Source organism: Sediminicola sp. 1XM1-17 (assembly GCF_037203765.1).
Classification (GTDB): domain Bacteria; phylum Bacteroidota; class Bacteroidia; order Flavobacteriales; family Flavobacteriaceae; genus Sediminicola.
Genome location: NZ_JBBCAS010000001.1, coordinates 57672 through 288357, shown reverse-complemented (window position 1 = coordinate 288357; position 230686 = coordinate 57672). Strand labels below are relative to the sequence as shown.

The window sequence follows — 230686 nt, the reverse complement described above, 5'->3', positions numbered from 1 at the left end:
CCTGTCTCCTTCGGACTTCAGGACAATTACTGAAACCTCCTCATTTTCAGAAAGATCGCGCAATTCTGTCGCAAGTCTGGCCAATAATTCTGCCACAAAAGAATTGCTGGCGGGATGACCAAACTCTACCGTTGCGATCCTATCCGTGATAGACGTATACAAACTTCCATTTGTTCTTGTAGTACCCATAATCTTCTTTTAAACGATATCAAAATTAGATGTTTTGCAAGAGGGGGCGAAATTTACTTCGGAATTTCCAAACCAGGGCCCCACCGCGAATTGCCATCCAAACCAGAAAGGCAATCCAGATTCCACTGAAACCCCAACCAAAATATTTGCCCAAAAACAGGACGGGAATAAATCCCAAAAAGGTTGCGGTCAACAGTACATTTCTCAAATACTTCATTTCTCCCATTCCCTTGAACATCCCATCCAAAACAAAGGCTACGGTATTTACGGGCAAACTTAAAATAAGGATGTAGAAAACACCGTAAAAAGTATGCAAAACAATACTTTCATTGGAAAAAAGTCGCCCTATGGGTTCATAAAAAACAAAGGCCATGAGCATCAAGAGCCCACTTACGGCCATGCCATAGTATGTTATTTTCTTGGCCAATTTCCAGAGTCCGTCGTAATCCTTGGCCCCCAAGAGTTTGCCACCCATGATATTCCCTGCCGCCCCATAACCATCAATAAAAAATGATGAGAAAAGCCAGAGGTTGATCGCTATGGTATGTGCCCCAATAAAGCGGTCCCCCAAGGCTGTGGCTTCCCTGACGGCCAATATCAGGGCGGCATTCAGCGCCAAGGCCCGTACAAATAAATTTAAACTCATGACCATCAAGTTGCCCAGTTCTGGATGGAGGGGAAAACGAAGTTTTAGACTGATATCGGTTTTAACCATCAGGAAAACAAAGGTCATCAGTGCCATCACCCCTTGGGAAATCAAACTGGCATAGGCGGCACCTTCCAAATACATGGGCGAGATGAAACCTTCCAAACCATATACCAATAAAAAGTCGAGAATAATGTTCAATACCGCCCCTGTTATGGCTATGAGCATGGTCCAATAGGTGTTTTGAAGGCCTCTGAAAATTCCAAATACCGCAAAAGTGAACAGGGTCAATGGGAAGCCCCACACCCTAATGGCGTAGTATTTCACACAGTAATCCAATATTTTTCCGGAGGCGTTCATCAGGCGAAAAATATCCTCAATCACAAAGATGGTAGACAAAAGGATGACAATGCTCAGGGCAATGTTCAAAAATATGGCTTGGGCTGGCAGCGTTTTGACCTCCTCCAACCTTCCCGCACCCAGGTATTGGGATGTAATTGCAGAAATAGCACTTCTAGTCTGTCCCAGTACCCAGATCAGCATGGACAAAAAGGAACCCACGATCCCTGCGGCGGCCAAAGATTCCAGTCCGTCCACAGGAATATTGCCTACAATAGCGGTATCAGTAATGGAAAGGATGGGTTCTGCAATTCCGGCGACCGTGGCTGGAATGGCTAGTTTGTTGATGGTCTTAAAATTGACGGCCGTTTTCAAATAAAAATGGGATTATAGTACTAGTTCGTAGCAATGAAATGGAGCATCACTTTGTTTCGGAAAATAGATATCATCCAGTTTTTGATAGCCCCTTTGTTCATAGAATTGTTGGTTGCGCTTGTTCTGGCTAAAGGTGTCCAACCTGATGGAGGTATAGTTGTTTTTCCTCCCATAGTCTTCCGCAAATGTCATTAATTCTTGGGCATATCCTTTTTTTTGATGATCCGGGTGTACAGCCAAACGATGGATGTAAATATTTTTTTGGGATGGGGTCAGCCATTGAACCGGTATGTATTCTTGATCCATATGGGTCGAAATTACGATGGTGCCAATGATCCTGGCATCAATTTCCAAGACAAAAAGTTCTCCTTTTTCGATATCATTTTGGAAGATCCCCATGGAAGGATAAGAATCATTCCATTGAAAAATATTGTTGGTGATCATGTGCGCCGCACAGGCCCTGGTAATTGCAATTATATCGGTCATTTCCCCTAACTTTGCGGGTCGGATCATGTCTAGATTTTAATTTAGTTGTAAATTTAACCTATAAAATCGAAAAACCTTATTATGAAAAATATTTTGGTTCCCATAGGGACTTCTCCTGAAGCCCATGAAACGTTACAATACGCAGTTGATTTTGCCTCAGAATTTTCATCTCAGGTTTTTGTGATGGAAGTGTTCAATGTAAAGGGCACCGGTGCCGGGACCTTGGCAAATCTTCAAGAGAAGGTGGCCGAAAGCAGTAAGGAACATTTATTGGAGGTCATCAATAAAGTAGATGCAAAAAAAGTAGATATTAAAATTGCCACCTATAATGGAGATTTGATTGATGGTCTGGTGGACATTGATAAGGAATTGGGAATCGATTTGATCATTATCTCTCCTAGAAGCAATGACATAAAAGAGGAGCTCTATTTGGGTCATACCTCGGGCAGGGTAGTTAAAAGAACGGATATACCTACTTTGATCGTACCCAAAGGAACAGTTTTCAAGCCATTCAAGACCGTATTGACGGCGTTTAAGTCGGGTATATTGAAAAGAAAGCGGATTCTCGATCCATTGGTGGATATCCAAAAAAAGTTTGGTTCCAAGGTAAACCTATTAATGGTAAAAACTCCTGGGTATTCCGATGATGATCTAAAGATCAATACGGCGCTTATGGACATCAGTTCGCAGCTGACATTGACAGAAAATTCTACGACCTATCTGGGAGTTTTGGAGCATTTTAGATCGCAACATCCCGATCTACTTTGCGTATTTAGAAGAAAACGTGGATTTTTTAAGACTTTATGGGAAAAGAATACCATTCTTAAGTCTGAGTTTTATGCTCCAATACCGGTTTTGGTGTTGAGTGTAAAAAAAGATTGATATAGGCTGTTTTTTGTTGGGGTAGTATTTTGATACCATGTGAAAATGTATTTTCTTTGCGCCAGCCAAAAGGGGGATTAGCTCAGCTGGCTAGAGCGCTTGCCTGGCAGGCAAGAGGTCACCGGTTCGACTCCGGTATTCTCCACGATCAAGCGCAAATGCGATTGCGTTTTAAAACTAAGAAAAGCCACCGAATTTATTCGTGTGGCTTTTGTGTTTTAATATGCCCCTGTCGATAGGCATGTCCCATTGCATTTGCAGTACTGGAAATTTGCGGAGCAACGCAGTTACTCCGGTATTCTCCACAAACCATCACTTGACACGTATAGTTATTTATCTGAAGTTCTTTTCGGTTAATGGTAACCAAAGAAAGAATTAGTCTAATCCGTTGCCAGTCCACTGCCTTCTAAGCGATTGGGTCATTTAAATCCTTCAATCGCGTCAATCCGTTCATGGTTGTTTTATTAAATTGGAGTTGGAACATTCAATAAGTTTATTTTAATAATATTTAATGCACAAGAACTATGAACGAAGATGTAAAAAAAATCGAAAACAGATTGCAAGAGATCATTGACAAAAATGAAGATGCGATCAAGGGTTTTCAAAAAGCTGAAGAAAATTCGAAAGATGTAGGTATCAGGAATTATTTCTCGGCAAGGGTCAAAAACAGAGAGAATTTTTTGAAGCAATTGAAAAATGCTTCTCCTGAGCTTATCTTGGGAAACGAGAACATTGAAGGTACAACCGCTGGGGCAGCACATAGAACTTGGATGGATGTCAAGGCTTTCTTTTCAAACGATAATGATGAAGCGATGTTGGAAGAAGCGGTACGGGGCGACAAATCGGCCATAGAGGAGTATAGCGAGGTCTTGGCGGAAACACATATCCCTGCGAGGATCAAGGAAATTTTAAGGGAACAGCGTGAAGTAATCCAGAACGATTTGGAGACGTCGGATATTTTGGAGGACTTCAGATAGGCTTTAACAATAGCCCAAATAATCCTATCAAAAAAAGCCTTCCACTGCCATTGGCAATGGAAGGCTTTTTGTTGCCTGTTAATTCTGTTCCGTTATTTGGAATATATGGTTTTGGCGTCTCCAATCATAACATCAACTTCGGTCATATCAGTTGCGTATTTATAATTGTTGTTAAACACTCGATCTGCTTTTTTTCCTACAATAATATGTTGGACATCCAGATCCGGTGCCGTAACATATACCTGGTCTTGTATTCTCATGGTTTTATTGCCAAGGGAAGTGGTCAGGTCCTGAAGTTTGGATATAACATACAACCTATTTTTGGTTGCTCTTATTTCCATGATATTCAATTCGTGTTCTGTTCCAGAAACTTCGGCCTCTACGACCAAACTTCGTTCTTCCTTTTCTTGGCCCGGCATGTCGAAATCTATGACGGGGACTTCAACCTCTTCTTCTTCCATTACCACCACGACTTTGGGCACCTTGATCTTTTTGGTCGTAGTACTGATTTCAATATCGGACCAGGCAATATCATATTCGGGTAGTTCACCAGAATCGGCTTCAACATGTACGTCTACATCCGGAAGCGACCCGGATTCTTCTTTGTTCATTTTACAGCTCTGCAGTGCCAGGGCACCGACCATGACAACAGCCAAACTTTTAACTTTTCCCATAATGTGCTATTTGTTTACAATAAATGCGTGAATGACTCCGGGCAACCAGGCCAGCATGGTCAGTAATATGCTGATCAACAAGGTGGTTCCAATGCCGTGTTTCATGAATACGGCAAGTGGTGGCAATAAAATGTTTAGTATTATTGTTAATAATGACATAGTGTTAATGTATTGGTTAATAGATTACAAAGGTTCCAATTAAGGCCCTATAAGTGTATCATTATCGAGTAAACTTTTAGTTTAAAAGCGATATGCCCTACGAAAATTTACATATGGAGCCCTTGGATGTATATCTTTTCAAAAGGGGAATGCTACCTACAAGATTTAAATGGGAAGCAATGAGCAAAGGGCTCATGGGACATCCCTTATTTTCCTTGGAATTGTAAAATGGCCCGTCCACAAGGAACGGACCTGTCCATCCAAATTTTTTATAGGTTTCCAGGACCGCTTAATTTTTGCCGCCCAACTTTCCTTTGCCTGTTCTGCGTTTTTGATATAAATCCAACATGTATTTGGCGGCTTTATAGCCGACATATAAGAGTCCCAATTTCCGATTTTTAGTTAAAGTCCTATAGAGGAGCAGTTTGTTCAGTGCCATGATCCATTTATTTTAAGTTCTCTGTGTTTTTTTTGAAAAATTAATCCATGCGGGTGACCTCATAATAGCTGACCGACAGGTTTACCCTTACCAGTTGAAAGGGTTTCCAAAACGTTTTCCTGTGGGATCGGCACCGTCTTTGAAAATTTGTGTTGAGCGGAACTTTTAATGGGCTACGTTCACCATCCAGTTAATTCCGAATTTATCGGTGCAACGGCCAAAATGGCCCCATTCGCGCTCTCTAAAATTATGATGGACCTGTCCTCCTTTGGACAATTCGTTAAAGAGTTTTTCCGCTTCGTCAGAACCCTGAAGATCAACACTCATATGAATTTGATTCCCATGATTGATCGGGGTGTCCGGAGAGGCGTCATAAGCCATAAAGTGTATTCCTTTGCCCTTAAGTTCTGCATGTTGTAGTTTATTTCTAAAAGAAGAGGGAACGTCTATTTTCTTGTCCTCATAGGTAATCCTGTTCTGGACCTCGGCATGAAATAGATCTCCGTAAAAATTAAGTGCCTCTTGGCAATTTCCATTAAAAGCTAAATAAGATTGTACTTTCATATCGTTTGTTTTTTATAAAATTATGGCAACCTAATTGGTTGAGTTTGTTCGAAAGATTAAAGTTTTGATCCATTTACACCTTGTGGAATTTGTTGGTCAAGATGTGGTGTGGAGTCATATCCTTGATTAGCCACCAAAATAGCATACATGGGATTCCGGGATCGGAAAGAGCTAATTTCTTAACTTATAGCGCATCCCAAAAGATTTTAGTTTCATTAATATTGACCGTTCCTTTCAACAGATGGAAATAAGGATCCTAAAAATGCGATATGCTATGATGTCAAGGAAAATACTGCTCCGAACTATAATAGGGGTGTTGAGTATCATTGGCATTGCCATCTTGATTATTCAGATTAGGGCCGAAAAAGAGGTCGAGGAATTTTTGAGAAGAAAAATTCCGTCCCATATACGGTTGGATTATGAAAATATATCGGCCAATATTTTTACGGGCTCCATACACATAGAAGATTTTGGGGCAAATACAACCAATAGGCAGGATACCACCGTGCATACCACGGTTAAATCGGATTATTTGAAAATAGAAGGACTGCATTATTGGCCTTTTTTGTTCGAAAAGACCTTGAAAATCAAAAGCTTGAGACTGTCCCGTCCCATTGTCAAGTACTTCCCGGACAAAAAATCCAAAGGATTGGAGCAGGATTCTTTGGGGGTCGTGAAATTATTGAAAACCATCATTGTAGATCGGATAGAAATTGAGAACGGCAGTTTTTTTATTTTCAAGAAAGATATGGACAGTATGTTGTTGGAATCGGATAGGATCAATTTTACCTTGAACGGTTTTAAAACCGATCCCAAAATCATTAAAAGGAAAATACCTTTGGAGCATAAGGAGTATACTTTTTCTGCGGGTAATTGCCATGTTGATTTGGGATCCTTTGAATCAATGGACATAAAAAGAATACAGGTTAGAAACAAAAATTTGGTAATTGATGATATTCGGGTCAAATCAAAATATGGAAAGGAAACCCTGTCCAACTTTCTTGAGCACGAACGTGACCATGTAGTACTGGAAATACCCAAACTGAACGTGTATACCATGGATTTTGGTTTTAGATGGAATAAATTTTTCTTCCATTCGGATAAAATTGAGTTTACCATGCCCAAATTGGAAGTCTTTCGTGATAAAAGACTAGCTGACGACAATACCAATAAGAACATGTACAGCAGGTTGGTCAGAAAATTGCCCATTGATATCAAGGTGCCCAAGATAGAGGTCAAGGGCGGGCGTATAGGTTATGAGGAGCGGCTCCATGGGCATGGAAAACCAGGGCGTTTATATATAGATGACATGAGTACCACCATTCTCGGTTTGGATACCAAGGCCATCAGAGGGGATACCACAAAATTGATGGCCAAGGGGCTATTGATGGGAAAAGCGCCAATAAAGCTTGATTATTTATTTGATTTGAACGATGAAAATGAAGCGTTTCTGGTCATGGGGAATGTCTCATCCCTACAGGCCGAAGAATTGAACCCATTTTTTAAGCCCAACCTGAATGTAGAGACCGAAGGATATATAGACGAGATGTATTTTACCATTTCTGGCGATGCCTATGCCGCAAAAGGGGATATGAAGATGCGCTACAACGATTTTAGGTTTGACGTTCTTCGGAAAGATGGAAAACGCGTAAACAAGATATTGACGGCCATAGGGAATTTGTTTGTAAACGATGGGGAGGACACCAACGATGCAGGATTTAGGTTTGGCCAAATCGAAGCGGAACGCAATATGGACAAGTCGTTTTTTAATTATATATGGCTCAATATAAAGAGCGGTATTGTCAGTACCTTGACCGGTAATGGAAAGAAAAAGGATTGAATAAACAAAAAAATAGGTCATAATGAAAAAAATAATTATTGATTTCATACAGGGAGTAAGAAATTTATTTGCTCGTTTCGGCTCTTACCAACAGAAATCGCCTTATGTGGTCATGATCGCCCTTGCGCTGGTTATTGTAATTGTGGGGATCAACCTCTTCGTGGAACTAACGGCCCAGCTCAAAACGGAAACATTGTCCAACTACGACCATCAAATCACACAATTCATCATTTCGTATCGCAATCCTGTCCTCACCCAATATTTTAAGATTGTCACGGAGGTAGGGGATGTGCATGGGTATCTCATTGTATTGGGAATAAGCGTTATTTTATCCGCTTTTATTTTTAAGAAATGGAAATATATTGCTCAAATTTCCTTGGTGCTGCTTTTGGCAACCCTATCCAATGTCATGTTAAAAAGATTTATAGATAGGGCAAGACCCGGCATTGAACATTTGGTGGTGGTGAAGACCTTGAGCTATCCCAGTGGCCATGCCATGAGCGCGATGGCTTTTTACGGTTTTTTGATCTATTTGGTCTATAGGATCAAAATGAACAAATTCTTAAAAACGGCACTCTATCTTTTCCTTGTGCTCCTTATTCTGAGTATAGGCATCAGTAGGATATATTTAGGGGTCCATTTTCCTTCGGACATTGCGGGAGGCTTTATTGCCGGATTGATTTGGGTGGTCTTTTGTATTTTGATTTTTAACCTGGTTGAGGTTTTTAGAAAAGATCCACTGACCTGATCATTGACAAAGGATGCTTTTATGGAAAACAATATTTTAAATAAGGACACAAATCCACAAAACTATGCGTAAATATATTTTGATAGGTTCCATCTTCATTCTGGCCTTCTTAGCCTTGGTCTATTTTTCGGTATCTGAAACCAAGGAGAGTTTCAGAACCTGTGAAGTGCTGGATATTGCAGATGTGGATCAAATAAAGTTTGGGGATTTTGATTCGGTCACCTTGGCTGCCAATACGCTTTATGAGGCAAGTGAACTCAAAAAAATTATGCAGGGCGAACAATACCGGGACGCTTGGGCAGAACCAATTACCGTGCCCATCGCATTTTTAGATACCCTAAAGGGAGGGTTGAAAGTCATTGAACAAGGTGGGGGAAAGCAGACCCATTCCCTTGAGTTGGAAGATAAACAGGGAATACGGTATACGCTCCGTAGCTTAAGTAAGGATCCCGAAAAATTGGTGCCCGAACTTGCCAAAGACCTCGGACTGGAAAACATCGTCGTGGACGGTGTATCCGCACAACACCCCTATGCCGCTTTGGTGACCGCTAAACTATCAGAAGCCGCTGAGGTCTTGCATACACACCCGAAATTGATGTTTGTCCCCAAACAAAAGTTATTGGGGGAACACAATGACAAATATGGAAACCGACTTTATTTTTTTGAATACGAAAGTGAAGGAAAGGTCAATTGGACGGGCCTTAATGGAATAAAGGAACTCTTGGATACCGAAGACCTTCTTGAGCTAAAAATTGAAAAAGGAGACAACGTGGAAATAGATCAAAACGCCCTGATCCGTGCACGCCTTTTCGACCTGCTAATAGGAGACTGGGATAGACATGCAAAACAATGGGGATGGGCCATTCGGGATAATGGAGGTCGGTACATTGCCATACCGGTACCCACAGATCGAGACAATGCTTTTTTCAATCTTGGGGGCGTCATACCATCCATGGTTGCCAACAAGGTTCTACATCCCAAAGTGCAGACCTTTGAGAAGGATATAGATTTTTTACCCGGCCTTGTTACGGAATTCGATGAGTATTTCCTGCGATCGGCCACCTTGGCACAGTTTAAAAACGAGGCGAACATAGTAAGGGAACTTATGACCGATGCAAATATTGCGCGTTCCTTTGAAAGTTGGCCAAAAGCAATAGATAGGTTGAACGGCCCTGAAATAAGGGAGAAGTTACTTGCGAGAAGGGATAAATTGGTCGAGACCGCAGTAAGTTTCTATGGTATAATCCAAGAAAGACCCAAGAAAGACATTGATATCAAAGGAATGGAAGAGCTTCAACTATCAGGAATGATGAAAAAGTGCTTCGATTGTACGGAGGCAGACTATAAAAATTTGGATCTCGAAGAATAAGGAGGATCATAGATAATGGGCCAACTGCTTGGATTAGTTAAGCACTGTCCCAAGTGGATTCTATCGCTATAGCAGTATCAACAGGTTTAAAACGATTGAAAAATGAAAATTAGCATGTATACCAAAAGAGCACTTCTTGGGGGCGGAATATCCCTTCTGATCATCACGGCCGGTACCTTTCTTTTGGGGCATCTCAGCGGCTATGAAGCCAAAGTGCTGATTAAAAACTCCATAGATGGGTTAAATACCCTGTGCAATACGATTGCTCTTGCATCAGCAACCATCTTGGCGCTGCTATTGACCTTATTGAGCCTTAGCTCCAGTGCAACTTCTAAATTGAAGGAGGAGCACTATAGGCATGTACTGCTGATCGCCAAAGTTGATACTACGGTGTTTATAGCATCGGTAATGGCATTTCTATTGCTTAACTTACCCATTACGGAATCAGATTCGGTACCCAATAATTGGTTTAACACCATCTACTATATCTCGCTGGCTATTTCCAGTGTACTGAGCTCTGCCCTGATCGTTGTTGTGCTGATGCTTTATAATACGGTGGCCAACATAATCAAGATAGTCGGGCTGGGTGAAAAGGACCATCCCCTGGCAATACAAGAGGAGGAAGATCAAACCGAATAATCCATGAAAGTTTTACGGGCAGACCGTGGGGCCATATTTATAAACCAACTATTTTAAAACCAAACAACAGATGGATTCATCCAGTTTAAAGTCAAAATTGACGCTCAAGCTATTCCTCCAAATATTTGGAGGAGTGGCCATTATCCTTACGATATTTCCATTTGTGGCCGTTGACCATTGGTCCGTGAGGGTGTTCGACTTTCCACATCTTCAGCTCACGCTATTGACAATGTTTGCCCTATTGACCTATTTTATAAAATTTAATATTCATAAGGTATCTGATTATCTCTTCGTGACCACCTTGCTCGCTTGTTTTATTTTCCAGGGCATAAAGATCTTTCCCTATACAGCATTTTCCCAATTTGAGATGAACGACAGCTCTGCCAAGGCAGACCAAGAATTCAGCATCTATATCGCCAATGTCCTTCAAAGTAATGATAACGTGCAAGGGGTCATTCAAGATGCCGAGCGATTTCAGGCAGACCTAGCCCTCTTTACCGAAACCAATGCGGAATGGATCCGTCATTTGAAAACCGCTTTTGACGGGAAATACAAGTACCAGATGAAAAAGGCTGAAGAAAACACCTATGGGATGATTCTGTTTTCCAAATTTCCGTTGGAAGATGGGCATGTGAGATTTTTAGTTGAAGATTCAATTCCGTCCATTCATACCAAATTGATACTGCCATCTGGTGACAAGGTTCAACTATATGCGATCCATCCCGCACCACCAACCCCCCAGCACAATCCATCATCTGCCGATAGGGATGCCGAATTGATGAGAATTGCACAACTGACAAGGGATTCTGATCTTCCGGTCATAGTGATGGGAGATTTTAATGATGTGGCGTGGTCGGAGACAACAGAATTGTTCCAAAAGATGAGCGGATTATTGGATTTGCGCAAAGGGAGGGGACTTTTCAATACTTATAATGCAAAGAATTGGTTGATGCGCTGGCCGCTGGACCATATATATTCCTCCGCTGTTTTTCGGGTTGGGGATGTGCAATTGGGAGGGAAGACAGGGTCCGATCATTTTCCGTTCTTCACAAAACTCAGTTTTGAGCCAGAACTGGCGGCAGAACAACGTTTGCCAGCACCATCGCAAAAGGAAATTGAAGAGGCGTTCGAGCAAATCAAAAATGAAAAAAAGGAAGATACTTCAAAAGCTAAAAAATAAAACCGTGATCCTTGGCCAAGGGAAGGATCTTCTGTATTCCATTCCTGGTCAATTTCTCGAATTGAAGTGAATTATCGGGGTTTAAACTTGAGGAGGTCCAAAAAAAAAAGGAGCGATTCAATATTTTTGAACCACTCCTTCCAAAACTAACTAACCAACTATTACTCTAAATCTTCCAATGACTTGATTGTACTCAGATCCTTTTCTATTCTCAATTTTTGTTCGCGAATCAAAACTTCGATGGGCAATGGCAGTACTTGGTCCTCCAATACTTCCTTGTACTCTTCAACAGCTGCCTTTTCCCCTCGAATAGCTTCTTCCATCATGGCCTCATCTTCATTTCCTGAAAAGAAGGTTTTAATGTCCATCCAGGTGCGGTGCATACTTCCTGTAAAACTACCCGAATCATCTACCTCGTTAAAGTTGGCGGCAATTGCACTTTTCAATTGATTGTTAAAGTCACTGCGCTCATCGGACTTTCTCTTGAAATAATTCTTTAATCCCAAGCTTTTTGCATTCTCTGCTGCTTTTGCATAGCCTTTTTCAGCGTCCTTGTTCTTTTGCAGGATCTCTGATAATTGATCTACCAGTGCTTTGCTTTTTGTATTCATGATCGTGTTGTTTTAGGTGTAAATATTAGGTGAATTTATCGTGAATCTATTATTCTGATTGACCTTAAAAATTTTATAATTGATCTAATTGCATCAATAAAAAACACCTTGTCGAGGAGGTGTAATCATTTGTTTTCAATACATGGACAGGCACACTGCGGTTCATTGGGTTTCCGTGCCCTTTAAAGAGGCACGCGAAGGGCAATTGATGGTATGAGTCAATAATTTTGCAATATGAATTATTAAGTATTCATAATTTTGGGGCCATGGAGGCAAAATATCAGAAACAGGAATTTACTTTTAAGGATAGGGAGTTGGATTGGCTGCGTTTCAATGATAGGGTGCTTCAAGAAGCTGGGGACCCCAGTAATCCGATCTATGAAAGGCTAAAGTTTTTGGCAATTTTTTCATCAAACCTTGACGAGTTTTTCAAAGTGAGGATATCTAAACTTCGTCAACTGAAAAAGGTAGACAAGAAAGTAAGGAAGCCCTTGGGTTTGCGTCCCAATAGAACGTTAAAGCTTCTTTATAGGGAAATAGACCGCCAGCAACAAAATTTTGGCACTATCTACAACAATGAAATACTCCCAGAATTGAAAAAGAACAACATTCATATGTTGGAAATTTCAGATTATACGGAAGTTCAGAAATCGGAATTAAGGGCATATTTTGAAGAACATATTGCCGATAGCCTTACAACCTTCCATGGCGATGGTATCTCAGCGGATTCATTTGAAGAGGGACAGCTGTACATGGTGGGATACGATCAAAAAACGGAGGTTTTGGAATTTGTAAAGGTTCCCACGGACAGTCAGGGGAGATTTAGAAAACTCAAGGCAGGTGATGGCGGGGATTACTATACTTTTCTTGAGGACGTTCTCAAACTAAATGTGGAAGAAATATTTCCCGATCGGCATATAAAAACCCTTTGGAACATAAAGATTTCCAAGGATGCAGAACTGTACCTGGACGATGATTACCAAGGGGAATGGGTGCAACAGATTTATGACGCCCTTGCCAAAAGGCAAACGGGGCAGCCAACCCGATTGCTTTATGAAAGGGGAATGCCCACAGTTTTGCGCAAAAAAATAAAAGTGGCCCTAGACTTGGGAAAAATAGACCTGATGGAGGGAGGAAAACGCCATAATTTTAGAGATTTCTTTTCCTTTCCCGATCCAAATAAAAATCCCATGATGAAATTTGAGCCAATGCCTCCTCTTGGCCATAAGGCCTTTGAGCAGTGCGGGAGTATTTTTGATCTTGTCAAGGAGAAGGACCAGTTGCTGCATTTCCCTTATCAAGATTTTAGATATTTGGAGGATTGGATCACTGAGGCGGCAAAGGATCCACAATTAATTTCGATTCATATTTCCCTGTATCGTATCGCCAAGGAATCAAGGCTGACATCGGCATTGATAGAGGCACTGGATAATGGGAAGGAAGTGACGATCTTCGTAGAGGCCAAGGCTAGGTTCGATGAGGAGAACAACATTATTTGGGGCCGGAAATTTGAAGAGAAGGGGGCCAAAGTGTATTACAGCTTCCCCAATATAAAGGTCCATTCCAAGATCTTATATATGGAACGGCAGGAAGAAGACAGAATACGGGCTTATGCCTATATTGGGACAGGAAACTTCAATGCTACCACCGCACAGATTTATTGTGATCATGCCCTTTTCACGGCCAATCCGAAAGTGACCAAAGATCTGAACCAGGTATTTGGAATCTTAAAAAGGGAAATATTGCTTCCCAAGCTAAAAACCTTGCTTATCTCTCCTTTTAACTTGCGTTCTCGGTTCGAGCAATTAATTCTTCGCGAGATGGAGCATGCCAAGAATGATAAGCCTGCTTTGATTATGGCGAAGATGAACAGTTTGGAGGACAAAGAAATGATTGATCTCTTGTATCGGGCAAGCAATGCCGGGGTAAAGATTAAATTATTGGTGAGGGGATTTTGCTGTCTTGTACCTCAGGTCAAGGGCCAATCAGAGAATATAGAGGTTATTAGCATAGTGGACCGGTTTCTAGAACACGCACGTTTGTTTTTATTCCATAACCATGGAGATGAAGAACTTTATATGGGTAGTGCTGATTGGATGACCAGAAACCTGGATAAGCGAATTGAGGTGGTCACACCCATATTGGATGAGGATATTTTTGGGGAACTCAAGGATATTATAAAAATACAGTTCTCGGATAACACCAAGGCACGTATTATAGATAGGGCATCCAGTAATGAATATGTGTTGCAGGACAGGAATTCAGGAAAAGTGCGCTCCCAATATGATATATATCAATATTTGGGCAGCAAAAAGTAGCATGGTATGGTGAGCACCAACGAGTGGTTCTGAGTGTTTGGGACAAAAAAATAGTCCACCCAAGCTTTACCCAAGTGAACTATTTTAAATCATTACTTAGTCTAACAATTCAATTACTGTGATAGTATCCAATTGCTATTTTTACTTCTCGAATTAAAAATAAATATAAATTTTCACAAAAAGCTGCCATATCTATCGTTTTTTTAAGGGTTTTTGCCATGTTATCCTTGCTGAAATCGATTTCGGTTGATAACTTTTCAGCGCTGTGGGCATAGCGAGGTGCACTACTACAAAAATTGCCTGGTTGGGTCAAAGGTGTAATCTCGATAAGGGATTCGATATTTTATGGGAGCATAAATATTGCTGGTCATTATACAATTCTTGGGGATGCCGCCCATATCACTGTGCAATCCTGCATTTAGTTGTTAAATTTTTAAAAAATATCCTATATTTACGAAGATCAGAACTTTGTTTTTTACTTCTCTCCAATAAGTTTTGATTGGATTTTGCTTGTTTACATAGCATTGTTTCATGCACAATGATTCAATAGGGCAAACTGGGTTTCTTGGGGATCCGGCAGATGGGTTTTGGCCTTTGGGATACAAACTTTCTTTGGCCGACAAGAAACCGGAACATATCCAGATTAATGGTTAACGGGTGCTTGCGCTTGTTGGGTCACCAGGGTTGGGATACGCTTTTGGGTCCGTGTGTGGAAATGGTTTGCCCAGTGATTTGAAAATGGTGAGTGATATGTTCAATATAGGTAATATTTGAAACAATTGTTTATGGGATTCCCGGGCAATGATGTGTGCATATAGGCAGACCATGGTCTATTCTGGCTTCTTGTAAATTATGGACATGGTCCTTCTATAGAAGGCCTTTTGTACTTTGTTTGGACAGATCAAAACTTATAAATAGATTATCGAGTACAGAAAATAGCATCATTAAATAATGTATCTTGAATTCCATAAATAACCTTAAGCGCAACTAAACCGAATTAATTATGTTAAGACAACATCGTGTAGTTATAGAAAATGTATCGCCACAATTGGAATGTGGCAGTTTCTTTATAAAAAGGGTCGTTGGGGAAACGGTCACGGTTACAGCAGATGTACTTCCCGATGGACATGATATTATCCAAGTAGAGGTCGTCCACAAGCACCAGGACGACAAAAAGCCTACGCATGATCACATGAGACATTTAGGGAACGATCGCTACACGGCCACGTTCAAAGTTGAAAAGCAAGGATTTTATGAATATAGCGTGCAAGGGTGGGTAGATTATGCCCTGAACTGGCAACATGGCATTGAAGCCAAGATAAAAGATGGTCAACATGTAAAAAGTGAACTGTTGGACGGGATACAGTACCTTGAGTACCTCTCAAAAAAGGTTTCCTCCGGCGATAAAGAACAGGTGCTCCAATGGATGAGGGAGTTTAAGGACGAGCAAGCGTACGATAGCGCGGTAAAAGCGGCCACGTCCAAAAAATTATGCCGTATGTTTATTGAGCATCCTCAGCGCTTATTTATCAACAACAGTAAGACCTTGCAGGTTTATGTAGACCGCAAAAAGGCCAATTTCAGTACCTGGTACGAATTTTTTCCCCGCTCTGCCGCCCCTGACCCTGGCAGGCATGGTACGTTTAAGGATTGTGAGCGCTTATTGCCTAGAATTGCAGGGATGGGATTTGATACCCTTTATTTTCCCCCCATCCATCCCATAGGTGAAAAGAACCGAAAAGGGAAGAACAACGCCACCAATGCCAAGGACGGCGATTCTGGCGTGCCCTGGGCCATTGGTTCCAGATTGGGAGGACACAAGGCCATACATCCTGAATTGGGCACAGAGGCCGATTTTAGGGATCTGGTACAAAAGGCCAAGGGTCATGGTATTGAAATTGGGATGGATCTTGCCTTCCAGGCAGCACCGGACCATCCTTACATTACAGACCACCCCGAATGGTTCCGAAAGAGACCAGATGGCACTATGCAATATGCTGAAAATCCGCCTAAAAAATATCAGGATATCGTCAATTTTTATTTTGAAACCAAGGCTTACAAGGAATTATGGGAAGAATTGCTCAGCGTAACCCTACATTGGGTCAATTGCGGAATCAATATTTTCAGGGTAGACAATCCACATACCAAGCCTTATTATTTTTGGGCATGGCTGATTGCCGAGGTCAAAAAGAAACATCCGGATGTGCTGTTCCTCGCGGAGGCATTTTCACGGCCCAAAGTGATGCAGCAATTGGCCAAGCAAGGATTTTCACAGTCCTATAGCTATTTTACCTGGAGGGTAGACAAAGGGGAGCTCATGGAATATATGACCGAGCTTACACAATCGGAAATGAAGGAATATTACCGTCCTAATTTTTGGCCCAATACGCCTGATATCAATCCCTACCACCTTCAGGGCGCCAACGAGACCATGCACCTGATCAGATATGTTCTGGCAGCTGCCCTATGTGGCAATTTGGGGATCTACGGCCCTATTTTTGAATACATGGTATCCGACGCCATACCAGGAAAAGAAGAGTATATAAACTGTGAAAAATACGAGATTAGGCATTGGGACTGGAACATCCAGAACAAACTCACCTATCTGATCACAAAAATAAATGAGGCACGTAAAAGCCACGCTTCCTTACAGCAGACAAACAACATACGTTTTTGTCATATTGAGAACAGCAATTTGATCGCATTTTACAAATGGAGCGATGATAGGTCCGATGAAACCCTAACGGTAATCAGCTTAGATTCCCACCATACGCAGCAAGGTTTTGTTCAGCTGCCTCTTGAGGCCATAGGGGTAGGTGCCGGGCACCCCCTTAACATGAAGGACGCCATGACGGAAAATAGTTACAACTGGAGCACCGAATGGAACTATGTGGAATTGAGCCCTGCCCTGCCATTTCATATTTTTCATATAAACAAGTAGAACCATGGGAAAAACAAAGAAAGACTCAATAGCGCAACCGCCTTATTCCTTTGATGTGCCCTGGGAGGAGTTGATGGAGGATGAAAAATTCACCAAGGCCTTCCTATCGGACGTACTTGAAAATTATATCGTGCAGCAGCGTTGGTATGGTGGCAAGTCCAGCAAATTAAAATACATTGAACTTCAGAAATATTTCAGGATCCAGCAAAATGAAGAGGTCTATTACGGGCTGTTGCTGGAAGTAAATTTTGAAGAAGCTTTCTTCCAGCATTATTTTTTACCGATTGCCTTTGTTTCAGATGGAAGTTTTGATGAGAAGGAACGCATCTTGCCCTTATCTATCAAGGATCAGCAGGGATATATTGTTGATGCACTAAATTTGGAGGCGTTCAGGAAGCTAGTTTTTGAGCGTATTGTGAATTCCGTCCCCAATGATACCACCAAGGTAAGGTACCATAAGAGTGTTAACTTCCACGATACGGAATATGTGTCCTCACGTTTTATGGGTATGGAGCAGAGCAATACCTCCATCATCATCAATGATAAATCGGTCATCAAATTCTTTAGGCGTATTTATTCCGATAAAAATCCGGACTACGAGATGAGCTGTTTCCTGTCGGAACATAAGGGTTATAAAAACACCCCGGCCTATCAGGGCAGTATCAACGTAGTGGAGGACGATTTCAATATCACAGTGGCCCTAATGCAGGAATTGGTTCCCAATCAGGGTGATGCCTGGGAATATATGTTGAAGGAAGTCAAAAAGATCTTCGGGAACTTGGAATACAAGAAAATAGATATCAACCGCCTACCGGAAGTGCACATCTTTGAAAGCCTTGGCATTAACGATGTGCCACATCAGATTATAGATTGGGCCGGACTCAACGTGTTCCTAAAATTACAGATCTTGGCAAAGCGGACCGCAGAAATGCATATTGCCTTGGGTTCGGAATTCGGGGATACGGCATTTACACCGACCCACTTTAACGGAGACTATGAGGTTTGGCTCAAGAACAGATTGCTCTATCAATTTCAAAACCGCTTGAACATTGTGGAGAACAATATGCACCGGCTCAAAGGTCTTTCCCTTGAACTTGGCAAGGAATTTTTGGAGCGAAAGAATGAAATCCGTAAACGTTTTGTCAATTTCGACTGGACCAAGCTAAAGGGGGAGCGGATAAGAATACATGGAGATTATCATTTGGGACAAATTTTAGTAAAGGATGACGATTTTTACTTACTGGATTTTGAAGGAGAACCCGAAAGCACCATCAGGGACCGAAAGGTAAAACAGCCTCCTTTAAAAGATGTTGCCGGGATTTTCCGTTCCTTTCATTATTCGATCTATTCAACTATTTTTAGCCATGGGGAGGAATATCCCTATAGCCAGGAGGAGTTGTTCAAAGCGGGGGAAATCCTATACCGATACTTTATTGGTGTTTTCATGGGCAGTTATGTAGGTTTGGTACGGCAACATAATTTAAATATTGGGTACTCTCAGGAACGGATCTTTATTTTAAAATACTGTATGCTGGAGAAAGCCGTTTATGAACTGGGATATGAAATGAATTCAAGACCGCAGTGGGCCGTAATTCCACTCCAGGGCATAATGAGTATAATTAACGAGGAAAATTAGAAGGATACATGGGAAAAGTCATACCACACAGTTTATTTTCAGAGTTCGATATAAACTTGTTCAAGGCAGGGAAACACTATAGATTATATGAAAAATTAGGGTCGCACCCCATTGAGGTAAATGGGAAAAAAGGAACCTATTTTGCCGTTTGGGCACCAACCGCAAAATCAGTGTCTGTCGTTGGAGATTTCAATTATTGGCTGGAAGGCGACCATAAGTTAAATGTGCGCTGGGACGGAAGTGGCATCTGGGAAGGTTTTGTGCCCGGAGTGGAGCAGGGAGCCGTTTATAAATATAAAATACACTCCCATAACTACGATATGAAAACGGAAAAGGCAGATCCCTTTGCGAGGTTGTGCGAACATCCCCCAAAAACGGCTTCCGTAGTATGGGATGACGACTACAATTGGAAAGATTCCGATTGGATGGGCTATAGGGCCGAAAAAAACGGTTTGGATAGGCCATATGCCGTTTATGAAGTGCATTTGGGATCTTGGAAAAAGAAAAACGAGAAGGAGTTCTTGACCTATACGGAGATGGCCGATGAACTGGTGGCCTATGTCAAGGAAATGGGCTTTACCCATGTAGAGTTCATGCCCATCATGGAATTCCCCTATGATCCTTCTTGGGGATACCAGCTTACGGGATATTTTGCCCCTACAAGCCGTTTTGGAAAACCTGAAGAATTTAAATTACTGGTGGACAAAATGCACCAAAACGATATTGGGGTCATTCTGGATTGGGTACCTTCCCATTTCCCCGAAGACGCCCACGGACTTGGCTTTTTCGATGGGTCCCACTTGTATGAGCATCCGGATAGAAGAAAAGGCTACCACCAAGATTGGAAGAGCCTTATATTCAATTACGGGAGAAATGAGGTCAAGGCCTTTTTGATCAGTAATGCCGTTTACTGGCTAGAACAGTACCATATAGACGGGCTAAGGGTAGATGCCGTGGCTTCGATGCTCTATTTGGATTATTCTCGGGAAGATGGTGAGTGGGAGCCCAATATGTATGGGGGCAACGAAAACTTGGAGGCTATTGCCTTTATCAAGGAGCTTAACGAAGAGGTCTATAGGAGCTTTGAAGGGGTGCAGACCATTGCCGAGGAATCTACTGCATTTCCGGGCGTATCCAAACCTATTTATTTGGGCGGTCTCGGATTTGGTATGAAATGGATGATGGGTTGGATGCACGATACCCTGACCTATTTTAAGAACGAGCCCATATATAGAAAGCATCACCAGAACGATATTACCTTTAGTATGACCTATGCTTTTACCGAAAATTTTATGCTTCCCTTTTCCCATGACGAGGTGGTATACGGCAAGCAATCGCTACTTTATAGGATGCCCGGTGATGAGTGGCAAAGATTTGCCAATCTGAGGTTGTTGCTCGGCTATATGTACACGCACCCCGGCACAAAGTTGCTGTTCATGGGAGCAGAATTTGGACAGTCTTCGGAATGGGATTTTGAAACAAGTCTGGACTGGCACCTACTTCAATACGAGGTTCATTCAGGTGTTCAACAAATGGTAAAGGATCTGAATGAAATTTATAAGACCCATCCCGCCCTTTACGAAAAGCAGTTCAGTCCGGAAGGTTTTCAATGGATAGATTATGGTGACCATGAGCACTCCGTACTTACCTACACCAGAAAAGGCCATGACAAAAAGAACGATCTATTTATCGCCTGTAATTTCACTCCGGTTCCTAGGGAGAACTATCATATTGGTGTTCCGAAATCTGGTAAATTCAAGGAGGTATTCAATAGCGATGATAAAAAATACGGGGGTAGTGGCATGTTGAACACGACCATAAAAGCTTCCAATACGCCATGGAACGGTCAAGATAAATCAGTGAGAATCGATATCCCACCCCTTGGGATCGTAATTTTTCAATAGCTTCCGTATTGGTGATGAACTAATAAGAGCCATTTACAAAATTGCCCTGCCCTCTTTGCCATTGTTCGCAAAATAGGACAGGGCTATATTTTTTTGGATGGTTTGTTGGGCTGCGGAAAAATCTGCACTTGATTTAAGAAAACAATAACGTCCATCATTTTTATATGATGGTTCTTAATTATAATTTCACGAAAAAAGAAACAGATATGACCGAATTAAAGAATAAAGTAGCATATATCACCGGAGGTTCCAAAGGCATCGGTTTTGGAGTGGCAGCGCAATTGCTCAGGGCAGGAATGCGTGTTGCTATTAGTGGTAGAAATTTGAAGACTGTTCAAAAGGCGGCCAATGACCTAGGAGCATCGGACAAGGTACTGGCCATTGCATCGGATGTCACCAAACACGGTGATGAAGCGGCTGCGGTAAAAAGCATTTTGGATAAATGGGGACAACTGGATGTAGTTCTGGCCAATGCCGGCGTTGGACATTTTGCTCCCGTGGACGAGCTCTCGGAGGACGATTGGCACCAAATGGTAGATACGAACCTTAATGGGGTCTTCCATACCTTAAAAGCGACTGTAGAAGCTCTAAAGGCCTCAAAAGGATATTATATAACTTTGGCCAGTTTGGCGGGAACAAATTTCTTTGCCAACGGAGCGGGATACAATGCCACAAAATTTGGTGTGGTAGGATTTACGCAAGCGGCCATGTTGGATTTGCGTCAGTATGATATTAAAGTATCCACGATTATGCCGGGTTCGGTAGCATCCCACTTCAATGACCACGAACCTTCTGAGGCAGATGCCTGGAAGATTCAACCCGAGGATATCGGAGAGCTGGTTTTGGATCTGTTGAGAATGAACCCAAGAACCCTTCCAAGTAAGATTGAGGTAAGGCCAACAAGACCGGATTTAAAATAATTTTAAACCTCTTTTTCCATAAAGGGAATGTCCGGATTGCAAATCTCCAAAATCAGGGTTTGCAAGGCGGAGTGAAAAAGGGCGATCGTTTCTGGGGTAATCAGCGTATCCTTGTTACGGTCGCCCTTTTTTGATTTTGTCGCGAACAACAGCAGTCCATCCTTCAGGTTTTTAAATGAAATGATGCCTGCCTCCAGTTGTTGTATCGGTTTTTTGCTATGGTACATATAGGCATAGCAAAGCAATTGAAAGGCCTTGCTGAAATCATAATTGGTAATAAGTTCTTGCCAATCGTATACCTCCACATCGGTGGAGGACACTTTTCCCGTCTTATAATCAATGATTCGTAGCATTCCATCCCGTTCATCAATACGGTCCAGTTTACCTTTTAGAACAACGGGGTAATCCAGCCCCTCTATTTCAACTGTGGTGTTCCAGCCTTCCTCAAGCCCCAAAATTTTTATGTCGTGATTTTGGATTTCCCCAAGTTCAGCTTTGATAAAGTTCTTGATGTACTGTATGACCACCTCATATGCTATCAGGTTTTTGCCCCTGCTAATGTCACCATCGGCATAACTCTTTGCAAAATGGCTTTTGACCACATGGTTGATCTGTGGGAGCATGGAATCCAAACCTTCTTTAGTCAGGATTTCACCAATAAAAGGGGTATAGAGTTCTTCCAGGGAATCGTGTACAATGGTACCAAAGGTATTGGCAGCGACATTTTCTTCAACTTCATTGACATCATCAATCTTTAGGATGCTCCGCTTGTAAAAATCTATGGGATTGCGGATGTAATTGGTCAAAGAGGAAGGGGAAAACCCCTTTTCGGCCAAAGCCTTGATCTTTTCCATGAGCAGTCCTTCTTTTTGTATGGTGCATGGTTTTTTGATAGAAGGGCTAATTTCAGGGGCGGCCGTAAGTTCGGTAATATCAGCGCTTCTGTTCTTGTCGGTCAACATTTGTGCTATCAATCTACTCTTTTCACCACCTTCCAAAACGTCTGGTTCGGTATTGTAGATGATATAGACCTGTTTGGCACGCTGTAAAAGCCTGTAGAAATGATAGGTGTATACCGCATCCTTTTCTTTGTAGGTGGGTAATCCAAAAGCTATTTTTAGATCAAAGGGCAAAAAGGAATTATTGCTTTTGCCCGAGGGCAGTATCCCCTCATTGACAGAGGTAAGGATCACCGTTTCGAAGTCGAGGTTTCTACTCTCCAACATCCCCATGATCTGAAGTCCTTTCAAAGGTTCTCCCCTAAAGTCCAACGTCTCTGATGACAGTAGCTCCCTGTACAGTCCACTCAGGGACCTTAGGTCCGAAATAAATGGGTACTGCCTTGTCAAATCGTTCAATTGGTTGAATAGTTCATGAAATCTATAGAGATACTCCATACCCAGATCCTGGCCACCTAACTTGAACGGCTCCTTTAGTCCTGTTATGACTGTGGAGCAGGTCTCCAGAAAATCACGGATAGATTTGTCTTCGCTAAAGAATAGATGGTGTATGTTGGTTATGGCAGGTGGCATGACCGAAACGATTTTCTCTTTGTTTACATACGACCAGTTTTTGGATTTTATGGCCTCACTCAGGATGTAGCCTCCATCAGTGCCGTTTCGGGTCAAATAGATCTTGGTATAGGGATGTGATAAAAAACTGAGCAGGTCCTGAAAATACCAACCTTGTTGGTCTCTATTTAGATAGAGATCAAAGAACTGTGTAAAGAAACCCGCCAAAGGGCTGTTGTGCAAAGGGTAGCCCATGGTAATATTGATCCCTTCAATTTTTTCAGGGACGGAATTCATGATGGGGTTGAGCAGGGTCTCGTCCCCTAGGACCACGGCAGTATTTTTAAGGTGGTTTTGGTTCTCAGCATGAATTTTGTCCAGCAAATGGCCAACATATTTTGCTTGGGATACGCTTTTGGGGAGGCCTACGATTTTAATGTCTTTTTTTTCCAGATAATTTTCCTTGACCCCTTGCACTGGTTTGTTTGTGAAATAGTTCCAAGTTTTCATATGCTGGCGAATGAAATGTCCGGCATCGTGTATTTGGTCCTCCAAAAAATAAGGGTCGATGTCCCAATATATTTCACTGGTGGAATTTTCCAAAATTTCCTGGATTATTCTGGATTCTGCGGTGTTCAGGGCATTAAAGCCTATAAAAATATGGATGGCCTTGGAATGGGCGGTCAAATATGATTTCAGTTGTTCGGTGGCCTTTCTGTATACCAGACCTTGGTGGCCCAACCCTTTTTTCAAAAGGGAAGAGTTGAAGGCATCGTACAGTTCGGGGAGGTTGTTCCAAAACTGTAAATAATCGGTTATCATTTGTGTTTTGCCCTCCTGTAGGGACCAATGGTTGATCTCTTTTATGGCGGAGAGATGGGAAAAGATAGCTTTAGGATCTACCAGATATCGGTCTATTTCGTTGAAGTCCTGTAATAAGGTCTGCCCCCATTTAGAGAAGGCATAAAAATTTTCAGGTTCTTCATGAACGGTTTTGAGATAGCATTCGTACAATTGGAACAACTGTTCCGTATTGTTGGCATAGCCCAGATCGGCCATTTTTTCAATAAAAGTTTCAATGCTGTAGATCTCTGGTGCAAAGCTGGCCCTTGTTGTGGTTTTGGCAATGCTGTTTCTTAAGAAGGTTCCAGCTCTTTTGCTGGGAAGTACAAAAACTATATCCTCGAGGGAACCGTATTTATGGGATACCTCTTCTATAACTTCTTCAAGAAAACTCTTCATAAAGGAACACTTAATTTAGGAGGCTAAATATAGGGATATAAAGTAGTTTTTTGGCCATGAATGGGCTTACGTCATTGTATTAAACAAAAAAAGCCCCGCAGATGCGGAGCTTTTAATTATGATTGAGAGTTTAACTGGATTACTTGATCAAGTTAATTTCAACTCTTCTGTTTTGAGTTCTACCTGCTCTTGTGTTGTTGGTAGCGATTGGCTTATCCTCACCATATCCGATAGCAGTCAACCTGTCAGCAGCGATACCTTCTTTTACCAAGAAGTCTCTTACTGAATTAGCTCTAGACTCAGATAATTTTTGGTTCAATGAGTTACTTCCAACGCTGTCAGTGTGACCTTCAACAGTGAACTTTGAGTTTGGATATTCTTTCAAGATCAAGATGATATCTACCATTACAGAAGTAGATTCAGCTTTGATTGAAGATTTTCCAGTGTCGAACAAGATAGTTCTAGCGTAGTCGTTCAATTTTTTCTGAACTTCTTCAGTTACTTCAGGACAACCTTTGTTAGCAACAGTTCCAGCTACATCAGGACACATATCATCTTTGTCCAATACACCGTCTCCGTCAGTATCAGGCCAAGGACATCCTTTGTTTTCAGCAGGACCAGCTTCGCTAGGACACTCATCATCTTTATCAGCAACACCGTCACCGTCAGCATCAGGACAACCAGCTAAAGCAGGAAGACCAGCCTCGTTAGGACAAGCGTCATCTTTATCAGCAACACCGTCACCGTCAGTATCAGGACAACCGTTCATTTCTTTAGAACCAGCTGCATTAGGACAAGCATCTTTGCTGTCTTCGATTCCATCACCGTCAGCATCAGGACATCCGTTGAACATTGCTAGACCAGCAACTTCTGGACAAGCATCGTCTTTATCATAAATTCCGTCACCGTCTGTATCAGTTCCACCAAATTTAATGGCGATACCAGCTAAGTGTTGGAAATGTTTTACACCGTAATCTTCGAAAGCATGCTTGTAAGAAGTCTGTACAGTTAATCCGATGTTGTCGTTGAACCAGTAGTTTACACCAACACCTCCATTAACAGTTCCAGCACCTATTTCATTCACCCAAGTATATCCACCTCCGATTTCAACGAAAGGATCCAATTTAGTGTTTTTCAAGAATGCGTACTTAATGGTACCATCAGCAGCATAGTGAGAAAGATCATCTACACTAACATCTCCTAATTTGGAAATTCTGTTCAAAGAACCTCTAACTCCAATAGAAAATCCGTCACCAACATATTTGGATACAGAAACGTAGGAAATAGAAGGAAGAATGTTCCAGTGGTCGTTTACATTAAAGTATTCGTTTCCAAATGAGCTTACATCACCAGTTGGATAAACGTCAATCGCGTTAACACCAAAACTAACCTGCCATGGGTTGTTTTCGTCCTGCGCGTGTAAGTTGTTTATACCTACCACAAGTAGGGCCACAACTAATAATTTGCTAAGATGTTTCATGTATTAAAATTTAAGTTTAAGTGTTTATTAGCTGCAAATGTAAGTTGTTAAAAATTATTAACAAAATCAATTTCCTATTTTTTTTAACTGATTTGCTTTGGATTAAAACCTATATTATATGACGTTTAAAGCCTTGCCAACCTCTGTAAATGCTTGGATTGCTTTATCCAAGTGCTCATTTTCATGGGCCGCTGAAAGTTGTACCCTGATCCTTGCTTTCCCTTTTGGTACAACTGGAAAGAAGAATCCAATGACATAGATGCCTTTCTCCAAAAGCATATCTGCCATTTGCTGTGATAGTTTCGCGTCATATAACATGACCGGCACAATGGCTGAATCCCCATCTATGATATCAAAGCCCGCATCCTTCATACCTTTTTTGAAGTACTCCGTATTTCTTTGGAGCTTGTCCCTTAGGGAGGTATCCTTGTCCAACATTTCAAATACCTTGATGGAGGCCCCTACTATTGTGGGTGCCAGGGAATTTGAGAAAAGGTAAGGGCGTGAGCGTTGTCTTAGTATTTCAATGATTTCTTTTTTGCCTGTAGTATAACCGCCCATGGCGCCGCCCAGAGCTTTTCCGAGTGTACCGGTGATGATATCTATCCTGTCCATAACACCTTTCTCTTCAAGGGTGCCCCTTCCGGTTTCCCCGATGAAACCAGCGGAATGGCATTCATCTATCATGACCATGGCATCGTATTTATCGGCAAGGTCACAGATTTTATCCAATGGGGCCAAAAGCCCGTCCATGGAAAATACCCCATCTGTAACAATGATCTTAAAACGTGCCTTGTCTGAATTGGCTTGGATCAACTGGGCCTCCAAATCTGCCATGTCATTATTGGCATATCGGTATCTTTTCGCCTTGCAAAGTCGGACTCCGTCAATAATGGAGGCGTGATTCAGTGAATCTGAAATAATGGCGTCCTCTGGCCCCAACAAAGGTTCAAAGACCCCACCATTGGCATCAAAGGCCGCAGCGTATAAAATGGTATCCTCCGTTCCATAGAAGTCAGCAATCTTCTGTTCCAATTCTTTGTGGATATCCTGGGTTCCGCAGATAAAGCGCACGGATGACATTCCAAAACCATGGCTGTCCAAGGTGTCCTTTGCAGCTTTGACCACCTCTGGATGGGAGGATAATCCCAAATAGTTATTGGCACAAAAGTTAATCACTTCTTGTCCCGTTGAAATTTTGATCACTGCTCCCTGTGGAGAGGTGATGATACGTTCCTTTTTATAAAGACCGTCATCCTTAATGTTTTGTAATTCTTCTTGTAAATGTTTTTGAATACTTCCGTACATATGATTAAGGTATTATATGAATTCTGTTGTTATGGTTTCGTCTATATAAACGATAATTTTATTTTTTACGGTAAAGTTCATATCCTCCATGGCCTGCGCATATTCATTGACTTGGGCATGGTGGGTGCTGCTCTTTGTCCCGGTTTTGTAATCTATAATGGTCGCTCCTTCCTGCTGCACCACAATTCTGTCCGGTCGCAAAATTAACCCGATTTGGGTAATTATATCCCTTTCATTCCAAACAATTACATCGGAACGGAAAAATTCCTGCAGATTCGGGTGGCGGACAATCTGTAGTAGAGTTGCCCTAATCGTATCCAGCTCATCGGAGATAATTTGACCATTTCGTTGCATCAAAGTCAACGCTTCTTCAATATCTGCCTCTGTTTTGATATAACCCAGCAATTGGTGTAGGATATTTCCATGTTCCATGGCAATCCCGGCCCCTGATTCCCAAAGGGATCCCGAGGTGGTGATAAGATTAAAGCTCGGCCTGTCCTTAAAGGTTAGCACATATGGAACGGATTGCTGCCCCATTACCTGCTTTTGGGCCTCCTTGGCAAAATCGAGTTGGCCAAAAGTGTAAGTATTTCTTGATGGGTCCCATAGCCCCTTTTCCTTTAGGTAATGAATGAATAATCCCGAATAATGGTCGGTTTTGTGCTCCCCGTTGGACTTCAGGTCTTTTTTGGTCAGTACATAAAGGGCCTGAATAGATCTTGTTAGGGCTACATATAGAACATTAAAGGCATCCAATTCCAATTTATGTTGCTCTTCCTCATATAGTTGGTTTGCATGCTCCCCGTACGATATAACCTCTTGTTTTTTGTTTACCAGGAGTTCCCCAAAGCCATTGAAGGCATCAGAATCTACGGGAATCCACAATTTTGCATCAATTTCTTTGTACAGCTGTTCATTGGCGAAAGGAAATATCACTATTGGAAACTCCAATCCCTTGCTTTTGTGCACAGTCATGATCTGTATGGCGTTTACACTGTCCGGTGCGGTAATACTGAGCTTATCTTTTTTCTTTTCCCAATAGGCCAAAAAGGTGTGTGGACTGCTTCCATTTTTTTGCTCCACCTCCAGGACGGTATCCATGAAATAGGTAATATAAGCGTCCGATCCCTGAATTAATCCAAATTGTTTGATGGCTTGTTCAAGGCCATCATAAACAGAGTGCTGTTTTAAATAGGTGGTGTCAAAATTATAATCGTTTTTTAAAAGGGAGTCCAAATCCTCCAAATGGTGCGCTATATAATGATGATTGGGTCCTTGGTCGCCTGATAGATAATAGAGTATTTCAAAAACGTTTTCCCTATTGTTGGGGTCAATTGAATGCATCAATAGGGCAACAAGAAATTGAACCTTTGGACTGCTGTTCAGTAAAAGGGTTTCCGATGAAATAATGGGGATGCCCTCGCTCATTAAAAAATCCGCTATCAATATCCCGTGCTTTCGGTTGCGGGTAAGGATACAAATATCCTTGAGGCCAAAATTCTTTTCACGCACTTCATGAACTGTCTTGAGTATGGAGGCACAATAGTGTTCAGCTTCGGTCATTTCTTCCGATTCCTCAATAAATGTTAGGGATACCAGTCCTCCTTTCTTGGAATTGTATTCTTGTTTGTTCCCTTCCAGAAACAATTGGTTGTAAGCCGTATTTTGGAGAAATGGACTTGATATGGTAAAGAAATCGTTGTTGAATTTTATGACCTCCTCAAAACTCCTATAATTGGCAGGTAAATTTTTGGTCTCAGGAGAAAGGACAAACGGATTTTTTTCTAGATTGATAAGGTTCAGGAATTGTTCTGCTTTCCCTCCCCGCCATCTATAAATGGCCTGTTTGGCATCTCCGACCAAGAGCAAAGACCCTTTTTGGCCTAAAAGATCTTCACTTTCCAAGGCGTTTCCGATTAAAGGAATGAGGTTGCTCCATTGCATTTCAGAGGTGTCCTGGAATTCGTCAATAAAATAATGACGGTATTTTTCACCGAGCCTTTCATAGATAAAGGGAGCGGGCTGATTTTTGATTTCTTTGGAAATGATGGTATTAAAGGAAGATATGGGGAGTTGGTCCCTTTCCAATTCCAAGGCTTTCACTTCCTGTTGAATGGCATTCAAAACGGTAAGGGGAACTATGTTAATATAGGCATTCTCAAGAAATAGAATTTGATAAACGTTATGTTTTATCTTTAAATAGATTTCCAAAAGTGGTGGACAAATTTCAGAATCCAATGCAGATTTGGCCTTTTTAAGTATGGCATTATTTTGGAGGTGCTGTTCCAACTGATTTTTATACAAACCAGCGTTTATTTCACCATCTGCAATCCTTTTAAAATGGTTTGGTAGTGTTTCTCTTGGAAAGTCGGTGGTCTCTAGGCCAAAGCTGTCAATTAAAGAAAATATACTGCTGGCTAAAACCTTAGAGTCGTTCTTTAAATTCAATATTTCTGACTGGATTTTTTTCTTCAAGACCAAAAAATCCGTTATTTCCTTATCGGCAATCTGTTTCAGGTGATCCGAGTGGTTTTCATCAAAGAGCAACTTTCCAATTTTTGCCAAATCCAAGCTGATGTCCCAACTCTTGTCCTCATTGGCTTTTTCCAGGGCAAATTCCAACAATACCTTGGTCAACTCTTCATTTGTACCCGCCTTATTTATCAGTCTGGCTATAGCTTCATCCAAAAGTAGGCCGGTGTCCAAAACCACTTCAAAATTTTGGGGCAGCTTTAAGTCCTTGGCGAAAGTTCGAATAAGTCGATGCGTAAATTTGTCAATGGTGGATACATCAAAAAATGCATAATTGTGCAAGATTTCCTTGAGGGTTCTTTTGGCTTTCTTCTGTAGGTCTGCTGGACTTATCTGCAACTCCTCGGAAATGGCCAAGAACATGGGGGATGCTTCATCTGTGGAAAGGGTCTCCCCAAATTCGAACAGACTTCCCAGAATCCTTTGCTTCATTTCATTGACCGCTTTATTGGTAAATGTAATGGCCAATATCTGACGAAAACTGCGCTTTGAACTGGAGGACAGAATAATTTTCAAATACTCTTTGGTAAGGGTATAAGTTTTTCCCGAACCGGCGGAGGCATTATAGATTTTATAGGAGGTGTTCTGCACTAATTTTATTTGCAAATTAAGGATTCTTGAACAGTTCTTAACAAATTATTAATGGAAATTGCATCTTAAAACCCTAAATTTGGGAAACTTGAACAATTAACATTAAAACACTATAATTATGGCTTTTGAATTACCAAAATTACCATATGCACATGATGCATTGGAACCTCATATTGATGCTAGAACCATGGAAATACACCACACCAAGCATCACAATGGTTATACAACCAACTTGAACAACGCAATTGAAGGAACTGACCTTGCCGGCAAATCCATTGAGGATATCCTGAAAAATTTGGATATGTCCAATGCGGCGGTTCGTAATAATGGTGGGGGGTTTTACAATCACTCCTTGTTTTGGGAAATCATGTCCCCAAAAGGAGGGGGAGAGCCAACGGGCGAGCTGGCCGATGCAATCAAAGCTGCTTTCGGATCTTTTGATAGTTTCAAGGAAACCTTTACCAAGGCGGCCGGAACAAGATTTGGATCAGGTTGGGCGTGGTTGTGCGTTCATAAGGGCGGAAAGTTGGAAGTATGCTCAACACCAAATCAGGATAACCCATTGATGCCAGAGGTTGGCTGTGGAGGGTTCCCAATTTTGGGACTGGATGTATGGGAGCATGCCTATTATCTATATTATCAAAATAGAAGACCAGATTATATATCGCATTTCTTCAATGTAATCAATTGGAGCAAAGTCTCAGAACTTTATAAAGCCAACAAATAAGATTACAACAAATTGTTTGTGGACCACCTTGCTTTTCGGTAAGGTGGTTTTTTTATGCTAAAAAAGTAATGTTGAAATGCTTTAGCTGTGGAGTGTTTTGGCTCGTTAATCTTCTGTGTGTTAGTGGTATACTTCGTTGGGAACAAACAATGTCTGATGGGTGTAAATAGAAAAGGGTGGAGAAGTCTCCACCCTTTTCATCCCAAATCTTACCATAAACTTAACCTACTTATGCTATGGCGGTACTAAATTACTGGTATTGTGAGAAATAACAAAGAAAAAGTAATAAATTTTCCAAAGTTTGATTTTTGAAATTTTTGGTTTGGGGAAGGGATTGGCGCTAGTGGATTGATTATCAGAAATAAAAAAGGCGGAGTTGCCTCCACCTTTTTTCCCCAAATCTTACCATGAACTTAACCTACTTATGCTATGGTCCTTCAAATGTAGGGCAATAGGCAGGGAACGAACAATCTTTTAGACTAATTCCATCTAAAATGGGATGAAACGCTTTTTTATCGATGAACGGGAAATGTCAGAATAGATGAAAATATTTGGGCAGGTAGGTGCAAAAATAAAAAGGTGGAGTTTCCTCCACCTTTTTCCCCAAATCTTACCATGAACTTAACCTACTTATGCTATGGTCCTTCGAAAGTAGGGCAATAGGTAGAGAACGAACAATCTTTTAGACTAATTCCGCTTTAAATGGGATGAAACGCTAAATAATCGATGAATGGTACCCTGAGAGATATTATAAATGAAAGGGGAGGTAGTGTGTATAAATAAAAAAGGTGGAGAAGCCTCCACCTTTTTTGCCCCAAATCTTACCATGAACTTAACCTACTTATGCTATGGTAGCCCTAAAAATACTTGGGTATTGGTCCTTTTAAATTAAAAGCCCGCCAAAAGACGATTATTATCGATGAAATGCACAATTGGATGCATTTCATCGATAAAAATGTTAATAAGCTCGTTCGTTTTTGCCCTCAAAGAAGTTGATGAATGCCCTATTCACCACCCGGTTCCCACCTGGGGTAGGATAGTCTCCTGTAAAATACCAGTCGCCTAAATTTTTTGGGCAGGCCTGGTGTAAGCTTTCCACCGTTTGGTATATGATCTCAACTTCTGCTTTGATACCTGCCGGGCATAATAGTTCCCCTATTTTTTTGGAAATTTGCTCCGCTGTAAAAGGTTTATAAAATTCCTTGACATAGTTGATGATGTCCTTGTCCAAGGTGGTTACTTGTTTCAGGCACTTTTGGTAGATCTCCTCTACCAAATGCATGGTATTGTTTTCTTGATGTAGGGCCAATGCAGCCCTAAAGGCGATAAAGTCTTCCAATTTGGCCATGTCAATCCCGTAACAATCTGGGTATCGTATCTGAGGTGCAGAGGATACCACAATTATTTTTTTAGGTAAAAGGCGGTCCAAGATCCCAAGGATACTTTTCTTTAAAGTGGTCCCCCTAACAATACTGTCATCAATAATAACAAGGTTGTCCCCTTCTTTTACAGACCCGTAGGATATATCGTAAACATGGGCAACTAGATCGTCCCTACTGCTATCCTGGGTGATAAAGGTTCTTAGCTTGGCATCTTTGATGGCAACTTTCTCTATTCTTGGTCGTACCTCTAAAATTTCATGTAGTTGTTCAGAGGTAATTTTTGAGCCAATGGCCAATATCTGTTTTTCCTTTTGTCTGTTAAGATCGTTTTGGGCTTCCTTCACCATTCCGTAGAAGGAAGTTTCTGCCGTATTTGGAATATAGGAAAATACCGTGTTTTTTATGTCCCCCTCAATGGATTTCAGAATTTGGGGATACAACAATTTACCCAATTCTTTGCGCTCCTGGTATATCTCCTTGTCGCTTCCCCGTGAAAAGTAAATGCGCTCAAAAGAGCACGCCTTTCTTTCCTTGGGCTCCAAGATTTGTTTCAGTTTTACTTCCCCGTTTTTCTTGATGATAATGGCTTTGCCCGGATCCAATTCCTGAATATCCTCATACCTGACATTGAAGACGGTCTGAATGGCCGGTCTTTCTGAGGCGATGGCCACCACTTCATCGTCCTGATAAAAGTAGGTGGGCCTAATGCCGGAAGGGTCTCTAAGGACAAAGGCGTCCCCGTGGCCCAATAGACCGGCCATGGCATAGCCTCCATCAAAGTTTTTGGCTGCTTTTCTCAAGATTTTTGCCACATTGAGTCGTTCAGCGATCAAAGGGGAGGCTTCGCGTTTACTATAGCCCTCCTTTTTAATGTCCTTGTACAGTTTTGCAACGGCATCGTCCAAAAAGTGTCCAATCTTTTCCATTACCGTTACAGTATCGGCAAGTTCTTTTGGGTGTTGTCCTATACGGATCAGGTTATCAAACAATTCATGCACATTGGTCATGTTGAAATTCCCTGCAACAATGAGGTTACGGTGCATCCAGTTGTTCTGTCTTAAAAAAGGGTGAACACTCTCTATGCTATTTTTCCCAAAGGTGCCATAACGAACATGTCCCAATAGAACCTCACCTATGTAGGGAATGTGTTTCTTTTGTGCGGCCACATCATCCTTATATTCCGGATGTTCCAACATGGTGGTGTTGATACGATCATTGATTTGGGCAAAAATGTCCTGAATGGGCTGCTGGGCTATGGAACGTACCCTGCTCATATAGCGTTCCCCGGGAGTCATGTCCAGCTTTATACTCGCAAAACCAGCCCCGTCCTGTCCACGGTTGTGCTGTTTTTCCATCATGAGGTACATTTTATTGACCCCATAAAAGGCAGTACCATATTTCTCCTTATAGTACTCTAAAGGTTTTAATAATCTGATAAGGGAAATTCCACATTCGTGCTTAATGGCATCACTCATGATAAATAGGTATTAAAAAAGCCCTGAAAAGACAGGGCGAATATTATTGTAATTCAATATCAAACTGTGTCAATTCTTTGAATTGCATCAGTCGCTTTGTAACCTCTTTCCTTTCAAGACCTTTCATTCTTTCTGTTCCAAACTTTTCAACACAAAAGGATGCGAGATTGGAACCGTGTATAATGGCGCTCTTCATATTGTTAAAGGATACGTTCTTTGTTTCGGCCAAATAGCCGGCAAAACCTCCTGCGAAGGTATCTCCGGCCCCAGTTGGATCAAATACTTCTTCCAAAGGCAGGGCAGGTGCAAAAAATACATTGTCATCCCTGAACAACAGGGCTCCGTGTTCCCCTTTTTTGATCACCACATATTGAGGGCCCAATTTGTGGATGGCGGCGGCAGCCTTGACCAAGGAATATTCATTGGTCAACTGTCTGGCCTCTTCATCATTGATAGTAATGACATCAACGTGTTTTATCACGTCCAAAAGTTCATCCAAGGCATGGTCCATCCAGAAATTCATGGTATCCAACACAATAAGCTTTGGCTTGGTTTCCATTTGTTCAATAACACTTTTCTGCACGCTTGGGTGCAGATTTCCCAGCATAACCACTTCGGAATTCTTATAATTTTCGGGAACTACCGGTGAAAAGTCGGCCAGAACATTGAGTTCTGTCGCCAAGGTATCCCTTGAATTTAGGTCATTGTGGTATTTGCCTTTCCAGTAAAAGGTCTTTCCGCCTTTTACAATTTCAATGGCGGAAATATCAATGTTTTTTTCTTCAAGAAGATCTAGGTATTCTTTGGGGAAATCTTCCCCTACTACAGATACGATTGCGGCGTCCACATCAAATTGTGAAGCGGCAAGGCCTATAAAAGTTGCTGCTCCCCCAAGTATCTTATCGGTTTTCCCAAAAGGTGTCTCAATAGCATCGAAGGCCACAGTGCCCACAATCAGTAATTTGCCCATTTATTAAAATTTGCTGCAAATATAAGGGTATCTTTTCAAGAATTAATTGAAGTTTCAAAAAGATTGCCTGTGCGAAAAATAGCTACGGATTATTGTCTACAGTTTATGGTGCCAAGGAATTTTCGAAACCTTTGTCCACAGGCAGGTTCGTTTCCTTGGAGGCCTCCACGGCCAGCTGGTCGCAACGTTCATTTTGAGGGTGGTTGTTGTGTCCTTTGATCCATTTGAAATGGACCTGGTGCTTTCGGTATTCCACGAGGAAAAGTTTCCATAGATCGGGATTCTTCTTGTCCTTAAAATTGGTGCGTTCCCAACGTTCCAGCCATTTTTTCTCCACGGCGTCCACAACATATTTGGAATCTGTGAAGACCATAACGTTGAGTCCCGCAACCTTAAGTTTCTTAAGGGCCTCAATGACTGCCAGGAGTTCCATCCTATTGTTGGTCGTGTGCCGGAAGCCTTGTTTGAATTCTTTGCGATAAGGTTTGCCAACCCATTCCATAACAATACCGTATCCTCCGGGACCCGGATTGCCCCTTGCCGCCCCATCGGTATATATATGTACATCTGCTTTAGCCATTCAAAAGGGATTCTATAATCTTGGGAAAGTGTTCATATTCCAGGGCATGGACTTTCTCGGCTATGCTTTCTGCCGTATCGGAAGGGGCAATACTGGTTTTGGCCTGATGTATAATGGCCCCTTCATCATAGTTTTGGTTCACATAATGAATTGTTATGCCAGTTTCCTTTTCCTTATTCTGCAGAATAGTCTCGTGAACTTTCATTCCATACATCCCTTTTCCACCATATTTTGGTAACAGGGCAGGATGAATATTGATTATTTTATCTGAAAAATGAAAAATTAATGCATCTGGTATTTTCCATAAAAATCCGGCCAATACAATTAAATCTGGCTGCAATGCCTTGAGGATATTTAGTACGCAATCACTTTCCAAAAAGGCGGTCTTGTTAAAGTAAAGGGCATTGATCTTTAATCGGTCGCAACGTTCCAAAACCTTGGCATCCCTTTTGTTTGTTAACACCGCTGAAATAGTCACATTGGGATTGTCCTTGAAATAATCGGCGATGTTTTCAACATTGGATCCAGATCCAGAAGCAAATAGAACGATACGTTTCATGAAAATTTTTTTCTTTCTGAAGGGTAAAATTTATGGGCTAAATTAACACTCTTGAATTTAAATTCATTAAATTGTTCTACATTTTACCGGCAAATAGTGTAATTAATCCAAAGTTTTTTATTTTTGCCATCAATTAAATATTTAAACCAGAATAATTATGTCAGACATTGCATCAAGAGTAAAGGCTATCATCGTTGATAAATTGGGTGTTGATGAAAACGAAGTTGTTGCGGAAGCAAGCTTTACTAACGACCTAGGAGCAGATTCATTGGACACTGTTGAATTGATAATGGAATTCGAAAAAGAATTCGATATCCAAATTCCAGATGATCAAGCCGAAAATATAGCAACAGTTGGTCAAGCAATTAGTTATATAGAAGAGGCAAAGTAATTTTATGATATCTTGAATGAGATTTAAAATATCCATGTGGTAATAGTGTCGCATGGATATTTTTTTTTAATTTACACTTGTCTTAGATACTAAAATAAAAATTGGTTCAATGCAATTAAAACGAGTTGTGGTTACTGGATTGGGTGCTTTGACCCCCATAGGCAACAATATTCAAGAATATTGGGAAGGCTTAAAAAGCGGGAAAAGTGGTTCTGCACCTATTACCTATTATGATACAGAAAAATTCAAGACAAAATTTGCTTGTGAACTAAAGAACTTCAACGCAGAAGATTTTTTCGACAGGAAAGAGGCGCGTAAACTGGATAGGTTTGCGCAGTACGCTTTGGTGTCTTCTGATGAAGCAATTATGGATTCTGGATTAGACCTTGAGAAAATAGACAAATTTCGTGTGGGTGTAATTTGGGGAGCCGGAATAGGGGGCTTGGAAACCTTCCAGAACGAGGTGATGAATTTCGCTGAAGGTGATGGAACACCAAGGTTCAATCCTTTCTTTATTCCCAAGATGATCGCTGATATTGCCCCTGGCAATATCTCCATAAAGCACGGATTTATGGGTCCAAATTATACAACGGTATCCGCTTGTGCCTCTTCGGCCAATGCGATGATCGATGCGCTTAACTATATCCGTTTGGGACATTGTGATGTGATTGTTACCGGTGGTAGTGAAGCAGCGGTCACCATTGCAGGTATGGGTGGATTCAACGCCATGCATGCCCTTTCAACCTTGAACGATAGCCCTGAAACCGCCTCTAGGCCATTTGATGCCACCAGGGATGGTTTTGTATTGGGTGAAGGAGCAGGTGCTTTAATTCTTGAGGAATATGAGCATGCCAAGGCCAGGGGAGCAAAGATCTATGCGGAGGTTGCCGGTGGTGGGATGTCAAGTGATGCCTATCATATGACCGCACCGCACCCGGACGGTATTGGGGTAGTGCGCGTCATGGAAAATTGTTTGCGCGATGCCGGATTAAAACCTGAGGATGTTGATGCCATCAACACCCATGGAACATCCACTCCTTTAGGGGACGTGGCCGAGCTAAAGGCTATTACCAAGGTGTTTGGAACCCATGCAAAAAATATTAATATCAATTCCACCAAGTCCATGACTGGGCATTTATTGGGAGCAGCAGGGGCTATTGAAGCCATTGCCTCGATCTTGGCCATGGAACACAACCTAGTGCCACCTACCATCAACCACACTACGGTGGATGAGAACATAGATCCTAGCCTAAACCTTACCCTGAACAAGGCACAAAAAAGGGAGGTAAACGTGGCCATGAGCAATACGTTCGGTTTTGGGGGTCACAACGCTTGCGTTGTATTTAAAAAAATAAGTTAATAGCGAATGAGCTTTCCTTCCAATATATTCAATTCCCATCCTAAAGAGGATGGGGATTTTTTTGGGGGGATGAAAAAAATTCTTGGATTCAAGCCCAAGAATTTGGACATCTACAAAAAGGCCTTTCTTCACCGCTCCGCCAACAAAAAGGACTCCAAGGGAAATCCGATGAATTATGAGCGTCTTGAATTTCTTGGCGACGCCATGCTCGGTACCATTATATCCCGTCACCTATACAATCAGGTGCCCGAAGGGGATGAGGGATATTTGACAAAAATGCGATCAAAAATTGTGAGCAGGGAGCATTTGAACGAGTTGGGAAAGGATTTGAATCTTATCGATTTTGTAGAGAGTAGAATTCCCAGATCACATTTTGGCGACAACATCCACGGGAATGTTTTTGAGGCCCTGATCGGGGCCATATACTTGGACAGAGGTTATAAATATTGTGAAAAATTCATACATAATAGGGTCATCATCCCTTATGTGGATATCGAACAATTGGAGGGCAAGGTAATCAGCTATAAAAGTTTGGTCATAGAATGGTGCCAAAAACAGAAAAAGACCTTCAATTACCACGTGTATGAAGATACCGGTAACGATGTGCTGAAGCATTTTGCGGTGAAACTCACCATAGGGAACAATGTGGTGGCAAAGGCCAGGGCAACCTCCAAGAAAAAGGCGGAAGAAAGAGCTTCCAAGAGAGCGTATTTCGCTTTGCAGAATAAAATTGAAAAATCCGAATAAAATTAGGTCAACTCAATCGTTTTCGTTGATTTAAAGGCTCTTAAACCTTTTGTAGGGCTATGTTTCTTGCGTTATAAGTCATATATTTACCTTTTGCTTACAAGTTATGGCGGCCATACACAAAATTTCCGATGACTTTTTTGAGGATTCGTTTACATTGATCGCATTGCACAGTAGTTTGGAAGATCACGCTATGGTTTACGCCCTTAACTTGTACTTAAAATCAAAATTGAAAAGGTCCAGCATAGACTTGGATATTGCCAAGGACATTTCTTTCCCCCTATTCGAATGGAAAGATGTGGTACATGATACCAATTGGACCCTCTTAACAAATTATAGCACCAGAGAAGAAAACTTAGGTCAAGCTGACCTGTTTGGGAACGAGCCATCCTATAGAACCCATTACTTGGTGCCCGAGTACAGGGATGTCGATTACTTCCTAAAGGTAGAGATGGATGAGGAGTATGACTGTCATCCCATAGTCAAGGGATTATTGAAAATTCCCAAGGTAATCACAGCTTACACCGTGGATAACAAAAAACTAAAGTCAAAAAATAATTTAATTTTTTAAACAATGCCAAGCAACAAAAAGACAAAGATAGTCGCAACTCTAGGGCCTGCCACTAGTAAGAAAGAAGTGCTGAGAGAAATGGTCGAGGCCGGGGTAGACGTCTTTAGGATTAACTTTTCACATGCCGATTATAAAGATGTTTCGGAACGCATAAAAATGATCCGTGAATTGAATGAGGAGATGGGTACCAACACCGCTATTTTAGGTGATTTGCAAGGTCCTAAACTTAGGGTGGGTGTCATGGCCGGGGAGGTCGTGGTAGCTCCCGGTGATGAAATAACCTTTGTGACCGGAAAGCCTTTCGAAGGCAATGCGGAAAGGGTGTACATGAATTACAGTACTTTTCCACAGGATGTGAATCCGGGAGAGCGCATATTATTGGATGATGGTAAACTGATGTTCGAAGTGTTGACGACCAACAAAAAGGATGAAGTTCGTGCCAAAGTTATCCAGGGTGGTCCCTTAAAATCCAAAAAAGGGGTTAACCTGCCCAATACCAATATTTCATTGCCTGCCTTGACCGAAAAGGATATCAGGGATGCCAAATTTGCCATACAGGAGAAGGTAGATTGGATCGCCCTTTCCTTTGTGCGTTTTAGCCAGGATTTGATTGATCTTCAAAATTTGATCGCGGAACATTCCGATGTTAAAATACCGATCATAGCAAAAATTGAAAAGCCCGAAGCGGTGGAGAACATCGATAAAATTGTTGCCTATTGCGATGGTTTAATGGTTGCGAGAGGTGATCTGGGTGTGGAAGTTCCGGCTCACGAAGTTCCTTTGATCCAGAAACAATTGGTTCTTAGGGCCAAAAAAGCCAGGATCCCTGTAATTATTGCGACACAGATGATGGAAACCATGATCACAAGCCTTACGCCAACCAGGGCGGAGGTCAATGACGTGGCCAACTCTGTAATGGATGGTGCGGATGCCGTTATGCTATCCGGGGAGACTTCCGTGGGGAATTACCCAGTTCAAGTGATTGAAAAAATGACAAGTATTCTGAAAAGCGTGGAGGGCTCAAGCCTTATTAAGGTTCCACAAGACCCGCCACAGATCAGAACCAAGAGATATATAACGAAGTCCATCTGCTATCATGCATCCCTTATGGCCAATGAGATCAAAGCCAAGGGGATATCAACGCTGACCAATAGTGGATACACGGCCTTCCAAATTTCGGCTTGGAGACCCAGTGCCCATATTTTGGTATTTACCTCCAATAAAAGAATATTGACACAGTTAAATTTATTGTGGGGCGTTAAAGCATTCTATTATGACAAGTATGTTTCTACGGATGAAACCATAGAGGACGTGAACAAATTGGCTGTTGAAAAGGGCTTTTTGGAAGAAGGCGATATGCTTATTAGTTTGGCCGCTATGCCTATTAAGGACAAAGGGATGGTCAATACCCTGAGAGTTTCTGAGATAGGAGCCTGATAAGCGCAATACATGAACATAATAAAACCCCAACCATTTTATACTGGTTGGGGTTTTTTATTGAGGGCTGAATAGTTTAGGCAACCTCCCGCTCGTAGGCAATAAAATTGACCACCTTCCCTTTTTGGTTGAATAGTGGGTGTGCTTTGATGTCGCACCAATACTCGCTTCCATCTTTTCTGTAATTCAAGACTCTAGCCTCAAAGGGCAGGTTGTTTTTTACGGCCCGTGAAATGGCTGCTATCGTATTTTGGTCAGTTCCCTTGCCTTGGAACATCTTTGGCCTTTTTCCAATGATTTCATTGACGGTATAACCATTCATATCAAATATATTATTGGTGGCATGTACGATTTTCAAGGTAGCATCGGTCACTACAATGATCTGCTCCTTATCCTGCAATTCTTCCTTGAATTTGGGCTGAAGGGTCCATTGGTTGCTAAAGGCAATGGCAGACAGAATATCAATGTCCTTTTGGTATTTACAAATATTGCCAAAATTGAGTAGGGTAAAATCCCATGAAAGAATGGGTATCGTATTAAATTGTAGGGAACTGTAAAATTTAGATATCGCTTTTTCGTAGTGTTTCATAAATTATGGGATTAACTTGATAGCCATACTATCCCCCTATTTAATTATTCCAATAAAAATAATATACCAGGGAATTAAAAGGTTGGGATAGAGAATTTTACACCAATAGTAAAAAAAGTTTGGTTGGTTTGGAAATTTCAAGGAATGATTAACATTTTTGTTTAAACAATGAACATTTTAAGGGTGGTGTAGATTGTAAAAATTCAACAGAATTTTCATTGTTTTAAGATCCATAGACAAGATTAAAGTCCTTTTTGGTAACTTTTAAATTCATCTATTGGATCTTTTTGTGGGGAGATCAGGCTCAAAAATCAAACTGAAGTTGTACGGATATGGTCTGTTCCTCGTGTTTCTCCTTTTTTTCGGTATTTAAATTGGAAAGCGATATTCCAAGTAAGCGTACTGAATTTTCCAATTTTTCTTGATACAAAAGCTCTTTTGTGGTTTCCAGTATAAGGGCATGGTCGGCAATAAAAAATGGAAGTGTCTTGCTCCTGGTCTGTAAGGTGAAATCGCTGAATTTAATTTTTAAGGTCACCGTTTTTCCCGCAATAGTTGATTTTTTCAGTCTTTTTTCCAGTTCCCTGGCTATATTGTCCAAACGTTCCAACATAAAGATCTCACTGCTCAGATTTTCATCGAAGGTGCGTTCTGCCCCAACGGATTTAGGGATTCTATTGGGTTTTACTGGGCTGTGATGTATACCCCGCACCACATTGTAATAGAAAGGTCCACTTTTTCCAAAATGCTCCTCCAAAAAGGACTGGGATTTGGCTTTAAGGTCCAGCCCAGTAAAAATACCCAGTCGGTACATTTTTTCGGCCGTGACCTTGCCCACACCATAGAACTTTCTAATTTCCAAACCTTCCAAAAAGGATATGACTTCTTCGGGGTTCACGGTTTTCTGACCGTTTGGCTTATTGATGTCGCTTGCTACCTTGGCAATAAACTTATTGATGGAAATTCCGGCCGAAGCGGACAGCTGTAGTTCGTCATAAATTCGCTGTCGGATTTCTTGGGCGATAAGGGTGGCAGAGGGGTTTCCCTTTTTATTGACCGTGACATCCAAGTACGCCTCGTCCAGGGACAAGGGTTCCACCAGATCGGTATATTCCAAAAAGATGTTCCTAATCTTTTGGGAGATTTCCTTGTATCGGGCAAAGCGCGGTTTAACAAAAATGAGATCGGGACAGTTTTTTTTTGCCAAATAGCCGCTCATGGCACTGCGTACACCAAATTTACGAGCCTCATAACTGGCAGCGGCTACTACGCCCCTAGTCTCACCACCTCCTACGGCCAAGGGTTTTCCTTTAAGTTCGGGATGGTCCAACTGTTCCACGGAGGCGTAGAAGGCATCCATATCAACATGGATAATTTTTCGCAATGGGAAATCATAGGACATAGTGCAAAATTAAGCTATATTTAACTGGATGGAAACAAAAGAAAAAACGGCAATAATCCTGGGAGCAACGGGATTGACCGGAAGGTTGTTGCTGGACATGCTACTGAAAGATGACCGCTATAAAAGTGTAGTCCTTTTCTCTAGGTCTGCCGTGGATATCAAGCACCCTAAGTTGAAGGAGTATTTGGTTGATGTCCTCAAGCTCGATACACAGAAAAATATATTTAAGGCAGACGAGGTATTCTGTTGTATTGGGACCACTAGGGCAAAGACTCCAAATAAGAAGCGTTACAGGGAAATAGACTATGGTATTCCCTTGAGCGCAGCCAAACTATGTACGGAAAATAGCATTCCAACCTTGATCTTGATTTCTGCCCTTGGGGCCAATCCCAATAGTAAGGTATTCTACAACCGGATAAAGGGCGAAATGGAAACAGATGTGATAGCGTATAATATTCCTAAAACACACATTATGCAGCCATCTTTAATAGGAGGAAAAAGAGAAGAAAAAAGATTGGGAGAGTGGCTCTTTAAGCAGCTGATGCGGGTCTTTAACCTTTTGTTGGTAGGGCCATTGGAAAAGTATCGTTCCATAGCGCCAAAGACGATCGCCACGGCCATGATCTGGTTGGCCAACCACGATTATCATAAAATTAGAATTGAGTCAGACGAGATCCAGGAACTTGGAAATTAAAAGATGCCATGAGCGAATAGATGATAGAAATAGAACGTAAATTTTTAGTGATTTCCGAAGGATATAAGAAGGAGGCCCAACAGAAAAATAGGATTGTCCAAGGTTTTTTGAATACCGATCCATTTCGTACCGTAAGGGTGAGGATCAAGGGTAACCTAGGTTATTTGACCATCAAGGGGAAGGGCAATCAAAATGGGACCACTCGCTTTGAATGGGAACGGGAAATACCGTTGGATGAGGCAGAAGCACTATTGCAATTGGCTGAACCAGGAGCAATAGACAAGGTTCGTTATGAGGTCAGGGTAGGAGACCATGTATTTGAAGTAGATGAGTTTTTTGGGGACAATGAAGGGCTTGTTGTGGCCGAGGTAGAATTGACCACAGAAGACGAAAGATATCAAAAACCCTCATGGCTTGGCGCAGAGGTCACTGGCCAAACAAAATATTATAACGCACAATTGAGCAAAAATCCCTTTAAAAAATGGCAAGCAGAAAAGTAATAGGCACTTTTTTACTACTTATGTCCTTGGCTGCATGTCAAGAGCACAAACAGCATGTGAAGGAAAAGGATTCTGGTATTGTTGTCGACCAGCCTTCCAAATCACAATTGAAAAAAGAGCTGGAGTCAAAAGGATTTCAAATTTTTGACTATGTGGATGAAAAGACCAAGGATACGGTATTGATGCAGCAATATTTTATCGCCTTTTTAAAGGCCGGACCCAACAGGGATCAGAACGCCAAAGTATTGGATAGTTTGCAAAACTTGCATTTGGAGCATTTGGGGCGGATGTACGAATTGGGATATGCCGATATTTCTGGACCCTTTGGGGACGAAGGAGAAATTCGGGGCATAACCATCTATAATGTGCCCACACTTCAAATGGCAGACAGTCTCGCCCATTTGGACCCTATGGTCAAGGCGGGCAGATTGCTGATAGAGATGCACCCATGGTGGGCAGCAAAAGGATTTTCGCTGAGGTAATTATTTGGCAAGAACGCCCTCTTTTTCGATGATGGGTATATGGACGAGGTTCTGTTCGTTTACCGTGTTTTTCTCAAATATAAACCGCCTTTCATATAGTTTGTCATCAGCGAAAAATGTCACAAAAAACTCATTGTCCAACTGCAGTACATCCTCTTGGACCAATTCTATTTTCTCAAAGGATTTAGCCCCTACAAGGCCTATTCCATGTCTCATGGTGGAGGTTTTCTTGTCCTTGTCAAAACCTTTGGAAACAATCAGGACCATATCAATGGGGGTGTTTCTATTGTTGATAACATAGGCATTCCAATCTTTGGACAGGAAATCGTCGTTCCATTCATGGACAGGAGCTACAAAGACCTCTTTGGCAATCGGGATTTCAATATCTTTTTTCATCGACGTTCTTAGGGGATTAATGAGAATAAAGATTCGGTAACTAACAACTACTTTATAAAAAGCTAGTAAGAACTTTTGAATTGCTCCAAGAATCGGATATCGTTTTCACTGAGTAATCGTATGTCTGAAATTTGGTGCAACAAAAGGGCAATCCTATCTATGCCCATCCCAAAAGCAAAACCTGAGTATTCATTGGGGTCGATTCCACAATTTTTCAACACATTGGGATCTACCATGCCACATCCCATAATTTCCAACCAACCTGTTCCTTTGGTCATTTTATAGTCGGTTTCAGTTTCCAGTCCCCAGTAAACGTCAACCTCCGCGCTAGGTTCTGTAAAGGGGAAGTAAGATGGTCTTAGACGAATTTTTGACTTCCCAAAAAGTTCTGTGGTAAAAAACTGAAGTGTTTGCTTTAAATCGGCGAAGGATACATTTTTATCAATGTAAAGTCCCTCAACCTGATGAAAGAAACAATGGGAACGGGCAGAAATGGCCTCGTTTCTGTATACCCTTCCCGGGGAGATGGTCCTAATGGGAGGTTTGTTGTTCTCCATATAGCGCACCTGAACCGAAGAGGTGTGTGTCCTCAATAATATATCTGGGTTTGTCTGTATAAAGAAAGTGTCCTGCATATCCCTTGCCGGGTGATATTCCGGTAGGTTCAGGGCTGTAAAATTGTGCCAATCATCTTCAATTTCAGGACCTTCAGAGACATTGAAACCAATTCTGGAAAATATCTCAATGATCTGATTTTTGACGATGGAGATGGGATGTCTGGCACCCAGTTCCAAAGGATCACCGGGCCTTGTTAGATCACCATAAACTCCGGTCTCCAGCACATTGTTCTCCAAAATATCTTTCAAAGAATTGACCTTATCAGTGGCAGCATTTTTAAGTTGGTTGACGACCTGGCCAAATTCCTTTTTCTGGTCATTGGGAACATTTTTGAACTCAGCGAAATAATGGTTCAGGATCCCTTTTTTGCCTAAATATTGGATACGGAAGGCTTCAATGGCTTCCAAATTGTCGGAAGAAAATTTTTCTACTTCCGAAATATGCTGCTTTAGTTGATCTATCATGGTCATTTTAATGGCTTATGGAGACGCATTGCCTCACATTACCGGTTGTTCGGTGATCTACTTAACCTATTGCGCTGGTTAAGCAGGACACAGTTCAACAAGTGATTGTAATTACTGTCTTAAAGATTCCCAAAGCGTACCACTTGCTTTGGCTGGCAAATTTAAAACTTTTATTACAGTCCAAATAGAATAATGCAGCAAGTTTACTTATTTATTCTTGTTATTGCTATTTTTCACAAATTGGACACAGGAGTTAAATGAACTGAAAATGTGTTCATTAGGTATCAAATCTGGAATAATATCAATACGTTCCATCATATAACGCGGTTGTCTAAGTACATTGACCAAAAGAACAACTATATTTTCCTTTTTTAGCTCTACCAGAACGTCTTCCATGGCGTAAAGTCCAGATTGGTCCATATACTGCATTCTGCCCATTCTTATGATCACAGTTGACGCGGAATTTGGAATTTGTTTGGCCAATTGCTGAAAATCGCTTGTAGAACCAAAGAACAGGGGTCCTTTGATGTGTTTGATAAATACCCTCTCCAATAATTCTTTTGGAAAATTATCTTCATCTGCCCATGCCTTCTCCTTCAGCAGGGTTCGTACATTGGAACGTTCTGCGGTAAGGTCCCCCATTTTTTTCATGAACATCAAAGAAGCAATGATCAAACCGATACCAACAGCATATACAAGGTTCCAAAAGGTAGAAAGAACCAGTACCACCAACATCACCATAACTTCTGAGCTCAGTTTTAAAGGACCTAACTTAATATCCTTTGGCAAGCTCGGGATGGCCTTAAGGCCTTTGTAGTCCATAACACCTATTCCCACGGTAACCAATATCCCGGCCAATACTGCCGCAGGGATCTGAGAGGCCACTGGGCCTAAAGCCAATAAGATTATCAATAAAAGAATACCAGCGATCATTCCCGATAACCTTGTTTTACCACCAGCACTAATATTTACTACCGTCCTGATGGTTGCCCCTGCTCCTGGAATTCCTCCGAATACGGCTGCTATACTGTTGCCTATTCCTTGACCAACCAATTCTTTGTTGGGTTGATGCTTTGTTTTGGTCATGTTGTCTGCAACAACTGAAGTTAATAGGGAATCTATTGCCCCCAATAAGGCCAATGTAAAAGCGGTAAAAATATATGGGGTTATAGCGGTCAAACTAAATTTGGTAAATATTTCCAAGTTGGGCAGGGGAAGGCCACTAGGGATCTGTTCTATGGGGCGATAATCCAAGCCAAAACCAAAAGCAACACCGGATACCACCAGTAATGCCACCAAAGTACTGGGAACGGCAGTGGTGATTCTTTTAAAACCATAAATGATCGCAATAGTGGAGAAGGCCAGTATCAATTCCAACCAATTGATATTTTGCAGGGCATTTGGCAATACTCTTAAAGCCCCCATGACTCCTGAGGCATCTTTGGCTGCCAAGGTCTGTGCCTCTTCCATGATTTGTTCTTCGGAAACGGCTTCAGCACGTTCTATGGTTGTTTTAAAGTCTTCGAGGACCAAAATACCCTCACCTGCCTCTTCTTTTAGGATGTTCTCCAAAATCAGCTCTTCGGCTTGGGGCTTAAAATCTTTTACAAAATCCATGTCCTCCCTGGGGTAATATCCTAAGGAAGGCAATATTTGGGTGATCAAGATAATCACTCCAATGGCCGTCATAAATCCTGAGACCACGGGGTATGGGATATATTTGATATATTTTCCAAGGCCCACCAGACCCAATCCTACCTGCATTAGTCCAGCCAAAAGAAAGACAGTCAAAATGGCCGGAAGGGCTTTTTCCAAATTTCCGTCATTGACGGCAACAATACCGGCTATGATGATCATACTCACCGCGGTCATCGGTGCCGTAGGGCCCGAAATTTGGGTATTGGTTCCACCAAAAAGGGCGGCGAAAAATCCAATAAAAATTGCTCCGTATAATCCTGCGCTTGGGCCCATTCCTGAACTTACGCCAAAGGCAAGTGCCAAAGGAAGGGCTACAATTCCTGCCGTGATGCCGCCAAAAAGATCTCCTTTAAAATTTGAAAACAGCTTATTCATACCTTAGTTTTTAACGAAATCCGGTAAAAAGGTAAGATTAATTGGGGATATTTGAGTAAAAAAAGAAATTTAGTAATTTTTTTTTAAAGGGCATTTTCCTAAGGTGCCCTGTACATGATTTGGTAAAATAAAGATAAACATTCGATGCTTAAATAAAAAAGGGCCTAGCTTCTAGCTAGGCCCTTTTTTCACTTGATTTTATTTTAACTAGAAGTTAAGTTGATAAACGGTATCCAATTGGGAGTCGTTCTCTACGGTAACCCCAAGGTCGTTCACAATTCCAGTGCTTAGGCCATATACCCATCCATGAAGTGATAAATCCTGCCCTACATTCCAGGCATTTTGAACTATGGATGTCTTGGCCAAATCAAAGACCTGCTCTTTAACATTGAGTTCTACAAATTTATCAAAGCGCTTGTCCTCATCATTTATGGCATCCAACTCGTCTTTGTGCAATCTGTAAACGTCTTTGATATGTCTCACCCAGTTATCGATCAATCCAATAGACTGGTTGCCCATGGCGGCTTTAACGCCCCCACAGCCATAATGACCACAAACGATCACATGCTTTACCTTAAGTACATTAACGGCATAGTCCAAAACGCTCAACATGTTCATGTCGGTATGCAATACCATGTTCGCAATGTTCCTATGAACAAATACTTCTCCAGGTTGTGCTCCGATGATCTCATTGGCGGGAACGCGACTGTCCGCACATCCGATCCACAGTAGAGGTGGACTCTGGCCTTTGGAGAGTTTTTGAAAGAATTCAGGATCCAGATCCAATTTATTCTTTACCCATTCCTTGTTGTTTTCGATTAGACTTTTGTAAAAATCTTGACTCATAACTTTAATTTTAGTTTGTTTAAGCTTGTGTAGCCGCCCCGAAATAGTCTTTAAAACTTTCAGGGTTTTCTACACGCCCGCGGTTAGAAATTAATTTAATATTAATGCCTTTACTTTTGGCTTTAAATGCAAATTCATCTAGAATTTCTAGAATATCATAATGTAAACGTACTGTATTTCGAACATCCAATTCCAAAAGTGTATTGTTAGGTAGACTATTCAATTCCCTTAAAATAGCCCCCTTGTTCAAGAATGAAATCTCCTCTGAAAGAGTCATTTGAACGCGGTGTGCGTCTCCATCGCTTTCCAAGATATGAAGGAAGTGGGAATTCTTGTAGTTTTGGATCAAAATTGTAGTAATACCAACAGCAAGTCCAAGCCCAATTCCCATTAATAGATCGGTGAAAACAACCCCTAACACTGTAACAATAAAAGGAACAAATTGTGTTTTCCCTAAAGAGTACATCTGTTTGAACAGCGCAGGTTTTGCCAACTTATAACCAACAATAATCAATACAGCCGCTAAAACGGCCAATGGAATTTTGTTAAGTAATGTAGGAATTAATATAACGGAAAGCAATAGGAAGCCTGCGTGAATTATAGCAGATAGTTTTGTTTTTCCTCCAGATTGTACATTGGCGGAACTTCTAACAATAACTTGGGTAATCGGCAGTCCACCAATTAGTCCTGAAACGATATTTCCCGTTCCTTGCGCAAAAAGTTCGCGGTTGGTTGGTGTTGTTCTTTTTTCAGGATCCAATTTATCTGTCGCTTCTACAGATAGCAGGGTTTCCAAACTGGCCACAATAGCTATAGTTGCCCCAATAATCCAAACTTCTGGATTCATTGCTGCCCCAAAATTGGGGAATGTGAACTGGCCTAAGAACATGGAGAAATCTTCAGGAATGGGAACGGTAACCAAATGATTTGGCGAAATTGCGTATGCCGAGGTTACAGGAACACTCATCTGATAAACAATTCCAAAGACAACAGCGGCCAAAGGTCCGGGGATAATGGAAAATATGGCGTGTTTTTTGGACAATATTTTTTCCCATAATAATAAAATCAACAAAGAAAGGGAAGCAACAATTATAGCTCCAGGGGAAATAAAATCGAACATTCGGCCCAAGGCAGAAAATGTAGTGGCTCCATCGGATTGAAAGAAATTCATATCTCCCTGGTAATTGGAATCATACCCAAATGCATGGGGTATCTGTTTTAATAAGATTATAATTCCTATAGCCGCCAACATTCCTTTGATAACTGAAGAAGGAAAATAATAGCCTATAATTCCGGCTTTTAAAGCGCCGAGCAATATCTGAATGGCGCCTCCAATGACCACGGCAACAAGAAAGTTTTCATAGCTGCCCAAGGTGGTAATGGCAGACAATACAATTACAGCCAAACCGGCAGCCGGACCACTGACTCCCAAGGAGGATCCACTGATACTACCCACAACGATACCGCCAACAATTCCGGCAATTAACCCTGAAAATAAGGGTGCTCCACTTGCCAGGGCGATACCAAGACATAAGGGCAGAGCTACAAAAAATACTACGACACTAGCAGGTAGGTCGTGCTTCAAATTTTTAAACATAAATAAATAAATTAAGTCCTCAATGATTATTGAAGATGGTTAGGTAAATAAAAAATAAACGGGTAATTAAACGTACTGTTCTGGAGGGGGAAGGACTATTTGCCTAATGCAATCAGAAAAACCCAATGTGTAAGTGTCAACCTTGTGAGGTTCGTTTAAACCGCAAAGGAAAACAAAGTCTATAGAGCTATCTGATATGATTTTTTCCTCTTCATTGTTTTTTTTGCCTTGTTGTTCTTTGTGTTCCTCTTCATTCAAATTATTGGTAACAAGAGGTTTTCCGTCATCAAAAATGGTGACGATTGGTTGCCCCAGACAAGTGAATAGCCAAAGAGCCAACATGGTAATATGAATAATGTATCTTTTTTGAGCCATACCTTTGAACACAAATATAAAAGTATCAAACCCATACTCCGTTAAAAATAGTTAAAAATCTTTCAATAATTTAATGTCCTGTGAAGGGAGCCAGCCTGTTTTTCCATCGGCAAGTCTAATTTTGTTCCAATCACTCAGGGTATCCAGGACGAAGACTTTGGTGCCTTCGTGGATCCTAAAAGTTTCTTGACTTCTAGAATTGGGTTCAGATTTTACGACTACCTCATTTTCAAAGACTATGGCGGGCTGTTCAGATTTGTAATTGGCATATTCAGTGTAGGCTATGAGCACTGCGAGCAGGGAAACCACCAGGGAAATAATGCTCCCAATAAAGGCAATTCTCTTTTGGGACGAATAAGTGAGAAAATAGTAGCCTAGGTATCCCAGCACAAAAAGCAACATGAATATTATGGCTGTATAGGCCCATTGGTCATAAGACATAAAACCTGTGATGTTGCTTAAAATACGTCCAACACCTGTTTCTGGCATTTGTTCAATAGCATCCAAGGTCATATTTCTGGCGAAGCCCAAATTATTCTTGACCTCCTGATCTGAAGGGTCCAGTAATAAGGATTTCTCGTAATAGTAAATGCTTGGTGCAATTTTGTTCAGTTTGTAATAGGTATTGCCCAAATTGAAGTATACCGCCGCAGAGTGTTCGCCATTTTCAATAATTTTCTTGTAGTTTTCTATGGCTTGGTTGTACTTACCTTCGTTGTAGGCTTGGGTTGCCTGGTCAAACAGTTGCTCGTTTTGGGCCGTCCCCCAAAAAGAAATCATTGTGATAATCAGAAAAATAATCTTTCTCATGGCTTATAACTGTTTATCCATTTGTGATATAACCTCACTGGCCCGATTGTAATCTTCCTGCATTTGAACATCTGAAAATGGACTATAGCGTGCCAGCTCACAATTCTTCAAAAGGGAAATAAAATCCTCAATAGAACTTTGTTCAATCTGTTTTTCTGCCAATAGGGCCTCGATCTTGTCCTTGCTGAATTCGGAGGTCTCAATTTTTAATTTAGCCTTCAGGTAATTGTGAAGTGCTTTTTCAAGTGCGATGTAAAATGCATCCTTGTTGCCCAAGGTCTTCTTTGCCGCCGACAAATACTTTCTTGCCAGTCTATTTGCTTTTTTAATCCTATTGCCTGCGTGGTCACTGGCAATAGCCTCCCGTTTTTTGCCAAAAATAATGGCCATGGGAATCAACAAAATGGGTAGCAGGAGCCAAAGAAAGAATGAGGGGGAACCAAAAAAGGACTTGGAGCTCAAAGCTTTTAGCCCTGGTTTCGTTTTGATGAAATTAAACTGGTCACCGGTCAGTTCAACGTTTTTCTGGTTGCTGTAGTTGCTGGTAACCCCGGTAGTTCCCGAACCGCTATTTGGTCCGTCCACCACATTGATCATAATTTCGGAAGAATTCAAGGTCCTGTATTTTTCCGTTTTGGGATCAAAGTAACTGAATGATATCCCTGGGATGGGATATTTGCCTTTAAATGATGGGACAATCGTGTAATTGTTGCTCACCGTTCCCTCCATCCCCTCTGTGGTTGTACGGACCTCTTCATTGAACTCGGGCTCGTAAACTTCTAGGGCGCTCGGAAGGACCAGTTCGGGCAATTGGAATAATTTCAAATTTCCCTTTCCGCTGACCTGTACCTTGGCCTGGAGAGATTCTGAGGCATTCAATTGGTTTTTTGTAGTGGTCACGGAGAAATTGAAATCGCCCACGGCCCCACTAAAATTCTCCGGTTTCCCTTCGGAAGGAAGCTCTTTTACATTAATATTCCGCTGACCTGCAGATACGGTAATGTTGGTCGAAGTGTATATCTTACCTCCAAAAAAGTCGCGTTTGTTGGTAGGCACGTCCACGGTTACTTCCAGTGACAGGGGCTCTATTTCCAATTCTCCGGTCTTTTGTGGATATAGTACCACCCGTTTGAGAATCACATACCGGTACGATTTCCCCTCATAGACACCATTTTGGACCGAGTATTTTGTAACGGGCATATCTTGGCTCCAAAAGTTGTTATATTTCGGATTGTCCAAAGCCCTAAAGTTCGAAACGTTGATGGATGGGCTGACAAAAAGCTTGTAAACCACACTGATGGCTTCATTTAAATAAGGCCCCGTTTTGGAAACTTCGGCCACCAAATGCAGATTGTCATCGGCTACGGCATCGGCACTGGCCTCTTCTCCTGGCCTTTCCACCGCTGCCGTTACCTCTACTTCTTGTGGTAGGGACTTGTAGGTCCTGCCATCTATGACAATGGTAGCTTGGTTGATGGTAAATTTGCCCCTTGCTGTGGGCATAAGCACATAGGAGTACGTTTTGGAATAGCTGCGCACCCCATTGACCCATGACGAGCTGATGGATTGTGACGGACCCATAACAACATTGAACCCTTCAAAATTGGGAGGGTTGAAATTATCACCATCCTTGTTCATGGAGAAATCTATCCTGAGCCGCTCATTGATACCCAGTTTGTTTTTGCTCAGGGTGGCCTCAAATATTATGGCGTCGGAATCCTGTGCCCCAGCTGTAAAGGCAAAAAACAAAAGTGCGGCAAGGGCCACAATATGTTTAACAGTTACGTGCATTACCAATCTTTTTCATTTTTTACTTTAACACCTTTTGCCTTTTGAGCATCTATTTTTTCTTTCACCTTTTTTTCTTCGTTCTGCATGGCTTCCAAAAGGTTCTTCACTTGTTGGGGAGATAGTTGGTTGGGGCGTGGTTGTTGCTGTTCGTTTTGACCACTTGGTTCTTTTCCCTGTCCAGGCTTGTTTTGGTCATCCTGCTTTTTATCGCCCTCACCTTTTTTGTCTTCTTCTTTCTTCTGGTCCCCTTTGTCTCCTTCGTCTCCTTTGTCCTTGTTTTTATCGTCTTTTTGGTCCCCTTTATTGTCCTTGTTGTTTTCCCCGTCTTTTTTCTCGTCCTGGTTCTTATCTTTTTTGTCCTCTTCCTCTTTCTTATCCTGATTTTTATCGTTCTTCTTGTTTTCGTCCTGTTGTTTTTTCAACATTTCTTTTGCCAGGGCAAGGTTATAACGGGTCTCTTCGTCACTGGGATTGTTTCTCAAGGCTTGCTTGTAGGCTTCAACGGCCTTCTCGTATTCCTTGCTTTTCATGAATACATTCCCCATATTGTGATAAGCGCTATGCTTTTCTTTTTTATCCGTTGCCATTTCGCCTGCTTGCTTAAATCTTACAAAGGCTTCATTATAAGTTTCCTTTTCGTAATAGGCATTCCCCAAATTATAGGGAGCCACGGCATTTGCATCACTTTTGGCAATAGCTTTTCGGTAATTGGCTTCGGCTTGGACAAAATCATTTTGGGATAGTTCCTTGTTCGCCTCCCAAGTCAAATTTTTGGAGGTGCGAAGCGCTTTGTTCTTTTCTTTGTCCTGTTCTTTATCAGTGGCTTGGCCATAAGTGTAGGCTCCCATGATCAGGGTCAGTATGGTAATTGTTATCCTAAGCATCCTCTTTCTCATTAAATAAATTCAATTTTTTGAGCCATTTTGTTTTCCTTTCCAGAAGGAATATATCCAAGAACAGGAACAGGAGGCCTATTCCCAAAAACCATTGGAATTGATCTTTGTACTCTGCAAATTGCTTGGCTTCAAATTCTGTTTTGTCTATTTGATTCAGCTGTTCTTTTATAAATTCTACGGCCTCATCGGTATTGGCGCCGTTAATATACTCTCCATTTCCTTCGCCTGCAATCTCCTGCAGGATATCTTCATTCAGCTTGGTTATGACCACCTCCCCCTGAGCGTCCTTTTTCAAGCTCTGTACCACACCATTCCTTTTGATGGGGATTGGCCCTCCTTTGACTTGGCCTACCCCAATGGTAAATATACGAATGCCTTTATCTACAGCCGATTCTACGGCATCCAAGGTTATTCCCTCAGAATGGTCCTCTCCGTCGGATATAATGAACAATACCCTATTGGTCTGTTGTTCATCGTCATAATAGGAGGTTGCCAGATCAATGGCCTCATTGATGGCTGTCCCTTGGGAGGAGAGCATATCGGTATTCATGCTTTGAAGAAACATTTTTGCCGCTCCATAGTCTGTGGTGATCGGTAATTGTGGAAACGCTTGTCCGGCATAGGCAATGATTCCAATGCGGTCACTTCCCAATTGGTTGATGATCTCGGATACCAAGCGCTTGGCCTTCTCAAGCCTATTGGGAGCTATGTCCTCGGCCAACATACTTTTGGAAACGTCCAATGCAAAAACGATGTCCACACCCTCCCTTTTTACCGTTTCCAATTTGGTTCCTATCTTTGGGTTCACAAGTCCCAAAATTAGAAAGGAGAGTCCCAGTAACAGCAATATGAACTTTAGGGTCGACTTGAAACTCGATTTATTGGGGGTCAATCTTTTTAAAAGTGCTTGATCCGCAAATTTCCGTTGTGTCCTCTTTTTCCAAATTTGTAGGGCCACAAACATGACGATCATCACCGGAATGATGAGCAACAGATAAAAATATATTTTTTCGTCTAACTGGACCATAACTATATAAAACTCCTAAAAATTGTATTTCTCAATATCCATTCGAATAGCAGTAAAAAACCTGCCAACAGTACGAATGACCTAAATTTCTCTTCGTATTTATAATATTTGAACTCCTCTACTTCGGTCTTTTCCAATTTATTTATTTCCTCATATATGGCTTCCAACTTGGTATTGTTGGTTGCCCGGAAATATTGACCTCCTGTGGCATCGGCGATTTCCTCCAACAGTTTTTCGTCTATTTCCACCTGCCTCATGCCATATCTAAAGGTCCCGTCGGGATTGTAGGCAATTGGGGAAAGGGCATTTCCATTGGTCCCCAATCCTATGGTGTAGGTCTTCAAACCAAACTCCACGGCAAGTTCCGCAGCAGTTTGCGGCTCTATAAACCCTGAGTTGTTGACACCATCAGTCAAAAGAATGATGATCTTGCTCTTGGCCTTGCTTTCCTTTAACCTATTGACCGAAGTGGCCAAGCCCATTCCAATGGCGGTTCCGTCATTGAGCTGTCCGTAGGTGATGTCCCTCAGGGCGTTCAGGACAATAGTCTTGTCACTGGTTATTGGAGTCTGGGTAAAACTTTCCCCGGCGTATACCACCAAACCTATTCGGTCATTAGGGCGTTTTCGAATAAAATCTGCTGCTACCTCCTTAAGGGCGGACAACCTATTGGGCTTTAGGTCCCGGGCCAACATACTTGATGATACGTCAATCGCCATAACGATATCTATCCCCTTGGTCGTTTTGGTTCTGGAGGAGATGTCTTCGGTCTGTGGCCTTGCCAAGGCCGTGATAATGGCAGCCAATGCCAATAAGCGCAATCCGAAAAGCACGGGTTTCATTTTGGCCAGAAAATTGTCCGTTGAGAATCCTTTGATACTCGATATTTTTAGGGAGGCCGTTTCATCTTTCCGTTTCAAGAAATACCACACTCCCGCTACTGGCAGCAATAATAGCAACCAGAAGAATTGAGGGTTCGAAAATTGTATATTCTCTAACATTAAGCTCCTGTTTTAACTTCTATGGAATGAGTGATCCTATCCACAATTTTTTCTGCATATGGGTCATCTTCCAACCAATTCAGAATAATCTGCTGTTGGAAACCTTTCCCGCCAAAAATAATAATGGCGTACTGTCCATTTACCTCCTTACTTGATTGGGGTAGGGTGAACTTGCCACTTCCGTACACCTTAACGCCCAGTGTTCCGGATATGGTCCTGAATTCTTCTTGCTTGGTCGTTATATTTTTGGCCCCTTTGGCTTCAAAGCTCTTGAGTACCTGTTCCACGGAATTCTGAAAATCTGGCTCCGTGTCCTGGGAAGAAAAGGTCGTAGAACTCACACCTATGGAAAACATGGCATCCGGGTCACTAAAGGCAAAAGCCTGTGCCTCCTTAACGGTTGCCTTTACCTCGGGAGGCAATTTTAAGTCCTGTCTTATCAAAACATTGGGAGTTTCCAGGCTGATAGGGGGATAGCCATAGGTACTGTTAAGCCAATCCCCTTCCAATAATTCTTTGGTAGGGTGGCCCATTACGGTATCCTTCACAGGTGTCCAGCCATAATATGCAATGGCCAAGAGCGTCGATAGAAAAATTATACCAACGGTCACGGCAGCCGCCATGGTCCATTTTTTTCTTTGTTTTTTTCTGGAAATCTCTTCCAAATATTCTTCATCCTGCATGAGATCTTCTTCATCCGGTTCCGGTAGGGCTTCCTTGGTTTTGATCACAATTTGTTCGATGACTTTCCGGTCCTGTTCGGCCACCGAGGTTTCCGGTTTCGATTTCGCGAATTTTACCAAATCCGCCGTTTGCAGCACTTTTTTGAACTGATCTATGGTTTCGTCGTCCAATTTCAGTTCCCCCGCATCTTTCATCAGTTCCAGTTTCTCTATCAACTGGTCGGTTGTACTTTCCAAAGCGGATACGTGAACGTCTTCCTCCAAATAGGACCTAACAATGTCTGTCAATTCCGAGTAATACTGTTTGTACTCGTCCTGAATGATATATTTGGAATTTTCCAATCGCTTCAATTCTAGGAGCGCACGATCGAAAGGGGGAAGAAGGGCTACTTTTTCCTCTTCGGTAAGCGGTTTTTTTCTGATCAGAAACCAATACACCAAACCACCTAAGATCAATAATCCCAACAATATCCACAAGGCATTTTTCCAAAGATCAATATTGCTTTTTTCTACTTCAAGCAAGGGCTTGATGTCGTACATCTTTTGAGCCAAGGTGTCCACAGGAACGTTGGCAACCGCTATGGTTACGGAATCCGTAAAATAATTCTTTCCGTCGATCACAACTTGCTGCCTTGGAATGGTGTAGGCGCCAGAATCGAACTGGGTTAGTGCATAAATTTTCTGGAGGGTCATCCTGTCCAATTTGCGCACGGTATCGGACATTATGGCTTCCACCATTTCCAAAGGAGAAAAAGTCTGGCCTTCTGGAAATACTATTTGGGCCGTGGAGTCTGCTTCCACCTTAATTGTATAGGTTACCTGTTCTCCAATTTTAATGCTGTTGACATCAATTTCTGAAGCTACGGAGGGAGTGGATTGGGAAAATGCCATTCCACCCAGGAACAGTGCTATTGCCAGGCAAAATTTTGAGGCCATGCCCTTGTACAATGAAGTTATTTTTAATCTATTGTTTTCCATTCGTATTATCCCCTTCGCTTAAAATAGCCCAATAATTTCTTCACATAGCTCTCATCTACCCTACAGCTCAGTACCCCACAGCCCGATTTGGTAAAGACATCTTCAAAATATCGGACACGTTCTTGATGGAACTTCCCGTAGGCCATTCTCACGCTTTTGGATTTGGTGTTTATAAGTCTAATTTCCCCTGTCTCGGCGTCCTGCATTTGCACCATGCCCAAATTGGGAATGGTTTCTTCCTTTTCGTCATACACACGGATCCCCGTTACATCGTGTTTTTTTCCTGTGATACGGATAGTCTGCTGATAATCTTCATCTATAAAATCCGAAAGCATAAATACAATGGCTTTCTTTTTCATGACGTTTGTCAAGAATTTTAGGGCCGCTGCTATATTGGTCTTGTTGCTCTTTGGCTGAAATTCCAAAAGCTCCCTGATGATCCTTAGAACGTGAGTCTTTCCCTTTTTGGGAGGGATGAACAACTCTATGTCATCAGAAAAAAGGATCAAACCCACCTTATCGTTGTTTTGGAGGGCGGAAAAGGCCAAGGTGGCCGAAATTTCTGTAACTACTTCTTTTTTGAATTGATTGGTGGTACCAAAAAGCTCTGATCCGCTGACATCCACCATGAGCATCATGGTAAGTTCCCGCTCCTCTTCAAAAACTTTTACAAAAGGTTCGTTATATCGCGCGGTAACGTTCCAATCAATGGAACGGACATCATCTCCAAACTGATACTGCCTGACCTCGCTGAACGTCATTCCCCTCCCTTTGAAAGTAGAGTGGTATTCCCCTCCGAAGATATGATCGGAGAGACGCCGGGTCTTTATCTCAATTTTTCGAACTTTTTTGAGTAATTCTTTAGTATCCATTGGCCTAATTAGGGTTTTGTCCAAAAGATGGACGGTTCCAGTTTACAGTTTAAGAACAAGAAACTTGGAACAAGGCGCTAAGGCACTTCTATCTCATTTACTATTTTGTTGATGATGTCAACAGAAGTGACATTTTCTGCTTCTGCCTCATAGGTAATACCAATTCTGTGCCTAAGTACATCGTGAACAACAGCTCTCACGTCTTCCGGGACAACATATCCTCTTCTCTTTATAAAGGCGTAACATTTGGCGGCACTTGCCAAATTGATACTACCTCGGGGAGATGCCCCAAAACTAATGAGTGGTTTTAGGTCTTTTAAGTTGTATTTTTCCGGGTAACGGGTCGCAAAAATGATATCCAGAATATATTTTTCTATTTTCTCGTCCATGTACACCTCGCGAACTGCTTTTTGTGCACTTAATATCTGTTCCAAGGAAACTACTGGGTTGACTTTTTCAAAACCACCTTGTAGGTTTTGGCGCATGATCAACTGTTCCTCTTTTATTTTCGGGTAATCAATAACCGTCTTCAACATAAAACGGTCCACCTGGGCTTCGGGAAGTGGATAAGTTCCCTCTTGTTCCACAGGATTTTGGGTAGCCATCACCAAGAAGGGTCTGTCCAGGATAAAAGTCTCGTCCCCAATGGTCACCTGCTTTTCCTGCATGGCCTCCAATAGGGCAGATTGCACTTTTGCAGGGGCCCTGTTTATCTCATCGGCCAAAACAAAATTGGCAAAAATTGGACCTTTTTTAATTGAAAAATCGTTGACCTTCATATTGTATATCATGGTACCAACCACATCGGCTGGCAAGAGGTCTGGGGTAAACTGTATTCGGCTAAAGCTGCCGTGCACGGCTTTTGATAGGGTGTTTATGGCCAATGTCTTGGCTAGTCCTGGAACACCTTCCAGTAAGATATGTCCCTGGCCCAAAAGTCCAATGAGCAATCTTTCTACCATGTATTTTTGACCGACGATGACCTTGTTCATCTCCAGCATTAAAAGGTCTATAAAAGCGCTTTCCTTTGCAATCTTCTCATTTACAGCGCTGATATCAACAGTCGTATTTTCTTCCATAAAACATTTTAATTAAAACCCTGACAATAATACTCTTAAATTCTCATGCAAATTGAAGATTTATTTATTTAATGGTTGTTAATGATTGGTTAAAAGTTGCGCAAACCCCTTATTTTTATGAAGTATTTAAGGGATTTATTTTCTATTTTCACCAACCTATGGAAAAATCTACGAATTATTCAAAAATCATAGCAGGGACTATGACTTGGGGAAGTTGGGGAAAGCAGCTGACCACTGGGGAAATGATCGATTTGATGCAGCACTGTCTGGACATTGGGATATCTACTTTCGACCATGCAGACATTTATGGCGATTATACCAACGAAATAGAGTTTGGCAATGCACTGGGTAAAAGCAACATTGACAGAACAAGCATACAGCTGATCAGTAAATGCGGGATTCAACACACCGGGAAAACAAGGGGCAATAAGATAAAACACTACAATTATTCCAAAGAATATATAGTTTGGTCAGCCGAGCAATCCCTAAAGAAGCTAAAGACCGATTATCTGGATCTTTTTTTGTTGCATAGGCCAAGTCCCTTAATGCAGCCGGAGGAGGTTGCAGAAGCTATTGGACAATTGCGCAAAGATGGAAAAATAAAGGATTTTGGGGTCTCCAATTTTACACCCTCGCAAATAGCCTTGTTGGAAACAGCCATTCCGGTAATGGGCAATCAGGTAGAATTTTCTTTGACCGCCAATAAGGTCATGTACGACGGAACTTTGGACGATATTTTGGCCAACAAGCGTTTTGGAATGGCATGGAGCCCATTAGGGTCCTATTTTAAAGGGGAAGGTGATCAGAAACAAAGGATCAAAAAAGTCTTTGAACCATTTAGCGCGAAATATGATGCAGACGCAAGTCAATTGCTCTTGGCGTGGTTGATGCACCATCCTGCAAAAATTCATCCGGTAGTGGGTACATCCAATACAAGTAGATTGAAAGATGCTGTTGCGGCTACCGACATACACTTGGAGTTGGAAGATTGGTTCGAATTATTGGAGGCAAGCCAAGGACACGTTGTGCCATAAATTTTATAAAGATAGGCAGTAGGGAAGACCGGACAAGAATATTTTGAATACAGATTATGGGATCTAAAACAGCATTGATAACTGGGGCAACCAGTGGAATTGGAAAGGCGACCGCACAAATTTTTGCGGCAAACAAGATCAACCTGATTCTTTGTGGACGAAGACAGGACAGACTTGAGGCTTTACACAAAGAACTGGGGGCACAGACCAAGGTGCATATCTTAAATTTTGATGTCCGCGATAAGGAGGCTGTATCCTCGGCCATGGAATCATTGCCAGAGGAATTTGCGCAAATAGATATTTTGATCAACAATGCCGGGAATGCGCACGGGTTGGAACCCATCAACGATGGGAACCTGGAGGATTGGGATGCCATGATGGATATCAATGTGAAGGGACTCTTGTATGTTTCCAAGGCAATTATCCCGAAAATGGTCGCCAAGAAATCCGGGCATATCATCAATATTGGTTCCACGGCGGGCAAAGAGGTGTACCCGAAGGGCAATGTGTATTGTGCCAGCAAGCATGCCGTAGATGCCATCAACCAAGGAATGCGTATGGATCTAAACCCATATGGCATACGGGTGGGGGCAGTGAATCCCGGCTTGGTAGAGACAGAATTCAGTAATGTTCGTTTTAAAGGTGATGAAACAAGGGCCAAGACCGTTTACAAGGGATATCAGCCATTAAGGCCGGAAGACATAGCGGATATCATCCACTTTGTGGTCACCAGGCCGTACCATGTAAACATTGCCGATCTGATCGTGATGCCCACAGCCCAGGCTAGTAGTACAATTATCAATAAAAAAGAGGCATGATCAATAAACGCTTATTGGTAAAAAATCTTCTCGCCCATAATGACGAGAACAGCTTTTACGATAAAAAGCGTTTTATAGACATAGGGCAAAGGGAGGGCAAAGGCAAATTTTTGAAACATGTCTGTGCCCTGGCCAACAGCAATCCTGCAAACAATTCCTTTATTGTTATTGGAGTGGAGGATGAGGACAACAAGATTGTGGGGGTCGACTTCTTTGATGACAGTAAGATTCAAAATCTGGTGAACGCCTATTTGGATAACCCCCCGCTGATCTCCTACGAAAATATACCCTTCCCACACTTACCGGAAGGGAAAGTGGTAGGTCTGGTCACCATAAAATCCAACGGCAAGGTCTGTGCGCTGAGAAAAAATATCTGGAAATACTACGGGGGCTCTGTTTTCTTTAGAGAGGGCAGTATAAGCATGCCCAAAGCGTTTGATGTGCACCTTCGGGACATCAATTCGGAAACCGTGGCCACCTTGGAGCTTCATGCCAGAAACAATATTGAGTTCACCCTGGCCGGTGTTATTGATTTTATCAACCATAGGCACAAGGATCTTAGCAGTAATTACAAAGTCTTTAAAGAACAATTTGTGGTCTGTTGGGCAGGAAACGAAAAAAGGGTAAATAATGAAACTTATTATTCACGGGTCGATGTGGAATTGATCAATGAACAGGTGAAATTGTTTTATTCCGCCTTGGATGAGATCACCATAACTTTTGATGAGCATTCATTTTCCACCATGGAGTATGTTCAATTGGGCCTGGGGTCCCAGCAAAAATATTACCCTTTGGAAAAAGTGGTCATAACTTTCTCGGAAAATGGGACCTACCAAATACAGAGCGATCTTATCTTTGAACCACCCCAGTACGACAAGAAAACATTGCACCATATTTTCAATGCCAACAATGCCCTCCTCCAAAAACTTCAGAAAAGGTTGGATCTGACCAATAGCGAAAAAACGGACCTCAAACAACTTCCGGCAACCTACCTTATTTGTTACCTCAATGGCTTTGAAGAAGCGAAGGAGCTGATGGAGGACGCCAGGCCATTGTTGAGGGAATACGACACCAAGGCGTACCTGTCCCTTAAAGAATCATTGCGTATTTTGAGAAAGGTTCGTTACAACTAATTGCGCACTATCCAATAAAATTCATTGGCGCCGATTTCCAAATGGTTGCTCTGAAAATGAATGGGTTGTTCGGTGACCAGATCCCCAATACCAGTTTCTTCTCCGTAGCCGACCCTTTCCATCCATGATTTCTCAACCCCATGTATATGGTCATCAAAATTACAAATGACCAAAAGGTTTTTATGATCTGCGGAAGTACGCTCATAGATCAAAAGGTGAGGGTTGTGATGCTGGTGCAAGATGAGGTTATTTTGATCTGCAAAAATGGGGTTGTTCTTGCGGATTCCTATCAATTTCCTCAAGGAATGGTAGATATGTGATTGAGGGGTGCTTCCTTTCTCTAAATGGGAAATGGCATCCCAATCCTGTTTTGGCCTGTTAACCCATCTGCTATCATCTTTTTTACTGTTCTCTTTTTGGTAGCTGTAATCGTTGAGGGTTCCAATTTCATCTCCGGCGTAGATCAAGGGCATGCCACCATAGGACAAAATGATGCTGTGCATGGTGATGATTTTTGCAATGGCTTGGGAAACCAGTTTTTCATCTTGCTGTTCCAAGCCTTTTTCAAGACCTAGCAAGGAGGCTGCACTTCCCGTTATCCTACCATCGCCATTTTTTGGATTGTACATGAACATAAGTCCCTTGGCAGGGGACCAATCCAGTTTCTGGCAGTAATAGTGCAGCAAAAATTTACGATGTTCCTTTGCGTCCCATCCAATGCTGTAAATGTCATTATCGTCAAACCCCAGGCCAATATCATCATGGCACCGGATATAATTGATCCAAGTGGCTTCCTTTGGTTTTTGCGGCAGGTATTGCAGGCTTTTATACAATAAAACCGTTTTTTTTGTTGCCATGGAATTCCACAACAGTGCCATCAGGGTCGCGTTGTAGGCTACTTCACATTCATTGCCCTTCATGTCGCCCTCCCCAAAATATTTGATGATCTGGGTGGGGGATACGATGGCCTCTGCCAATAATATAACCCCTGGGGCTACGGTCTGCAGGCACATACGGAATAACGCTATGAGCTGGTGGGCCTCCGGTAGATTCTGTGAATCGGTTCCCATTTTTTTCCAAAGAAATGCCAGCGCATCAAAGCGGACCACATCTACCCCCATATTTGTCAATTTCATGAGGTTGCCCAGCATTTCCAAAAAAACCTCCGGGTTGGCGTAATTGAGATCCCATTGATAGGAGTTGAAAACGGTCATTACCCATCGCTTCATATCGTGGTTATAGGTGAAGTTGCCTGGGTTTGTCTCCGGAAATACCTCGGGGAGCGTTTCTTCAAATTGATCTGGAATGGTCCTATCGGGAAAGGTGTAATAATACTCCTGATACTTTTTATCCCCTTTCATGGCCTTTTTGGCCCATTCAAATTCATCGGAAGTATGGTTCACTACAAAGTCCAACATGAGGTACATGTTCTTGGACCGCAGTTTTTTGGTCAGCGTCAAAAGATCTTCTTTGGTGCCGTATTTTTTGTCTACCTCATGGTAGCTGTTCACGGCATAACCCCCATCATTTTCTTCCTTAGGTCTTTTGGTAATGGGCATTAAATGAAGAAAATTCACCCCCAAATCTTCAAAATAACCAATTTTCTCAGACAGGCCTTTAATGTCCTTATTAAAGTGGTCTACATACAATTGCATCCCCATCATCTGTTCGGATTGGTACCAATTTCCGTTTTTCAATCTTTCCAGATCTATTTTTTTCAGATCCTCAGGCCTCTCTTGAAACAGTTGAGTCAAAAGCGACAATAATTTTTCAAAAGTAGCCGTATGTTCACTCTCCGGATAAAGGGAAAAAAAGAGGTTCTTGATCAAGGTTGAATTGGTGGCCAATCGAAGGTCGAACAATTCATTTGGACTTGTCGTTTTCTTTTTTTTCAATTGGTTTGTGGCCAATAACTGATGTAGTGATAACTGGTTCATTTTATTGCTGCAGTTGTTTCAGATTGGGCAAAGATTCAATGGCGCCATAGTTAGTGGTTGTTATGGCACCTGCTTTATTGGCGGTAAGTACCATTTTGCCCAAGAGTGTATCATCTTCTAAAATTGGTCGGAAATCCTCCAATGCAGCGATTTGCTGAAGGAGACAGCCAATAAAAGCATCTCCGGCCCCTGTAGTATCCACGGGAGTTACCTTGATGCTTTTGATATTCTGTTTTGTTTTTGATGTGCTCAGCAACGTGCCATCTCCGCCCAAGGTGATGGTTATGGCTTTGGCTCCAACATTGTGCAAATAATCACATGCTTCGTGCAGATCCTCCTTACCGGAAAGTAATTGAGCCTCTTCCTTGCTGAATTTGCACAGGTCAGCTTTTTCTATATAGTGAAGGCACTTTTCTACAAATACATTTTCTTTCCCTTTCCAGAGGTCCCCCCGGAAATTCGGGTCAAAGCATATAAAGGCACCTTGGGAAAGCGCATCAAAAAAATAGTGCTTGTAAGCATCTTCAAGATGGCCACCAAGTAGTGCTGTGGCGGCTCCTAGATGAATGATATTGTCTTTGAACTTTTTTCTATAGTCCGGATTGTACTGTAATTCCTTGTCTGCTCCCCTACTAAACATAAAATCCCTTTCCCCGTCTTCTGCCAGGGAAACAAAGGCCAAGGTTGTAAACGTTGAAGATCGCTGTGCCATGGATATATCCACACCGTGTTTTTCCAGAATATCCAATAAGAAAGTGCCAAAAGGATCCTTTCCCACACAGCCTATAAAAGAACTGTCACCGCCCAGTTTCGAAATTGCACAGGCAACATTGGCAGGGGCGCCTCCGGCTTTTTTGGTAAAATCTGTGGCTTTTGATAGATCGCTGCCCTGCTTTTCGGCAACGAAGTCGATCAACAATTCTCCTATGCAATATACCTTCTTCATAATAGCTAGTTGGTTTTGGTTCTCAAAGTAAACGCAAATCCTTTCCGATTCAAAATTTCGTGCTTAAATTAATGAATATCCCTTTTGGATGTTACTTTTTTAAAGGGATACTGACCCATTTGAATAAAATGGCAGGAATTTTAGGGTATTGTTCCAAATAGGTACCATGTTCAATTTCTTCCTTTTTATAGGATCATTTTATCTTGTTTTTAACGAATAACAATATTGTAATTGCGATTTTTGTAGCATGAGGACATTAGTAATTGGAGATATACATTCAGGATTAAAAGCATTGGTCCAAGTTTTGGAAAGGGCCAAGGTGACCCAAGACGATCATTTGGTTTTTTTGGGAGATTATATAGATGGTTGGAGCCAGGCCGTGGAGACCGTTAATTTCTTGATTGAATTAAAAGATTCCCACCAGTGCACCTTTCTGAGGGGGAATCACGATGAGTTGTGCTTTGAATGGCTGAGTCAGGGAAAAGACAATCCGTTGTGGTTCCAGCATGGGGGTAGGTCCACTACAGCGTCTTACGCTGAGGTTGATGAGGGTATTAAAAGGATTCATATGGACTTTTATAGAAATTTGGAGAATTTTCATCTGAACCCCCAAAACCAACTGTTTTTGCACGCAGGGTTCACCAATTTAAACGGCATAGAACACGAATATTTCTCCAAGACCTTTTATTGGGACCGTACACTTTGGGAATTGGCCCTGTCCCTCAATCCCAATCTGAATTCTGGGGATACATTATATCCCAAGCGACTTACCCATTATAGGGAAATTTTCATTGGTCATACACCTGTCACTAGAATAGGGAAAACTTTGCCCCATAGGGCGGCCAATGTATGGAATATTGATACCGGTGCAGCCTTCAAGGGGCCCCTCTCCATAATGGATGTGGATACCAAAGAATACTGGCAAAGTGAACCGGTGCATACATTTTATCCGGAAGAGACTGGTAGGAACTAAAATTAACGCCCTTTTATATGTCTTTTAAAATAATATTAGAGATATTTGTAAAAAAGAAATTATGTCCGCAAAAAACGTTAGAATAGAAGTGATGAGGGCCATTGAGAGCAAGGTAGATTCGTTTATCGATTCTTACCTTATTCCCATTGAAGAGATATGGCAGCCAACGGACTTTTTGCCGGACAACAAGAGTGATAAATTCTTGGATGATGTTACCCAATTAAGGGAAGAGGCCAAAGAATTGGGCTATGATTTTTGGGTAACCATGGTGGCAGATACCATCACTGAAGAAGCATTGCCAACCTATGAATCATGGTTGATGGATGTGGAAGGTATAGACCAGCACGGAGAAAATAAAAATGGATGGTCCAAATGGGTGCGTCATTGGACGGCCGAAGAAAACAGACATGGGGATGTCCTGAACAAGTACCTATACCTATCAGGTAGGGTAAATATGAGGGAGGTGGAGATCACTACCCAGCATCTTATAGCTGATGGCTTTGACATTGGAACCGACCGTGATCCCTACAAAAACTTTATCTATACCAGTTTTCAGGAACTTGCAACCAACATATCGCACAAAAGAGTAGGTCAAATGGCCAAGAAAAAGGGAAATCTTTTGCTTGGTAAGATGTGTACCATCATAGCAGGTGACGAAATGCGCCACCATTTGGCATATAGGGAATTTGTCAAGACCATTTTTGAGCATGATCCCAGTCAAATGATGTTGGCCTTCGCCGATATGATGAAAAAGAAGATTGTGATGCCCGCCCATTTTCTAAGGGAGTCCGGTGGATCCATAGGAACCGCATTTGAGAACTTCTCCAATTGTGCACAGCGATTGGGTGTTTACACGGCTCAGGATTATGTGGAGATTCTTAAAAAACTAAATGCCTACTGGGAATTGGATAACATTAGAAGCTTATCCGATGATGCTGAAAAAGCACGTGATTATTTGATGAAATTACCTGCCAGATTGGAACGGATTTCAGAAAGAATGAAATTCCCTGAAGATCAGTACCATTTTAAATGGGTTGAGGCAAACGGAACATTATAATAAAAAAAACCGGTTCAATTTGAACCGGTTTTTTTTTGATGTTATAGTTTCCCTGCTTTGTGCTCTTCCTGCCATCTGGCCAAGGCCTTCCATTTTCCCTCGGAAGCCATTTTTGCTTGCATGGGCCAAGATCCGGGGTTGTGGATTCTATATCGGTCCCCTCCAGAATCCAATACTTCTTGGCATTTGTGCACGGATACTTTTGAAAGATCTTCCCATGATCTAATCTCATGGTCGTGGAACAATTTTTCAATCTTGGGTCCAATTCCTTCAATTACTTTTAAATCGTCCAGTTTAATTTTTTTGCCAAACGACTCCTTGGCCAGTTCGGCGTTGAACGAAACTCGGACATTTTGGGGGGGTGGTATTTTTACTGGTTTGGAAGCAACCTCGGCCTCCGACATGGAGGTCAATTGTTTGTTGCAGGTCTCTAGTTCCAATTGCAAGTTTTTAGTGCGCTCCCGCAAGGTACTAAGCTCTCTGGATAGGGAAGGATCCTTTGGGGCAGTTTTGCCCCATACGTATCCAAAAATGGTACAGATGATACCAAACATGGCCAATAAAAGCCAACTGGAGGTGGTCAGGTGTTCAAAATTCATATTTTTAAGTTTAGGTGGTTGGTATTGAATGGCAGGTCAGGATATGGTTCCTGTGATGGTTGATTACGGCAACCCGCCATTTCATCCTATTGGGTGCAAAGGCCGTAGTCATCATTTAAATGATTTCTAGGGATATGAAAAGGGTTCTTTGTTGGTCATTTGGTTGTGGGTTTGGTTATTTGACCTAAAGTATTAAAAAATCCATATAAAATGTGGATAAACAAGTTTAATTATTGTTGGTCAGATACTTATGTGTTTCTTCATCGGTAGAGGTGGCCAGGGTACATAAAGAGAATATATGCTATAAATTGTCATTTGTACAATTTTTCCTTCCAATTATGTAATGCCGGGATGTTTCAATGATGATTTTGCGGAAATTACTACTGTTTTTTCGGAATAAGACCCTATTCTAATAACCAATAAACTTTGGATGGAGTAGGGTTTTTTAATTCCAATTCAGGAACCGGGAACATCTATTTGAAATTAGTTGCAACGAATAACCCACCTTACTTTCAGGGGATCTCCAGAAGGCAAGGTGGGTTTATTTTTAACGGATAGGGGTGATGGCTATAGATCGAATTTTATCCCTTGTGCCAATGGCAGTTCCGTGGTGTAATTAATGGTATTGGTCTGTCTTCGCATATATATTTTCCAGGCATCGGATCCAGATTCTCTGCCTCCGCCGGTTTCTTTTTCACCTCCAAAGGCACCGCCAATTTCAGCTCCTGAGGTACCTATGTTAACATTGGCTATTCCACAATCGCTTCCATTTACGGACAGGAATTTTTCGGCTTCTCTGAGGTTGTTGGTCATGATTGCTGATGAAAGACCTTGAACCACCCCATTTTGAATGGCAAGGGCGTTGTCCACCTCCCCAGAATATTTAATAAGGTAAAGTATGGGGGCAAATGTTTCATGTTGGACAATTTCAAAGGAATTTTCGGCTTCCGCTATGGCGGGCTTAACATAGCATCCGCTTTCGTAACCTTCTCCTTCAAGAACGCCACCTTCCACAATAAGTTTTCCTCCTTCTTCCACTACTTTTTTAAGGGCATTTTGATACATTTTAACGGCATCGGTATCTATCAAAGGTCCTACGTGATTGTTTTGGTCCAAAGGATTTCCTATGCGCAATTGATTATATGCTGCAACAATAGCGTCTTTGACCTTGTCGTACATGGATTCGTGCACGATCAATCTACGGGTAGAGGTACAGCGCTGACCAGCGGTACCTACCGCACCGAATACGGCTCCGATCACCGTCATTTTTAGGTCGGCATCCGGAGTAACGATGATTGCATTGTTGCCGCCCAATTCCAAAAGTGATTTGCCCAGTCTAGCTGCAACAGCTTGCGCTACAATTTTACCCATGCGGATAGACCCCGTAGCGGAAACCAAAGGTATTCTTGAATCTTTTGTCATGAATTCCCCAACGCGGTAATCCCCATTGATCAAACAGGATATGCCTTCTGGCAAATTGTTCTTTTTAAAAACGGCCGCCGCAATATTCTGACAGGCGATCCCAGTTAGAGGGGTCTTTTCAGAAGGTTTCCAAACACAGCAGTCACCACATACCCAAGCTAGGGCGGTATTCCAGGCCCATACAGCTACCGGAAAGTTAAAGGCAGAGATGATCCCAACAACCCCCAATGGATGGTATTGTTCGTACATGCGGTGCCCAGGACGCTCGGAATGCATGGTCAGGCCGTGCAGTTGTCTGGATAGTCCAACGGCAAAATCGCAGATATCGATCATTTCTTGTACTTCGCCAAGACCTTCTTGATAAGATTTGCCCATTTCATAGGAAACCAATTTTCCCAGTGGTTCTTTAAGTTCTCTCAGTTTGTCTCCGAACTGGCGAACAATTTCGCCACGTTGGGGCGCAGGCATGGTCCTCCAAGTTTTAAAGGCAGAGGTAGCCGTTTGCATCACTTTTTCGTAATCCTCCTTGGAGGTGGTTTTTACCTTCGCAATCAACGCACCGTCTACAGGGGAATGTGAGGCAATTACGTCACCTGATGAAAAGTTATCGGAACCTGTAGAGGTTCCTAGGTTTATATCTTGGACTCCAAGCTGTTTTAGAGCTTCTTGGATCCCGAAAGTTGTAGCTATTTTTGACATTTTATAACTTTTTTTACAATAAATGTTAGAATTTCACAAAGTTATGCAATTAACCTTAGTATGAAAAGGAAAGGAAAACTGATTTTTGGGGAAGTTAGATGATATTCTTCAGATTTTTTACTGAAAGGATAAAACTTGTCCCTTGGCCGTTACTGGTATAGTTAAGTTCACCGGAAATCTGTTTGCAAAGGGAGTTGATTATTTTAAAACCGATCCCGTCGGTTTTTGCGGGGTCAAAATTTTTGGGCAGACCTTTGCCATTGTCTGTAAGTACAATGGTTATTATGCCTTCTTTTTTTGTTTCTTGCGTGACCACAATATGTAATTGATTGTCCTCGGAAGATATTTCAAAGGCGTGTTTCAAGGTATTGGTAACCAACTCTGAAAGAATGAGTCCAATAGGCACTGCCACGTCGAGATTTAGGGAAATTTCAGGACAAATGATGGAATATTTCACTGTGGGCAACAATTTTCTTTGATACACCATTAGGTCCGTTAAATAGTCTTTGAGATCTACAGTTTTTGAGTTCTCATCCTGGTAGATTTTTTGGTGGGTCAACGCAATGGCCATAATTCTCGACTGGCTGTCCTCCAGCGCTGTAATGGCCTCTTTATTTGTCAGTTTTCTCTTTTGGATATTGATAAGACTGGAGGTCATCTGTAAATTGTTCTTTACCCGATGGTGGATTTCCTGAAGCAGGTTTTCTTTTTCCTTATTGGAATTTTCCAGCTCCATGGTCCTTTGGCTTACCCTTGCCTCCAGGGTATTTTGGTAGCTATCATTCTTATACACTATAAAACCCAACATGGAGGTGATCATGAAGCCGAAGAGCAAAAGAAAATAGGACTCCCTAGTGTGGGGAAAAGTAGCGTATCCTTCTTTAGCAAAATATTGTATGTGCCATTTTCTGTTGGCTACTTTCAATGCTTTTTGTCGCAAGGCGGCCGGAATGTCTATTTTTTGGCTTTGGTCGAAACTGGTAAATAACGGGGTTTTGTTTTCATCCTGATCCACGATTACTATATCCAAGATTTTAAGTTCCGTGTCCAAGATTTTCCCGATGTAGTCGGTCATATCGTACACCCCCAGGACGTAACCCTTTACCTCATTTTCATTGTTGCCATACACGGCTTTTAATACCAAGAAACCATAATGATTGTTCTTTTCGGCAGTAATTAGATTAATGGGCTGGGAGAAAACGATGTTTCTGGTCCTGTTGGCCAGTGCAAAAGTGAAGGCGTTCCTGCTGTCTGATGATAGATCAACACCCACAACATTTCTGAGATGCGAAACGGGATTGGCAAATTCAATTGGAAAATAGAATTCTTTTCTATCGACCTCCACCAATCCCAGGACGCTGTCCAATTTAGAAATACGTATCGTACTGTCCATTACCTTTTGTTGTGTTTTCTCGAAACGCAATTTTTGGTCATATTTGATACGGGGCGCCCATTCCAATGCCTTTATTCCCGGTAAGCCTATGATAAAGGGGTTGGTAAACTCTTCAAAATGTTTTAGGGAAACGCTGTCATTGTTTTTGAAAAAGAAAGCCATGGACTCTATCACAATATTGGCCTTGCCCAATTCTTTGTTGAATTTCAGGTTCGCCCTTGCAATAGCGTTGTTGACGATAAAATTATTTTGGGTGATACGCCTTTGGTTGGCGGAATAAAAAAGAAAACAGGAAGCTAGCCCCCCTAAAAATATAATAATAAGGTACTTGAAACTTTCCTTGCCAAACATGAGATAATTTACTCATTATTTAATTTAATATCAAATATAAAGAAGATTTTTCTGACAGGGTACAATATCTGGCGATTGGGTTAATCTTTGGCGATATAGCGTTCATCCACAGGCATTACCGTCCCGCAATTATCACATGTCCTCAGCTCCTTGGAATTATAGAATGTTTTAAAGTGTTCCAAGAAATCTTTTTCGATGTTGTGCAATGGGAAACGGACCTCGTATAATTTATGGTTGCAATTGTCGCAAAACCAAAGCAGACCGTCCTGAAGGTCCATGGCCGATCTTTTGCGCTCTATGACCAGACCAATGGATCCTTTTTCGCGAACAGGGGAATGGGGCACATTGGCTGGGTGGAGGTACATGTCCCCAGGCCCTAATTTCATGGTCTTTTTTATACCGTCTTCCTGTATATGTACTTCAATATTGCCCTCCAATTGATAAAAAAGTTCCTCTGTCTCGTTGTAATGGTAATCTTTTCGAGCATTGGGCCCGGCAACTACCATAACAATATAATCACCAGCATCCTTGTAGAGATTTTTGTTTCCCACAGGAGGTTTTAACGTATCCCTATTCTCTTCAATCCATTTGTTCAAATTGAACGGTTGCTGTATGGCCATAATGTTGCTTGTATTTATTGCTCGGCCCTTTCCGTACCCTTCGTTTGGATACTTCAAAAGACTCCTGCTAATTTAAGAAAAGTTAGTGGCTTTCTGGACGGCTACTTGTAGAACAATTGGGTAAAATAAAAATTGCCGGCCTTGTCTTTTTTAACGCTAACCGCGGTATGGGAAAAATCGCCCTCAATATTTTTTCTGTGCCCGGCACTTGCCATCCATTCATCAAATGCCTTTTTTGCAGATGCATAATCCTTGGCTACGTTTTCGGCAACGACAGAGGCATTCGCTTCCGTAGAAATTTTGGAGGCTCTTGCACTAAAGTTGTCATGGTTAATTTTTCCCATGGCAATCATATAATCGGTATGGTCATTGGCATAGTCATAGGCCACCTCACTAAAATTAAGGCTAGGGTATCCCAATGAGCTCCTGTAGTCATTGACCATGACCAGTAACTCCTGTTCTACGCTAACTGCATTTTCGGCTTTTGGGACGTAATTTTCGTCTATGGATTCCTTGTTACAGGAAGATAACAACAAAACGAACAATACCGTCACAGCCAAGTGTAACCTTGTTTTCATAAAGTGCTCAATCGCAAGTAGGTATGTTCAGTCGCTAAGTAGGTAGTGAGGAATGGGGGCCTTTCTGTTCTGTTGATTTGGGGTCAACAACAATGTAATAATACTAAAAATTTTTAAGATAAGGGATAAATGGGCTCATTATTTCGGCGAAAGGAGGCCTTAATTTAAGGGTTGTAATAGTGTTCTTACATTTGTTCGGAGTTCTGATCAATATGGATTTGAGTTTGGGTTATTGTAAAATTGGGAGGGGTTGTAATTTTTCTGATTAGCACAAAAATGATAACTTTAAAAAATAACCTCAACGTGTATTAATTAGGATCTTTATTATGTGCTACGATATAAAAGCCAGTTTGGAAGCCCAGCTCAACCGCGCCAGAAGAAGTGGTGATAAGAAAGCTATGGAAGAAATCCTCGAGGAGCTGGTGCCAATGACAGATCTTCCATTGCACCATGCTACCGGTTTCAACCACCCAAAAATCCTCATCTATACCGATCGCTCCCCTGATTTTCCGGAAGTGTCCTCTTGGGGGCTTGTGCCGCATTGGGTAAAAGACCGGGTACAACTGACCAAGCTTTGGAACAATACCCTCAATGCCAGGGGGGAGACCATTTTTGAAAAACCCTCCTTTAGGGAAGCTGCCAACAACAGTCGCTGTCTCATTTATATTGATGGTTTTTACGAGCACCATCACTTCAAAGGAAAAACATATCCTTTTTTTATTCGATCAAGGGATCACAAGCCCATGGCGTTGGCTGGATTGTGGAGCGAATGGTACGATAAGGAATCCAAAACGTCAATGAACACTTTTTCCATTGTCACCACCAACGGAAATTCCATGATGGACAACATCCATAATAATCCAAAATTGAAAGGTCCAAGGATGCCACTCATACTGCCCCCTGCATTGGAAGATCAGTGGTTGAACCCCGTCCATGGGGAATTGGACAAAAAACAACTGGAAACCTTGATCGTCCCATATCCTGAAAAAGAATTGGAGGCCTACACTGTTGGGAAATTAAGGGGCAAGGAATACCGAGGGAATATTCCTGAAATTTCCGAAGAGGTGGTGTATGAGGAACTTCAGTTTTAGGTTTTTAATCTAAATTTAGCGTAATGTGGTCTTAGCTGAGTTATAGGGGCTAAAAGGATCAAAAATGCTTTAAGAAAGTGTCTAATATCCTATGATATACCTTGAATATTTTGGCAGGAGTCTCTTCACAATCAATGAGGTCCAAACACTAATTAATAATAGAAATAATGAAATGAAGAGATAGGCTATCCAAGGGTATGAAAAATGAATGCCAAAATAGGATTTGGTGTAATTCAGGATCCATAAAAAATATCCATGAAGGAAAAATATGGTAAAACTGGTCGTAGCAACAATATTTACATGTTTATTTGAAAAGTGCTCATATCTGTGCAACCATACCATAAAAAATAGACAAAGTAGTGTCTTTTGGATTAGCATTAAATCAACTCCATTAAATACAAAGAACTCTTTAAAATAATTCCCCTTGTTTCCAAAGTAAACTTCTAAGGCAGCAAAACCTAAAGCACAAGTGAGAAGCATCAAATCTTTTCCTTTTAATTTGAGATAGATCAACTCTTTATGGATTGAACATAAAATACCAAAGAGATAAACTGGCGTAAAATAGAGTAAGGAATGAAATACCATTAAATATTCAGACGGCCTGTGAATCAATGAAGAAATGACAAACAATAAAGATAAAACACCAAGCTGAATTTTTACATTCAATTTTATAAAGGCAATATGTGCTGGTGAAAATAAAAACAAGAGCAATGCAAATGGAATATACCAATAGGCTACCATATGCTCTCCGCTAAGAAAATACTTCAAGGCAGGGATAGCATAAACATGTAGTATGCCAGTAGTAAAAGTGGATGAACCATCAATCCAGAAATTTGGTTTAAACTTAAAACTTAAAATTATCGGGGCTATGGAAAGAATGGTGTACGGTAAAAATAGCCTTTTAAATTTGGACTTTAAAAAGCTATTGAATTTGTATTTTTTATAAAAAAGATGATGAAATAGAAAGCCCGAAATAAATACAAAAAAAACCGTCCCTCCATTGATTAGATTGTAGATAATTGGACCCCAAATATCTCCAAATTGAATATTGGAAATATAAAAGCAGTGTCCTGCAACAATGAAGAGAATGGCTATTGCTCTAAAATTGTTAATTGAATTTAAGAACATGTGTATTGGATTCGGTTATGTTATTTTAATTTTTTGTTCCATCCGATGAAGATGTATTGACCAACAATTATAGAACTTCAATTAAATTTTAATAACATAAAATCCAATTTAACTCAGGGGGAATTGTTAAAAAGCCATTTTAAAAGCTACAATATAAATTAATTTTTTTTAATGGTTTAAGGGGAGTACTGTTGATAGACCAAACGGATACGATGAAGAATGGTTCATTTAATACATATGATGTTTTGAAAATAAAATGTAAATCCAAAGGTTTGGAAAAATAAGCCGAGATATATATCCATGAAAAAATTCCTGAAATTTCCGAAGAAGTGGTGTAATAGGAACTTCAGTTTTAGGTGTCTTTTAATACGATGAGTATAAAAAAAGAATAACACCCCCTTAAATAGTGATATGTTCTTGGGATTCATCCAATGTTTTTTCCGGTCTCAGCACCTTGCTAAAAACAAAGGCTCCTATTTCCTTGACAGGTTCATAAAGTACCGATGACTCGAGGGCCTCTTCTTTGACAAGGCCAAACTTAAAAACGGAGTTGTGAAAAAAAATAAAAAAGGCACCGAGAATCACAGCGACCTTGAGTATGCCAAAAATACCACCTGCAATCCGGTTAAGTAGTCCGAGCATGGCAAAATCCACTATTTTGGTCAGTAGTCTTCCTATCATGGAAACCAATAGAATAATAATGATAAAGGTGATGATAAAAGCTGTAAGGTTTATATAGTTTTCATTCCAATGAAGATGTTCCGAAAGGAATTCCCCTACAATATAAGAAAAGTGAATAGCGCCATAAAGTCCGGCGACAAGCGCCACAAGGGAGGCTATTTCTATTAAAAGGCCGTTCTTGAGCCCTTTAAAAAGTCCGAAAAGTAACAAAAGGCCCAATACGATATCCAAAAAACTCATATGACTGTGTTTTCACAAATATAGAGTTTTGATTTGTACCTTTGGGGCTACAAAAAAAGTCATGGCAAGAGATATTGAATTAAAAGAGCGGTGGGAGCTGTTGGTGACCAAGTTATCGGCACAATTTGCGGATGGAGACCCACTGGAACTGGATGCAATCATATATTTGGTTGGAGTTCAGGAATTGGGGCAATTGCATAGGTCGTTCAAGAAAGATGAAAAGGTAAATTTGATGCACATAGCCATTTGTAGGCTGTTGGAGCCCTATGGCTATTATGAGTTCGATTATTTTGACGAGGAGGGGTGGCCGCACTACATTGTCAAAGAAGAACTACCCACCTTAAAGGCAGGGGAGCAATCGGTCTTGATGAAAGAGGCCTTGGTAGGGTACTTTACGGAAAAGGAATATTTGACCTAGAAATGCAACCACAGACTCCATATTATGCGGTTATTTTTACCTCAACCAGAACGGATGGGGACAAAGGCTATGCGGCAATGGCCAAAGAAATGGAGCAACTCGCCCAAGGACAACCTGGTTTTCTGGGGCTCGAAAGTGCACGGGAAGAAATTGGAATTACCGTGAGTTACTGGAAGGATCTACAAGCAATAGCCCAGTGGAAAAAACATACGGATCACCTGATGGCCCAGAAAAAGGGAATTGCCAATTGGTATAGTTGGTACAAGGTCAGGGTTTGTTTGGTGGAGCGGGAGTACGATTTCACCAAGTAAATTTGAACGTCCTTTGTGGTTACGGTCACGTTATAACCCCTGATCAATCCAATTTATCAGTTAGTTTTTGAAAGACCACCTTGGCATTCTTGTTCTCGTAAAGTATTTCGTAAACAGCATTCATAATTGGGGTCTTCGACTTCTTTTTGTGCTTTTGGTTCAATTGATAGGCACTTTTTGTGGCATAATACCCTTCTGCCACCATGCTCATTTCCATCATAGCACTCTTTACGGTATATCCCTTTCCTATCATATTTCCGAACATACGGTTACGGCTGAATACGGAATATCCCGTTACCAATAGGTCCCCCAAATAGGCCGAATTGTTAATGTTGCGCTTCATGTGGTGTACCCGCTTGATAAAGCGTTTCATCTCCCGAATGGCATTGCTCATTAGCACACTTTGAAAGTTGTCGCCATAACCCAAACCGTGGGCAATACCGGCCGCAATGGCATATATATTTTTGAGCATCGCTGCATATTCCGTTCCAATGATATCATCAGATATTTTGGTCTTGATATATTCACTGCTTAGGTGCTTGGCAACCAATTGTGCCTTGGATTTATCGGCACAGGCGATAGTGAGGTAGGACAATCGCTCCAAAGCAACCTCTTCCGCGTGACATGGCCCCGTGATAACCCCTATATTTTCAAATGGAATGTCGTATTTTTCATGGAAATGTTCCCCTACAATCAATCCCGTTTCGGGCACAATACCCTTAATGGCAGAAAATATTATCTTATCCTTTAAGGATGTGGTAAGATTGGATAGCTCGGAATTTAAAAATGCGGAAGGGATGGCGAAGATCAAAACATCAGAGTGTTTTACCGCAATATCAATGGAACTGGTTAGATTGAGTTTTTCCGTATGGAATTCCACTGAACTCAAATAATTTGGATTGTGTTTTTGTGTTTTTATATGGTTTATGGCATCTTCATTACGCATATACCAATAGACCTGATCTGAATTTTCGGTCAACATTTTCACAATAGCGGTAGCCCAACTACCCCCTCCTAAAACAGCAAACTGTAAATCTTTTTTCATTGAAAAATTATTCTTTTCAAATGTACTTAAAAAAATGAGTATCGCCCTACACGCAGAAACCAACAGTGTTTTGAACAGGGAGAAAATGGTAAAAAAATGACGGTAAATCTGATTGCTGTCTGTTAGGTTATCCCTTGTGGTGCGACCAATGGGCTGTACGAGAAATACTTAAAATTCTGGTTGTTTATTTAATTGAAAATTGCCCCGTGTCTGCTACCGGGGCTTTTTTGTGCTGTATCTACTAAGTTGGCAAAGCCGATCATTTAAAGTATTGCGAATTAAGCATACTGTCCTTCCCTTTTTTGACGCTGGAACTCAGTGGTGATCGGGATAAGGTTTTAATATTGAATTCTTTAGGGTGAAAGGTTGAGGTATGCTCAAAATGTTATGCTAAATCTTCAACATTCCATAAATAAGGAAAAAATCTCCCTATTAAATAGAGAATAATGGCTTTAACCAGGTAAAATTGGTATTTTTGCCCGCTTAATTAATAATATCATTCCATAATCAGCAACGTCATTTTACAAGAAGACGCTGCTTTATTTGGGAATGCTCAAAGTGGCTTATTCAAAGATGTTTGTCCGCTTGCAATAAATCATTTATTCAAAGATTGATGAAGAAGTATTTAAATCTATTTGATTTTTCCCAGAAGGTTAATTACAGAACAGAAATATTATCGGGACTTACGGTTGCTTTTGCCCTGGTTCCGGAAGCAATAGCCTTTGCTCTTATACCTGGGTTTTCTCCCTTAACCGGTCTATATGCGGCCTTCGTGGTGGCTTTGATCACTTCTATTTTAGGGGGTAGGCCGGGGATGATCTCCGGAGCAACGGGGGCGGTAGCGGTAATTTTTGTGGGACTTATCCTAGAGCTTAAGGACAATTTTCCGGACATAACCCCGGGATCTATATTGAACTACGTTTTTGCCACGGTGATCATTGCTGGATTACTGCAAATATTGGCAGGTGTACTGAAACTTGGGAAGTTTATCCGATTGGTGCCCCATCCGGTAATGTTCGGGTTTGTAAATGGTCTCGCCATAATTATTTTCATGGCCCAGTTTCCCAATTTTTATGAAAAGGGGACCACGGACCTATTATCTGGCTCCGCCTTTTGGACCATGTTGGGTCTAACCCTATTGACTATGGTAATCATATGGGGTTTTCCCAAGATTACCAAGGCCATTCCTTCTTCACTTTTGGCGATTGTTGTAGTGTCTTCCATAGTTTTGGGATTTGGCATAGACACGAGGACTGTTGCAGACACCATTGCGGTGGGAGAGAGCATCAAAGGTGGTTTCCCTCCTTTGTCCATTCCCAATATCCCTTTGTCCCTGGAAACATTTAAAATCATCTTCCCATATGCGGCCATTGTTGCGGGAGTAGGATTGATTGAAAGTCTTTTGACCTTGAATATAATTGATGAGATTACGGATACCCGTGGTAGTGGTAACAAAGAATGTATCGCCCAGGGTACGGCCAATATTTTTTCAGGGTTCCTTTCTGGAATGGGGGGATGCGCTATGATCGGCCAAAGTTTGATCAACACCTCTGCGGGTGCTAGGGCTCGATTGTCCGGTATAACCGCGGCTGTCATGTTGTTGGTGTTCATCATGTTCGGATCTAGCCTTATAGAACGTTTGCCCATGGCGGCCTTGGTAGGATTAATGTTTATGGTGGCTATTGGTACCTTTGAATGGGCCAGTTTTAAGACCTTCAAAAAAATGCCTACCTCAGATGTGGTCGTTATGGTTCTGGTTACTTTGATTACTGCAGTAACCCATAATTTGGCCGTAGCGGTATTATTGGGTGTTATCATTTCTGCACTGGCGTATTCGTGGGAAAATGCCAAACGGATCAGGGCACGTAAAAGTGTGGATGAAAATGGGGTGAAGACCTACGAGATATACGGTCCTCTATTTTTTGGTTCAACTACAGCGTTCGCTGAAAAGTTCGATATCCAAAACGATCCCTCCGATATCATCATTGACTTTCAGGAGAGCAGGGTTGCGGACATGTCCGGAATTGAAGCTTTGAACAAGATTACAGAACGCTATGCCAAGGTGGGCAAAAAGGTTCATCTAAAGCATTTGAGCAAAGATTGTAAGCGACTATTGGCAAATGCAGATGCCATCATAGAGGTAAATGTTCTGGAAGACCCAACCTATAAGGTCATGGCAGGAAAATAAAAAATTGATGATCATCTGAGTTTCCGTAACCCTTCATAGACTACGATCCCTACCGCATTGGCCAAGTTTAGGCTTCTTATGCGCTGATTGTATATGGGGATCTTAAACAAACGGTCTGCATTGGCTTCCAAAATATCTTTGGATAGGCCGGAAGATTCTTTTCCAAAGACAAGGAACATATCGTCTTCAAAATCAATGTCCCAATGGTCTTTGGTGCCGTGACTGGACAAAAAAACCATTTTTTTATGCTGGTTCATCTTAAAAAATTCCTCTTTGTTCTCATAGATGGTCAGGGTGAGATATTGCCAATAGTCCAATCCGGCCCTCTTTACCCGTTTGTCGTCCAATTCAAATCCAAAGGGCTTGATCAAATGTAGATGGGATCCTGATGCGAGGCTCAACCTTCCTATATTGCCTGTATTGTTGGGTATTTCTGGTTCTAGAAGTACAATGTTCAGCCCCATAATTAACTATTTCTTATCTATAAAAATAAAAGTGCGCTTATCCCAAAACATGATTAAGATAAGCGCACCAAAAATATACTCTAAATGAAATTACAGCGTTCGTAAATACTCTGCTACCGCTCTTGCTTCCTGCTCCGTAAGATTTTGGTTCAACATTTGGGCGTTATTGTATTCTTTTAATAAGGCTTTGGCAATAGGATCTTCCTTGAGCATGCCATCAGGGTTAAGGATCATGTTCATGACCCATTCAGGGCTTCTCCTGTCGTACACCCCTTTAAGGGCAGGGCCTATCATACGTTGTTCAGCCATATGGCAAGCGGTACAGATAGCATTGTATTTTGCTTCCCCTTGTGCTGCCAGATCGGCATCTATAGTGGCATCAAAAGTCATGGATTTTATGGGGCCAACTCCTTTGTTGCTCAAATCAACCGGAACTCCTGCATCATCATCGGCTGTTTTCGCTTCTTTTTTCGTACGGTTCATTTCAAAACCATCTTTTTTTTCTTCTTTCTTCTCCCCGCATCCAACGATTAGGGCGCCGAGGGCTAAAATTGTGAGTACCTTTTTCATTTGAGAATGTTATTTAAACCACTAAGATAATAAATAGGACAATTAAAGTACGTCTTCCAGGAAAATTGTACTTCTTTTTTCTGTGTAGGTCAAATTATCTGGGGCGTAGAAACCTACATGGCCCCCAAATTTTGGTATTTCAAGGAAAAGAGCTGTGTTTTTTTGGGCTTCTGGTGTAGGATAGCATTCCGGCCCTAAAAAGGAGTCGTTCTGGGCATTGATCATTAATGTGGGGATATTTATGTTCTCCAACAGTGGTAAACAACTACATTTTTTATAATAGTCCAACGCATCCTTGAACCCATGGGCCCTACTGGTGTAGATATCGTCAAAATCTTTGAGAGTTTTGATTTTGCTGATATCTTCATTAGTGATCTCTTTTGGAAACAAAGTCTGTTTCTGTACCAACTTTTCAATCAGGTGTTTTTTAAATCGCTTGGCATACAGAAAATTCCTAGGTTTCAATAATTCCTTTAGGGAACTATAGAGGTCGCAGGGAACAGAAACCGCAATTGCGGCCTTAAGTTCATTGGGCAGATCCCGGCCTTTCTCTCCCAAATAACGGAGCGCTAGGTTGCCACCTAGGCTGAAACCCTTTAAAATAATTGAACGGTATATTTGTTTGGAAATCAGGTGGTCGATAACCGCTTCCAGATCTTCCGTGGCCCCAGAATGATAGGATCGGAAAAGTCGATTGGCCTCCCCACTGCAGCCCCTGTAGTTAACGGCGCAAACGTCAAAGCCATTGTCGTTCATAACTTTGGCGCTCCCAGTAATATAAGGTCTTTGGGCGTTTCCTTCCAAGCCATGCAACAATATAACCACCTTGTTGGTTTTCTTGGAAGCAAAGCTCCAATCCAAATCCAAAAAATCTCCATCAGGAAGGGAAATCCGCTCTCGTTGCTGAACTATCCCATCTATTTTCCGAAGCACTCCGGCATAAATGGTGGCCAGGTCTCCACTTTGAAATAGGATGGAAGGCTTGTATTTGGAAGTGACAATGGGCATGGATCTATCTTATGGATAAATAGATTATACGTTATTTTGGATAAATTTCCAACAGTTTTGCTTGTTCTTCTATGGCCGATCTAAATTCAGTTTTCAATCGGTTTACAAGTGTTCCTACCGATACCGTATCATCTATGGTGGCTACTCCTTGGCCCGCGGACCAAATTGTTTTCCAGGCTTTTGCCTCTGTATCGAGCTCCTTGCCAAAATCTATCTTTGTGTCCTTTTTTAGATCCTCTTGGGTTATCCCGGCAGCTTTAAGGCTATCTCCAAGGAAATTGGCATGCACCCCAGAAATAGCGGCGGTGTAAACTACATCACTTGCTGTTGAATCCTCAATCATCTGTCGGTAGTTATCATTCGCCAGGCTCTCGGTAGTGTTGATGAACCGTGTTCCCATATAGGCGAGATCTGCGCCCATTTGCAAGGCCGACGCAATGTCCCTACCGGTGCTGATGCAGCCCGATAAGATTACGGTCTTATCAAAGAAACGTTTGATTTCGGCTACCAGGGTCATTGGGTTGATGGTCCCTGCGTGTCCGCCTGCCCCTGCGGCTACCAAGATAAGCCCGTCAACGCCAGCTTCTGCGGCCTTCTCGGCATGTCTTTTCTTGATGATATCGTGAAATACCAGTCCGCCGTAACCATGGATGGCATCCACCACCTGGGATACTGCCCCTAGGGAAGTAATGATCACGGGTACTTTGTGTTTGATGCACAGCATAAGATCTGCCTGTAATCTCGGATTCGTCTGGTGTACAATAAGGTTCACACCAAAAGGGGCAGGTTTTTTACCGGTCTCCTTTTCAAATTTCTCCAATTCAGTTTTTATTTGAACAACCCACTTCTCAAACCCTTCACTCGTTCTTTGGTTTAGGGCAGGAAAGGTACCCACAATGCCATTTTTACAACATTCTATGACTAATTCAGGACCGGAAATTAGAAACATGGGGGCGGCAATTGCAGGGAGGGCCAAATCTTTGATGAAAGGAGCTTTTGAATTCATGTGATTCCTATTTTGGTGTAATAATTGATATTTTTTAGTCTTGGAGGAGCTCTCCTTTTCAAAACTATGGTATTTTTACAATTATTATGCGTGCATAACAAAAAAATATTCCATAAAAACATGTATTTAAAAGAATTTGAAATCCGATGGAGCGATATTGATGCCAATAGACATTTGGGAAATACCGCCTATATCAATTATATGAGCCACACCCGTATGGCATTTCTGAATGAACTTGGCTTCAATCAAAAATCTATGGCGGATCACCACATTGGTCCTGTCGTTTTTTACGAGCATATGTATTACTTTAAAGAGGTGTTTGCCGGAAAGCCCGTAAAGGTTTCCCTAGAGTTGGTAGGGATGAGCGAGGATGGGATGTTCTTCGAATTCCACCATAATTTTTACGATGGAAAGGGAAGAAATTTTGCCCATTGTGAAATGATGGGGGCTTGGATTGATATGAACACCCGTGCCTTGACAGGGTTGGGATCTGAATTTTTGAAAAATTTCAATGCAGTGGAAAAGTCTCCGATTTTCAGAACCCTGACCAAAGAAGATACGCGCAAATACGCCAAAAAACCTATGGACCTGGTTTAGGCTTCTTGGTGGCCAAATATACCCCTGCCAAAACCAGGCCTATGGCCAAAATTTTGATTGCGGTGAGGTAATCCTTGCCCGTGACCAAAGCAAATAGAATGCCTATCAATGGCTGTATATAGACAAAAGCTCCCAAAGTGGATGCTTTTAGTTGTGTGAGCGCATAAATGTTGAACAAATAGGTAAGAAAAGTGGTGCCGATGACCACAAATGCGATGACCCCGATAACCTCAAGTGGCATTTGAGCCCATTGAATCTCGGTGAATTCGGCAATGGTAATGGGCAGATTGATGACAACCGCCAAGGTAAAAAGCCATTTCATCAGGGTAAAGGGATGGTACTTTTCAATTAGGCTTTTAGCAACGATCAAATAAGTCCCATAACTGGTAGCATTTAAAATAAAGAGGGCATTCCCCAATGGAATATTGGGGGCATCTTGCCTAATTTCCGCTCCAAAGAGCACGAGAGCCAAGGCCCCAATAAAGCCCAGGAAGACTCCGGAACCTTTTAGAAAGGTAATTTTTTCCTTGATGAGCAATGCGGAAAGGACTACCACGATAATCGGGGTAATTGTCATCAAAACGGCGCTGTTGATGGGGGTTGAAAGGTCTAGCCCCTTGAAAAAGGACAACATATTGATGACCATGCCCAAGACGGCGCAGACCAATACACGCAGCCAGTCCCTACGCTCTATGGTTTCTTTGGGACCAAAAAAGGATATCCCCCAAAAAAGAATGGCGGCCCCGGTGACCCGAATAAATATAAATCCAAAGGGTTTTACATAGGTAGGCATAACCCCTTTGGCAACGGTATGGTTAATGCCATATATTATGGTAGCCCCAATGGCAGCCAAGATGGCAAGGGTTCTTTTGCTCAAGGGTTCAAAGCATCTTTTGCGGCCGCAATTTCTTTTATGCTGTTGCCGATGAAAATTTGATTGTCGAGAAGAATTACGGGGCGTTTTAAAAAGGTATAATGTTCCAAAATCAAGGATTTATAATCCTCCTCGGTAAGATTTTTGTCGGCCAGACCCCTTTCCTTGTACATCCTGGCCCTTTTACTGAAGAGACTTTCGTAACTGCCCGAAAGATTTTTCATTCCCTCCAATTGTGCTGGACTTATGGATACGGTTTTGATATCCTGTAGGGTAACGTCGTTCGGCGGCTGCAGTTCTTTCAATATTCTCTTGCAGGTATCACAAGTGCTCAGGTGATATATTTTTTTTGTCATGACCAGAAACAATTTTAATAGGTAAATGCACTACAAAGAAACCTAAATCAAATGGATTGTACTATTTTTATGGAAAATTCAAGACTTTGGAATACTTACTTGACATCACCTTACAGAACAGAAAACTATTGCACAAACTCCTTACAGAAACACCGCGGGAGCAGTTGTTCGAAATCCCCCAAGGCTTTAACAACAACATATGGTGGAACATTGCCCATGTGGTGGTCACCCAACAGCTATTGGTCTATAAATTGAGCAATCTTCAGATGCGGGTCGATGATGACATGGTAGAAGCCTATAGAAAAGGAACTTTTCCAAAGGGTGAGGCTTCCGATGAAGAAGTCAAGATGGTTGCCGCACTTTTGTTTTCCACATTGGAATGGTTCAAAGAGGATTACGATAATGGGCTGTTCAAGGAATTCAACAGTTATACTACCAGTGTAAATGTCACGTTGCACAAAGTGGAAGATTCCATCGCATTCAATACGTTTCACGAAGGTATCCACCTGGGAGCTATCCTTGCATTAAAAAGGGCGGTACAGCAGTAATCAATCTGCCTTTTTAATAAATTTAAAAGCCATATATTCCTTGATCTCTTCAAAGGGCAGGTTTATTACAATTGGGCCATCGGCATAGGAAGCAACTTCATATTGGTCGTAAAAAAGTTGAAGGCCATCTTTGGTAAAACCAATATTTTCGGAGAGGTAAAACATGTTGTTGTCGAACATAAACCCCGTGCTGTTGATAGGTTTACCCATGGGCACCTGCTCTTGAATCCTGAATTTGGTTTCGGCAAAACGCAGAAAAGCATCCTGATCCTTGAACAATTCCAAGTTTTCCATTTCCAAGCCTTTCTTTTTGTCGAAGTTGAGAAAGCGGGTCGGGGCATAACCATGGGCCCCTCCCGTAAAAATATAGGACTTTAGTTGAATGGTCACCAAATTTTCGTCCTCATAGGCGACCTCTCCCTCTACTTTGGCTTCCCAGCCTATTGTTTCATCAGGGAATTTGGATTTCTGTAAGTCATATCCATTTTTAAAGGAAGCAATGGCATCTTCTATGTTCGAAACATCCACCCCATCTTCAAAGGTCAACAAATAAATGATTTCCTCTTTTAGTGAATTGTTGATGGTTTTGGAGATTTTAGAATCTTCCAATGCATTGGGAATGGTTATTTTTACTTTGGGACAATTTGCACAACTATCGCTCAGGTAATTGATGGGGGCAAAAGCTAATTTTTCTTCTTTTTCACAGCTTATAAGTGCCAATGACCATAAAATTAAAAAAAGAAATAGCTTCCTCATAGGATTCGGATTGAGTTAGATCACAAAAGTAATGCATCATTGCATTCATCAAAAGATAACGATACATTTGTGAGAGAAAATTTTAATATGGGCGCAAAAGGCTTAAGATTCAACAGTAAAACAATCCACGGAGGACAGCATCCTGATAAGGCCTATGGGGCGGTAATGCCCCCAATATATCAAACTTCAACGTATGCCCAGGCCACGCCGGGCGGGCACCAAGGATATGAATATTCCAGAAGTGCGAACCCAACGAGGACCGCTCTGGAAAACTCCTTGGCGAGTATAGAAAACGGTAACTACGGTTTGGCCTTTGGAAGTGGATTGGCGGCAATAGATGCTGTAATAAAATTACTGTCCCCTGGTGATGAGGTCATTTCGACCAACGATCTTTACGGAGGGAGCTATAGATTGTTCAAAATGGTCTTCGAAAAGTTTGGCATTACCTTTCATTTTGTAGGTATGCAGAATGCGGATAAAATTGCTGATTATATCAATGGGAAGACCAAATTGATCTGGGTAGAGACCCCAACAAACCCAATGATGAATATCATAGATATCGTTTCGGTTGCCCATCTGGCAAAAAAGCACAGTGTTCTATTGGCGGTAGACAATACATTTGCCACGCCTTATTTGCAACAACCATTGGATTTAGGGGCAGATATAGTAATGCACTCGGCTACGAAATATTTGGGAGGGCACAGTGATGTGGTCGTTGGGGCATTAGTGGTAAAGGATAAGGCATTGGCGGACCAATTGTATTTTATACAGAATGCAAGTGGTGCGGTTTGCGGACCTATGGACAGTTTCTTGGTGCTTCGAGGAATCAAGACCCTTCATATTAGAATGCAGAGGCACTGTGAGAACGGAAGGGCCATAGCCCAATATTTAAGGAGCCATCCAAAAATAGACAAGGTCTATTGGCCGGGCTTTGAGGACCATCCCAACCACCATATAGCCAAAAGCCAGATGAAGGATTTTGGAGGGATGATTTCTTTTGTGCCCAAAGGGGCAAATTACGAGGATGCCGTGGCCATTGTGGAAAAACTAAAACTTTTCACCTTGGCAGAATCTTTGGGTGGGGTGGAAAGCTTGGCCGGACACCCGGCAAGTATGACCCATGCGAGTATCCCAAAAGAAGAACGCGAAAAAAGTGGGGTAGTGGATGCTCTGATACGCTTAAGTGTTGGTATAGAAGATGAAAATGATCTAATAGCCGACTTGGAACAGGCGATAGGATAGTATTTTGTCAAATTTTTAAAAAAATAGGGTATAAATTGTTGGAATAATATAATTTTGCCCGTATATTTTCAATTCATCAAGATTAACATTATCAAGTTTTTTTATGGAAGCAAAGATTAAAGCGTTTATGGACGAGGTAAGGTCTCGTAATGGACACGAACCAGAATTCATACAGGCGGTTCATGAAGTAGCTGAAACCGTAATACCTTATATAGCAGACCACGATATCTACAATGGGAAGAATATCCTATTGAGAATGGTAGAGCCGGAAAGATTGATTTCCTTCAGGGTTTCTTGGATTGATGACGATGGGGAGATCCACGTTAACAGAGGATATAGAATTCAAATGAACTCTGCTATTGGCCCGTACAAAGGAGGACTTCGTTTTCACCCGACAGTAAATGCCAGTATCTTGAAGTTCTTGGCTTTTGAGCAGGTCTTTAAAAATAGTTTGACCACATTGCCCATGGGTGGTGGTAAAGGTGGATCTGATTTTGATCCAAAAGGAAAATCTGATGATGAGATCATGCGCTTTTGCCATGCTTTCATGGCTGAACTTTGTAGGCATATAGGCCCTAACACGGATGTACCTGCTGGAGATATCGGTGTTGGTGCAAGAGAAATAGGATTCTTGTTCGGAATGTACAAGAAAATAAGGAATGAGTTTACTGGAGTTCTTACCGGTAAAGGTCTTTCATGGGGTGGGTCCCTGATACGTCCGGAAGCCACTGGATATGGAACCGTATATTTTGCACAAAGTATGATGCAGACCCAGGGGAAAGATTTTTCAGGAAAGAATGTAGTCATCTCTGGTTCTGGTAACGTAGCCCAGTATGCAGCTGAAAAAGCTTTGCAATTGGGTGCGAAGGTTCTTACCTTATCGGATTCTGAGGGCTTTATCCACGACAAAGATGGTATCAATGAGGAGAAACTTGCCTTTGTTATGGATTTGAAAAATAACAAGAGAGGTAGAATCTCTGAATATGTTGATAAGTACAAATCTGCTACTTTCCATAAAGGAGAAAGACCATGGGGGATCGCTTGTGACATAGCGCTACCATGTGCTACTCAAAATGAGTTGAACGGTGAGGAGGCCAAAACGCTTGTTAAGAACGGATGTATCTGTGTGGCGGAAGGAGCTAACATGCCTTCTACTCCAGAAGCCATCCATGAGTTCCATACGGCAAAAATTTTGTTCGCACCAGGAAAGGCTTCCAACGCCGGTGGTGTTGCTACCTCTGGACTGGAAATGTCCCAGAACTCTTTGAGGATCAGCTGGACTAGAGCCGAAGTTGATGATCGATTGAAAGGAATTATGGAAGATATCCACGATTCTTGTATTAAGTACGGTAAAGACGAGAATGGATACTGTAACTATGTAAAAGGGGCAAATATTGCTGGCTTTGTTAAGGTTGCAGATGCCATGCTGGCCCAAGGGGTTATTTAAGGATAACAACATATAGAAATAAAAGGCTTCCCATATTTTGGGGAGCCTTTTTATTTTGGACCTACTTTTTTATGATTGAACCATTATCTTTAGGGTTCCTAATCACTATAGATGCAAGTTACGACCAAGGCAATAGTTCTTTCAGGGCTCAAATACGGGGACACTAGTCTGATCGTCAGGGCGTTCACGGAGCAGAGCGGCTTAAAAACCTATCTGTTGAAAGGTGTTCTGGCATCTAAAAAAGGAAAAATAAAATCGGCCTATTTTCAACCCTTGATGCAATTGGAAGTGGTTGCCTATCATAAGAACAAGGGAACCATGGAGCGTATTAGTGAGGTGCGCGTAAATTACCATTACGAATCATTACATACCAATATCACCAAAAATGCGATGACCCTGTTTTTGGCGGAAATGTTGGCCAATAGTATTTTTGAGGAAGAGGAAAACCAGGAATTGTACCAATTTATTGAGGCGTCCCTGCAATGGTTGGATACCCATGATGAGATCTCCAATTTTCACCTGTACTTTTTACTTCGATTGACCAAGTATTTCGGCTTTTTTCCACAGATGGGCAGTACGGATGCCCCCTATTTTAATTTATTGGCTGGGGAGTTTGTCTATAGCACATCCTTGGACCCTATCCTGTACGGCGAAAATTTAAAATTCTTTAAGATGTTTTTGGGCATAAATTTTGATGAGTTACATACTGTAAAAATGAAGAAGGTGAACCGGCAGGAATTGCTGAAATCACTGATTCTATATTTTGAATTACATTTACAGGGATTTCGAAAACCAAAGTCCTTGGCGGTCTTAAATGAAGTTTTCAGTTAGTATGCATAAATTAATATTTGTTGTCTGTTTCTTAATTTGCCAGATAGTTTCGGCCCAAGATGTTTTTATTTTGGACACGGACAGCAAAGAGCCTATTCCCAATGTGGCCATTTATAACCTCGACAAGAGTAAAACAGTAATTTCGGATATCTATGGAAAGGCCAACTTGGATATTTTTAGCCCCAACGAGAGGATTATTTTTAAGCATATTGGATATCAGATTAAAAAGGCCTCCAAGTCCCTTTTGACCAAAAGGGGGAACAACAAGGTATTCCTGACCATGAATGCCGAGCAGTTGGATGAGGTGGTCATGTCCATTTCTAAATGGGAACAACAACGGAAGGATATCCCACAGAAAATAGCATCCATAGACGCCAGAAATATAGCGTTTACCTCTCCCCAAACATCTGCTGATCTTTTGCAAAACAGCGGAAAGGTCTTTGTTCAAAAAAGTCAGTTGGGAGGGGGTAGCCCTATGATAAGGGGCTTTGCTACCAATAGGTTGCTGATTACCGTGGACGGTATCCGTATGAACAATGCCATTTTTCGGGGGGGCAATATCCAAAATATCATTTCTATCGATCCTTTTGCCATAAAGAACACAGAAGTCATCTTTGGGCCCGGATCTGTTATTTATGGGAGTGATGCCATTGGCGGTGTCATGAATTTTTATACCCAGACCCCTCATTTGGCCATAGGGGACAGCATCAGGGTCTCCGGGAATATGGATTACAGGTATTCCACGGCGAACAGTGAAAATACATGGCATGCAGATTTGAATTACGGGAAAAAGCAATGGGGTTTTCTGACCAGTCTGTCCTATTCGGATTTTGGGGATTTGAAAATGGGAAAATATGGACCTGATTCCTATTTGAGAAAGAACTATGTTATACCCGCTGTAGATGGGGACCAATTGGTCCCCAACCCCAATCCAAGGAAGCAAATTCCGTCTGGTTATGATCAGATCAACGTCATGCAAAAAGTAACTTATAGGCCCAGTAATCTGTGGGATTTGAATATGGGACTTTTTTACTCGGAAACCTCGGATTATTCCAGATACGACAGATTGATAAGACCTACCAGGGCCGGCGATGGATTGCGGTCTGCCGAATGGTATTACGGCCCTCAAAAATGGTTTCTCGCGAATGTACAGGCAGAACAAAAGGGGAAAGGGAAGTTTTATGATGGGTTAAAGATCACCAATGCATACCAGCATTTTGAGGAAAGTAGAAATGACAGGGGTTTCCAAGATGCTATATTGTATTCCACTGCCGAAAAGGTAGATGCCCTTTCTTCCAATATTGATTTTGAAAACAAACGCATGGGAGATTTCCGCTTGTATTATGGTGGGGAATATGTTTTCAACAAAATTAATTCCTACGGTAGCCAGAAAAATATTCAGACCGAGGAGATTTCGGGTTCTGCGGCACGATATCCGGACGGGTCCACGTGGCAAACCTTGGCTGGATATCTCAATGTTGAATATAAGATAAAACCGAATATGACCATGCTAACGGGTATGCGATACAGCCATGTGTGGATCAATGCCGATTTTGATAGTACTTATTACGATTTTCCTTTCCAAGAGGCAAACCTGAGTACTGGGGCCTTAACGGGAAGTCTGGGTTTTAGTTGGTTGCCCAAGCCAGACCTACAGGTCACCTGGAATGGTTCAACAGGATTTAGGGCACCAAATATTGATGATATAGGGAAGATTTTTGATTCGGAACCGGGAGCGGTAGTGGTACCCAATCCAGATCTTCAGCCAGAGTATGCCTATAATATGGAATTGGGCATCCAGAAAAATTTTAAAGATAAGGTAGTTTTTAAAGGTGCCACTTTCTATACCTATCTTGTAGATGCTTTGGTAAGACGTGACTATCAATTCAATGGGCAGGATGAAATTCAGTACAATGGTGAGACCAGTAGGGTACAGGCTATACAGAATGCCGCCAAAGCTTATGTTTATGGGTTCGAGTTCGGATTGGAGGCATTTTTTACAGAAAATCTTTCCCTGCAGTCAAACCTTACCATCACAGAAGGTATCGAAGAAGAAGAGGATGGTACAGATTCTCCCGGAAGGCATGTGGCCCCCACTTTTGGGGATGTGCACATACTTTGGAAAAACCAAAGTTTCAAGGCCGACCTGTTCCTTGCCTATAACGGAGAGATATCCAATGATAATTTGGCCGCGTCGGAAATCAGTAAGGACTATATTTACGAGTTAGATGCCAATGGGGACCCGTATTCCCCTTCTTGGTATACCCTTAATTTCCGTTCACAGTACCAATGGAACCATAGTTTAAAACTTACGGCCAGTTTGGAGAACATCACCAATCAGCGCTACCGCCCCTACTCCTCTGGAATAGCTGCAGCGGGTATCAACCTAATCCTTGGAGTTGGGTATCGTTTTTAAGTAGAACCTGGATGTAGCCGGGTTTAGGATGTAAAGGATATCGGCATCAATCTTTGATGGCCTGTTTGGTTTCTTCAATAGCTTTATCTGTAGCTTTCTTTATGTCTCTACCGGCCTCTTTTGCCGCATCTACGGCATCTTTTCCGGCTTTCTTCATGTCGTCACCTATTTCTCCCATCTTATCAGCAGCATCTTCCCCTGACTCTTCCATGGCGTCCCCTGCTTTTTCCAGTTTTTCCTCTGCCCGTTCCGAAGCTTTTTCAGCTTTATCGGTTGTTTCCCTGCAGGAAACCAAGATTGTTCCTATAGCAACGGCGAGTACGGCACTCAAAACAATTTTTTTCATTATGTTCATTTTTGGATTTATATCATAATGAATGTAATCAATTTTTAATAATGAAGTTTGTGATGATAATTTTAATTTTTTAACGAACTGGTCTTTAGGAGGATATAAAAAATATCAACTTCTTTAATATGAATTTAACATTTTTCGGTTAGGGTAAAAGAGGGTTTGCTTGTTATATAACCAAACGAACAAATTTCAAATCTTATGAAGAATTATTTAAAAAATGCAGGAATTATCTTAATGTCAGTCTTCGCTTTCGTTTCGTGTAGTGATAACAACGATGATACAGGAATGGACGCGGAATCCTATGACACAACTTTTAAAATTACAGATGCCCCCATAGACAATGCCAACGTGGAGGCTGTAGTGGTAACCATCACCAATGTCAAGGTTGATGGAAAGGCACTGGAAGCTTTTACTGCCACAACGGTCAACCTGGCTGCTTTGGTAAACGGTAAAACAGAAACCTTGGGTAATTTGGATTTAAAGGCCGGTTCTTATTCCAATATTGAGTTCGAGCTGGACTTTGAAAAGGACGTAAACGGTAATGCACCGGGATGCTATGTTGCCATGGCCGATGGAACCAAAGATGCCTTGGTGGCCACATCAAACAAGATCAAGATCCAAGACAAGTTTGAGGTTTTGGCGAAATCTGCCAACGAAGTGGTTATCGATTTTGACCTAAGAAAGACTATCAAGGAGGAACAAGGTACACTTTCTACCGATTTTGATTTCGTGACCATGAGCGAGCTTTCAGCTGGAATCAGAGTTGTGAACGAGGACTTGTCCGGTAGGATTTCTGGTACGGCAAACGATGCCAACAACACCTCCGATAAGATCATTGTTTATGCATATGAAAAAGGTAAATTCAATGCCGATGCAGAAACAAAAGGCAGTGGGGCAAGCAACGTTACTTTTGCCAATGCCGTAACAAGTTCAGAAGTTAGCGGACTTAGTGGTTCTTATAACTTGAGCTTCTTGAAAGAAGGTGAATATGAATTGGTTTTCGCCTCTTACACAGAAGACAACAAAGAATTCTTTTTCAACTCCATGTTGAATGCGGAGTCCTCTACAGGATTGAATTTAGGGGCCATCAGTGTTTCTTCTTCCATCCAAATAGATGCAAATGTGACCATTACGGGAAGAAAATAGTAAAGTAATAATTTCATCTTATTCAAAAGCCCCTTGTTCAAGGGGCTTTTTTTGTTTTTCAACGGAAAGTTTTCTAGTGAAAAATCACTAGTTTTGCAAACTTAAAATAATGCAATAGAAGCTGTTATTATGAAGTTTGCAGAATACAAAGGTTTAGATTTACCAAAAGTTGCCGAGGAGATATTACACTACTGGAAGGAGCATCAGATTTTTGAGAAAAGTGTAACAAGTAGGGAGGGTAAGGATAACTACGTTTTTTATGAAGGACCCCCTTCTGCAAATGGTATGCCCGGGATCCACCATGTTATGGCAAGAACCATAAAGGATATTTTTCCCAGGTATAAGACCATGAAAGGATTTCAGGTGAAGCGAAAAGCAGGATGGGATACCCATGGTCTGCCCATTGAATTGGGTGTTGAAAAAGAATTGGGTATTACCAAGGAGGATATAGGCACCAAAATTTCTGTAGAGGACTATAATGCTGCATGTAAAAAAGCGGTGATGCGCTATACGGATGTATGGAACAGCATGACTGAAAAAGTTGGGTATTGGGTTGATATGGAAGATCCATATATCACCTACAAATCCAAGTATATGGAGTCCGTATGGTGGCTGCTCAAGCAAATTTATGACAAAGATCTCATCTACAAGGGCTATACTATTCAGCCCTATTCGCCCAAGGCCGGAACGGGATTAAGCTCCCATGAGCTGAACCAGCCAGGGACCTATCAAGATGTGACAGATACAACAGTAACCGCTCAATTCAAGGTGAAATCAGATTCACTTCCTACGGCCATGAAAGGCATAGAGGGCGAGTTGTTTTTCTTGGCATGGACAACAACACCTTGGACATTGCCATCCAATACGGCTTTGACCGTGGGACCCAAAATAGAATATGTTGTGGTAAAGACCTACAACCAATATACCTATGAGCCTACGAGCGTAGTATTGGCAAAATCGTTGGTTGGCAAACAGTTTACGGGAAAATTCGAAGAGGTGGAGACTTTGGAGGATTGGGCGAATTACAAACAAGAGGACAAGAAAATTCCATTTTTGGTACAGGACACCTATTTAGGAAAAGATTTGGTGGGCATACGATATGAGCAGTTATTGCCATACGCTTTGCCATACCAAAATCCGGAGCATGCCTTTAGGGTGATTACAGGCGATTTTGTAACCACCGAAGATGGTACCGGGATAGTTCATACAGCACCCACCTTTGGAGCAGACGATGCCTTGGTGGCCAAGCAGGCAGAGCCAGAAGTACCGCCTATGCTGGTGTTGGATGAGAATGGAAATCCAGTACCATTGGTTGATTTACAAGGGAAATTTCGCTCAGAAATGGGGGAGTTTGCCGGTAAATATGTGAAAAACGAATATTATAAGGATGGCGAGGCCCCAGACAAATCTGTGGATGTGGAGCTTGCCATAAAATTGAAGGAGGAGAACAAGGCCTTTAAGGTGGAGAAATATGTACACAGTTACCCCAACTGCTGGCGTACGGATAAACCCATATTGTACTATCCGTTGGATTCCTGGTTTATCAAGGTAACCGATATAAAAGACAAGATGTTCAGTTTGAACCAAACGATCAACTGGAAGCCAAAGGCGACTGGAGAAGGTAGGTTCGGAAACTGGTTGGCCAATGCCAATGATTGGAACCTGTCCCGTTCCAGATACTGGGGAATACCCCTGCCGATTTGGAGAACTGAGGATGGGAAGGAAGAGATTATCATCGGTTCCGTTGCGGAACTGAAGTCGGAAATGGCCAAGGCCGTTGTGGCAGGAGTATTGGAGAAGGATATATTTGCCGACTTTGTTACTGGCGATATGTCCGAAGAGAATTATGACAAAATTGACCTTCACAAGAATATTGTTGATCAGATAACCCTGGTTTCTGCTTCGGGCAAACCGATGAGGCGCGAGAGTGATCTGATCGATGTTTGGTTCGATAGTGGATCTATGCCCTATGCACAATGGCACTATCCTTTTGAGAACAAGGACCTGATCGACCAAGGAAAGGCATTCCCTGCAGATTTTATTGCAGAAGGGGTAGACCAGACCCGGGGGTGGTTCTATACCCTCCATGCAATAGCTACCATGGTCTTTGATTCCGTGGCTTATAAGAATGTGGTCTCCAACGGTCTTGTGCTGGATAAGGAAGGCAAAAAGATGTCCAAGCGTTTGGGTAATGCGGTGGATCCATTTGAAACCATGGAAGAGCATGGAGCAGATGCCACCCGTTGGTATATGATCTCCAATGCCAATCCTTGGGACAACCTTAAATTTGATATTGATGGTATCGCTGAGGTGAAACGTAAGTTTTTTGGCACCTTGTACAACACCTATTCCTTTTTTGCACTTTATACCAATATAGATGGGTTTAAATATGAAGAGGCAGATATACCTTTGAAGGAACGTCCAGAAATAGATCAATGGATTTTGTCGGAATTGCACTCCCTGATCAAAAAGGTGGATGAGGCCTATGCCGATTATGAGCCCACCCGTGCCACGAGGGCCATTTCTGAATATGTTCAGGAGAACTTGAGTAACTGGTACGTCAGATTGAGCAGAAGACGTTTTTGGAAGGGCGATTACCAGCGCGATAAAATATCGGCCTACCAAACTTTATATACCTGTTTGGAGACCATTGCCAAATTATCGGCACCAGTGGCCCCATTCTTTATGGACCGACTGTACAAAGATTTAACCGCGAGAACGCAGAGAGAACTTTTTGAAAGTGTTCATTTGGCGAATTTTCCTACATTTGACCAAACCATGGTGAATCCTGAATTGGAAAGTAAGATGGCAAAGGCCCAGACCATTTCGTCCTTGGTACTGTCCATCCGCCAAAAGGAAAAAATAAAGGTGCGGCAGCCCTTACAGAAAATTATGATACCCGTATTGGACAATCGCCAGCGAACCGAGATCGAGGCAGTTGCAGATCTGATCAAATCGGAGGTGAACGTAAAGGAAATTGAACTTTTGGATGATGCATCGGGTGTTTTGGTGAAACAGATTAAGCCCAATTTTAAAACTTTGGGTCCAAAATTTGGCAAGGATATGAAGGCAATTGCAGCCGCTGTAGCCAAAATGGGACAGGAAGATATCCAAAAAATTGAGCAGGAAGGCGAAATATCACTTGAAATTGAAAATAAAAACCTTATTTTACAGTTACAAGATGTAGAGATTTCTTCCCAAGACATTGAAGGTTGGTTGGTAGCCAGCTCGGGTTCATTAACGGTAGCCCTAGATGTTACCATCAACGAAACCCTTAGGAAGGAAGGAATAGCAAGGGAGCTTGTAAACCGAATCCAAAATTTGAGAAAAGATTCGGGGTATGAGGTGACCGATAAAATAGATGTGAAATTATTGAAGGACGGATGTGTAGAATTGGCCGTGGCGAGTAATATAGATTATATAAAAACCGAAACCTTGACCGCAGAGTTAATTTTTGAAGAAAAATTGGAAAGTGGGACCGACATCGCCTTTGATCAAGTGAATACAAAATTGTTTATCCAAAAACATTAAAACTATGGCAGAAGATTTAAAAATAAGATACTCAGATAAGGACCTGGAAGAGTTTAGAGTATTGATCGAAGAAAAAATGGAAAAAGCAAAGAGCCATTTGGAATTGCTTAAAAGTTCATATATGAATGATGGTAATAATGGTACTGATGATACCTCACCAACTTTTAAGGCATTCGAGGAGGGCTCCGAGACCATGAGCAAGGAGGCAAATACGCAATTGGCGATCCGTCAGGAGAAATTCATTAGGGATCTTAAAAATGCTTTACAGCGTATTGAAAATAAGACCTATGGTATATGTAGGGTTACGGGCAAGCTTATCAATAAGGACCGATTAAAATTGGTTCCCCATGCCACATTGAGCATAGAGGCAAAAAACATGCAGAGTTAAATTAAAAACGCCTTAACGGGCGTTTTTTTATGAGGCCTTATGAAAAAAAATCTGCTGCTGATCTTACTGTTTTCAATCTGTTTCCTACAGGCTCAAAAAACGGTAAAAAAGACCATTGTCAATCCTAAAGGTTCCTTTGTCCAGATAGATGCCGAAAATTGTTTTGAGGTGAAATTGGAAACCACCAATTCCTCAGACCTTATTGTGAACGCTGCTATGGATGGGGAATACAATCCCAACCTAATGGTCAATGTTTCACAAGAAGGCGCAACCATTTTTGTCAGTGCGGGCTTTCAGCCCAATTTTATTGTTCCAAATGACAAGCTCAGTGCTCATAAAGTGGTTTCCATCGCCTTGCGCATTAAAGTGCCCCAATATGGCAATGTCAAGGTTTTTGGTTCCAGCTGTAATGTTATTGCGGGTGGACGGTATCAACATTTGGAGGTCGTCTTAAACGATGGGAGGTGTGAGCTGGACGACGTTGGGCAAAACAGTACGGTAAGGACCCAAAGTGGTGATATTTTAGTCTCTAGCGCCAAGGCTAGGGTTTCGGCAAGCAGCGCGTATGGCGAGGTGAGCGGGGATTCCATTCCGCCCGGGAATCATAATTTTAAACTTCAGACGGTGACAGGCAATATCGTGCTTAGGAAAACCGAATAATATGTCTATTTTTGACAAAACCTAGAAACCAAAGAATGAATTTAAAGAAGTCTATGCTGCTTGTAGCAGTGATTTTATTGGTGGACCAACTAAGTAAAATATATATCAAGACACATTTTGTTTTGGGTGAATCCGTTACCGTTTTTAACTGGTTCAAAATATTGTTCATAGAAAATGAAGGGGCCGCATGGGGCACCAAATTGAGTGATATTTTCCCTATCTCCGATGAACTGGGCAAGTTGATCCTTACGGTGTTCAGGCTTTTTGCTATTTGTGGAATAGGTTACTGGTTGTATGACACGATTCAAAAAAAGGCTTCTACGACTTTGATCGTGGCGGTTTCCCTTATATTCGCAGGTGCCCTAGGCAACATTATTGATTCTGTTTTTTACGGGGTCATCTTCGATGATAGCTTTAACCAGGTGGCCACGTTGTTCTCCAAGGATCCTTATGGGACAATTTTTCACGGGAAGGTAGTGGATATGCTTTATTTTCCGATGATCGATACTACATGGCCCTCCTGGATTCCGGTTATAGGAGGAAATAATTTTCGATTTTTTGAACCGGTGTTCAACTTCGCAGATACTACCATCAGTACCGGAGTTGGTATCTTGATTGTGTTCAATAAAAAGGCTTTTGGTAAACCTGAAGAGGCTTAAAAGGTATATATCTTATTGGGGGTGATGCAGTAATCCAAGGATACATCCTCAGGCGTAATGTCATCAATGTTTTTTTCTGCTTCAAATAGGGAAAGACCTATTTTTACGACATTGGGTCTACATTCTTTTAAAAAAATATCGTAAAACCCTTTTCCGTAGCCCACCCTATTGCCTTTTTCGTCAAAGGCCAGTAATGGGATAAAGACTACATCAATTTTGTTGGGTGGTACTTCCAATCCATCCAATGGCTCTGGTACGCCCCATGAATTGGGTTTTATTACCGTATTGTCCGTGAGAAGAAAATGTGTCAATCTTTGATTGTCAACCATTTTCGGGATGACCACATTCTTATCTTTTCCCTGTAAGATAGAAAGTATGTAACTGGTGTCTATTTCCTTTTTTTTGGCTATGGGAAGAAATAAATGGTAAAAAGAAAAATTCCAGATGGGTATGTCTAAAAGGGTATTGGCTAATAGTAAACTTTGATCTTCAAGTTGATCAAGTGTAATTGAATTTCTAAGGGAAAGATATTTTGACCGCAATTCCTTTTTCAACATGTTCTGTCATTGATTTAAGAATGCGCAAAATAGTTAAAATATAACGGACCTATTCTTTACTGGCAACAGCAAAATATATTTTGAAGAAAAGCATTAGTATAAGATAAGTTCCAAGGGTGATAATGTAGTTTTCCATGCGTTGTACATTTTGTTCACGCTAAAAATAACTAAATATTTCTAATAATCTCCATGAAATGCACTTTTTTCCGATGAAATGCATCTTTTTTATAATTCTATTAACAGTTGTTTAAAGGCTTTTTAATTAAAATCTATAAAAATATTTTACAATACACTGTAAATCAAATAGTTGACATGAATTTATAATTCAATAAGATAGAACTGCTTAAACCAAAATAACAATAATTATTTTAATTTTTTTATAGAATGTAGTTTTTATGCTATAAAAAAATGGCCATAAATGTTAATAAGCGCACAATTCTGCAATAAATGATCCGTGAAATTGTGAAATGCACAAATTAAAGCATGCGTATTTCAGAAGATTTCTTTTTAATTGATCGATTATTTTTCTTTCGTAATTACAGATTGTTGTAATGTTATATTAGGTGAGAAGATAAAAATCTCGATTTATTTATATTCCTAGGGAGTAGATTATCTTTGTAGGGAGCATAATTCAAAACAAGCCGAAAGCCCATGTCGGAGATACCAATTAAAGTGCAACTTTCAACACTGCCTTCCAGTCCTGGGGTCTATCAGTTCTACGATAGTAATGACAAAATCCTTTACGTGGGAAAGGCCAAGGATTTGAAGAAGCGGGTATCTTCCTATTTTTCAAAAAATCATGAGGTGGGCAAAACCAGGGTACTGGTTAAAAAAATAAGGGACATAAAACATATTGTGGTCCCTACAGAGTCTGACGCCCTTTTGTTGGAGAACAATCTTATTAAGAAATATCAGCCCCGCTATAATGTATTGCTCAAAGACGACAAGACCTATCCGTGGATCTGTATAAAGAATGAAAGGTTCCCAAGGATCTTTCCTACACGAAGACATATTAAAGACGGGTCGGAATATTTTGGTCCCTATACAAGTATGAAAACGGTGAAGACTTTGTTGGAACTTATAAAAAGTGTTTATCCATTGCGGACCTGTAACTATGACCTGTCCAAGGAAAAAATAGAGGCCGGGAAATATAAAGTTTGCTTGGAGTATCATCTCGGGAACTGTAAAGGGCCTTGTGAGGGGTACCAAACACAAGAGGAGTACCATCAGGAAATTCAGGACATACGGGAAATTATCAAAGGTAATTTTAAGTCCTCCCTACAATACTTCAAAAACCAGATGAAGGCCTATGCGGCTGAAATGAGGTTTGAGGAGGCGCAGCAGATCAAGGACAAGATTGAAGTATTGGAGAATTATGAGGTAAAGACCACCATTGTAAATCCCAATATCAACAATGTGGATGTTTTTTCCATTGTCTCCGATGAGCTGTACGCCTATGTGAATTTTCTACAGATTTCACACGGATCTATCATAAGGTCCCATACCCTGGAAATTAAAAAGAAATTGGACGAGGAGGACAACGATCTTTTATCCTTGGCCATTGTTGAAATTAGGCAACGTTTCAATTCCCTTTCCAGAGAGCTGTATGTTCCCTTTGAGGTGACTTCGGAACCTGGTATAAAGATAACCGTTCCAAAAATGGGGGATAAAAAGAAAATATTGGAGCTATCGGAGCGCAATGCAAAATTCTTTAGACAGGAGCGTTTCAAACAGGAAAAAATAATAGACCCCAATAGGCATGCCAATAGGATAATGGCCCAGATGCAAAAGGACCTAAGGTTGTCAGAAGAGCCCAGACATATTGAGTGTTTTGATAACTCCAATATTCAGGGAACCAATCCGGTGGCGGCATGTGTAGTTTTTAAGGATGGCAAACCCTCAAAGAAAGATTACCGACACTATAATATCAAAACCGTGGAGGGTCCAGATGATTTTGCCTCTATGGAGGAAGTTGTGTTTAGAAGGTACAAGCGACTTTTGAATGAGGACGAACCTTTACCTCAGCTCATTGTGATTGATGGAGGAAAGGGTCAGTTGTCATCTGCCCTGAAAAGTTTGGATCTTTTGGGACTCAGGGGAAAAATTGCCATTATCGGTATAGCGAAGCGTTTGGAGGAGATCTATTTTCCCGGAGACTCCATACCCTTATACTTGGATAAAAAATCCGAGTCCTTAAAAATTATCCAACAATTGCGCAATGAAGCCCATCGATTTGGAATTACTTTTCACAGGAACAAGAGAAGTAAAGGGGCCATCAATTCAGAATTGGAGGGCATTGATGGTATTGGGGAGAAAACAGCACAGGAATTACTAAAAACCTTTAAGTCGGTCAAACGCATCAAAGAGGCGTCAGTGGAAGATCTGGCCAAAACGGTAGGACTGTCCAGGGCAAAGAAAATTTATGAAAAATTTCATTAAAGACTTAACTTGTTCACATGAAAAATACAATACTACTTTGCCTAATGCTACTTTGCTTTGGAACAGTTGTTTCCCAAGAAAATGAGGTTAAGGTAGGTTTGGTGCTCAGTGGGGGCGGTGCCAAGGGGCTGGCCCATATTGGAGCACTAAAGGTGATAGAGGAGTCTGGCGTAAAAATTGATTATATTGGAGGTACCAGTATGGGGGCCATCATTGGAGCATTGTACGCTGCGGGATACTCTGCTTCGGAACTGGATTCTATATTTCAGAATACCAATTTCACCAATCTGATCCAGGACAATTTGCCACGTAGTGCCAAAACATTCTATGAAAAAGAGGATTCCGAAAGATACGCCCTCACCCTTCCGTTCAATGATTTCAAAATTTCGTTTCCACAGGCGCTCTCTGGGGGGCAAAAAATATACAATGAGCTCGTAAGGCTTTTATACCATGTCAAGGATATTAGGGAGTTTGATAAGTTGCCCATTCCGTTTATGTGTGTGGCCACCAATGTGGAGACCGGGGAGGAGGTATTGCTGAAGCAAGGGTATTTGCCCGAAGCCATTTTAGCCAGTGGAACCTTCCCGTCCCTTTTTGAGCCTTCCGAAATTGGCGGGGCCATTTTGATTGATGGAGGTGTAGTAAACAATTATCCCATCAAAGAAGTCAAAGAGATGGGGGCCAATGTTCTTATTGGTGTTGACGTTCAGCACGGACTGGCCAATAGGGAGTCATTGTTGTCGGCAACGGAAGTTTTGTTGCAGATCAATAATTACAGGACCGTTAAGGATATGGTTAAAAAGTCCAAAGAAACAGATATTTATATACAGCCGAACATTGAAAAATATTCTGTGATCGCCTTTGATTTGGGAAAAAGTATTGTCCGTAGCGGTGAAATCGCCGCCAATCAAAAATATGCCGAATTAAAGGAGCTTGCCATTAGGCAAAACAGACCGGAGACCACCAAAAAGAGGGTAGTGATCAAGGATTCATTGACCATTAACGGGCTTATTTTAAAAGGGAACAACGACTATTCAAGAGGGTATATCAAAGGAAAGCTGCGACTTAACCTTGAGGATGAAATGTCCTTTGAGAAATTACAACAGGGGATCAACAACCTCGCTGCAACAGGCAATTTCCAATCCATTAGGTATGAATTGGTCCCAGATGGACCCGAAGCTGTGGATTTGATCATGAACCTTCGTGAAAACCCTAACAAGACCTTCCTGAGGATGGGGCTCCACTACAATGATCTGTACAAGAGCGGGGCCTTGATCAACCTCACCCAAAAGAACCTTTTTTTGGATGACGATGTTTTTTCATTTGATTTTATTTTGGGGGATAAGCTCCGTTATAATTTTCAATACTATTTGGACAAAGGGTTTTATTGGAGTTTTGGTATAAATTCCAGATATAACGATTTTGATCACGAAATAGGGACAAGTGTTATTGCGTCCAATTTCAATACATCGGATATCAGCAACGTGAACACCATCAATCTGGATGTGGCAGACTTGACCAACCAAGCCTATGTGCAAACGGTCTGGGCGGAAGAATTCGCCCTGAGTCTGGGGATTGAGCATAAATTCATAAAATATAGTACCAAAACCATCGGGGAGCCTTTAATGAATGAAACCTCTTCCAATAGGATTATTTTTGACAAGAGCAACTACTTCAGTACCTATGGACAGCTCACATTGGATACCTATGATGACAGATATTTCCCCACCAGAGGGCTGTTTTTTGATGGAGATTTTCATGTGTACCTATATTCAACGGATTTCAATAATAATTTCAAAGAGTTTTCCATCGCAAAGGCCAGAATGGGTGCTGCCTTTCCTATCGTAAAAAAAGTTTCCCTTAATCTGGAGACGGAGGGCGGTTTCAAATTAGGGAAGTCAGAGGTGACGTCCTTTGATTTTGTCCTTGGCGGCTATGGGACCAATCTTATCAATAATTTTATTCCGTTCTTGGGATATGACTTTCTAAGTTTGGTAGGAAACAGTTTTGTAAAGGCCCATGGGCGGATCGATTATGAGTTTCTCCCCAAGAACCATGTGCTGGTAGCTGCTGATTTTTCAAGGGTGGACGATGATATTTTTAGAACCGGCCAATGGTTCAAGAGGCCTGATTATTCGGGCTATGCCCTGGGGTACGGTTGGGAATCTTTTATAGGCCCGGTCCAAGTGATGTATTCTTGGTCTCCTGAAGTGCGAACAGCCAACATATTTTTTAGTATCGGTTATTGGTTTTAAAGCGGAATTATCAAAAAAAGTCGTTGTTTTTTACGATATTTGTAATTCAGAAAGTAAAATAAATGCTTCAATACAGAATTGATATAACTGCCCATCTCCGGGCCATGTGGTAACTGCGGAATCTTTCGCTTTGGTTACCCTATTATTATCAAAACATTTTAATTAAAAATATTCAATACTTATTATGGCACAATTAGATAAGACTTCATTTCAATTACCAATAGAAAATCCTGCAGCGGAAGATTTTTTACCGCTACTGGGTACAGATTATGTAGAACTATATGTGGGCAATGCCAAACAAGCGGCACATTATTATATGTCTGCCTGGGGTTTCCAGCCTTTGGCTTATGCCGGTCTGGAAACAGGGTTGAAGGACAGGGTTTCCTATGTGTTGCAACAGGATAAGATTAGATTGGTCTTGACCTCCCCTTTAAAATCTGGAGGGGATATCAATAGGCACATAGATGCCCATGGCGATGGGGTTAAAGCCATTGCACTTTGGGTAGATGATGCAGCCAAAAGTTATCAAGAAACTACCAAAAGAGGTGCTGAGAGTTATATGCAGCCCAAAACAATGGAAGATGACAAAGGCAAGGTTGTAGTATCCGGGATCCATACCTACGGGGAAACTGTCCATCTCTTTGTGGAAAGAAGCGATTATAAAGGAGTTTTTATGCCTGGATTCAGAGCTTGGAACCCAGTATACCAGCCCAAAGACGTAGGGTTGAAATATATTGACCATATGGTGGGAAATGTGGGTTGGAACGAAATGAACAAATGGTGCCAGTTCTATGAAAAGGTCATGGGGTTTGCGCAGTTGGTCTCCTTTGATGATAAGGACATCTCTACGGAATACACCGCCCTGATGAGCAAGGTGATGAGCAATGGAAACGGCAGAATTAAATTTCCGATCAACGAACCGGCAGAAGGAAAGAAAAAATCACAGATAGAGGAATATATAGAGTTCTATAACGGAGCAGGGGTGCAGCATATGGCTCTGGCAACCGATAATATTATTGAAACGGTAACTGCCCTGCAAAATAGGGGAGTAGAATTTTTGACTGTTCCCGCATCGTATTATGAGGATGTGTTGGACCGTGTGGGTGAAATAGATGAAGATTTGGCGCCTTTATCGGAGCTGGGGATCTTGATCGATAGGGATGATGAGGGATATCTCCTTCAAATTTTCACCAAGCCCATCTTGGACCGTCCAACCATGTTCATTGAGATCATCCAGCGAAAAGGAGCAAAATCGTTTGGAAAAGGAAATTTCAAGGCCCTGTTTGAGGCCATAGAAAGGGAGCAAGAATCAAGGGGAACCCTTTAGGAAATCCCATTTTTCTTAATGATTTCCTAAAATTATTTTAAAATACATAAACAACTGTTAAAGGTAGAGTTAAAGTCCGTTAAAACGGATTAGCATACAAGAGTTATGTGATAACTTTGTCCTCAGTAAGGGGTGGTTCCCTTACAACTTTAAGTATTGGTTTTTCATAATTTAAAGTTTGGTTGGTTATTTAGGAAAAGCCCAGTTTTAACACTGGGCTTTTTTTTGTGTTCAAAAGTTTGGAACAACTTTTGTTTAAATAACAAAGAATCAAAAATAGGATACACTAGTTTTTGCTATTTTTACCTCAATTCGTAATAATGAGAAACATTTGTTTTGCACTGGTAGCGTTGATCACCTTCTCGGTAAACGCACAAAAAGACAATTCGGCCTTCGCGGTTGGCGAATGGCTTAGATTTCGTATTCATTATGGCATATTGAATGCCAGTTATGCCACCTTGCACGTGAAATCCGACACCATGAACGGTGTTCCTGTATACCACGTGGTAGGGAATGGAAAGACCACGGGTTTTGCAAGTATTTTCTTTAAAGTGGACGACACCTATGAAAGTTATTTTGGGATGCAGGATGGCAAGCCTTATAAATTTATCCGTAAGATAGACGAAGGTGGTTATACCAAGGATATTGAGATCAATTTTGACCATAGTGACCATTCCGCGGAGCTAAACGATAAAAAGAATAATAAAAAGTTTAATTTTGCCATCAATAACGATATCCAAGATTTGGTCTCGGCCTTCTATTTCCTGAGGAGCAACTATAAAGCGGAGGATTTGGTGGTAGGAAAGTCCATAGAGCTGAACATGTTGTACGATGATGACGGGGTCTTCAAGTTTAAGTTAAAATATCTTGGAACGGAAGTGTTGAAAACCAAATATGGCAAAGTTGAATGCCTCAAATTTAGGCCCTATGTTCAATCGGGCCGGGTGTTTAAAGAGCAGGAGAGTTTGGCACTCTGGGTGTCCAACGATCTCAATAAAATTCCTATCAGGATCAAGGCAGATCTGGCAGTAGGATCGGTCAAGGCTGATTTGGATGGCTACAACGGCCTAAAGAACCAGTTCAAAATTATAATGGATTAATGATCTAATGAAGAACAAAGAGCAAATAGAATCCCAAATATTAAAACTTGAAGAAAAATATAAGGATTCTGGCCAGGATTTGAGCTCTTATTTGGATGGCTTGCTATATCAACGCTATCTTACCTATTGGGATTATATTCATTTGGATACCCTTTTAAGTCTGCAGGTGCCCCGCACCCACTTTCCTGATGAAGAGATCTTCATCATGTACCATCAGATCACGGAATTGTACTTTAAATTGATCCTTCACGAACAGAAACAGATTGTGGATGACAAATCCCAGGAAGTCGACTTTTTTTTGGAAAAGGTAAATAGGATCAACAGTTATTACAAGGTTCTTATTTCCTCCTTTGGGATCATGATAAAGGGTATGGAAAGGGAGCAGTTTCTGCAATATCGGATGGCCTTGTTGCCCGCAAGTGGTTTTCAATCTGCCCAATATAGGATGATAGAGCTTTATGCTACCCCTTTGGAAAATTTAGTACATCACACAGAAAGAGAAAGTTTTTCTGCGGAAGATGGCATCAATGAGCTTTATGAGCATATTTACTGGAAAAAAGGTGCCACGGATAAAGCCACCGGGGAAAAGACCTTGACCCTTAAGCAATTTGAATATAGGTATACTCCAAGGTTGATCAGAATTGCCAATGAAGTAAAAGGTATTACCATTTATGAAAAATACCGCAATTTGGGAGCGGAAGCAAAAGGCAATAAGGCTTTGGTAGAGGCGTTAAAAGCATTGGATGTCAATGCAAATGTGAACTGGCCCTTGATGCATATGGGTTCTGCCTACCGCTATTTGGACAGGGAAAATGGTTCGGTAGAAGCTACCGGAGGAACCAATTGGAAGGAATACCTCCCGCCTAGTTTTCAAAAAGTAATATTTTTTCCTGAAATTTATTCTAAGGAAGAGTTAAATAATTGGGGTAAGCAATGGGTGGACCATATCTTTAACCCCCATAAAAAATAGGAGAACATGAAATTATATTTGGGCTTTATTCTGACCTTCCTTTTGTTGGCATCCTGTAAAGACTTAGGATCGTCAGAAAAGGATTTGGCTGAAGAGGTGACCATTAAGAAACCAAAAATTATAAAGCAGTTTGGTTTTAACTTGGACGAATTCAATGTGCTTCAGGACACCGTTAGAAATGGCGATAGTTTCGGTGAATTAATGCTCCGTAATAATGTAGAGTATCCAAAAATCCATAAAATATCGGAAGAATTCAGGGACACTTTCGATGTTCGCAAGATTGTTGTTGGAAAGCCATATCTAATATTAAAATCCAAGGACACCTTAGAGAAGGTTCAGGTATTTATCTATCAGAACGACCTTATCAATTATACGGTTATCGATTTGCGGGACTCCGTTACCGCCTACAACAAGAGAAACAAGATTAAATATGTTCAAAGGGAGGCTTCTGGAGTTATTACTTCCTCCTTGTCAGAAGCAATATTGGAACAGGGGATAGATTATAATATTACCAACAACCTTTCTCAGATCTATGCATGGACCATAGATTTCTTCAGGCTGCAGAAGGGTGATAAATTTAAGGTGATCTATAGGGAAAAGTACATCAATGATTCCATATATGCGGGTGCAGAGCCTATAGAGGCTGCCTATTTTGAGCACAATGGAAAAACAATATACTCCTTCGGATATGAATCCGACACCATTAATAAGGTAAAGGAGTACTATGATGAAGAGGCCAAGAATTTGAGGCGGGCATTTTTAAAGGCCCCTGTTGAATTCAGTAGAATATCTTCCAGATACAACCTGAACAGGAGAATTGCCTATTATGGTTACAAGGTAAGGCCGCACAAAGGAACAGACTATGCTGCTCCCATAGGAACCCCAATTTTGGCTACCGCTAACGGTACTGTGGAAGAATCCACCAGAAGGGGTGGCAATGGAAAATATGTAAAGATTAAGCACAACAGTACCTATAGCACGCAATACCTTCACATGAAGAACCAGAACGTGCGCAAAGGTCAGTACGTACAACAAGGAGATGTCATTGGATGGATCGGTATGACGGGAAACACCGGTGGGCCTCACGTATGTTACCGTTTTTGGAAAAATGGACGTCAAGTAGATCCATTAAGGGAGGAGCTGCCCAAGGCCGAGCCCCTGTCCGATGCCTTGAAGCCAGATTACTTTGCATTTATTTCTCCGTTAAAGGAGCAATTGGACTGCATTGAATTTATGGAGTTGTCAGAAGAAGAACTATTAACAGAGAACGATTAGAGATGTCATTAAAAAATATCAATCCTACCGGAGCGAAAGCATGGAACGCGTTGGGAGATCATTATAGGAAAATTGAAAATAGCCATTTAAAGGAGCTATTTGCGACCGATAAGGAGAGGGCAAAGAAATTTACCTTGCAGAGTCAAGGTTTTTTTGTGGACTATTCCAAAAATAGAATTACTTCAGAAACCAAAGAATTATTGTTGTCCTTGGCGGAAGAAGTGGGCTTGAAAGATGCTATCGACAAATATTTCGCCGGTGATGCCATCAACGAAACCGAGGGCAGGGCTGTGCTTCATACGGCATTGCGTGCAAATAAGGGAGATGACATCAAGGTTGATGGTGAAAATGTGATGCCAGAGGTCTATGCTGTTAAAGAAAAAATCAAATCCTTTACGGAAGGTATTATCTCTGGAAGTAAAAAAGGGTTTACTGGCAAAGCATTTACCGATGTTGTGAATATTGGTATAGGAGGTTCGGATTTGGGTCCGGCCATGGTGACCGAGGCCTTGAAGTTCTACGGGAACCATCTAAGAATGCATTTTGTAAGTAATGTGGACGGTGACCACGTGTATGAGACATTGAAGGGATTGGACCCCGAAACGACGCTGTTCGTTGTGGTTTCAAAAACATTTACAACCCAAGAGACCTTGAGCAATGCCACGACCATAAAAAAATGGTTCCTAAAGCATGCCGGACAGAAAGATGTTGCCAAGCATTTCGCGGCAGTATCTACCAATACTTCCAAAATAGAGGAGTTTGGAATTTTGGATGAAAATGTTTTCCCGATGTGGGATTGGGTAGGAGGTAGATTCTCATTGTGGAGTGCGGTTGGATTGTCCATTGCTTTGGCAGTTGGGTATGACCACTTTGATGCACTTTTGATGGGGGCCAATGAAATGGATGAACATTTCAAAACTGCCGATTTTGAAGAGAATTTACCTGTGATTTTGGCCTTGTTGAGCGTATGGTATAATAATTTTTATGGGGCCGAGACCGAAGCTATTATTCCTTATACCCAATATTTGAGTCGCTTTTCTGCCTATTTGCAACAGGGGATCATGGAAAGCAATGGCAAGAGCGTGGATAGGAACGGCAATCGTGTTTCATATGAGACAGGGACCATTATCTGGGGTGAGCCGGGAACCAATTCACAACACGCCTTCTTCCAATTGATCCATCAAGGAACGAAACTTATTCCGGCAGATTTTATTGGGTTTAAACATGCTTTACATGGAGACGCTGATCACCACAATAAATTGATGGCCAATTTCTTTGCCCAGACAGAGGCACTGATGAATGGCAAGACCAAGGAAGAAGTAAGGGAAGAGCTAGAAGGAAAGAATACACCCAAGAATGAAATGGAAGCCTTATTGCCATTTAAGGTTTTTGAAGGAAACAAGCCTACCACTACTATTTTGATCGATAAGCTGACCCCTAAAAGTTTGGGAGCGCTGATTGCGCTATACGAGCATAAGATTTTTGTTCAGGGAGTTGTTTGGAACATTTTCAGTTATGACCAATGGGGTGTGGAATTGGGGAAACAATTGGCTTCAACAATTTTAAAGGATATTGAGAGCTCAGAAATTGCCAATCATGACGCCTCTACATTGCAGCTTCTGCAATATTTTAAGAGTTGAGAGTATAAACTGTAAATTCTTAATAACTAGGGGATAACTTTTTGTTTTGGAAATGTTGTTTATTAAACTTAATGTTAAATTTGTCACAATTAATTTAACATTAAGAAAATGCTCTAAAAGGAATTTTTGTTCACTTTTGCGCATTAATTACAAACTAAACAACATTTGAAAGAATGAAAAAAATGTACTTCGTACTTGCCGCATTTTTATTTACGGCAATCGCATTTGCACAAGGGGTTACGACATCCTCTATTGGGGGGAAGGTAACCGACAACGCCGGCGAACCATTGCCAGGTGCCAGTATTGTAGCTGTCCATACCCCTTCGGGTACGGTATATGGGGCTGCAACGGATTTTGATGGCTTTTACAGAATATCCAACATGAGGGTAGGTGGGCCATACAAAATTACGATAACCTATATAGGTTTCAACGAATATGTGGAGGATGGTGTAAATCTTAATTTGGGACAAACCTCGAGATTTAGCCCAACTTTGACCGAATCTTCAACAGCTTTGGAAGAAGTGGTGATCACAGCAACAGCTTCCGGCATTTTCAGTTCCAATAAAACAGGAACTGAAACTAATGTTTCCAGTAGAGAAATTGCAACGATTCCTTCAGCATCAAGATCGATTGCTGATTTTGTAAGAATTACACCCCAAGCTCAAATTTCTGAGGGGAATGACGGATTTTCTATTTCCTTGGCAGGTCAGAACAATCGTTATAACGCAATTTATATTGATGGAGCTGTGAACAATGATGTATTTGGCCTTGCAGGATCAGGTACTAATGGTGGTCAAACTGGTGTTAACCCTTTTTCTGTTGATGCTATTGAAACATTTCAAATAAACATTGCGCCTTTCGATGTTAGACAGTCAGGTTTTTCTGGAGGTTCTATCAACGCGATTACCCGTTCAGGTTCCAATGAGTTCGAAGGATCCGCTTATGGTTTTGTAAGAAACCAAAGTCTTGTAGGTAAAACGCCACCGTCATTGGTTGGTGATGGAGAAGAAAGAGAAAAAGTAGCAGACTTTAGTGCCTTAACTTACGGTGTTCGTATAGGTGGACCACTGGTAAAGGATAAATTGTTCTTTTTCTTAAACTATGAAAGACAAGACGATGAAACCCCTCAGCCATTCAATTTTAGTAACTATAGTGGGCGTGCCTCTAGAGCTGATATTGATGGATTGAGTAGCTTTTTACAATCGAACTATGGTTACAATCCTGGTATTTTTGACAATAACACAAGAACTTTGGTTAGTGATAAGTTAACTGCAAAAGTAGACTGGAACATCAATGATAGCAATACATTGTCTTTAAGGCACAGTTATGTAAAAGGAGACAACCTAGAGGCGAGAAATTCAGGTAATAGAAACATTGGATTTATCAATGGTTCTGAGTCTTTCTTGACCAAAACCAACTCTTCAGCTTTGGAATTAAATACTAGGTTTGGAAATAAATTTGCTAACAGTTTAATATTAACTTACACTGCTGTAAGAGATGATAGGGATCCACTAGGTGACCCTTTTCCTACCGTTGATATTCAAGATGGTGGAGGTTTTATATCTTTTGGATCTGAACCATTTTCAACTGCCAACCTTTTAAATACGGATGTAACTACAATTACGAATAACTTTGAAATCTATTCAGGTAGGCACACTGTAACTCTTGGGACAAACCTGGAATTTGCAACCATTAAAAACTTATTTTTCGCTTTTAATTATGGAGACTATACGTTTGAAGATCAGTTTGATGATGCAGGTAACCTTACATCTTCTGGTTTAAACCAATTTCTGACAAATCAGCCTGCCGACGTATATCAACATGGATATTCTCTACTCGGGAATGGAACTGTTGGAGATGAATCTTCCGGTTCGGCAGATTTTAAAACTTTTCAAGCTGGTTTTTACATCCAAGATGATATTCAGGTAACGGATAATTTTAAAGCTACACTTGGTGCTCGTATAGACATCCCTTATTGGGCAGATGGTAATGAAAATCAAGATTTCAACACCCGCACAGTAGCTTTATTGGAAGCCAATGGGAAAGATTTACAAGGTGCACGTGTTGGTCAAGGAATTGATGCCACTCCTTTGTTCGCACCACGTATAGGTTTTAACTGGGATGTAAATGGAGATCGTACTACCCAAATACGAGGTGGTATTGGAGTTTTTACTTCTAGATTGCCATTGGTATGGCCAGGGGGAACCTATAATAATAATGGTTCTGTTGGAGGTTTTGTTTTTAGAACTGGTGTGCCATTTGAAGCTGATGTCAATAATCAATTGGAGGACCCAATACCAGGAAGTGGTGGCGTTGGTGGTAATATCGATTTGATTTCTAAAGACTTTAAATTGCCCCAGGTTGTGAAATATAATATTGCTGTAGATCAAAAATTACCTTTCTGGAATCTGATAGCTTCAGCGGATTTTCTTTATACTGATGTTATTACGGATATCTATTACCAAAACCTAAACCTAAAAGGCCCTACAGGTAATTATGAAGGGGCTGACAACAGACCTTTTTATAATAGAAGGGATGAGATTGATGATACCTATAATGGTATTTATTTAGCATCTAACACTGGTGGAGGAGACGCAACAAACGTGTCGTTTACCTTAAGAAAGCCATTCCAGAATGGGTTTAGTGGTCAGGTTTCCTATGCTTATGGAGTATCCAATAAGATTTTTGATGGAACTTCATCACAGAACAGTTCTCAGTGGAGGAATATTCAATCTGTCAATGGTAAAAATTCCAACTTGCCTGTAACTAGGTCAGATTTCTCTATGGGGAACAGAATAACGGCCAATGTATCTTACGAATTGGCATGGAACGATAACATCAAAACAACTTTTGGTTTGTTCTATGAGGGATCACAAAGTGCACCTTACAGTTTTACATATAACGAAGGACGTGATCTATTGAATGATGACTCAAGGGACAATGCCTTGATTTATATTCCGGCCAACGCCTCCGAAATTGTATTTGCAGGTGATGCTGCTGAGCAAGCAGCACAATGGCAACGTTTGGATACTTTTATCTCTAGTGTTGATTATCTTAACGAAAATAGAGGTGAATATGCCGAAAGAAATGCTGTTCAAGGGCCATGGAGTCATATTTTGGATTTGAAATTACTTCAAGATTTCTCATTGAATGTAGGATCTAAGAAACATACGTTTCAGATCTCTGCGGACATCTTCAACTTTACCAATTTGTTGAACAAAGATTGGGGGATTAAAAGGTTCACCAGTTCTAACGTAAGTCCATTGACTACAGTTTCAACGGGATCTACACCTACTTTTAGTGTTAACAATGCAATTGTTAATCCAGATGGATCTCCAAATATTGATCAATTGGATGATTTTGGACTTCAATCATCTAGATGGCAAGCACAACTTGGTTTAAGATATATCTTTAACTAGTAAAAGAATTGGAATATTTTAAAACCCCGCCTTTATGCGGGGTTTTTTTATACCCAAAAATTAGTACTTTAGAGGCTTAAAAAATTTATCCTATGTACGATATCATACAAAGTCTACACTCTTATTTGGCATACATTGTTTTACTTATATTGATCCTTGCGGTGGTCAATGCCATATCTGGGCTCTTTAGCAATAGAATCTTTAATTTGGAAAAGGATTTCCGCTTAAGCCTATTTGCATTGATCCTAACGCATATTCAGTTGTTGGTAGGACTTATCCTTTATTTTGTTTCAGCTAATGGTTTACAGGCCATCCAGACATTGGGTATGGGGGGATTAAATTCGGCAGCTAGGTTATTGGCAGTGGAGCATCCCTTCATCAATATTGTTGCCGTGGCATTGATAACCATAGGTTGGTCCAAACATAAGAAGGTCATGGAAGGCAAGAAGAAATTTAAGACCATCGCTATATTTTATGGCCTTGGGCTATTGCTGATCCTGAGCAGGATTCCATGGTCACAATGGTTATAGGCCAAATCCAAGGCATGTTTTTCCAAGATCGCCAAATGTGGCATTTATTTGGCGCTTTTGATTAGATACAGAACTACTGGGAAATGGTCACTGTAGCCTCCCGTATAATTTCCTCCCGAATACGTCCTGAACGGATAACCCTTGTAGGGACCTGTTGGGGTAGATAGATAGGGGGGGTGGTAAATCCCAGCCTTCCAAAATTGGAACGTATTATTTTGGCCATTTAGAAGTGTGGGAGTCATTAAAATTTGGTCAAAGAGATTCCAACGGTCCCTGTAGGCCAGTGATCCCAGACCTTTTTTATGTAAAAGTTCCATAGGATTATGAAGGGTCGTGAGGTTATGGGGCGGTCTTACACCAGCTTTTTTTAAGATCTTTGTGATGCTTGTGTCCGTTGGGTCATCATTGAAATCTCCCATAGTTATAATTCTGGCCGTGCTATCTTCTCTTAATATGGAGTCCATGATCCGCACATTGAGATTGGCTGCGGCAATTCTATTGGGTCTGCTCCGGGCTTCCCCACCACTACGTGAAGGCCAATGGTTTACAATCAGATATATTTTCTCGGTGTCCAAGTATCCCTGTACTACCAACTGGTCACGGGAGTAATCCCTTTCACCTTCATTATTGAATAGCAATAATCGCCTGCTCATGGAATTGGCAGGTATAAAAGCGCTTTGTTTGTATAATAATGCCACATCAATGCCTCTTTCATCCGGGGAGTCATAATGAATAATTCCATAGCCTTTGTTCTTTAGGTTCGGATGGGCTATCAGGTCTTCCACAACCTGCCTATTTTCTATCTCACATAGGCCTATAAGATCAGGTGAAGTGGAAGTTTTATCTGCTCCTATTTCTGATATGACTTTGGAGATATTTTCAATCTTTCGCTGATATCTATGGGATGTCCATTGGTCTTTTCCAGAGGGAGTGCGGTCATCATCAAAAGAGTCTGGATCGTTAATGGTATCAAAAAGGTTTTCAACATTATAAAATGCAATCGATCTTACCTTATAATGATCTTTGGCCTGTGCAAAAAGTAGCATAGGAAGACAGATTGTAAAAAGAAACAGATACTTTAACGACATTAAAAATCGATTATAAGCTCAAATTAATTAAAAATTTTAGAATTAACTTAATTAATTATCGTATATTTTCTATTTTAATTGCGAATTTGATTTTTCGCCAATTCGATAACCATGCAATCATTTTGGCTTTTTTGCTTCCTTACGGCCACGACCTTTAACCTAATGGCACAGGAAAACTATACCATTGCCGGACGTATATTGGATGAAAGCACCAAAAAGCCATTGTCCAATGCAAGGGTCTATTTGGAGGACCGGGGAGAGGTCTTTGTATTGTCGGATAAAATGGGCTTTTTTCGGCTTCCTATTGGGCAAAAAGAATTTGTCCTCGTAATATCAATGGTTGATTATAGGGTAAAAAAATACCCATTACAATTGGAAAGAGAAACACTTGACCTGGGTGAAATTTATATGTCGAGGGACATTACCATGGAAAAAACGGATAATCTGATTTCCCTTACGGAGACCGATTTGGCGGATGATGAGGACAGTATGGGTACTATGGGAATCTTACAGGCTACCAAGGATGTTTTCCTTAATAGGGCGGCCTTCGATTTTGGTCAGGCATTTTTTAGGGTCCGTGGATACGATGCCGAAAACGGATTGGTGCTCATCAACGGATTGCCCATGAACAAAATTTTTGACGGTAGGCCACAATGGAACAACTGGGGGGGCTTGAATGATGTGGTTCGAAACCAAGAATTCTCTAATGGACTGGATGCTTCTGACCATAGTTTTGGCCGGCTTTTGGGTCTTACCAATATTGATACCAGGCCGTCCTTGATGCGGCCGGGAACTAGACTCTCCTCTTCGGCATCCAATCGGACCTATGCTGGAAGAATAATGGCAACCTATAATTCGGGTGATAATGGCAGCAATTTGTTTTACAGTATTTCAGCATCCAGACGGTGGGCAGAAGAGGGATATATCCAAGGGACTTTATACGATGCCTATTCCATTTTTGGGGTATTGGAATACCAAATCAATCCCAAAAACAGCCTGCTGCTTACTGCTATGCTGGCCCACAACAGGAGGGGGCGCTCTTCCGCGGTTACAGAAGAAGTTTTTGAATTGGCAGGAAGAAAATACAACCCCTATTGGGGAATGCAGGATGGTGAAATCCGCAATTCCCGGGAACGAAGCATTGCAGAGCCCATCATCATGCTCAACCACATTTTTACAGCTGATAAAATACGTATCCGTTCCGGGATGGCCTATCAGTCCGGCGCCATGAAAAGAAGTAGGTTGGGGTACTTCAATGCCCCCAACCCCGATCCTACCTATTATAGATATTTGCCGAGCTATTATATCAATAGTCCTATCGGGGCCAACTTTGAGAGTGCAGGGATTGCCAGAGAAGCTTTTTTGGAAAACCCCCAGATTAACTGGGATAATCTGTACAGAGCCAATTCAAACAGTGTTCCAAGTGGCATGGCCTCCTATATGTTGTATGATGACGTGGTCAGGGACGATCAAATTACGTTGAATACCATTATCAATCTCCAAATAAATGGACATTTTAAATGGGATGTAGGGGCGACTTTCAAAAGGTTACGGTCCCATAATTACGCCGAAATCGATGATTTGCTGGGGGCAGAATTCCACCGTGATGAAGATGCCTTTTCAAAAACCCGAAATGATGTTAGCGGTGCCGCCGAAAAGTTAGAAGGCGATAAGTTCAATTATAGTTATACGATGGAAGCTGTAGATTGGAATGCATTCGCCCAGATTAGATCAAAATTTAAAACTTGGGAAGGTTTTATATCACTTCAATTGGGGCAAACTGAATATCTCCGGGACGGCCTTTTTTTAAATGAACGTTTTTTAGATTCGGAAGGGAAAAGTAATACAGTTTCTTTTACTACCCTTGGCGTCAAGGGAGGGGCTACCTATAAGTTCAGTGGGAGGCATTGGCTGAGCACCAATGGAATATATTCGCAAAAGGCACCAACCCTTCAGAATTCCTTTGTTAATCCTAGGGAGAACAACCAGATAGTTTCAAACCTAAAAGAGGAAAGCATTAGTTCGATCGACTTAAGTTATTTTCTGAGGCTTCCGAAAGTAATGGGGCGCTTTACGGGATTTTATACTCGTTTCCAGAATACTACAGATATCAATTTCTTTTTTGTTGATGCCGGGGTGGGCTCCGATTTTGTTCAGGAAGTGGTCACCGATCTGGATAAGTTACATTTGGGCTTGGAGCTCGGTTTGGAATACCAAATATCACCTACGGTAAAATTATCCGCTGTTGCGGCCATAGGAAAATATCTCTTTGCAAGTGACCCTTTTGTGAGCATTAATTTTGACACTTCAGGTTCAGAGGAAGAGGTATTGGATGAAGAGGGATATATCGATTTGGGCATTGCAAACATTAAGGATTACAAATTGGGCCAAGGCCCCCAAAAAGCATTTGCATTTGGCATAGAATATAGGGACCCCAAATATTGGTGGGTTGGGATGACCGCCAATTATCTTGCAAACAACTACAGCAACATTTCAACGATCACCAGAACACGCAGTTTTTATTTGGATCCGGAGACCGGTAATCCTTTTCCTGAGGCGACCGAAGAAAATGTTTTACAAATACTTAAGCAAGATCCCTTGGATAGTTTTTACCTGCTGAATTTGGTGGGCGGTAAGTCTTGGTTGGTGAATTCAAAATACATCAGTGTATTTGGGAGCATTAACAATGTCTTTGATACAGTTTTTAGAACGGGGGGCTATGAACAGAGCAGAAACGGTAATTATGGACAATTGGTAAGGGACAATGCCAGTGGCAATCCTTCTTTTGCCCCAAAATATTGGTATGGGTATGGCCGCACCTATTTTTTAAATGTGGCCATTAGTTTTTAAATCGGAAAAATGGATAAATTGAAAATCAGGACAGCCTTTATTCCAATGCTTCTACTATCTTTTGTTATTGAAAGTTGTGTTGCGGATAGGTCTTTTGATGTTCCAAAAATTTCTTGTGGAGAAAATCTGGTCGCCAATATCGGTTTTGGAGAGGTAAAGGAATTGTATGTTGACGAGGTTTTTCAAATACAGGACGATTTGGTTTTGGAAGGATATGTGGGTTCTTCGGATGTAGCAGGAAATTTCTTTGGGACCATTCATATTCAGGATACGTCCATTAATCCTGTGCATGGATTGGAGATAGAAGTGGACTTAAGGGATTATCACCTCTTATATCCTGCGGGTAGTAAAGTATTCATAAGATTAAAAGGTCTTTATCTGGGAAAGAGCCATGACAGCTACAAATTGGGAGCGGTATTCAGTTCATTTGGAAACCTTTCCGTTGGCAGATTGCCAGTCCTGGCTGTCCAGCAACATTTGGTCAATTCTTGTGACCAACTAGTCGAAATACAGCCCACTTGGACTGGATTTGGTAATATTGACGAGGCTCCACTGAATACCCTGGTAGAGTTCCGGGGCATGGAATTTGTAGCGGATGATTTGGGCAAGACGTACGCACAATACCAAGAAGAAACAAAAAGGAACATCAATGATTGTGAGGGACTTGCGGTGGTTCTTTTGAATAGTGGGTATTCCGACTTTCAGTCGGCTTCATTGCCCAATGGCAACGGGAGTATTAAGGGTATTTTGATCAAGGAGAAAAATGAATTCCAGTTGGTCATCCGTGATTTGGCAGATATAGACTTTTCTGGTGAGCGGTGTATCATTGCGCCTACAGCATTTACGTCTGATGCTATTTTTATATCCGAACTTGCAGACCCCAATAATAATACAGGGGCAAGATTTGTAGAGCTTTTCAATTCAGACGCACAAATCTTGGACCTTAACGGTTGGACCTTGAGGCGATATACCAATGCCAATATTGAGGTAAGTTCAGTGTTGGACCTATCGGGATATAATATTGGAGGTTTGCAAACATTGGTCATTTCGCCCAATGCGGCAGAGTTCGAGGCGGTATATGGTTTTGCTCCGGATATAGGTGTGTCCACCAATAGTCCGGCTGATTCCAATGGGGATGATAATTTGGAACTGGTGGATCCCTTTGGTAAAGTGATCGATGTTTTCGGAATTCCAGGGGAAGACGGATCGGGAACCAAGCATGAATTTGAAGACGGAAGGGCTGTTAGGATAGGTGGGGTTGTCCAGGGAAATCCGATGTTTACATTTTCTGAATGGTTGATTTACAATGATACCGGTGCTGGTGGGACAATCAATCAACCCCAAAATGCACCGGAGGATTTTAACCCAGGGATACGGGAATGACAACTACAATACGCCATCTTCAAAGGTTAAAGATGGCGTTAGGATTTCAGGTTGTATTTATTCCATGGGAAAGCCACTACTGGCCATAACCTCTTGCATTTGTTTGACATGGCGTTCCGTATGGCCGGACATAAATAATAAGATCTGAAGGCCGTCTATGGTGCCAAAAGGTAATTGGCCATAATGATTTCTCAAATCGTCATCAGTATTTTCAACATAGGTAATATGCTCTGCCCTTTTCGAATGGAATGCCTGTAGCGTTTCTTCATGTGAACCAAATTTTCCGCTGGGTTCAAAGGGTTCAGGTGTTTTTACCTTATTGGAGCGGTCCGTTATAATTTCCAAAAGAGCCTCATCGGATAACTTTACTTGATCTCGTTTCGAGGCATCGGCCGGAGTTTGGAGGGCGCCTTGAAGCATTTCGGAGAAACTGTTTTCTGAAATGGCCAAATGTTCCACACATTCGGCAATGGACCAGGTCTCTGGCGTCGATTTAAAATTTAGTTGCTCCATACTGAGATTTTCAATAGTCTTTTGGACCATATTTTTGGTCCTTGTAAGCTCGGAAACTGCAAATGCACGTTCTTCCTCCGTGATCCCATTGGAAGGGGCCATAAAATTGAAAGGGGCGAAGAGTAATACGGTAAATAAGATATATTTCATATTGTTGCAATATTAAGGTTAAACATTGTCCTTAAATTACAATTATTTTGGGGATAATTTCAACGAGATAAATGATTTGTTGTTGGTGTCTAATTGATATCGTTGAGCACCTTTTCCAAATCGGTAATCCTAATGGGTTTCAGGATATAATTGTTCACCAGGCTATACAACTGGGCTTTCTGTATGTCCATGGGATCAATTGAAGAACTGATAATATAGATGGTGACGTTCTCCCTATTATTGTTGGGGATCTTTACGAAATCCTCCAAAAATTCCCATCCATCCATGATGGGCATATTGATGTCGAGAAAAATAACGCTTGGCAAGGTTTTGTTTTGTGCTGCCAATTTTACCAATCCGTCCAAGGCTTCCTGTCCATTGTTGAACACAAGGACTTCATCAGAAAAATCGATTTTTTTCATGATTTTCTTAGTGCCATAAACGAATATGGGATCGTCATCAATGATACAACTGCTATTTAACTTGCCCATAGTTTTATGCCTTTACGAGGTTTTTCTTTTTTTGGGATACCATTAGGGTTACCCTAAATGTAGTTCCTTGGTCCACTAGGCTCGCCACACTTATCTTCCCGTTCATGGCCTCTACCTGATTTTTGGTGATAAAAAGTCCAATACCCTTTGCGTCCTTATGTTTATGGAATGTTTTGTACATGCCAAAAATTTTCTTGCCGTGCTTCTTTAAATCGATACCAAGACCATTGTCCTGAAATACAAGTGTGAAATGGTCTTCTTTCAATTCAGATGTAATGGTGATTTTGGGCAATCGGTTTGGAGAACTATATCTAATGGCATTGGTGAACAGGTTTAAAAGAATACTATCCAGATAAGCCGGCAAAGCCCTTACTTGGAGGTCTTTGGGGATATCTATACTGCAGCTCACCTTTTTCTCCAAGATAACGGCCGATAGTGTTTTTTCCACACTTTTAATTCTTTCATGGATATTGATGTCCTTAAGATCATTGGAGCTTTGGGTTTTGGTCTGTACAACATCACTTAAATGCAGGATGGTTTCATTTAAGCTTCCGGCAGAATTTGCCAATAGTCTCACTATCTGTTTTTTCTCTTCTTCATTTTCTTCTTGGCTCAAAAAGTCGATCAACATAGAGAGGTTGGCTGCGTGTGACCTTAGGTTGTGGGAAACAATATGGGCAAAATTGAGCAGGCTATCATTTTGGTTTTTGGTAATCTCATAGAGCAGCTTTGCTTCTTTTTCCGCCTCTATACGTGATGTGATGTCCATTATCTGGGATATAAAATGTGAAAGTTTCCCATCAATATTTTTTATGGCGGATACCGTCAGTACGGCATATATGATACTTCCATTTTTATGGAAATACCGTTTTTCCATTTGGTAACCCTCCCGTTTTCCGGCTACTACCTCATTTAATAGATTTAAATCCTTTTCCAGGTCTTGGGGATGGGTGATATCTTGAAAGGTCATTTGTAAAAATTCCTTTTTGGAATATCCGAATCCTTGGCAAATACTGTCGTTTACATCTATCCATTTTCCGTCAACCGCGACTATGGCAATTCCCATGGCAGAATTTTCGAATGCTCCTTGGAACGATTCCTCACTACTGGTTAATTTTAACTTGGTATTTCTAAGTTCTGTAAAGTCCCAATTGGTTCCCACCACCCTGACCGGTTTGCCATCTTCACTTTTTAATACCTTGCCAATAGCCCTAATGTGCCTGATATTGCCATTGGGCCAAAGAATTCTGAAAGATGTATCAAAGGCTCTTTCACCAGCTATGGCCATTGCCAAATGTTGGTCTACGTGATCCCTGTCATCAGGATGAATAATGCTCTCGTAAGCTTGATAAGTAGATGAAAAATCCTCCTCTTTGATACCGAAGAGCCTGTACATATTACTGTCCCAAATTGCGGTATCCGAGGCTATATCGTAATCCCAGATGCCTATTTCCGCGGCATCATTGGCTATTTCAAGACGCTGTATGGTTTCCAGATAACGAATTTCGTCCGTTTTGCGCTGGGTAATGTCTTTTATGGTGCCAAATATCCGAACGCATTTGCCCTCCAACATTTCGGCCTTTCCTGTTGTTCTGATCCAAATGTCCCTTCCGTTTGCCGTAGTGACCTGAAAATCTTCGCTCCATGATAGCCCCTCGTTCAGGGCATCCATGATAGCGGAAGAGATCCTTTCCCTGTTGGTTCCTTCCTTGTAGAACAAAAGGGTATTGTCCAGAGTGGGTTCAAAGTTAAAAGGTACTTCCAAAATGGTTTTGGTTACGGAAGTCCAATAGATCTTACACGTGGCTGTAATGATTTCCCAGCCCCCCAAAAGGCTATTATCTTCTGAATTTATGGCAATCGCTTTTTTGGGGTATGTGCGCGATATTTCTTCAACACTTATGATAATGCCGCCGTTGGCACCTTGACTGTCCTTCCATGGATTGGCTTTCCAAAGGAGTTTTTTGAGTTGGCCCGTATGGTCCATATATTCATGGCCCAAATTTGTGCTTATATCCCCATAAAGGCTAAGTTCAAAAGTGTTTAGAATATTATCTGGCACAAAGGGAAAAACTTCCAAAAATTTTTTACCCAAGATGTGCTCCTCCCGCAGGCCATATTCATTTCTCAACACCTTTGAACAGCGGATAAATCGCAAATCGTTATCCAGTATAGCTGTCGCATTGGGGGAAAATTCGATCAGTGATTTAATAATTTCCGTTTTCAAACCTCAAGTATGTTAAACAATTAAAAACTAATAACTTAATACTAAAAGTAGAACTAAAATTTTGAATTTTAACTACAATATGGAATTTTATGAGAATAAAATCTACTAATTGGTAATTATTGAGGAATGTTATGGAAGAATACAATTTTATTATGGTTTTGAGAATATTACTTTAAGCGTGCTTTTGTAATTTGGAACCTCAGATACAATACCTGAGATCGAAGTGTTGGTGAAAATTGTCAACACCAAGGTGCCTCAATAAATAGGGTAGTGTTTAACTTTTGAAATATGAAAGAAATTGTAGAGCGGTTATTTATGGCCATCCGAAACGGCAACGTGGATGAAATTAATAATTTGGTTACTGAGGATCCTTCACTCATACATATGAAGGATCAAAGGGGGTCTACCCCATTAATATTGGCCACCTACTACGAACATGGTGATGTTGCCCAATTATTGTTGGATAAGGGGGCCGACATAGATGGAATAGATGGTACTGGAAACTCGGCCTTGATGGGTGTTTGTTTTAAGGGGTTTACGGCCTTGGCAAAAAATCTCATGGACAAAGGTGCCAATGTGAATATTATCAATAGCATGGGAGCCACTGCCTTAATCTATACGGCCATGTTCAACAAAGTGGAGATTGCCAAAATGCTCTTGGACCACGGGGCAGATTTGGACGTAAAGGATGCCAGGGGCCACACGGCCTACGACCATGCCAAGATGCAGGGAAATACAGAGCTGATGGCCTTGTTGCAATAATATGGACAAGAAGTACCGCTATTAGGTGTCGCAGTGAACTTAATAATTGACACGTATTTTTTTAATCCTATTTTTGAAATAGAAAATGAATGGTATGAAGGAAGAATTGAAGGTAGCGTTGATACAGAGCTTCTTGGTTTGGGAAAATCCCCAGGCCAATAGAAGTGCTTTCGGTGAAAAAATAAAGGAATTGACAAAAAAGGTAGACCTTATAGTGCTTCCTGAAATGTTCCATTCCGGGTTTACCATGACCCCGGATCATCTGGACCGGACCGAGGGTCAAAAATCCTTGGAGTGGATGCTGCAGATTGCCCAACAAGAAGAAACAGCCATTGTGGGAAGCATTCCTTTTTATGAGGGGGAGGCCTATTTTAACCGGTTGTTCTTTGTAGAGCCCAATGGAAATTATCATTCATATGATAAACGGCATACCTTTACCTTGGCAGGTGAGTCAGAGGTCTATCAAGCTGGTACTGAAAGACTGGTCTTGGAATATAAGGGATTCAAGATATGTCCTTTGATCTGCTATGACCTACGGTTTCCTGTTTGGGCAAGAAATACGGTGGATTATGATGTGTTGCTCTATGTGGCCAATTGGCCCAAAACCAGAATTTATGCCTGGGATACCCTTTTGGCGGCACGGGCCATAGAGAATATGGCTTATTGTATTGGGGTCAACAGGATCGGAACTGACGCTGGGGGGTATGAATATCCGGGACATTCTGCCGTATACGATTCCCTGGGAAAAAGGTTGGCTTTTTCAAAAGACGATACCATTATTTATGCCACCCTGCACAAAGATCATCTTGATGATACTCGGGGCAAGTTGAAATTTTTGCAGGATAGGGACCGTTTTATTCTAGAAGATTAAAAGTCTCCGCCAATTCCCAATTGGCCCTTACCTCAAGGATGGTAGGGTAGTAGATGACTTTTTCGGGTCGTAATTTTTGTAAGTAATTTCCAGTATCCCATTGTCCATTGCCATTGGTATCATAGACCACGCGAATCAAATACTTTGCAGGTTTGAGATGATTGAATTGGAAATCTCTTGGCTCCGTGGCATAAATTTCCCTTTTCGTTTTTCCCGCTTCATCGGTTAACTGTACAATCAACGGATAGGAGGGATTGCCTACCAGGCTTAATCCAAGATTGCCATAATCGGCATAACTATTGGTTGAAAGTTTATAGTTTAGGGTATCATTTTCGGTACCAAAAAAATCCAATATGGCACCTGGCAATAGATCCATGGTGTACTTTTCATTGGGCTGCAGTTCAAAATTCACGTTCACCCTATTGAGTACGCTATCCAAATCTGCCATAAATTTAACAGGGATGGAGTCTTTGTTCATTAAAGAAATCTTTGAAGAATCTATTTGAACGATTGGTGTATTGGCGCCAATAAAAAATGGTTCCTCAAAAGCTAGGTTTCCTTTCTGGTTTGGGGTTAGTGCCAAGGTGTCTTTGGCAATTTTTCTACTTTTGACCGTAAAGGTATCCTTCACCTTCCATTTTTCATTGGTCACCTCAAAAACAATAGAATCTGTTTGAAACGGAGTAAACCAATAATTCAAAGTGTCTTTTTCTGCCTCTTTTAGCACTCTGGTTTTTAGGGTATCTGGCAGTCTTGTCAATGGCTTTATGGCTATGTTCCCTGCTTCGCCCTGATAGCCAAAGATAATTTTATTTTGAGCGGCATAGCTTGGTACAGCAGCCTTGTAATCAGGAATTTCTTTGAATAGCGATAACACATAGGTGGTATCGGTGGGTAGTGTTATGGTGTCCGTCAAAAAACCAATTTTATCCACCTTTTGGTCAAAAAGGTTATTGTTTCCTTCGTCCTTGACCCCAAAGATGGCATATTTGCCTTCTTTAAGGTAATTGAGTTTAAAGGAGGTAGTGCTGTCCAAAGTATTGGTAATGTAGTTTGGAGGTCTTTTGTAAATGGTAGAGTCCGTATAGGTGCTATCCAGCTCATAAAGCATCACGCTGACAAATTCATCAGATTTTTTGTTAAAAGCGTCCTTCACCACTCCGGATACGGTCAAAGAATCAATGTAGTCCCCTGTCGAGAAGACATAGGTTAGGAAACTGTTGGGATTGCCCTCGTTATTGTCCGTGATGCTCTGTCCGAAATTGAAGGTATACGTTGTGTTTTGCTTTAAGGTGTCCTTTATGACGATCTCAATGAACTTGCTGGCGGAACCCTGAGGGGTTATCAAAGGGTTGTATTTTAATGGAGGGGAAACTATCAGCTGTTTTTGTACATCCTTTAACTTGATGTACTCATCAAAATAAAGACGAATTTTTTTCGACTTAAAGTTAGTGGTCATATTCTCGGGTTCTGCCCTGAGCAATTTTGGGGGCGTACTGTCTTTTTCACCTCCTGAAGGTGTTCCTCTTTTGGCACACTGAGAAAGGGCTAGCACCATTATCACAATAAAAAGGGAACATAAAATCCGTTTAACCATATCTTGGACCATAGAATACACGCAAAGAAACAACTAATTTGTAGCATTTAAAAATTATGGAACCACTGCCATGGTGGCAATATAGATTTTAACTCCTTCAACTTGTTTTAAGGCAATGGAGCAGGCTTGGAGGGTGGCTCCTGTGGTAATCACATCGTCTACCAAAAGCACATTTTTGTTGCATAAAATTTTAAGGTCCAGCACCTTGTAGAGGGCTTGTTTGTTTTGGGATCTGTAAAACCGGTTTTTTTTGGTCTGTGTTTTGGTGTTCGCAGTTTTTACAAGGAGGTTGTCCTTAAAGGTGGCATCTAAATGTTGGGCCAGTTTTTGGCCAAAGGTGGTCACCTGGTTATAGCCCCTTTTTTTGAGTTTTTTTTTGTGCAAGGGAACAGGAATGACGTAATCTATACGAAAAGTAGGATTATTCTCGTTAATGATATAGCCGAACCAGTCACCAAGAAAGTCGCCGATCTCTTGTTGATTTTTATATTTAAGATGATGGATTATGTTTTTAACGATGCCGTTTGGGGTAAAAAACAAGAGGGAATTTGCCTTTTCTATGGGCACAATTCCGTAAAAAATACGGTCAATTGGGTTTTCATCGATAAAATTGTACTCGGTGAGTGGTATTTGATTTCGACAAAAGGTGCATAATAATCGTTCACCTCTACCTAAAGGTGCCATACAACCAAAACACACCCTAGGAACTAGGATGTTGACTATATCATTCACTATATTTGAAAGCTTGGAATACTGCAAATCTTAATGAAACCTACTTTAATCGATGGATGTTCAAGATAATAAATTTAACTATAAAATAATCCTAGCTGCATTGGTCGCCGTTATCATCGGTGTATTGATAGCATTTTACTTTAGTTATGCCCAATCTAGAGGTCAGATCGATTTTTTGGAACAGGAAAAAGGTTTGTTGGTAAAGGATCTCACACTGATGCGTACCGAAGTGGACCGACTCTCGGCCCTTAACGAAGTGAATGAAATAGAACTGCAAGATTCAAGGTTCAAGGTTCAACAGTTGTTGGATTCCGTAGGGCGACTTAATTTTTCAGTGGCCAAATTAAAGGAATACAAAAAGGAACTGCGTAAACTGGAAGCCAAACACGACAGTTTGAAATTGAAGAACAACTTCCTGAAATACAACAATATGTTGTTGACAGACAAGTATGACGATACCAGGAAGAAAATAGAGGAGCTACGGGGCAAGAGCAGTACCTTGGCAGAGCAGGAGGCCTTGTTGAGAAGGAAGAACAAGGAACTGAACCAACAGCTAAGGATAAAGAGTTATCTAAAACTTACCAATGCGGAAGGAAGTGGATTTAGAATGCGTACCGGAAGCAAACCAGTAAAGACCACGAAGGCCTCAACCATTGCAAAATTGAGGGGATGCGTGACAATCGTGGGCAATCCCAATACAAAAAAGGAGGAAAGGGTACTGTACTTTCAGTTTTTGGGTCCAAACATGCAGATTATAGAGGACAATGCCAATACCATTTCCGTAAATGGGAACACCTACAGCAAAAGGGTGGAGCTAATTTTTATGGGAGAGGAATTCAGTGTTTGCGACTTTATCACCATACCCGAAGGTTCCTTGGATGAAGGTACCTATACCCTTAATGTTTTTGAGGATGAAAAATTACTGACCACCACTGAATTTCAGCTGAAATAAATTACTTCTTTTAAGGCTAAAATTCTATTTTTGCGCCATGGCAAAGCAAGAAGACGATTTTAAGAAAGTAATATCCCACGCCAAAGAGTATGGGTATGTTTTTCAATCAAGTGAAATTTACGATGGACTCAGTGCTGTTTATGACTATGCTCAGAACGGTGTAGAGTTAAAGAACAATATAAAGGAGTACTGGTGGAAGGCCATGGTACAGATGAACGAGAATATTGTGGGGATAGACTCCGCAATATTGATGCATCCTACAACATGGAAGGCTTCCGGCCACGTTGATGCCTTTAACGATCCCCTCATAGACAACAAGGATTCCAAGAAAAGATATAGGGCAGATGTTCTTATTGAAGACCATGTTGCCAAAATTGAGGCTAAAATTGACAAAGAAGTTGAAAAGGCGGCCAAAAGATTTGGTGATGCTTTTGATAAGGAACAATTTTTGGCCACCAACCCACGAGTTGTGGAATATCAGGAAAAGGCCACGTCCATTTTAAAACGTATGGGCCAATCTTTGGAAAAAGAAGATTTGGAGGATGTGAAAAGCCTGATTGAGGAATTGGAGATTGTATGCCCCTTGTCCGGTTCCAAAAACTGGACGGAGGTAAAGCAGTTCAACCTAATGTTCGGCACCAAACTTGGGGCCTCGGCAGAAAGTGCCATGGACCTGTACCTGCGTCCGGAAACAGCACAAGGGATCTTTGTCAACTTCTTGAACGTTCAGAAAAGTGGCCGTATGAAAATTCCCTTTGGAATTGCGCAGATAGGAAAGGCCTTTAGGAATGAGATTGTAGCAAGACAGTTTATTTTCCGTCAGCGGGAGTTCGAACAGATGGAACTTCAGTTTTTCATTCGCCCAGGATCACAAAAAGAATGGTACGAACAGTGGAAGGAAACACGAATTAAATGGCATCTTTCCTTGGGAATGGGACAGGACAACTACCGTTTCCACGATCATGAAAAATTGGCTCATTATGCCGATGCCGCTTCGGATATAGAATTTAAATTTCCCTTTGGGTTCAAGGAATTGGAAGGAATCCATTCCAGGACCGATTTTGATTTGGGGAGCCACGAAAAATTTTCCGGTAAAAAACTGCAGTATTTTGACCCGGAACTGAACGAGAGTTATGTGCCATATGTGGTGGAGACATCCATTGGCGTGGACAGAATGTTCTTGGCCGTGTTCTCCAATGCATTGCAGGAAGAGGAATTGGAAAACGGAACTTCAAGGACCGTACTGAAAATACCGGCGGTACTGGCACCTACCAAAGCTGCAGTATTGCCATTGGTCAAAAAAGATGGTCTTCCAGAAATAGCCCACGAGATCATTGAAGATCTTAAGTGGGACTTTAAGGTGATATATGACGAAAAGGATGCTGTAGGACGTCGCTATAGAAGACAGGATGCCGCCGGAACACCATTTTGCATCACAGTGGACCATCAAACCTTGGAAGACAGAACTGTTACCATACGTCATAGGGATACCATGGACCAGCAAAGGGTTGCCATTTCGGAATTGAATGCAATCATTTCCAAGGAGGTGGACATGAAAAATTGGCTTAAAAAAATGTAGGAAGTTTTACAGCTTGTAACTAAGCTGTAAGCTTCCATAATAATTTCTGGCATTGCCAGGGTAGTAGTATCTAGGAGCTGCCCCGCCAAAGCCTACCGCATTGATCAGCACGGATTGTGCATATTGACTGTCGCCGATATTGTTGATTCCAAAATCTATCCCGATCACAAAACTACGGGCAATCTCTTTCGAATAGCCCAATTTCGTATTTAAAAGGGTAAAGCGGTTGCTGAACAATGTGGAAGCGTCGTTCAAGGGAATTTCATCTATGTGCTGCAGCGTCGTATTCCAATAAAAGCCAGAAGAGTGCTTTAACTGAAGGCCCGCATTTATCTTGTTTTTAGGAACCCCCGTGAGCGGATTGCCTGAATAATCATTGTCCCCGTCAACGAAATCTTCAAATTTGTGGTGGTTGTACGTGTAGCTTATGAAAGGGCTTATAGCCAGATCTGGATTGATCTTGATCCTATAATTGGTTTCCAATTCCAATCCTTGGTGTTTGGTCCTTCCCGCATTTTTACCAATAAACTGGTCTTCACCAACACGTTGGGCAACCAATAGATTTTTTATGTCCATTTGATAAATCGCGACGCTGAGATTGAGTTTCTTACTTGCCAAAAGCAAATCGGTGCCCAATTCATAGTTGATTCCAGTCTCTTGAGCGATCTCTGGATTGATAACCCCATCGGGGGTCAATGTTTCCTCCAGACTGGGATTGGAAAACCCCTTGCTGATATTCGCGTATAGGGAGGCATCCTCCGAAAGGGCATAGCTGAGATCTACATTGGGAAGAAAAATAGTCTTAAAATTTCTTTCTGCGCTTTTATTGTCCTCGGCGGTATTGAAGATGTCCCGGAAATCGTAAGATGTATTATTGATATTAAAGCCCGCCTGTACAAGAAAATTACGTGATAATGGCAAAGTGATGGTGCCAAACACGTTCAATTGATTTCTAAACTCCCTGTTATTGCTAATTTGGTTGCCTTTTAGGCTTCCATTTCCGTTATTGTCCCTGTATAGATTCTCATAAGTACCCCAATGATATTCATCTTTGTACAGCTCTGACCCGAATGAATACACAGCCCCACCGGCAGGGATATCAAAACTCCCGCTAAAGTTGGTCCTAAATCCAAATCCATTGGTGAATTCGTCCAAGATATTAAAAGGCCTTGGCTCATAATGATCCAGATAGCTGTAAAAAATACTAGTGCTGTTTTTAAATTTTTGAGAAAACATATGGCTGTAGGTCAACCCCAGTAAGGTATACTTATTGGCCTCAAAGCCTTGTGCCTGTTTCCAGGTAAATGCCGCTTGTCTTGGATCTTCTTCAAAGGCATCCTGACTAAGGGAACTGGGGATCTGTGCAAAGTAGTCAATGTAATTGACCAGAAGGTCAATCTTGTTTTGGTCATCAAAAGCATAGGTGGTATTCATTAATATTGCCTCCCTTTCAAAACGATTGTTTTCCCTATAACCGTCTGTTTCCATATGGCCATATTTAAGGCTTAGGTCAATCTTGCCCTCCTGATGTGACAGGTCCAGGTTGTTCTTAATGAGATTATAGGAGCCCAAGGTGAAATTATTGGTAAGTTGTGAGCCTGTTTTTTTTAAGTGCTTGGACTGCAATAAAATGGCCCCGCCCAAATTGGAGCCATAAGAACTGCCTTTTGGACCTTTGATTACCTCAATAGAGCCCAAATTTTCCAGATCAAATGCCTCTATGGTAGAGAATCCGGAACCGTTGGTGATCGGAATTTCATTGTAGTAGAGTCGCAATTTGTCCGTGCCAAACGGTGTTCTGGCGCCAACGCCCCTTATAGTGATCCTATTGGTGTTCAGGGCTCCGGACAGTAAATAGACTCCAGAGATCTGGTTGATGGAGGAGGCGATATCCAACGGGCTGTAATTCTCAAATGTAGTGGCGCCAATGACATCGGTGGCGGTAATTCCTATTACTGGATTGGATACCCTTTTCTCTGAAATCACAACTTCCTCCAGTTGGGTTATGCTGTCTTTTTTAACTTCCTGTGCCAATATAATTTGGGCACATAGTACTAATGGCATTAAATACTTATAATTCATCAAAATCTATAACCTAATGAAATTCCTCCTCTACCTACAATTTCCGGTGCAGAATCACCGCCCAATAAATTTCTTCCCAATCCGGTATATATTTCTGCTATAAAACCTCTTTGTGTAACAAATTTGCCACCTACGGAGACGCCAAGAGCAAAATCAGTATAGTTTTCCTCTGTTCTGGATTCGTTCCCTTGGTTGTCAAAAGTGTAATAAAAATCCTCCCCTGAATTCAACATGCCAAAACCTTCAACAAAAAAACCTTCCGCATATTGCTTGGAGAAGTACTGTCGATAGTAGGGCGTAATGGAAAAGGTCCTAAAATAGTCCAATACCTCATTGTCCTCCCCTACATTAAATAGAATGCCAATGCCAAGGGAGGCCTCTTCATGCAATAATCGTTCATAGGATAAATCCACATAGGTGAATGCAATTAGATTGAATGCATTGATTTTGAATTCATCCATGGGCTGTGGTTCATTTAAGATTTCCTGTGATTGGCCTACCAACAACATAGGCATGATCAAAAAGAAGGTCAGTAGTTTTTTCATATCCTGATTCGTTGAATTTTAGGGAAAGATAAGAAGGATTTGGATACAGTTTGCGGTCTGTCGAAAAAAGGAATGAGGTAATCATTTTTTGTGAGGCCGACTATGGTGTTTGTTCCGTTGGAGAATATAGGTAGATGCGTGTAAATCCAAATGAAATGTTAAATGGGAACAAATAAAATTCCTGCCTTTTGCTTCTTGCAAACATTGCCTATTTTTAGCCTTTGTTAATTTGAACAAGGGGTATTTATTTGAAATTCTGCCCTTGTTATAAAAGTAGTGATTTGAAAATAGTTTCATACAATGTAAATGGTATTCGTGCAGCGCTCAACAAAGGTTTCTTGAACTGGCTACAGGCTGTTGATCCCGATGTGGTTTGTCTTCAGGAGATCAAGGCCAATAAAGAACAGTTGGACTTAGAGGTCTTCGAAGCTGCGGGGTATCCTTATCATTATTGGTACAGTGCCCAAAAGAAGGGATATAGCGGAGTTGCCATTTTATCAAAACATAGGCCTGATAATGTGGTTTATGGAACCGGAATAGAATACATGGATTTTGAAGGAAGGAATGTTAGGGCCGATTTTGATGGGGTATCTATTATGAGCCTCTATTTGCCATCTGGGACCAATATTGCCAGATTGGACCACAAATTGCAGTATATGGCCGATTTTCAGGATTATATCAATAGTTTGAAGAAAGAACGCCCCAATCTTGTGATTTGTGGCGATTATAATATTTGCCACGAGGCCATAGATATCCATGACCCGGTACGGAATAAGAATGTTTCGGGCTTCTTGCCGGTGGAAAGGGAATGGATCGGGGATTTTATGGGGAACGGATTTATAGATAGTTTCAGGCATTTTAACAAGGAGCCCGACAATTATACCTGGTGGACCTACAGGGCCAATGCCAGGGCCAATAACAAAGGGTGGCGCTTGGATTATGGAATGGTCAGTGAACCGTTACTGGGAAGATTGAAGCGATCAGTGATCCTATCGGAGGCCAAACACAGTGACCACTGTCCCATTTTGCTAGAATTGGAGCCTTCCCATAAGGGATAATTACCAGCATTTTTTTAATACTCAACATTGATTTTTTATGGAATATAATATCCTCCCACATACAGATATAGAAGTAAGCAAGATTTGCCTTGGCACCATGACCTGGGGAAAACAGAATACTGAGGCCGAAGGTCATGAACAGATGGATTATGCCCTGGATATGGGGGTCAACTTCTTTGATACTGCAGAACTATATCCTGTCCCCGCCGCCAAAGAGCGTTATGCGGATACCGAAAGAATCATTGGGAACTGGTTCAAGAAAACCGGGAATAGGGATAAGGTGATCCTAGCTTCCAAAATAGCAGGGAAGGCCGAATTTACAAAGTTTATCAGAACAACGGGTTTTGATAAGTCGTCCATTATAGCCGCGGTGGAAGGTAGTTTGGAACGACTGCAAACCGATTATATCGACCTGTACCAATTGCATTGGCCGGAGCGCAAAACAAACTTTTTTGGGCAAAGGGGCTATACCCATGATATAACAGACCACTGGCAGGATAATATCCATCAGGTACTTGAGACATTAAGGGATTTGATGCGGGAAGGTAAAATAAGGAATGTCGGCCTTTCCAATGAAACTCCCTGGGGGACCATGCGTTTTTTAGAGGAGAGCAAAGTGCACGCCAGCCTGCCAAGGATGATTACCGTTCAAAATCCATATAGCTTGTTGAACAGGACGTATGAGGTGGGCATGTCTGAGATTTCCATGCGTGAGGATATTGGATTGATCCCATACTCACCGTTGGGCTTTGGGGTTTTAAGCGGTAAATATCTGGGTGGGCGAAAACCGGAGAACGCTAGAGTGACCCTTTTTCCAAATTACAATAGATATAGTGGAGAAACCGCAGTTAGGGCTACTGAAATGTACCACAAACTGGCTCAGGACCACAACTTGTCCTTGACCCAAATGGCATTGGCCTTTGTGAACACGAGACCGTTTGTAAAAAGCAATATCATTGGGGCCACCAGTATAAACCAGTTGAAGGAAAATATCGCCAGTATAGATGTACAGCTTTCTGAGGAGGTATTGGAGGGTATAGAGGCCATACACAATCAAATCCCCAATCCAGCCCCATAAATGTTGGCAGCACAAAAAATACAATTTTTGGCCATAGGAACCGGGCAACTTGTCCTTATCCTTATGGTTGTTGTGATTTTATTGGTCTATCTAAGGGTAAACCGTGGAAAGAACTAATCGAAGAGACTTGAAGCTATATCTTCTATTTTGGCAACGAGTTCAATCTTGATCTTGGTGTTCTTAAGTGTAATCTTGTTGTTTTTGGAGACATAAATGGTGCTAAAACCCAATTTTTCGGCTTCCAAGATCCGTTGCTCAACTCTTTGCACAGGTCTTATTTCACCTGCCAAACCTATTTCTGCTGCAAAACAGACCCCTTTATCTATGTAAATGTCCTCATTGCTGGACAAGATGGCTGCCACAACGGCCAGATCAATAGCTGGGTCGTCCACGGAAATGCCCCCGGTAATATTTAGGAATACATCTTTGGCCCCTAATTTGAAACCTGCACGTTTTTCCAAAACGGCCAACAACATATTCAAGCGCTTGGCATTGTAACCTGTAGTGGAACGTTGTGGTGTGCCATAGACCGCAGTACTGACCAAGGCCTGTATTTCTATCATTAGTGGCCGCATACCTTCTACCGTAGAGGCTATGGCCGTACCGCTCAGGCCCTCGTCATTTTTTGATATCAATATTTCAGATGGGTTGTTCACCTCCCGCAATCCACTGCCCTGCATTTCATAAATTCCAAGTTCTGCCGTAGATCCAAATCTGTTCTTAAGGGCCCGAAGGATGCGATATACATAATTGCGGTCTCCTTCAAATTGAAGGACCGTGTCTACCATATGTTCCAAAATTTTGGGCCCTGCAATGGTCCCATCCTTGGTAATATGGCCTATTAGAATAACAGGGGTATTGGTCTCCTTGGCAAATTTTATGAGTTCTGCGGTACATTCCCTGATCTGGGAAATACTTCCGGCGGCCGATTCTATATAGTCCGAATGAAGGGTCTGGATGGAATCAATAACTACAATATCTGGCTCTGTAGCTTCAATTTGTTGAAAAATATTTTGGGTTTTGGTCTCTGTCAGGATATAACAGTTGTCGCTGTTGGGGTGAATCCGGTCTGCACGCATTTTTATTTGTTTCTGGCTTTCTTCCCCAGAAACATAAAGTGTCTTGTAGGGTAGTTTTAAGGCAATCTGGAGAAGAAGCGTGCTTTTTCCAATACCAGGTTCCCCTCCCAAGAGGATCAGAGAGCCGGGTACGATCCCGCCACCAAGCACATTGTTAAATTCCAGGTCATAGGTGTCCAAACGAAGCTCCCTTTCCGTATTAATTTCATTGACACGAAGAGGTTTTGAGACTTTTTTTGCCGTGTTGGAAGGTGTTTTCCAGCTCGATTTCTCTTCCTTTTGTACCACCTCTTCCACAACCGTATTCCATTCCTTGCAACCGGAACATTGTCCTACCCATTTAGCGTATTGCGTTCCGCAATTCTGACAAAAAAATGCTGTTTTCGTTTTGGCCATTACCCTCAATTAGATTCTGGCTAAAGGTAACAAGATCTTTGAAAATTGCAGGTTTGTTTTATAATGTGTTTGTTATAAGATTGAAAGAAATTGGTTTTAAAAACCATCAACCAATCCTGTCTAATAACCAAAATCAGCTTTCAGGGCATCCATTTTTTCCATTGCCATATCCTTGGTCAAAAAGTCTATTTCTTCCATACCAAAGGCTTTCTCAAAAGTACGGAGCGCTTTTTTGGGTTCTCCCAATTGCTCATAGTATTCCCCTTCAAAATAGAAACCAAGCATGGTCCCAGGGAATTCCTTTTGGCAGAGCTCGGCAAGGTCTTTAAGGGATTCCAGATCCTCCTTTTTTCTAGAGGCGGCATAGATAGCCATTACATCGTTGAGCTCAACAGATTTGTCGAATCCGAATAGATTGGTAATCATACTATACTTGTCCTCCAGGTATTTAAAAACAGGTTCTTCCGATGTCAAGATCTTTTCCTTGTATTCTTTCTTGCTGATAGGTTTGAACATATTGAAAATATTGTCCAAAGATTTGCCAATGCCATAGGTGGCCACTGATATATGGTCAGCATTTTCATAGGCATCGAAGTAATAGTGGAGGGACTCCTTATTGAGGCCCTTGATGGCTTTGTCCATGGCTAAAATTCTGTTCTTGTCGGAACTGTTTTCACCTTCTACGATGAGACTGTAAAATATTTTTTTGTCCATAGCTCCCAAACGTGCTGGAAGTCTGTTTTCCATTTCCGGAGCCAATGTTGGAGAAATACTGATATAGGCATTGAAAAGGGAATCGTCCTTGAAAAGATAAAAGTTTCCAAAATTGGCAGTGATATCATAGCCTACAAATGTTTTGAAAGGGGCCGTGCTGTAATTGGATTCCAAATAAGGTATCAATTCCATTCCCAAAAATTCAAAAAATGATTTTCCTTGGTCTGTAGGCAGTCCGGAAGCTTCATCAAAACCACAATCATTATAGCGCTGACCATTTTTACCTTGTTCCACACCTACTATGATAGACTCTGGCATGCCGCTAAATTTACTGTAGTATTTGGCATTGGCCACAACATTGTCAAACAGGTATTCTGCATCCAGAACAACGATCAGCGGATATTTTTTTTCGGCACTATAGTTTTCCGGAATGTAATATCGAACATCCCTTTTTTCCTGTAGTTTGTAAGATTCAAATACATCTTGACTCACCTGTCCGTTGGCGCCAATACATATGAGCAAAGCAAAAATTGCGGATAACCGTTTCATAAAATTGAATTTAGGCAATAGCAGTAGACTATTGGTTTCTGTTCAATAACGGTAAGACAAGAAAAGATATTGTCCCAAAGACGACCACCATCATGGTTTGTGAAATCCACATGATCCATCCGAAGGCATCTCCAGAAACCTCACTGATCCCAAAAACGGCCAAAGCGGAGCTCACGGCAATAGGGTATAGCCCGATTCCCCCGTTGGTGGCCGACATGGCAAAAGCCCCAGCGGTAAATGCTACCAATAACTGACTTAAGGTGAGTTCTATTGTTTCTGGTACGGTGAACTTGATGACCCAGAACATGGCTATATAGGCAGCCCAGATGAACAAGGTGTGTAGGATGAAAGCCCATTTGTACTTCATTTTAAAGATACTCAGAACCCCTTCCACCAATCCCTTGACAAATTTTTTTATCTTTTGGGCAAACTGGAATTTTGATTTCTTGATGAACAGTAAAAACAATGCCATGCCAAGGAGTCCAAGCCCGAGTAATACAAGCAGGCTCATAGGGTTGAATCCCCTTTGTTGCAAGATGTTCAGAATAACATCGGTCTGCAGAAAAAGTGCTGTGATTACCACGACCAAGAGCATAAACAGATCAATGACCCTCTCCGTAACTATGGTGCCAAAGCCTTTTTCAAAAGGAACCTTTTCGTAGGTGGTCAAAGCGGTTGCCCGTAAAATTTCACCGGATCTTGGAATGCCCAAATTGGTAAAGTAGGCGATTAAGATAATCAAAGCATTGTTGGTGACTTTGGGCCTGTAACCCATGGGTTGCAAAAGGTAGTTCCAACGGATGGCCCTTGAAATATGGCTCAAAATGCCGATTAGCACAGAAATACCTACCCAAAAAAGATTGGCTTCCTTTACGTAAAATATGATCTGCTCCCTATCCTCCGGGGAGGTGTTATGGTAGGAATACCAGACTAAAAAAACTCCCAAGGCTATTGGGAGTAGTGTCTTTAATTTGTTTTTTAAAGCGTTTTTCAAAATTAGGTCAACAAATTAGTCTCCTCGTTGGGGAATACCAGGGCAGGATTGAATTTTTTTGCATCTTCAATATCCAACCTTCCGTAAGCGATTAGAATAAGAACATCACCAACGGCAACTTTTCTGGCTGCGGCTCCGTTCAGGGTAAGTTCGCCACTTCCCCTTGGACCTGGAATGGCATAGGTCTCCAATCGCTCACCATTGTTGTTGTTTACGATCTGTATTTTCTCGCCTCGTATGATATTGGCGGCATCCATTAGATCTTCATCAATAGTGATGCTTCCTATATAGTTAAGGTCCGCACCAGTAACTTTTACTCGGTGAATTTTAGATTTTACTACTTCTACTTGCATGGGGCAAAGATAATTAGGCTGCAAAGTTAATTAATTTAATGCGATATTGTCTATTAGTCGTACACCATCGGCAAAAACTGCAATAAAAGCCCGATATTTTTTATTTTCTTTTTTTGAGCCTATGGGATTTAAGGTTTCCTCATCGGATATTTGTAGGTATTCCAGGCGGAGCTGGGGATGGGCCTGGAATTGTGCAGTGGCCCATTCCATAATGGATTCAATACTTTGGTCGGCAAACTTAGTGCTTATGGTCTTCAGGGTTTCGTAAATAAAACCAGCTTCTCTTCTCAATTCCCTGTTCAGCCTTTCATTTCTGGAACTCATGGCCAAACCGTTGGGCTCCCTTAATATGGGACAGCCTATTATTTCTACGGGTATATTTTGGAGGGCCACTAATTTTTTGATGATTTGGAGCTGTTGAAAATCTTTCTCCCCAAAGTACGCCTTGTCAGGGGCTACAGTAAGCAAAAGTGATTCCACAATGGTTCCTACGCCATCAAAATGACCTTCCCTGAAGGCTCCTTCCATAACCTTGTCCAAGCCTTGAAAATCATATTTTTTTGAGGTGACCTCCGTGGAATACATTTCCCCTACCGATGGGGCAAAAATGATAATGTCCTTGGAAAGGAGTTCCAAAAGTTCCGAATCTTTTTCAAAGGTCTGCGGATATTTCAAGAGATCCTCCTGATTATTGAACTGGGTTGGGTTTACAAAAATACTCACCACCGTTATCTCATTTTCCGAAATAGCACGTGCAACCAGAGAGGCATGACCCTGGTGCAATGCCCCCATAGTGGGCACCATGCCTACTTTTTTGGCATCACTCTTGATGGAATTAAGATAGGATTTAAGTTCGTTTTTGGTTTGGAATACCAACATGTTTTTAGTTTAAAAGCTAGCAAACTTATATAATTACAGCTAATCTGCATAATTTTTGTAATTTTGCAGCTACGCTTACACGATAAATAAAATATTGCTTTTATGAATGGTAAAAAGATATTGTTTGTATCTTCAGAATTAGTGCCCTATCTACCAGAGAACGAAGTTTCCTTAATGTCTTATGAAACCCCTAGGATGGTCAACAGCAATGGTGGCCAGATTAGAATTTTTATGCCAAGGTTCGGAAACATTAATGAACGCAGGCACCAGCTGCATGAAGTTATACGTTTATCGGGAATGAATTTGGTCATCAACGACATGGATATGCCGTTGATCATTAAAGTGGCCTCCATCCCGAGAGAGCGCATCCAGGTATACTTTATAGATAATGAAGAATATTTTAAGCGTAAGGCCACTTTTACGGACGAAAACGGAAATCTGTTCTCAGACAATGACGAACGTGCCATTTTCTTTGCCAAAGGGGTAGTTGAAACAGTTAAAAAATTAAATTGGTCCCCAGATATCATCCATGTGCATGGATGGATGGCTTCCCTACTTCCATTGTATCTCAAAAAATACTATGCCGATGAGCCGCTATTTGCTGAAAGCAAGATAGTGACTTCCGTCTACAAGAAGGGATTTGAAGAAGAGCTGGACAAGGATATGATCAAAAAAATCTCCTTCGATGGCGTTGCTGAGGATAGTATAAACGCCTTGACCACACCCAATTATAATAATTTGTTAAAAGTAGCGGTAGATCATTCTGATGCGGTTATTTTGGCCTCCGAAGATGTGCCTCAAGAATTGCAGGAGTACATCGCCCAATTGGAAAAACCTGTTTTGTCCTATGTGCCCATACAGGAATTCGAAGAGGCTTATGCAAATTTTTATAACAACGAAGTCTTAAAATAATTTTCATGGTATTTTTCAAAAAGATATTTTTTCCTGCATTTGCGGGGGCAATGTTCGTAATGGCCTTTGTTTCGTGTGAGGAGGACATCACCACCATTGGTGAGGGTGTTATAGGCGGTGAACCTTTCGAAAGTGAAAGTGCTTCCTTTGATGTTTTTGCCTTTAATAAGAAAATAGAAGCGGTGCAGACCAATAAACTGCCCATTTACCAATTGGGGATTTTCAATGATCCGGTTTATGGACAGACCCAGGCTTCCATAACGTCACAAGTTAGATTGCAAGGTGGTACGAGTCCTACTTTTGGTGCGTATTCCCAAGCTACGGAAAATAAATCGGCAACGGACAATGTCACAGCTACCATCCCAGAAAATGAAACCGTTAAAGAGGTGTATCTGTATATACCCTATCTTGTCAAAGGAGCCACTTTAAGGGACTCCGATAGTGATGGGGTGGATGACGAATTTGATGCGGATCCGAATGATCCAAACAGTGATTCTGATGGTGATGGTCTTACAGATAACGAAGAAAGAGTTGCAGGGTCCGATCCATTGAATGTGGATACGGATGGTGACGGAAAAAATGATGCCGAAGATGACAGCACGGCCTCAGGGACATTTCCCAAAAAATATGATTTGGACAGTATTTACGGAAATAGAAACAATCCCTTTAAATTAAAAGTGGCGAGATCTACCTATTTTCTGAGGGACCTAGATCCTAACACCAACTTTCAGGAAGCTCAAGCATATTATTCTTCACAGCAATTTTCACCATCCTTTGTATCAGATGTATTGTTTGATGGGGAGGTGACCATTGATGATAAGGAGATTCTATTCTTTAAAGAAGATGACCCGGATACTGCGGAGATAGATGAGTCAGAGGAAGTTGAAACCAGACTGGCACCGGGAATCAGGGTTCCGTTGAACTCTGCCTTTTTTCAGCAGAATATATTGGACAAGGAAGGTGCTTCGGAATTGCTGAACCAAGGGAATTTCAGCGATTTCTTTAGAGGAATCCATATTTCCATGGATCCAAGTTTAGAGAATATTTTGATGTTATTGGATTTGACCAAGGCCAACATCACCATCAACTATGATCATGATAGTGTGGATACGAACGATACTCCGGATGATCCTTCAGATGATACCATTGTACAACTGAACAAGAATTATGTTTTGAACTTGCTGACAGGTGGTGGCAATGCTCCAATTGTGGGCAATGCCGTAAATACGTTTGTCAATGAGAGCTACCCTGCGGATATCATGAATTCAATGGACACTGGGAGCAATGCCTCCAGAATCTACCTCAAAGGTGGTGCCGGATCCTATGCTCAAATCAAATTATTCGATGAGGTGAATGGAAGGGAAATGATCAATCAGGTAAAGGCCAACAATTGGGTCATTAACGAGGCGAACCTTGTATTTTATGTAGACAGGAACACCTTGGATAATGCCGGTAATGTTGTTGAGCCTCCGCGACTTTATTTATTTGACGAAGAGACGGGAGCACCATTATATAATGCTTTAATTGAAAGATCGACGTCCCAAACCGCTTTAGGTTCGTATTTAAACCATGATGGTATATTGGAAAAGGGAAGTAACGGTAAAGGTGTGAAATACACGGTGAGAATCACGGAATATATCAACAACTTGATAATTCGTGATGCTGCCAATGCTACTTTGGCCCTGTCATTAACGTCAGATATTAGGGTGCCGAACGTTTCTAATTCGATATTGAAGGATGACGAGACCGGTTTACAGCCGGTCATGGCAACCGTTACTCCACTTGGAACTGTACTGTATGGTAGTTCCGATACCGGTGGGGAGGAGGATAAGAAACTCAAATTGGAGATTTTTTATACCAAGATAAATTAAAGGTCTTTTGTAGACCATTTAAAGGATTATTACGTTTTATAACTGATACTTGTAAGAGTTTTCAGGTTGTAAAGTAAATTTGCACTACAAATAAAATAGAATCATGTGTGGAATAGTTGGATATATTGGACATAGGGAAGCTTATCCCATCATTATAAAAGGATTGCAACGTCTGGAGTACAGGGGTTATGACAGTGCTGGAATTGCACTTTATGATGGATCGGGGATCAATCTTTCCAAAACAAAGGGTAAGGTCGAGGACCTGAAGAATAGGGCACAGACTGAAATTTCCTTAAAAGGGAATGTTGGGATTGGCCATACCAGATGGGCAACCCACGGAGTACCCAATGATGTAAACTCTCACCCTCACTATTCCAACTCCGGTGATTTGGTGATCATTCACAACGGTATCATAGAAAATTACGACTCCATTAAAAAGGAGTTGATCAAAAGAGGGTATACCTTTAGTTCAGAAACGGACACAGAGGTATTGATCAATCTTATTGAGGAAGTTAAGAAGCAGGAAGATGTAAAACTTGGAAAAGCAGTGCAGATTGCCTTGAACCAAGTAGTTGGCGCCTATGCCATCGCTGTTTTCGATAAGAACAAGCCTGACGAAATTGTCGTGGCCAAATTGGGAAGTCCATTGGCTATAGGTGTTGGTGATAAAGAATTTTTTATTGCCTCTGATGCCTCTCCTTTTATAGAATTCACAAATAATGCCATCTATCTGGAAGATGAGGAAATGGCGGTTATCAGGGTTGGTAAGGAAATAAAATTAAGAAAAATAAAGGATGATGCTGTAGCCTATCCCAAGATCCAAGAACTTCAATTGAATATTGAGGAAATTGAAAAAGGAGGCTATGATCATTTCATGTTAAAGGAAATCTACGAACAGCCTAGGGCTATTTTGGATACTTACCGTGGAAGGTTGCGAGCCAGTCAAGGTATAATTAAAATGGCTGGGGTAGACCAAAATATTGAAAAGTTCCTGAATGCCAACCGCATTATTATTGTTGCTTGCGGAACTTCTTGGCATGCTGGACTTGTTGCAGAATATATTTTTGAGGATTTGGCTAGAATTCCTGTAGAGGTTGAATACGCTTCTGAATTCCGTTATAGAAATCCGGTAATAACCGAAAAGGATATATTGATCGCTATTTCCCAATCTGGAGAAACGGCAGATACTTTGGCGGCAATTAAATTGGCCAAGGAAAAGGGGGCTTTTGTATTTGGAGTATGCAACGTTGTGGGTTCTTCAATTGCTAGAGAGACCAATGCAGGTGCCTATACCCACGCTGGGCCGGAAATCGGAGTTGCATCTACCAAGGCCTTTACCACACAAATTACTGTCCTTACTTTATTGGCATTGAAGTTGGCCAAGGAAAAAGGAGTATTTTCTGAAACAAGATTTCATGAATATTTGGCTGAATTGGAGACTATCCCTACAAAAGTGGAAAGAGCTTTGCAATCCAATGTCTTGGTGGAAACCATTGCACAGGTTTACAAGGATTCAACCAATTGTTTGTACTTAGGTCGCGGTTACAATTTCCCGGTAGCCCTGGAAGGTGCCTTGAAACTAAAAGAAATCAGTTACATTCACGCGGAAGGCTATCCTGCTGCCGAAATGAAACACGGGCCTATTGCCTTAATTGATGAGCAAATGCCCGTAGTGGTGATTGCAACCAATAGAGGGCATTATGACAAGGTGGTCAGCAACATACAGGAAATAAAATCCAGAAAAGGTAAAATCATTGCGGTAGTAACAGAGGGAGATGAAACGGTAAAGGATCTTGCCGATCACGTGATTGAAGTGCCGGATACTTTTGAAAGCCTTACCCCGTTATTGACAACGATTCCATTACAATTATTATCATACCATATTGCCGTGATGAGAGGGTGCAATGTGGACCAGCCGCGTAACTTGGCAAAGTCTGTTACCGTGGAATAATAAAGTTATAACAATAGCATATATCCCTTGGTGGCCATCCTTTAGAATATGGCAATCAAGGGATTTTTTTATGAGTAAATTTTGAGGATATCATCATTTTTTGGCTGGTGTTTTGTTAAATTAATATTATGCATGCATAATTTCTTTTGATTTCTTTAACAAGAAATCAAAAATATATATATCTTGTTCTCCAAATTAACTAAACTCAAACTTAGAATGAGAACATTGGTACTTATGTCCTTTTTGTTGTTGGGATTGACTTCTTTCGCCCAAACAACCGTAAAAGGTAAAGTGGTAGATCAGAATAATGAGCCTATTCCAGGGGCAAGTATTGTCATTGTGGGCAAGGCTATAGGAACGGTAACCGATTTTGATGGATATTTTACCTTGAGCACTGCGGAAAACCCTCCGTTTACATTGAGTGTTACTAGTATTGGATTCGTTCCGTCGACCTCAAGAATTACCCAAAACAATCAAACTATTGACGTAATCTTGAACGAAGAACAGACCCAACTGGATGAGGTGGTCATTTCTGCTTCGAGAACGCCTGAAAGAATATTTGAATCTCCCGTTACCGTGGAAAGATTCGGGTTGGCCGATATTAAAAATACAGCAGCCTCAGATTTTTATGGCGGATTGGAAAGCTTGAAGGGAGTGGATGTCAACACGAACAGTTTAACCTTCAAATCTATCAATACCAGAGGTTTTGCGACCTTTGCGAATACTAGGTTTATGCAATTGGTGGACGGAATGGACAATTCTACACCAGCATTGAACTTCCCTATAGGTAACTTAGTGGGGATGATCGAGACAGATGTGCAAAGTGTGGAATTATTGCCAGGAGCATCATCGGCACTTTATGGTGCTAACGCTTTCAATGGTATCCTATTTATGAGAAGTAAGAATCCTTTTGATTACCAAGGGATAAGCTCGCATATAAAAAGAGGTATAACCTCACAAGAGGCTGCTGGAGATAACTATTACACCGATTTTGGTATCAGGGCTGCCTATAAATTCAGTGATAAATTCGCTGGAAAGGTAAATTTTGGCTACCTGAGAGGAACAGATTGGGCTGCCAACAGTGAGGTGGACAAGACCAGAGTTGGTGGTACTAGGGCAGATTTGAACTATGACGGGATCAACGTTTATGGTGATGAGGTTTCTGCCGATATAAAGGATGTGGCTGTTACGCTTGAGGGGCTGGGGATATTGCCAGCCGGTGCAAATGCATTGGTGCCTTCCCAAGAAGTGAGTAGGACCGGATATAACGAGCAGGATCTTACCAACAATAAAGCAGAAAGCATCAAGGCCGATTGGGGATTGTACTATCGCCCATGGGAGAATGATTTCGAAATCTCCTATGTCGGGAAAGTAGGAACAGGATCCACCATATACCAAGGAACAAACCGCTATAATATCAATGGGTTTTTCCAGGAACAGCATAAATTGGAATTAAGAAATGACAATTTCTTTTTAAGAGGGTACCTAGTAGCAGATAAGGCTGGGGACTCCTATGATATGGTTTTCACAGGGATCAATATCAACAGAGCTTGGAAAGATGATAGGACATGGTTCGGGGAATACACAGGGACTTATGTGCAGGCTACTTTGCAAGGGGCAACAGACGAACAGGCACATGCGGCTGCTAGGGCACGGGCCGAATCGGGGAGATATTTACCGGGATCGTCAGAGTTTGAAGCAGCATTCAATAGGAGTATCAATGATCCGGACCTATCTACTGGATCTAAATTTCAGGATGCCTCCAAATACTATCACTCAGACGCCAATTATAATTTCAGCCATTTGATCGATTTCGCCGAAATCCAAGTTGGTGGTTCGTACAGGCAATACAGCTTAAATTCCTCCGGAACTATCTATACTGATAACGATGGGCCAATCAATTATTCTGAATTTGGGGTATATACGCAAATCCAAAAAGGGTTTGATATGTCGGAAAGTAGTAACCTTAAGTTAACTGGTTCGGTTCGTTATGATAAGTCCGAATTCTTTGATGGTTTCCTTTCCCCAAGATTGTCGGCAGGTCTTACCGTAAACAGAAACCACAATATTAGAGCCTCCGTACAGACCGGATTTAGGAACCCGACGACACAAGATTTATTCATAGGATTGGATGCGGGTAGGGCCATATTGGTTGGTTCTGCTCCAGAAAATTTGGATCGATATTCCAGAGATTTTGAGGTCAGTGGTGGTGGCCAATTATTGGGACAGCCATCCACAATAACCCAAACTGGCGCTGCCGCTTATAACAACTCGTATTCCTTGAGTTCGGTACAAGAGTTGGGCAGAACAGGTAATCCTGCTGATTTGGTTGTTGCCAATCCTGATATTGTGAAGCCAGAACAGGTGACTTCTGCAGAAATCGGATATAGGGGGAAAATAAAAAGATTGGTGGTAGATTTCAGTGCCTACTACAATCAATACAAAGATTTCATCTCACAAGAGGTGGTTATTGCTCCATATTATGGAACAGCAGGAGATGGGGGCCTATCAGTTGCGGCCATTTCCAATGGAGATTTCCAAGCGTATAGTGCTTACACCAATTCAGATGTGAACATTGGATCTTATGGAGCGTCCCTAGGGTTGACCACAAAAGTGCTTGGCAATTACGATTTAAGTGGTAGCTATACATTTGCAAAACAAGATTTTGATCAAGAAGCCAATCCAGACTTCATGTCGAGCTTCAACACTCCAGAGCACAAATTCAAAGCGTCTTTTGGAAACACCAATTTGTTCAAAAATTTCGGTTTCAATGTGGCGTACAGGTTTAGTGATGATTATTTCTGGGAAGCAACCTTCGGTAATGGTGTAGTTCCAGAATACCACACTGTGGATGCGCAGATCAATTATGATGTGCCAAGTATTAAGTCGTCCTTTAAGATTGGAGGAACCAACATAGGAGGAGAGGAATACTTTACGGCATTTGGTACCGGATTTATTGGATCCATGTATTACATTTCTTGGACCATAAACAACTTGTAAAAATTTAAATAAGCTTATAATGAGAACTATAAAATATATTTTATTCGCCTCTGTACTTTTAGGTTTTGCTTCCTGTAATACGGAAGAGGATTTCAATATGGTGGAGGTTGCTGAAGAGGTGCCCGCTCTTACCGCAGGTTCGGCAGATTTTTCCAACTATGTGGCCATAGGGGCTTCGTTTTCGGCAGGTTATACTGACGGTGCATTGTTCAAAGCCGGTCAGCAAAATTCCTTTCCTGCATTGTTGGCTCAACAGTTTGCCCTTGCCGGTGGTGGAAGTTTCAACCAGCCGTTGATGAACGACAATTTCGGTGGACTTTTATTGGGCGGTACCCAAATAGCCGATAACCGTTTGGTTTTTAATGGTAAAGCTCCTGTTCGCTTACAGGCTTTTGTAGGTCCAGTAATGCCAACAACCGATATCTTGATCAACAATCCAACAGGTCCTTTTAACAACATGGGGGTTCCTGGTGCCAAAAGTTTTCATTTGGTGGCCAATGGCTATGGTAATGTTGCGGGAGTACCATTGGGTCGAGCAAATCCTTACTATGCAAGAATGGCAACCAGTGCTACTTCTTCCATGTTGGCTGATGCTCTCGTTCAAGGTCCTACATTTTTTACTTTATCGGAGATCGGAGGCGGAAATGATGTTTTGGCTTATGCTACCTCTGGAGGAGTGGGTGTAGATCAAAAGGGGAATTTGGATCCAACCACATATGGTTCCAATGATATTACCGATCCTAATGTTTTTGCACAGGTAATGACAACTGCTGTTGCAGGTCTAACTGCCAATGGTGCTAAAGGAGTAATTGCAAATGTGCCGTACATTACCAATTTGCCTTATTTTACCACCGTGCCTTTTAAACCTTTAAGTCCCACAAATCCTTCATTTGGTCCACAAATCCCAACGCTTAATGGGGTATTCGGACAATTGAATTTGGTTTTTGATTTTTTACAGGTTCCTGATCGTAAGATTGTCTTTTCCCAAACTGCGGCTAGTGCCGTAGTTGTTAAAGATGAGAGTTTGACCAATTTATCAGCCCAGATTACTGGAGTATTAAATCAGAGTCCAACCTTTCCCGCATTTGTACAATCTTTTGGTTTGCCAGCTCAAGCTGCTCCTGTTGTAGCTAATCTTTTCGGGGTTATTTACGGGCAGGCAAGACAGGCAACGGCAGAAGATTTATTGGTCTTGCCAAGTTCTTCTGTAATTGGTACTGTAAATACAAGCTCAGTGGCATTTTTAATGTCACAAGGATTATCACAAGCTTTGGCGGGACAGTTTTCTGTAGAGGGTGTTTCATTGCCATTGGAAGATAAATGGGTGTTGACCCCAGAGGAGCAAACGTTGGTGCTTAACGCTACCGATGCTTACAATGCAACCCTTAGGGCTATTGCTGATGCAAATGGTCTGGCCTTTGTTGATTTCAAGGCCATTCTTCAGCAAGCGGCCTCGACCGGAATCAAAGACGGGAATTTCACCTTGAACACAAAATTGGTTACCGGGGGTCTGGTAAGTTTGGATGGCATACATTTAACCGCCAGGGGGTATGCGGTTATGGCCAATAAATTTTTGGAGGCCATTGATGCTACCTACGGTTCCAACTTCATTGAGGCCAAGGCCAAAGTGAGTGTGGGAAGCTACCCTACCAATTATTCTCCCGCATTACAATAAGTTATAATGATACTGAATAAAAAACGCCTTTCCATGAAAGGCGTTTTTTGTATTTAAAAAGGGTGAAAAACCACTTTATTTTTAAATTTAAAAGGTATATATTTGCAGCGCGAAAAATCTGGACCCTTATAAAAGGAGAAAAGGTTGTTGTTCGTTATTTATCACGCTAAACAATAAACATTTAAGTAATGTCAAAAGTTACAGGTAAAGTTTCTCAAATCATCGGGCCAGTGGTCGATGTGGAATTCCAATCAGGAGCAGCCCTTCCAAAAATTTACGATTCTCTTGAAATCAACCAGAAAGATGGTTCCAAATTGGTTCTTGAAGTACAATCACACATTGGTGAGAATACGGTAAGGACTATTGCAATGGATGCTACGGATGGTTTAAGTAGAGGAGTTGCGGTTGAGGCCACAGGAAGTGCGATTCAAATGCCAGTTGGAGATGATGTGTACGGACGTTTGTTCAACGTTATCGGAGATGCTATCGATGGTCTAGGGAATTTGCCTAAAGCGGGTAAAGACGGACTTCCTATTCACCGTGAAGCACCAAAATTTGAAGACTTGTCTACCTCTACAGAGGTTTTGTTCACAGGTATCAAAGTTATTGATTTGATCGAGCCTTATGCAAAAGGTGGTAAAATTGGTCTATTTGGTGGTGCCGGTGTTGGTAAAACAGTATTGATTCAGGAGCTGATCAATAACATCGCAAAAGGTCACGGTGGTCTTTCTGTATTTGCGGGCGTTGGAGAACGTACACGTGAAGGAAACGATTTGTTGCGTGAGATGTTGGAATCAGGTATTATAAAATATGGTGACTCTTTCTTGCACTCTATGGAAGAAGGCGGATGGGATTTGTCCAAAGTGGACAAAAAAGTAATGAAAGAATCAAAAGCGACATTTGTTTTCGGACAAATGAACGAACCTCCAGGGGCTCGTGCTCGTGTGGCACTTTCCGGACTTACCATTGCTGAATACTTCCGTGATGGAGCAGGTGAAGGTCAAGGAAAAGATGTATTGTTCTTCGTTGATAACATTTTCCGATTTACACAAGCAGGTTCTGAGGTATCGGCACTTTTGGGTCGAATGCCATCTGCGGTAGGTTACCAGCCAACTTTGGCAACAGAGATGGGTGCCATGCAAGAGCGTATTACATCAACAAAAAGAGGTTCCATTACTTCTGTACAGGCGGTCTACGTTCCTGCGGATGACTTAACGGATCCAGCACCGGCAACAACTTTTGCCCACTTGGATGCTACAACCGTATTGTCCCGTAAGATTGCAGAGTTGGGTATTTATCCTGCTGTGGATCCATTGGATTCCACCTCAAGGATTCTAACCGCTGAGATCTTAGGAAAAGATCACTATGCTTGTGCTCAAAGAGTAAAAGAGCTTTTACAGCGTTATAAAGAGCTTCAGGATATTATTGCCATCCTTGGTATGGAAGAATTGTCTGAGGAGGATAAGCAAGCCGTAGGTAGGGCAAGACGTGTACAACGTTTCTTGTCACAGCCTTTCCACGTAGCTGAGCAGTTTACAGGTATCCCAGGAGTTTTGGTAGATATTAAGGAAACTATCAAAGGTTTCAATATGATTATGGATGGTGAATTGGATCACTTGCCAGAATCTGCCTTTAACCTTAAAGGAACCATTGAAGAGGCTATTGAAGCTGGAGAGAAAATGTTGGCTGAAGCATAAATAGTTGATAGTTGGCGGCTCATGGCCTTTGTGCATAGCAAAAGCGATCAGTCCATAACTAACAACCAACAACCAAAGAAATATGTACTTAGAAATTGTATCACCAGAAGCTACATTATTTGCAGGAGAAGTTACCTCGGTAACAGTTCCTGGAGTAAACGGTGAATTCCAACTTTTGGAAAATCACGCGGCTATCGTTTCCTTGCTACAAGAAGGCAATGTGAAGTTCAAAGGCAATAATGTGGTGGTGGAGAATTCCAATAAGGATAAATTTTCAAAGGGAGCCAATGGAGAGATGGTATTGCACATCAACAGTGGTACTTTGGAAATGAATGATAATAAAATTATTGTGTTGGCCGATTAATTAGCCTCACTTGTAATATAGAAAAAGCCAAACTGAAAAGTTTGGCTTTTTTATTTCCTCTATTGTAAACTGATCAAGACCCAATCCCTATCATCGGAAAAGTAAGTTTTCAATTCCTTGAACCCCACAGCATAATGTGCTTGTAGGGAACGGGTGTTCTTGGCATCAACTTCCGTTATTATACTGTTGAATTCAGGCTGAACATGGGCTTTCATGGCATTGTACAAACCCCGGAATATCCCTTGATTCCTATAATTTTTGCCCACACAGATCTGGCCCATGGCGATGTATTTTTCGTCTTTTGGGACCACGGTTTCAATCTCATCGAACATCGGTTTTAAAATATCGATCTTATCGGCAAAAATAGGGTGCATACATAGGGCATATGCGGCTACGATATCTCCATCTTTGGCTATAATATGGGGACATACTTCGTTCATTTGGTGAAGGATATCATAATTATGTTCCACGGTGACAAATCCTTCTTTTTGTTTTTCCTCTTCCGTTACATTGGCCAATAAATTTGCCTGTTGAAGCGCAAGGATCTGCTCCAGTTCTTCCCTGGTGGTGGCAATACAATAGGTAATGTCCATAGCTATTCTGTTTTTAACCATGCCTTTCTATTGGCCAACACTCCTTTGCTGGGTTTCTGGCCCTGTTTTTCTGTAAGCTGAATGCTATAGGCAGGATCCCCTTGTAAGGTTACTGAGGCCGATTTTTCAGTGCCGTGCCTTTGGAAAGAAATCTGTAAAACGTCCCCAACCTTGAATTGGCGGATCATATCGGAAAAGCGTTGTTCTTTCGTCATGGGCATATTGTTTATGGCGGTGATAACATCACCATAGTCTAAGCCAGCTATATATGCCGGCCCGCCTATGGTTGGATTTCTGTCAATTACTGCCGTGCCATTCCCCTTCATAGATACCGTTGCTCCAAAATAAGGTCTGGATTCATCCTGCATCATGACAACGCCCATGGTTGTAAAAAGGGCATTATAGTCGGGCATATTGCCTTGGTATATATAGTTGTCAAAGAACTGGTTGCCAAATTCTTTGCCGGCGTATTGGATCAGGCTATTTTTAAGATGCTCCACGGTATAGGGTATTTCCTTTTTGCCATAGGTTTCCCATACCAATTTCATATAATCATCCAGATTTAAGTTCTTCTGACGCAAGGATAGGTCCAAGGCAAGGCCCAAAACACTGCCGTAGGAGTAATAGGATATAAAAGTATTTTCCCTGTTCACGGGATCCACCGAGGTGGCTGCATCCACAAATGGCGCCTGATAGCTCATTTCTATGGGATTGTAAAATTGACGTGCAGGAGAGTTCCATACATAATTGAACGTGCCCGTCAGCCCTTCTATGTACCCTGTAGGCGTAATGATACCCGCCCTGCATAGGATAAGATTGGTGTAGTAGCTGGTAAAACCTTCTGCAAACCATAATTCGCCACTCATATTGGCCTCTGTGAAGTCGAAAGGCTCCAGCGATTTTGGGCGAATGCGTTCCACATTCCAAGCATGGAAAAATTCATGGGAAACGGTTCCAATATTTCCTTCCATTCCGCCTTCGGCCAATCCCTCCCTATCGGTAAGTATAGTAGAGTTTCTGTGTTCCATGCCATCCCCAGAGGCATTTGGGATATAACAGGCCAGAAAGGTATAGGTGCCAAAATCAAAATTTGGCAATTCCCCAAACACTTCTTTTTCTGCCAGAACGATTTTTTTGACTTGTTCCCAGTAGGTATCAAAATCGGCCTCGGTGCCATTGTGGTGCAACACAAATTGGATGGTCTGTTTTTTATTGTTGGATGCCACTTCGAATTCCCTTAAGCTGTAATTGCTTATTTCGGTGGGACTATCCATAAAATATTGCAAATTGGGGGCCGAATAGGTATTTCCGGAAACCTTTGGCATTTGGGTGGCCACTTTCCAATTCAAATCTTCCCGAACCTTATAGGTAACCTCGATGCTCCGATCACTCAATTCTGGCACGAACATAAAAGTGGCTGGGATATTCAAATGGGCATGGGTCTCATCGATCTGTGAATAGGTGCCGTCCGCACGATTGGCAAATAAGGTATAGCTCATGTTGATTGTGCCATCGTGACCTGAAACGTTCCATTGGTACGGATTGGGGCGTGTTATGTTCAAAAGGTTTCCCTTGCTGTCTGTGGCAGAGACATTATATACATTTTTTGCAAACTCGTGAAGGGCATATCTTCCTGGGGAGGTGCGGCTCATGCGAATCCCAACCGTGTCCTGTTCCAGGTTTTGAAATGTAGCCTTTACTTCTGCTTCATGGTGGCCCGCATTTTCAAAGGAAATGCTATAGGTGTTCGTTTGAGCACCTAGGGTACCGGTAAGTAAAATCAGGAATAAAAGCGAGAGGAGTTTTTTCATTTTTCTTGGGTTTATCGTCACGAATATAACATTTAAAAACAGGATATACTACATTTGTAATATGGACAAATTTCCTCAAAAACTGAGTCAGAAACTAGCCGAAAGAGCAGCAAGCAATGCCCTTAGGAAATTGACCATTTCTAATAATCCCATTGATTTATCGTCCAATGATTATTTGGGGTTTGCAAGGGACGCCCGAATTTTTGATCAGGCTTCCAAAGTGTTGGAGGAAAGAAGCTTTAAACATAACGGAGCCACGGGATCCCGATTGTTATCTGGGAACAGTGCGCTGTATGAAGCTTTGGAAAACGACCTGGCAATTTTCCACGATTGTGAAGCAGCACTTGTTTTTAATTCGGGCTACGATGCCAATTTGGGATTGTTCAGCTCGGTCCCGCAAAGGGGCGATATTATTTTATACGATGAATTGGTACACGCCTCTATCAGGGATGGACTGGGAAAGGGTAACGCCAAGGCCTTTAAGTTTAAGCACAATGATCTCGCCGATTTGAAGAAGGTGATGGAGCTCAATAGGCCGGCCACACATACCGGGGAGGTGTATGTGGTAACGGAATCTGTTTACTCCATGGATGGTGACCGTCCGGATTTGGTGGGATTTGTTCAACTGTGCAAAGACCATAAATGCCGATTGATAGTGGATGAGGCCCATGCCGTGGGTGTTTTCGGTAGTTCTGGGGCAGGGCTGGTGCAGGAGTTGGGCTTGCAAGCTCAGGTTTTTGCCAGGATTGTGACTTTTGGCAAAGCACTGGGCTGCCATGGTGCCGCCATTTTGGGAGGCAACATATTAAAGCAATACTTGGTAAACTTTGCGCGTAGTTTTATCTATACCACTGGCGTGCCCCCCCATTCTTTGGCAACCGTGTTAGTGTCTTACCAGGAATTGGCACGTACGGCCCATTTGGCCAAACTGCGTGAAAATATCAGTTTTTTTAGGGAGCAACTGGCGCACCATGGTTTGGACTTCATTGAAAGTACCTCGGCCATCCATTGTTGTATAGTGCCAGGAAATGATCGGGTAAAAGAAATTGCCCAGCAGCTGCAAGAAAAGGGTTTCGATGTAAAGCCCATAGTATCACCTACGGTAAAAGAGGGGGAAGAGCGACTGCGATTTTGTCTGCATGCGTATAACACAAAAACAGAAATAGCCGAAGTTTTACGTTTATTGACTATATTCATTTAAAAAATACCATGGGTCATCAATTTTATACATTGGGGGCTTTTGAATATGTTGCCGATGTCCAAATTATTAAAGGCCGACTGGAAGCTGAGGGCATAAAGGTTTTCTTAAGGGATGAAAATACCCTGAATTCGGATCCTTTGATCAGCAATGCCATTGGAGGGGTGAAACTGATGGTCTATGCCAGTGACAGGGAAGAGGCCCTTGAAATCTATAATGAAATAAGAAGCTACGCTACAGATAGATATGGTGATCTAATAGTGTGTCCCAATTGTAAAGCACGAAGATCTGAAACATATTATAACAGAAAGAACCTATTTTATAAACTTTTTCCATTTTTTGAGAAGAAGAAATACAAATGTTTAAATTGTAATATAATTACAAAACCATAGTAGATCAGCATTTCATGAAAAGAATATTTGTAACAGGAATTTCTACGGAAGTGGGAAAAACCATTGCTTCGGCCATTATCACGGAAGCCTTGGAAGCAGATTATTGGAAACCCATACAAGCTGGCGACTTGGATCATACGGACAGTCATAAAATATCGGAGCTGGTATCCAATAAGAAAACAGTGGTCCATAAAAACAGTTACGCCCTAAATACGCCAATGAGCCCACATGCGGCAGCGGAATTGGATGGTATCACCATTGATGTCAATAAGATCTTGGAACCCAAGACCCAAAACCACTTGGTTATTGAAGGGGCCGGTGGCTTATTGGTGCCATTGAACGATTCAGATACCATTTTGGATATAATCATGCCGTCCTATAAGGTTGTTGTGGTCTGTAGGCATTACCTTGGAAGTATCAACCATTCCTTATTGACCATCAATTGGCTAAAAATGAAAGGGTACGATGTCTCTATTATCTTTAGTGGCAAGGAGCATCCCAGTACGGAAAGTATCATCGTTAAAAAGACACAGGTTCCGGTAATTGGCAGAATTGATGAGGAAAAAACATTTGATAAGTCGACCATAAAAAAGTATGCCTCCCTTTTCAAATCGAACTTGGAATCAATTTAGGCGCTGCCAGATCTCCGCATGGTCAAGTTTTTTTATGATGCTATAGTTTTGGTTTAAATAGTTCCTTGTATAGGCATTTTCAGTGACATTTTCCTTGGCGAAAATATTTTCCTTATCCCTGGTGATGACCAAATTGGGCTTGATGTCCTCCAAGAGATATGTTATTTCTTCCATAGCAGTTTTTCTGGTTGTTCCGCTGTAGGGAAACATTTCCACTTTACAGATATTACTGGGATGGGTGGAAATCTTGGTCAGTGGTTTTTTATCCAAAAGCCAGTAACCAATATGATATTCCAAAAACAGGATATTGGAGGTGTCCAAATTTTGAGCCTTAAGATACTGGGGCACTGCTATTCCCTCCCCGTTAAAGAATGTGCCTTTTTCCACTTTATGTTTAATAATGGCGTAATACTCCAGATAGCTTTCCATGGGTACCAGTAGTAGAACGAATAGGTAATAGGGTTTCCATGTAAAGCGATGGACTAGAGGAATGGAAACAAATATAAGTCCAACCAGAACAAGCAAGACAGGATAAATCTGGATCAGGTAATGACCATTGATTTTTCCACCTCTCACAAAGGAGAACAGTATCCCGATGACGGTAACGAACAAAACCTGTACGTGCCTATTTTTAAAGTCCAGAAAATTCTTTTTCCAGGCCCAAAGGAAGAAGGCCATGATGATAATGCAAGTGGGCAATACATCCAAAAGTGAGCCTCTATTGGCTGCGGCATATTCCAAGGGGGCCAATATGACCGATCGCCACCATAAAGCGGTGAGGCCGTTTTGATAATAGGGCAATATGGTGAGCAGGATGACAAGAATCGTCCCAAATCCCAGAAATATCAAGTTCCGAAGCCCTTCTTTTAATTGCTTTTCAGCAAATGATCTATAGAGCAGGAACAGCCCCAGAATCAATACCGCATAGGCCAGATTAAGCTTGGTCATGACTGTTAGTCCCAGTAAAATACCAGCCAGACCGTACCAATAGTATTTATGGTATTTCAGGATAATAAACAGTGCAGGCGTTAAAAAGGCAACACTCAAATGTTCCGACATTACCCCTTGAAGGCTCCCAAACAGACTCTGTAAAATAGTACAGGCTATGGCTGTCCAAATTCCGAGTTTGCTCCCCCCAATTTCCTTTCCTATTTTGAATGTAAAAAAGGAAGTGATAGCGACAACTAGGGTGCCAAAAATGCGGATGGCGACAAAACTTTTGCCAAAAGCGTAAATGATACCGGCAAAAAAAAGAAAGGTCATAGGTGGTTTAAGGTCCCAAAGCTCTGTATATGGCAAATGGCCCTCTACCCAGGATTGACCCATCAGGATAAAAGTGCTTTCATCCCTATCTATATAATCCCTGAAGAAAAATGGAGCCCTGATCACAAAGGCCAAAAGAAATAAGAAAAGAAAAACTGTCCTGCTCTTGAGGTCAATGAAAGTGGTGTTGCGCAAATCAAATACCATGGTAAACACAGGAGTTTTTAAGTTTATTTCCCATCTTTGCAAGATATATAAAAAGCCGGTTCTTTAAATTTTATAGTATTGAAAAATATTTCGGAAAGAGATGCAAAACATGTGTGGCACCCGTTGACACAGCACAAGCTGCATCCCAGAATGTTGGGGATTACCAAGGCCAAGGGAGCCTTGTTGTTTGATGAAAGTGGAAAGGAATACATAGATGGTATTTCCTCTTGGTATACCAGCGTCTATGGCCATTGCAATGACTATATTTTGGAAAGGGTATATCAGCAGATGCAACAGTTGGACCAAGTGGTCTTTAGTGGGTTCACCCATGAACCTGCTGTAAAATTATCGGAGGAGCTCATCAAAATATTACCTTCCAACCAAGAAAAACTTTTTTTCTCGGACAACGGATCCACTGCCACGGAAATTGGAATTAAAATGGCGCTTCAATATCATTTTAATAAAGGGCAGAAGCGAAATGTACTGTTGGCTTTTGAAGATGCCTTTCATGGGGATACCTTTGGGGCGATGTCCGTTTCCGGACTATCGGTTTATAACGGCCCTTTCGAGGATTTTTTCATAGAGGTAAAGCGCATTCCGCCGCCGAGTAAGGAGAATTTAAAGGAGGTTATTTCATTAGTAAATACCTATGTTGCTAGTGGAAATATTGCTGGGTTTATCTATGAGCCTTTGGTTCAGGGAGCGGCAGCCATGCAAATGCACGATGCCCAAGGGCTAGGAGAGATTTTAAGTATTCTCAAGGAGCATGACGTAATAACGATTGCCGATGAGGTCATGACAGGTTTTGGAAAAACTGGGACCCATTTTGCTTCGGACCAGATTGAAACAAAACCAGATGTTATCTGTATGTCCAAGGCTTTGACGGCAGGCCTTATCCCAATGGCGATAACCAGTTGTACCCAGGCGGTTTACGATGCTTTTTACAGCGATGAAATTGCAAAAGGGCTTTTCCACGGCCACACCTATACCGCCAACCCGTTGGCATGTACGGCAGCACTGGCCGGACTGGAACTCTTGCAATCCCAAGAGATACAGGACAACATAGCTCGCATAATGAAGTCGCACCAAGCTTTTGATGCCCGTATAAAAAGCCATCCCAAAGTGGCCAGGACCCGTCAAACAGGAATCATTTATGCCTTGGACCTGAACATTGAAACGGAACGATATGGTAATTTACGGGATAAATTAATGCAGCATTTTATGGAGAAGGGGGTCTTTTTAAGACCTTTGGGCAGTACAATATACATAACGGCACCTTATATTGTCTCCGAGGAACAGTTGGAGCAGATTTACAGTGCCATTGAAAGTGTTTTTGATATCGTTTAATATACCATCCAATTTTGAGTCAGTCTATTTCCATCACCGCCTTAGCATCCATTTCTCCCCTGGGAATTTCCCTGGAGGAATCCTGGGAGAATTACTTAAAGGACGGCCACCATCTGATTGAAAAAAAAATAGGGGATGCCAAAAGTTGGGTTGCTCCACTTTCAGTGCATGCCAAGGAAGAGATTGAAAAATTAAAAGCATCTGATCCAAAATATAAAAGCCTCGATGACAGTGTCCTTTATGCCATGTTCGCAGCGAGAAAGGCCATGCATATGGCGGGTTGGAACGCGAAGGATAATTTTGGGGTGAATGTAGGTTCTTCAAGAGGTGCCACAGCCCTTTTTGAGAAGTACCATCAAGAATTTTTGCAAACCGGCAATTCATCCACTTTGGCCTCTCCAACCACCACCTTGGGGAATATATCTTCCTGGATTGCCCACGATCTACAGACGCAAGGTCCAGAAATATCACACTCCATTACCTGTTCCACCGCTCTGCACTCTGTTCTTAACGGTATAGCTTGGATTAAAAGCGGGATGGCAGATAAGTTTATGGTCGGGGGATCGGAAGCTCCTTTGACGCCTTTTACCATTGCCCAGATGAAAGCCTTGAAAATTTACTCCAGAGAAGAGTCGGAATACCCCTGTAGGGCTTTGGATCTGGACAAGAAGGTGAACACCATGGTCTTGGGCGAAGGTGCTTCCATGATCTGTATGGAACAGGGGAGAAAGGACAATGCTCTGGCCGTAATAGCGGGCATAGGGTATGCCACGGAAGTTTTACAACATAATATTTCCATTTCTACGGAGGCCGAATGTTTCCAGCGGTCCATGCAAATGGCCTTGGGTGATACGAATCCGGATGAGGTGGATGTCATTGTGATGCATGCTCCTGGTACTGTGAAGGGCGACTGGTCAGAGAAAAATGCAATATCGAAGATATTCCGTAACAAAACTCCTCTTCTTACAACTAATAAATGGAAGATCGGACATACGTTCGGGGCATCGGGGATGTTGAGTATGGAACTTGCCATTATGATGTTGCGGCAACAAGAATATATTGGGGTGCCGTATTTGCAACAGGAGCCTAGACTTCAAAAAATCAACAAGGTCATGGTCAATGCCGTTGGTTTTGGTGGAAATGCCGTATCCGTTCTTCTATCGCGCTAAGAAAAATTTTCTCTATACTTTGTGAAAATATTCTATCTTACCTGTTTTTAACCAAAACTTGTAAGATTTATGGAACTGTGGTTTGAAAGTTTGTCCATTTTTGAAAAAATTTACTGGGTCGTAGCAATTATCTCTTCCTTCGTTTTGATGATTCTTTTGTTCCTGACCTTGATCGGTAGTGATGCAGATGAGTTTGGTGGGGATGTGGATGCCGAAATTGAAGCGGATACGGGGATTGATTTCCAGTTTTTGTCCTTAAAAAACTTCGTTGCCTTTTTGACCATTTTTGGATGGTCCGGTATTGCATGTTTGGATGCGGGGTGGTCCAAGACCATGACCGTGCTTATTTCCTTGGTCTGCGGCCTGATCATGATGTTCGCTATGGCCTCGCTTTTTTATTACCTGAGCAAACTTCAGAGCAGCGGAACTCTAAAACTGCGAAATGCCTTGCACCAAGTGGGAGAGGTATACCTCACTATTGGTTCCAAAAGATCCTCCATGGGCAAGGTGAGCATCAAAGTCCAAGGGACCCTCCGCGAATTGGATGCCCTCACAGAAGAGGCCAGGGACCTGGTCATGGGCGATGTTGTAAAAGTAAAATCCGTGACCAAAAACGGAATATTAATTGTTGAACTTCTAAATAAATAACCAATGCTTTCAGTACCCTTACAAATGGGCGGCAGTGCCACCTTGCTGGCCATCGGCTTTGCCATTTTATTCTTTTTTATTGTTATTATCTCCTTTATTCGCCGGTATAAGAGGTGTCCGTCTGACCGTATCTTAGTGGTCTACGGAAAAGTGGGCACCGGTAATTCTGCCCGTTGTATCCATGGTGGTGCGGCCTTTATCTGGCCCGTAATCCAAGATTATGAGTTTTTGGACCTGACCCCCATTTCCATTGAGGTGAATCTGGTGAACGCCCTGAGTAAGCAGAATATTAGGGTAAACGTGCCCTCGCGATTTACCATAGGTATTTCTACGGAGCCTGGGATTATGCAGAATGCCGCAGAGCGACTTTTAGGCCAAGGGATGCAGGAAGTGCAGGACCTTGCCAAGGAGATTATTTTTGGGCAGTTGCGTTTGGTGGTGGCCTCCATGGATATTGAAGAAATAAATTCGGATAGGGACAAATTCCTGACCAATATTTCACAGAGTGTGGAATCGGAATTGAAGAAAGTGGGTCTAAAACTGATCAACGTAAACATCACGGATATTGTTGACGAATCGGGTTATATTGAAGCATTGGGTAAAGAGGCTGCGGCCCATGCCATTAATGCGGCACGTAAATCTGTTGCTGAAAAAAACAGGGATGGGTCCATTGGGGAGGCCAATGCACTACAGGACGAACGTACTCAGGTAGCTGCCGCCAACGCACAGGCGGTTGAAGGGGAAAACGTGGCCAAGATCAATGTAGCAAATTCGGATTCCTTACGTAGACAGCGAGAGGCAGAGGCCGAACGTACGGCCATTGCGGCCGAAAAGGTACAGTCGGCCAAAGCCTTGGAAGAGTCCTATGCGGCTGAAAAAGATGCGGAACTGGCTAGGGCAGACAGGGAGCGCAGTTCTCAAATGGCCGATATTATTGTTCCTGCGGAAATAGACAAGAAAAAGGTAGAGATCGATGCAGAGGCCGAAGCCGAACGCATCCGAAGAAGGGCCAAGGGGGAGGCCGATGCCATCCTATTCAAAGCTCAGGCAGAAGCCCAAGGTCTCTTTGAAGTATTGACCAAACAGGCACAGGGTCTAGACGAAATTGTAAAGGCAGCGGGGAACAATCCCAAGGATGCTGTTTTGTTATTGGTAGCCGATAAGTTGCCCGAATTGGTAAAAATACAGGCCGAGGCCATCAAAAATATCAAGATAGACAAGGTAACAGTGTGGGATTCCGGGGCCAAAACTGCCGATGGCAAAGGTTCTACCGCCAATTTTATCTCGGGGATGTACAAATCCGTGCCCCCATTACAGGAAATGTTCAATATGGCAGGGATGCAATTGCCCGAATATTTAAAAGGGAAGGAACTGGACGCTGAAGAAGGTGAAACCACATCTAAAAAAGACAGTTCCACGGGAGATAATACGTAGCGCCAAGAATCTAGTTTAATTTTTAAAAGCCTGTGGAATCCTAGTGATCCATGGGCTTTTTAACATCAGGACCCCACATTATCGGAATTCTTTATTGGGATATGATTTGTAAATAGGCTATTTTTGATTTTTAAATTGAACTTTTGGCTTAGGGATGGTAACGACATCCTTTTCTTTTTATGCTAAGGATTACATCCGCTATAGGGCACATAAAAGAAAAGATACAGTGGACAGCCCGGCCGCTATTGTGAAAACCTGTATGGATTAGGATCTATCGGAGAATCATAGCGGTAAGCCCCAGACAACATATATTTATGAGCGAAATTAAGCATAACTGGACCAAAGAAGCTATACTTGAAATTTATAATAAACCCTTGATGGAATTGCTGTACGAGGCGGCAACGGTACATCGTAAGTTCCACGACCCAAATACCGTTCAGGTATCTACCCTGTTGTCCATCAAAACTGGAGGATGTCCCGAAGATTGTGGGTACTGTCCACAAGCGGCGCGCTACCATACCAATGTGGAGGGCAATGATCTGATGTCGGTTCAGCAGGTAAAGGCCCAGGCCTTGCGTGCAAAATCATCCGGGAGTTCCAGGGTGTGTATGGGAGCCGCATGGCGTAATGTGAAGGACGGACCGGAGTTTGATAATGTACTGGAGATGGTACGAACCATCAATAAATTGGATATGGAGGTTTGTTGTACGTTGGGGATGTTGACCGAAAACCAGGCACAGCGTTTGGCGGAGGCCGGTTTGTACGCGTACAACCATAATTTGGATACGTCCGAGGATTATTACAAGGATGTGATCTCCACTAGGGCCTTTAAGGACCGATTGGACACTATAGGAAATGTTAGAAAAAGCAATGTGACCGTTTGTAGCGGGGGTATTATTGGAATGGGAGAGAAGATTGAGGACAGGGCAGGCATGTTGGTTGCTTTGGCCACGTTGGACCCACAGCCAGAATCGGTGCCGATCAATGCTTTGGTAGCCGTTCCTGGTACGCCCATGGAAGATATAGAGCCTATTTCTATTTGGGAAATGATCCGTATGGTGGCAACTACCCGTATTGTTATGCCAGAAACACAAGTAAGGCTATCTGCAGGACGTACGGAGATGAGTAGGGAAGGACAGGCGATGTGTTTCTTTGCCGGAGCAAATTCTATTTTTGCCGGTGATAAATTATTGACAACCCCAAACCCTGATGTGAACCAGGATATGGAAATGTTCAAACTGTTGGGACTGAACCCACAGAAACCATTTACCAAAGTGTCCCAGCCAAAAACGGTGGAGGCACAGGATTCCAAATTCCAACCTTTGGGGGAAAAACCAAAGTGGAGCAGACCTGGACACACTATTGAACGTAACGAAAGCGCCAAGCAGAAGGCAAAACTTTCGGAATAGACCTTTGTGCCCCTTTATTGGGGACTCGGTTGGGGAATTAAATTTAGAAGTTTAAGTCAATCTTTTGCGTTTGAATTTACAGGATATACCCCGGGTAAAGACCATTACCAAGGAAGATTTTATAGAGCAGTATTTTAAGCCACAAAAACCGGTTGTCATAGAGCGGTTTATTGAGGAGTGGCCCGCCTACTCCAAATGGAACCTGGAATATATGAAGCAGGTGGCAGGCCATAAAACGGTGCCCTTGTACGATGATAGGCCGGTGGACCATAGGGACGGTTTTAACGAGCCCCATGCGAAAATGCAGATGGCCGATTATATAGACCTCCTCAAGAGTGAACCTACCAAGTTTAGGATCTTTTTATGGAACGTACTGAAGGAGGTACCGGAGCTACAGCGCGATTTTGCCTTCCCCGATTTTGGACTGCGATTGATGAAAGGGCTGCCCATGTTATTTTTTGGTGGGGAGAATTCCTCCACGTTCATGCATTACGACATAGATCTGGCCAATATTTTTCATTTTCATTTTGAGGGAAAAAAAGAAATTATCCTCTTTCCACAATCGGAGAACAGATATTTGTACAAGGTGCCCCATGCGTTGATCACACATGAGAGTATCGATTTTTCCAATCCGGACCTGAACCAATGGCCGGCATTGAGAAATGCCAAGGGCTATAAGACCCATTTACAGCATGGAGAGGTATTGTATATGCCAGAGGGGTATTGGCATTATATGCGGTATATTACCCCAGGGTTTTCTATGAGTTTGCGGGCCATTGCCCGAAACCCAAAGAATTTGGGCATTGCTTTTTACAATGTGCTCATTATGCGGTATTACGATCAGTTCATGCGCAAATTAAAAGGGCAGGAATGGATCGATTGGAAAAATGAACAGGCCATAAAACGCACAAACAAACTGGTTGGATAGTGCATGTTTCATGGAATTATATACATTTACAACGTAATTTATTATAGACCAACACTAAATTGAGTAACATGAAAAAAGTAATAGTTTTATTGACATTTGTTTTGGGAACTACATTCGCGAATGCCCAGGCCTTTGAGGGCAAGGGGGATTCCAAGTTCCAGGTAGGGGCCAATTTCCAGGACAACGGAACGGGAATTGTCACCACCTATGATACAGGACTTGGAGAAAATTTTTCGGTAGGATTCACTGCTACCTATATTTTGGGCGTAGAGGAAACCATCAATGCGGATTTTGACGATAGGGTGGATGTAAGGGCAAGGTTCAATGCCAACTTGGGCAGTGTTTTCCAATTGGGGGACCAAGTGGATATCTATCCAGGTCTGAGCTTGGGCTTGCGGAACTTTGGTGGTCATTTGGGTACTAGGTACTTTTTTACGGATGGTTTTGGAATATTCATGGAATTTGCCGTGCCTTTGGCCAAGTATGACAATAGCGACCTGACTGCAGCTGAAGAATTGAACAACCAGTTCGTGTTCAGTATTGGGGCTTCCTTCAACTTATAGGAAATAATATTGATAACATTGGAGCGCTTCTTTTCTTTTGAAAGGAAGCGTTTTTTATTTAATGAGCTCGGTGATCTTGTCGTATACCAAGTGGCTTTCCCAACCGCGGTACAAAAGGTAATCGGCGAGTTTTTTTCTTCTTTTCTGGATATTGGTCTCCCTTATGGCCCCCAATCTTTTTTTGGCCAGGGCATCCAAGGTGTCCAAATAGGCAGGGGTATCCAATTGGGTCAAGGCTTTTTTTATATTGTATTTTGAGATTTCCCGTAGTTTCAGTTCTTGTGTGATCCTATTGCGGCCCCATTTTTTAATATGGAACTTGCCCCTGGCATAACTCATGGCAAAGCGTTCCTCGTTTAAAAAGTTGTGGTCTATAAGATGCACTACAATCTGGTCTATAGCGTCTGGGATCATGCGCATATCCCGCAATTTTTGCACCACCTCCTTATGGCACCGCTCCTGATAGGCGCAATAGCCTTCCAGTTTTCTGGTGGCCTCATCGAGGGTGTATGTGGGACGAGAGAAATCCATATGGCCGCTGTACTTCATACGGTCCCAAAGCTAAGCCCATTTAAAGAAATGGCAAAGGGTTTATAGAAGTAGGTGTTATAATGGTATTAATTTTTAAGCTGAATGGTTTTTTGGGCCTTGGCGCTTTGGATCGCGGCCTCCAATATTTCCATGACGATCATGTTGTTCTCCAAGGATGAAAGATCGTAGGGTGCAAGGGTAACTTCCTTTCTGATCACCGCCACCAATAAGGAAAACGGATCGTTATAGGGGGAAGGTCTTTCTTCCAGGGAAAACGATTCTTCCTGATAACCATCGTACCCTTCAGTAATACGGAGGCGCAACTCATGGCGATTGTCGGCATAAATGACCCCATTTAGCCCGTAAACCTCCATATCCTTTCTTCCTATGGGCCAATTCCAAGACGGCTGGACGACGGCATTGGCCGTATCGTACTTCAGGAGAATGGTGGCATCGTCATCTACTTGGGGGTTGTTTTCTGCTTGAAGTTGTTGGGTTACGGCGGTTACTGAAATGGGTTTTTTGCCCTCCATCAACCAGGTCATCAAGTTTACCCCATAGCACCCAAAGTCGGTAATGGCCCCTCCGCCATTTTGTGCCGGATCGGTCAGCCAATCCAGAAACTCACTGTTGATCCCTATTTTCTTGGGGCCCCGGTGGCCATCTCGGACGATCACTTTTCTGAGTTCCCCAATGACCCCTGCTTGTACAAGGTCATACGCTTTATGGTTGGTGGGATACCAGGTGGTTTCGTAATTGGTAAGCAGTTGGATATCGTGTTTTTTGGCGAGGGCCTCCATTTTTTTTGCGTGTGCCAAACTTATTGCCAAAGGTTTTTCTACCATAACATGAATGCCTTTGGGTGCTGCTTTTTCCACTACTTCCAAATGTTCATAAATGGTTCCAAAAGCGGTCACTGCTTCGGGCTGCGTGGCGGCAAACATTTCTTCCATGGTGTCGTAGACCATACGCATTGAAAAACCGTGCTGCTTGGAATAGCGCATAGCCAATTCTTTATCGGTTTCTACAATTCCTACAATGGTAAAATCCTTGCTTTTTTCACTGTCAAAGATCCAATGTACATGGGTATGGGTGAGTCCTACCACCCCAATTTTCATGGGCTGTTTTTGGGCCCTTCCCCAAAAGGCCATAATAAGAAATAGAATGAAGGTGGATTGCTTTAAGGTCATATGAAAATCTTGATGAAATGGCTTTTATGTTTTACTTGGTCAAAGAATTTTGGAACATTTCCCTATGGTTGTTTTGACCCAATCTAAGATATTGAATTGAATTAATATAGTGTTGTTTGGTGTGGTAGAATCTCAAGAGTTGAACAAAAAACAATTTGTGGATATCTATTAGGCAGATTTTCCAGAAGGCCTCTTTTAACTGTTATATTTGGCATCCTAAATAAAAAAACATGAGCGTAACCTGGTACGAGTGCAAAGTAAAATACAGAAAAGTACAAGAAACTGGAGAACAAAAAGTTACTACAGAAACATACCTTTTGGATGCTATTTCCTATACGGAGGCGGAAGCCAGAATTAATGAAGAGATGGCAACCCTTACGAGTGAGGAGTTCTTGATCACCAATATTAAAGTGGCCAATTTTTCGGAAGTGCATCCGGTGGAGAATTCGGATCGCTGGTTTAAGTCCAAAGTGGCATTGATCGCTTTTGATGAAAACACTGGTAAGGAACGCAAGACCAATATCTATATGTTGGTACAGGCCAATGATCTAAAAGAGGCCTACGACAATACCATAGAGGCGATGAAGGGTACTACGGGAGATTATACGGTCCCGGCCATAACTGAATCCCCTATTATGGATGTATTCCCATACTTTACCGGAGAGGAAGAGCAATTGGAGCAATTCAGGGTCATAGAAAAATCTGCAACTTCAGAAGAAGAAAATGAAGAAGTCCTGGAGGAAAATGAAGTGGAATAGGGCTTGTGTTGTTAAAGACTAAGCTTTCTTATAAGGATGGTGCGCCTATGAAATTAAATTTTTTAGGCGCACTTTCTTTTTTTACATGCTTTGACCAAAGGTTAAAAGGTTATTGTCGGGGTCGAGCACTGAAAATTCTTTTTGTCCCCATGGCTTTGTTTCTAAGGGTCCATTGGGGTGGATGCTGGTCTTTTTAGCCACCAAGGACTGATAAAATTCATCAATATTATCGGTTCTGATATAGACTTGTCCATAGTTTTCTTTTGGGTCGAGCTCCTGAAATAAAAAGAAATGGACCTGGATGTTGTCTTTCTCCATCATCAAATATTCATCATAATCAGCACTTCCAAATTCATGGAACCCCAACTGACTTGTGTAGTACTCCCGCGTAACCGCTTTGTTGCGCATCGGTAATTTCGGATGTATTTGGTTCAGCATAGCTTCTTTACATTTCGTTTATCTGCAATGTCATAGCGGTCATCAACGCCGAAGGAAAGGATGCAACCTGTCACAATTACGCTGTACATTACCATTTTTCATGGGATATTTGTTTGGAACATAGTGATCATTGAGATCAGATTTGTTCCTCTGAAGGTAGAAAATATTTCCATAGGGTTTTGAAATATAGTGGGCTGTCCTTTGATCTACCTCATTTAGAGAAATCGATTGGATGTTATTTTTTATTCTCCTGGGCCTAGAATTTCACCAATTGAGCAATCAGGTCATAGGGTATTGGTTGGTCTAGCGGAAATGGGACGGATCCTATCCCATGGTTGTAGGGTTACCATTGCTGCTCAAATTCAAGCTGTCCGGCAGGGGTGGCGTAAAAATGACAATGCCAAGGGAGTACTAGAAGATAGAGATTGAAGTATTTGGATTTTTGCTCCTTCAATGGACCTAAGCTTATTTGTGCGTGCGGTAGGGAAAAGATATGTCATAGGTAGTGCCTATGTTCGGTGATGAACTGGCGCTAATGATGCCATCGTGGTTGTTGACAATCTTTTTTACAATGGCCAGGCCAATCCCGGTTCCAGGATACTCGGATTGATTGTGCAGACGTTTAAACACTTCAAAAATCTGTTCGCTGTACTGTTGTTCAAAACCGATTCCATTGTCGGATATTCGAAAATGACAATAGTCACCACTTAAGGACACCTTGCTTGTCTCTTCAATTTCGTGTGCCAAGACTTTCCTACTTTGGATTTGGATATGGGGAGCTTTGTCCGGTTGGGAGAATTTAATGGAATTGGATATTAGATTGATTAGCAGCTGTTTAAATTGAAATTGAATGATGTCTGCATCGCACATTTCCAAACATGCTATATGGGCTCCACTACTTATGATTTCTTCCTTTAGTTCGCTTTTTACCTCCTCTACAACTTCTCTCAGGGAATGATTGCTGAAGGTATAATCTGGTTTGTTGGTATGTGCATAGGTCAGTAAATCTTTGATGAGGGTCTGCATTCGCTCTGCGGCCAGTTGCATTTTACCAACGTATTGTTGTACAGATTGGGAGAGGGTCTCAAATTCATGATCTGTAATCCTGGAAGCAAACATCTGGATTTTTCGCAAGGGTTCCTGTAAATCGTGAGAGGCAACGTACACAAAGGATGCAAGCTCCTCGTTATTTACTTTAAGCTCGTGGTTGTTGCTCTCTAAATGCGCCTGATATTTCAAGATTACATTTTCCGTTTTTTTCTTATCGGTATAGTCGGTAATGATGATCCCTACTGTGGGAAGTTTGGGCTGGAGAGACGTTAAAGAGACATATACCGGAATTGGCCCGTTTTTGCCAATTAGGTTGATCTCTCCTTTGCATCCCGCCGTCAATGATTTTTGGAACAGTTCAAAAAAGGTTTCTAAAGAATCCCCATGGATGAAATCGGTAAGTTTAGAGCCAATTACCCGGTCATAGGACTTGTTGATCAATTTACAGAAATAGGGATTTGTATATACAATAAGGCCCTCTTCGTTTACATTTAAGGCTCCTTCCTCAAATTCCTCGATCAGGACCCGATAGGCGTAATCGCCACTTTGTAACGTGTAAATCTCCGATTGGTCATTGTTGTTAATAGCAAAGGCATCAACTTCTCCGGATTTTATGGCATTAATAAGCTGCTCTGATTCTTCGAGCCGCTCCTCCAGTTCTTTGATGCGATACTGCATTGCTTCTTTTGAATCATTTTTCATTGCTATTCTTTAGGGGTGATTCCTAGAGCTTTTAAGACCATATCCCGGTCCGCTAGCGTTCCAATGAGCATTCTTCTGGGCAAAGGTTTTTGTTTGATCAAGGAAGGGCTGAAAACGATATGGTGCTTTGCCGCCAATTCGGGATTTTTGTAAATATCGACTATTTCCAGGGTATACTCAGCTTTTGATAATTCCACACAGATCTGTTTGATATTCCTAATAGCCTGCATGGATTTGGACGACATTCCAGATACATACAGTTGTAGGATCAGTTTTTCTTTAGAATTGGATTGTTCACTGAGGTTTTTTTGCATAATCTCAATCTTTGCCACTTTTTAGAACCCGAATGTTCAAACCCACCAATACTTTTTCCTTGTTGGATAGATCGCCTATTATTTTTCTCAAAGGTTGCGGGAATTTGCGTACCAGGGTGGGGATCGCAAATATTTGGTCACCTTCTGCCAACTGCGGACTTTTCAAAAGGTCAATGACCTCTATGGAATACTTTCCGGACAAGTATTCATTGCAATAGTTGGTAATATTACCTAATGCGAGAACTGATTTAGGGGTTTGCCCAGCAATATATAACCTCAATTCCCATGTTTCTTCATTTTTCATCACAACTGTAACTAATTTAAGAGTTTGTCTGGTTGTCTCGTATTTACTTATACTGTTGATCAAATACGATGCCTTGGTCCTTTATTTCAAATTCCATGGGATCATTGTAATGACCCATTCCTCTTGATTTGATGATATTGAGGCTTCGTTTGCGACGTCCTTCATGCGGGGTGTTTTTTACATCGATCCAAGTGTCGGCCAAGGATGAAACTACCTCGATGGTGTCGTCCTTTAGATTATTGCCTGCTTCTGAGGTCAATGAGGTAAGTATGGCATTGATCTCGTTCATTTTTAGAACATCGATTAGCCTGACCAACATGGATCTGACTTCGCTGCTGTTGCCAACACTTATCAAGCTGCTGATTGGGTCAATGACAACGGTATTCGGTTTAATGTCCTTCAACAATTTGTGTAACACCAATAAATGCATTTCCAAGCCCTGTAAGGATGGTCTGGAGGCATGTATGGTCAGCGAGCCATCATCTAAATAGGGTTCCATGTCCATGCCAATGGTGGCCATGTTCCGGATCAGTTGGTTGACCGATTCCTCAAAAGAGAAGAAGAGGACTTTTTCTTTGCGTTTACAGCTCGCAATGGCAAAACAAGAGGCCAGTATGGTCTTGGAGGTACCCGCGGTTCCACTAATTAAAACACTACTGCCCTTATAAATCCCTTTTTTTGAAAATAAATTGTCCAAGTCTGCTATCCCTGTGGATACTATATCGGTGGAAGATCTATAATCTAATTTTAGCGAGGTAATTGGAATTACGGAAATGCCATTTTCATCAATTAAAAATGGATATTCATTTGTGCCGTGTGTAGAACCACGATATTTGACTATTCGAAGTCTGCGTGTTGCGATCTGATCGATAACACGAAAATCGAGTAGAATAACGCAATCGGAAACATATTCTTCCAGTCCCTGTCGGGTAAGCGTCTTTCCGCCCCTTTCTCCCGTTATGATCGTTGTAACGCCTTTTTCCTTTAACCAACTAAAGAGACGTCTGATCTCAGATCTTAATAGGCCTAAATTCTCGACCCCACCAAAAAGGGATTCAATTGTGTCCAGCACTACCCTTTTGGCGCCAATGGAATCTATCGCATGATTTAAGCGAATAAAAAGGCCGTCCAAATCATATTCTCCCGTTTCTTCGATCTCTGATCGCTCTATTTTGACATGGTCTATCCTTAACTTGTTTTCCTGTACTAATTGCTCGAGATCAAATCCTAGGGATAGCACATTTTTTGCCAGATCGCTACGAGATTCCTCAAAGCTCATCAAAACACCGGGTTCATCATGGTCCATGATGCCCTTTACCAAAAATTGTACCCCAAACATTGTTTTGCCACAACCTGCACTTCCGCAGATTAATACTGGACGGCCTTCAGGATAGCCGCCATTGGTAATTTCATCAAGTCCCGTGATCCCTGATGAAGTTTTTGGGAAAATTTGTCTGTTTTGAGTTTTCATTAATATATATGCTAATAAAAGTAGCCAAGGTGAATTATCTTTTATCCATTTTAAATGAACTGACCCATGTTGACAAGAAGATTATCAATCTCTGCTTCCTTCCGTTACTACTACAATGTTATTTATTTGAGATTGTAATATATTTTTTATTTCTACAAAATTCACCATAATCAGGGTACTGTAAGTTGCTGAATCCGTATATTTTTTGCCTCATATGGTAGACTGGTAAGTGATTGTTGCCGATAGGCAATAATAAGTTGAGTTTTGAATCAAAAAAGGGATGCACCGTGGCCTATGTCTTAAAGCATTTGCAAAGGGCGGCTTAAATTCTCCAATGGCTAGGAGTATCATTTTCATATGCCCAAGGTGGGCAGATTTTTCACCAAGTGATATCGTAAGGTGGCACGGATACAATTTTTTAATTCGGGTATGGGAATCTTTTCTTCCATTTGAAAAGTAATGGCTCTGTTGCCTTCAAAAGTAAATATATCGTCATATAACTTTTTGAAAGTAGGGACCAAAGCACTCGTGCATTTAAAGTATACCGCATTCTGGGATGGGGTTTTTGGCTTCCAGCAGATTCGCAGGGTACTTCCCTTTCCAACAAGATAGCTCGGTTCACCCCATTTTAACGTTTCATCTATGCGGGTCACTTTTTCCATGTCCATGGCAGTTTCAATAATAATGCTTCTCAGGTGCATCAATTTCTTGCGGATTACTTTCGGATACTGCTCAAATACGGTATGCACTTTGGGGTCGGTATGTATATAAAGCTCTTTCAATAGCGATGATTCCAAAAAGATCAGTCCTTTAATTTATAAAAAATTTTGGGCATGGATGTTTCGTCTACAGCATCCATTTCTATCAATTTCAAGGTTTTGACCATATTTGAGGTTGATGTCTTGTACTTTTTGAAGTGTGGGGTCTGCAAATGCTTTTGGTAACCTTCTTTGTTGGTGTAAATTTCCAAAATCCTGATTTCATTCGGGTTCTCTTTTTGGAACATGGGATAAATAGCGATTACCCCTTCCTCCAATCTGACCGATGCTTCCGATTCTTCCTTTAGAATGACCAAATACTGATTAAGAAACTCTGGATGTATCTCAATTTCTGCCATCCTGATCATCAGATCCTTTGAACTGAATGCTTCTTTGGATTGGTCTTTTTTGGTGCATGAAGTGCCAAGAATTATAATGAGGAGAGCCAATGATCCTAATCTTAGATATTTCATAGCGCGATGTTTTTAGGGAAAGTTCAAAAATAGGCCGTTTTCGGAGGGTTCTTCAGGAGGTGATTCATGGGTTAAGGATTATTGTCCGGCCAAAGGAGAGTGGAAGACTCCCACGGCAAGCTCAGCCCAAATGAGCAGAAGGCCTAGGAGCAGCACGGCACATAGAGCGATCCGATATTTTTTTGATGTCACCTTTCTCAATACTATTTCAATGAGAAAACTGGTGCCCAACAACAGGGCCCCGGCCACTATAAAATCGGAAAGCGTCCAATCAACCTGCTCCGTGAACTGCATTGCCAATAAGGGAATAAGTAGTATGCTCGCTACTGTAATCAGATACAGGTTTACTCTTTTAATTTCCATGATCGTCTAGATTTAGAAAGCCTTAAAATAAAGGTGCACACTACAAATTACTCATTTTTAGGAACTTGACAAAATTGAAAATTCTAAAAGAGATCTCCTTTGTGGGGCAATGGGTCTATCCATGGTAAGTACCTCTTGTGCCGATGGGGATTGGAGATATAGCACTACTGCAGAATATAGCTGTTTTATGCATGTTTCCAACAAAATATCCAGCAAGAACAATGGAGATACAGGTCAAAATGATTTTTAACCAATTAGTTTTCATCAGAAAAAAAATTGATGATTCCAAGATGTTCAATTATTGCCAATTGTCACCTGTGGACAACTTTTTTCCAATTCGTTGGATGGTATTCCAGTTTCGGGTAGTGATCTCCTTGCCAAAAAGTCGTTCTAAGGCTTCCATGGCTTTTGGCGTTTTGGATTTGCTGAGGTCCAATATACTGAAAATGGTAAGATCCCTTTTATGGATAATCGTGAATGACAGATCGGGGTGTACATAGGGAAGTTTTATATGCGAACCATTATCTTTTTTCAAAAAGGAAACAAATAAACGGATGTCCTTGGTGTGTTCCTCTAAAGCAAAAGGGTCGTGTAGCAACAAGTCTGTGATGGTTCCCGACGGTCGCAGGATGATAGGTATTGGGAATCCGAATGTTTTTTCCAAATGTGTCGAAATCCTATGCTCCAGACCCAGAATATCCTCATCGGAACTTTGGAATATAATGTTCCCTGAATTCAATAGGGTTGCTATGTTTTTGAGACCCAATTTATGCAATTGGGATTTGAGTTCCACCATGGGAACCTTATGGTGGCCACCAACATTGATTCCTCGTAGAAAAGCAACATAAGTCTGTAGATCCGATTTCATAATAGTTGTATTGCTTTCCATGGTTAGGGATGTTTCGGGGGGCTATTTGACTTTAAATTCTGATCGGGGAGCACCCTATTTAAAAGTTTTTCCATCCAACCAACAAAGGGCAGAAAAAGAACAACACCCAATACATTGAAAAGTACATGGGCATTTGCAATTTGGGTTCCAATATCTTGCTCGAAGGATACTAGCTGTACTAGATCCACAAAAGGGAGAAAGAAAACCAGACCAGTGACTATGGTCAAAAGATTGAACAAAAGATGGAACAGGCCTGCCTTTATGGCCTGCCTATTGCCCTTGATCGTTGCCAACAAGGTATCCGCACAGGTACCTAGTTCTGTGCCCAGCATAATGGCAATTCCACCGGCAACGGTAATAAGGTTTTGTTTTCCCAGAACAATGGCCATGCCCACAGTGCCGCTGGAGGACTGGATAATCAGGGTGATAAGTCCACCGACCAAAGTACCTTGAATATAATTGTTGTTTACTTTGGCCATCCATTCCTTAAAGAGGTCGCTATTGTTAAGGGAACTAACAGATTCGCTCATAAGGTATAGCCCAAAGAACAACATGCCGCCAAACAGTAAAATTTGTCCGATGTTCTTGGTCCTTTCTTTCGTGGCAAAGACTTCAAAAATCAATCCAAGAGCTAAAGGTATAATAGCATATTTTGCAATATCCATGGCAATGATCTGACTGGATATGGTGGTCCCGATATTGGCTCCCATAATGATTCCTATGGCCTGTTTGAAGCTGAGCACCTTTGAATTGATTAAAACAATGGTCAGAATGATGACCGCAGATGACGAATCTAGCAGGATGGTGAGCACGGTACCAACAGCAATAGCGGAAAATATGTTCTTGGTATACTTTTCAATAACAAATTTGGCCTTTGTTGAAAATATGCCCTGCATCACTGCAGAAAGTTGGGTGATGGCATAGAGGAACAAAATGAGGCCTCCTAGAAGTAAAGGTGCTATTTCTCCCATGTAGGTGCAAATACTATGGTTGCGGCGCAATATGGTTGCCTTTACAACCGGTATTATTTTGCTCTAAGGTATCAAAAAGCTTTATGAATTAGAGGGATATACAAAAAACAATACAAATTGGGTAAAATTGGCCAAAAGAAAATAGGGGCCCATGAAAAGGTGCAACAAAAAAAGCGACCCCGTTACTGGAGTCGCTTTTAATTAATATATGGTTTTTCCGTCCTTGTTCTTAAAACGGTATTCGAGATACGTATAGGCATCCCTTGGTTGAATTTTCACCCATTTCTTATGTTCCAAAAACCACTTGGAACGAATAGATGGGAAACCTTTTGTGATATAGGCTGCAATAAATGGATGTATATTTAAAATGATACCATTGCCACTTGCAGGGCCTTTCAACAATTTTTCAAGGTCAGAATTAATTTTATCGATCAAAACTATTGGGGCTTCTACTTCTTGCCCTGGGGCATTCGGATTTTCCTCACTGGTTTTGATGTTCATTTCGGGCCTAACCCGTTGTCTTGTAATTTGTATGAGACCAAACTTGCTCGGGGGCAAGATTTTGTGTTTGGCGCGGTCATCTTTCATCTCATCCCTAAGGTGGTCAAAAAGTTTCCTTCTGTGGTCAGGTTTGGACATATCGATGAAATCAACAACGATAATACCTCCCATATCCCGTAATCGCAATTGTCTTGCAATTTCAGATGCTGCCAACAAATTTACTTCCAGAGCCGTATCTTCTTGATTTTTTGCTTTATTGGAACGGTTACCACTGTTAACGTCCACCACGTGGAGCGCTTCGGTATGTTCTATGATCAAGTACGCACCCTTACTCATGGAGGCGGTACGGCCAAAGGAGGTTTTAATTTGCCGATCTATTCCAAATTTTTCAAAAATTGGAACATTGGAATCGTACAACTTTACAATAGATTCTTTTTCTGGTGCAATTTCTTGCACGTAATCCTTTACTTCGGTGTAAAGCGTTTCATCATCTACATAAATTCCTGTGAAAGTATCGTTGAAAACATCCCTTAAAATGGAGGATGCACGGTTCAGTTCTACCAGGACTTTGGATGGATGTGGAGCTTTATACAATTTTTTGCACATTACTGTCCATTTGGTCAGTAAGGTCTGTAGATCTCTGTCCAGTTCGGCTACTTTTTTGCCTTCTGCAACTGTTCTGATAATAACACCAAATCCTTTGGGCTTAATGCTCTTGACGAGCCTTTTTAGCCTTTCTTTTTCTTCCTTGCTCTCAATTTTCTGTGAAACGGAGACCCGGTCGGAAAAAGGGACCATGACCAAATATCGTCCGGCCAATGAAAGCTCGGAACTAATTCTGGGTCCTTTTGTGGAAATGGGTTCTTTAACAATTTGCACCAATAATGATTGATTGGCCTTGATAACATCGTTGATGCTACCATCCTTATCAATCTCTTTTTCAAATGGAAAATCTTTCAGGGTAAAATCTTTCAATTTCCCCGTACTCGCTTTTTTTACAAATTTCAACATGCTCGAAAGCTGTGGTCCCAGGTCGTGGTAATGCAGAAAGGCGTCTTTCTCATAACCAACATTGACGAAGGCAGCATTCAATCCAGTAACTGGTTTACGCACTTTGGCAATTAAGATATCGCCAACGGTAAAGTTGTTACTTTCTTCTTCCTTGTGAAGTTCTGTAAGTTTTCCATCCTTTAATAAGGCAAAATCGACGGCTTCAGGACTAGATCTTACGATCAGTTCTCTATTCACCTGAATCAATTTATACTCATCCCACAATGATATACATCGGTATTGGGACGAATGGATTAAACATTAGTTGTAACAGGCTGTTAAAACCCGTCGAAATTCCGTTATGGAATTTCTATGTCAATGAACTTAATAAAAAGAAAAAGTAGTTATAAAACTACTTTTTCTTGTGTCGGTTAGCTCTCCTACGCTTTTTGCGTTTATGGGTTGCTACCTTATGTCTTTTTCTCTTTTTACCACTAGGCATAAAAATTTACTTTAGGGTTAATACTTTATTTAACTTGTACGTTGCTTTTTACTCCTTCAACAAAAACCTTGGCAGGTTTAAATGCAGGAATGTTGTGCGAAGGTATTTTAATGGTAGTGTTTTTGGAAATATTCCTACCAGTCTTTTCTGCTCTTGTTTTAATAATGAAACTACCAAAACCTCTTAAGTAAACATTGTCTCCATTTTCCAATGAAGTTTTTACCTCTTCCATAAAAGTTTCAACAGTAGCCTGCACATCTCCTTTTTCAATACCCAGTTTTTCTGAGATTCTCGTAACAATGTCTGCTTTTGTCATTTTGTATTATAGATTTTCTATGTGTTTTTTTCGGGTTGCAAATATATGAATTAAATTCAATCTTTTATCTTAAAGGACTTAATTTTAAGTCTATAAACCTTTACTTTTGTCCTTTAGTATTTTTTAAATGTCTTTTTCCCAGAAAATTATCCATTGGTATTCCATCAACAAACGGAGCCTGCCATGGAGGAACACCAAAGATCCCTATAAGATTTGGCTATCTGAAATTATGCTGCAACAGACCCGCGTAGCACAGGGAATGCCCTACTACGAGCGGTTTTTGGATCATTTTCCTTCAGTGCACGATCTGGCCAACGCTTCAGAAGAAGAGGTGTTAAAGCTATGGCAGGGTCTTGGCTATTATTCCAGGGCGCGAAATTTACACGCCACGGCAAAATTAGTTTCAGAAAAATATCATGGGCAATTTCCGAAGTCCTATCGGGGTTTGTTGGAATTGAAGGGTGTCGGTGATTATACCGCCAGTGCCATAGCCTCCTTTTGTTTCGATGAGGCCCAGCCCGTTGTGGATGGAAATGTATACAGGGTGCTGTCGCGTTATTTTGGTATAGATATACCTATTAATAGTACCGAAGGAATAAAGTACTTCAAGGAATTGGCGATAGAGGTGATGGATGCCGATCAAATTGCAGATTATAATCAGGGTATCATGGAATTTGGAGCATTGCAATGCGCCCCCAAAAATCCCTATTGCCTTCACTGTCCCTTAAACGAAGGTTGTGCTGCCCTGGAAAAAGGACGTATTGATTCCTTACCGGTAAAATTAAAGACTACCAAGGTAAGAAACAGGTATTTTAATTACTTGGTGGTATTGGATCAGGACAATACCATTGAACTAAGACAAAGAAGGGGCAAAGGGATCTGGCAAAATCTTTTTGAATTTCCTTTATTGGAATCGGAAAGGAATTATTCGTTGGAGGAAATAACCAATGCTATGGGTTCGGTTTTGGAGCTAAAGGAAACCTCGGAAATTTATCTGTTCAATGACAGGCCCATAGTGCACAAGTTGTCCCATCAGCATTTGCACACCAAATTTTGGATCGTCAAAAGTGTGGGAAAACACCGGAATGGGGTCAACTCGGAAGCGCTGAAAGAATTTCCTGTTCCTGTTTTGATAGCAGACTTTATAAATACATTTAAATTTTAGTATTTTTGATATAAGATTACGACTATGAGCGGTACATTAAATAAGGTGATGCTGATTGGGCATCTGGGAGATGAGGTTAAAATTCATTATTTTGAAGGGGGAAACTGTATTGCGCGTTTTCCTTTGGCAACCAATGAGACCTACACGAACAAACAGACTGGAGAAAGGGTGACCAATACGGATTGGCACAATGTTGTGGTGAGAAACAAGGCGGCCGAAATTTGCGAAAAATATTTGGGCAAGGGCGATAAAATATATGTTGAAGGGAGACTAAAAAACCGTCAATGGCAGGGAGAGGACGGGACCACGCGTTACACTACCGAGGTGCATGTACAGGACTTTACCTTTTTGACAACCAAAAATGAAAGTTCTTCCAATGCCCCAACGGGAGCACCATCTTCCGGGAATGCACCATCGAGCACACATGGGCCGAGTTCCCCAAAAGCAGCACCCCATACCAGTGCACCAGAAGAGGAAGATGATTTACCTTTCTAGACTAATACTATACTAAATTTTGACTGTTGGATCCAGACCCCTTTAGTTTACTGCTTAATTTTTTCGTTTTGGACAGTGCATTGTCACTCCAAGTAATTGTTCTCCTAGTGCTGCTCGGTTGTTCGGCAGTAATTTCTGGAGCCGAAGTTGCTCTGTTTGGACTTTCTCCAACGGATATCAACGAGATCATGGAACAAAAGACCGCCAAAGGAAATATCGTGGTCAAATTGTTGGAACGTCCCAAAAAGTTATTGGCTACCATCCTCATTGCCAACAATACCATCAATATCGGTATTGTGCTTTTGTTCAGTAATATGGGGGATGCTCTTTTTGCCAATATTACCTATATGTGGTTGGGAATAATTTCACTGCGCTTTTTATTGGAAGTCGTCGTGATTACCTTTCTTATTTTAATGTTTGGGGAGATCCTACCAAAAATATACGCCAATAGGAACAGGAAAAGTTTTTCCAATACCATGGCCTACCCCTTGAAGGTGTTGGATTTTGTTTTTACCCCCTTGAGTATGCCCATGAGATCGGCGACCCTGTTCTTGCACAGTAGGTTGGGAAAGCAGAAGTCCAATCTAAGTGTGGATCATTTGTCACAGGCATTGGAGCTCACCTCGGAAGGGGATACCACCAAAGAAGAGCAAAAGATATTACAGGGCATCGTCTCTTTTGGGAACACGGATACCAAACAGGTAATGTTGCCAAGGATAGACATCTTTGCCCTTAATGTGGACATGAAATTTTTGGAAGTCCTGGAGGAAATCAAAAAGAATGGTTATTCCAGGGTTCCGGTATATGAGGAAAATATAGACCATGTGAAAGGGGTACTTTATGTAAAGGATCTTTTGCCTTATATAGAGCGTAAAATGTTCAATTGGTCCACCCTGTTGCGTGAGCCATATTTTGTTCCGGAGAATAAGAAGTTGGATGACCTTTTGATGGAATTCCAAGAAAAGAAGAACCATTTGGCCATTGTGGTGGACGAATATGGTGGAACATCTGGAATTGTGACCCTTGAGGATATCATTGAAGAAATTGTTGGGGATATTATAGATGAGTTTGATGATGAGGACCTGGTCTTTTCAAAATTGGACGATTATAACTATGTATTTGATGGCAAAACAGCATTGAAAGACTTTTACCGTGTAGCGAGGATAGAGCACGAAGGGGAATTTGAGGAACGCAAGGGGGAGTCGGAGACCATAGCTGGCTTTGTGCTGGAAATTGCCGGTAGCTTTCCCAAAAGGGGAGAGAAAATCTTTTTCAAAGGATATACCTTTATAGTGGAGAGCCTTGACAAAAAGAGATTGAGACAAATAAAAATAACATTGCCTAATGAATTTTAAAGCTATTTTCTTGATCCTTCTTTTGATTTGTGCGGTAGGCTGCAAGGATGAGGTGTTTCCCAAGCCCAAGGCCATGTTGCGATTGGAATACCCGGAAATGGCTACCAAAAAATTGGAGGTCGACTGTGCCTATGGATTTGAATATAGCGAACAGGCCCATTTGGAACTCAACAAGGATTGTTCTTTGACGCTTGACTATCCGGATATGAAGGGGTCTATTTTTATAAGTTACAAAAATGTGGAGGGCAACTTACAGAAATTACTGTCAGACGCCCAAAAGTTCTCTTACGAACACGTGGCCAAGGCAGACAATATTTTGGAGCAGCCCTTTGTGAACGAAGGGGACAAGGTGTACGGGATGTATTATGAAGTAAAGGGAAATGCCGCCTCCCAATCCCAATTTTATTTGACAGATAGCATCTCCCATTTTGTTACGGGGTCGCTTTATTTTTATACCAAACCCAATTATGATTCCATTTTACCGGCTGCCGTACACCTGCAAAAGGATGTGCGTCAGATTATGGAGACCATGCGGTGGAACGATTGAAAAACAAAAGGAGGCCCAAGGGCCTCCTTTTGTTTTATGTGTAAAAAAATTCAGTTAATTTCTCTCCAGTAATTTCTCGGCCCTTTCAATACTGCCATTTATTTTTTCCTTGAGGATTTTTACTTTTTCTTCTTCCTCCTTTAGCCATTGCTGCTTTTGTTCGGATAACTCTTTGCCTTTCATGATTTCCTCGTAATCAAAACGGTCACCCAGGCCTTTCATCCAATCCATCATGGCCTTGTTGGCTTCTTGTAGGTCCAATTTGGCTTCCCTATAGATCTGTCCTGTTTCAGTGGAATCTTCCATTTTGTTCAGCTCCCCTACAAGTCGCCCTATTTTTCCCATTTTGGGCATAAGTTCATCGTGGACTGCCATGACTTCTTCCATTTTTGTGGGCTGTTCCTTGTCTTCTTTGCATGAAAATAAAGCTAGGCTACATAATAAGGCTATACTAATAAATGATGTTCTCATCGGTTTCGTTTTGGAATACCACAAAATTAGTATATCGTGCCCAATTCCCCGAGGAAAGAATATTTCAAGTTTCTATTTAAAATAAAAAGCCAGTTCAATGGATTCAAAATTGGTTATAAAAGTTCAATTTTGCATTCAAATTTTCTGACCATGAGCGAACAGACCAAAAAATGGTTTTATTTAATACTCTTGTCCTTAATATGGGGGTCGTCATTTATTCTCATAAAAAAGGCATTGGTGGGGCTAAGTCCTATCCAGGTAGGAGGGTTGCGAATTGTTTTTGCCGGTAGCTTTTTATTGGTCATAGGGTTCCAAAGTTTAAGGGCGATTACCGTATCGGAGTGGAAATGGATCACTGCGGCCGGATTTTTGAGTTCTTTTTTTCCGCCATTTTTGTTTGCTTTGGCGCAGACAGAAATAGATAGTGGGGTAACAGCTATTTTTAATTCCTTGGTGCCATTGAATACCGCTTTGATCGGGACCCTCCTATTTGGTGCCATTATCACCAAAAAGCAGGTACTTGGAATATTTGTTGGCCTTTTGGGAACGGTTGCCCTGATTGCTGCCGGGATGGAATTTAGCCCTAACCAAAATTATTGGTATGCCATCTTCATATTGCTGTCTGCCATGGGATATGCCTTTAATATCAACATAATAAAGAAACACCTGTCTCATTTGAGTCCGCTGGCGGTAACTGCAGGAAGCTTTGCCATGGTAATTTTTCCGGCTTTGGTCATTTTGGTTTATTCTGGATTTTTTACCGAGGTGTGGTCCAATGAGGCCATGCATATGCCTATGGCCTATATCTTTGTCCTGGGAATTGTAGGCACGGCCATCGCCAATTTGTTCTTTAATAAATTGATACGTATTGCCAGTCCTGTTTTTGCCGCTTCGGTGACCTATGTTCTTCCTTTGGTAGCAGTTTTATGGGGTGTTTGGGATGGGGAAAAGCTCAATGCCTATCAATTGATAGGTGCCTTGATCATTCTGCTGGGCGTTTGGATGGTCAACAAAAAAAGAAAAGCACCCAAGACTGTTTAGGGCAGACTTGGGTGCTTCCAAAAAAATTAGGTTCAATTATTGAAAATCCGCTGGGGTCACCCCATCGTTTATCTTAATATCCTGTACGATAAAGTCGATCTTTTGAGGGCCCATACTTTGGATCATTTGGAACGGGAACAAAATTCCCGATACTTCTTTGTAATCACCATATCCAAATGTAGTACTCATTTTTTGTCCTTGGGCTTCCACGGTTATGGCATCTTGAATTTTAAGTCCTGTCTCCATGCTGTAAAAAGATGTTTTTTCGTCTGTTACTTTTATTTTAAAAGCCTTTTGACCATCTATCATTTCAATTCCTTCCAAGGTGGCACTGCCATTTAAATAATCCATTTCTGGGAAAGGGGAAGATTCTGCCCTTAATTTTTTAAGCTCCTCTTCTTCTAGCTCTTTGCGCTGCCCTTGCATCACCATATACCCCTTATCGCCATCAATGACCTGCTTGCTCATGGAATTCCCCATGACCTTTACGTCTTGCATGAATTGGTCTTTTGATGTTTTTTTCATCTCAAGGTCTAGCTTCATCCCTTGCATTTCTGCTTGGGCAACCATGGCAAAGGAATTGACTTTTTCCAAGTTGGATTTGCCACCTATGGCTTCCAAATAGGATTCAAGAACGGTTTTTGCCGTGGTGCCTTCCGGAATGGCTACCTCATATTTGGGCTTGTCCACCTTGTTGACATCTTTGTCATAATAATGGATTGGAATCTTTTTCCCATTAAAGGTTACCTGCTCCAAATTGTCCAATACCTCACTGCCTTTTCCGGCTACCACTACTCTTGCTTTTTCCACGCTGAAATACTTTTTGGCAGCGGCTTGCACTTCTTCGATGGTAATGGCATTGATGCGCTCCAGATACGTCTTGTAAAAATCTTTCGGAAGTCCTTCTGTTTCTATGTTCAATGCATAACCAGCAATAGTCTCAGGTCTTTCAAGGGCCATGATAAAATTGCCGATATACTTTTCCTTGGTGTTGGCCAGTTCTTCTGCTGTAACGGGTTCTTTTATTATCCTATCGATCTCCTTTAGAATCTCCACTACAGAGCTGTCGGTTACCGCGTTTCTGACACTTGCCGTGGCCATAAATCTTGACGGGGCATATTTGTCATTGCCCACTCGGGAATAAGAGCCATAAGTGTAGCCTTTGTCTTCCCTTAGATTTAGGAATAAACGGCCTTCACCCCCTCCACCTAATATCTGATTGGTTACCAGGGCCGCCAAGTAATCTGGACTGCTCATTTTTAAATTAACCAAACTTTCAACAGCAATTTCGGATTGCACTGCGTTAGGGACATCCACAAAATTGATTTGTGTGTACAGGGCATCTTTTGGATTGGTGTACTCAAAAGAAGGAGGAGTGGCTTTGGTCCAAGGGGTAAAGTATTTCTTCACCATTTTCTCAACTTCTTTTGGATTTACATCTCCAATGACAATTAAATAAGCATTTGCAGGAACAAAGTAGCTGCTGTAAAACTGCTTCGCATCGGCAAGGGAAACATTGTTGACGGTTTCTTCAGTGGTGAACTCACCATATGGGTGCTCCTTTCCATAGGCAAGAGCCGCCTGAGCCCTGCTGGCAATGGCAGAAACATCCTTCTCTTGGGATTTTAGCCCAGTGATCAATTTGTCTTTTTCCTTATCAAATTCCTCTTGGGTAAAATTGGGGTTTATTGCGGCATCAGCCATTAATTCCAGTATCCTTGGGAAGTATTTTGATAAGGAACTTGCACGGGCACTTTGGGAGCCAAAACTAATACTTGCCCCTAAAAAGTCTACCTCTTCGTTGAAGGCGTCTTTGGAGATAGTTGTGGATCCATTGCCCAATAGGCTGGAAACAAAGGAGCGCACCCCGGCCTTTTTCCCTTCTGCGATAGGCGGATTGTCTATAAGGAGTTGAATATTGACCCGTGGGAGTTTGTGGTTTTCCACAACCAATACCTTAAGGCCGTTCTTGAGTTCAAAACGAACAGGCTCTTTGAGGTTTATTTCGGGAGCAGGTCCCGGTTCGGGCATTTTGGTTCTATCTACCTGCGCACTAATGGTCAGGGCCATAAATGCCAAAACCAGAGTTGTTATTATTTTTTTCATCATGTTGTTAATTTGCTGGTTTTTGTTCTGGTAAATAATCGATAACCACGCGTTGGTTAGGGTTCAGATATTTGTTGGCAACAGCCTTCATTTCTTCTCTGGAAATAGATCTGTAGATTTCGATTTCCTTATTGATCAGGGAGGTGTCCCCGTAAAGAAGATAATTGGTTGCCAATGATCCTGCGATTCCTTCCACGCTTGAATTGGAATTCACGAATCTATTTTCAAATTTGTTCTGTAGTTTTTGGTAATCTTTTTCTGAGATCAGATCGGTTCTCACCTTGGCAATTTCTTCCTCTGCCTCGGAGACCAAGGTGTCCAGACTAGTTTCACCTACAGGAAGCCCAAAAATGAGGTACATTCCATAATCTTCCTGCCCAATATTAAAGGCGCCAATTTGAAGGGCCTGTTTCTGCTCGTCCACCATTTTTTTGTAAAGTTTTGAGCTCTTTCCGTCACTAAGGTAAGATGATATCATATCCAGAACATAGGCATCCCTTTCTTTAAAGCCGGGAGTTCTGTATCCCACAATGGCCGCCGGTATCTGGATATTGGCGTCGTAGGCCGTAATTTCAACTTCTTTGGTAATTGGTTCTTCGGTAGGATAATTTCTGGTCACAGGTGCTCCCTTCGGGATAGGTGCAAAATAATCCTGTATCATTTTTTTGGTCTCACTGATATTGATATCACCCGCTACAACCAAAACAGCATTGTTTGGAACATAATACTTTTTGTTGTAGGCCACTACATCCTCTAGGGTGGCGGCATCAAGGTCTGCCATATATCCAATGTTCGGGTCCTTGTAAGGGTGTTTTTCAAACAGGCTCTTGCCCACTACGGGAAGAATCTGGCCATAGGGTGAATTGTCATAGCGTAGTCTCTTCTCTTCCTTTACCACCTCATTTTGAGTATCTATCCCTTTTTGGTCAATCACTGGATGAAGCATGCGCTCAGATTCCAACCAAAGTCCCAATTTTAAATTGTTGGAGGGGAATACTTCATAGTAGTAGGTTCTGTCTTGAGAGGTGTTGGCATTGTTCCTTCCGCCATTGGAAGATACTATTTCGAACCACTTGCCTCTTTCTATGTTTTTGGTCCCTTCAAAAAGAAGGTGTTCAAAAAAATGGGCAAATCCTGTCCTTCCTTCCGTTCTGTCCTTGCCCCCTACATGGTACATCACAGAAGTGGTCACCAAGGGAGCGGAATTGTCCTGGTGTAAAATGACATGGAGTCCATTGTCCAGGTCATATTCCTCATAGGCCACTTCTTGGGCCCCTATCTGTGTTGCTGTGAACAGCGTACAAACAGCCAATAATAATTTTCCTTTCATTGTAATCAGTGTTTAAATTCTCGATTGTGTTTAGTTAGTAGCAAAATACAGAATTTGTTACAACAATGAAGAGTATTTTCTGTATATTTTTGCGGGCTTCTTAATTCTTTATAGAGAATTATTGGAAGAAATGATGAATATTCTGTAACTTAATGGTCTAAACCAAAATTATTAGCATATGATGAGATTTGCTCTTCCTATTAGATTTGGAATTGCCACCAGTGGCTCCCTGATTGCGTACTTTTTAATATTGTCGCTTTTTGGCCTGCATACCAATGTATTTTACAGTCTTTTTAACGGTGTTATCACCGGCTTCGGGATTTACGAGGCCATCAAGTACCTCCGTATTCAGGACGGGAATGCCTTCAACTATGCTAAAGGGTTTAGTGCTGGTATCGTTACTGGATTTATGGCGACCATTATATTTACTATTTTTTTCGCCTTTTATGCTACAGAAATTAATACTGGTTTCTTGGCTGAGCTATCCAAGGTTTGGTTCAAAGATTATAAGACAGAAGGGGGGATCGTTTTCTTTACGGTAGCTATCATGGGTTTTTCCACTTCCTTGGTGTTGACCTTGGCCTTTATGCAGTTGTTCAAAACAACTAAGAAAAATTAAAAAACAACCTCATTAAAAATAAAAAAACACTTGTAGGTTAGCAATTTAGCAGTATATTTGCACCCGCCTATGTAAAAATAGGTAATCTTTGAATTAATAATTAATATACACGCTATGTACGCAATTGTAGAGATAGCAGGGCAGCAATTTAAAGTTGCAAAAGACCAAAAAGTGTATGTTCACCGCTTGCAAGACGAAGAAGGTAGCAAAGTTACCTTTGATAACGTTCTTTTGTTGGAAGATGGTAAGGACATCACAATTGGCGCCCCAGCTATAGACGGAGCCGCTGTTGAGGCGAAAGTCGTAAAGCACCTTAAGGGTGACAAAGTAATCGTCTTCAAAAAGAAAAGACGTAAGGGTTACAAAAAGAAAAACGGTCACCGTCAGTATTTGACTGAGATTGTAATTGAAAGTATTGTTGCTTCCGGCGCTACAAAAGCTGCTAAGAAAGAAGCTCCAAAGAAAGAAGCTAAACCAGCTGCTGCCGCTCCTAAAAAAGAGGCTGCCCAAACTGAAGACTTAAGCAAATATACTGTTGCTGAGTTGAAAGAGATGGCAAAAGCAAAAGGTATCGAAGGGATTTCTTCAATGAAAAAATCTGACTTGATTGACGCTTTAAGTAAATAGTTAAGAATTAAAACAAAATATCATGGCACATAAGAAAGGTGTTGGTAGTTCCAAGAACGGTAGGGAATCAGAATCGAAACGTTTGGGCGTTAAGATTTTTGGTGGACAAGCTGCTGTTGCTGGAAATATCATCGTAAGACAACGTGGTACTAAGCATAATCCAGGTGAAAATGTTTATGCTGGAAAAGATCATACCCTACACGCTAGAGTTGATGGTCTTGTAAAATTTGAGAAGAAAGCAGGAGGTAAATCCTTCGTTTCCATTGAACCTTTCGAGGCATAAGGAACCGCTCTTTTAAAATTTAAAACCCTCTTTGGAAACAAAGGGGGTTTTTTTATGACTTATTTTCATTGGGTAACATGTTGGCCCCTGTGTTGAGAATGTAGGTAAAAACGGACGGTAAAGTGCGTAATTAATATTTTTTTTTGAGCCAACTTCTTATTTGGGTGACTGAAAAAATCGTTTTTATCAAAATAAATTCAATATTTTTGATTGTAAACCAGCCAAATTGAACAGACTTCAAAGAATTCTCATTGCTTTAATATTGGTGATGCCCTATGGTATCCACGCCCAATGTGAAGATAAAGGGACTGTCACGATCACCATTTGTGATATGACCGTCATTGATGGCGACGGCGATACTTTTCCTGATGGAATAATAAATCTTTACGACGAATACTTCAATGCCACGGGTGATAATGTGGGAATAGGAACATGGAATGACCCTAATTTTGATTTTGTCCTTGATCCGAATACTGGGGACGTAAATCTATGGGGACTTTCCAATGCATCGGAGGCTGCCGATGATTATACGTATATCCTTTATCAAAATGGATGTCCGGACCCTGCTTTAATAATGAATGTCATCCTAGGGGCTTTTTCAGGAACCGCACTGCCACCCTCGGGACCAAATTCTGTTAATGCCCAAGTGTGTAACTCAGAGAGTCCGTGTACAGACATAGAACCGTACAATCTTTTTGAGGCCTTGCAGACAACACCAAGTCCACATCTCAACGGTTCATGGATTTATGAAGGTAGCAGTCCAAGCTTTGTAGAAATAGATGGGTCAGATCTGTATGTGGATATTCCCTATCGACCGGGAGGTGGTATCATAGAGGAGACCTTCACATTGACCTATGTTGTTCCTGGGATAGGTTCTTGTACTCCCGAATCGCGAACAAATGTTAGAGTCTCTGTGGTCAGGAGGCCTTCCACTGGTGAGTCCAATCCGGCCGCTATTTGTGAACAGGATATCATTAATGGCATCTATGATGTTGATATTTCCCTGTCCAATGACCTTTACCTTTTGGATGAAGATTTGGAAGGAACCTGGTCAGGAAGTCTAAATACTGTAGGAGAGGTATCCAACCCGGCAGATCAGTTAGTGAACATAAGAAATATATACGATAACCTGATCAGTACAAATCCCAGATTTGGTTATGAAATATTTACTTTTAAATATTCGGCCAAGAAAAGGTCTGGGGTCTGCTTTGATTCTGAAACGGAAATTCCATTTATAATTTTTGAAGCCCTACGACCATTTGGTCAGGCTCAGGATCGGATTGTTTGTAGGGATGGGACCCAACCTGCATCCATTGACCTACTGGATGAATTGGTATTCACCACTGAAAATGGTATTACCTATGATTACCAACCGGGAGACCAAGCCCATTGGTCTTTCGTTTCAGGCCCTGCCACCCCTGCCATAACTACCGCAGGCGTTGTGGATATATCGGGTCTTGGGGTGGGAACCTATGTATTTAGATACGATGTGGATGCGTCAATCAACTGCAGTGGCAACTGCCCAACACTCAGTTATAAATCCAATGAATGTGATGCGAGTTTCAGCAGTGCAACACCTTGTGGTTCCGAAAGTGCTCTGGTGACCGTGGTCATAACAGACCCTTTGTACGCAGGTGAGGACACAGCTAATATAGAGCTGTGCATGGATGGTGCTCCCATAGATCTTATTTCCCATTTGGCAACCAATGGTACGGCAGTTTATAGAGGTTCCAATGGGGAGTGGACCGATGGTCTAGGTAATGTAATCCCAAATGATTTTGTTGCTGCTCCATTAGTAGGTAGCCAGACTTATAATTTTACCTATACTACCACAAATAACGGGAGCTGTGTAGATGAAGCCCAATTGAATTTTACGGTTTTCGAACCAAGTTTTGCCGGTGTGGGAACCAGCATTGAGTTTTGCTCCGATGCCGCCGCTTTTAACCTGTTTGATTTGCTTACCGGAACAAAAAGCAGTAATGGAACTTGGAGTGGGCCAGGGGGGTATTCCGAGTCTTTTATGGGTGTTTTTGATCCAAATACGGGTGTGTCGGGGGATTATGTATATACGGTGCCTGCTAATGGACCCTGTGCGGCCGAGGAGGCAATTGTCAGTGTTACGGTCAATCCAAAACCTGAAGCCGGAATGGATTTTAATGTTACTCTTTGTCAGTCTGAAGGGCTGGTAGATTTATTCCTATTATTGGACAGTGCAACAGATACCGATGGGGATTTTTATATTACCTCGTCCAATACCTTGGTGGATCAAGGGATACTAGATCTCGTTACGGTCTCTAATAGTACTTTGGGGTTGGAATATAGAATCGATAGAGGAAATACATGCACCCCGGATATGGCAGCCATTCAGGTTAGTATAACCACCGTTGAGGCCCCCATGGTTTCAGATCAGAGCTATTGTATTTTGGAAGGGGCTACCCTTCAGTCTGTAAACGTTAACAGTAATATGGATTTCGTTTGGTACGAATCGCTAGAATCTGATGAAGTTTTAAGTGCGGATTCGGTATTGAAAAACAAAACATATTATGTAGCCAATGTGGACCCGAACGGATGTGAATCGGTAAGAGTGCCCATGACCGTTACCATTTTTAATATTGGTGCTGCCAACAACTGCAAACCAAATGTAATGGACGGTGTTTCTCCCAATAACGACGGTATCAATGATGTTTTGGATTTGGGGGATCTTGAAAATGCGTTTCCAGATTTCCAGATTACCATCTATAATAGGTTCGGGGCAAAAGTTTACAAGGGAAGAACAGGGACGCCTTATTTTTCTGGCCTTTCAAATATAGCACCTAGTTTGGGTAATGATCTGCCCTCTGGGGTCTATTTCTTTGTATTTGAGCCCAACGATAATATTAATGGAGCATTCCAGGATACTTTTTATTTGAGTAAATAGTGCATGAAACAGAACATAAGCATCATATTACTATTCCTTGTCGCCCTGTGCAGCGCACAACAGGAAGCACAGTATACCCAGTATATGTACAATATGAATGTGGTGAACCCCGCTTACGTGACCAATGACCCGGGAATTCTTTATTTGGGCAGCCTTTACAGGACCCAATGGACAGGTATAGAAGGTGCCCCCAGAACAGCAAATGTTTTTGCGAATCTGCCCTTAAATGAGAAAACGGAATTAAGCTTTAATTATGTCAATGACCAGATAGGGGATGTACTTACCGAAAATACCTTTGGGGTCAATTATGCCTATATCATACAACTGAACAGGGACACAAAACTTTCCATGGGTCTTAAGGCGGGGATCAGTGACCTGGCCTTCGATTTTTCCCGAACCAATGTAAATCAAGACCCTAGTTTTCAAAATAGTAATAGGACCTTGATCAATATAGGGGCAGGGGCTTTTTTGTTTTCAGACAACTACTATATAGGCCTGTCTGCGCCTAATTTTCTTCCTGCTGATATCAATTCCAACAACGAAAACCTATATGAGCGCAAGATGCAATTCTACCTTATGTCCGGATATATTTTTGAGATGAACAGGGACTTAAAACTTAAACCGTCCTTTGTGGTAAAACAAGCATTGGGTACACCCCTGAGCTTTGACCTGTCTATGAATGCATTGGTCTATGATACCTTTGAAGCAGGGATTTCCTATAGGTATCAAGAGTCTGTCGCTTTTTTGGCTGCTGTGGATCTTGCCTATAATTTTAGAATAGGTTACGCCTACGATTATAATACAAATAAATTGAATGATTTCAATAATGGTAGCCACGAAATCATCCTATTGTACAATTTTGAATTTGTAAGATCTAAAAAATATACCTCACCAAGGTTCTATTGATTATGGTAAAAAAACTCGCCATTATTGTCTTTATTATTGGTTTCCAATCGGTATTGGGACAGAAGAATAGGGCTGACCGCTATTTTGAGGCAGGAGATTACCTCAATGCCGCAGAATTCTATGAATTGCAATGGAAAAAGGACAACAGTAAGGAAACCTTACAAAAATTGGCCATATGTTATTATAACACCTTTCAATATGAAAAGGCCATTCAGTCCCTAGCCCAATTGTTCAATGGTAGATTCAAGGAGGAAGACAAATACTACGACAATAAGTATAATTTTATGCACTATCAGTTCCTTTCGGCGGTGGGCGACTATGAAAGGGCAATAGATTATCTGGTGTTGTTCAAAAATAACAGGGGAATACTGCCTCCCCGTAAAGATGAGGCAAGGGAAGAGGTAGAGACCTTTAAGCTTAAGAAGGCGGATTATGAAATAAAAAAGGCTCCTTTCAATTCTGATGCGGCAGATTTCGGAGCCCTAAAATTAGGGGACTCCATTTATTTTACATCCGATAGGGGAAATGCGAATGATAAAAAGTACAATTGGACCCATAGGCCGTTCCTCGATATTTACAGTTTTGGTGTCAATAAGGAGAATAAAGCGGTGGGCGAGCCAAGTTCCATCTCTAGTTCGATAAATTCCAGTCTTCATGAAGGGTCATTCTGTTTTTCTAAAAGTGGGGATACCCTATATCTTTCCAAAAGCGATATTGAAGAAGGCAAGGCTGTCTTTGATGAGGACAACAATAACAATGTGCAGTTGTTTATTAGTGTTAAAAGGGACGGCAAATGGCAGAAGCCTACCAAACTTCCTTTTAGTTCAAGTGAGTATACCTTTGAACACCCAACCCTAAGTCCGGATGGGAAAAGACTGTATTTCTCTTCGAATGTCCTTGGAAGTGTAGGCGAATACGACATTTATTACGTGACCATCAATGGTGATGGCACCTATGGTACGCTAAAAAACTTGAGCTACATTGTCAATACGGAGAATAGGGAGCAGTTCCCATATATTTCAGAAGAAGGGCATTTGTTTTTTTCATCCAATGGTCATTTGGGACTGGGTATGTTAGATGTATTTGTATCTGAATGGAAGGACGGAAAATTTAGTAAACCAATAAATTTAGGGGCACCCATCAATTCCCGTTATGACGATTTTGGAATGCGGTACAATGATATTAAAACAGGTTATTTCGCCTCCAACCGGGATGACAAAAATGATGATGTCTACAGTTTTGAGCAAACAGGGGAGATTTTTAAACGAGAATACATCAATCAGTTTGAAGTAAGGGATATGGTAACCCACGAGTACATCCCCAATTCAGAAGTTGTACTGTATTTAAACGATAGTATTGTTTATCAGAACACTTTGGACAGTATTGCCCGGTTCAACAGCAATCTTTTGCCCGGGACATATACTTATGAAGTAAGGGTAGTGGGTTATCTTGACAAAGTGATGGTGGTGGATGCAAAAGACGAGCAAGATCAAAAACATGTGATATTGCTTGTTAAAAATGAAACAGCTCTAATTGAAGATATTATTAAGGACAAATCAGTGGCTTCCCAAGAGGTAATCAAACTATTATTGGCAGACCCCGATCCCCCTAGAATCATTAGTAAGGACGGCAAGTTGTATTTTGACATGCCGCCTATTTATTTTGATTTTGACAGGTGGGAGATCCGCAGTGACTCCAAAAAAATATTGGATGGGCTAACTGCCAAAATGATTAAATATCCAAGCCTTCAGATTAAAATCAGTGCCCATACAGACAATAGGGGAACCGATATTTACAATCAGGTGCTTTCCGAGAAAAGGGCAGAGTCCACCAGAAATTATTTGTCAACTGTGGGTGGTGTAGATGCAAGAAGGATGAGTTTTAAGGGGTATGGAGAATCTATACCGCTTATGGATTGCAGTGCTGAATGCTCAGAGGTAGACCATCAAAAAAATAGAAGGAGCGAGTTCGAGATTATAAAATATTGATATGAGTCCTTTTTTTATTTAATAGGGATGGTTTTTAGAGCGGGGAGCGGTTAATTTTAACATATCAAACAATAAAACTACCATATTATGAAAAAATTGATAGCCTGCAGTTTTCTTTCCCTGTCCTTATTGTTCTCCAGTTGTTTGGGCTCTTTTAGTGCCTTCAACAACCTGAAAGATTGGAATCAGGGTGTTTCCGATAGTAGGTTCGTGAACAACTTGATCTTTTGGGGACTCAACATTATTCCCGTGTATGGCCTCTTTTTCGTAGGGGATGCGCTAATCTTCAACGTGATCGAATTTTGGTCGGGTTCCAATCCAATCGCCATGGATGATGGGGATTCGGAAGTACAGATCGTGGAAAAAGACGGTAATACCTATGAAATGATTGCCTCTAAAAACAGAATGGAAATTACTGTATTGGAAGGCCCTAAAAAAGGCAACAAGGTTGATTTGGTCTATAAGCCCCATGAAAAATCATGGAATGCCATTAAACCCAATGGAGAAATTATAAAGCTTTCTTCCTTTAAAGAAGGTTTTTACATTGTGTACATGCCCAATGGGGAAGAAGTTAAAATAAATCCTTTACAGCCTAGAGAGGAAGGATTGGCCGTGCTTAAAGAGCAGACAGATTGCTATTACTTGGACGGTATGTTGGCCGAGGTAGATTAAAAATAGCTATGGCAAGTTAAAGCCCTTGGTTCTTTGATGAACCAAGGGCTTTTTTTTGTTCTGCTACCACTGTTGGCTTCTGAATTTTTTGGATTTGGCAAAGGAAACCGTTTGGATCAGGTATTCCTCCAAATCATAGGAAGGGATGGGCATTATGCTTTCCAGCAGGGACGTGTCCCATTGATTGGGTTTGGAGGTGAGATAGGGATTCAGGTGAATCCCGATGGTCTCATAATAGAACTTCTCCAAATCCGATTTAAAACCCGTCATGGCATTGATTTTTTCGTTGGTGAAACTAAAATTATCAAAACCTACAACATCAAAAATTTTGGACATCCCGGCCATTAGGTTTGTTTCCTTGGAATGGACGATATTCAATTGCTTTATCTCTCTATCCATGGCCTTGACAATAACCTTTGCGGCATAATCTGTTGGAATAATATTAAGTCCGGCTGTTTCAGTGGTGGAAATACGTATAAGGTCGCCCGAATTGCTATTGTGGAAAAATTTGGCAAAAAGATAAAAGACCATGTACTTCGATATAAAAAAGTGGGGCTGGTCCTTGATGTTGCCCCCCAAAACGCTGGGCCTTAGGATTTGTATTGGAATGTTCTGCGCTTTGCCCGCCTGTAGTAGATATTTTTCCGAAGCATGCTTGGATGCCTCGTAATGGTTGCGGTACTTCCCCTTGTCCTTGGTGGAGTAATCGTTGTCCAGGAAACCACCGATATCCCCTGCAGCAAAGGCGGTACTGATATAGATGAACTTTTTTATATAGGCCGAATAGGCTTTGAAAATATCCTTGGTGAATTCAAAATTCTCCTTGAATATGTCCTCCTTGGCCTCGATATCTGTCGATAGATTCACAAACCCTGCAGAATGGATAAAAAAATTGATCTTCACATCTCCTAAAAAAGACTTTGGGTTCAATAGGAGGGTTGCATCGATTACCTGGATCTTATCAATAATCTGCTGAAGGTTGCTTTTGATGAAGTTGGGCGCATATTCACTACGTAGCATTTTAAGGATGCGCTCCTCTGGAGTGATTGAATTTTTACTTCGAATGGGTAAAAAAACCTTTTCTATGCTTGGGAATTTTTGTTCGAAGAGGGAGAAAAGAATCTTCGAACCTAATGTTCCGGTGGCTCCAGTTAAAATAATATTCATGAATACACGGTTGTTTAATTTGGTTAGCTGCTCCAAAAATAGAACCCTTATCTTAAATATATGTAAGATAAGGGTTCCGAGTCCTTATGGTAATAATGGTCCTTTTTCTTGTAGGGATTAGTACCTGTAATATTCCGGCTTAAAAGGTCCCTCAACGGTAACACCGATATATTTTGCTTGATCTGGACGAAGGGTTTCCAATTCGGCACCTAGGCGTGCCAAGTGCAATTTGGCAACTTTTTCATCCAAATGCTTAGGAAGCATATAGACGTCGTTTTCATATTTATCCTTGTGTTTCCAAAGCTCAATTTGGGCCAAGGTTTGGTTTGTGAAAGAATTACTCATCACAAAGCTGGGATGGCCAGTGGCACATCCAAGATTTACCAAGCGTCCTTCCGCCAAAAGAATGATATCTTTTCCGTCAATGGTATACTTGTCTACCTGAGGTTTGATCTGGTCTTTGGTGTAACCGTAATTTTTGTTCAACCACGCCATATCGATTTCGTTGTCAAAATGGCCAATGTTACAAACGATGACCTTATCCTTCATAGCCTTGAAATGCTGTGATTGGATGATATCCTTATTTCCGGTGGTTGTGATCACGATATCCGCATTCCCAACTACGGTTTCCATTTTCTTGACTTCAAATCCGTCCATAGCAGCTTGTAGGGCGCAGATAGGATCAATTTCGGTAACCGTAACGATAGAGCCAGCACCCTTAAAAGAAGCTGCTGTTCCCTTACCTACATCACCATAACCTGCTACTACTACTCTTTTCCCGGCCAACATGGTGTCCGTGGCCCTTCTAATGGCATCTACGGCACTCTCCCTACATCCGTATTTGTTGTCAAATTTCGACTTGGTAACGGAGTCGTTTACATTGATCGCAGGCATGGGCAAGGTTCCGTTTTTCACCCTTTCGTAAAGTCGATGTACTCCAGTGGTGGTCTCCTCAGAAAGTCCGTTGATTCCGGCTGCCAATTCAGGATATCTGTCAAGCACCATATTGGTAAGGTCACCTCCATCGTCCAAAATCATGTTCAAGGGCTTGCGGTCTTCACCGAAGAACAAGGTCTGCTCAATACACCAATCAAACTCCTCCTCGTTCATTCCTTTCCAAGCATAAACAGGAATTCCCGCAGCAGCAATTGCGGCTGCAGCCTGATCTTGTGTGGAAAAGATGTTACATGAGCTCCAGGTCACTTCAGCACCTAGGGCAACCAGCGTTTCAATAAGGACTGCCGTTTGGATGGTCATATGCAAACATCCTGCAATACGGGCGCCCTTTAGTGGTTGTTCGTCCTTGTATTCCTCCCTTAAGGCCATAAGCCCTGGCATTTCTGCTTCTGCCAATAAAATTTCTTTCCTTCCCCAATCAGCTAGGGACATATCTTTTACCTTATTAGGTACATAAGGAACGGTCTTGGTACTCATGCGATTTCTTTTTTTTGTTATACTTTTATAAAACAAGGATGTTAAGAGGTTGGATGGTCAATTAATGCCCCATCTGCTCCAATCTTTATCATTTTATTTTTACTTTCGTTATATAGCGTTTTTTAGCGCTATATTCTGAGTGCAAAGGTACTAATTACTTAAATAAACCAATGGCTATTTACAAAACTATAACAGTAAGGCCTGGTGTTGTGGTCCACATCTGGAAAATAGAAGAGACAGAGGAAGAGCTTTCCAGGGATATAGTCCTGACCCCACATTGCCAGAACAGGCTGAACGGTATGAAATCTGAGCTTCACAGGAGGGGGTTTTTGAGCATACGCCACTTGTTGGCCGTTGTAGGATATACAGACCATGATCTTTATTACGACGAAGCTGGAAAACCGCATTTGAAGGATGGCAGGCATATTTCCATTACCCATTCCCACGAATTCACCGGTATTATTGTAGGTGATTTTGATGAGGTGGGTATAGATATTGAAATGCAGCGAGATAAGATTTTACGGATCGCGAACAAATTTACCCCTTTGGAAGAATACCGCACCTTGGCCAATACGGATGCTGTTATACGTAAGCTCACCATCGTATGGGGAGCAAAAGAATCTCTCTATAAAATTTATGCCCAGCACGGGCTTAGCTTTTTGCATCATGTGGACGTCAAGGACTTTTCTTTTTCGGATTCCAAAACAACGGCAGAAATACTTTACCATGGGGATCAGTCCTTCTACGATATAAACTTTCTGGAATTTGAGGATTATACCTGCGTTTATGCTGTAAAACAGGTCTAATGACCCCGAAGTAAACCATAGCATTACTACAATTTCATATAAAACCATTTACCATTTATGAACATTTCCGTTGAGCTTACCCTTTCACCACTACAGGATACCTATGAGGGGATTATCATCAATTTTATCAAAAAATTAAGGGCATCGGGCCTTACTATTTTGGAGAACCCTTTAAGTACCCAGGTGTACGGGGACTACGACCAAGTGATGCAGGTATTGCAGGTAGAGATCAAAGAAGCCTTCGAATTGATGGACAAGGGTTTGTTGTACATGAAAATTGTGAAATCGGACAGAAGCGAATATGAGCCCCATTTTTGAGTGGATTTTTGCCCAATATGAAGGAACCGCTACCCATTTGATCATTTTGGAGATGGTCGGGGTATTCTTTGGCTTTCTCAGTGTTTGGTATTCTATGCGGGAGAACATTTTGGTATTCCCTACAGGCATCATCAGCACAGGGATATTCGTATATATATTATTGGTATTTGGACTATTGGGCGATATGCTCATCAATGCCTATTACTTTGCCATGAGTATTTACGGTTGGTATGTTTGGACCAGAAAGGTAGATGCCACACATTATATTCCAATAACCAAGGCTTCTGCCCTGGAACATAAATGGTCCGCACTTTTATTTGGGGCGACTGTGTTATTTGTGCTTGCCGTTTATGTGTTGTTTGACAAGATAGACCATTGGACCGCTTATGTAGATTCTTTTACTACGGCCATTTTTTTTGTCGGTATGTGGCTCATGGCCAGAAAAAAACTTGAAAACTGGATTTATTGGGTTATTGGTGATCTCATTTCAGTCCCTTTATATCTATATAAAGGACTTATCTTTACCTCTTTTCAGTATTTTTTATTCACCATTATAGCCATTTTTGGGTATCTCGCATGGAAGAAAAGTTTAAACAAGAGCCCTCAGACGTTGTTAAAATAGTATTGTTCGGCCCGGAATCTACAGGGAAAACAACCCTTTCGGAGCAGTTGGCAAGACACTATAATTCCGTTTGGGTTCCCGAGTATGCCAGGGAATATCTACAGGATAAATGGAACAATGAGCGAAAGACCTGTGAGCCAAAAGATTTACTGCCCATTGCTGAAGGGCAAATGCGCTTGGAGAATGCGTTGGCGAAAAAGGCAAACGATATATTGATCTGTGATACCGATCTTCTCGAGACCAAGGTATATTCTGAGGCGTATTATTTAGGATATTGTGACCCTACATTGGAGAAGTACGCTTTGGAAAACACTTATGACCTTTATCTATTGACCTATATTGATACACCATGGGAAAAAGACGACCTAAGGGACAAGCCCGATGAAAGGGAACGAATGTTTTTATATTTCAAGGATACATTGGAAGAATATGGTCGAAATTTCGTTATTTTAAAGGGGGATAAAAAAACCCGCTTATCAAAGGCCGTAGAACATATTGATAAATTATTAAAAAAATGACAGCATTTTCAGTAAAGGATCAGCAGCAGCTAGTAGAAAAGGGAATCAAGGAAGGGAAAGTATTGGAGCAAATTGAGACCTTTAAGGAGGGTATTCCTTTTGTCCATTTGGAAAAGGCAGCTATTATTTCTGACGGAATTTTAAAATTCAACCCTACCGAGGAAAAGGAGTTGGTTGCGATTTTTGAAAAACTGAAGGCCAAAAAGTCACTTTTGAAATTTGTTCCCGCATCGGGGGCCGCCTCTAGAATGTTCAAGGCTCTGTTTAACTTTTTGGAATCCTATGATCCCTCAAAGGAAACTTTGAACGCTTATATGGATAGAACAAATGATAAGGATATCAAAGCGCTTGTTGAAGGCATGGAAAATTTTCCTTTTTATGATAAAATAAAAAATAGGATAGGGGACAATGCCACCTCCAAAGATGAGGAAGTTTTCCTTTTTGTCCAGGAAATGTTGGGCGAAGATAAATTGAACTACGGTTTTTATCCCAAAGGTCTTTTGCCTTTCCATAAATACGGGCAACATGGGGCCACACCTTTTGAAGAGCATCTCAAGGAGGGTTCCCTTTATGCCAAGGTCGATGGCGCCGCAAAATTGCACTTTACCATCTCAGAACAGCACGATACTATGTTCAGAGAAGAATTTAAAGGGATAAACGATAGGGTTTCCAAGGCTACAGCTACAGATTTCCATGTGAGTTACTCCTACCAAAAGCCCGCTACGGACACCATTGCGGTAACCATGGATAATGAGCTTTTCCGGAATCCCGATGGTTCTCTGCTCTTCCGTCCAGGAGGACATGGGGCATTGATTGAAAATCTAAATGAGCAGGACGCCGATATTATTTTTATCAAAAACATAGATAACGTTGTTGTAGATGGGGTCGTGGACCAGGTTGCAACAAGCAAAAAGGTGTTGGCAGGGCTGCTTTTGAAATTACAGGAAAAGACTTTTGCCTATGCCGCTATGTTGGAAAAGGATGAGGAGACCAGTGAGGAGGTCATGGAGATAAAATCCTTTGTAGAAGATCATTTAAATGTGCGGTTTGTTTCGAACTTTGACAGCTTTACCATTGCACAGCAATTGGAAATTTTAAAGGACAAGATCAATAGGCCCATCCGCATTTGTGGAATGGTAAAAAATGAAGGAGAACCTGGTGGGGGACCATTTTGGGTAAAGGATAAAACCGGTCATATTTCCCTGCAGATCATTGAAAGCGCCCAAGTAGACATGTCCAACGAGCAACAGGTCGATATTTTTAAAAATTCCACACACTTTAACCCAGTGGATTTGGTATGCGGGGTGAAGAACTATAAAGGAGAAAAATTCAATCTACTTAATTTTGTGGACCATAAGCAAGGCTTTATCACGGAAAAGACGAAAGATGGTAAGGATCTAAAGGCTTTGGAGCTTCCCGGTTTATGGAACGGAGCCATGTCTTTTTGGAATACCATTTTTGTTGAGGTGCCCTTGGTCACTTTTAATCCCGTAAAAACGGTCAACGATCTTTTGAAGACCACACATCAAGTGAAAGAAAATTAGATTACATATCTCCTATAGACGTATTGGAATAAAAAAGTGTGTAAATAGTACACACTTTTTTAGTTTTATATACACTTTTACACACACGCCTTATCGAAGTCGACGTCGTATAAATCACTGAAATAGAACAATATACAGGTGTTTTTAATGACCTTTTTATTTTGGCACTATTTTTCCTTTACCCTTAAGTAATATTGAAAATTAGTATTCACGTTAAAATAAGAAATATGAAAAATATAGTTTTTGCCACAGCAATAGCACTAGGTAGTTTGTCAACCATATCTGCCCACCCTCCGATCTTCCATGATGGAATTATGGACGTGGTCTTTGCACAGGAGTTTACAGAAATAAGCGTAAAAGATGTACCCACGAAAGTAAAGGGTGCGTTGGAAAAGGAATATCAGGGTGCTGTAATTAAAAAAGCATATCTCAATGATGAATTGCAATACAAGTTGGAGGTAACCTTGGAAAATGGTTCTAAGACAATTCTTTATTATGATGAAAACGGGAATTGGATAGACCTATGAGAAAAATAGGAGTTAGTTAGTTAGTTAGTTTTTGGTTAGTTTAGGTTTAAAGGAGGCTGCAGCAATGTAGCCTCCTTTTTTTTGGATCAACACAAAAACTAGAACTGTGTAATTTATACACATTGGCGGACAGAATTACCCAATAGTATACATGTGGAATTCGGTCCATATATAAGAAAATATATTTAAGATACTCATTATGAAGGAATTGCATTCAAATGCTGTTGAATTGTAAAGTTCGGTATCATTCTTTCAATAGCTATAATAAGTTTAACCTTTAAAATATACATAAGATGAGAAAGTTATTTTTGGTAACAGCATTGACTATAGGAAGTTTATCCGCATTCGCACAGAATTCAACCACGGCCAACGCCGGTGTAACAGCTGAAATATCCATCCAAGATGGGTATACGGAAATTGAAAGCAGCGCATTGCCAGAGGCGGTAGCCACGGCAATTGCAACAGACTATCCAACGGCAACCGTAAGTAAGGCTTTTGTGAACAAGGATAAGCAGTATAAATTGGAAGTTGCATTGAGTGATGGAACCTCGGATACTTTGTATGCCGATGAGAACGGAAATTGGCTGGAAATGTAGAAAATCTTGAGTTGGTTTTTTTTAGTTTGGTTTGAAGGAGGCTGCAGCAATGCAGCCTCTTTTGCGGGATTAGGATAAGCTGTAATGACGATGCCCTAAATTGAGCAGAATTACGCACTATTATACATCTTGAATTTTATCAAATTATCGCAACAAAACATAAGACTCTCATAATGAAGACATTGAATTGAGATGCTGTTGGCTTTTGAAGTTCGGCATCATTTTTACAATGGATCTAAGATGATTAATAAAAAATAAGTAAATAATGAGAAAGCTATATTTATTATCAGCATTGACAATAGTTATTTTTTCAGCTTTTGAACCCAATAAGGAAACGGCAAATACAGACGCAGCATCAGAAGTATGCATGCAAGATGGGTATACAGAAATAGAAAACAGTGCATTGCCAGAAACCGTAGCAATGGCTCTTTCAACAGATTATCCCAAGGCAGTCATCAGTAAGGTCTATATGAACAAGGACAGGCAGTATAAATTGGAAGTGATATTGAAGGATGGTGTCTTGGATACATTGTATGCCGATGATGATGTTAAATGGTTGAAAATGTAGCATTGGAATTGGTTTTTAGTTTGGTTTTAGGGAGGCTGCAGCAATGCGGCCTCTTTTTTTAGGTTATTTTAAAATAAGGAGCTGTATAAAGGATACACTTTGTTGGGCAGAATTACGCATTATTATACACCTAGAATTTTATCAGATTGAACCTATAAAATTTAATAGGTTGAAGATCAGTAATTTGCAGCGAAATGTTTGGTGATGGTAAAGACCGGTATCATTTTTTCAATAGATATAATAAGTTTAACCTTTAAAATATAAATAAGATGAGAAAGTTATTTTTGGTAACAGCATTGACCATAGGAAGTTTATCCGCATTCGCACAAAATTCAACCACGGCCAACGTTGGTGTAACAGCGGATGTATCCATCCAAGATGGGTATACGGAAATTGAAAGCAGCGCATTGCCAGAAGCGGTAGCTACGGCACTTACAACAGATTATCCCACGGCCACTATCAGTAAGGCCTATGTAAACAAGGACAAGCAGTATAAATTGGAAGTGATGTTGAAAGATGGTGCAGTAGCGACCATTTATGCCGATGAAAATGGGAATTGGTTGGAGATGTAGAAAATATTGAGTTGGTTTTTTTTAGTTTGGTTTAAAGGAGGTTGCAGCAATGCAGCCTCTTTTTTTATTTGATTCCATGAGCTCAGGAATTGTTTCGTTACACATAGGTGCACAGAATTACACACCATTACACAAATTGAATTGGAGTTCCAGGGTGTTCAAAAAATATATAATATTGATAATCAAGCAATTGCAATGTATTGATTCGCAATTGTATAGTTCGGTATCATTTTTTCAATGGATATAATGAGTTTAACCATTAAAATATAAATAAGATGAGAAAGTTATTTTTAGTAACAGCATTGACCATAGGAAGTTTATCTGCATTCGCACAAAATTCGACAACGGCAAACGTTGGCGTAACTTCAGAAGTATCTATACAGGATGGCTACACGGAAATTGAAAGCAGCGCATTGCCAGAAGCGGTAGCTACGGCACTTTCAACAAATTATCCTACGGCGACCATCAGTAAGGCCTATGTAAACAAGGACAAGCAGTATAAATTGGAAGTAACATTGCAGGATGGTACGGAAGGTACCTTGTATGCCGATGAGAACGGTAAATGGTTGGAGTTGTAGTAAAAGGTTAAATAGTTTTTAGTTTGGTTGAAAAGGGAGCTGTATAAGTACGGCTCCCTTTCTTTTTGATAATAATTCAAGGGTCTTAAAGCAAAAATTATTACCCATTTCTTTGATGAGCTATTTTCGATTGGGTTAGTATTTTATGAAATAATTAAAATCGAAGTGGTTTGCAAATCTTAATTTTACGGGAATAATAATTTGAGTTAAAGCCATATGTCCAAAATATTGATCATCGAAGATGACGCTGCCTTTTGTCAGATGTTGCAAAAGTTTCTGACCAAGAAGGGCTATAATGTGGATACCAGTTTTTCCGCTGCGGATGCAAAGGTAAAAATTGGGATGTCGTCCTTTGATCTGGTCCTTACGGATTTGAGGTTGCCGGACTATGATGGAATTAATTTATTGGCAGACATTAAGGAGAAGCACGCCACTATTCCTGTGATTGTTATGACCGGTTATGCTGAGGTGGGTACAGCAGTAGATGCCATGAAAAAAGGTGCTTTTGATTATATTTCCAAGCCTTTCACTCCGGAGGAAATTGTGATGGTCATTGCTAATTCACTAAATGCGAAAAGTAACACTCCAACCGATACCCCCACCAAAAAAGAAAAGGAAATTGTACCATCCCATACAGCACCTATGGCGACGGATGGGGTGATCCGTGGCATGAGTGAAGCTTCACGCAAGTTGGAGGAATACATTCAGCTGGTTGCTCCCACGGATATGTCCATTCTAATTACCGGTGAAAGTGGCACTGGGAAGGAAGTTACGGCCAAGGCCATACATGACCAGAGTAAAAGAAAGGATTATAATTTTGCGGCGGTAGACTGTGGTGCCATTCCCAAGGAACTGGCTACAAGCGAGTTCTTTGGGCACGTTAAAGGAAGTTTTACAGGAGCCGTGGAAGACAAGGTGGGGCATTTTGAAGCGGCAAATGGAGGAACCTTATTCTTGGACGAAATAGGCAACCTGTCCTATGGAAATCAGATCCAGTTATTGAGGGCCCTTCAAGAGCGGAAGATCAAGCGCGTAGGAAGCACCAAGGAAATCAAGATTGATGTACGGATTCTTTCGGCAACCAATGAGGATTTATTGGAAGCTGTAGAAAAGGGAAATTTTAGGGAGGACCTCTATCACAGATTAAATGAGTTTACCATAGAAATTCCTTCTTTGGAGGATAGAATAGAAGATTTGTTCCTGTTCACAGATTTCTTTTTAAAGAAAGCGAATATAGCTCTGGGCAAAGATGTCCAAGGATTTTCCCAAGAGGTAAAAACGGCATTTCAGGCGTACCATTGGCCAGGAAACTTAAGGGAACTTCAGAATGTTATCAAACGGTCGGTGTTGCTCACTGTGGGCAACTATGTTGAGATCAGTGCTTTGCCAAAGGAAATAGTACAGCCCAAGGAGAAGCCCGAGGAAATAGAGAATTTCTCAAAAGAAAACTATGAGAAGGAACAAATATTAAAAGCGCTTAAACAAACCAATTTTAATAAGTCCAAGGCGGCTAAATTACTACAGGTTACCAGAAAGACACTTTACAACAAGATCAGTCATTATAAATTGGATCTTTAGCCATATAGGCCGTAATGGCAAGGAGCAGTACGGTAGTTTTGTTTTTGAGGTCTCGGTAGGATTTTTTTAGTTCCTGTGGATCCATTTCGTCTTGTTTGAGTACTTCCAGGCGTTCCAATATTGGGACAACATCGTTGGCCTTTAATTGTCGGAACATAGGTAACATTCTGTGGGAAGTGGCATTGATCCCCTTTTGGTCGCTACTATCTACAGCACCTTTAAGCTCTTGCAAATTTAAATTGACATCCGCGATGAACGTGTTCAATACCTCATGGAGGGCCGTCTTATTGTCCCCCAAAAATGAGTTTATGACCTCCAAACTAAAAATTGTTGAGGACGGTTGGATTGATTTCGACCGGCTTTCTTTCTTTTGTTCCTCAACTTTTTTGGGAAATAATTGGGCTAGCACTTTCAGGAAGGAGTCTTTCGCAAAGGGCTTCAAAAGGACAGCAGAAAATCCGGCCTCCAAATAGTCATTTTCCTCCAAATCTTTCCTGCCTGTCATAGCAATTATCGGTTGTTGCCGATAGTGGTCATAGTTACCTTCCCTTAATTTTTTCAACACTTCAAAGCCTGTTATATTTGGCATTTGTATGTCTGTCAACACCAGATCATAATGAAGGGAAGAATGCTTTCCAATAGCCTTGAAGTCAGAAAAAGTACGGGTAGAGATCTGTAGATTTCGACAGACTTCGGAAAGTAATTTTAACATGGCGGGATCATCATCGATGATCAAAATGCGCAATCCTTCCTGTGGCTTCAGTGTTGTGATGGCAGACTCCTTTAAGGGGGCATTGGAAATTTGCAACGGAAGTTCAATAATAAATTCGCTCCCCTTTATACCATCACTCTTTATACTGATTTTTCCATGGAGCAATTCCGTCAACTTTTTGGTAATGGTCAATCCCAATCCATACCCGCCGTATTTTTTATCGGTATGTACCTCGGCCTGGGTAAATTCATTGAAAATGTGCTCTTGCTTATCTTTTTTTACACCAATGCCAGAATCAATAATCTTGATATTCGTATAAAAAAAGCCATTGGCCTCCGTTACCACAGAAGCTTCAATTTTTACAAAACCCTGATCCGTGAACTTAAAGGCATTACTGATGAGGTTGGTCAGAATTTGACGTATCCGGAAAGGGTCGCTCATTATGGGTTTTTCCAATCGGGAATCAATACTCAATAAAAGTTCAATGGGCTTATGGGAGTTGAGTTCCTTTAGGTTCTCTGCCGTTTCTTTTATCAGTTCGGAGAGTATAAAGGCTTTGTTTTGTACCAGTATTTTCCCGGCTTCCAACTTGGAGAAATCCAAAAGGTCATTGACTAGGCTATCCACATAGGAAGAAGCGGATCTTATATTTTTAAGATAGGAGACCTGCTGCCTAGTCAGCCCCTCATTTTCCATTAATTCCGAATATCCGGTAATGGTGTTCAGTGGTGTCCTTAAATCATGGCTTACCGTTGAAATAAGCTGTTCCCGGCTTTTTAAGAGCGATTCCGAGTATTTCTTTTCTTTTTCCAATTTTTGCCTGAACAATTGTACCCTCCAATAATCTTTGGTAATTAAAAAGGTAAAGAGTCCAACAATGGCAAAACCCAATAAGGTTGCAAAACCTGCCAGCCGTATACTTTTGGTGAGGGCTGCCTGTTTTATGAGGTTCTCATTATAGGACTTGGTCAAGATCTCTTCCTCAAATGCGGCAATGATACCTCGTAATTGCTGTGAGATTTCCAGATCGTTCCTATTGAGTTCCTGTTCTTTTTGCGCAACCGTTCTCAGGTTATTGGTATTGTTCTGTTTGGCCTCATCCAGTAGGGTTCTGGAAGCTGTCAGAAGGGAATCCACTCTTTTGCCGTCGGGAATATTTGTAGAATCTTTGGGGACATTTTCGCTCAGGTAGTCCGCCCATTTTTTTAGAGCGATCTTGGCATTTTCGGGCAGGTCGGCATAATTTGGGTTTAGGCTCTCTGGGGTAATTCTCCCCATGGATTCCTCAATTTTATTAAATTCCTTAAGGGCATTATCGATAGTGCTATTGGCTTCATTTTTAATTTTTAGTTTGAGCAATGCCTTACTGTTGCCCACTTTTTTTTGAAGGAGGTACTGCACACTGTCCAACATCCCTTTTTGGTGTTCACTTTTGGTCAATCCTTTGATGGAATCAATGGCGCTGTAAATGGAATCAATCTTTTGGGTGTAGGCAGAAAAGGACCCCTGTGTTTTTTTTTGTAACGCTATTTTTGAAAGGCTTTCGGCTTCGTATAATTCGGTCAACAAGGAACCGGTCTTCACCAATTTGTCTTCGTTGTCATTGGAGGTCCGATAAGAAACAAAGGTTCTGATTTCTGAGAATATAAAAAAGGCAGAGACCAGTGCCAGAATGCCTAGAAACAGGTAGCTGAATATTATTTTGAGCCTAAACTTATTTTTGGATTTATTCATGAGCGATATTCTCCATACTTGTTATTGATACATACGTATGCGGCCCTATGGCAGGATTTTGAAACAAATCATTAAAATATGGTTTTTTATTATGAAATCTTAATGTCTGGATGTAAATTTGCACCGTCTCAAAGGGGTGCTTGTTTCGGCAGGCTGAGATTATACCCAAGGAACCTGGGCGGGTAATGCCGCCAAGGGATGCGAAAATCGCGATTTGGAATTTCCAACGTTTATTTTCGACTCAAATATGTGGTCGGAAAAAGCAAAAAATCATTTTTTAACAAGAATAACAGCCCCTTTTATTCGTAACTAATTTTACGAATGAAAACTTTATTCACAACAGTTGCTGTATGCGGTGCCGCATTAGCGGGCTTCGGCCAAGAACAACCCATCGATTCTTTGGAGGGTAAAAAAATCACTTTGGACGAGGTCTTTGTATCGGCCGTTAGGGTGACCAAAGAATCACCAGTTACCTTTTCCAATTTGTCCAAGGAACAGATCAAACCTAGAAATTTGGGACAGGACATACCCATCCTAATGAATTTTTTACCTTCTGTGGTGACCACAACCGATGCTGGTGCCGGCGTAGGGTATACGGGTATTCGAGTGCGTGGGAGTGACGCCACCAGGGTGAATGTGACCATCAATGGAATTCCTTATAACGACTCGGAATCCCATGGTACTTTTTGGGTGAATATGCCTGATTTTGCCTCTTCAACAGAAAGTTTGCAGTTGCAACGTGGGGTAGGTACCTCTACCAACGGGGCGGGAGCATTTGGTGCCAGTATAAACCTGTTGACCGATGCTGTATCCGAAGACGCTTATGCACAAATTTCTTCTTCCATAGGTAGTTTTGGAACCTTGCGCAACAACCTGAAATTCAGTACAGGTCTTATGAACGATCATGTGGAGGTCTCGGGACGCTTGTCCAGGATTAATTCCGATGGCTATATAGATAGGGCTTCCTCTGAATTGGAATCGTACTTTTTACAGGGTGCCTATAAAGATGACAATACTTTGGTAAAGGGCCTATTGTTCGGGGGTCATGAGATTACCTACCAATCTTGGTACGGGATAGATAAGGGTACCTTGGAAATGGACAGGACCTTCAATTTTGCTGGGATCTATACTGATGAAAATGGCAATACCCAATTCTATGACAACGAGGTGGATAACTACAAGCAGGATCATTTTCAATTGCTATGGAACGAACAGTTGTCCCAAAGATGGAGCACCAACTTGGCAGTTCACTACACCAAGGGTAGAGGATATTTTGAACAATTCAAAGAGGATGAGGATTTTGCCGACTATGGTTTTGAGCCGATAACAGTAAACGGGGAGTTGGTGGATACCACGGATCTCATACGAAGAAGATGGCTTGACAATGATTTTTACGGAACCACTTTTTCGGCAAACTACAACAATGAGAAGATCGACTTGATTCTTGGTGGAGGTTGGAACAACTATGAAGGCGATCATTTTGGGGAAATTATTTGGGCCCGTTTCACAGGTGATAGTGATTATAGGGACCGCTATTACGATGATACTTCCACGAAATCCGATTTTAACTTCTTCAGTAAAGTCAATTTTAGTTTGGACGACCAATGGAGTCTCTATGGGGACCTGCAATATAGAAGGGTTGCCTATACGGCAAATGGGGATGATACTGGCTTGGTAGACGATACCTTCAATTTTTTCAACCCTAAAGCAGGCGTTACTTTTGATCTGGATCCCAACAATAATTTTTACCTATCCTATGCTAGGGCCAACAGGGAGCCCAACAGGAATGATTATGAGAATATCAACCCCAGACCGGAAAAGCTCAATGATTTTGAGCTGGGATGGCGCTATGTTTCTCCAGCAGTACAGTGGAATACCAATGTTTATTATATGCATTATAAGGATCAATTGGTGTTGACAGGAGCATTGAATGATGTTGGTGCCCCCTTGCGTGCCAATGTTGATTACAGCTATAGAATGGGCTTGGAGATAGATGCCACAATATCCCTTGGGGACCAATTCAGGATTAGACCCAATGTGGCCCTGAGTTCCAATAGAAACAAGGATTTTGTGTTTGAAAAAAATGGGGTCTCACGGGAATTGGGAGATACCAATATTGCGTTTTCGCCCAACGTAATTGTTGGAAATGCAATAAGCTATTTGCCAAAAGAAAATCTGCAGTTTAGTATTCTAACCAAATATGTGGGCAAACAATACATGGGTAATATTGATTCTGAAAATTCTTTATTAAGTGCATATTCACAGACCGATCTTAACGTGCAATATGAAATACCGACAAATTCCTTTGTAAAAAGTATTGTGTTGTCCGGATTGGTAAACAATGTATTTGATAGGTTGTATGTGTCCAACGGTTATTTCTATACATATGATGATGACTCTGATCCAAATAACATTATTACTTACGAAGGGGCTGGTTACTATCCACAGGCAGGAATAAACTTTTTGGTGGGCGCAACCGTAAATTTTTAGCCAGTATTCCGTAAAGCATCAAATACATTTAACAGTTAGGGGCCACTTTGTCATTGTACATAGTGGCCTTATTGGTTTGATCCGTGTTTTCTGAGGTCTGTAGCGGTCATGTTGTCGATTAAACTCACAAAAAGATAATTTAAAGCGAATATTTTCTAAAAAATGATTAATTTGATCATTCATTAAATACCAATCAAACCTTTAATTTTTTAATTGACCTATAAAATGAAAACATTCGCTCTAATGATCACATGTCTATTTGTTTTTCAAATAGTACAGTCCCAAACTGAAGAAGAAGTTTATCAGGCTGCAGTGGATAGTTTGGAAAGTACCTTTCATTATGAATATGGAATGGTGAATCTGAAGGATGGGCTTGCCACCTTACAAGTGCCCAAGGGATATAAATACTTGGGACCGGAAGAAAGTAGCTACGTACTTACCGAATTATGGGGGAATCCTCCCAGTGAGGTCATAGGACTATTGTTTCCAGAGGAAATAAGTCCCATAAGTGATAATTTCACTTATGCCGTTGAAATCACATATTCAGAAGATGGTTATATAGAGGACGGGGACGCAGATGATTTAGATTATGATGATTTATTGGAAGAAATGCAAAATGACGCCAAGCAATCCAATAAGGAACGCAAGAAACTTGGATACGGATCAGTAGAGCTTATCGGATGGGCCTCTCCACCATTTTACGATACCATGAACAAAAAATTGCACTGGGCCAAAGAGCTAAAATTTGAAGGTGAAATGGTGAATACATTGAACTATAATATCAGAATATTGGGGAGAAGGGGATATTTAACCTTGAATGCCATAGGGCATATTGAGGTTTTACCGCTATTCAATAGGGATCGTGAACAAATTCTGGCAAGTGTAGACTTTAATGATGGAAATAGATACCAAGATTTTGATGCGGATTACGATGATGTTGCGGCCTATGGTCTTGGAGGCCTTATCGCTGGAAAAGTTCTTGCAAAAGTTGGTTTTTTTGCCTTACTCTTAAAATTTTGGAAATTTCTGGCTCTTGGGGCCGTTGGATTGTTCAGTGTCTTTAGGAAGAAGCTATTTGGTGACAAGAGGGGCCAAAATTAATGGGACCGTTTTTGCGGCATAAAGCATCATGGCCCATGTTTGTTTCATCCATGATTCAAAATAGTGAAAGGTTCATAGATCCAGCCCAAATAAAGAGGCTAGAGTTCTTGGAAGCTGGGTGATGTTACTCTAATTGAACACGGTGACTATGTTTCCGTTGAACGAGGTTCTATAAAAGAGTAGATCGTAATACCTGTTGCCATCCTCAGGCCTGTTCATCAATTGGCCTGTATATAAATTATATTCATATCCTTCACAGGAACAGGTTACGAGCTGGCCTCTTAGGGTCATTGTAGAGCATTCATTCGGCACATGGTTGGGACAACTCGCTTCCCAGGCCATAAATTGATCGAACCCCGTATTGATCACAAAAACGCCTCTTAGTCCTGCGGTTTTATTCTCTACGTATACGGCACTGCCCGTGTTTGTCAAAGGACTGTACAGCGGAAGATTTAAGTCCAGTTCAAACCTAAAACCAATATCCTGTAAAAAGGGGTTGCTGCTGGCCCTATCGGAACTGCAAGAGAGAAATAAACCAATAAAAACCAAGCAAAAAATACGTTTCATACCACGCTATGTATTTCCAATAACAACCGCAAAATTGAACAAAATTTATGTATATTTGTCTAAAATCCTCTATAAAAAAGAGGATTTTCCTATTTATAAAATGCTGAAATTAATTGAAATAGCAATTTGATGTTTTCTGGATGTAGGAATTGATGCGGAAGAAACATTGAAATTGTTTAGAATTTTAAAGGAAAGAATTTATGGGTAACATATCTTATTATACCGCAGAAGGCTTAAAGAAACTCAAAGACGAATTAAACCAACTTAAGGATGTGGAACGTCCTAAGTCGTCCCAGGCTATTGCTGAGGCCAGGGATAAGGGAGATCTTTCTGAAAATGCCGAATATGATGCGGCCAAGGAAGCGCAAGGTTTGTTGGAGCTGAAAATTGCCAAACTGGAAGAAATTGTTGCCAATGCGCGCCTTATTGATGAATCGCAATTGGACACCTCCAAGGTGCTTGTGCTCTCTACGGTAAAATTAAAGAACCAGGCCAATGGCATGGAAATGAAATATACCTTAGTGGCTGAAAGTGAGGCGAACCTAAAGGCAGGAAAAATATCTGTCAGCTCCCCTATTGGAAAGGGACTTTTGGGAAAAAAGGTGGGCGATGTTGCGGAAATAACCATTCCCAATGGAACCATCAAGTTTGAAATAATGGAAATTACGAGATCGTAAGAAAAAAATTAATAGTTATATTTAGTCCTGTCAAATATTTGATGGGACTTTTTTTTAAATACCGATTGAGACAATGGCAAGTATCTTCACAAAAATCATTCAAGGAGAAATACCGTGCTACAAAATAGCGGAAGACGATTATTTTATAGCTTTTCTCGATGTAAATCCGAACGCAAAAGGACATACCCTTTGTGTGCCCAAAAAGGAAGTCAACAAAATCATGGAGCTCGATGAGACAACCTATATGGGTCTAATGGGCTTTGCCAGAAAAGTGGGAAAGGCTATTGAGGCGTCCATGGACTGTAAGCGGGTGGGCATGACCGTAATTGGGCTCGAGGTGCCCCATGTTCATGTGCACCTGATCCCCTTAAATGACATGAAAGATGCTACCTTTCAACACAAGGTGACTTTGTCCAAGGAGGAATTTGAGGACATTGCGGCAAAAATAAGCAGCAAAATCAAATAAGCTTTTGTAGATAGAGATAAAAGCTACCGGCAACGAGAACTATCAAAATCAAGATCAGGATATAAAATAGCATGGTGAACTTAATGGTCGCCCTGTCTGGGGTCACCATTTTTCTGTAAAAATCAAATACGCGTTCTATGTCCTGTGTCCAGCTGACGGGATAGATAACAGAATGGCAAGTTTTGCATTTGATTTCATGGGTTACCTCACCGGAAGTTTGGTGGTATAGGCTATGGTACTTGTGTTTTTGGTAAAAGGTGAGCTGTAACTCTTGGTTGAAGCATTCCGGGCAATTGTTAGTCAGTTCAGCTTTCTTAATGATCTTCAATTCTTCTTTTGCCATAGTTATGCGTTTACTTTTAGGGAAATTTTCATAATGGTTCCCTCTTTGCTAGAGGACAACACTTTAATTTTTCCTTGATGGTATTCTTCCACAATTCTTTTCACCAAGGACAGGCCTAATCCCCATCCTCGTTTTTTTGAGGTCACCCCTGGATTAAAGATATTGTTGAAATTGCTCTTGGGGATTCCCTGACCGGAATCGGACACCAAAATTGTCACGAAATTTCCATTGGGGATAATTTCGATCGAAATACTGCCCTTCCCCCTCATCGCATCAATGCCGTTTTTAACAAGATTTTCAATGGTCCAGTGATAAAGCTCCCGGTTCAAAAGTACCGGCAAGGATGCTATCTTACTGTCAAAGGAAAACTGTATCAGTTTGGAACTGCGCAATTTTAGGTAATCAAAGGCATCCTTTGTTTCCTGTACAATATCGTATTCCTTTAGTTTGGGCAAGGAGCCAATTTTAGAAAATCGTTCCGTGATCGTTTGTAGCCTATTGATATCTTTTTCAATTTCATCCGTGATGGAGGTGCTGATGTTCTCAGCTTTCAAAAGCTCGTTCCACCCAAGGAGGGAGGTCAATGGCGTTCCTATTTGGTGAGCGGTCTCCTTCGCCATGCCTGCCCATAGCTTGTTCTGCTCGGAGGCTTTGTTGGTTTTAAAGAAAAAGAAAATGACGGCCCCAAACAGAAAAATGATGAGCAACAGGGCAATGGGGTAATATTTCAAACGGTTCAGTACCTCCGAATTTCCGTAGTACAAGGTAGCCAAATGCTCCCCCTTGTAGTCTATGGAAATAGGGGTGTTCTCTGCTTGGAACTGGACAATTTTTTTAGTGAGATAGGAGGTGTCCCTGGCCTCATCTTGTCCCATGTTGTTCACTTTGATCGAGTGGTCCTTGTTTACCAGGATCATGGGAGATGAAGTATTGTTCTGGAATATTTTAACATGCAGGTTTCCCAAATCCCGATCCTCGGAAGATTGCAGGAGCTCTGATTGGGCAGTGGCCCAGATCTCCATTTTTAATCGCTCCTCTTCCTTGAACTTCTTAAAAAAACTGTTGGTGTTCCAGAGAATTAAGCTTACGATAACAAAGGAAGCTATCAGCAACAAAATATTAGACGTTTTTTTGGGATTCAGGGTCATCCAAATGATAAATTAGTTTTAAAGATAACGCAATTTGGGAAAAGTTATTCTATTTCCTAAGGGGATGATTGTTTCATTTGTGCACACAATTTACTTACCTTTGCCACACTATGAAAAAATTGCTTTCCATTAATCCATCAGAGATACCTACGGCCAAATTGCACGGCTATCTATTGGGTGCCGTTGGTCCCAGACCTATAGCATTTGCAAGTACTATGGACGAAAATGGAAGGCCCAACCTATCACCTTTCAGTTTTTTCAATGTCTTTAGTGCCAATCCTCCCATTATGATTTTTTCACCAGCTAGGAGGGTTAGGGACAATACTACCAAGCATACCTTGGAAAACGTTCTCAAGACCAAGGAGGTCGTAATCAATATTGTCAACTACGACATGGTGCAACAAATGTCCCTTTCCAGTACGGAATATAGTGAGGGGGAGAACGAGTTCATCAAGGCTGGTCTGACCATGTTGCCTTCCGATAAGGTAAAGCCTTTTAGGGTGGCAGAATCTCCAGTGCAATTTGAATGCAAGGTTGTAAAAGTAGAGGCTTTGGGGAAAGAAGGGGGAGCAGGGAACCTTATTTTTTCAGAGGTGGTCAAGATCCATGTGGATGAGTCCATCTTGGATAGCTCTGGTGCCATAGATCAACATAAAATTGACCAAGTGGCGCGTATGGGCGGCAATTGGTATTCCAGGGCCAATGCCGGTATGTTTGAAGTGCCTAAACCCTTATCTACCTTGGGCATGGGAATAGATAATATTCCAGAGGAAATAAGGCACAGCACAATATTGACAGGAAATGATCTGGGAATGTTGGGCAATGTGGAGCACGTGCCAAGTCCGGAAGAGGTAAAGGAGTTTGTAGCGGCCAACGTAGCGATCAGGTCCATATTGAGTGGTGACAACCAAGAAAAATTACATAAAAAAGCACAGGAATTTTTACATAATAACGACGTGCATTCCGCATGGAAAGTATTGTTAGCAAATAAATAGACAATGGAAATACAAGGAAAAATCAAAATGGTCGACGAGACCAAAACTTTTGGAAACAACGGTTTCAGAAAAAGAGAAATGGTAATAACCACTGAGGAACAATATCCACAACATATCATGGTTGAATTTGTACAGGATAAGTGCGATCTTCTGAACAATTACAGTGCTGGGCAAGACGTAAAGGTAAGTATTAACCTAAGGGGTCGTGAGTGGGTCAATCCACAGGGTGAAACCAAATATTTTAACTCTATCCAAGGATGGAGAATAGAAGCCTTGCAATCAGAACAAGGTGGTGCCGGAATGCCTCCTGTTCCCCCAATGGATGCCTTTGAACCAGCTGACAATCTAAATGAAGAAGATCACGACGATCTGCCTTTCTAAAAATTATACCCTGTTTGAACAGGCATTAAGAGTTGCGACCTGTCCTTTTGTAAAATTGGGTAGGTCGTTCTATTTTCATTAGTTTTAAACAAAAGATAGGATCGTGGAAAAGGATAGCGGTAAACACCCATTGTTCTTTGTAACGGAGAGATTGGAGTTTCCTCCCGTGGAATATACCAATGAGGAAGGTTTGTTGGCTGTGGGGGGAGACCTGTCGCCAGAACGACTCCTATTGGCCTATCAGAGCGGTATATTTCCTTGGTTCAATGAGGATTCGTTGATCCTTTGGTGGAGCCCTGATCCTAGAATGGTCCTTTTCCCGAACAAAATTAAGATTTCAAAAAGCATGCGGAAAGTCCTGGACAGTGGTCAATTTAGGCTTACCAAAAATACCCGGTTCGATGACGTGATCGATCTATGTGCCCAAAGCCCGAGAAAAGATCAGCACGGGACATGGATTACCCAATCCATGAAAAAAGCCTACAAGCGACTACATGAAATAGGAATGGCCAAGTCCTATGAAGTTTGGGAGGGAAGCGAACTGGTTGGCGGACTTTATGGAATAGATCTCGGTCATGTTTTTTGCGGGGAAAGCATGTTCAGTAAGGTAAGTAACGCTTCTAAATTTGCGTTTATAAAATTGGCCCAGGACCTGGAGAAGAAGAATTACAAATTAATAGATTGCCAGGTGTATACACCCCACTTGGAAAGTCTCGGGGCAGAAGAAATGCCGAGGGAAAACTTTATAAAAATTTTAAATGAGAAAAATTAAAGTCGGCCTAAGAAATAGGTTTTCTTTCATAGGGGCTTAATCCCTGTTCCTATCCTCCCATCCATCTTGAATTTTGAAAGTGTAGGCAATTTCACATTCCAACAAGGTGGGATTTTGTGAATACGGATTGATTTCTTTTAGTATAGGCGGTGCCAGGCGATCCAATTTGAAATGATTTCACCTAGGACGTGTCATTTGACTTATAAAAGAATCAGGTAGTTGAATAAACCATTTTTAATAAAGGATATGGTCATAATTAGGCGGCAGGGACTTTTTTAAAGAGATCAAATTACCCTCCGCGTCCACAAGTATCTCATAAGCCTGACACTTGCCTTCAATGCTACCTTTGGCCAATACCCTATAGGTCAAATCTGGTAGAATAAGATTCTGGAATGCATTTTTCAAGGTAACCTTCTCGGACTGCTCCTTGGTTGCCTTATATTGCTGGTATACTTTTTTTATTTTATGTTTTGAAAAATACCCGTTCATAAACTGCATAATGTTATCCCATGAATCTTTGGGAATATCTATTGCCTTTACGGTGATGGCCACATGTTGAAATTTTCCATCTTCTGAAAACTGTATGCCGTAATGCAACCGATCTTTTTTAAACTTGGAAATATAATGAACGGTACTGGTATCGATCTCCCGATAATAACGGATTTTCTTGACTGGGGCTATTTTGGATTCCATAAAATGGATTGCACTTGCAGGAACTTGTGATTTTTTTATTCGGTGCTCACGTTCCAATTTGTCTTGGGCCATTGCCATGCTGCTCATAATTAGCATAACTGTTAAAGCTACAGATCTAAACCTCATGATATCTAAAACAATTTATCTCGTGATCGTTCACCATTCCGGTAGCCTGCATGTGGGCGTAAACCACCGTGCTTCCCACAAACTTAAATCCGCGTTTTTTTAAATCCTTACTGATGGTGTCGGAGAGCTCGGTATTGGCAGGAATATCTTTTGGTGATTCAACTGCATTTTTAATGGGTTTCCCTTCCACAAATTTCCAAATGTACGCGCTGAAACTTCCAAATTCCTGTTGGATTTTAATAAATGCCTGTGCATTGGTCACAGTGGCGTTTAACTTCAACTTATTTCTGACAATTCCTGAATTGTCAAGTAGGGAAGCAATTTTTTCCTGATCGTAGCGAGCGATCTTTTTGTAATTGAACCCATCAAGGGCATCCCGAAAATTTTCACGCTTCCTCAAAATGGTGATCCAGCTTAGCCCGGCCTGAAAGGTTTCTAAAATCAAAAACTCAAAAAGGGAATCGTCATCCTTTAATGGCACCCCCCATTCCTCATCGTGATAAGCCTCGTACAGGGGATCGCCAAGGCACCAGGCGCATCTGTGTCTGTTCATTGTTGTCGCATTTATGGACGATTAAAGATATGGGATTAATTTAGAATGTTTGAATAATAAAGAGATAAATGGGCATGCCCAAGGTGATGTTGAAAGGGAAGGTTATAGCAAGTGCCATAGGAATATAAAGACTTGGATTTGCTCTTGGCGCCACCAGTTTCATGGCTGCGGGCACGGCAATGTAGGATGCACTCGCTGCAAGCAGGGCGAATAAGAACCTGTTGCCAATACTTTCTGTAATCATGCCGCTTGCTACAGCAGCCAGGCCCCCATTTAATAGTGGTATAAAGATAGCAAACAAGAGGGCAAACCATCCCTTATTGATAAAATCGGATAACCTTTTACCACTGGTAATACCCATATCCAAAAGAAAGACGGCCAAGAACCCTTTAAAGATGTCGGTGGTAAAGGGCTCGATGCCCCTGGCCTGTTCATCGCTGGCCAGAAAGCCTATCACAAGGCTCCCGATGATCAACAGAACGCTGCCATTGGTGAAGGAATGGTGTAAGATAGTACCTAGTTTGGTTTTTTGTTGTTCCCCGTTCCTGTAAAGTGACATAAGGAGTACCGCAACTATGATGGAAGGTGCTTCCATCAGGGCCATGACTGCCACCATATGACCATCAAAGTCGATCTGGGCTATTTCCAGATAGGACACCGCGGTAACAAAGGTCACTGCGCTGACAGAGCCGTAAGCGGCCGCAATGGCCCCGGCATTTTCCGCATTGAACTTTCGCTTCAATATAAAAAAGGTGTAGACGGGAACTAGTATTGCCATGGATATGCCAAATAAAAGCGACCACAAAATTTCCATGTCCAAATTACTGTGGGACAGTTCAAGGCCTCCTTTGAAGCCAATGGAAAATATGAGGTAAAGGGATATAAATTTGGAGGAACTTGGTGGAATTTCAAGATCGCTTTTTAATTGTACCGCCATAATACCGAGAAAGAAAAATAAAAGGGCGGGATTGGTCAGGTTGTCGATCAGTAAATGTAAATCCATAGCGGCTAGATAAAACTATTTTTGAGGTTAGGATAATGTTGTGGCCGCGTTTTCTTCATGGACGTTTACATCCAGCACTATGGTGCCGTGTATGTTGATGGTCTGTCCGTTGTCGCGGGCAGCAATAATAAGCTCCTTAATCTGCTCTTTGGATTCCTGTAACTCTTTTATTCTTCTTTCGGAATGGGAAGTATCACCACCAAATCGTTCTGTAATCTCGGTGATTTGAAGGTTGTGATACTTTATTTTGTCGTTGATCAAGGTGAAAAGTACTTCAGCGGTTTCTGAAGGTGTAAATGCTCCTTCGACGATTTTGAACTGTTTTTTCATTGCATTCATAATTAGGGTTTTTAATTGTTAATTCTTATATCCTTTTTTTAAGGCGGTGCAAAGTTTAGGAATATTGTCCATAAATTTTTATTTATATTTATAATGACATACATAAAAATATTTTATGAACTATACATTGCACCAGCTGAAGATTTTCTTCAAGATTTCGGAAACCAAGAGTATTACCAAGGCAGCGGAGGAATTGTTTTTGACACAGCCCGCGGTGTCCATTCAATTAAAAAACTTTCAAGAACAGTTTTCAATTCCATTGACAGAAGTAGTGGGGAGGAAATTGTTTATAACCGACTTTGGTCGGGAAATAGCTAAGGCGGCAGAGAAAATATTGAATGAGGTAGATGCCATAAACTATAGGACGTTGGCCTATGCCGGAGAATTGACAGGTCGACTTAAAATTTCGGTTGTTTCTACGGCGAAATATGTAATGCCCTATTTTTTGGCCGAATTTATCCGTGAGCACAAAGGGGTCGACTTAATTATGGATGTTACCAATAAATCCAAGGTGGTAGAGAGCCTAGAGGGCAATGAGGTAGATTTTGCAATGGTTTCCGTTTTGCCCAAACAGATCAAAACCGAAAGTGTCGAATTGATGCAGAACAAGCTTTTCTTTGTAGGAGGAGCCCAACATGAAAAATCGGAGGGCACTTTGAAAAAAGAACAGTTTGAGGAGCTGCCCCTTATTTACCGGGAACAGGGTTCGGCAACCAGGAACGCCATGGAAAATTTTATTGCAAACAATAAGTTGTCCGTACGGAAGAAAATTGAATTGACTTCAAATGAGGCTGTGAAGCAGGCTATCGTAGCTGGTTTGGGATATTCAATTATGCCTTTGATCGGGATCAAGAACGAGTTGAGGACGGGTGAATTACAGATAATACCAGTGGCAGGGCTGCCACTGGTAACTAACTGGAATCTTGTTTGGTTACCTTCCAAAAATTTGTCCCCCGTTGCACAGTCCTTTTTGGATCATGTGACCACTACAAAAGATGCCATAATCCAACAAAAATTTAGGTGGTTCGAAGAATATTAGGGTTGGAAGTGATTTCGGTTCCTAGCTCTTGAGTTCACCCACTGCCAAAGCCTGTTCCAAATTGGCCTCAACTGTTGGGTAAAATCTAAAGAACGGACGTCCATCCTTTCGTTCCAAAATGGCCTTGGTGGAGCCATCAGTTCCGGTAACCATTTCTTTTACTATGATCTCCATCCCAATCAAGGAATTGTAATCGGCCACGGCACCTCTTTTAATAATGAAATTCCTTCTGGGAAAATCAATATGCTTATAGTTGTGTCCTACCGGGCTGCTCAAGGTCAATACGGTTCCTTGGGAAATCGTCTCTGTAGTTCCTTGGGCAAATAAGCTGCTGGTGCCCAAGCAAAATGCTAATATTAATAATGTTGTTCTCATTGTTTATTAGGTTTTTATGGAGCAAAATTATTTATTTTTTCACATAGTACAAGTATTGCCTATGTTAAATAGTAGTTAATGTATTACAATATAATAGTATTGCTATTATATTTGCGGGAAATTTATTTAACAATTCCTCATGGACAGGTTGTTTCAGTCAATAAAACTTGAGATCAACGATAAAATATACCTCAAGGATCCACAGTCTTCTGACCTTGGAAAGAAGATTATTGAGCATAGTATTGTTATGATACATGAATTGGGCTTCGAAGATTTTACCTTTAAGAAGCTGGGTGCACAAATAGGCTCCAATGAAAGTTCTATTTACCGTTACTTCGAAAACAAACATAAACTTTTATTGTACCTTACGTCTTGGTATTGGGGGTGGTTGGAGTATCAACTGGTGTTCTCCACCAACAGTATCGAAGATAAAAAAGAGAAACTTAGAAAGGCAATAGAGGTCATCACAAGAGAGGTAGAGGTGGACTCCTCATTCTCGTATATCAATGAGATCCTTTTGAATAAAATTATCATCAGCGAATATTCCAAATCCTATTTGACCAAGGAAGTGGATAAAGAGAACAAGGAGGGATATTTTGTAATCTATAAAAGAATGGCACAACGTTTAAGTGACATGATCAAAGGAGTTGACCCTGAATATTTGTTCCCGACCAGTTTGGCAAGTACGGTATTGGAAGGGTCTTTGCACCAATACTTTCTTAGGGACCACTTTACCTCCTTGACCGAATGTACCAAATCAAATTCTGTAACCCATTATTTTACGGATATGGTTTTTAATTCTTTAAAAATTGAAATAAATGGCTAAAAATGTGCAAACCGCTTGGCAGCGGTTAATGGGAATGTTGGAATTGGATAAAAGGGATATTCTGCAAACATTTTACTATGCTATTTTTGCTGGATTGGTGAACTTGTCCCTCCCGCTGGGAATCCAGGCAATTATCAATTTGATACAGGGAGCACAGATCAGTTCGGCGTGGATCATATTGGTCATCCTTGTTACGGGGGGTGTGGCGTTTGCAGGTCTTTTGCAGTTGATGCAGATCAGGATCATTGAAAACGTACAACAAAAAATATTCACTAGGGCGTCCTTCGAATTTGCCTACCGGTTTCCCAAGATCAAAATCACAGAATTACGGGACTATTATCCTCCGGAATTGGCCAATCGATTTTTCGATACCTTAAATATCCAAAAAGGACTGGCAAAAGTTTTGATAGATTTTCCTGCTTCCCTCTTGCAAATCATATTTGGATTGATACTCCTTTCGTTTTATCATCCATTCTTTATTTTTTATGGGATCTTGTTACTGTTGTTAATTTACGTGGTGTTCAAGTTTACCGCCCAAAAGGGTATGGATACCAGTTTGGAGGAATCCAAATACAAGTATATGGTTGCCCATTGGATCCAAGAAGTTGCTAGATCATTGGTTAGTTTTAAGCTTTCTGGCAGGACCAGCCATGCCTTGACAAAGAACGATGAATTGGTGTCCGACTACTTGGAAGCGAGGGAGGACCACTTCCGCGTTTTGGTGGTACAGTTTATCCAGATGATCGGTTTCAAGGTGTTGGTGACAGGTGGCCTTTTGCTTATTGGGGGGCTGTTGGTTTTGAACCAAGAAATGAACATTGGACAATTTGTGGCTGCCGAAATCATTATTCTCTTGGTCATAAATTCGGTTGAAAAATTGATTCGTGGTTTGGAAACCATTTATGATCTGCTGACCTCCATCGAAAAATTAGGGCAGGTGGTAGACAAGGAATTGGAAGCTCAGGAAGGGGAGACTCCTTTGAATGCGGAGATGGAACTTACCGTAGAATTGGAAAACGTTTCTTTCAGTGTTCCTGGTAGTAACAGAAAAATTATAGACGAGCTTTCCCTGAAGATCATGCCCAAAACAAGGACCTTGATACTGGGACCCAATAGTTCGGGTAAATCTACCTTGCTTCGGCTTATATCCGGACTTTTGAGTCCAACCGAAGGCACTATTTATGTCAATGATATTTCTTTGGGGAATATCCTTCCCAACCATTACAGATCATTCTTGGGCCAATCCCTAACAGAGGAGAGTCCGTTTGAAGGTACCATTTTAAACAATATCACCTTTGGGGATAAAAGTGTTACACAAAAAGATCTATACTGGGCCTTGGAAAAGGTGGGTCTTTTGCAATTTGTAAAGGAACAGCCCAAGGGCATCAATACTTTTTTATATCCGGAAGGACAGCAGATACCCTATACTGTATCCAAGAAAATTGTCTTGGCAAGAAGTATCGTTAGGAAGCCGAAACTGCTCATATTGAAAGATCCACTGGATCAATTGGATGAAAAAGAGGCAGTACAGATCATGGATTTCCTAACAGACAGGAATAACCCCTGGGCATTGGTGGTGGTTAGTAGAGACCCTAATTGGGTGAGCCGCTGCGAACGAAAAATTATTGTTGAAGAGGGGAAAATTATAAGTGAAAACTAGGTAACTATGCTGAACATTTCAAAGAACGAGCTCAACAAGAAAGTTGATCTATTGGTATATAGATCTGCCCAAAAGGTTTTTCATAAAAGACATTATAAACATTTCAATAGGTTTCTGTTGGTGTCTGCTATATTTGGACTTATTGTTTTGTTTCTTCCCTGGACCCAAAACATTAGGGCTTTGGGATTCCTCACTACCTTAAAGCCGGGCCAAAGACCACAAACAGTGCAATCACCAATACCTGGAAGAATTGAGAAATGGTATGTGCAGGAAGGTGATTTTGTTAAAAAGGGAGACACAATATTGTTTATTTCCGAAATCAAAAATGAGTACTTTGATCCTAACTTGGTACAACGTACAGGACAGCAGATCAAGGCCAAATCCATGGCCGTTTCCTCCTATGGCGAAAAGGTAAAGGCCCTGAACAACCAAATTGGTGCCGTGTTGCAGGAAAGGATACTCAAATTGAAACAAGCGGAAAATAAATTGATACAATCCAAACTAAAGGTAAAGAGTGATAGTATCGACCTGGAAGCCGCCAAGACCAATATCAATATTGCGCAACGTCAATTTGATAGGGTGGAACAATTGGAAAAAGAGGGGTTGAAAGCGGTGACCGATGTGGAAGAAAAGCGCTTAAAGCTTCAGGAGACCCAGGCGAAGTTGATCTCCCAAGAGAACAAACTTTTGGCAGCCAAGAATGAGGTGATCAACGCCGAAGTGGAGATTAACCGCGTGCGCGCAGAGTACACCGATAAGCTTTCCAAGGCCCAGAGTGATATGTATACCGCCCAATCCAACCAGTTCGATTCCGAAGCACAGGTTTCCAAATTGGAAAGTGACTACACCAACTATGAAATGAGGAACGACCTGTATTATATCCGTGCCCCTCAATCGGGGTATATCAACAAGGCAATCCAAGGAGGAATTGGTGAGACCTTCAAAGAGGGAGACCGACTAGTGGGAATCATGCCGGCAGATTATGAACTGGCCGTAGAGACCTTTGTGGAACCTATAGACCTTCCTTTGGTGCATTTGGGGGAGAAGTTTAGGATTCAATTTGACGGGTGGCCTGCCATTGTTTTTTCCGGATGGCCCAATTTGTCCTATGGTACCTATGGTGGTAAGGTGGTTGCCATTGAAACTTTTATCAGTGATAATGGTAAATATCGGGTATTGTTGGCTCCTGATCCTGAGGATCATCCCTGGCCCAAGGATATACGTGTGGGTTCCGGTGCGAACACTATTGCCCTACTGGAGGATGTGCCTATTTGGTTTGAACTTTGGCGTCAATTAAATGGTTTCCCACCTAACTATTATCAGCCGGAAACTACTGCCTCCAAAAGCAAGAAGTGATGAGGAACAGCATGCTATATCTCGTTTTTTTTACCTTTTTCTTATCCAGTGCACAGGATCAGGATACCGTTGTCCTGAAATTCAGGGAGTATTTGGGATACGTAAAAAAATACCATCCCATTGCCAAACAGGCAGAACTTGCGCTTGCCACTGGTCAGGCAAATCTCATGCGTGCCCGCGGTGGTTTTGATCCAAAGATTGAAGTGGATTTTGACCAAAAGGATTTTAAGGGAACCAACTATTACGACAAGCTCAATGCTGCTTTCAAAATACCTACATGGTATGGGATAGAGCTCAAGGGCACCTTTGAACAAAACGATGGGACCTTTTTAAATCCCGAAAGCACTGTGCCGGACGATGGACTTTATAGCGCTGGAATTTCACTCTCCCTAGGGCAGGGCTTTTGGATCAATGAAAGGATGTCGACCTTAAAGCAGGCCAAGCTATTCCGTGAACAGAGCAAGGCCGATCGGGATCTTTTGATCAATCAAATCTTGTTTAAGGCCTCTATAGCTTATTTTGATTGGTTGCAGGCGTACAATGACATGGAAATTTTCAAAAACTTTTTTGAGAACGCCCAAATTCGGTTCGAAGGTGTCAGAAAAAGTGCCCTTGCAGGGGATAAGGCGGCAATTGACACGGTAGAAGCTAAAATTGTGGTGCAGGATAGGGCCTTAGGATTGGAACAGGCCAAAGTCAGGTTTATGAACAAGTCTTTGGAATTGTCCAATTTTCTTTGGTTGAGCGATAATATTCCCGTGGAGCTTCAGCCTAATGTAGTGCCCGATGCGGACCTTAGTGATGATATTGATACTACTTTGGAGATTATGGGCATGCCCTTGGATAGCTTTTCCATGGATAACCATCCAAAACTCAGATCCCTCAATTTTAAAATTGAAGGACTTGAGGTAGACAAAAGATTCAAGGCCAACAAGCTGTTGCCCAAAATAGATTTGGAATATAATTTTTTGACCGAGACCCCGGAACTGATAAATTCCTTGGAAACAGAAAACTATAAGGGGGGCATTAATTTTCAGCTACCACTATTTCTGAGAAAGGAGAGGGGCGATTTGAAATTGGCGAAATTTAAGTTACAGGACGCCCAATATGAATTGGACAATGCAGAAATCGAGTTAAAGAACAAGATTATTGCGATTTACAGGGAATTGGAATCCTTTGAAATCCAGAATAAATTGATAGCGGATATGGTTGATAATTATGAAACGCTTCTCCAAGCAGAAGAACGCAAGTTCAGTTTTGGGGAAAGCTCCTTGTTCTTGATCAACTCCAGGGAGAGCAAGTTGATAGATTCCGAGCTTAAGCAAAACCAGGTTCAAAATAAATTTTTCACCACAAAGGCCAAATTGTTCAATAGTTTGGCCGTAAATCCAGAAAACTTGTAAAAAGAGGATAGTTGCCATTATAGGTTTTATAGAAAAGATTAATTTCATCCTATAATTACAAAGCGGGACATATGGAGGGCAGAATCAACAAAGGTTATAGGATACTTAGTCATGCAGGCGCCTATCTAAAGCGCTCCAGAAAACTACGTATCAGCTTCAATTCTTTTTTTAAGGATACCTTCTTTATAATACTGGGCATTTTTTCTGCCGCATTTGGGCTGGAGAGTTTTCTTCTTCCCAACCGATTTATAGATGGAGGAGCCACAGGTATTTCTTTGTTGGCAACGGAAATAACCATGGTGCCTCTTTACCTCTTGATTATTCTGGTGAACATTCCTTTTTTGTTCCTTGGATTCAAGGTCATAGGTAAGACTTTTACCATTAAGGCATCCTTGGCTATTTTGGGCCTTGCCATAGTTCTCGCGACCATGCACTTTCCAGAGGTTACCCACGATAAATTATTGGTAGCGGTATTTGGGGGCTTCTTTTTGGGGGCCGGAATAGGTCTGTCCATTAGAGGGGGCGGGGTATTGGATGGAACAGAGGTCCTGGCTATCTTTTTGAGCAGGAAAATGGGGACTACCATCGGGGATATCATTATCCTTATCAATATTATTATATTTCTTGCGGCTGCCTACCTGCTGTCCGTTGAAACGGCACTATATTCCATGCTGACCTACCTGTCCGCTTCCAAGACCCTGGATTTTGTAGTGGATGGTATTGAGGAATATAATGGGGTGACCATCATTTCGGTGAAAAGCGAGGAGATCAGAATTATGGTCACAGAAAAATTGGGACGGGGACTTACCATTTACAGAGCCAAGGGTGGGTATGCAGAACATGGGACCCAGAATGAATACGATGTGATCTACACGGTGATCACGAGATTGGAAATACGAAAATTGAACATAGAGATTGCTAAAATAGACCCTAATGCCTTTGTGGTCATGCACAGTATCAATGATACCCGAGGAGGGATGATAAAAAAGAGGCATTTGTAATTATTGGGGAATACGGGATATTCATTTAGAGGGAAGGGCAAAATGATTCTTCAAAATATAAGTGCGATTGGAAAATAAGACAGAGGGTAAGAAGTTGAAGGATCTTATTGGAGCTGGTCTAGTCCGTGGGCTGCATTATGGGGAATATAGATCTCTAATGGATCAATTGGCCCGTGAAGGAAAAACAACCGGGCTCGAACAGTCCAAATTGTACAGTGACTTTACCAAATTGAACCAGCAAAGGATGAAACGGTTGGATAAAACCGTGAAACTCGAAGAGGAGGTGAGGCGCAAGGTTGCCGAAATTCCAAATAAAATGACATGGCTTGTCCTTACCGAAAGCTGGTGTGGGGATGCGGCACAGACCATTCCGGTCATCAACCAATTGGCCTTGTTGAATCCCAATATTACCCTTAAACTAATACTAAGGGATGAAAATCTGGAACTGATGGAGCATTTCCTGTCCAATGGAACAAGGTCAATTCCAAAACTGTTGGCATTGGATGCCATTTCTTCTGAGGTGCTATGGACATGGGGTCCACGACCAAGTGAAGCAAGGAAAATGGCCAATGACTACCAAAAGATGCATGGTCAGCTTACTCCAGAGTTCAAGGAAGACCTGCAGGTGTGGTACAATAGGAACAAAGGGAAAAATACGGTCGAAGATCTTATGGAATTACTTTTCCTGGAATAGATAGGTTATAGTGCCTTTTTGGTTATCTCCTGCCCTAGGGTTAAATCGTGCTAACAGGGCATAGGTAATGGCATTATCCACCAGACATCCGTTAAGGGTATTGGAACTTTTTTTGTTTACTTCTGCCTGTATGACATATCCGTTGGAATCCACGAGAATATTGATAACAATTTTGCCGCCTTCAATACAGGTGTATACTGGGATGGGCAGGTCATAATGACTGCGGTCTACCAAAGAATAGGATACTGTGGTGTTTCTTTTGGAGTAACTGGTGCTTTTCGTTTTTTTGGCTTCCAGCTCCCCTAATTTTTGCTTGGCCTCTTCCCTTTGTTTTGATAATTTTTTAAGGCTGGCACCATAACCTGTTGTGGAGTTGAGAAAATCTATTTCTTCACTACTGTTGGAGGAGGTTTCCTGCTCTTCCTGAAGTTCTTCCAATGTTTTTAATGGTTCGGGCTTGCCAAAGCTAGGTTTTGAAGCTTCATTTACGGCCAGATTACTTTTACTTTGGCTGGGTTGGTCTTTCTCCTGTTCCGCTTTTTTTTCTTCCTCTAACATTTTTTCAAGCTCCTCATCTTCCAATAGGCTGAGCTCAATAATATACTCACCCTTCTCTTTGGCACCTAAGTGAATATTGTAAAGTGCCAATACCATCAGGGACATGGAGAAGAGCGTTATCAAAAAGGAAAGCTGACTTCTGTTCAATTTCATACAACTAAGACCTCTTGTTGTTATTGGATTTTACTTGATCGGCTTATGACAGGATTAAGTCCATTTGCGATTAAGAACTCAAACGATCGGGAAGCAATGCATCCTGAAAGTCAAGAGGTGTTACAGCATTATCTACGTTGAAATCACCTATTTTGGTTCTTCTTAGGGAAGAAAGATGTCCTCCGGACTGCAAGGCTTTGCCAAAATCATTGGCCAAAGAGCGGATATAAGTGCCCTTGCTACAAACCACGCGGAATGTAATTTGGGGCATCGCAATTTGTGTAATTTCAAAGTTGTGTATTTCAACGGTCCTGGATGGTATCTCTACTTCTTTTCCTTCCCTGGCATACTCGTACAACCTTTTTCCATCTTTTTTTAAGGCCGAAAAAACGGGCGGGAATTGCTGTATTTCACCGATAAACTGTTTGGTGGTCTCATGCAACAGTTCTTCCGTAGTATGTTCCGTAGGATAGGTCTTGTCCACTTCGGTCTCAAGATCGTAGGAAGGTGTCGTGGCTCCCAAGGTAATGGTGCCCGTATACTCTTTTGCTTGTCCTTGAAGCTCAGTGATTTTCTTGGTGAATTTTCCAGTGCAGACCAACAGAAGTCCAGTTGCCAAGGGATCCAAGGTACCGGCATGGCCAATTTTTATTTTCTTGAGCTCAAATTTTCTCCGTATGGCCCATTTTAAGGCATTTACTGCTTGAAAAGAGGTCCAGGTAAGCGGTTTGTCAATCAACAATATCTGTCCTTCCAAGAAGTCTTCTTTCGTCATTATATCACAGTTAGGGGTCGTATAAAAAAATGTATGATCAGAATGGCCAGACCCACAACGATTCTATAGTAGCCGAACATTTTGAAACCGTGCTTGCTCAGATATCCGATAAAGGTTTTAATGGCGACCAAGGCCACCAAAAACCCGACCACGTTGCCAATGATCAAGTAATTTACCTGTTCGCTGGTTAGGGTAAAACCTGCGTTGTAATAGTCGTAACTTTTTTTCAGGGTAGCGCCCAACATAGTGGGCAGTGCCAAAAAGAAAGAGAATTCTGCCGCTGCCGTTCTGGAAAGCTTCTGGGTCATACCTCCAACAATACTGGCGCCACTTCTGGAGACTCCCGGAATCATGGCCAAACATTGAAAGAGTCCTATTCTAAAAGCAGTTCGATAGGAGATCTCCGTGTTTTCGGCATCTCCAAACCAATCGTCGACCTTCAAAAGGATCAATCCTCCAAGGACCAATGAAATTGCTACTGTTAAAGGGTTTTCAAGCAGGGAGTCAATGACGTCGCTGAGCAGTAATCCAAAAACTACGGCAGGCAAAAATGCGACCAATAGTTTGTAGTAGAAATCCAGACTTTGAAAAAATCTTTTAAAATAAAGCACCACAACGGACATAATGGTCCCCAATTGAATGACAATGGTGAACAGCTTTGTAAATTCCTCTTGGGCAATTCCAAAAAACGAGGATGCGATGATCATGTGCCCTGTTGAAGACACCGGTAAATATTCGGTTATGCCTTCAATGATGGCAAGTATAATAGCTTGTAGGATGTCCAATGCTTATTTTTTCTTGTGGGGGTTCAACAAAATGGCATAAATCTCAATACCCAGACCTATAAGTACCAGGGTTGGTGCCAAGCGTATTCTTCTGAAATTGTAAATATCGGGATTAAAGACCGTGGGATCGTCACTCCCTCCGCCGCTCATAAGAATAAAGCCCAAAGTGATGCAGGCCAAGCCTATGAACATGAACATATAGTTCTTTTTTTGAAAGATAAATTCAGGTTTTGGACCTTGGTTCTGATTCCCGCTGTTTTTCTTCATATAGCAAATTTAGTAATATAAATCGTCTGTCCTAAGGTTTAAGAAGCGCTGGGTGGCAAAAAAGGTGCTCAAAACGGATATGAGCACTCCCAAAATGAAAACCCCGAGAAAAAGAAAGCCCAAGATCATCGGATCTTCCATCAGGTTCAGTTCAGGGAAATTATCGTTTACATAGTATAGGGTCCCGGCCAGGGCCGCAAGTGCCAAAACGGCACCCAACATACCCAGTTTTATATTCGTATAGATAAAGGGACGTCTAATAAAGGTCTTGGTAGCACCCACCATTTGCATGGTTTTTATAATAAATCTTTTAGAGTAGATGGATAAACGGATGGAACTGTTGATGAGCAATACGGCAATAAAGGTAAATATGGCACTGGCCACTAGAATCCAAAAACTTATCCGCTTCACATTTTCGTTCAATAGGGTTATTAAAGGTTGGTCATAACTTACTTCTTCCACATAACCTTTGGCAGCCAAGTTGGACGCAATATCCTCTATCTGTTCCGTGGAGACAAAATCTGCCTTCAGCTTCACATCGATGGAATTCTTTAGCGGGTTGTAACCTAAAAATTCGATAAAATTTTCACCGATTTCTTCACTATGCTGCTCTGCTGCTTCCTCTTTGGACACGTAGGTCGCAGATCTCGTATAATCTGCCAAAGCCAAACTTTTTTGCAGCTGGTCTACCTCAATGGGTTTGGCACTGTCCTTTAGGAAGACCGATATGGAAATCTGTTCCTTGAAATGATCCCCCATTTTTTTGGTGTTCAATACCAAAAGGCCCAAAATGCCCAATAAAAAAAGTACCAGGCCTATGCTTAGGACCACTGAAAAGTAGGAAGAGATCAGTTTTCTTTTTTGATAACGCTCAAAAGATTTGCTCATAACGAAAAATCATGACGTAAAAGTAATAAAGTAAATTGAATATGAAATGACC

Annotated in this window: 213 protein-coding genes and 1 tRNA gene (1 of these 214 running past the window's edge); 115 read left to right on the top strand and 99 right to left on the bottom strand. The window is 41.5% G+C overall.

Annotated features, from left to right (window positions below):
* The 3 genes in view from WAA86_RS01320 to WAA86_RS01310 are tightly spaced (at most 25 nt apart) and all read right to left on the bottom strand, a layout consistent with a single transcriptional unit that may run on beyond the window.
* Window positions 1-189 carry the start of an enoyl-CoA hydratase/isomerase family protein gene (locus WAA86_RS01320; RefSeq protein ID WP_337299163.1) on the bottom strand. Its footprint begins 579 nt before the window's first position, so 189 of the gene's 768 nt are visible here — the first part of the coding sequence; it begins with the start codon at window positions 187-189; the stop codon falls past the left edge of the window.
* 25 nt (window positions 190-214) lie between these two features.
* Window positions 215-1549, bottom strand: a complete 1335-nt coding sequence (locus WAA86_RS01315; RefSeq protein WP_337299162.1) for an MATE family efflux transporter — start codon at window positions 1547-1549, stop codon at window positions 215-217.
* A gap of 12 nt (window positions 1550-1561) precedes the next feature.
* Window positions 1562-2062, bottom strand: coding sequence for a GNAT family N-acetyltransferase (locus WAA86_RS01310; RefSeq protein WP_337299161.1), 501 nt, complete (start codon window positions 2060-2062; stop codon window positions 1562-1564).
* A 54-nt stretch (window positions 2063-2116) separates the two neighbouring features.
* Here WAA86_RS01310 and WAA86_RS01305 point away from each other — a divergent pair, with 54 nt between their 5' ends.
* The 3 genes from WAA86_RS01305 to WAA86_RS01295 all read left to right on the top strand — a co-directional run bounded on the left by WAA86_RS01305 (window position 2117) and on the right by WAA86_RS01295 (window position 3894).
* On the top strand, window positions 2117-2917 hold the full coding sequence (locus tag WAA86_RS01305) for a universal stress protein (protein WP_337299160.1): 801 nt from the start codon (window positions 2117-2119) through the stop codon (window positions 2915-2917).
* 71 nt (window positions 2918-2988) lie between these two features.
* A tRNA-Ala gene (locus WAA86_RS01300) sits at window positions 2989-3062 on the top strand.
* A gap of 379 nt (window positions 3063-3441) precedes the next feature.
* The gene (locus tag WAA86_RS01295) at window positions 3442-3894 is read left to right on the top strand and encodes a PA2169 family four-helix-bundle protein (protein ID WP_337299159.1); all 453 of its coding nucleotides are present in this window, start codon (window positions 3442-3444) and stop codon (window positions 3892-3894) included.
* A gap of 92 nt (window positions 3895-3986) precedes the next feature.
* Here the strand turns inward: WAA86_RS01295 and WAA86_RS01290 are convergent, their stop codons facing one another.
* The 3 genes from WAA86_RS01290 to WAA86_RS01280 form a co-directional block, all read right to left on the bottom strand.
* Complete coding sequence (locus tag WAA86_RS01290) at window positions 3987-4568, bottom strand: hypothetical protein (protein WP_337299158.1); 582 nt, start codon at window positions 4566-4568, stop codon at window positions 3987-3989.
* 6 nt (window positions 4569-4574) lie between these two features.
* On the bottom strand, window positions 4575-4727 hold the full coding sequence (locus tag WAA86_RS01285; protein ID WP_337299157.1) for a YqaE/Pmp3 family membrane protein: 153 nt from the start codon (window positions 4725-4727) through the stop codon (window positions 4575-4577).
* A 604-nt stretch (window positions 4728-5331) separates the two neighbouring features.
* Entirely contained in the window at window positions 5332-5730 is a 399-nt protein-coding gene (locus WAA86_RS01280) for a VOC family protein (RefSeq protein WP_337299156.1), read from the bottom strand.
* A 274-nt stretch (window positions 5731-6004) separates the two neighbouring features.
* On the opposite strand from WAA86_RS01280, the gene WAA86_RS01275 reads away from it, so the two are divergent.
* The 5 genes from WAA86_RS01275 to WAA86_RS01255 all read left to right on the top strand — a co-directional run bounded on the left by WAA86_RS01275 (window position 6005) and on the right by WAA86_RS01255 (window position 11506).
* A complete protein-coding gene (locus WAA86_RS01275) occupies window positions 6005-7570 on the top strand; it encodes a hypothetical protein (RefSeq protein ID WP_337299155.1) in 1566 nt (521 codons plus the stop codon).
* A 22-nt stretch (window positions 7571-7592) separates the two neighbouring features.
* Complete coding sequence (locus WAA86_RS01270; protein WP_337299154.1) at window positions 7593-8318, top strand: phosphatase PAP2 family protein; 726 nt, start codon at window positions 7593-7595, stop codon at window positions 8316-8318.
* 64 nt (window positions 8319-8382) lie between these two features.
* On the top strand, window positions 8383-9687 hold the full coding sequence (locus tag WAA86_RS01265; protein WP_337299153.1) for a hypothetical protein: 1305 nt from the start codon (window positions 8383-8385) through the stop codon (window positions 9685-9687).
* A gap of 102 nt (window positions 9688-9789) precedes the next feature.
* Window positions 9790-10326, top strand: coding sequence for a hypothetical protein (locus WAA86_RS01260; protein WP_337299152.1), 537 nt, complete (start codon window positions 9790-9792; stop codon window positions 10324-10326).
* Window positions 10327-10396: 70 nt separating this feature from the next.
* Window positions 10397-11506 (top strand): endonuclease/exonuclease/phosphatase family protein, encoded by a 1110-nt coding sequence (locus WAA86_RS01255; protein WP_337299151.1) that lies wholly within the window; start codon window positions 10397-10399, stop codon window positions 11504-11506.
* Window positions 11507-11667: 161 nt separating this feature from the next.
* On the opposite strand, the gene WAA86_RS01250 is transcribed toward WAA86_RS01255, so the two are convergent.
* Window positions 11668-12117, bottom strand: coding sequence for a ferritin-like domain-containing protein (locus WAA86_RS01250; RefSeq protein ID WP_337299150.1), 450 nt, complete (start codon window positions 12115-12117; stop codon window positions 11668-11670).
* Window positions 12118-12383: 266 nt separating this feature from the next.
* On the opposite strand from WAA86_RS01250, the gene ppk1 reads away from it, so the two are divergent.
* The 5 genes from ppk1 to WAA86_RS01225 all read left to right on the top strand — a co-directional run bounded on the left by ppk1 (window position 12384) and on the right by WAA86_RS01225 (window position 21836).
* Window positions 12384-14435, top strand: coding sequence for a polyphosphate kinase 1 (gene ppk1 / locus WAA86_RS01245; protein WP_337299149.1), 2052 nt, complete (start codon window positions 12384-12386; stop codon window positions 14433-14435).
* A 1003-nt stretch (window positions 14436-15438) separates the two neighbouring features.
* On the top strand, window positions 15439-17376 hold the full coding sequence (locus WAA86_RS01240) for an alpha-1,4-glucan--maltose-1-phosphate maltosyltransferase (RefSeq protein WP_337299148.1): 1938 nt from the start codon (window positions 15439-15441) through the stop codon (window positions 17374-17376).
* Between the two features lie 4 nt (window positions 17377-17380).
* Entirely contained in the window at window positions 17381-19012 is a 1632-nt protein-coding gene (locus WAA86_RS01235; protein WP_337299147.1) for a maltokinase N-terminal cap-like domain-containing protein, read from the top strand.
* 8 nt (window positions 19013-19020) lie between these two features.
* Window positions 19021-20916, top strand: coding sequence for a 1,4-alpha-glucan branching protein GlgB (glgB, locus tag WAA86_RS01230; protein WP_337299146.1), 1896 nt, complete (start codon window positions 19021-19023; stop codon window positions 20914-20916).
* Between the two features lie 206 nt (window positions 20917-21122).
* Window positions 21123-21836: an SDR family oxidoreductase gene (locus WAA86_RS01225; RefSeq protein WP_337299145.1), complete on the top strand. Its 714-nt coding sequence runs from the start codon at window positions 21123-21125 to the stop codon at window positions 21834-21836.
* Between the two features lie 2 nt (window positions 21837-21838).
* Here WAA86_RS01225 and WAA86_RS01220 read toward each other — a convergent pair whose 3' ends face one another.
* The 4 genes from WAA86_RS01220 to WAA86_RS01205 all read right to left on the bottom strand — a co-directional run bounded on the left by WAA86_RS01220 (window position 21839) and on the right by WAA86_RS01205 (window position 30515).
* Window positions 21839-24589 (bottom strand): PD-(D/E)XK nuclease family protein, encoded by a 2751-nt coding sequence (locus tag WAA86_RS01220; RefSeq protein WP_337299144.1) that lies wholly within the window; start codon window positions 24587-24589, stop codon window positions 21839-21841.
* Window positions 24590-24728: 139 nt separating this feature from the next.
* On the bottom strand, window positions 24729-26069 hold the full coding sequence (locus tag WAA86_RS01215) for an OmpA family protein (RefSeq protein WP_337299143.1): 1341 nt from the start codon (window positions 26067-26069) through the stop codon (window positions 24729-24731).
* 114 nt (window positions 26070-26183) lie between these two features.
* Window positions 26184-27377 carry a glycine C-acetyltransferase gene (gene kbl, locus WAA86_RS01210; protein ID WP_337299142.1) on the bottom strand — a complete coding sequence of 398 codons (1194 nt, stop codon included), beginning with the start codon at window positions 27375-27377 and terminating at the stop codon, window positions 26184-26186.
* Window positions 27378-27389: 12 nt separating this feature from the next.
* The gene (locus WAA86_RS01205; RefSeq protein ID WP_337299141.1) at window positions 27390-30515 is read right to left on the bottom strand and encodes a UvrD-helicase domain-containing protein; all 3126 of its coding nucleotides are present in this window, start codon (window positions 30513-30515) and stop codon (window positions 27390-27392) included.
* A gap of 103 nt (window positions 30516-30618) precedes the next feature.
* On the opposite strand from WAA86_RS01205, the gene WAA86_RS01200 reads away from it, so the two are divergent.
* Entirely contained in the window at window positions 30619-31227 is a 609-nt protein-coding gene (locus WAA86_RS01200) for a superoxide dismutase (protein ID WP_337299140.1), read from the top strand.
* Window positions 31228-32185: 958 nt separating this feature from the next.
* Here the strand turns inward: WAA86_RS01200 and WAA86_RS01195 are convergent.
* From WAA86_RS01195 to purN, 4 genes are all read right to left on the bottom strand, one after another.
* A complete protein-coding gene (locus tag WAA86_RS01195; RefSeq protein ID WP_337299139.1) occupies window positions 32186-34084 on the bottom strand; it encodes an amidophosphoribosyltransferase in 1899 nt (632 codons plus the stop codon).
* Between the two features lie 43 nt (window positions 34085-34127).
* Window positions 34128-35054, bottom strand: coding sequence for a PfkB family carbohydrate kinase (locus WAA86_RS01190; protein ID WP_337299138.1), 927 nt, complete (start codon window positions 35052-35054; stop codon window positions 34128-34130).
* 103 nt (window positions 35055-35157) lie between these two features.
* Window positions 35158-35634, bottom strand: a complete 477-nt coding sequence (gene rnhA / locus WAA86_RS01185; protein WP_337299137.1) for a ribonuclease HI — start codon at window positions 35632-35634, stop codon at window positions 35158-35160.
* Window positions 35627-36193 carry a phosphoribosylglycinamide formyltransferase gene (gene purN / locus WAA86_RS01180; RefSeq protein WP_337299136.1) on the bottom strand — a complete coding sequence of 189 codons (567 nt, stop codon included), beginning with the start codon at window positions 36191-36193 and terminating at the stop codon, window positions 35627-35629. Before purN ends, rnhA begins: the two co-directional genes overlap by 8 nt.
* Window positions 36194-36350: 157 nt before the next feature.
* On the opposite strand from purN, the gene WAA86_RS01175 reads away from it, so the two are divergent.
* From WAA86_RS01175 to pyk, 5 genes are all read left to right on the top strand, one after another.
* Entirely contained in the window at window positions 36351-36584 is a 234-nt protein-coding gene (locus WAA86_RS01175; RefSeq protein ID WP_009778413.1) for an acyl carrier protein, read from the top strand.
* 109 nt (window positions 36585-36693) lie between these two features.
* The gene (gene fabF, locus WAA86_RS01170) at window positions 36694-37944 is read left to right on the top strand and encodes a beta-ketoacyl-ACP synthase II (protein ID WP_337299135.1); all 1251 of its coding nucleotides are present in this window, start codon (window positions 36694-36696) and stop codon (window positions 37942-37944) included.
* Between the two features lie 6 nt (window positions 37945-37950).
* A complete protein-coding gene (gene rnc / locus WAA86_RS01165) occupies window positions 37951-38691 on the top strand; it encodes a ribonuclease III (protein WP_337299134.1) in 741 nt (246 codons plus the stop codon).
* A gap of 106 nt (window positions 38692-38797) precedes the next feature.
* Window positions 38798-39262 (top strand): IPExxxVDY family protein, encoded by a 465-nt coding sequence (locus WAA86_RS01160; RefSeq protein ID WP_337299133.1) that lies wholly within the window; start codon window positions 38798-38800, stop codon window positions 39260-39262.
* A 3-nt stretch (window positions 39263-39265) separates the two neighbouring features.
* A complete protein-coding gene (pyk, locus tag WAA86_RS01155; protein ID WP_337299132.1) occupies window positions 39266-40699 on the top strand; it encodes a pyruvate kinase in 1434 nt (477 codons plus the stop codon).
* Between the two features lie 76 nt (window positions 40700-40775).
* Here the strand turns inward: pyk and WAA86_RS01150 are convergent, their stop codons facing one another.
* Both WAA86_RS01150 and dinB read right to left on the bottom strand, forming a co-directional pair.
* Window positions 40776-41288, bottom strand: coding sequence for a PAS domain-containing protein (locus tag WAA86_RS01150; protein WP_337299131.1), 513 nt, complete (start codon window positions 41286-41288; stop codon window positions 40776-40778).
* A 304-nt stretch (window positions 41289-41592) separates the two neighbouring features.
* Window positions 41593-42690 (bottom strand): DNA polymerase IV, encoded by a 1098-nt coding sequence (gene dinB / locus WAA86_RS01145; protein ID WP_337299130.1) that lies wholly within the window; start codon window positions 42688-42690, stop codon window positions 41593-41595.
* 28 nt (window positions 42691-42718) lie between these two features.
* Between dinB and WAA86_RS01140 the strand changes: the two genes are divergently transcribed.
* Genes WAA86_RS01140 through WAA86_RS01130 form a run of 3 tightly spaced genes read left to right on the top strand, consistent with a single transcriptional unit; the run spans window position 42719 to window position 44366 of the window.
* On the top strand, window positions 42719-43384 hold the full coding sequence (locus tag WAA86_RS01140) for an NAD(P)H-binding protein (RefSeq protein ID WP_337299129.1): 666 nt from the start codon (window positions 42719-42721) through the stop codon (window positions 43382-43384).
* 20 nt (window positions 43385-43404) lie between these two features.
* Window positions 43405-43884 carry a CYTH domain-containing protein gene (locus WAA86_RS01135; protein WP_337299128.1) on the top strand — a complete coding sequence of 160 codons (480 nt, stop codon included), beginning with the start codon at window positions 43405-43407 and terminating at the stop codon, window positions 43882-43884.
* Entirely contained in the window at window positions 43866-44366 is a 501-nt protein-coding gene (locus WAA86_RS01130; RefSeq protein ID WP_337299127.1) for a YciI family protein, read from the top strand. The genes WAA86_RS01135 and WAA86_RS01130 overlap by 19 nt, the downstream gene beginning before the upstream one ends.
* Here the strand turns inward: WAA86_RS01130 and WAA86_RS01125 are convergent, their stop codons facing one another.
* The 14 genes from WAA86_RS01125 to WAA86_RS01060 form a co-directional block, all read right to left on the bottom strand.
* On the bottom strand, window positions 44367-44762 hold the full coding sequence (locus WAA86_RS01125) for a hypothetical protein (RefSeq protein WP_337299126.1): 396 nt from the start codon (window positions 44760-44762) through the stop codon (window positions 44367-44369). It abuts the gene before it with no gap.
* A 62-nt stretch (window positions 44763-44824) separates the two neighbouring features.
* Complete coding sequence (gene pheS / locus WAA86_RS01120) at window positions 44825-45844, bottom strand: phenylalanine--tRNA ligase subunit alpha (protein ID WP_337299486.1); 1020 nt, start codon at window positions 45842-45844, stop codon at window positions 44825-44827.
* A gap of 207 nt (window positions 45845-46051) precedes the next feature.
* Window positions 46052-47917: a SulP family inorganic anion transporter gene (locus WAA86_RS01115; RefSeq protein ID WP_337299125.1), complete on the bottom strand. Its 1866-nt coding sequence runs from the start codon at window positions 47915-47917 to the stop codon at window positions 46052-46054.
* Between the two features lie 207 nt (window positions 47918-48124).
* Window positions 48125-48763 (bottom strand): carbonate dehydratase, encoded by a 639-nt coding sequence (gene can, locus WAA86_RS01110; RefSeq protein ID WP_337299124.1) that lies wholly within the window; start codon window positions 48761-48763, stop codon window positions 48125-48127.
* Between the two features lie 19 nt (window positions 48764-48782).
* On the bottom strand, window positions 48783-50360 hold the full coding sequence (locus WAA86_RS01105; protein WP_337299123.1) for a SulP family inorganic anion transporter: 1578 nt from the start codon (window positions 50358-50360) through the stop codon (window positions 48783-48785).
* Window positions 50361-50426: 66 nt separating this feature from the next.
* On the bottom strand, window positions 50427-50735 hold the full coding sequence (locus tag WAA86_RS01100; RefSeq protein ID WP_337299122.1) for a hypothetical protein: 309 nt from the start codon (window positions 50733-50735) through the stop codon (window positions 50427-50429).
* A gap of 51 nt (window positions 50736-50786) precedes the next feature.
* Window positions 50787-51545, bottom strand: a complete 759-nt coding sequence (locus tag WAA86_RS01095; protein ID WP_337299121.1) for a tetratricopeptide repeat protein — start codon at window positions 51543-51545, stop codon at window positions 50787-50789.
* A 3-nt stretch (window positions 51546-51548) separates the two neighbouring features.
* Complete coding sequence (locus tag WAA86_RS01090) at window positions 51549-53336, bottom strand: BatD family protein (protein ID WP_337299120.1); 1788 nt, start codon at window positions 53334-53336, stop codon at window positions 51549-51551.
* The gene (locus WAA86_RS01085) at window positions 53336-54232 is read right to left on the bottom strand and encodes a tetratricopeptide repeat protein (protein WP_337299119.1); all 897 of its coding nucleotides are present in this window, start codon (window positions 54230-54232) and stop codon (window positions 53336-53338) included. Before WAA86_RS01085 ends, WAA86_RS01090 begins: the two co-directional genes overlap by 1 nt.
* Window positions 54213-55259 carry a VWA domain-containing protein gene (locus WAA86_RS01080; protein ID WP_337299118.1) on the bottom strand — a complete coding sequence of 349 codons (1047 nt, stop codon included), beginning with the start codon at window positions 55257-55259 and terminating at the stop codon, window positions 54213-54215. The genes WAA86_RS01085 and WAA86_RS01080 overlap by 20 nt, the downstream gene beginning before the upstream one ends.
* A gap of 2 nt (window positions 55260-55261) precedes the next feature.
* Complete coding sequence (locus WAA86_RS01075) at window positions 55262-56260, bottom strand: vWA domain-containing protein (RefSeq protein WP_337299117.1); 999 nt, start codon at window positions 56258-56260, stop codon at window positions 55262-55264.
* The gene (locus WAA86_RS01070; protein WP_337299116.1) at window positions 56260-57921 is read right to left on the bottom strand and encodes a BatD family protein; all 1662 of its coding nucleotides are present in this window, start codon (window positions 57919-57921) and stop codon (window positions 56260-56262) included. Before WAA86_RS01070 ends, WAA86_RS01075 begins: the two co-directional genes overlap by 1 nt.
* A 5-nt stretch (window positions 57922-57926) precedes the next feature.
* Window positions 57927-58793, bottom strand: coding sequence for a DUF58 domain-containing protein (locus WAA86_RS01065; RefSeq protein WP_337299115.1), 867 nt, complete (start codon window positions 58791-58793; stop codon window positions 57927-57929).
* A 77-nt stretch (window positions 58794-58870) separates the two neighbouring features.
* Window positions 58871-59872 carry an AAA family ATPase gene (locus WAA86_RS01060; RefSeq protein ID WP_337299114.1) on the bottom strand — a complete coding sequence of 334 codons (1002 nt, stop codon included), beginning with the start codon at window positions 59870-59872 and terminating at the stop codon, window positions 58871-58873.
* 158 nt (window positions 59873-60030) lie between these two features.
* Between WAA86_RS01060 and WAA86_RS01055 the strand changes: the two genes are divergently transcribed.
* From WAA86_RS01055 to WAA86_RS01045, 3 genes are read left to right on the top strand one after another with little or no spacing between them, the layout of a single operon-like run.
* Window positions 60031-60906 (top strand): aldo/keto reductase, encoded by an 876-nt coding sequence (locus WAA86_RS01055; RefSeq protein ID WP_337299113.1) that lies wholly within the window; start codon window positions 60031-60033, stop codon window positions 60904-60906.
* Between the two features lie 56 nt (window positions 60907-60962).
* Window positions 60963-61724 (top strand): SDR family NAD(P)-dependent oxidoreductase, encoded by a 762-nt coding sequence (locus tag WAA86_RS01050; RefSeq protein WP_337299112.1) that lies wholly within the window; start codon window positions 60963-60965, stop codon window positions 61722-61724.
* Window positions 61721-62857: an ATP-binding protein gene (locus tag WAA86_RS01045; protein ID WP_337299111.1), complete on the top strand. Its 1137-nt coding sequence runs from the start codon at window positions 61721-61723 to the stop codon at window positions 62855-62857. Before WAA86_RS01050 ends, WAA86_RS01045 begins: the two co-directional genes overlap by 4 nt.
* Here WAA86_RS01045 and WAA86_RS01040 read toward each other — a convergent pair.
* Together WAA86_RS01040 and WAA86_RS01035 are read right to left on the bottom strand one after the other, a co-directional pair.
* The gene (locus WAA86_RS01040) at window positions 62854-64794 is read right to left on the bottom strand and encodes an alpha-amylase family protein (RefSeq protein WP_337299110.1); all 1941 of its coding nucleotides are present in this window, start codon (window positions 64792-64794) and stop codon (window positions 62854-62856) included. The genes WAA86_RS01045 and WAA86_RS01040 overlap by 4 nt on opposite strands.
* Before the next feature lies 1 nt (window position 64795).
* A complete protein-coding gene (locus WAA86_RS01035) occupies window positions 64796-65740 on the bottom strand; it encodes a carbohydrate kinase family protein (RefSeq protein WP_337299109.1) in 945 nt (314 codons plus the stop codon).
* Between the two features lie 247 nt (window positions 65741-65987).
* Between WAA86_RS01035 and WAA86_RS01030 the strand changes: the two genes are divergently transcribed.
* The gene (locus WAA86_RS01030; RefSeq protein WP_337299108.1) at window positions 65988-66713 is read left to right on the top strand and encodes a metallophosphoesterase; all 726 of its coding nucleotides are present in this window, start codon (window positions 65988-65990) and stop codon (window positions 66711-66713) included.
* 61 nt (window positions 66714-66774) lie between these two features.
* Window positions 66775-67770, top strand: coding sequence for an acyl-ACP desaturase (locus WAA86_RS01025; protein ID WP_337299107.1), 996 nt, complete (start codon window positions 66775-66777; stop codon window positions 67768-67770).
* A gap of 41 nt (window positions 67771-67811) precedes the next feature.
* Here the strand turns inward: WAA86_RS01025 and WAA86_RS01020 are convergent, their stop codons facing one another.
* The 5 genes from WAA86_RS01020 to WAA86_RS01000 form a co-directional block, all read right to left on the bottom strand.
* A complete protein-coding gene (locus WAA86_RS01020; RefSeq protein WP_337299106.1) occupies window positions 67812-68369 on the bottom strand; it encodes a hypothetical protein in 558 nt (185 codons plus the stop codon).
* A 567-nt stretch (window positions 68370-68936) separates the two neighbouring features.
* The gene (gene amaB, locus WAA86_RS01015; RefSeq protein ID WP_337299105.1) at window positions 68937-70490 is read right to left on the bottom strand and encodes an L-piperidine-6-carboxylate dehydrogenase; all 1554 of its coding nucleotides are present in this window, start codon (window positions 70488-70490) and stop codon (window positions 68937-68939) included.
* A 94-nt stretch (window positions 70491-70584) separates the two neighbouring features.
* Complete coding sequence (locus tag WAA86_RS01010) at window positions 70585-72234, bottom strand: CHASE domain-containing protein (RefSeq protein WP_337299104.1); 1650 nt, start codon at window positions 72232-72234, stop codon at window positions 70585-70587.
* Between the two features lie 80 nt (window positions 72235-72314).
* Window positions 72315-72854 (bottom strand): 3-hydroxyanthranilate 3,4-dioxygenase, encoded by a 540-nt coding sequence (locus tag WAA86_RS01005; RefSeq protein ID WP_337299103.1) that lies wholly within the window; start codon window positions 72852-72854, stop codon window positions 72315-72317.
* A gap of 101 nt (window positions 72855-72955) precedes the next feature.
* A complete protein-coding gene (locus tag WAA86_RS01000; protein WP_337299102.1) occupies window positions 72956-73432 on the bottom strand; it encodes a CAP domain-containing protein in 477 nt (158 codons plus the stop codon).
* Window positions 73433-73758: 326 nt separating this feature from the next.
* On the opposite strand from WAA86_RS01000, the gene WAA86_RS00995 reads away from it, so the two are divergent.
* A complete protein-coding gene (locus WAA86_RS00995; protein WP_337299101.1) occupies window positions 73759-74523 on the top strand; it encodes an SOS response-associated peptidase in 765 nt (254 codons plus the stop codon).
* A gap of 81 nt (window positions 74524-74604) precedes the next feature.
* Here WAA86_RS00995 and WAA86_RS00990 read toward each other — a convergent pair whose 3' ends face one another.
* Both WAA86_RS00990 and WAA86_RS00985 read right to left on the bottom strand, forming a co-directional pair.
* Window positions 74605-75651 carry an acyltransferase family protein gene (locus WAA86_RS00990; protein WP_337299100.1) on the bottom strand — a complete coding sequence of 349 codons (1047 nt, stop codon included), beginning with the start codon at window positions 75649-75651 and terminating at the stop codon, window positions 74605-74607.
* 399 nt (window positions 75652-76050) lie between these two features.
* On the bottom strand, window positions 76051-76572 hold the full coding sequence (locus WAA86_RS00985; protein ID WP_337299099.1) for a CvpA family protein: 522 nt from the start codon (window positions 76570-76572) through the stop codon (window positions 76051-76053).
* A 61-nt stretch (window positions 76573-76633) separates the two neighbouring features.
* Between WAA86_RS00985 and WAA86_RS00980 the strand changes: the two genes are divergently transcribed.
* Window positions 76634-76990 carry a hypothetical protein gene (locus WAA86_RS00980; protein WP_337299098.1) on the top strand — a complete coding sequence of 119 codons (357 nt, stop codon included), beginning with the start codon at window positions 76634-76636 and terminating at the stop codon, window positions 76988-76990.
* 2 nt (window positions 76991-76992) lie between these two features.
* Complete coding sequence (locus WAA86_RS00975; RefSeq protein ID WP_337299097.1) at window positions 76993-77301, top strand: antibiotic biosynthesis monooxygenase family protein; 309 nt, start codon at window positions 76993-76995, stop codon at window positions 77299-77301.
* 43 nt (window positions 77302-77344) lie between these two features.
* On the opposite strand, the gene WAA86_RS00970 is transcribed toward WAA86_RS00975, so the two are convergent.
* A complete protein-coding gene (locus WAA86_RS00970) occupies window positions 77345-78346 on the bottom strand; it encodes an NAD(P)H-dependent glycerol-3-phosphate dehydrogenase (protein ID WP_337299096.1) in 1002 nt (333 codons plus the stop codon).
* Between the two features lie 613 nt (window positions 78347-78959).
* Between WAA86_RS00970 and WAA86_RS00965 the strand changes: the two genes are divergently transcribed.
* Window positions 78960-80534 carry a SulP family inorganic anion transporter gene (locus tag WAA86_RS00965; RefSeq protein WP_337299095.1) on the top strand — a complete coding sequence of 525 codons (1575 nt, stop codon included), beginning with the start codon at window positions 78960-78962 and terminating at the stop codon, window positions 80532-80534.
* Between the two features lie 11 nt (window positions 80535-80545).
* Here WAA86_RS00965 and WAA86_RS00960 read toward each other — a convergent pair whose 3' ends face one another.
* From WAA86_RS00960 to WAA86_RS00945, 4 genes are all read right to left on the bottom strand, one after another.
* Window positions 80546-80998, bottom strand: coding sequence for a tRNA (cytidine(34)-2'-O)-methyltransferase (locus WAA86_RS00960; protein WP_337299094.1), 453 nt, complete (start codon window positions 80996-80998; stop codon window positions 80546-80548).
* A gap of 90 nt (window positions 80999-81088) precedes the next feature.
* Window positions 81089-81568, bottom strand: coding sequence for a c-type cytochrome (locus tag WAA86_RS00955; RefSeq protein WP_337299093.1), 480 nt, complete (start codon window positions 81566-81568; stop codon window positions 81089-81091).
* Window positions 81569-81610: 42 nt separating this feature from the next.
* Window positions 81611-82576: a YheT family hydrolase gene (locus WAA86_RS00950; protein WP_337299092.1), complete on the bottom strand. Its 966-nt coding sequence runs from the start codon at window positions 82574-82576 to the stop codon at window positions 81611-81613.
* A gap of 31 nt (window positions 82577-82607) precedes the next feature.
* Window positions 82608-83582, bottom strand: a complete 975-nt coding sequence (locus WAA86_RS00945; protein WP_337299091.1) for an NAD(P)H-dependent flavin oxidoreductase — start codon at window positions 83580-83582, stop codon at window positions 82608-82610.
* Between the two features lie 120 nt (window positions 83583-83702).
* Here WAA86_RS00945 and WAA86_RS00940 point away from each other — a divergent pair, with 120 nt between their 5' ends.
* Window positions 83703-84179, top strand: coding sequence for an acyl-CoA thioesterase (locus tag WAA86_RS00940; RefSeq protein ID WP_337299090.1), 477 nt, complete (start codon window positions 83703-83705; stop codon window positions 84177-84179).
* Here the strand turns inward: WAA86_RS00940 and WAA86_RS00935 are convergent.
* Entirely contained in the window at window positions 84163-85056 is an 894-nt protein-coding gene (locus WAA86_RS00935) for a DMT family transporter (protein ID WP_337299089.1), read from the bottom strand. The genes WAA86_RS00940 and WAA86_RS00935 overlap by 17 nt on opposite strands.
* Window positions 85053-85409: an arsenate reductase family protein gene (locus WAA86_RS00930; RefSeq protein WP_337299088.1), complete on the bottom strand. Its 357-nt coding sequence runs from the start codon at window positions 85407-85409 to the stop codon at window positions 85053-85055. Before WAA86_RS00930 ends, WAA86_RS00935 begins: the two co-directional genes overlap by 4 nt.
* 86 nt (window positions 85410-85495) lie before the next feature.
* On the opposite strand from WAA86_RS00930, the gene WAA86_RS00925 reads away from it, so the two are divergent.
* Complete coding sequence (locus WAA86_RS00925; RefSeq protein ID WP_337299087.1) at window positions 85496-85957, top strand: DinB family protein; 462 nt, start codon at window positions 85496-85498, stop codon at window positions 85955-85957.
* Here the strand turns inward: WAA86_RS00925 and WAA86_RS00920 are convergent, their stop codons facing one another.
* Complete coding sequence (locus WAA86_RS00920; protein WP_337299086.1) at window positions 85958-86713, bottom strand: DUF3298 and DUF4163 domain-containing protein; 756 nt, start codon at window positions 86711-86713, stop codon at window positions 85958-85960.
* A gap of 87 nt (window positions 86714-86800) precedes the next feature.
* On the opposite strand from WAA86_RS00920, the gene WAA86_RS00915 reads away from it, so the two are divergent.
* From WAA86_RS00915 to WAA86_RS00900, 4 genes are all read left to right on the top strand, one after another.
* Window positions 86801-87955 (top strand): cystathionine gamma-synthase, encoded by a 1155-nt coding sequence (locus WAA86_RS00915; RefSeq protein WP_337299085.1) that lies wholly within the window; start codon window positions 86801-86803, stop codon window positions 87953-87955.
* A gap of 103 nt (window positions 87956-88058) precedes the next feature.
* Window positions 88059-89402 carry an NADP-specific glutamate dehydrogenase gene (gdhA, locus tag WAA86_RS00910; RefSeq protein ID WP_337299084.1) on the top strand — a complete coding sequence of 448 codons (1344 nt, stop codon included), beginning with the start codon at window positions 88059-88061 and terminating at the stop codon, window positions 89400-89402.
* A 111-nt stretch (window positions 89403-89513) separates the two neighbouring features.
* Window positions 89514-90233 carry a DNA repair protein RecO gene (gene recO, locus WAA86_RS00905; protein WP_337299083.1) on the top strand — a complete coding sequence of 240 codons (720 nt, stop codon included), beginning with the start codon at window positions 89514-89516 and terminating at the stop codon, window positions 90231-90233.
* Window position 90234: 1 nt separating this feature from the next.
* Window positions 90235-92649: a TonB-dependent receptor plug domain-containing protein gene (locus WAA86_RS00900; RefSeq protein ID WP_337299082.1), complete on the top strand. Its 2415-nt coding sequence runs from the start codon at window positions 90235-90237 to the stop codon at window positions 92647-92649.
* Window positions 92650-92695: 46 nt separating this feature from the next.
* On the opposite strand, the gene WAA86_RS00895 is transcribed toward WAA86_RS00900, so the two are convergent.
* Window positions 92696-92995 (bottom strand): hypothetical protein, encoded by a 300-nt coding sequence (locus WAA86_RS00895; RefSeq protein ID WP_337299081.1) that lies wholly within the window; start codon window positions 92993-92995, stop codon window positions 92696-92698.
* 204 nt (window positions 92996-93199) lie between these two features.
* Here WAA86_RS00895 and WAA86_RS00890 point away from each other — a divergent pair, with 204 nt between their 5' ends.
* From WAA86_RS00890 to WAA86_RS00870, 5 genes are all read left to right on the top strand, one after another.
* Window positions 93200-94147 carry a DUF4382 domain-containing protein gene (locus WAA86_RS00890; RefSeq protein WP_337299080.1) on the top strand — a complete coding sequence of 316 codons (948 nt, stop codon included), beginning with the start codon at window positions 93200-93202 and terminating at the stop codon, window positions 94145-94147.
* Window positions 94148-94276: 129 nt separating this feature from the next.
* Window positions 94277-97678: an isoleucine--tRNA ligase gene (gene ileS, locus WAA86_RS00885; protein WP_337299079.1), complete on the top strand. Its 3402-nt coding sequence runs from the start codon at window positions 94277-94279 to the stop codon at window positions 97676-97678.
* Between the two features lie 4 nt (window positions 97679-97682).
* Window positions 97683-98066, top strand: a complete 384-nt coding sequence (locus WAA86_RS00880; protein ID WP_337299078.1) for a TraR/DksA family transcriptional regulator — start codon at window positions 97683-97685, stop codon at window positions 98064-98066.
* Between the two features lie 39 nt (window positions 98067-98105).
* Complete coding sequence (locus WAA86_RS00875; RefSeq protein ID WP_337299077.1) at window positions 98106-98726, top strand: hypothetical protein; 621 nt, start codon at window positions 98106-98108, stop codon at window positions 98724-98726.
* A 35-nt stretch (window positions 98727-98761) separates the two neighbouring features.
* Complete coding sequence (locus tag WAA86_RS00870) at window positions 98762-99385, top strand: lipoprotein signal peptidase (protein WP_337299076.1); 624 nt, start codon at window positions 98762-98764, stop codon at window positions 99383-99385.
* Here the strand turns inward: WAA86_RS00870 and WAA86_RS00865 are convergent.
* A complete protein-coding gene (locus WAA86_RS00865) occupies window positions 99382-99942 on the bottom strand; it encodes a 5-formyltetrahydrofolate cyclo-ligase (protein ID WP_337299075.1) in 561 nt (186 codons plus the stop codon). The two genes, WAA86_RS00870 and WAA86_RS00865, sit on opposite strands and share 4 nt — an antisense overlap.
* 651 nt (window positions 99943-100593) lie before the next feature.
* Between WAA86_RS00865 and uvrC the strand changes: the two genes are divergently transcribed.
* From uvrC to WAA86_RS00820, 9 genes are all read left to right on the top strand, one after another.
* Window positions 100594-102381, top strand: coding sequence for an excinuclease ABC subunit UvrC (gene uvrC, locus WAA86_RS00860; protein ID WP_337299074.1), 1788 nt, complete (start codon window positions 100594-100596; stop codon window positions 102379-102381).
* A 17-nt stretch (window positions 102382-102398) separates the two neighbouring features.
* A complete protein-coding gene (locus tag WAA86_RS00855) occupies window positions 102399-104636 on the top strand; it encodes a patatin-like phospholipase family protein (RefSeq protein WP_337299073.1) in 2238 nt (745 codons plus the stop codon).
* Window positions 104637-104820: 184 nt separating this feature from the next.
* A complete protein-coding gene (gene hppD, locus WAA86_RS00850; protein ID WP_337299072.1) occupies window positions 104821-105963 on the top strand; it encodes a 4-hydroxyphenylpyruvate dioxygenase in 1143 nt (380 codons plus the stop codon).
* A gap of 320 nt (window positions 105964-106283) precedes the next feature.
* On the top strand, window positions 106284-107063 hold the full coding sequence (locus WAA86_RS00845; RefSeq protein ID WP_337299071.1) for a DUF3108 domain-containing protein: 780 nt from the start codon (window positions 106284-106286) through the stop codon (window positions 107061-107063).
* A 7-nt stretch (window positions 107064-107070) separates the two neighbouring features.
* Window positions 107071-108033, top strand: a complete 963-nt coding sequence (locus WAA86_RS00840; RefSeq protein WP_337299070.1) for a tryptophan 2,3-dioxygenase family protein — start codon at window positions 107071-107073, stop codon at window positions 108031-108033.
* A gap of 6 nt (window positions 108034-108039) precedes the next feature.
* On the top strand, window positions 108040-109308 hold the full coding sequence (locus WAA86_RS00835; RefSeq protein WP_337299069.1) for a peptidoglycan DD-metalloendopeptidase family protein: 1269 nt from the start codon (window positions 108040-108042) through the stop codon (window positions 109306-109308).
* 2 nt (window positions 109309-109310) lie between these two features.
* Entirely contained in the window at window positions 109311-110948 is a 1638-nt protein-coding gene (gene pgi, locus WAA86_RS00830) for a glucose-6-phosphate isomerase (protein ID WP_337299068.1), read from the top strand.
* 173 nt (window positions 110949-111121) lie between these two features.
* Complete coding sequence (locus WAA86_RS00825; protein WP_337299067.1) at window positions 111122-114367, top strand: TonB-dependent receptor; 3246 nt, start codon at window positions 111122-111124, stop codon at window positions 114365-114367.
* Window positions 114368-114459: 92 nt separating this feature from the next.
* The gene (locus WAA86_RS00820) at window positions 114460-114897 is read left to right on the top strand and encodes a hypothetical protein (RefSeq protein ID WP_337299066.1); all 438 of its coding nucleotides are present in this window, start codon (window positions 114460-114462) and stop codon (window positions 114895-114897) included.
* 44 nt (window positions 114898-114941) lie between these two features.
* Here the strand turns inward: WAA86_RS00820 and WAA86_RS00815 are convergent, their stop codons facing one another.
* Window positions 114942-115943: an endonuclease/exonuclease/phosphatase family protein gene (locus WAA86_RS00815; protein WP_337299065.1), complete on the bottom strand. Its 1002-nt coding sequence runs from the start codon at window positions 115941-115943 to the stop codon at window positions 114942-114944.
* A gap of 153 nt (window positions 115944-116096) precedes the next feature.
* On the opposite strand from WAA86_RS00815, the gene WAA86_RS00810 reads away from it, so the two are divergent.
* Window positions 116097-118835 carry a TonB-dependent receptor gene (locus WAA86_RS00810; protein WP_337299064.1) on the top strand — a complete coding sequence of 913 codons (2739 nt, stop codon included), beginning with the start codon at window positions 116097-116099 and terminating at the stop codon, window positions 118833-118835.
* A 9-nt stretch (window positions 118836-118844) separates the two neighbouring features.
* The gene (locus tag WAA86_RS00805) at window positions 118845-120218 is read left to right on the top strand and encodes a DUF5689 domain-containing protein (protein ID WP_337299063.1); all 1374 of its coding nucleotides are present in this window, start codon (window positions 118845-118847) and stop codon (window positions 120216-120218) included.
* Window positions 120219-120275: 57 nt separating this feature from the next.
* Here the strand turns inward: WAA86_RS00805 and WAA86_RS00800 are convergent, their stop codons facing one another.
* The 3 genes from WAA86_RS00800 to WAA86_RS00790 all read right to left on the bottom strand — a co-directional run bounded on the left by WAA86_RS00800 (window position 120276) and on the right by WAA86_RS00790 (window position 123599).
* A complete protein-coding gene (locus WAA86_RS00800) occupies window positions 120276-120881 on the bottom strand; it encodes a DinB family protein (protein WP_337299062.1) in 606 nt (201 codons plus the stop codon).
* Window positions 120882-120970: 89 nt separating this feature from the next.
* Window positions 120971-121372, bottom strand: coding sequence for a response regulator (locus tag WAA86_RS00795; protein ID WP_337299061.1), 402 nt, complete (start codon window positions 121370-121372; stop codon window positions 120971-120973).
* A gap of 4 nt (window positions 121373-121376) precedes the next feature.
* On the bottom strand, window positions 121377-123599 hold the full coding sequence (locus WAA86_RS00790; RefSeq protein WP_337299060.1) for a PAS domain-containing protein: 2223 nt from the start codon (window positions 123597-123599) through the stop codon (window positions 121377-121379).
* A gap of 288 nt (window positions 123600-123887) precedes the next feature.
* On the opposite strand from WAA86_RS00790, the gene WAA86_RS00785 reads away from it, so the two are divergent.
* Window positions 123888-124361, top strand: coding sequence for an ankyrin repeat domain-containing protein (locus WAA86_RS00785; protein WP_337299059.1), 474 nt, complete (start codon window positions 123888-123890; stop codon window positions 124359-124361).
* A 94-nt stretch (window positions 124362-124455) separates the two neighbouring features.
* A complete protein-coding gene (locus WAA86_RS00780; protein WP_337299058.1) occupies window positions 124456-125232 on the top strand; it encodes an amidohydrolase in 777 nt (258 codons plus the stop codon).
* Here WAA86_RS00780 and WAA86_RS00775 read toward each other — a convergent pair.
* Both WAA86_RS00775 and WAA86_RS00770 read right to left on the bottom strand, forming a co-directional pair.
* Window positions 125216-126829: an Ig-like domain-containing protein gene (locus WAA86_RS00775; RefSeq protein WP_337299057.1), complete on the bottom strand. Its 1614-nt coding sequence runs from the start codon at window positions 126827-126829 to the stop codon at window positions 125216-125218. The two genes, WAA86_RS00780 and WAA86_RS00775, sit on opposite strands and share 17 nt — an antisense overlap.
* Window positions 126830-126883: 54 nt before the next feature.
* Window positions 126884-127561: a ComF family protein gene (locus WAA86_RS00770; protein ID WP_337299056.1), complete on the bottom strand. Its 678-nt coding sequence runs from the start codon at window positions 127559-127561 to the stop codon at window positions 126884-126886.
* Between the two features lie 52 nt (window positions 127562-127613).
* On the opposite strand from WAA86_RS00770, the gene WAA86_RS00765 reads away from it, so the two are divergent.
* Window positions 127614-128513: a hypothetical protein gene (locus tag WAA86_RS00765; RefSeq protein ID WP_337299055.1), complete on the top strand. Its 900-nt coding sequence runs from the start codon at window positions 127614-127616 to the stop codon at window positions 128511-128513.
* Between the two features lie 37 nt (window positions 128514-128550).
* Window positions 128551-130092, top strand: a complete 1542-nt coding sequence (locus WAA86_RS00760) for a glycine--tRNA ligase (RefSeq protein ID WP_337299054.1) — start codon at window positions 128551-128553, stop codon at window positions 130090-130092.
* A gap of 6 nt (window positions 130093-130098) precedes the next feature.
* Here WAA86_RS00760 and WAA86_RS00755 read toward each other — a convergent pair whose 3' ends face one another.
* Both WAA86_RS00755 and WAA86_RS00750 read right to left on the bottom strand, forming a co-directional pair.
* Entirely contained in the window at window positions 130099-132156 is a 2058-nt protein-coding gene (locus WAA86_RS00755) for a TonB-dependent receptor family protein (RefSeq protein WP_337299053.1), read from the bottom strand.
* Between the two features lie 17 nt (window positions 132157-132173).
* Complete coding sequence (locus tag WAA86_RS00750) at window positions 132174-132719, bottom strand: DUF3575 domain-containing protein (RefSeq protein WP_337299052.1); 546 nt, start codon at window positions 132717-132719, stop codon at window positions 132174-132176.
* 281 nt (window positions 132720-133000) lie between these two features.
* Between WAA86_RS00750 and WAA86_RS00745 the strand changes: the two genes are divergently transcribed.
* Entirely contained in the window at window positions 133001-133777 is a 777-nt protein-coding gene (locus WAA86_RS00745; RefSeq protein WP_337299051.1) for an exodeoxyribonuclease III, read from the top strand.
* Window positions 133778-133814: 37 nt separating this feature from the next.
* Window positions 133815-134855, top strand: coding sequence for an aldo/keto reductase (locus WAA86_RS00740; RefSeq protein ID WP_337299050.1), 1041 nt, complete (start codon window positions 133815-133817; stop codon window positions 134853-134855).
* Window positions 134856-134968: 113 nt separating this feature from the next.
* Here WAA86_RS00740 and radA read toward each other — a convergent pair whose 3' ends face one another.
* From radA to panC, 5 genes are all read right to left on the bottom strand, one after another.
* Complete coding sequence (gene radA / locus WAA86_RS00735) at window positions 134969-136330, bottom strand: DNA repair protein RadA (RefSeq protein ID WP_337299049.1); 1362 nt, start codon at window positions 136328-136330, stop codon at window positions 134969-134971.
* A 120-nt stretch (window positions 136331-136450) separates the two neighbouring features.
* The gene (locus tag WAA86_RS00730) at window positions 136451-137593 is read right to left on the bottom strand and encodes an alpha/beta hydrolase (RefSeq protein ID WP_337299048.1); all 1143 of its coding nucleotides are present in this window, start codon (window positions 137591-137593) and stop codon (window positions 136451-136453) included.
* Window positions 137594-137621: 28 nt separating this feature from the next.
* A complete protein-coding gene (locus WAA86_RS00725; RefSeq protein WP_337299047.1) occupies window positions 137622-138587 on the bottom strand; it encodes a lysylphosphatidylglycerol synthase transmembrane domain-containing protein in 966 nt (321 codons plus the stop codon).
* A 2-nt stretch (window positions 138588-138589) separates the two neighbouring features.
* The gene (gene panD, locus WAA86_RS00720; protein WP_062057346.1) at window positions 138590-138940 is read right to left on the bottom strand and encodes an aspartate 1-decarboxylase; all 351 of its coding nucleotides are present in this window, start codon (window positions 138938-138940) and stop codon (window positions 138590-138592) included.
* 30 nt (window positions 138941-138970) lie between these two features.
* Complete coding sequence (gene panC, locus WAA86_RS00715) at window positions 138971-139819, bottom strand: pantoate--beta-alanine ligase (RefSeq protein WP_337299046.1); 849 nt, start codon at window positions 139817-139819, stop codon at window positions 138971-138973.
* Window positions 139820-139921: 102 nt separating this feature from the next.
* On the opposite strand from panC, the gene WAA86_RS00710 reads away from it, so the two are divergent.
* From WAA86_RS00710 to WAA86_RS00680, 7 genes are all read left to right on the top strand, one after another.
* The gene (locus WAA86_RS00710; RefSeq protein WP_337299045.1) at window positions 139922-140731 is read left to right on the top strand and encodes a glycogen/starch synthase; all 810 of its coding nucleotides are present in this window, start codon (window positions 139922-139924) and stop codon (window positions 140729-140731) included.
* Between the two features lie 5 nt (window positions 140732-140736).
* Entirely contained in the window at window positions 140737-142602 is a 1866-nt protein-coding gene (locus tag WAA86_RS00705) for a DUF4270 domain-containing protein (protein WP_337299044.1), read from the top strand.
* 103 nt (window positions 142603-142705) lie between these two features.
* Window positions 142706-144553: a glutamine--fructose-6-phosphate transaminase (isomerizing) gene (gene glmS / locus WAA86_RS00700; protein WP_337299043.1), complete on the top strand. Its 1848-nt coding sequence runs from the start codon at window positions 142706-142708 to the stop codon at window positions 144551-144553.
* 216 nt (window positions 144554-144769) lie between these two features.
* The gene (locus WAA86_RS00695; RefSeq protein WP_337299042.1) at window positions 144770-147553 is read left to right on the top strand and encodes a TonB-dependent receptor; all 2784 of its coding nucleotides are present in this window, start codon (window positions 144770-144772) and stop codon (window positions 147551-147553) included.
* 19 nt (window positions 147554-147572) lie between these two features.
* Complete coding sequence (locus WAA86_RS00690) at window positions 147573-149228, top strand: SGNH/GDSL hydrolase family protein (protein ID WP_337299041.1); 1656 nt, start codon at window positions 147573-147575, stop codon at window positions 149226-149228.
* Window positions 149229-149416: 188 nt separating this feature from the next.
* Window positions 149417-150925: a F0F1 ATP synthase subunit beta gene (gene atpD / locus WAA86_RS00685; protein WP_337299040.1), complete on the top strand. Its 1509-nt coding sequence runs from the start codon at window positions 149417-149419 to the stop codon at window positions 150923-150925.
* A gap of 82 nt (window positions 150926-151007) precedes the next feature.
* The gene (locus tag WAA86_RS00680) at window positions 151008-151289 is read left to right on the top strand and encodes a F0F1 ATP synthase subunit epsilon (protein ID WP_337299039.1); all 282 of its coding nucleotides are present in this window, start codon (window positions 151008-151010) and stop codon (window positions 151287-151289) included.
* A 59-nt stretch (window positions 151290-151348) separates the two neighbouring features.
* Here WAA86_RS00680 and WAA86_RS00675 read toward each other — a convergent pair whose 3' ends face one another.
* A complete protein-coding gene (locus tag WAA86_RS00675) occupies window positions 151349-151882 on the bottom strand; it encodes a GNAT family N-acetyltransferase (RefSeq protein ID WP_337299038.1) in 534 nt (177 codons plus the stop codon).
* A gap of 2 nt (window positions 151883-151884) precedes the next feature.
* Window positions 151885-153693 (bottom strand): M61 family metallopeptidase, encoded by a 1809-nt coding sequence (locus WAA86_RS00670; RefSeq protein ID WP_337299037.1) that lies wholly within the window; start codon window positions 153691-153693, stop codon window positions 151885-151887.
* Window positions 153694-153754: 61 nt separating this feature from the next.
* Between WAA86_RS00670 and WAA86_RS00665 the strand changes: the two genes are divergently transcribed.
* The 3 genes from WAA86_RS00665 to bioD are packed head-to-tail and all read left to right on the top strand — an operon-like array spanning window position 153755 to window position 155915.
* Window positions 153755-154894: an aminotransferase class I/II-fold pyridoxal phosphate-dependent enzyme gene (locus WAA86_RS00665; protein WP_337299036.1), complete on the top strand. Its 1140-nt coding sequence runs from the start codon at window positions 153755-153757 to the stop codon at window positions 154892-154894.
* Between the two features lie 8 nt (window positions 154895-154902).
* Window positions 154903-155283 (top strand): putative signal transducing protein, encoded by a 381-nt coding sequence (locus tag WAA86_RS00660; protein ID WP_337299035.1) that lies wholly within the window; start codon window positions 154903-154905, stop codon window positions 155281-155283.
* A 14-nt stretch (window positions 155284-155297) separates the two neighbouring features.
* Complete coding sequence (bioD, locus tag WAA86_RS00655) at window positions 155298-155915, top strand: dethiobiotin synthase (RefSeq protein WP_337299034.1); 618 nt, start codon at window positions 155298-155300, stop codon at window positions 155913-155915.
* On the opposite strand, the gene WAA86_RS00650 is transcribed toward bioD, so the two are convergent.
* Window positions 155907-157385 carry an ArnT family glycosyltransferase gene (locus WAA86_RS00650; RefSeq protein ID WP_337299033.1) on the bottom strand — a complete coding sequence of 493 codons (1479 nt, stop codon included), beginning with the start codon at window positions 157383-157385 and terminating at the stop codon, window positions 155907-155909. The genes bioD and WAA86_RS00650 overlap by 9 nt on opposite strands.
* Window positions 157386-157463: 78 nt before the next feature.
* Here WAA86_RS00650 and bioA point away from each other — a divergent pair, with 78 nt between their 5' ends.
* From bioA to WAA86_RS00615, 7 genes are all read left to right on the top strand, one after another.
* Window positions 157464-158732 (top strand): adenosylmethionine--8-amino-7-oxononanoate transaminase, encoded by a 1269-nt coding sequence (gene bioA, locus WAA86_RS00645; protein ID WP_337299032.1) that lies wholly within the window; start codon window positions 157464-157466, stop codon window positions 158730-158732.
* Window positions 158733-158746: 14 nt separating this feature from the next.
* Complete coding sequence (locus tag WAA86_RS00640; protein ID WP_337299031.1) at window positions 158747-159901, top strand: beta-ketoacyl synthase N-terminal-like domain-containing protein; 1155 nt, start codon at window positions 158747-158749, stop codon at window positions 159899-159901.
* 69 nt (window positions 159902-159970) lie between these two features.
* Window positions 159971-160549, top strand: a complete 579-nt coding sequence (locus WAA86_RS00635; RefSeq protein WP_337299030.1) for a hypothetical protein — start codon at window positions 159971-159973, stop codon at window positions 160547-160549.
* Window positions 160550-160552: 3 nt separating this feature from the next.
* Window positions 160553-161983, top strand: a complete 1431-nt coding sequence (locus WAA86_RS00630) for a flotillin family protein (RefSeq protein ID WP_337299029.1) — start codon at window positions 160553-160555, stop codon at window positions 161981-161983.
* A gap of 314 nt (window positions 161984-162297) precedes the next feature.
* Window positions 162298-163392, top strand: a complete 1095-nt coding sequence (bioB, locus tag WAA86_RS00625; protein WP_337299028.1) for a biotin synthase BioB — start codon at window positions 162298-162300, stop codon at window positions 163390-163392.
* 64 nt (window positions 163393-163456) lie between these two features.
* Window positions 163457-164320 carry a cupin-like domain-containing protein gene (locus WAA86_RS00620; protein ID WP_337299027.1) on the top strand — a complete coding sequence of 288 codons (864 nt, stop codon included), beginning with the start codon at window positions 163457-163459 and terminating at the stop codon, window positions 164318-164320.
* A gap of 68 nt (window positions 164321-164388) precedes the next feature.
* Complete coding sequence (locus WAA86_RS00615) at window positions 164389-164883, top strand: DUF6646 family protein (protein ID WP_337299026.1); 495 nt, start codon at window positions 164389-164391, stop codon at window positions 164881-164883.
* A 54-nt stretch (window positions 164884-164937) separates the two neighbouring features.
* Here WAA86_RS00615 and WAA86_RS00610 read toward each other — a convergent pair whose 3' ends face one another.
* Both WAA86_RS00610 and WAA86_RS00605 read right to left on the bottom strand, forming a co-directional pair.
* On the bottom strand, window positions 164938-165432 hold the full coding sequence (locus WAA86_RS00610; protein ID WP_443217560.1) for a regulatory protein RecX: 495 nt from the start codon (window positions 165430-165432) through the stop codon (window positions 164938-164940).
* A gap of 68 nt (window positions 165433-165500) precedes the next feature.
* Complete coding sequence (locus WAA86_RS00605; RefSeq protein WP_337299025.1) at window positions 165501-166604, bottom strand: Gfo/Idh/MocA family protein; 1104 nt, start codon at window positions 166602-166604, stop codon at window positions 165501-165503.
* A gap of 230 nt (window positions 166605-166834) precedes the next feature.
* On the opposite strand from WAA86_RS00605, the gene WAA86_RS00600 reads away from it, so the two are divergent.
* On the top strand, window positions 166835-167362 hold the full coding sequence (locus WAA86_RS00600) for a DUF4494 domain-containing protein (RefSeq protein ID WP_337299024.1): 528 nt from the start codon (window positions 166835-166837) through the stop codon (window positions 167360-167362).
* Between the two features lie 81 nt (window positions 167363-167443).
* On the opposite strand, the gene WAA86_RS00595 is transcribed toward WAA86_RS00600, so the two are convergent.
* From WAA86_RS00595 to WAA86_RS00560, 8 genes are all read right to left on the bottom strand, one after another.
* On the bottom strand, window positions 167444-167800 hold the full coding sequence (locus tag WAA86_RS00595) for a bleomycin resistance protein (protein WP_337299023.1): 357 nt from the start codon (window positions 167798-167800) through the stop codon (window positions 167444-167446).
* Window positions 167801-168265: 465 nt separating this feature from the next.
* The gene (locus WAA86_RS00590) at window positions 168266-169552 is read right to left on the bottom strand and encodes a PAS domain-containing sensor histidine kinase (protein WP_337299022.1); all 1287 of its coding nucleotides are present in this window, start codon (window positions 169550-169552) and stop codon (window positions 168266-168268) included.
* Between the two features lie 2 nt (window positions 169553-169554).
* The gene (locus WAA86_RS00585) at window positions 169555-169866 is read right to left on the bottom strand and encodes a circadian clock KaiB family protein (protein ID WP_337299021.1); all 312 of its coding nucleotides are present in this window, start codon (window positions 169864-169866) and stop codon (window positions 169555-169557) included.
* Window positions 169867-169870: 4 nt separating this feature from the next.
* On the bottom strand, window positions 169871-170170 hold the full coding sequence (locus WAA86_RS00580) for a circadian clock KaiB family protein (protein ID WP_337299020.1): 300 nt from the start codon (window positions 170168-170170) through the stop codon (window positions 169871-169873).
* A 43-nt stretch (window positions 170171-170213) separates the two neighbouring features.
* A complete protein-coding gene (kaiC, locus tag WAA86_RS00575) occupies window positions 170214-171641 on the bottom strand; it encodes a circadian clock protein KaiC (RefSeq protein ID WP_337299019.1) in 1428 nt (475 codons plus the stop codon).
* 353 nt (window positions 171642-171994) lie between these two features.
* On the bottom strand, window positions 171995-172438 hold the full coding sequence (locus WAA86_RS00570) for a DUF1801 domain-containing protein (protein ID WP_337299018.1): 444 nt from the start codon (window positions 172436-172438) through the stop codon (window positions 171995-171997).
* Between the two features lie 5 nt (window positions 172439-172443).
* Complete coding sequence (locus WAA86_RS00565; RefSeq protein WP_337299017.1) at window positions 172444-172872, bottom strand: putative quinol monooxygenase; 429 nt, start codon at window positions 172870-172872, stop codon at window positions 172444-172446.
* Between the two features lie 78 nt (window positions 172873-172950).
* Window positions 172951-173235, bottom strand: coding sequence for a hypothetical protein (locus WAA86_RS00560; protein WP_337299016.1), 285 nt, complete (start codon window positions 173233-173235; stop codon window positions 172951-172953).
* A gap of 121 nt (window positions 173236-173356) precedes the next feature.
* On the opposite strand from WAA86_RS00560, the gene WAA86_RS00555 reads away from it, so the two are divergent.
* A complete protein-coding gene (locus tag WAA86_RS00555) occupies window positions 173357-173485 on the top strand; it encodes a hypothetical protein (protein WP_337299015.1) in 129 nt (42 codons plus the stop codon).
* A gap of 48 nt (window positions 173486-173533) precedes the next feature.
* Here the strand turns inward: WAA86_RS00555 and WAA86_RS00550 are convergent, their stop codons facing one another.
* The 4 genes from WAA86_RS00550 to WAA86_RS00535 form a co-directional block, all read right to left on the bottom strand.
* Window positions 173534-174124, bottom strand: a complete 591-nt coding sequence (locus WAA86_RS00550; protein WP_337299014.1) for a DUF1697 domain-containing protein — start codon at window positions 174122-174124, stop codon at window positions 173534-173536.
* A gap of 2 nt (window positions 174125-174126) precedes the next feature.
* Window positions 174127-175095, bottom strand: a complete 969-nt coding sequence (locus WAA86_RS00545) for a Na/Pi cotransporter family protein (protein WP_337299013.1) — start codon at window positions 175093-175095, stop codon at window positions 174127-174129.
* Between the two features lie 201 nt (window positions 175096-175296).
* Window positions 175297-176844, bottom strand: coding sequence for a ribonuclease E/G (locus WAA86_RS00540; protein WP_337299012.1), 1548 nt, complete (start codon window positions 176842-176844; stop codon window positions 175297-175299).
* 269 nt (window positions 176845-177113) lie between these two features.
* Complete coding sequence (locus WAA86_RS00535) at window positions 177114-177404, bottom strand: HU family DNA-binding protein (RefSeq protein ID WP_062059236.1); 291 nt, start codon at window positions 177402-177404, stop codon at window positions 177114-177116.
* 127 nt (window positions 177405-177531) lie between these two features.
* Between WAA86_RS00535 and mutY the strand changes: the two genes are divergently transcribed.
* From mutY to gldD, 4 genes are read left to right on the top strand one after another with little or no spacing between them, the layout of a single operon-like run.
* Window positions 177532-178569, top strand: coding sequence for an A/G-specific adenine glycosylase (gene mutY / locus WAA86_RS00530; RefSeq protein WP_337299011.1), 1038 nt, complete (start codon window positions 177532-177534; stop codon window positions 178567-178569).
* 24 nt (window positions 178570-178593) lie between these two features.
* Window positions 178594-179064: a single-stranded DNA-binding protein gene (gene ssb / locus WAA86_RS00525; RefSeq protein WP_337299010.1), complete on the top strand. Its 471-nt coding sequence runs from the start codon at window positions 178594-178596 to the stop codon at window positions 179062-179064.
* A gap of 26 nt (window positions 179065-179090) precedes the next feature.
* Complete coding sequence (locus WAA86_RS00520) at window positions 179091-180419, top strand: gliding motility-associated protein GldE (protein WP_337299009.1); 1329 nt, start codon at window positions 179091-179093, stop codon at window positions 180417-180419.
* Window positions 180409-180966 (top strand): gliding motility lipoprotein GldD, encoded by a 558-nt coding sequence (gldD, locus tag WAA86_RS00515; protein WP_337299008.1) that lies wholly within the window; start codon window positions 180409-180411, stop codon window positions 180964-180966. Before WAA86_RS00520 ends, gldD begins: the two co-directional genes overlap by 11 nt.
* A 54-nt stretch (window positions 180967-181020) precedes the next feature.
* Here gldD and WAA86_RS00510 read toward each other — a convergent pair whose 3' ends face one another.
* Window positions 181021-181437, bottom strand: a complete 417-nt coding sequence (locus WAA86_RS00510; protein WP_337299007.1) for a hypothetical protein — start codon at window positions 181435-181437, stop codon at window positions 181021-181023.
* Between the two features lie 150 nt (window positions 181438-181587).
* On the opposite strand from WAA86_RS00510, the gene WAA86_RS00505 reads away from it, so the two are divergent.
* A complete protein-coding gene (locus tag WAA86_RS00505) occupies window positions 181588-182478 on the top strand; it encodes a DMT family transporter (RefSeq protein ID WP_337299006.1) in 891 nt (296 codons plus the stop codon).
* Between the two features lie 36 nt (window positions 182479-182514).
* Here the strand turns inward: WAA86_RS00505 and WAA86_RS00500 are convergent, their stop codons facing one another.
* On the bottom strand, window positions 182515-184584 hold the full coding sequence (locus WAA86_RS00500) for a M16 family metallopeptidase (protein WP_337299484.1): 2070 nt from the start codon (window positions 184582-184584) through the stop codon (window positions 182515-182517).
* A 7-nt stretch (window positions 184585-184591) separates the two neighbouring features.
* Window positions 184592-185914 carry a M16 family metallopeptidase gene (locus WAA86_RS00495; protein ID WP_337299005.1) on the bottom strand — a complete coding sequence of 441 codons (1323 nt, stop codon included), beginning with the start codon at window positions 185912-185914 and terminating at the stop codon, window positions 184592-184594.
* Between the two features lie 178 nt (window positions 185915-186092).
* On the opposite strand from WAA86_RS00495, the gene WAA86_RS00490 reads away from it, so the two are divergent.
* From WAA86_RS00490 to WAA86_RS00460, 7 genes are all read left to right on the top strand, one after another.
* Complete coding sequence (locus tag WAA86_RS00490) at window positions 186093-186533, top strand: DUF4199 domain-containing protein (protein ID WP_337299004.1); 441 nt, start codon at window positions 186093-186095, stop codon at window positions 186531-186533.
* A gap of 114 nt (window positions 186534-186647) precedes the next feature.
* On the top strand, window positions 186648-187160 hold the full coding sequence (gene rplU, locus WAA86_RS00485; protein WP_337299003.1) for a 50S ribosomal protein L21: 513 nt from the start codon (window positions 186648-186650) through the stop codon (window positions 187158-187160).
* Window positions 187161-187182: 22 nt separating this feature from the next.
* Window positions 187183-187443: a 50S ribosomal protein L27 gene (gene rpmA / locus WAA86_RS00480; RefSeq protein ID WP_163420359.1), complete on the top strand. Its 261-nt coding sequence runs from the start codon at window positions 187183-187185 to the stop codon at window positions 187441-187443.
* A gap of 226 nt (window positions 187444-187669) precedes the next feature.
* On the top strand, window positions 187670-190360 hold the full coding sequence (locus WAA86_RS00475; protein ID WP_337299002.1) for a gliding motility-associated C-terminal domain-containing protein: 2691 nt from the start codon (window positions 187670-187672) through the stop codon (window positions 190358-190360).
* Window positions 190361-190363: 3 nt separating this feature from the next.
* Complete coding sequence (locus tag WAA86_RS00470) at window positions 190364-191266, top strand: PorP/SprF family type IX secretion system membrane protein (RefSeq protein WP_337299001.1); 903 nt, start codon at window positions 190364-190366, stop codon at window positions 191264-191266.
* A gap of 2 nt (window positions 191267-191268) precedes the next feature.
* Window positions 191269-193254 carry an OmpA family protein gene (locus tag WAA86_RS00465; protein WP_337299000.1) on the top strand — a complete coding sequence of 662 codons (1986 nt, stop codon included), beginning with the start codon at window positions 191269-191271 and terminating at the stop codon, window positions 193252-193254.
* A gap of 87 nt (window positions 193255-193341) precedes the next feature.
* On the top strand, window positions 193342-193926 hold the full coding sequence (locus WAA86_RS00460) for a DUF3332 domain-containing protein (RefSeq protein WP_337298999.1): 585 nt from the start codon (window positions 193342-193344) through the stop codon (window positions 193924-193926).
* A gap of 63 nt (window positions 193927-193989) precedes the next feature.
* On the opposite strand, the gene WAA86_RS00455 is transcribed toward WAA86_RS00460, so the two are convergent.
* Complete coding sequence (locus tag WAA86_RS00455) at window positions 193990-195093, bottom strand: SDR family oxidoreductase (RefSeq protein WP_337298998.1); 1104 nt, start codon at window positions 195091-195093, stop codon at window positions 193990-193992.
* A 117-nt stretch (window positions 195094-195210) separates the two neighbouring features.
* On the bottom strand, window positions 195211-196527 hold the full coding sequence (gene ahcY / locus WAA86_RS00450; RefSeq protein ID WP_337298997.1) for an adenosylhomocysteinase: 1317 nt from the start codon (window positions 196525-196527) through the stop codon (window positions 195211-195213).
* Between the two features lie 170 nt (window positions 196528-196697).
* Between ahcY and WAA86_RS00445 the strand changes: the two genes are divergently transcribed.
* From WAA86_RS00445 to WAA86_RS00395, 11 genes are all read left to right on the top strand, one after another.
* Entirely contained in the window at window positions 196698-197333 is a 636-nt protein-coding gene (locus WAA86_RS00445) for a 4'-phosphopantetheinyl transferase family protein (RefSeq protein WP_337298996.1), read from the top strand.
* A gap of 57 nt (window positions 197334-197390) precedes the next feature.
* The gene (locus tag WAA86_RS00440; RefSeq protein WP_337298995.1) at window positions 197391-197651 is read left to right on the top strand and encodes a thiamine-binding protein; all 261 of its coding nucleotides are present in this window, start codon (window positions 197391-197393) and stop codon (window positions 197649-197651) included.
* Window positions 197635-198273: a nicotinamide riboside transporter PnuC gene (pnuC, locus tag WAA86_RS00435; RefSeq protein WP_337298994.1), complete on the top strand. Its 639-nt coding sequence runs from the start codon at window positions 197635-197637 to the stop codon at window positions 198271-198273. The genes WAA86_RS00440 and pnuC overlap by 17 nt, the downstream gene beginning before the upstream one ends.
* Window positions 198228-198791 (top strand): ATP-binding protein, encoded by a 564-nt coding sequence (locus WAA86_RS00430; RefSeq protein WP_337298993.1) that lies wholly within the window; start codon window positions 198228-198230, stop codon window positions 198789-198791. Before pnuC ends, WAA86_RS00430 begins: the two co-directional genes overlap by 46 nt.
* Window positions 198788-200335 carry a DUF4301 family protein gene (locus WAA86_RS00425; protein ID WP_337298992.1) on the top strand — a complete coding sequence of 516 codons (1548 nt, stop codon included), beginning with the start codon at window positions 198788-198790 and terminating at the stop codon, window positions 200333-200335. Before WAA86_RS00430 ends, WAA86_RS00425 begins: the two co-directional genes overlap by 4 nt.
* 227 nt (window positions 200336-200562) lie before the next feature.
* The gene (locus WAA86_RS00420; protein WP_337298991.1) at window positions 200563-200862 is read left to right on the top strand and encodes a hypothetical protein; all 300 of its coding nucleotides are present in this window, start codon (window positions 200563-200565) and stop codon (window positions 200860-200862) included.
* A gap of 293 nt (window positions 200863-201155) precedes the next feature.
* Window positions 201156-201458, top strand: a complete 303-nt coding sequence (locus WAA86_RS00415; protein ID WP_337298990.1) for a hypothetical protein — start codon at window positions 201156-201158, stop codon at window positions 201456-201458.
* Window positions 201459-201723: 265 nt separating this feature from the next.
* Complete coding sequence (locus tag WAA86_RS00410) at window positions 201724-202026, top strand: hypothetical protein (protein ID WP_337298989.1); 303 nt, start codon at window positions 201724-201726, stop codon at window positions 202024-202026.
* Window positions 202027-202295: 269 nt separating this feature from the next.
* Window positions 202296-202598 (top strand): hypothetical protein, encoded by a 303-nt coding sequence (locus WAA86_RS00405; RefSeq protein ID WP_337298988.1) that lies wholly within the window; start codon window positions 202296-202298, stop codon window positions 202596-202598.
* 275 nt (window positions 202599-202873) lie between these two features.
* The gene (locus tag WAA86_RS00400; RefSeq protein WP_337298987.1) at window positions 202874-203176 is read left to right on the top strand and encodes a hypothetical protein; all 303 of its coding nucleotides are present in this window, start codon (window positions 202874-202876) and stop codon (window positions 203174-203176) included.
* Window positions 203177-203392: 216 nt separating this feature from the next.
* Complete coding sequence (locus WAA86_RS00395) at window positions 203393-204754, top strand: sigma-54-dependent transcriptional regulator (protein WP_337298986.1); 1362 nt, start codon at window positions 203393-203395, stop codon at window positions 204752-204754.
* Here WAA86_RS00395 and WAA86_RS00390 read toward each other — a convergent pair.
* The gene (locus WAA86_RS00390; protein ID WP_337298985.1) at window positions 204729-207200 is read right to left on the bottom strand and encodes an ATP-binding protein; all 2472 of its coding nucleotides are present in this window, start codon (window positions 207198-207200) and stop codon (window positions 204729-204731) included. The two genes, WAA86_RS00395 and WAA86_RS00390, sit on opposite strands and share 26 nt — an antisense overlap.
* A 321-nt stretch (window positions 207201-207521) precedes the next feature.
* Between WAA86_RS00390 and WAA86_RS00385 the strand changes: the two genes are divergently transcribed.
* Window positions 207522-209690: a TonB-dependent receptor gene (locus tag WAA86_RS00385; protein ID WP_337298984.1), complete on the top strand. Its 2169-nt coding sequence runs from the start codon at window positions 207522-207524 to the stop codon at window positions 209688-209690.
* 225 nt (window positions 209691-209915) lie between these two features.
* A complete protein-coding gene (locus tag WAA86_RS00380) occupies window positions 209916-210791 on the top strand; it encodes a DUF2167 domain-containing protein (RefSeq protein ID WP_337298983.1) in 876 nt (291 codons plus the stop codon).
* Window positions 210792-210920: 129 nt separating this feature from the next.
* On the opposite strand, the gene WAA86_RS00375 is transcribed toward WAA86_RS00380, so the two are convergent.
* A complete protein-coding gene (locus tag WAA86_RS00375) occupies window positions 210921-211358 on the bottom strand; it encodes a Rieske (2Fe-2S) protein (RefSeq protein WP_337298982.1) in 438 nt (145 codons plus the stop codon).
* 200 nt (window positions 211359-211558) lie between these two features.
* Between WAA86_RS00375 and greA the strand changes: the two genes are divergently transcribed.
* Window positions 211559-212035, top strand: a complete 477-nt coding sequence (greA, locus tag WAA86_RS00370) for a transcription elongation factor GreA (protein ID WP_337298981.1) — start codon at window positions 211559-211561, stop codon at window positions 212033-212035.
* 73 nt (window positions 212036-212108) lie between these two features.
* Window positions 212109-212501, top strand: a complete 393-nt coding sequence (locus tag WAA86_RS00365) for an HIT family protein (protein ID WP_337298980.1) — start codon at window positions 212109-212111, stop codon at window positions 212499-212501.
* Here WAA86_RS00365 and WAA86_RS00360 read toward each other — a convergent pair.
* A complete protein-coding gene (locus WAA86_RS00360) occupies window positions 212494-212844 on the bottom strand; it encodes a hypothetical protein (RefSeq protein ID WP_337298979.1) in 351 nt (116 codons plus the stop codon). The two genes, WAA86_RS00365 and WAA86_RS00360, sit on opposite strands and share 8 nt — an antisense overlap.
* 2 nt (window positions 212845-212846) lie before the next feature.
* Window positions 212847-213992, bottom strand: coding sequence for a sensor histidine kinase (locus WAA86_RS00355; RefSeq protein WP_337298978.1), 1146 nt, complete (start codon window positions 213990-213992; stop codon window positions 212847-212849).
* 119 nt (window positions 213993-214111) lie between these two features.
* Between WAA86_RS00355 and WAA86_RS00350 the strand changes: the two genes are divergently transcribed.
* The 3 genes from WAA86_RS00350 (at window position 214112) to aat (ending at window position 216140) form a co-directional block, all read left to right on the top strand.
* Window positions 214112-214987: a flavin reductase family protein gene (locus WAA86_RS00350; RefSeq protein ID WP_337299483.1), complete on the top strand. Its 876-nt coding sequence runs from the start codon at window positions 214112-214114 to the stop codon at window positions 214985-214987.
* Between the two features lie 3 nt (window positions 214988-214990).
* Window positions 214991-215368, top strand: coding sequence for a DUF3127 domain-containing protein (locus WAA86_RS00345; protein WP_337298977.1), 378 nt, complete (start codon window positions 214991-214993; stop codon window positions 215366-215368).
* Window positions 215369-215471: 103 nt separating this feature from the next.
* Window positions 215472-216140 (top strand): leucyl/phenylalanyl-tRNA--protein transferase, encoded by a 669-nt coding sequence (gene aat / locus WAA86_RS00340; RefSeq protein WP_337298976.1) that lies wholly within the window; start codon window positions 215472-215474, stop codon window positions 216138-216140.
* 234 nt (window positions 216141-216374) lie between these two features.
* On the opposite strand, the gene WAA86_RS00335 is transcribed toward aat, so the two are convergent.
* From WAA86_RS00335 to WAA86_RS00320, 4 genes are read right to left on the bottom strand one after another with little or no spacing between them, the layout of a single operon-like run.
* Window positions 216375-216920: a hypothetical protein gene (locus tag WAA86_RS00335; RefSeq protein ID WP_337298975.1), complete on the bottom strand. Its 546-nt coding sequence runs from the start codon at window positions 216918-216920 to the stop codon at window positions 216375-216377.
* Window positions 216921-216948: 28 nt separating this feature from the next.
* On the bottom strand, window positions 216949-217512 hold the full coding sequence (locus WAA86_RS00330; protein WP_337298974.1) for a DNA-3-methyladenine glycosylase I: 564 nt from the start codon (window positions 217510-217512) through the stop codon (window positions 216949-216951).
* 40 nt (window positions 217513-217552) lie between these two features.
* Window positions 217553-218515 (bottom strand): sodium-dependent bicarbonate transport family permease, encoded by a 963-nt coding sequence (locus WAA86_RS00325; protein WP_337298973.1) that lies wholly within the window; start codon window positions 218513-218515, stop codon window positions 217553-217555.
* A 27-nt stretch (window positions 218516-218542) separates the two neighbouring features.
* Complete coding sequence (locus WAA86_RS00320; protein ID WP_337298972.1) at window positions 218543-218854, bottom strand: hypothetical protein; 312 nt, start codon at window positions 218852-218854, stop codon at window positions 218543-218545.
* Window positions 218855-218969: 115 nt separating this feature from the next.
* Between WAA86_RS00320 and WAA86_RS00315 the strand changes: the two genes are divergently transcribed.
* A complete protein-coding gene (locus tag WAA86_RS00315; protein ID WP_337298971.1) occupies window positions 218970-219893 on the top strand; it encodes a LysR substrate-binding domain-containing protein in 924 nt (307 codons plus the stop codon).
* Window positions 219894-219914: 21 nt separating this feature from the next.
* Here the strand turns inward: WAA86_RS00315 and WAA86_RS00310 are convergent, their stop codons facing one another.
* A complete protein-coding gene (locus WAA86_RS00310; protein ID WP_337298970.1) occupies window positions 219915-220268 on the bottom strand; it encodes a hypothetical protein in 354 nt (117 codons plus the stop codon).
* A 139-nt stretch (window positions 220269-220407) separates the two neighbouring features.
* Between WAA86_RS00310 and WAA86_RS00305 the strand changes: the two genes are divergently transcribed.
* From WAA86_RS00305 to WAA86_RS00280, 6 genes are all read left to right on the top strand, one after another.
* Complete coding sequence (locus WAA86_RS00305) at window positions 220408-221094, top strand: TetR/AcrR family transcriptional regulator (RefSeq protein ID WP_337298969.1); 687 nt, start codon at window positions 220408-220410, stop codon at window positions 221092-221094.
* Window positions 221087-222754, top strand: a complete 1668-nt coding sequence (locus tag WAA86_RS00300; RefSeq protein ID WP_337298968.1) for a peptidase domain-containing ABC transporter — start codon at window positions 221087-221089, stop codon at window positions 222752-222754. The genes WAA86_RS00305 and WAA86_RS00300 overlap by 8 nt, the downstream gene beginning before the upstream one ends.
* 6 nt (window positions 222755-222760) lie before the next feature.
* Window positions 222761-224110, top strand: coding sequence for an HlyD family secretion protein (locus WAA86_RS00295; protein ID WP_337298967.1), 1350 nt, complete (start codon window positions 222761-222763; stop codon window positions 224108-224110).
* Window positions 224110-225513, top strand: coding sequence for a TolC family protein (locus WAA86_RS00290; protein WP_337298966.1), 1404 nt, complete (start codon window positions 224110-224112; stop codon window positions 225511-225513). The genes WAA86_RS00295 and WAA86_RS00290 overlap by 1 nt, the downstream gene beginning before the upstream one ends.
* A 71-nt stretch (window positions 225514-225584) precedes the next feature.
* The gene (locus WAA86_RS00285) at window positions 225585-226514 is read left to right on the top strand and encodes a YitT family protein (protein ID WP_337298965.1); all 930 of its coding nucleotides are present in this window, start codon (window positions 225585-225587) and stop codon (window positions 226512-226514) included.
* A gap of 67 nt (window positions 226515-226581) precedes the next feature.
* Complete coding sequence (locus WAA86_RS00280) at window positions 226582-227208, top strand: thioredoxin family protein (RefSeq protein ID WP_337298964.1); 627 nt, start codon at window positions 226582-226584, stop codon at window positions 227206-227208.
* Here WAA86_RS00280 and WAA86_RS00275 read toward each other — a convergent pair.
* The 5 genes from WAA86_RS00275 to WAA86_RS00255 all read right to left on the bottom strand — a co-directional run bounded on the left by WAA86_RS00275 (window position 227191) and on the right by WAA86_RS00255 (window position 230634).
* On the bottom strand, window positions 227191-227919 hold the full coding sequence (locus WAA86_RS00275; RefSeq protein WP_337298963.1) for a hypothetical protein: 729 nt from the start codon (window positions 227917-227919) through the stop codon (window positions 227191-227193). The genes WAA86_RS00280 and WAA86_RS00275 overlap by 18 nt on opposite strands.
* A gap of 70 nt (window positions 227920-227989) precedes the next feature.
* Window positions 227990-228697 (bottom strand): tRNA pseudouridine(55) synthase TruB, encoded by a 708-nt coding sequence (gene truB, locus WAA86_RS00270; RefSeq protein ID WP_337299482.1) that lies wholly within the window; start codon window positions 228695-228697, stop codon window positions 227990-227992.
* Complete coding sequence (locus WAA86_RS00265; RefSeq protein ID WP_337298962.1) at window positions 228694-229479, bottom strand: undecaprenyl-diphosphate phosphatase; 786 nt, start codon at window positions 229477-229479, stop codon at window positions 228694-228696. The genes truB and WAA86_RS00265 overlap by 4 nt, the downstream gene beginning before the upstream one ends.
* Before the next feature lie 3 nt (window positions 229480-229482).
* The gene (locus WAA86_RS00260; protein ID WP_337298961.1) at window positions 229483-229746 is read right to left on the bottom strand and encodes a DUF3098 domain-containing protein; all 264 of its coding nucleotides are present in this window, start codon (window positions 229744-229746) and stop codon (window positions 229483-229485) included.
* Window positions 229747-229755: 9 nt separating this feature from the next.
* Window positions 229756-230634, bottom strand: a complete 879-nt coding sequence (locus WAA86_RS00255) for a cell division protein FtsX (RefSeq protein WP_337298960.1) — start codon at window positions 230632-230634, stop codon at window positions 229756-229758.
* Window positions 230635-230686: the final 52 nt, after the last annotated feature.

Excerpts from the sequence above, each read along its gene's own strand:
- WAA86_RS01310 (WP_337299161.1), bottom strand. The coding sequence starts at position 2,062 with ATGATCCGACCCGCAAAGTTAGGGGAAATGACCGATATAATTGCAATT.
- WAA86_RS01305 (WP_337299160.1), top strand. The coding sequence starts at position 2,117 with ATGAAAAATATTTTGGTTCCCATAGGGACTTCTCCTGAAGCCCATGAA.
- WAA86_RS01295 (WP_337299159.1), top strand. The coding sequence starts at position 3,442 with ATGAACGAAGATGTAAAAAAAATCGAAAACAGATTGCAAGAGATCATT.
- WAA86_RS01290 (WP_337299158.1), bottom strand. The coding sequence starts at position 4,568 with ATGGGAAAAGTTAAAAGTTTGGCTGTTGTCATGGTCGGTGCCCTGGCA.
- WAA86_RS01285 (WP_337299157.1), bottom strand. The coding sequence starts at position 4,727 with ATGTCATTATTAACAATAATACTAAACATTTTATTGCCACCACTTGCC.
- WAA86_RS01280 (WP_337299156.1), bottom strand. The coding sequence starts at position 5,730 with ATGAAAGTACAATCTTATTTAGCTTTTAATGGAAATTGCCAAGAGGCA.
- WAA86_RS01275 (WP_337299155.1), top strand. The coding sequence starts at position 6,005 with ATGATGTCAAGGAAAATACTGCTCCGAACTATAATAGGGGTGTTGAGT.
- WAA86_RS01270 (WP_337299154.1), top strand. The coding sequence starts at position 7,593 with ATGAAAAAAATAATTATTGATTTCATACAGGGAGTAAGAAATTTATTT.
- WAA86_RS01265 (WP_337299153.1), top strand. The coding sequence starts at position 8,383 with ATGCGTAAATATATTTTGATAGGTTCCATCTTCATTCTGGCCTTCTTA.
- WAA86_RS01260 (WP_337299152.1), top strand. The coding sequence starts at position 9,790 with ATGAAAATTAGCATGTATACCAAAAGAGCACTTCTTGGGGGCGGAATA.
- WAA86_RS01255 (WP_337299151.1), top strand. The coding sequence starts at position 10,397 with ATGGATTCATCCAGTTTAAAGTCAAAATTGACGCTCAAGCTATTCCTC.
- WAA86_RS01250 (WP_337299150.1), bottom strand. The coding sequence starts at position 12,117 with ATGAATACAAAAAGCAAAGCACTGGTAGATCAATTATCAGAGATCCTG.
- ppk1 (WP_337299149.1), top strand. The coding sequence starts at position 12,384 with ATGGAGGCAAAATATCAGAAACAGGAATTTACTTTTAAGGATAGGGAG.
- WAA86_RS01240 (WP_337299148.1), top strand. The coding sequence starts at position 15,439 with ATGTTAAGACAACATCGTGTAGTTATAGAAAATGTATCGCCACAATTG.
- WAA86_RS01235 (WP_337299147.1), top strand. The coding sequence starts at position 17,381 with ATGGGAAAAACAAAGAAAGACTCAATAGCGCAACCGCCTTATTCCTTT.
- glgB (WP_337299146.1), top strand. The coding sequence starts at position 19,021 with ATGGGAAAAGTCATACCACACAGTTTATTTTCAGAGTTCGATATAAAC.
- WAA86_RS01225 (WP_337299145.1), top strand. The coding sequence starts at position 21,123 with ATGACCGAATTAAAGAATAAAGTAGCATATATCACCGGAGGTTCCAAA.
- WAA86_RS01220 (WP_337299144.1), bottom strand. The coding sequence starts at position 24,589 with ATGAAGAGTTTTCTTGAAGAAGTTATAGAAGAGGTATCCCATAAATAC.
- WAA86_RS01215 (WP_337299143.1), bottom strand. The coding sequence starts at position 26,069 with ATGAAACATCTTAGCAAATTATTAGTTGTGGCCCTACTTGTGGTAGGT.
- kbl (WP_337299142.1), bottom strand. The coding sequence starts at position 27,377 with ATGTACGGAAGTATTCAAAAACATTTACAAGAAGAATTACAAAACATT.
- WAA86_RS01200 (WP_337299140.1), top strand. The coding sequence starts at position 30,619 with ATGGCTTTTGAATTACCAAAATTACCATATGCACATGATGCATTGGAA.
- WAA86_RS01195 (WP_337299139.1), bottom strand. The coding sequence starts at position 34,084 with ATGAGTGATGCCATTAAGCACGAATGTGGAATTTCCCTTATCAGATTA.
- WAA86_RS01190 (WP_337299138.1), bottom strand. The coding sequence starts at position 35,054 with ATGGGCAAATTACTGATTGTGGGCACTGTGGCCTTCGATGCTATTGAG.
- rnhA (WP_337299137.1), bottom strand. The coding sequence starts at position 35,634 with ATGGCTAAAGCAGATGTACATATATATACCGATGGGGCGGCAAGGGGC.
- purN (WP_337299136.1), bottom strand. The coding sequence starts at position 36,193 with ATGAAACGTATCGTTCTATTTGCTTCTGGATCTGGATCCAATGTTGAA.
- WAA86_RS01175 (WP_009778413.1), top strand. The coding sequence starts at position 36,351 with ATGTCAGACATTGCATCAAGAGTAAAGGCTATCATCGTTGATAAATTG.
- fabF (WP_337299135.1), top strand. The coding sequence starts at position 36,694 with ATGCAATTAAAACGAGTTGTGGTTACTGGATTGGGTGCTTTGACCCCC.
- rnc (WP_337299134.1), top strand. The coding sequence starts at position 37,951 with ATGAGCTTTCCTTCCAATATATTCAATTCCCATCCTAAAGAGGATGGG.
- WAA86_RS01160 (WP_337299133.1), top strand. The coding sequence starts at position 38,798 with ATGGCGGCCATACACAAAATTTCCGATGACTTTTTTGAGGATTCGTTT.
- pyk (WP_337299132.1), top strand. The coding sequence starts at position 39,266 with ATGCCAAGCAACAAAAAGACAAAGATAGTCGCAACTCTAGGGCCTGCC.
- WAA86_RS01150 (WP_337299131.1), bottom strand. The coding sequence starts at position 41,288 with ATGAAACACTACGAAAAAGCGATATCTAAATTTTACAGTTCCCTACAA.
- dinB (WP_337299130.1), bottom strand. The coding sequence starts at position 42,690 with ATGTCCTATGATTTCCCATTGCGAAAAATTATCCATGTTGATATGGAT.
- WAA86_RS01140 (WP_337299129.1), top strand. The coding sequence starts at position 42,719 with ATGGAAACAAAAGAAAAAACGGCAATAATCCTGGGAGCAACGGGATTG.
- WAA86_RS01135 (WP_337299128.1), top strand. The coding sequence starts at position 43,405 with ATGATAGAAATAGAACGTAAATTTTTAGTGATTTCCGAAGGATATAAG.
- WAA86_RS01130 (WP_337299127.1), top strand. The coding sequence starts at position 43,866 with ATGGCAAGCAGAAAAGTAATAGGCACTTTTTTACTACTTATGTCCTTG.
- WAA86_RS01125 (WP_337299126.1), bottom strand. The coding sequence starts at position 44,762 with ATGAAAAAAGATATTGAAATCCCGATTGCCAAAGAGGTCTTTGTAGCT.
- pheS (WP_337299486.1), bottom strand. The coding sequence starts at position 45,844 with ATGATAGATCAACTAAAGCAGCATATTTCGGAAGTAGAAAAATTTTCT.
- WAA86_RS01115 (WP_337299125.1), bottom strand. The coding sequence starts at position 47,917 with ATGAATAAGCTGTTTTCAAATTTTAAAGGAGATCTTTTTGGCGGCATC.
- can (WP_337299124.1), bottom strand. The coding sequence starts at position 48,763 with ATGAGTCAAGATTTTTACAAAAGTCTAATCGAAAACAACAAGGAATGG.
- WAA86_RS01105 (WP_337299123.1), bottom strand. The coding sequence starts at position 50,360 with ATGTTTAAAAATTTGAAGCACGACCTACCTGCTAGTGTCGTAGTATTT.
- WAA86_RS01100 (WP_337299122.1), bottom strand. The coding sequence starts at position 50,735 with ATGGCTCAAAAAAGATACATTATTCATATTACCATGTTGGCTCTTTGG.
- WAA86_RS01095 (WP_337299121.1), bottom strand. The coding sequence starts at position 51,545 with ATGAGAAAGATTATTTTTCTGATTATCACAATGATTTCTTTTTGGGGG.
- WAA86_RS01090 (WP_337299120.1), bottom strand. The coding sequence starts at position 53,336 with ATGCACGTAACTGTTAAACATATTGTGGCCCTTGCCGCACTTTTGTTT.
- WAA86_RS01085 (WP_337299119.1), bottom strand. The coding sequence starts at position 54,232 with ATGAGAAAGAGGATGCTTAGGATAACAATTACCATACTGACCCTGATC.
- WAA86_RS01080 (WP_337299118.1), bottom strand. The coding sequence starts at position 55,259 with ATGGTCCAGTTAGACGAAAAAATATATTTTTATCTGTTGCTCATCATT.
- WAA86_RS01075 (WP_337299117.1), bottom strand. The coding sequence starts at position 56,260 with ATGTTAGAGAATATACAATTTTCGAACCCTCAATTCTTCTGGTTGCTA.
- WAA86_RS01070 (WP_337299116.1), bottom strand. The coding sequence starts at position 57,921 with ATGGAAAACAATAGATTAAAAATAACTTCATTGTACAAGGGCATGGCC.
- WAA86_RS01065 (WP_337299115.1), bottom strand. The coding sequence starts at position 58,793 with ATGGATACTAAAGAATTACTCAAAAAAGTTCGAAAAATTGAGATAAAG.
- WAA86_RS01060 (WP_337299114.1), bottom strand. The coding sequence starts at position 59,872 with ATGGAAGAAAATACGACTGTTGATATCAGCGCTGTAAATGAGAAGATT.
- WAA86_RS01055 (WP_337299113.1), top strand. The coding sequence starts at position 60,031 with ATGGAAAAATCTACGAATTATTCAAAAATCATAGCAGGGACTATGACT.
- WAA86_RS01050 (WP_337299112.1), top strand. The coding sequence starts at position 60,963 with ATGGGATCTAAAACAGCATTGATAACTGGGGCAACCAGTGGAATTGGA.
- WAA86_RS01045 (WP_337299111.1), top strand. The coding sequence starts at position 61,721 with ATGATCAATAAACGCTTATTGGTAAAAAATCTTCTCGCCCATAATGAC.
- WAA86_RS01040 (WP_337299110.1), bottom strand. The coding sequence starts at position 64,794 with ATGAACCAGTTATCACTACATCAGTTATTGGCCACAAACCAATTGAAA.
- WAA86_RS01035 (WP_337299109.1), bottom strand. The coding sequence starts at position 65,740 with ATGAAGAAGGTATATTGCATAGGAGAATTGTTGATCGACTTCGTTGCC.
- WAA86_RS01030 (WP_337299108.1), top strand. The coding sequence starts at position 65,988 with ATGAGGACATTAGTAATTGGAGATATACATTCAGGATTAAAAGCATTG.
- WAA86_RS01025 (WP_337299107.1), top strand. The coding sequence starts at position 66,775 with ATGTCCGCAAAAAACGTTAGAATAGAAGTGATGAGGGCCATTGAGAGC.
- WAA86_RS01020 (WP_337299106.1), bottom strand. The coding sequence starts at position 68,369 with ATGAATTTTGAACACCTGACCACCTCCAGTTGGCTTTTATTGGCCATG.
- amaB (WP_337299105.1), bottom strand. The coding sequence starts at position 70,490 with ATGTCAAAAATAGCTACAACTTTCGGGATCCAAGAAGCTCTAAAACAG.
- WAA86_RS01010 (WP_337299104.1), bottom strand. The coding sequence starts at position 72,234 with ATGTTTGGCAAGGAAAGTTTCAAGTACCTTATTATTATATTTTTAGGG.
- WAA86_RS01005 (WP_337299103.1), bottom strand. The coding sequence starts at position 72,854 with ATGGCCATACAGCAACCGTTCAATTTGAACAAATGGATTGAAGAGAAT.
- WAA86_RS01000 (WP_337299102.1), bottom strand. The coding sequence starts at position 73,432 with ATGAAAACAAGGTTACACTTGGCTGTGACGGTATTGTTCGTTTTGTTG.
- WAA86_RS00995 (WP_337299101.1), top strand. The coding sequence starts at position 73,759 with ATGTGCTACGATATAAAAGCCAGTTTGGAAGCCCAGCTCAACCGCGCC.
- WAA86_RS00990 (WP_337299100.1), bottom strand. The coding sequence starts at position 75,651 with ATGTTCTTAAATTCAATTAACAATTTTAGAGCAATAGCCATTCTCTTC.
- WAA86_RS00985 (WP_337299099.1), bottom strand. The coding sequence starts at position 76,572 with ATGAGTTTTTTGGATATCGTATTGGGCCTTTTGTTACTTTTCGGACTT.
- WAA86_RS00980 (WP_337299098.1), top strand. The coding sequence starts at position 76,634 with ATGGCAAGAGATATTGAATTAAAAGAGCGGTGGGAGCTGTTGGTGACC.
- WAA86_RS00975 (WP_337299097.1), top strand. The coding sequence starts at position 76,993 with ATGCAACCACAGACTCCATATTATGCGGTTATTTTTACCTCAACCAGA.
- WAA86_RS00970 (WP_337299096.1), bottom strand. The coding sequence starts at position 78,346 with ATGAAAAAAGATTTACAGTTTGCTGTTTTAGGAGGGGGTAGTTGGGCT.
- WAA86_RS00965 (WP_337299095.1), top strand. The coding sequence starts at position 78,960 with ATGAAGAAGTATTTAAATCTATTTGATTTTTCCCAGAAGGTTAATTAC.
- WAA86_RS00960 (WP_337299094.1), bottom strand. The coding sequence starts at position 80,998 with ATGGGGCTGAACATTGTACTTCTAGAACCAGAAATACCCAACAATACA.
- WAA86_RS00955 (WP_337299093.1), bottom strand. The coding sequence starts at position 81,568 with ATGAAAAAGGTACTCACAATTTTAGCCCTCGGCGCCCTAATCGTTGGA.
- WAA86_RS00950 (WP_337299092.1), bottom strand. The coding sequence starts at position 82,576 with ATGCCCATTGTCACTTCCAAATACAAGCCTTCCATCCTATTTCAAAGT.
- WAA86_RS00945 (WP_337299091.1), bottom strand. The coding sequence starts at position 83,582 with ATGAATTCAAAAGCTCCTTTCATCAAAGATTTGGCCCTCCCTGCAATT.
- WAA86_RS00940 (WP_337299090.1), top strand. The coding sequence starts at position 83,703 with ATGTATTTAAAAGAATTTGAAATCCGATGGAGCGATATTGATGCCAAT.
- WAA86_RS00930 (WP_337299088.1), bottom strand. The coding sequence starts at position 85,409 with ATGACAAAAAAAATATATCACCTGAGCACTTGTGATACCTGCAAGAGA.
- WAA86_RS00920 (WP_337299086.1), bottom strand. The coding sequence starts at position 86,713 with ATGAGGAAGCTATTTCTTTTTTTAATTTTATGGTCATTGGCACTTATA.
- WAA86_RS00915 (WP_337299085.1), top strand. The coding sequence starts at position 86,801 with ATGGGCGCAAAAGGCTTAAGATTCAACAGTAAAACAATCCACGGAGGA.
- gdhA (WP_337299084.1), top strand. The coding sequence starts at position 88,059 with ATGGAAGCAAAGATTAAAGCGTTTATGGACGAGGTAAGGTCTCGTAAT.
- recO (WP_337299083.1), top strand. The coding sequence starts at position 89,514 with ATGCAAGTTACGACCAAGGCAATAGTTCTTTCAGGGCTCAAATACGGG.
- WAA86_RS00900 (WP_337299082.1), top strand. The coding sequence starts at position 90,235 with ATGCATAAATTAATATTTGTTGTCTGTTTCTTAATTTGCCAGATAGTT.
- WAA86_RS00895 (WP_337299081.1), bottom strand. The coding sequence starts at position 92,995 with ATGAAAAAAATTGTTTTGAGTGCCGTACTCGCCGTTGCTATAGGAACA.
- WAA86_RS00890 (WP_337299080.1), top strand. The coding sequence starts at position 93,200 with ATGAAGAATTATTTAAAAAATGCAGGAATTATCTTAATGTCAGTCTTC.
- ileS (WP_337299079.1), top strand. The coding sequence starts at position 94,277 with ATGAAGTTTGCAGAATACAAAGGTTTAGATTTACCAAAAGTTGCCGAG.
- WAA86_RS00880 (WP_337299078.1), top strand. The coding sequence starts at position 97,683 with ATGGCAGAAGATTTAAAAATAAGATACTCAGATAAGGACCTGGAAGAG.
- WAA86_RS00875 (WP_337299077.1), top strand. The coding sequence starts at position 98,106 with ATGAAAAAAAATCTGCTGCTGATCTTACTGTTTTCAATCTGTTTCCTA.
- WAA86_RS00870 (WP_337299076.1), top strand. The coding sequence starts at position 98,762 with ATGAATTTAAAGAAGTCTATGCTGCTTGTAGCAGTGATTTTATTGGTG.
- WAA86_RS00865 (WP_337299075.1), bottom strand. The coding sequence starts at position 99,942 with ATGTTGAAAAAGGAATTGCGGTCAAAATATCTTTCCCTTAGAAATTCA.
- uvrC (WP_337299074.1), top strand. The coding sequence starts at position 100,594 with ATGTCGGAGATACCAATTAAAGTGCAACTTTCAACACTGCCTTCCAGT.
- WAA86_RS00855 (WP_337299073.1), top strand. The coding sequence starts at position 102,399 with ATGAAAAATACAATACTACTTTGCCTAATGCTACTTTGCTTTGGAACA.
- hppD (WP_337299072.1), top strand. The coding sequence starts at position 104,821 with ATGGCACAATTAGATAAGACTTCATTTCAATTACCAATAGAAAATCCT.
- WAA86_RS00845 (WP_337299071.1), top strand. The coding sequence starts at position 106,284 with ATGAGAAACATTTGTTTTGCACTGGTAGCGTTGATCACCTTCTCGGTA.
- WAA86_RS00840 (WP_337299070.1), top strand. The coding sequence starts at position 107,071 with ATGAAGAACAAAGAGCAAATAGAATCCCAAATATTAAAACTTGAAGAA.
- WAA86_RS00835 (WP_337299069.1), top strand. The coding sequence starts at position 108,040 with ATGAAATTATATTTGGGCTTTATTCTGACCTTCCTTTTGTTGGCATCC.
- pgi (WP_337299068.1), top strand. The coding sequence starts at position 109,311 with ATGTCATTAAAAAATATCAATCCTACCGGAGCGAAAGCATGGAACGCG.
- WAA86_RS00825 (WP_337299067.1), top strand. The coding sequence starts at position 111,122 with ATGAAAAAAATGTACTTCGTACTTGCCGCATTTTTATTTACGGCAATC.
- WAA86_RS00820 (WP_337299066.1), top strand. The coding sequence starts at position 114,460 with ATGTACGATATCATACAAAGTCTACACTCTTATTTGGCATACATTGTT.
- WAA86_RS00815 (WP_337299065.1), bottom strand. The coding sequence starts at position 115,943 with ATGCTACTTTTTGCACAGGCCAAAGATCATTATAAGGTAAGATCGATT.
- WAA86_RS00810 (WP_337299064.1), top strand. The coding sequence starts at position 116,097 with ATGCAATCATTTTGGCTTTTTTGCTTCCTTACGGCCACGACCTTTAAC.
- WAA86_RS00805 (WP_337299063.1), top strand. The coding sequence starts at position 118,845 with ATGGATAAATTGAAAATCAGGACAGCCTTTATTCCAATGCTTCTACTA.
- WAA86_RS00800 (WP_337299062.1), bottom strand. The coding sequence starts at position 120,881 with ATGAAATATATCTTATTTACCGTATTACTCTTCGCCCCTTTCAATTTT.
- WAA86_RS00795 (WP_337299061.1), bottom strand. The coding sequence starts at position 121,372 with ATGGGCAAGTTAAATAGCAGTTGTATCATTGATGACGATCCCATATTC.
- WAA86_RS00785 (WP_337299059.1), top strand. The coding sequence starts at position 123,888 with ATGAAAGAAATTGTAGAGCGGTTATTTATGGCCATCCGAAACGGCAAC.
- WAA86_RS00780 (WP_337299058.1), top strand. The coding sequence starts at position 124,456 with ATGAAGGAAGAATTGAAGGTAGCGTTGATACAGAGCTTCTTGGTTTGG.
- WAA86_RS00775 (WP_337299057.1), bottom strand. The coding sequence starts at position 126,829 with ATGGTTAAACGGATTTTATGTTCCCTTTTTATTGTGATAATGGTGCTA.
- WAA86_RS00765 (WP_337299055.1), top strand. The coding sequence starts at position 127,614 with ATGGATGTTCAAGATAATAAATTTAACTATAAAATAATCCTAGCTGCA.
- WAA86_RS00760 (WP_337299054.1), top strand. The coding sequence starts at position 128,551 with ATGGCAAAGCAAGAAGACGATTTTAAGAAAGTAATATCCCACGCCAAA.
- WAA86_RS00755 (WP_337299053.1), bottom strand. The coding sequence starts at position 132,156 with ATGCCATTAGTACTATGTGCCCAAATTATATTGGCACAGGAAGTTAAA.
- WAA86_RS00750 (WP_337299052.1), bottom strand. The coding sequence starts at position 132,719 with ATGAAAAAACTACTGACCTTCTTTTTGATCATGCCTATGTTGTTGGTA.
- WAA86_RS00740 (WP_337299050.1), top strand. The coding sequence starts at position 133,815 with ATGGAATATAATATCCTCCCACATACAGATATAGAAGTAAGCAAGATT.
- radA (WP_337299049.1), bottom strand. The coding sequence starts at position 136,330 with ATGGCCAAAACGAAAACAGCATTTTTTTGTCAGAATTGCGGAACGCAA.
- WAA86_RS00730 (WP_337299048.1), bottom strand. The coding sequence starts at position 137,593 with ATGAAACGGTTATCCGCAATTTTTGCTTTGCTCATATGTATTGGCGCC.
- panD (WP_062057346.1), bottom strand. The coding sequence starts at position 138,940 with ATGCAAGTAGAAGTAGTAAAATCTAAAATTCACCGAGTAAAAGTTACT.
- panC (WP_337299046.1), bottom strand. The coding sequence starts at position 139,819 with ATGTTGGTATTCCAAACCAAAAACGAACTTAAATCCTATCTTAATTCC.
- WAA86_RS00710 (WP_337299045.1), top strand. The coding sequence starts at position 139,922 with ATGAATGGTAAAAAGATATTGTTTGTATCTTCAGAATTAGTGCCCTAT.
- WAA86_RS00705 (WP_337299044.1), top strand. The coding sequence starts at position 140,737 with ATGGTATTTTTCAAAAAGATATTTTTTCCTGCATTTGCGGGGGCAATG.
- glmS (WP_337299043.1), top strand. The coding sequence starts at position 142,706 with ATGTGTGGAATAGTTGGATATATTGGACATAGGGAAGCTTATCCCATC.
- WAA86_RS00695 (WP_337299042.1), top strand. The coding sequence starts at position 144,770 with ATGAGAACATTGGTACTTATGTCCTTTTTGTTGTTGGGATTGACTTCT.
- WAA86_RS00690 (WP_337299041.1), top strand. The coding sequence starts at position 147,573 with ATGAGAACTATAAAATATATTTTATTCGCCTCTGTACTTTTAGGTTTT.
- atpD (WP_337299040.1), top strand. The coding sequence starts at position 149,417 with ATGTCAAAAGTTACAGGTAAAGTTTCTCAAATCATCGGGCCAGTGGTC.
- WAA86_RS00680 (WP_337299039.1), top strand. The coding sequence starts at position 151,008 with ATGTACTTAGAAATTGTATCACCAGAAGCTACATTATTTGCAGGAGAA.
- WAA86_RS00675 (WP_337299038.1), bottom strand. The coding sequence starts at position 151,882 with ATGGACATTACCTATTGTATTGCCACCACCAGGGAAGAACTGGAGCAG.
- WAA86_RS00670 (WP_337299037.1), bottom strand. The coding sequence starts at position 153,693 with ATGAAAAAACTCCTCTCGCTTTTATTCCTGATTTTACTTACCGGTACC.
- WAA86_RS00665 (WP_337299036.1), top strand. The coding sequence starts at position 153,755 with ATGGACAAATTTCCTCAAAAACTGAGTCAGAAACTAGCCGAAAGAGCA.
- WAA86_RS00660 (WP_337299035.1), top strand. The coding sequence starts at position 154,903 with ATGGGTCATCAATTTTATACATTGGGGGCTTTTGAATATGTTGCCGAT.
- bioD (WP_337299034.1), top strand. The coding sequence starts at position 155,298 with ATGAAAAGAATATTTGTAACAGGAATTTCTACGGAAGTGGGAAAAACC.
- WAA86_RS00650 (WP_337299033.1), bottom strand. The coding sequence starts at position 157,385 with ATGGTATTTGATTTGCGCAACACCACTTTCATTGACCTCAAGAGCAGG.
- WAA86_RS00635 (WP_337299030.1), top strand. The coding sequence starts at position 159,971 with ATGGAACTGTGGTTTGAAAGTTTGTCCATTTTTGAAAAAATTTACTGG.
- WAA86_RS00630 (WP_337299029.1), top strand. The coding sequence starts at position 160,553 with ATGCTTTCAGTACCCTTACAAATGGGCGGCAGTGCCACCTTGCTGGCC.
- bioB (WP_337299028.1), top strand. The coding sequence starts at position 162,298 with ATGAGCGAAATTAAGCATAACTGGACCAAAGAAGCTATACTTGAAATT.
- WAA86_RS00615 (WP_337299026.1), top strand. The coding sequence starts at position 164,389 with ATGAAAAAAGTAATAGTTTTATTGACATTTGTTTTGGGAACTACATTC.
- WAA86_RS00610 (WP_443217560.1), bottom strand. The coding sequence starts at position 165,432 with ATGAAGTACAGCGGCCATATGGATTTCTCTCGTCCCACATACACCCTC.
- WAA86_RS00605 (WP_337299025.1), bottom strand. The coding sequence starts at position 166,604 with ATGACCTTAAAGCAATCCACCTTCATTCTATTTCTTATTATGGCCTTT.
- WAA86_RS00600 (WP_337299024.1), top strand. The coding sequence starts at position 166,835 with ATGAGCGTAACCTGGTACGAGTGCAAAGTAAAATACAGAAAAGTACAA.
- WAA86_RS00595 (WP_337299023.1), bottom strand. The coding sequence starts at position 167,800 with ATGCTGAACCAAATACATCCGAAATTACCGATGCGCAACAAAGCGGTT.
- WAA86_RS00590 (WP_337299022.1), bottom strand. The coding sequence starts at position 169,552 with ATGAAAAATGATTCAAAAGAAGCAATGCAGTATCGCATCAAAGAACTG.
- WAA86_RS00585 (WP_337299021.1), bottom strand. The coding sequence starts at position 169,866 with ATGCAAAAAAACCTCAGTGAACAATCCAATTCTAAAGAAAAACTGATC.
- WAA86_RS00580 (WP_337299020.1), bottom strand. The coding sequence starts at position 170,170 with ATGAAAAATGAAGAAACATGGGAATTGAGGTTATATATTGCTGGGCAA.
- kaiC (WP_337299019.1), bottom strand. The coding sequence starts at position 171,641 with ATGAAAACTCAAAACAGACAAATTTTCCCAAAAACTTCATCAGGGATC.
- WAA86_RS00565 (WP_337299017.1), bottom strand. The coding sequence starts at position 172,872 with ATGAAATATCTAAGATTAGGATCATTGGCTCTCCTCATTATAATTCTT.
- WAA86_RS00560 (WP_337299016.1), bottom strand. The coding sequence starts at position 173,235 with ATGGAAATTAAAAGAGTAAACCTGTATCTGATTACAGTAGCGAGCATA.
- WAA86_RS00555 (WP_337299015.1), top strand. The coding sequence starts at position 173,357 with ATGGTAAGTACCTCTTGTGCCGATGGGGATTGGAGATATAGCACTACT.
- WAA86_RS00550 (WP_337299014.1), bottom strand. The coding sequence starts at position 174,124 with ATGGAAAGCAATACAACTATTATGAAATCGGATCTACAGACTTATGTT.
- WAA86_RS00545 (WP_337299013.1), bottom strand. The coding sequence starts at position 175,095 with ATGGGAGAAATAGCACCTTTACTTCTAGGAGGCCTCATTTTGTTCCTC.
- WAA86_RS00535 (WP_062059236.1), bottom strand. The coding sequence starts at position 177,404 with ATGACAAAAGCAGACATTGTTACGAGAATCTCAGAAAAACTGGGTATT.
- mutY (WP_337299011.1), top strand. The coding sequence starts at position 177,532 with ATGTCTTTTTCCCAGAAAATTATCCATTGGTATTCCATCAACAAACGG.
- ssb (WP_337299010.1), top strand. The coding sequence starts at position 178,594 with ATGAGCGGTACATTAAATAAGGTGATGCTGATTGGGCATCTGGGAGAT.
- gldD (WP_337299008.1), top strand. The coding sequence starts at position 180,409 with ATGAATTTTAAAGCTATTTTCTTGATCCTTCTTTTGATTTGTGCGGTA.
- WAA86_RS00510 (WP_337299007.1), bottom strand. The coding sequence starts at position 181,437 with ATGAGAACATCATTTATTAGTATAGCCTTATTATGTAGCCTAGCTTTA.
- WAA86_RS00505 (WP_337299006.1), top strand. The coding sequence starts at position 181,588 with ATGAGCGAACAGACCAAAAAATGGTTTTATTTAATACTCTTGTCCTTA.
- WAA86_RS00500 (WP_337299484.1), bottom strand. The coding sequence starts at position 184,584 with ATGAAAAAAATAATAACAACTCTGGTTTTGGCATTTATGGCCCTGACC.
- WAA86_RS00495 (WP_337299005.1), bottom strand. The coding sequence starts at position 185,914 with ATGAAAGGAAAATTATTATTGGCTGTTTGTACGCTGTTCACAGCAACA.
- WAA86_RS00490 (WP_337299004.1), top strand. The coding sequence starts at position 186,093 with ATGATGAGATTTGCTCTTCCTATTAGATTTGGAATTGCCACCAGTGGC.
- rplU (WP_337299003.1), top strand. The coding sequence starts at position 186,648 with ATGTACGCAATTGTAGAGATAGCAGGGCAGCAATTTAAAGTTGCAAAA.
- rpmA (WP_163420359.1), top strand. The coding sequence starts at position 187,183 with ATGGCACATAAGAAAGGTGTTGGTAGTTCCAAGAACGGTAGGGAATCA.
- WAA86_RS00470 (WP_337299001.1), top strand. The coding sequence starts at position 190,364 with ATGAAACAGAACATAAGCATCATATTACTATTCCTTGTCGCCCTGTGC.
- WAA86_RS00465 (WP_337299000.1), top strand. The coding sequence starts at position 191,269 with ATGGTAAAAAAACTCGCCATTATTGTCTTTATTATTGGTTTCCAATCG.
- WAA86_RS00460 (WP_337298999.1), top strand. The coding sequence starts at position 193,342 with ATGAAAAAATTGATAGCCTGCAGTTTTCTTTCCCTGTCCTTATTGTTC.
- WAA86_RS00455 (WP_337298998.1), bottom strand. The coding sequence starts at position 195,093 with ATGAATATTATTTTAACTGGAGCCACCGGAACATTAGGTTCGAAGATT.
- ahcY (WP_337298997.1), bottom strand. The coding sequence starts at position 196,527 with ATGAGTACCAAGACCGTTCCTTATGTACCTAATAAGGTAAAAGATATG.
- WAA86_RS00445 (WP_337298996.1), top strand. The coding sequence starts at position 196,698 with ATGGCTATTTACAAAACTATAACAGTAAGGCCTGGTGTTGTGGTCCAC.
- WAA86_RS00440 (WP_337298995.1), top strand. The coding sequence starts at position 197,391 with ATGAACATTTCCGTTGAGCTTACCCTTTCACCACTACAGGATACCTAT.
- pnuC (WP_337298994.1), top strand. The coding sequence starts at position 197,635 with ATGAGCCCCATTTTTGAGTGGATTTTTGCCCAATATGAAGGAACCGCT.
- WAA86_RS00430 (WP_337298993.1), top strand. The coding sequence starts at position 198,228 with ATGGAAGAAAAGTTTAAACAAGAGCCCTCAGACGTTGTTAAAATAGTA.
- WAA86_RS00425 (WP_337298992.1), top strand. The coding sequence starts at position 198,788 with ATGACAGCATTTTCAGTAAAGGATCAGCAGCAGCTAGTAGAAAAGGGA.
- WAA86_RS00420 (WP_337298991.1), top strand. The coding sequence starts at position 200,563 with ATGAAAAATATAGTTTTTGCCACAGCAATAGCACTAGGTAGTTTGTCA.
- WAA86_RS00415 (WP_337298990.1), top strand. The coding sequence starts at position 201,156 with ATGAGAAAGTTATTTTTGGTAACAGCATTGACTATAGGAAGTTTATCC.
- WAA86_RS00410 (WP_337298989.1), top strand. The coding sequence starts at position 201,724 with ATGAGAAAGCTATATTTATTATCAGCATTGACAATAGTTATTTTTTCA.
- WAA86_RS00405 (WP_337298988.1), top strand. The coding sequence starts at position 202,296 with ATGAGAAAGTTATTTTTGGTAACAGCATTGACCATAGGAAGTTTATCC.
- WAA86_RS00400 (WP_337298987.1), top strand. The coding sequence starts at position 202,874 with ATGAGAAAGTTATTTTTAGTAACAGCATTGACCATAGGAAGTTTATCT.
- WAA86_RS00395 (WP_337298986.1), top strand. The coding sequence starts at position 203,393 with ATGTCCAAAATATTGATCATCGAAGATGACGCTGCCTTTTGTCAGATG.
- WAA86_RS00390 (WP_337298985.1), bottom strand. The coding sequence starts at position 207,200 with ATGAATAAATCCAAAAATAAGTTTAGGCTCAAAATAATATTCAGCTAC.
- WAA86_RS00385 (WP_337298984.1), top strand. The coding sequence starts at position 207,522 with ATGAAAACTTTATTCACAACAGTTGCTGTATGCGGTGCCGCATTAGCG.
- WAA86_RS00380 (WP_337298983.1), top strand. The coding sequence starts at position 209,916 with ATGAAAACATTCGCTCTAATGATCACATGTCTATTTGTTTTTCAAATA.
- WAA86_RS00375 (WP_337298982.1), bottom strand. The coding sequence starts at position 211,358 with ATGAAACGTATTTTTTGCTTGGTTTTTATTGGTTTATTTCTCTCTTGC.
- greA (WP_337298981.1), top strand. The coding sequence starts at position 211,559 with ATGGGTAACATATCTTATTATACCGCAGAAGGCTTAAAGAAACTCAAA.
- WAA86_RS00365 (WP_337298980.1), top strand. The coding sequence starts at position 212,109 with ATGGCAAGTATCTTCACAAAAATCATTCAAGGAGAAATACCGTGCTAC.
- WAA86_RS00360 (WP_337298979.1), bottom strand. The coding sequence starts at position 212,844 with ATGGCAAAAGAAGAATTGAAGATCATTAAGAAAGCTGAACTGACTAAC.
- WAA86_RS00355 (WP_337298978.1), bottom strand. The coding sequence starts at position 213,992 with ATGACCCTGAATCCCAAAAAAACGTCTAATATTTTGTTGCTGATAGCT.
- WAA86_RS00345 (WP_337298977.1), top strand. The coding sequence starts at position 214,991 with ATGGAAATACAAGGAAAAATCAAAATGGTCGACGAGACCAAAACTTTT.
- WAA86_RS00335 (WP_337298975.1), bottom strand. The coding sequence starts at position 216,920 with ATGAGCAGCATGGCAATGGCCCAAGACAAATTGGAACGTGAGCACCGA.
- WAA86_RS00330 (WP_337298974.1), bottom strand. The coding sequence starts at position 217,512 with ATGAACAGACACAGATGCGCCTGGTGCCTTGGCGATCCCCTGTACGAG.
- WAA86_RS00325 (WP_337298973.1), bottom strand. The coding sequence starts at position 218,515 with ATGGATTTACATTTACTGATCGACAACCTGACCAATCCCGCCCTTTTA.
- WAA86_RS00320 (WP_337298972.1), bottom strand. The coding sequence starts at position 218,854 with ATGAATGCAATGAAAAAACAGTTCAAAATCGTCGAAGGAGCATTTACA.
- WAA86_RS00315 (WP_337298971.1), top strand. The coding sequence starts at position 218,970 with ATGAACTATACATTGCACCAGCTGAAGATTTTCTTCAAGATTTCGGAA.
- WAA86_RS00310 (WP_337298970.1), bottom strand. The coding sequence starts at position 220,268 with ATGAGAACAACATTATTAATATTAGCATTTTGCTTGGGCACCAGCAGC.
- WAA86_RS00305 (WP_337298969.1), top strand. The coding sequence starts at position 220,408 with ATGGACAGGTTGTTTCAGTCAATAAAACTTGAGATCAACGATAAAATA.
- WAA86_RS00300 (WP_337298968.1), top strand. The coding sequence starts at position 221,087 with ATGGCTAAAAATGTGCAAACCGCTTGGCAGCGGTTAATGGGAATGTTG.
- WAA86_RS00295 (WP_337298967.1), top strand. The coding sequence starts at position 222,761 with ATGCTGAACATTTCAAAGAACGAGCTCAACAAGAAAGTTGATCTATTG.
- WAA86_RS00290 (WP_337298966.1), top strand. The coding sequence starts at position 224,110 with ATGAGGAACAGCATGCTATATCTCGTTTTTTTTACCTTTTTCTTATCC.
- WAA86_RS00285 (WP_337298965.1), top strand. The coding sequence starts at position 225,585 with ATGGAGGGCAGAATCAACAAAGGTTATAGGATACTTAGTCATGCAGGC.
- WAA86_RS00275 (WP_337298963.1), bottom strand. The coding sequence starts at position 227,919 with ATGAAATTGAACAGAAGTCAGCTTTCCTTTTTGATAACGCTCTTCTCC.
- WAA86_RS00260 (WP_337298961.1), bottom strand. The coding sequence starts at position 229,746 with ATGAAGAAAAACAGCGGGAATCAGAACCAAGGTCCAAAACCTGAATTT.
- WAA86_RS00255 (WP_337298960.1), bottom strand. The coding sequence starts at position 230,634 with ATGAGCAAATCTTTTGAGCGTTATCAAAAAAGAAAACTGATCTCTTCC.